This window comes from Actinomyces sp. oral taxon 175 str. F0384, from assembly GCF_000223355.1.
GTDB lineage: Bacteria > Actinomycetota > Actinomycetes > Actinomycetales > Actinomycetaceae > Actinomyces > Actinomyces oris.
In genome coordinates this window covers 918010-1146515 of record NZ_AFUR01000001.1, presented here as the reverse complement: position 1 = coordinate 1146515, position 228506 = coordinate 918010, and the positions used below count along the sequence as shown (strand labels likewise).

General features: G+C 68.9%; 193 protein-coding genes, 3 tRNA genes, 4 pseudogenes and 2 riboswitches (2 of these 202 only partly in view). Of the genes and pseudogenes, 82 read left to right on the top strand and 118 right to left on the bottom strand.

Annotated elements, in window-relative coordinates; translation table 11 throughout:
* Together HMPREF9058_RS04805 and HMPREF9058_RS04800 are read right to left on the bottom strand one after the other, a co-directional pair.
* Positions 1–1027, bottom strand: partial view of a Dyp-type peroxidase gene (locus tag HMPREF9058_RS04805; protein ID WP_043537799.1) — the 5' portion only. It extends 113 nt beyond the left edge of the window; the window shows 1027 of its 1140 coding nt (coding positions 1–1027); its start codon is at positions 1025–1027; its stop codon lies beyond the left edge, outside the window.
* 159 nt (positions 1028–1186) lie between these two features.
* Positions 1187–2308, bottom strand: coding sequence for a CBS domain-containing protein (locus HMPREF9058_RS04800; RefSeq protein ID WP_009747516.1), 1122 nt, complete (start codon positions 2306–2308; stop codon positions 1187–1189).
* On the opposite strand from HMPREF9058_RS04800, the gene HMPREF9058_RS13590 reads away from it, so the two are divergent.
* The 5 genes from HMPREF9058_RS13590 to HMPREF9058_RS04780 all read left to right on the top strand — a co-directional run bounded on the left by HMPREF9058_RS13590 (position 2307) and on the right by HMPREF9058_RS04780 (position 6170).
* Positions 2307–2453: a hypothetical protein gene (locus HMPREF9058_RS13590; protein WP_175284657.1), complete on the top strand. Its 147-nt coding sequence runs from the start codon at positions 2307–2309 to the stop codon at positions 2451–2453. The genes HMPREF9058_RS04800 and HMPREF9058_RS13590 overlap by 2 nt on opposite strands.
* 10 nt (positions 2454–2463) lie before the next feature.
* Positions 2464–3393 carry a PD-(D/E)XK nuclease family protein gene (locus tag HMPREF9058_RS04795; protein ID WP_254654060.1) on the top strand — a complete coding sequence of 310 codons (930 nt, stop codon included), beginning with the start codon at positions 2464–2466 and terminating at the stop codon, positions 3391–3393.
* 386 nt (positions 3394–3779) lie between these two features.
* Positions 3780–4865 carry a YeeE/YedE family protein gene (locus HMPREF9058_RS04790; protein ID WP_009747545.1) on the top strand — a complete coding sequence of 362 codons (1086 nt, stop codon included), beginning with the start codon at positions 3780–3782 and terminating at the stop codon, positions 4863–4865.
* Positions 4866–4944: 79 nt separating this feature from the next.
* Positions 4945–5166 carry a sulfurtransferase TusA family protein gene (locus HMPREF9058_RS04785; RefSeq protein WP_009405948.1) on the top strand — a complete coding sequence of 74 codons (222 nt, stop codon included), beginning with the start codon at positions 4945–4947 and terminating at the stop codon, positions 5164–5166.
* 23 nt (positions 5167–5189) lie between these two features.
* Positions 5190–6170 carry an aldo/keto reductase gene (locus tag HMPREF9058_RS04780; RefSeq protein WP_009747453.1) on the top strand — a complete coding sequence of 327 codons (981 nt, stop codon included), beginning with the start codon at positions 5190–5192 and terminating at the stop codon, positions 6168–6170.
* A gap of 39 nt (positions 6171–6209) precedes the next feature.
* Here the strand turns inward: HMPREF9058_RS04780 and HMPREF9058_RS04775 are convergent, their stop codons facing one another.
* From HMPREF9058_RS04775 to HMPREF9058_RS04730, 11 genes and pseudogenes are all read right to left on the bottom strand, one after another.
* Positions 6210–6968 carry an ABC transporter ATP-binding protein gene (locus HMPREF9058_RS04775; RefSeq protein ID WP_009747514.1) on the bottom strand — a complete coding sequence of 253 codons (759 nt, stop codon included), beginning with the start codon at positions 6966–6968 and terminating at the stop codon, positions 6210–6212.
* A complete protein-coding gene (locus HMPREF9058_RS04770) occupies positions 6965–7948 on the bottom strand; it encodes an iron chelate uptake ABC transporter family permease subunit (RefSeq protein ID WP_009747278.1) in 984 nt (327 codons plus the stop codon). Before HMPREF9058_RS04770 ends, HMPREF9058_RS04775 begins: the two co-directional genes overlap by 4 nt.
* On the bottom strand, positions 7941–8963 hold the full coding sequence (locus HMPREF9058_RS04765; RefSeq protein ID WP_009405916.1) for an ABC transporter permease: 1023 nt from the start codon (positions 8961–8963) through the stop codon (positions 7941–7943). The genes HMPREF9058_RS04770 and HMPREF9058_RS04765 overlap by 8 nt, the downstream gene beginning before the upstream one ends.
* A pseudogene (locus HMPREF9058_RS13770) lies at positions 8960–9382 on the bottom strand (ABC transporter substrate-binding protein); the annotation flags it as partial. The pseudogene HMPREF9058_RS13770 and the gene HMPREF9058_RS04765, both read right to left, overlap by 4 nt.
* Before the next feature lie 21 nt (positions 9383–9403).
* Positions 9404–10051 carry an ABC transporter substrate-binding protein gene (locus tag HMPREF9058_RS13765; RefSeq protein ID WP_009405648.1) on the bottom strand — a complete coding sequence of 216 codons (648 nt, stop codon included), beginning with the start codon at positions 10049–10051 and terminating at the stop codon, positions 9404–9406.
* A 188-nt stretch (positions 10052–10239) separates the two neighbouring features.
* Positions 10240–10566, bottom strand: a complete 327-nt coding sequence (locus HMPREF9058_RS04755) for a hypothetical protein (protein WP_043537641.1) — start codon at positions 10564–10566, stop codon at positions 10240–10242.
* A 71-nt stretch (positions 10567–10637) separates the two neighbouring features.
* A complete protein-coding gene (locus tag HMPREF9058_RS04750; protein WP_009406172.1) occupies positions 10638–11738 on the bottom strand; it encodes an NAD(P)/FAD-dependent oxidoreductase in 1101 nt (366 codons plus the stop codon).
* 48 nt (positions 11739–11786) lie between these two features.
* On the bottom strand, positions 11787–13838 hold the full coding sequence (locus HMPREF9058_RS04745) for a M3 family metallopeptidase (protein ID WP_009406294.1): 2052 nt from the start codon (positions 13836–13838) through the stop codon (positions 11787–11789).
* 58 nt (positions 13839–13896) lie between these two features.
* Entirely contained in the window at positions 13897–14466 is a 570-nt protein-coding gene (locus tag HMPREF9058_RS04740) for a TetR/AcrR family transcriptional regulator (protein ID WP_009405629.1), read from the bottom strand.
* Positions 14463–15977, bottom strand: a complete 1515-nt coding sequence (locus tag HMPREF9058_RS04735) for an MFS transporter (RefSeq protein ID WP_009406498.1) — start codon at positions 15975–15977, stop codon at positions 14463–14465. Before HMPREF9058_RS04735 ends, HMPREF9058_RS04740 begins: the two co-directional genes overlap by 4 nt.
* Before the next feature lie 55 nt (positions 15978–16032).
* Complete coding sequence (locus HMPREF9058_RS04730) at positions 16033–17172, bottom strand: bifunctional GNAT family N-acetyltransferase/nucleoside triphosphate pyrophosphohydrolase family protein (RefSeq protein WP_043537639.1); 1140 nt, start codon at positions 17170–17172, stop codon at positions 16033–16035.
* A 119-nt stretch (positions 17173–17291) separates the two neighbouring features.
* Here HMPREF9058_RS04730 and HMPREF9058_RS04725 point away from each other — a divergent pair, with 119 nt between their 5' ends.
* Positions 17292–18644, top strand: coding sequence for a hypothetical protein (locus HMPREF9058_RS04725; protein ID WP_009406399.1), 1353 nt, complete (start codon positions 17292–17294; stop codon positions 18642–18644).
* Positions 18645–18653: 9 nt separating this feature from the next.
* Here the strand turns inward: HMPREF9058_RS04725 and HMPREF9058_RS04720 are convergent, their stop codons facing one another.
* A complete protein-coding gene (locus tag HMPREF9058_RS04720; RefSeq protein ID WP_254654059.1) occupies positions 18654–19859 on the bottom strand; it encodes an MFS transporter in 1206 nt (401 codons plus the stop codon).
* Positions 19860–20125: 266 nt separating this feature from the next.
* Here HMPREF9058_RS04720 and HMPREF9058_RS04715 point away from each other — a divergent pair, with 266 nt between their 5' ends.
* Together HMPREF9058_RS04715 and HMPREF9058_RS04710 are read left to right on the top strand one after the other, a co-directional pair.
* Positions 20126–20689: a DUF805 domain-containing protein gene (locus HMPREF9058_RS04715; protein ID WP_009747557.1), complete on the top strand. Its 564-nt coding sequence runs from the start codon at positions 20126–20128 to the stop codon at positions 20687–20689.
* A 339-nt stretch (positions 20690–21028) separates the two neighbouring features.
* Positions 21029–21526, top strand: coding sequence for a DUF805 domain-containing protein (locus HMPREF9058_RS04710; RefSeq protein ID WP_009406123.1), 498 nt, complete (start codon positions 21029–21031; stop codon positions 21524–21526).
* A 66-nt stretch (positions 21527–21592) separates the two neighbouring features.
* On the opposite strand, the gene HMPREF9058_RS04705 is transcribed toward HMPREF9058_RS04710, so the two are convergent.
* Both HMPREF9058_RS04705 and HMPREF9058_RS04700 read right to left on the bottom strand, forming a co-directional pair.
* Positions 21593–21683 (bottom strand) — tRNA-Leu (locus tag HMPREF9058_RS04705).
* A 113-nt stretch (positions 21684–21796) separates the two neighbouring features.
* Positions 21797–22708, bottom strand: a complete 912-nt coding sequence (locus tag HMPREF9058_RS04700; protein WP_050797992.1) for a D-hexose-6-phosphate mutarotase — start codon at positions 22706–22708, stop codon at positions 21797–21799.
* 69 nt (positions 22709–22777) lie between these two features.
* On the opposite strand from HMPREF9058_RS04700, the gene HMPREF9058_RS04695 reads away from it, so the two are divergent.
* Positions 22778–24235 carry an AI-2E family transporter gene (locus HMPREF9058_RS04695; protein WP_009406196.1) on the top strand — a complete coding sequence of 486 codons (1458 nt, stop codon included), beginning with the start codon at positions 22778–22780 and terminating at the stop codon, positions 24233–24235.
* A gap of 12 nt (positions 24236–24247) precedes the next feature.
* Here the strand turns inward: HMPREF9058_RS04695 and HMPREF9058_RS04690 are convergent, their stop codons facing one another.
* The 5 genes from HMPREF9058_RS04690 to HMPREF9058_RS04670 form a co-directional block, all read right to left on the bottom strand.
* A complete protein-coding gene (locus HMPREF9058_RS04690) occupies positions 24248–27658 on the bottom strand; it encodes an error-prone DNA polymerase (protein WP_050797991.1) in 3411 nt (1136 codons plus the stop codon).
* 23 nt (positions 27659–27681) lie between these two features.
* The gene (locus HMPREF9058_RS04685; RefSeq protein ID WP_050797990.1) at positions 27682–30009 is read right to left on the bottom strand and encodes an HNH endonuclease signature motif containing protein; all 2328 of its coding nucleotides are present in this window, start codon (positions 30007–30009) and stop codon (positions 27682–27684) included.
* A 446-nt stretch (positions 30010–30455) separates the two neighbouring features.
* Entirely contained in the window at positions 30456–30851 is a 396-nt protein-coding gene (locus HMPREF9058_RS13995; RefSeq protein ID WP_341463219.1) for a hypothetical protein, read from the bottom strand.
* A 407-nt stretch (positions 30852–31258) separates the two neighbouring features.
* Positions 31259–31957 carry a SatD family protein gene (locus HMPREF9058_RS04675; RefSeq protein ID WP_009405588.1) on the bottom strand — a complete coding sequence of 233 codons (699 nt, stop codon included), beginning with the start codon at positions 31955–31957 and terminating at the stop codon, positions 31259–31261.
* 130 nt (positions 31958–32087) lie between these two features.
* The gene (locus tag HMPREF9058_RS04670; RefSeq protein ID WP_009406127.1) at positions 32088–32735 is read right to left on the bottom strand and encodes a thymidine kinase; all 648 of its coding nucleotides are present in this window, start codon (positions 32733–32735) and stop codon (positions 32088–32090) included.
* Between the two features lie 147 nt (positions 32736–32882).
* Here HMPREF9058_RS04670 and HMPREF9058_RS04665 point away from each other — a divergent pair, with 147 nt between their 5' ends.
* A complete protein-coding gene (locus HMPREF9058_RS04665) occupies positions 32883–33626 on the top strand; it encodes a phosphatase PAP2 family protein (RefSeq protein WP_009406012.1) in 744 nt (247 codons plus the stop codon).
* Here the strand turns inward: HMPREF9058_RS04665 and HMPREF9058_RS04660 are convergent.
* Together HMPREF9058_RS04660 and HMPREF9058_RS04655 are read right to left on the bottom strand one after the other, a co-directional pair.
* A complete protein-coding gene (locus HMPREF9058_RS04660; protein ID WP_009747624.1) occupies positions 33591–35291 on the bottom strand; it encodes a DNA polymerase Y family protein in 1701 nt (566 codons plus the stop codon). The two genes, HMPREF9058_RS04665 and HMPREF9058_RS04660, sit on opposite strands and share 36 nt — an antisense overlap.
* Complete coding sequence (locus tag HMPREF9058_RS04655) at positions 35288–36202, bottom strand: hypothetical protein (protein WP_009747500.1); 915 nt, start codon at positions 36200–36202, stop codon at positions 35288–35290. The genes HMPREF9058_RS04660 and HMPREF9058_RS04655 overlap by 4 nt, the downstream gene beginning before the upstream one ends.
* A 228-nt stretch (positions 36203–36430) precedes the next feature.
* Between HMPREF9058_RS04655 and HMPREF9058_RS04650 the strand changes: the two genes are divergently transcribed.
* On the top strand, positions 36431–37006 hold the full coding sequence (locus tag HMPREF9058_RS04650; RefSeq protein ID WP_009405804.1) for a YbhB/YbcL family Raf kinase inhibitor-like protein: 576 nt from the start codon (positions 36431–36433) through the stop codon (positions 37004–37006).
* A complete protein-coding gene (locus tag HMPREF9058_RS04645; protein ID WP_004565013.1) occupies positions 37003–37866 on the top strand; it encodes an SDR family oxidoreductase in 864 nt (287 codons plus the stop codon). Before HMPREF9058_RS04650 ends, HMPREF9058_RS04645 begins: the two co-directional genes overlap by 4 nt.
* Positions 37867–37887: 21 nt before the next feature.
* Here the strand turns inward: HMPREF9058_RS04645 and HMPREF9058_RS04640 are convergent, their stop codons facing one another.
* The 4 genes from HMPREF9058_RS04640 to HMPREF9058_RS04625 are packed head-to-tail and all read right to left on the bottom strand — an operon-like array spanning position 37888 to position 40926.
* Positions 37888–38346, bottom strand: coding sequence for a tRNA (cytidine(34)-2'-O)-methyltransferase (locus HMPREF9058_RS04640; protein ID WP_009406073.1), 459 nt, complete (start codon positions 38344–38346; stop codon positions 37888–37890).
* A 44-nt stretch (positions 38347–38390) separates the two neighbouring features.
* Positions 38391–39173 carry an ABC transporter permease gene (locus HMPREF9058_RS04635; RefSeq protein ID WP_009406466.1) on the bottom strand — a complete coding sequence of 261 codons (783 nt, stop codon included), beginning with the start codon at positions 39171–39173 and terminating at the stop codon, positions 38391–38393.
* Complete coding sequence (locus tag HMPREF9058_RS04630) at positions 39173–39913, bottom strand: ABC transporter permease (protein ID WP_254654058.1); 741 nt, start codon at positions 39911–39913, stop codon at positions 39173–39175. Before HMPREF9058_RS04630 ends, HMPREF9058_RS04635 begins: the two co-directional genes overlap by 1 nt.
* Before the next feature lie 14 nt (positions 39914–39927).
* Positions 39928–40926: an ABC transporter ATP-binding protein gene (locus HMPREF9058_RS04625; protein ID WP_009747483.1), complete on the bottom strand. Its 999-nt coding sequence runs from the start codon at positions 40924–40926 to the stop codon at positions 39928–39930.
* Between the two features lie 407 nt (positions 40927–41333).
* Here HMPREF9058_RS04625 and HMPREF9058_RS04620 point away from each other — a divergent pair, with 407 nt between their 5' ends.
* Together HMPREF9058_RS04620 and HMPREF9058_RS04615 are read left to right on the top strand one after the other, a co-directional pair.
* Complete coding sequence (locus HMPREF9058_RS04620) at positions 41334–41987, top strand: GNAT family N-acetyltransferase (RefSeq protein ID WP_139018968.1); 654 nt, start codon at positions 41334–41336, stop codon at positions 41985–41987.
* Positions 41988–41993: 6 nt separating this feature from the next.
* On the top strand, positions 41994–42587 hold the full coding sequence (locus HMPREF9058_RS04615) for a YbaK/EbsC family protein (RefSeq protein WP_009747300.1): 594 nt from the start codon (positions 41994–41996) through the stop codon (positions 42585–42587).
* A gap of 43 nt (positions 42588–42630) precedes the next feature.
* Here HMPREF9058_RS04615 and HMPREF9058_RS04610 read toward each other — a convergent pair whose 3' ends face one another.
* Together HMPREF9058_RS04610 and HMPREF9058_RS04605 are read right to left on the bottom strand one after the other, a co-directional pair.
* Positions 42631–44082 (bottom strand): NAD(P)/FAD-dependent oxidoreductase, encoded by a 1452-nt coding sequence (locus tag HMPREF9058_RS04610; RefSeq protein ID WP_009405413.1) that lies wholly within the window; start codon positions 44080–44082, stop codon positions 42631–42633.
* A 202-nt stretch (positions 44083–44284) separates the two neighbouring features.
* A complete protein-coding gene (locus HMPREF9058_RS04605; protein ID WP_254654057.1) occupies positions 44285–44581 on the bottom strand; it encodes a TetR-like C-terminal domain-containing protein in 297 nt (98 codons plus the stop codon).
* Between the two features lie 255 nt (positions 44582–44836).
* Between HMPREF9058_RS04605 and HMPREF9058_RS04600 the strand changes: the two genes are divergently transcribed.
* Positions 44837–45805, top strand: coding sequence for a hypothetical protein (locus HMPREF9058_RS04600; RefSeq protein WP_009406367.1), 969 nt, complete (start codon positions 44837–44839; stop codon positions 45803–45805).
* 270 nt (positions 45806–46075) lie between these two features.
* Here the strand turns inward: HMPREF9058_RS04600 and acnA are convergent, their stop codons facing one another.
* From acnA to HMPREF9058_RS04585, 3 genes are all read right to left on the bottom strand, one after another.
* Positions 46076–48748: an aconitate hydratase AcnA gene (acnA, locus tag HMPREF9058_RS04595; RefSeq protein WP_009406159.1), complete on the bottom strand. Its 2673-nt coding sequence runs from the start codon at positions 48746–48748 to the stop codon at positions 46076–46078.
* A 238-nt stretch (positions 48749–48986) separates the two neighbouring features.
* Complete coding sequence (locus tag HMPREF9058_RS04590) at positions 48987–50384, bottom strand: class I SAM-dependent RNA methyltransferase (protein WP_009406182.1); 1398 nt, start codon at positions 50382–50384, stop codon at positions 48987–48989.
* On the bottom strand, positions 50381–52489 hold the full coding sequence (locus HMPREF9058_RS04585; protein ID WP_009747357.1) for an APC family permease: 2109 nt from the start codon (positions 52487–52489) through the stop codon (positions 50381–50383). The genes HMPREF9058_RS04590 and HMPREF9058_RS04585 overlap by 4 nt, the downstream gene beginning before the upstream one ends.
* A 91-nt stretch (positions 52490–52580) precedes the next feature.
* Between HMPREF9058_RS04585 and HMPREF9058_RS04580 the strand changes: the two genes are divergently transcribed.
* Positions 52581–53204: a TrkA family potassium uptake protein gene (locus tag HMPREF9058_RS04580; protein WP_010615099.1), complete on the top strand. Its 624-nt coding sequence runs from the start codon at positions 52581–52583 to the stop codon at positions 53202–53204.
* A gap of 3 nt (positions 53205–53207) precedes the next feature.
* Entirely contained in the window at positions 53208–53870 is a 663-nt protein-coding gene (locus HMPREF9058_RS04575; protein ID WP_004565026.1) for a TrkA family potassium uptake protein, read from the top strand.
* A 15-nt stretch (positions 53871–53885) separates the two neighbouring features.
* Here the strand turns inward: HMPREF9058_RS04575 and HMPREF9058_RS04570 are convergent, their stop codons facing one another.
* The 4 genes from HMPREF9058_RS04570 to HMPREF9058_RS04555 are packed head-to-tail and all read right to left on the bottom strand — an operon-like array spanning position 53886 to position 56114.
* Positions 53886–54662, bottom strand: coding sequence for a DUF3159 domain-containing protein (locus HMPREF9058_RS04570; protein ID WP_009747444.1), 777 nt, complete (start codon positions 54660–54662; stop codon positions 53886–53888).
* Between the two features lie 33 nt (positions 54663–54695).
* On the bottom strand, positions 54696–55073 hold the full coding sequence (locus HMPREF9058_RS04565) for an OB-fold nucleic acid binding domain-containing protein (protein ID WP_004565028.1): 378 nt from the start codon (positions 55071–55073) through the stop codon (positions 54696–54698).
* A complete protein-coding gene (locus HMPREF9058_RS04560) occupies positions 55074–55781 on the bottom strand; it encodes a DUF3710 domain-containing protein (protein ID WP_009405992.1) in 708 nt (235 codons plus the stop codon).
* Between the two features lie 27 nt (positions 55782–55808).
* Positions 55809–56114, bottom strand: coding sequence for a DUF4193 domain-containing protein (locus HMPREF9058_RS04555; RefSeq protein WP_004565030.1), 306 nt, complete (start codon positions 56112–56114; stop codon positions 55809–55811).
* A 320-nt stretch (positions 56115–56434) separates the two neighbouring features.
* On the opposite strand from HMPREF9058_RS04555, the gene sepH reads away from it, so the two are divergent.
* Positions 56435–57913, top strand: coding sequence for a septation protein SepH (gene sepH, locus HMPREF9058_RS04550; RefSeq protein ID WP_083816350.1), 1479 nt, complete (start codon positions 56435–56437; stop codon positions 57911–57913).
* A 41-nt stretch (positions 57914–57954) separates the two neighbouring features.
* Here sepH and HMPREF9058_RS04545 read toward each other — a convergent pair whose 3' ends face one another.
* The gene (locus HMPREF9058_RS04545; RefSeq protein ID WP_009747630.1) at positions 57955–59310 is read right to left on the bottom strand and encodes an alkaline phosphatase family protein; all 1356 of its coding nucleotides are present in this window, start codon (positions 59308–59310) and stop codon (positions 57955–57957) included.
* An 11-nt stretch (positions 59311–59321) separates the two neighbouring features.
* Positions 59322–59942: a DUF5998 family protein gene (locus HMPREF9058_RS04540; protein ID WP_175284670.1), complete on the bottom strand. Its 621-nt coding sequence runs from the start codon at positions 59940–59942 to the stop codon at positions 59322–59324.
* Between the two features lie 151 nt (positions 59943–60093).
* Between HMPREF9058_RS04540 and HMPREF9058_RS04535 the strand changes: the two genes are divergently transcribed.
* Positions 60094–62640, top strand: coding sequence for a DNA topoisomerase (ATP-hydrolyzing) subunit A (locus HMPREF9058_RS04535; protein ID WP_009406433.1), 2547 nt, complete (start codon positions 60094–60096; stop codon positions 62638–62640).
* 67 nt (positions 62641–62707) lie between these two features.
* Entirely contained in the window at positions 62708–64351 is a 1644-nt protein-coding gene (locus tag HMPREF9058_RS04530; RefSeq protein ID WP_175284669.1) for an amidohydrolase, read from the top strand.
* Between the two features lie 25 nt (positions 64352–64376).
* On the opposite strand, the gene HMPREF9058_RS04525 is transcribed toward HMPREF9058_RS04530, so the two are convergent.
* The 3 genes from HMPREF9058_RS04525 to HMPREF9058_RS04515 form a co-directional block, all read right to left on the bottom strand.
* Positions 64377–65429: a GNAT family N-acetyltransferase gene (locus HMPREF9058_RS04525; protein ID WP_009406134.1), complete on the bottom strand. Its 1053-nt coding sequence runs from the start codon at positions 65427–65429 to the stop codon at positions 64377–64379.
* A 129-nt stretch (positions 65430–65558) separates the two neighbouring features.
* Entirely contained in the window at positions 65559–67811 is a 2253-nt protein-coding gene (locus HMPREF9058_RS04520) for a type IIA DNA topoisomerase subunit B (RefSeq protein WP_009406343.1), read from the bottom strand.
* Between the two features lie 101 nt (positions 67812–67912).
* On the bottom strand, positions 67913–68686 hold the full coding sequence (locus HMPREF9058_RS04515; RefSeq protein ID WP_009405420.1) for a hypothetical protein: 774 nt from the start codon (positions 68684–68686) through the stop codon (positions 67913–67915).
* Positions 68687–68870: 184 nt separating this feature from the next.
* Here HMPREF9058_RS04515 and HMPREF9058_RS04510 point away from each other — a divergent pair, with 184 nt between their 5' ends.
* Together HMPREF9058_RS04510 and HMPREF9058_RS04505 are read left to right on the top strand one after the other, a co-directional pair.
* The gene (locus tag HMPREF9058_RS04510) at positions 68871–69143 is read left to right on the top strand and encodes a hypothetical protein (RefSeq protein WP_009405737.1); all 273 of its coding nucleotides are present in this window, start codon (positions 68871–68873) and stop codon (positions 69141–69143) included.
* 250 nt (positions 69144–69393) lie between these two features.
* Entirely contained in the window at positions 69394–69801 is a 408-nt protein-coding gene (locus tag HMPREF9058_RS04505; protein WP_009747493.1) for a rhodanese-like domain-containing protein, read from the top strand.
* A gap of 47 nt (positions 69802–69848) precedes the next feature.
* Here the strand turns inward: HMPREF9058_RS04505 and HMPREF9058_RS04500 are convergent, their stop codons facing one another.
* Positions 69849–70751 carry an arginase family protein gene (locus HMPREF9058_RS04500; RefSeq protein ID WP_009406020.1) on the bottom strand — a complete coding sequence of 301 codons (903 nt, stop codon included), beginning with the start codon at positions 70749–70751 and terminating at the stop codon, positions 69849–69851.
* 246 nt (positions 70752–70997) lie between these two features.
* Here HMPREF9058_RS04500 and HMPREF9058_RS04495 point away from each other — a divergent pair, with 246 nt between their 5' ends.
* Positions 70998–71339 (top strand): hypothetical protein, encoded by a 342-nt coding sequence (locus HMPREF9058_RS04495; RefSeq protein WP_009405473.1) that lies wholly within the window; start codon positions 70998–71000, stop codon positions 71337–71339.
* Positions 71340–71516: 177 nt separating this feature from the next.
* On the opposite strand, the gene thiD is transcribed toward HMPREF9058_RS04495, so the two are convergent.
* From thiD to HMPREF9058_RS13950, 4 genes are all read right to left on the bottom strand, one after another.
* The gene (gene thiD, locus HMPREF9058_RS04490; RefSeq protein ID WP_009405536.1) at positions 71517–72344 is read right to left on the bottom strand and encodes a bifunctional hydroxymethylpyrimidine kinase/phosphomethylpyrimidine kinase; all 828 of its coding nucleotides are present in this window, start codon (positions 72342–72344) and stop codon (positions 71517–71519) included.
* On the bottom strand, positions 72341–73003 hold the full coding sequence (gene thiE, locus HMPREF9058_RS04485) for a thiamine phosphate synthase (protein ID WP_009747325.1): 663 nt from the start codon (positions 73001–73003) through the stop codon (positions 72341–72343). The genes thiD and thiE overlap by 4 nt, the downstream gene beginning before the upstream one ends.
* Entirely contained in the window at positions 73000–73830 is an 831-nt protein-coding gene (gene thiM / locus HMPREF9058_RS04480) for a hydroxyethylthiazole kinase (protein ID WP_009405986.1), read from the bottom strand. The genes thiE and thiM overlap by 4 nt, the downstream gene beginning before the upstream one ends.
* A gap of 1 nt (position 73831) precedes the next feature.
* A riboswitch (TPP riboswitch) is annotated at positions 73832–73920 on the bottom strand.
* A 107-nt stretch (positions 73921–74027) separates the two neighbouring features.
* Positions 74028–75674, bottom strand: coding sequence for an RNA polymerase sigma factor (locus HMPREF9058_RS13950; protein ID WP_043537634.1), 1647 nt, complete (start codon positions 75672–75674; stop codon positions 74028–74030).
* 225 nt (positions 75675–75899) lie between these two features.
* On the opposite strand from HMPREF9058_RS13950, the gene HMPREF9058_RS04470 reads away from it, so the two are divergent.
* Together HMPREF9058_RS04470 and pknB are read left to right on the top strand one after the other, a co-directional pair.
* Positions 75900–77060, top strand: a complete 1161-nt coding sequence (locus HMPREF9058_RS04470) for a polyprenyl synthetase family protein (protein WP_009747443.1) — start codon at positions 75900–75902, stop codon at positions 77058–77060.
* Between the two features lie 99 nt (positions 77061–77159).
* Positions 77160–79187, top strand: a complete 2028-nt coding sequence (gene pknB / locus HMPREF9058_RS04465) for a Stk1 family PASTA domain-containing Ser/Thr kinase (RefSeq protein WP_009406506.1) — start codon at positions 77160–77162, stop codon at positions 79185–79187.
* Positions 79188–79264: 77 nt separating this feature from the next.
* Here the strand turns inward: pknB and HMPREF9058_RS04460 are convergent, their stop codons facing one another.
* The 3 genes from HMPREF9058_RS04460 to HMPREF9058_RS04450 all read right to left on the bottom strand — a co-directional run bounded on the left by HMPREF9058_RS04460 (position 79265) and on the right by HMPREF9058_RS04450 (position 83018).
* A complete protein-coding gene (locus tag HMPREF9058_RS04460) occupies positions 79265–80614 on the bottom strand; it encodes a class II 3-deoxy-7-phosphoheptulonate synthase (protein WP_254654081.1) in 1350 nt (449 codons plus the stop codon).
* Between the two features lie 317 nt (positions 80615–80931).
* Positions 80932–82161: a pyrophosphate--fructose-6-phosphate 1-phosphotransferase gene (locus tag HMPREF9058_RS04455; protein WP_009406381.1), complete on the bottom strand. Its 1230-nt coding sequence runs from the start codon at positions 82159–82161 to the stop codon at positions 80932–80934.
* Between the two features lie 149 nt (positions 82162–82310).
* Positions 82311–83018, bottom strand: a complete 708-nt coding sequence (locus tag HMPREF9058_RS04450; protein WP_139018937.1) for a CPBP family intramembrane glutamic endopeptidase — start codon at positions 83016–83018, stop codon at positions 82311–82313.
* Between the two features lie 122 nt (positions 83019–83140).
* On the opposite strand from HMPREF9058_RS04450, the gene HMPREF9058_RS04445 reads away from it, so the two are divergent.
* Positions 83141–83980: a PaaX family transcriptional regulator gene (locus tag HMPREF9058_RS04445; protein ID WP_101558501.1), complete on the top strand. Its 840-nt coding sequence runs from the start codon at positions 83141–83143 to the stop codon at positions 83978–83980.
* A gap of 38 nt (positions 83981–84018) precedes the next feature.
* Here the strand turns inward: HMPREF9058_RS04445 and HMPREF9058_RS04440 are convergent, their stop codons facing one another.
* A complete protein-coding gene (locus HMPREF9058_RS04440) occupies positions 84019–84900 on the bottom strand; it encodes a 1-acyl-sn-glycerol-3-phosphate acyltransferase (RefSeq protein WP_009405632.1) in 882 nt (293 codons plus the stop codon).
* 188 nt (positions 84901–85088) lie between these two features.
* Here HMPREF9058_RS04440 and HMPREF9058_RS04435 point away from each other — a divergent pair, with 188 nt between their 5' ends.
* Positions 85089–86747, top strand: a complete 1659-nt coding sequence (locus tag HMPREF9058_RS04435) for a DEDD exonuclease domain-containing protein (RefSeq protein ID WP_302621218.1) — start codon at positions 85089–85091, stop codon at positions 86745–86747.
* A 62-nt stretch (positions 86748–86809) separates the two neighbouring features.
* On the opposite strand, the gene HMPREF9058_RS04430 is transcribed toward HMPREF9058_RS04435, so the two are convergent.
* A complete protein-coding gene (locus HMPREF9058_RS04430) occupies positions 86810–87253 on the bottom strand; it encodes a hypothetical protein (RefSeq protein ID WP_004565060.1) in 444 nt (147 codons plus the stop codon).
* A gap of 180 nt (positions 87254–87433) precedes the next feature.
* Between HMPREF9058_RS04430 and HMPREF9058_RS04425 the strand changes: the two genes are divergently transcribed.
* A complete protein-coding gene (locus HMPREF9058_RS04425; RefSeq protein ID WP_009405978.1) occupies positions 87434–88057 on the top strand; it encodes a superoxide dismutase in 624 nt (207 codons plus the stop codon).
* 103 nt (positions 88058–88160) lie between these two features.
* Here the strand turns inward: HMPREF9058_RS04425 and HMPREF9058_RS04420 are convergent, their stop codons facing one another.
* From HMPREF9058_RS04420 to HMPREF9058_RS04405, 4 genes are all read right to left on the bottom strand, one after another.
* Complete coding sequence (locus tag HMPREF9058_RS04420; protein WP_009747643.1) at positions 88161–89153, bottom strand: FKBP-type peptidyl-prolyl cis-trans isomerase; 993 nt, start codon at positions 89151–89153, stop codon at positions 88161–88163.
* Between the two features lie 40 nt (positions 89154–89193).
* Entirely contained in the window at positions 89194–89586 is a 393-nt protein-coding gene (locus HMPREF9058_RS04415; protein ID WP_009406122.1) for an iron-sulfur cluster assembly accessory protein, read from the bottom strand.
* Between the two features lie 235 nt (positions 89587–89821).
* On the bottom strand, positions 89822–91480 hold the full coding sequence (locus HMPREF9058_RS04410) for an ABC-F family ATP-binding cassette domain-containing protein (RefSeq protein ID WP_009406380.1): 1659 nt from the start codon (positions 91478–91480) through the stop codon (positions 89822–89824).
* 48 nt (positions 91481–91528) lie between these two features.
* The gene (locus HMPREF9058_RS04405) at positions 91529–92185 is read right to left on the bottom strand and encodes a hypothetical protein (protein ID WP_009405424.1); all 657 of its coding nucleotides are present in this window, start codon (positions 92183–92185) and stop codon (positions 91529–91531) included.
* Positions 92186–92560: 375 nt separating this feature from the next.
* Here HMPREF9058_RS04405 and HMPREF9058_RS04400 point away from each other — a divergent pair, with 375 nt between their 5' ends.
* Positions 92561–94690 (top strand): glucose PTS transporter subunit IIA, encoded by a 2130-nt coding sequence (locus HMPREF9058_RS04400; RefSeq protein WP_009406419.1) that lies wholly within the window; start codon positions 92561–92563, stop codon positions 94688–94690.
* 142 nt (positions 94691–94832) lie between these two features.
* On the opposite strand, the gene HMPREF9058_RS04395 is transcribed toward HMPREF9058_RS04400, so the two are convergent.
* The 4 genes from HMPREF9058_RS04395 to HMPREF9058_RS04380 form a co-directional block, all read right to left on the bottom strand.
* Positions 94833–95693, bottom strand: a complete 861-nt coding sequence (locus HMPREF9058_RS04395; RefSeq protein ID WP_009405563.1) for an RNA methyltransferase — start codon at positions 95691–95693, stop codon at positions 94833–94835.
* Between the two features lie 148 nt (positions 95694–95841).
* Positions 95842–97140, bottom strand: a complete 1299-nt coding sequence (locus HMPREF9058_RS04390) for an SPFH domain-containing protein (protein ID WP_009747407.1) — start codon at positions 97138–97140, stop codon at positions 95842–95844.
* 61 nt (positions 97141–97201) lie between these two features.
* Entirely contained in the window at positions 97202–97669 is a 468-nt protein-coding gene (locus tag HMPREF9058_RS04385; protein ID WP_009405873.1) for an NfeD family protein, read from the bottom strand.
* A gap of 106 nt (positions 97670–97775) precedes the next feature.
* Positions 97776–98597 carry an ABC transporter ATP-binding protein gene (locus tag HMPREF9058_RS04380; protein WP_009747513.1) on the bottom strand — a complete coding sequence of 274 codons (822 nt, stop codon included), beginning with the start codon at positions 98595–98597 and terminating at the stop codon, positions 97776–97778.
* Between the two features lie 121 nt (positions 98598–98718).
* On the opposite strand from HMPREF9058_RS04380, the gene HMPREF9058_RS04375 reads away from it, so the two are divergent.
* Positions 98719–99456, top strand: a complete 738-nt coding sequence (locus HMPREF9058_RS04375) for a hypothetical protein (protein ID WP_009406037.1) — start codon at positions 98719–98721, stop codon at positions 99454–99456.
* A 57-nt stretch (positions 99457–99513) separates the two neighbouring features.
* On the opposite strand, the gene glgA is transcribed toward HMPREF9058_RS04375, so the two are convergent.
* A complete protein-coding gene (gene glgA, locus HMPREF9058_RS04370) occupies positions 99514–100743 on the bottom strand; it encodes a glycogen synthase (RefSeq protein ID WP_009405790.1) in 1230 nt (409 codons plus the stop codon).
* A gap of 349 nt (positions 100744–101092) precedes the next feature.
* Between glgA and glgC the strand changes: the two genes are divergently transcribed.
* Positions 101093–102337: a glucose-1-phosphate adenylyltransferase gene (gene glgC / locus HMPREF9058_RS04365; protein ID WP_009405418.1), complete on the top strand. Its 1245-nt coding sequence runs from the start codon at positions 101093–101095 to the stop codon at positions 102335–102337.
* A 97-nt stretch (positions 102338–102434) separates the two neighbouring features.
* Positions 102435–103145: a phosphoserine phosphatase SerB gene (gene serB, locus HMPREF9058_RS04360; protein ID WP_009406420.1), complete on the top strand. Its 711-nt coding sequence runs from the start codon at positions 102435–102437 to the stop codon at positions 103143–103145.
* Positions 103146–103173: 28 nt separating this feature from the next.
* On the opposite strand, the gene HMPREF9058_RS04355 is transcribed toward serB, so the two are convergent.
* Positions 103174–103674 (bottom strand): histidine phosphatase family protein, encoded by a 501-nt coding sequence (locus tag HMPREF9058_RS04355; RefSeq protein WP_009406005.1) that lies wholly within the window; start codon positions 103672–103674, stop codon positions 103174–103176.
* 85 nt (positions 103675–103759) lie between these two features.
* The gene (locus tag HMPREF9058_RS04350; RefSeq protein WP_020991560.1) at positions 103760–104488 is read right to left on the bottom strand and encodes an SDR family oxidoreductase; all 729 of its coding nucleotides are present in this window, start codon (positions 104486–104488) and stop codon (positions 103760–103762) included.
* A gap of 181 nt (positions 104489–104669) precedes the next feature.
* Here HMPREF9058_RS04350 and dusB point away from each other — a divergent pair, with 181 nt between their 5' ends.
* Positions 104670–105968, top strand: coding sequence for a tRNA dihydrouridine synthase DusB (gene dusB, locus HMPREF9058_RS04345; RefSeq protein ID WP_043537630.1), 1299 nt, complete (start codon positions 104670–104672; stop codon positions 105966–105968).
* Positions 105969–106013: 45 nt separating this feature from the next.
* Here dusB and HMPREF9058_RS04340 read toward each other — a convergent pair whose 3' ends face one another.
* Together HMPREF9058_RS04340 and HMPREF9058_RS04335 are read right to left on the bottom strand one after the other, a co-directional pair.
* A complete protein-coding gene (locus HMPREF9058_RS04340; RefSeq protein WP_254654056.1) occupies positions 106014–107342 on the bottom strand; it encodes a YibE/F family protein in 1329 nt (442 codons plus the stop codon).
* A 113-nt stretch (positions 107343–107455) separates the two neighbouring features.
* Entirely contained in the window at positions 107456–108847 is a 1392-nt protein-coding gene (locus tag HMPREF9058_RS04335) for a glycine--tRNA ligase (protein ID WP_004565079.1), read from the bottom strand.
* Positions 108848–109073: 226 nt separating this feature from the next.
* Between HMPREF9058_RS04335 and HMPREF9058_RS04330 the strand changes: the two genes are divergently transcribed.
* The 4 genes from HMPREF9058_RS04330 (at position 109074) to HMPREF9058_RS04315 (ending at position 112471) form a co-directional block, all read left to right on the top strand.
* Positions 109074–110153 carry a metal ABC transporter substrate-binding protein gene (locus HMPREF9058_RS04330; protein WP_009747582.1) on the top strand — a complete coding sequence of 360 codons (1080 nt, stop codon included), beginning with the start codon at positions 109074–109076 and terminating at the stop codon, positions 110151–110153.
* 73 nt (positions 110154–110226) lie between these two features.
* Positions 110227–111162 (top strand): metal ABC transporter ATP-binding protein, encoded by a 936-nt coding sequence (locus tag HMPREF9058_RS04325; RefSeq protein ID WP_009405608.1) that lies wholly within the window; start codon positions 110227–110229, stop codon positions 111160–111162.
* Complete coding sequence (locus HMPREF9058_RS04320; RefSeq protein ID WP_004565082.1) at positions 111159–112049, top strand: metal ABC transporter permease; 891 nt, start codon at positions 111159–111161, stop codon at positions 112047–112049. The genes HMPREF9058_RS04325 and HMPREF9058_RS04320 overlap by 4 nt, the downstream gene beginning before the upstream one ends.
* Complete coding sequence (locus HMPREF9058_RS04315; RefSeq protein WP_009405782.1) at positions 112046–112471, top strand: Fur family transcriptional regulator; 426 nt, start codon at positions 112046–112048, stop codon at positions 112469–112471. The genes HMPREF9058_RS04320 and HMPREF9058_RS04315 overlap by 4 nt, the downstream gene beginning before the upstream one ends.
* A 300-nt stretch (positions 112472–112771) precedes the next feature.
* Here HMPREF9058_RS04315 and HMPREF9058_RS13990 read toward each other — a convergent pair whose 3' ends face one another.
* Positions 112772–112900 carry a transposase gene (locus HMPREF9058_RS13990; protein ID WP_009405806.1) on the bottom strand — a complete coding sequence of 43 codons (129 nt, stop codon included), beginning with the start codon at positions 112898–112900 and terminating at the stop codon, positions 112772–112774.
* Between the two features lie 837 nt (positions 112901–113737).
* On the opposite strand from HMPREF9058_RS13990, the gene HMPREF9058_RS04305 reads away from it, so the two are divergent.
* A complete protein-coding gene (locus HMPREF9058_RS04305; protein WP_050797989.1) occupies positions 113738–115861 on the top strand; it encodes a hypothetical protein in 2124 nt (707 codons plus the stop codon).
* Positions 115862–116612: 751 nt separating this feature from the next.
* On the opposite strand, the gene uppS is transcribed toward HMPREF9058_RS04305, so the two are convergent.
* Genes uppS through leuA form a run of 3 tightly spaced genes read right to left on the bottom strand, consistent with a single transcriptional unit; the run spans position 116613 to position 120029 of the window.
* Positions 116613–117473: a polyprenyl diphosphate synthase gene (uppS, locus tag HMPREF9058_RS04300; protein WP_009406184.1), complete on the bottom strand. Its 861-nt coding sequence runs from the start codon at positions 117471–117473 to the stop codon at positions 116613–116615.
* Positions 117474–117475: 2 nt separating this feature from the next.
* Positions 117476–118225, bottom strand: a complete 750-nt coding sequence (gene recO, locus HMPREF9058_RS04295; RefSeq protein WP_009747607.1) for a DNA repair protein RecO — start codon at positions 118223–118225, stop codon at positions 117476–117478.
* 22 nt (positions 118226–118247) lie between these two features.
* Positions 118248–120029 (bottom strand): 2-isopropylmalate synthase, encoded by a 1782-nt coding sequence (gene leuA / locus HMPREF9058_RS04290; RefSeq protein ID WP_009405564.1) that lies wholly within the window; start codon positions 120027–120029, stop codon positions 118248–118250.
* Positions 120030–120401: 372 nt separating this feature from the next.
* Here leuA and HMPREF9058_RS04285 point away from each other — a divergent pair, with 372 nt between their 5' ends.
* Genes HMPREF9058_RS04285 through HMPREF9058_RS04275 form a run of 3 tightly spaced genes read left to right on the top strand, consistent with a single transcriptional unit; the run spans position 120402 to position 122316 of the window.
* Positions 120402–121256, top strand: coding sequence for an ABC transporter ATP-binding protein (locus HMPREF9058_RS04285; protein ID WP_009406348.1), 855 nt, complete (start codon positions 120402–120404; stop codon positions 121254–121256).
* Positions 121253–122089, top strand: a complete 837-nt coding sequence (locus HMPREF9058_RS04280) for an ABC transporter permease (RefSeq protein ID WP_009747351.1) — start codon at positions 121253–121255, stop codon at positions 122087–122089. Before HMPREF9058_RS04285 ends, HMPREF9058_RS04280 begins: the two co-directional genes overlap by 4 nt.
* Positions 122090–122091: 2 nt before the next feature.
* The gene (locus HMPREF9058_RS04275; protein WP_020991564.1) at positions 122092–122316 is read left to right on the top strand and encodes a helix-turn-helix transcriptional regulator; all 225 of its coding nucleotides are present in this window, start codon (positions 122092–122094) and stop codon (positions 122314–122316) included.
* 7 nt (positions 122317–122323) lie between these two features.
* On the opposite strand, the gene HMPREF9058_RS13005 is transcribed toward HMPREF9058_RS04275, so the two are convergent.
* From HMPREF9058_RS13005 to HMPREF9058_RS04250, 6 genes are all read right to left on the bottom strand, one after another.
* Positions 122324–122671, bottom strand: coding sequence for a type II toxin-antitoxin system PemK/MazF family toxin (locus HMPREF9058_RS13005; protein WP_009406067.1), 348 nt, complete (start codon positions 122669–122671; stop codon positions 122324–122326).
* 391 nt (positions 122672–123062) lie between these two features.
* The gene (locus HMPREF9058_RS04270; protein WP_009747506.1) at positions 123063–126635 is read right to left on the bottom strand and encodes a bifunctional proline dehydrogenase/L-glutamate gamma-semialdehyde dehydrogenase; all 3573 of its coding nucleotides are present in this window, start codon (positions 126633–126635) and stop codon (positions 123063–123065) included.
* Between the two features lie 156 nt (positions 126636–126791).
* Positions 126792–127982 (bottom strand): GTPase Era, encoded by a 1191-nt coding sequence (gene era / locus HMPREF9058_RS04265; protein ID WP_009406336.1) that lies wholly within the window; start codon positions 127980–127982, stop codon positions 126792–126794.
* The gene (locus HMPREF9058_RS04260; RefSeq protein ID WP_009406262.1) at positions 127975–129261 is read right to left on the bottom strand and encodes a hemolysin family protein; all 1287 of its coding nucleotides are present in this window, start codon (positions 129259–129261) and stop codon (positions 127975–127977) included. The genes era and HMPREF9058_RS04260 overlap by 8 nt, the downstream gene beginning before the upstream one ends.
* A gap of 7 nt (positions 129262–129268) precedes the next feature.
* Positions 129269–129727 carry an rRNA maturation RNase YbeY gene (gene ybeY / locus HMPREF9058_RS04255; protein ID WP_004565094.1) on the bottom strand — a complete coding sequence of 153 codons (459 nt, stop codon included), beginning with the start codon at positions 129725–129727 and terminating at the stop codon, positions 129269–129271.
* Positions 129717–130940 (bottom strand): PhoH family protein, encoded by a 1224-nt coding sequence (locus HMPREF9058_RS04250; RefSeq protein ID WP_254654055.1) that lies wholly within the window; start codon positions 130938–130940, stop codon positions 129717–129719. Before HMPREF9058_RS04250 ends, ybeY begins: the two co-directional genes overlap by 11 nt.
* A 246-nt stretch (positions 130941–131186) precedes the next feature.
* On the opposite strand from HMPREF9058_RS04250, the gene HMPREF9058_RS04245 reads away from it, so the two are divergent.
* Both HMPREF9058_RS04245 and HMPREF9058_RS12995 read left to right on the top strand, forming a co-directional pair.
* Positions 131187–132755 carry a helix-turn-helix domain-containing protein gene (locus HMPREF9058_RS04245; RefSeq protein WP_009406083.1) on the top strand — a complete coding sequence of 523 codons (1569 nt, stop codon included), beginning with the start codon at positions 131187–131189 and terminating at the stop codon, positions 132753–132755.
* Positions 132752–134101, top strand: a complete 1350-nt coding sequence (locus HMPREF9058_RS12995) for a pentapeptide repeat-containing protein (protein WP_083816348.1) — start codon at positions 132752–132754, stop codon at positions 134099–134101. Before HMPREF9058_RS04245 ends, HMPREF9058_RS12995 begins: the two co-directional genes overlap by 4 nt.
* A 565-nt stretch (positions 134102–134666) precedes the next feature.
* Here HMPREF9058_RS12995 and HMPREF9058_RS04240 read toward each other — a convergent pair.
* The 7 genes from HMPREF9058_RS04240 to HMPREF9058_RS04210 all read right to left on the bottom strand — a co-directional run bounded on the left by HMPREF9058_RS04240 (position 134667) and on the right by HMPREF9058_RS04210 (position 139484).
* Positions 134667–135539 (bottom strand): EamA family transporter, encoded by an 873-nt coding sequence (locus HMPREF9058_RS04240; protein ID WP_009405869.1) that lies wholly within the window; start codon positions 135537–135539, stop codon positions 134667–134669.
* An 87-nt stretch (positions 135540–135626) separates the two neighbouring features.
* Positions 135627–136373 (bottom strand): ABC transporter permease, encoded by a 747-nt coding sequence (locus HMPREF9058_RS04235; protein ID WP_009406312.1) that lies wholly within the window; start codon positions 136371–136373, stop codon positions 135627–135629.
* On the bottom strand, positions 136373–137206 hold the full coding sequence (locus tag HMPREF9058_RS04230; protein WP_009405875.1) for an ABC transporter ATP-binding protein: 834 nt from the start codon (positions 137204–137206) through the stop codon (positions 136373–136375). Before HMPREF9058_RS04230 ends, HMPREF9058_RS04235 begins: the two co-directional genes overlap by 1 nt.
* A gap of 54 nt (positions 137207–137260) precedes the next feature.
* Positions 137261–137878, bottom strand: a complete 618-nt coding sequence (locus HMPREF9058_RS04225) for a TetR family transcriptional regulator (protein WP_009406310.1) — start codon at positions 137876–137878, stop codon at positions 137261–137263.
* 147 nt (positions 137879–138025) lie between these two features.
* Positions 138026–138370: a type II toxin-antitoxin system PemK/MazF family toxin gene (locus tag HMPREF9058_RS04220; protein WP_254654054.1), complete on the bottom strand. Its 345-nt coding sequence runs from the start codon at positions 138368–138370 to the stop codon at positions 138026–138028.
* Positions 138361–138585: a hypothetical protein gene (locus HMPREF9058_RS04215; protein WP_004565104.1), complete on the bottom strand. Its 225-nt coding sequence runs from the start codon at positions 138583–138585 to the stop codon at positions 138361–138363. The genes HMPREF9058_RS04220 and HMPREF9058_RS04215 overlap by 10 nt, the downstream gene beginning before the upstream one ends.
* Before the next feature lie 86 nt (positions 138586–138671).
* The gene (locus HMPREF9058_RS04210) at positions 138672–139484 is read right to left on the bottom strand and encodes a 16S rRNA (uracil(1498)-N(3))-methyltransferase (RefSeq protein ID WP_009406060.1); all 813 of its coding nucleotides are present in this window, start codon (positions 139482–139484) and stop codon (positions 138672–138674) included.
* Between the two features lie 60 nt (positions 139485–139544).
* On the opposite strand from HMPREF9058_RS04210, the gene HMPREF9058_RS04205 reads away from it, so the two are divergent.
* Positions 139545–140345: a YggS family pyridoxal phosphate-dependent enzyme gene (locus tag HMPREF9058_RS04205; RefSeq protein WP_043537627.1), complete on the top strand. Its 801-nt coding sequence runs from the start codon at positions 139545–139547 to the stop codon at positions 140343–140345.
* Between the two features lie 15 nt (positions 140346–140360).
* Here the strand turns inward: HMPREF9058_RS04205 and dnaJ are convergent, their stop codons facing one another.
* Both dnaJ and hrcA read right to left on the bottom strand, forming a co-directional pair.
* Positions 140361–141485 (bottom strand): molecular chaperone DnaJ, encoded by a 1125-nt coding sequence (gene dnaJ / locus HMPREF9058_RS04200; RefSeq protein ID WP_009406443.1) that lies wholly within the window; start codon positions 141483–141485, stop codon positions 140361–140363.
* A 91-nt stretch (positions 141486–141576) separates the two neighbouring features.
* On the bottom strand, positions 141577–142662 hold the full coding sequence (hrcA, locus tag HMPREF9058_RS04195; RefSeq protein ID WP_009406013.1) for a heat-inducible transcriptional repressor HrcA: 1086 nt from the start codon (positions 142660–142662) through the stop codon (positions 141577–141579).
* Positions 142663–142833: 171 nt separating this feature from the next.
* Here hrcA and HMPREF9058_RS04190 point away from each other — a divergent pair, with 171 nt between their 5' ends.
* Positions 142834–143910: a DUF3097 domain-containing protein gene (locus HMPREF9058_RS04190; protein ID WP_043537626.1), complete on the top strand. Its 1077-nt coding sequence runs from the start codon at positions 142834–142836 to the stop codon at positions 143908–143910.
* A gap of 50 nt (positions 143911–143960) precedes the next feature.
* Here HMPREF9058_RS04190 and HMPREF9058_RS04185 read toward each other — a convergent pair whose 3' ends face one another.
* From HMPREF9058_RS04185 to lepA, 8 genes are all read right to left on the bottom strand, one after another.
* Positions 143961–144575 (bottom strand): VOC family protein, encoded by a 615-nt coding sequence (locus HMPREF9058_RS04185; protein ID WP_009405998.1) that lies wholly within the window; start codon positions 144573–144575, stop codon positions 143961–143963.
* Positions 144576–144665: 90 nt separating this feature from the next.
* Positions 144666–146093, bottom strand: coding sequence for a sodium:proton antiporter (locus HMPREF9058_RS04180; RefSeq protein ID WP_009405747.1), 1428 nt, complete (start codon positions 146091–146093; stop codon positions 144666–144668).
* A gap of 134 nt (positions 146094–146227) precedes the next feature.
* Positions 146228–147271, bottom strand: a complete 1044-nt coding sequence (gene hemH, locus HMPREF9058_RS04175) for a ferrochelatase (protein ID WP_009405426.1) — start codon at positions 147269–147271, stop codon at positions 146228–146230.
* 663 nt (positions 147272–147934) lie between these two features.
* Positions 147935–149221, bottom strand: a complete 1287-nt coding sequence (gene hemW / locus HMPREF9058_RS04165) for a radical SAM family heme chaperone HemW (RefSeq protein WP_009747317.1) — start codon at positions 149219–149221, stop codon at positions 147935–147937.
* Positions 149218–150534, bottom strand: coding sequence for a CynX/NimT family MFS transporter (locus tag HMPREF9058_RS04160; RefSeq protein WP_009405741.1), 1317 nt, complete (start codon positions 150532–150534; stop codon positions 149218–149220). The genes hemW and HMPREF9058_RS04160 overlap by 4 nt, the downstream gene beginning before the upstream one ends.
* Entirely contained in the window at positions 150531–151541 is a 1011-nt protein-coding gene (gene trmB / locus HMPREF9058_RS04155; RefSeq protein ID WP_009747482.1) for a tRNA (guanosine(46)-N7)-methyltransferase TrmB, read from the bottom strand. Before trmB ends, HMPREF9058_RS04160 begins: the two co-directional genes overlap by 4 nt.
* 76 nt (positions 151542–151617) lie before the next feature.
* Positions 151618–152433, bottom strand: a complete 816-nt coding sequence (locus HMPREF9058_RS04150) for an MOSC domain-containing protein (RefSeq protein WP_009406472.1) — start codon at positions 152431–152433, stop codon at positions 151618–151620.
* A gap of 95 nt (positions 152434–152528) precedes the next feature.
* Positions 152529–154448, bottom strand: a complete 1920-nt coding sequence (gene lepA / locus HMPREF9058_RS04145) for a translation elongation factor 4 (RefSeq protein ID WP_050797988.1) — start codon at positions 154446–154448, stop codon at positions 152529–152531.
* A 176-nt stretch (positions 154449–154624) separates the two neighbouring features.
* On the opposite strand from lepA, the gene HMPREF9058_RS04140 reads away from it, so the two are divergent.
* From HMPREF9058_RS04140 to ribH, 21 genes and pseudogenes are all read left to right on the top strand, one after another.
* The gene (locus tag HMPREF9058_RS04140) at positions 154625–155113 is read left to right on the top strand and encodes a DedA family protein (RefSeq protein ID WP_009747378.1); all 489 of its coding nucleotides are present in this window, start codon (positions 154625–154627) and stop codon (positions 155111–155113) included.
* Positions 155114–155261: 148 nt separating this feature from the next.
* Positions 155262–156863: a S8 family serine peptidase gene (locus HMPREF9058_RS04135; RefSeq protein ID WP_009747540.1), complete on the top strand. Its 1602-nt coding sequence runs from the start codon at positions 155262–155264 to the stop codon at positions 156861–156863.
* 274 nt (positions 156864–157137) lie between these two features.
* Positions 157138–158925 carry an anthranilate synthase component 1 gene (locus HMPREF9058_RS04130; RefSeq protein ID WP_009747503.1) on the top strand — a complete coding sequence of 596 codons (1788 nt, stop codon included), beginning with the start codon at positions 157138–157140 and terminating at the stop codon, positions 158923–158925.
* A 3-nt stretch (positions 158926–158928) separates the two neighbouring features.
* Positions 158929–159636, top strand: coding sequence for an aminodeoxychorismate/anthranilate synthase component II (locus HMPREF9058_RS04125; RefSeq protein WP_009406252.1), 708 nt, complete (start codon positions 158929–158931; stop codon positions 159634–159636).
* 113 nt (positions 159637–159749) lie between these two features.
* Positions 159750–160838, top strand: a complete 1089-nt coding sequence (trpD, locus tag HMPREF9058_RS04120; protein ID WP_009405624.1) for an anthranilate phosphoribosyltransferase — start codon at positions 159750–159752, stop codon at positions 160836–160838.
* A gap of 9 nt (positions 160839–160847) precedes the next feature.
* Positions 160848–163112, top strand: coding sequence for a tryptophan synthase subunit beta (trpB, locus tag HMPREF9058_RS04115; RefSeq protein WP_009747539.1), 2265 nt, complete (start codon positions 160848–160850; stop codon positions 163110–163112).
* A 1-nt stretch (position 163113) separates the two neighbouring features.
* A complete protein-coding gene (gene trpA / locus HMPREF9058_RS04110; RefSeq protein ID WP_009405899.1) occupies positions 163114–163989 on the top strand; it encodes a tryptophan synthase subunit alpha in 876 nt (291 codons plus the stop codon).
* A gap of 246 nt (positions 163990–164235) precedes the next feature.
* Complete coding sequence (locus HMPREF9058_RS04105) at positions 164236–165549, top strand: ISL3 family transposase (protein WP_009405997.1); 1314 nt, start codon at positions 164236–164238, stop codon at positions 165547–165549.
* A gap of 156 nt (positions 165550–165705) precedes the next feature.
* Positions 165706–167235 (top strand): hypothetical protein, encoded by a 1530-nt coding sequence (locus tag HMPREF9058_RS04100; protein WP_050798011.1) that lies wholly within the window; start codon positions 165706–165708, stop codon positions 167233–167235.
* Positions 167236–167417: 182 nt separating this feature from the next.
* Positions 167418–168929, top strand: a complete 1512-nt coding sequence (locus tag HMPREF9058_RS04095; protein WP_009405758.1) for a hypothetical protein — start codon at positions 167418–167420, stop codon at positions 168927–168929.
* 159 nt (positions 168930–169088) lie between these two features.
* On the top strand, positions 169089–169742 hold the full coding sequence (locus HMPREF9058_RS04090; protein ID WP_009406110.1) for a type II toxin-antitoxin system PemK/MazF family toxin: 654 nt from the start codon (positions 169089–169091) through the stop codon (positions 169740–169742).
* A 184-nt stretch (positions 169743–169926) separates the two neighbouring features.
* A complete protein-coding gene (locus tag HMPREF9058_RS13985; protein ID WP_009405548.1) occupies positions 169927–170346 on the top strand; it encodes a lactococcin 972 family bacteriocin in 420 nt (139 codons plus the stop codon).
* A gap of 66 nt (positions 170347–170412) precedes the next feature.
* Positions 170413–172398 carry a hypothetical protein gene (locus HMPREF9058_RS04085; protein WP_009747426.1) on the top strand — a complete coding sequence of 662 codons (1986 nt, stop codon included), beginning with the start codon at positions 170413–170415 and terminating at the stop codon, positions 172396–172398.
* Complete coding sequence (locus HMPREF9058_RS04080) at positions 172391–173095, top strand: ATP-binding cassette domain-containing protein (RefSeq protein WP_009747435.1); 705 nt, start codon at positions 172391–172393, stop codon at positions 173093–173095. The genes HMPREF9058_RS04085 and HMPREF9058_RS04080 overlap by 8 nt, the downstream gene beginning before the upstream one ends.
* A 142-nt stretch (positions 173096–173237) precedes the next feature.
* Positions 173238–173498 carry a 30S ribosomal protein S20 gene (gene rpsT / locus HMPREF9058_RS04075; RefSeq protein ID WP_009396927.1) on the top strand — a complete coding sequence of 87 codons (261 nt, stop codon included), beginning with the start codon at positions 173238–173240 and terminating at the stop codon, positions 173496–173498.
* A gap of 107 nt (positions 173499–173605) precedes the next feature.
* Complete coding sequence (locus HMPREF9058_RS04070) at positions 173606–175093, top strand: DUF1846 domain-containing protein (protein WP_009405457.1); 1488 nt, start codon at positions 173606–173608, stop codon at positions 175091–175093.
* A 131-nt stretch (positions 175094–175224) separates the two neighbouring features.
* Positions 175225–175352: riboswitch (FMN riboswitch) on the top strand.
* A 10-nt stretch (positions 175353–175362) separates the two neighbouring features.
* A pseudogene (locus HMPREF9058_RS13980) lies at positions 175363–175590 on the top strand (hypothetical protein); the annotation flags it as partial.
* Complete coding sequence (ribD, locus tag HMPREF9058_RS04065) at positions 175589–176530, top strand: bifunctional diaminohydroxyphosphoribosylaminopyrimidine deaminase/5-amino-6-(5-phosphoribosylamino)uracil reductase RibD (protein WP_009405711.1); 942 nt, start codon at positions 175589–175591, stop codon at positions 176528–176530. The pseudogene HMPREF9058_RS13980 and the gene ribD, both read left to right, overlap by 2 nt.
* Positions 176530–177180, top strand: coding sequence for a riboflavin synthase (locus tag HMPREF9058_RS04060; protein WP_009747401.1), 651 nt, complete (start codon positions 176530–176532; stop codon positions 177178–177180). Before ribD ends, HMPREF9058_RS04060 begins: the two co-directional genes overlap by 1 nt.
* Positions 177174–178505: a bifunctional 3,4-dihydroxy-2-butanone-4-phosphate synthase/GTP cyclohydrolase II gene (locus HMPREF9058_RS04055; protein ID WP_009405733.1), complete on the top strand. Its 1332-nt coding sequence runs from the start codon at positions 177174–177176 to the stop codon at positions 178503–178505. The genes HMPREF9058_RS04060 and HMPREF9058_RS04055 overlap by 7 nt, the downstream gene beginning before the upstream one ends.
* Positions 178502–178975: a 6,7-dimethyl-8-ribityllumazine synthase gene (gene ribH / locus HMPREF9058_RS04050; RefSeq protein WP_009747580.1), complete on the top strand. Its 474-nt coding sequence runs from the start codon at positions 178502–178504 to the stop codon at positions 178973–178975. Before HMPREF9058_RS04055 ends, ribH begins: the two co-directional genes overlap by 4 nt.
* A 7-nt stretch (positions 178976–178982) precedes the next feature.
* Here ribH and holA read toward each other — a convergent pair whose 3' ends face one another.
* The 5 genes from holA to HMPREF9058_RS04025 form a co-directional block, all read right to left on the bottom strand.
* Positions 178983–179939 (bottom strand): DNA polymerase III subunit delta, encoded by a 957-nt coding sequence (gene holA, locus HMPREF9058_RS04045; RefSeq protein ID WP_083816362.1) that lies wholly within the window; start codon positions 179937–179939, stop codon positions 178983–178985.
* Positions 179882–181774, bottom strand: a complete 1893-nt coding sequence (locus HMPREF9058_RS04040; RefSeq protein WP_009405556.1) for a ComEC/Rec2 family competence protein — start codon at positions 181772–181774, stop codon at positions 179882–179884. The genes holA and HMPREF9058_RS04040 overlap by 58 nt, the downstream gene beginning before the upstream one ends.
* Positions 181771–182544, bottom strand: a complete 774-nt coding sequence (locus HMPREF9058_RS04035; RefSeq protein WP_009747312.1) for a ComEA family DNA-binding protein — start codon at positions 182542–182544, stop codon at positions 181771–181773. Before HMPREF9058_RS04035 ends, HMPREF9058_RS04040 begins: the two co-directional genes overlap by 4 nt.
* 157 nt (positions 182545–182701) lie before the next feature.
* Positions 182702–183577 (bottom strand): DegV family protein, encoded by an 876-nt coding sequence (locus HMPREF9058_RS04030; protein ID WP_009747273.1) that lies wholly within the window; start codon positions 183575–183577, stop codon positions 182702–182704.
* A gap of 69 nt (positions 183578–183646) precedes the next feature.
* Complete coding sequence (locus HMPREF9058_RS04025; protein ID WP_009406116.1) at positions 183647–184903, bottom strand: glycosyltransferase; 1257 nt, start codon at positions 184901–184903, stop codon at positions 183647–183649.
* A gap of 267 nt (positions 184904–185170) precedes the next feature.
* Here HMPREF9058_RS04025 and HMPREF9058_RS04020 point away from each other — a divergent pair, with 267 nt between their 5' ends.
* Together HMPREF9058_RS04020 and HMPREF9058_RS04015 are read left to right on the top strand one after the other, a co-directional pair.
* Positions 185171–187183, top strand: coding sequence for a helicase HerA-like domain-containing protein (locus HMPREF9058_RS04020; RefSeq protein WP_009747396.1), 2013 nt, complete (start codon positions 185171–185173; stop codon positions 187181–187183).
* A 66-nt stretch (positions 187184–187249) separates the two neighbouring features.
* A complete protein-coding gene (locus tag HMPREF9058_RS04015) occupies positions 187250–187486 on the top strand; it encodes a hypothetical protein (protein WP_043537623.1) in 237 nt (78 codons plus the stop codon).
* A gap of 391 nt (positions 187487–187877) precedes the next feature.
* Here the strand turns inward: HMPREF9058_RS04015 and HMPREF9058_RS04010 are convergent, their stop codons facing one another.
* Entirely contained in the window at positions 187878–190859 is a 2982-nt protein-coding gene (locus HMPREF9058_RS04010) for a leucine--tRNA ligase (protein WP_009747461.1), read from the bottom strand.
* 281 nt (positions 190860–191140) lie between these two features.
* Between HMPREF9058_RS04010 and HMPREF9058_RS04005 the strand changes: the two are divergent.
* Positions 191141–193593: pseudogene (locus HMPREF9058_RS04005) on the top strand (DUF222 domain-containing protein).
* A gap of 26 nt (positions 193594–193619) precedes the next feature.
* Here the strand turns inward: HMPREF9058_RS04005 and HMPREF9058_RS04000 are convergent.
* The 7 genes from HMPREF9058_RS04000 to HMPREF9058_RS03975 all read right to left on the bottom strand — a co-directional run bounded on the left by HMPREF9058_RS04000 (position 193620) and on the right by HMPREF9058_RS03975 (position 200469).
* Positions 193620–194066 (bottom strand): HIT family protein, encoded by a 447-nt coding sequence (locus HMPREF9058_RS04000; protein WP_009405422.1) that lies wholly within the window; start codon positions 194064–194066, stop codon positions 193620–193622.
* Positions 194067–194117: 51 nt separating this feature from the next.
* Complete coding sequence (locus HMPREF9058_RS03995) at positions 194118–194882, bottom strand: metal-dependent transcriptional regulator (protein WP_009406180.1); 765 nt, start codon at positions 194880–194882, stop codon at positions 194118–194120.
* Complete coding sequence (locus HMPREF9058_RS03990; protein ID WP_009405640.1) at positions 194879–195613, bottom strand: vitamin K epoxide reductase family protein; 735 nt, start codon at positions 195611–195613, stop codon at positions 194879–194881. The genes HMPREF9058_RS03995 and HMPREF9058_RS03990 overlap by 4 nt, the downstream gene beginning before the upstream one ends.
* Before the next feature lie 94 nt (positions 195614–195707).
* The gene (locus HMPREF9058_RS03985) at positions 195708–197720 is read right to left on the bottom strand and encodes a serine/threonine protein phosphatase (protein ID WP_009406337.1); all 2013 of its coding nucleotides are present in this window, start codon (positions 197718–197720) and stop codon (positions 195708–195710) included.
* An 8-nt stretch (positions 197721–197728) separates the two neighbouring features.
* Positions 197729–198586: an HAD hydrolase family protein gene (locus HMPREF9058_RS03980; protein WP_009406224.1), complete on the bottom strand. Its 858-nt coding sequence runs from the start codon at positions 198584–198586 to the stop codon at positions 197729–197731.
* Between the two features lie 127 nt (positions 198587–198713).
* Positions 198714–198887 carry a methionine/alanine import family NSS transporter small subunit gene (locus tag HMPREF9058_RS12980; RefSeq protein WP_004565149.1) on the bottom strand — a complete coding sequence of 58 codons (174 nt, stop codon included), beginning with the start codon at positions 198885–198887 and terminating at the stop codon, positions 198714–198716.
* Position 198888: 1 nt separating this feature from the next.
* Entirely contained in the window at positions 198889–200469 is a 1581-nt protein-coding gene (locus HMPREF9058_RS03975; RefSeq protein WP_009406093.1) for a sodium-dependent transporter, read from the bottom strand.
* A 227-nt stretch (positions 200470–200696) separates the two neighbouring features.
* Between HMPREF9058_RS03975 and deoD the strand changes: the two genes are divergently transcribed.
* A complete protein-coding gene (gene deoD / locus HMPREF9058_RS03970; protein WP_009747440.1) occupies positions 200697–201419 on the top strand; it encodes a purine-nucleoside phosphorylase in 723 nt (240 codons plus the stop codon).
* Positions 201420–201792: 373 nt separating this feature from the next.
* Positions 201793–202071 carry a DUF1540 domain-containing protein gene (locus HMPREF9058_RS03965; RefSeq protein ID WP_004565152.1) on the top strand — a complete coding sequence of 93 codons (279 nt, stop codon included), beginning with the start codon at positions 201793–201795 and terminating at the stop codon, positions 202069–202071.
* Positions 202072–202188: 117 nt separating this feature from the next.
* Here the strand turns inward: HMPREF9058_RS03965 and HMPREF9058_RS03960 are convergent, their stop codons facing one another.
* From HMPREF9058_RS03960 to HMPREF9058_RS03940, 5 genes are all read right to left on the bottom strand, one after another.
* Positions 202189–203076 (bottom strand): hypothetical protein, encoded by an 888-nt coding sequence (locus HMPREF9058_RS03960; protein WP_009747549.1) that lies wholly within the window; start codon positions 203074–203076, stop codon positions 202189–202191.
* Between the two features lie 727 nt (positions 203077–203803).
* A complete protein-coding gene (locus tag HMPREF9058_RS13585) occupies positions 203804–203944 on the bottom strand; it encodes a hypothetical protein (RefSeq protein ID WP_175284667.1) in 141 nt (46 codons plus the stop codon).
* Between the two features lie 394 nt (positions 203945–204338).
* Positions 204339–205670: a DNA cytosine methyltransferase gene (locus HMPREF9058_RS03950; RefSeq protein ID WP_009406331.1), complete on the bottom strand. Its 1332-nt coding sequence runs from the start codon at positions 205668–205670 to the stop codon at positions 204339–204341.
* A complete protein-coding gene (locus HMPREF9058_RS03945; protein ID WP_139018935.1) occupies positions 205667–207727 on the bottom strand; it encodes an ATP-binding protein in 2061 nt (686 codons plus the stop codon). Before HMPREF9058_RS03945 ends, HMPREF9058_RS03950 begins: the two co-directional genes overlap by 4 nt.
* A gap of 369 nt (positions 207728–208096) precedes the next feature.
* The gene (locus HMPREF9058_RS03940; RefSeq protein ID WP_139018934.1) at positions 208097–208753 is read right to left on the bottom strand and encodes a hypothetical protein; all 657 of its coding nucleotides are present in this window, start codon (positions 208751–208753) and stop codon (positions 208097–208099) included.
* Between the two features lie 346 nt (positions 208754–209099).
* Between HMPREF9058_RS03940 and HMPREF9058_RS12765 the strand changes: the two are divergent.
* Positions 209100–209401, top strand: a pseudogene (locus HMPREF9058_RS12765) (transposase); the annotation flags it as partial.
* A gap of 113 nt (positions 209402–209514) precedes the next feature.
* Here the strand turns inward: HMPREF9058_RS12765 and HMPREF9058_RS03925 are convergent.
* From HMPREF9058_RS03925 to HMPREF9058_RS03895, 7 genes are all read right to left on the bottom strand, one after another.
* Positions 209515–209590: transfer RNA gene (locus HMPREF9058_RS03925), tRNA-Ala, on the bottom strand.
* Positions 209591–209630: 40 nt separating this feature from the next.
* A tRNA-Ala gene (locus HMPREF9058_RS03920) sits at positions 209631–209703 on the bottom strand.
* A gap of 93 nt (positions 209704–209796) precedes the next feature.
* Positions 209797–210438 (bottom strand): histidine phosphatase family protein, encoded by a 642-nt coding sequence (locus tag HMPREF9058_RS03915; RefSeq protein ID WP_009406167.1) that lies wholly within the window; start codon positions 210436–210438, stop codon positions 209797–209799.
* Positions 210435–210854, bottom strand: a complete 420-nt coding sequence (gene rsfS / locus HMPREF9058_RS03910; RefSeq protein WP_004565156.1) for a ribosome silencing factor — start codon at positions 210852–210854, stop codon at positions 210435–210437. The genes HMPREF9058_RS03915 and rsfS overlap by 4 nt, the downstream gene beginning before the upstream one ends.
* A gap of 66 nt (positions 210855–210920) precedes the next feature.
* Positions 210921–212609 (bottom strand): hypothetical protein, encoded by a 1689-nt coding sequence (locus HMPREF9058_RS03905; protein WP_009405574.1) that lies wholly within the window; start codon positions 212607–212609, stop codon positions 210921–210923.
* Positions 212599–213282 (bottom strand): nicotinate-nucleotide adenylyltransferase, encoded by a 684-nt coding sequence (gene nadD / locus HMPREF9058_RS03900; protein ID WP_009405885.1) that lies wholly within the window; start codon positions 213280–213282, stop codon positions 212599–212601. Before nadD ends, HMPREF9058_RS03905 begins: the two co-directional genes overlap by 11 nt.
* 178 nt (positions 213283–213460) lie before the next feature.
* On the bottom strand, positions 213461–214546 hold the full coding sequence (locus HMPREF9058_RS03895) for an ROK family protein (RefSeq protein ID WP_043537618.1): 1086 nt from the start codon (positions 214544–214546) through the stop codon (positions 213461–213463).
* Between the two features lie 284 nt (positions 214547–214830).
* On the opposite strand from HMPREF9058_RS03895, the gene HMPREF9058_RS03890 reads away from it, so the two are divergent.
* The 10 genes from HMPREF9058_RS03890 (at position 214831) to HMPREF9058_RS03845 (ending at position 227189) form a co-directional block, all read left to right on the top strand.
* Complete coding sequence (locus HMPREF9058_RS03890) at positions 214831–215607, top strand: DeoR/GlpR family DNA-binding transcription regulator (RefSeq protein ID WP_009405609.1); 777 nt, start codon at positions 214831–214833, stop codon at positions 215605–215607.
* 112 nt (positions 215608–215719) lie between these two features.
* Positions 215720–217012: a glycosyltransferase family protein gene (locus HMPREF9058_RS03885; RefSeq protein WP_009406101.1), complete on the top strand. Its 1293-nt coding sequence runs from the start codon at positions 215720–215722 to the stop codon at positions 217010–217012.
* A complete protein-coding gene (locus HMPREF9058_RS03880) occupies positions 217009–218304 on the top strand; it encodes a glycosyltransferase (protein ID WP_009747425.1) in 1296 nt (431 codons plus the stop codon). Before HMPREF9058_RS03885 ends, HMPREF9058_RS03880 begins: the two co-directional genes overlap by 4 nt.
* Positions 218304–219473 carry a glycosyltransferase family 4 protein gene (locus HMPREF9058_RS03875; protein WP_009405841.1) on the top strand — a complete coding sequence of 390 codons (1170 nt, stop codon included), beginning with the start codon at positions 218304–218306 and terminating at the stop codon, positions 219471–219473. Before HMPREF9058_RS03880 ends, HMPREF9058_RS03875 begins: the two co-directional genes overlap by 1 nt.
* Before the next feature lie 50 nt (positions 219474–219523).
* Positions 219524–221299, top strand: a complete 1776-nt coding sequence (locus HMPREF9058_RS03870) for an ABC transporter ATP-binding protein (RefSeq protein WP_009747221.1) — start codon at positions 219524–219526, stop codon at positions 221297–221299.
* Positions 221296–222513, top strand: a complete 1218-nt coding sequence (locus HMPREF9058_RS03865; RefSeq protein WP_009747592.1) for an aminoglycoside phosphotransferase family protein — start codon at positions 221296–221298, stop codon at positions 222511–222513. Before HMPREF9058_RS03870 ends, HMPREF9058_RS03865 begins: the two co-directional genes overlap by 4 nt.
* Positions 222514–222545: 32 nt before the next feature.
* Positions 222546–223607: a phosphotransferase gene (locus HMPREF9058_RS03860; RefSeq protein ID WP_043537617.1), complete on the top strand. Its 1062-nt coding sequence runs from the start codon at positions 222546–222548 to the stop codon at positions 223605–223607.
* On the top strand, positions 223604–224929 hold the full coding sequence (locus HMPREF9058_RS03855) for a UDP-glucose/GDP-mannose dehydrogenase family protein (protein ID WP_009747459.1): 1326 nt from the start codon (positions 223604–223606) through the stop codon (positions 224927–224929). The genes HMPREF9058_RS03860 and HMPREF9058_RS03855 overlap by 4 nt, the downstream gene beginning before the upstream one ends.
* Before the next feature lie 74 nt (positions 224930–225003).
* Positions 225004–226533 carry a cell wall metabolism sensor histidine kinase WalK gene (locus HMPREF9058_RS03850; protein WP_009406108.1) on the top strand — a complete coding sequence of 510 codons (1530 nt, stop codon included), beginning with the start codon at positions 225004–225006 and terminating at the stop codon, positions 226531–226533.
* Positions 226530–227189: a response regulator transcription factor gene (locus HMPREF9058_RS03845; protein ID WP_009405416.1), complete on the top strand. Its 660-nt coding sequence runs from the start codon at positions 226530–226532 to the stop codon at positions 227187–227189. Before HMPREF9058_RS03850 ends, HMPREF9058_RS03845 begins: the two co-directional genes overlap by 4 nt.
* Positions 227190–227222: 33 nt before the next feature.
* Here HMPREF9058_RS03845 and HMPREF9058_RS03840 read toward each other — a convergent pair whose 3' ends face one another.
* Entirely contained in the window at positions 227223–227720 is a 498-nt protein-coding gene (locus tag HMPREF9058_RS03840) for a hypothetical protein (protein WP_009747586.1), read from the bottom strand.
* A 182-nt stretch (positions 227721–227902) separates the two neighbouring features.
* Positions 227903–228506 carry the 3' end of a glutamate-5-semialdehyde dehydrogenase gene (locus HMPREF9058_RS03835; protein ID WP_009405690.1) on the bottom strand. The gene runs 692 nt beyond the window's last position, so only the last 604 of its 1296 coding nucleotides appear in the window; the start codon falls outside the window, past its right edge — the gene reads right to left on this strand; the stop codon is at positions 227903–227905.

Here is a 228506-nt window from a genome sequence, read left to right as displayed (position 1 = left end):
ATGCGTTGAACCCTAGGTCCTTGGCGGCGCTCAGCTCAGTGGCGGGCTGGGTCGGGTCCTGCGGTCCCGCCTCAGGTCGGACAGAAGGCTTCGCGTACTGGTCGGCGTCGTCGAGGAAGGCGGCCGGCGGAGCGAAGAAGAGACATCCTGTCAGAGGCGTGGAGAAGTCGAGGATGCGGTCGTAGTTGCCCTCTGGCTCCCCCAGGAACATACGCCGGAGCATGAGCTCAGTGACGCGTGGGTCTGCGGCGTAGCTCATGAAGAACGTGCCCTGCTCCCCGGAGGCCTCGCCGAAGGCGAGATTGTCCCGCACGATCTGGAGCTCGTTGCCGTCGGCGTCCTCAATGGTGTTCATGGTGACGTGGCTGTTGGTGGGCTGCTCATCATCGGGGAGCTGGGTGTCATCGAGCTTGGTGCGACCGATGACGTGTTCCTGCTCCTCGACACTCAATGAGTCCCAAGCGGTGAGATTGTGGACGTACTTCTGCTCAATGATGTAGCTGCCGCCAACCCACGCGCCCTCGTTGATGAGCGCCGCGGCGACGGCCGCCTGCCCCCGCGGACTCTCAGTACCGTCGACGAAGCCCAGAGGGTCCCGATTATCGAGGTAGCGGAAGGCGTGAACCTCATCGTAGGTACTGACCGCAGGGCCCAGTCGGCGCATGATCTGGCGCGCCAGCTCGAAGCACATGTCGAGAGTCGAGGCGCGCAGGTGGAAGAACAGGTCTCCCGGCGTCGAGGGGGCACTGTGCCTTCCTCCCTGAAGTGCCTCAAAATCGTGCAGGTACTCGGGACGAGGTACGTCGAAGAGACGACCCCACATGCCTGCCCCAATACCGACGACGCAGCTGAGCATCGTCTCGGGGTAACGGAAACCCACAGCCCGGGTCAGCCCGGACACAGCGGTCAGCAGATCGATGACCGCGGACTCGCCCCCGCTCCGTACTGTTACCGTCAGGAAGATCGATGCCTTGGCCGGCGCAGCCAGAATCTCTTGAGAGAGGTCCTGAGGGTTGACGTCGCTCATGGTTTCACCTTCAAAGATGACGCTGATTCCGATGCCCGGAGGCATTTCGTCCTCTGTGAAGGTTAGCATCCTCAGTGCAGTCGGAGCCGGTGGGCATCATGTTCCGGTGACCTGGTCGGGCGGCTTGGTCGTCGAGGTCACCTCAGTTACCGCTGCCTCTCAGCGCGCTCCGGTGGGGACCGCACCGGCCAGGCTCCCGGCCTCCACGAGCACCAGCCAGCGGGAGACCTCCCGGGCTCGTTTCATGGCGTCGGCGGCCTCCTGGCCGGTCAGGTCGGTGGTCACCGCCGCGGCCGGCAGCACCGTGCAGATCTGCCTGGCGCTCACCCCGAGCGTAGGGGTTGAGCTTGCTGCGTCCGACAGCCCGAGCTCCTTGAGGGCGGCCGCATCGATCGTGCCCACCAGCTCGGGCCCGTCAGTGACGAGGACGAGTGCGGCTCCTTGCGCCAGCGCTTCACGCACCTGGAACACAGGCGTGTCGGGTCCCACGACGTGCACGGGCCTGGCCAGCTCGCGCAGGTCCAGCTTCGAGGCGGCCCTGGCTCCTCCCCCGAGCTCGAGGACCTGCCAGCTGGAGGCCACGATCGACCAACCCACCATGAGAACCAGGATGAGGTTGAAGGCGTCGGGCTGGCGACCGTCAAGCACGAGTGGGCGCAGGATCCACCACCACACGACACCGCCGACCACCGCCAGCCCGCCCCAGCCGGCCACTTTGAGACCGAGTCTGCGGTTGCCGGTCACCTGGACCACGAGCGCGGCTAGGGCGTAGCCGCCGTCGAGGGGAAGACCCGGCAGGGCGTTGAAGATGGCCAGGGCCAGGTTGACCAGGGTCACGGCCCATATGGAGAAGGCGACGGGAACCGGCAGACTGACGGAGTTCTGTGCCCACATTCCGATGCCCCAGATGAGCAGGTTGGTGGCCGGTCCTGACAGGGAGGTGACCAGGTCCTTCCACGCGGTCCACTCGCGTGCGGGTCCGAAGGATGTTCGCCCGCCCCACAGGTAGAGCTCGTAACGGGTGGGTCGCCTGCCCATGAGAGTTCCGGACAGCCCGTGGGCCAGCTCGTGCAGGAGCACCGAGGCCGCAACGCCCAGGACCGTGGAGACCACCACCAGCAGCACCGTTGTGGTGCCGAAGCCACCCAGGGCCGAGGAGACCAGCGGGTACCAGCTGCCGGCGATGAGCAGGCCGAGCAGGAGAGAGGTCGGCGAGATGACGACGGGGGCGCCGCCGACGCGGGCGATCACCCACTCGCCGGTCGATGTGGAGGCAGGCATGGGCGCGAGCCTAACGCCGTCGGCAGCCGGGAGCCGCATCCACTCGGCGGCCACAGCCGCGGATGTCTCTCCCCACGGACGCGGCCTGTGGAGGAAGGCCGCTCCCTCCGGCCAGATCCGACGCCGCGTCACCTCCTCGCGGTAGCGTCGTCCCCATGTCCCACGAGCCGCTCACCGCATCCAGCTCATCACCTCAGACCGGCGTCAGGCCCACCGGTCCGGGTGCCAGTGGCCGTCCGGCAGCGGGCGCGGGCGGCGGACGCCGCGCAGCCCTGTCCCCCTCTCGGGCCAAGGACTTCATGCAGTGCCCGCTCATGTTCCGTCTGCGCACGGTCGACCGCCTTCCCGAGCCCGGTTCGCTGGCGACGCACAAGGGCACCGTGGTCCACGGCGTGCTGGAGCGCCTCTACGATCTTCCGGCCTCGGAACGCCTACCACAGGCGGCCCTCGAGCTCCTGCCCGGCCAGTGGGCATCCCACCGTGAGAAGAACCCGGAGGTCATGGACCTGTTCGAGGACGCCGACCACGTGGAGACCTGGCTGGAGGAGGCCCGCAGACTCATTCGCACCTACTTCACCCTGGAGAACCCCCAGCGCCTGGAGCCGGCCGAGCGCGAGCTCTTCGTCCAGACTGAGACCGGCGACGGCCTGCTCCTACGAGGCTTCGTGGACCGTCTGGACGTGGCACCCGACGGCGCCATGAGAGTGGTCGACTACAAGACCGGGCGCAGCCCCGGCACGCGTTTCATGGAGGAGGCGCTGTTCCAGATGCGCTTCTACGCGCTGGTGCTGTGGCGCCTGCGCGGGCGGGCGCCGGCCCGTCTCCAGCTGGTCTATCTCAAGGACGGGCGGGTCCTGACTCACGATCCTCGCCTGGCCGAGCTGGAACGCACCGAGACGCGTCTGGCGCACCTGTGGGACGAGGTCGAGGACTGCGCTCGCAACGGCTCCTTCCACCCCCGCCGCTCCCGGCTGTGCGACTGGTGCGCCTTCCAGGCCCAGTGCCCGCTCTTCGGCGGCACCACGCCGCAGGTGCCCGATGACGGGATCGCCCGCCTCCTGACCGCACGCCGCACCGCTGCCTGATCTCGGCCATTGTTCAGGAATTGCCACGGCCAGAGGCCGTCGGTTACAGTCCATGACGGCTGACAACCGTCGCCACGCACTTCCCAGATCCCCATGGAGAAGCACATGAACGTCCTCCAGGCCCACGCAGCCCGCACCGCCTCGCGCGGAGCCGGCATGTGTATGCGCTGCCTGGTTCGGGCGTTCTGAGGCGGTCTCAGACAGATCGTTCTCCTCGGCTCCCGGCGCCCCTGAGACGGCGCCCCATCAGCCGCGTCCAGCCAGGCCTCCACCTCACTCCCCCACCGGATGACGTGGCCTGTCTCTGTCTTTCCACCTGTGCTGCGTCACCGGTCCCCACGCAGGCTGCTTGCACCTGACAGCAGCAGCCGGACAAGGACCGCACCGTGCCGTCACCCACCATCCTCACTGGGCTCATCGTTGGAGCCGTCCTCGGTTTCATCCTCCAACGGGGCCGTTTCTGCATCACCGGCGCCTTCCGGGACCTGTGGGTCTCCCGCTCCTGGCGCTGGTTCACAGCCTTCCTGCTGGCCATCGCCGTTCAGGCGGTCGGAGTCGCCGTCCTGACCTCAGCAGGCTCCATCACCCCTGAGATCCCCAAGCTGTCGGTGGTTGCCACCGTTGTCGGTTCCTTCCTGTTCGGAGTCGGGATCGTCCTGGCCGGCGGCTGCGCCACCGGGACCTACTACCGCGCCGGCGAGGGCCTGGTCGGTTCCTGGTTCGCGCTCGTGGCCTATGCCACCACGGCGGCCGCGTCGAAGACGGGACTCCTGTCGGGGGTGACGAGCTGGGTCAAAGGACTGTGGGTCACCGACCTGACCACCATCCCGGCCACCATCGGTCTGCCGAGCTGGGGCGGCGTCGTCATCCTGGCCGGCGTCACCGGGCTCGTTGTGCACCGCTTCATCGTTCTGGAGCGCAGCCGTCCCGCTCAAATCCAGCTGCCTGCCCAGCGCACGGGCCTGGCTCACCTGCTGCTGGAGAAGCAGTGGAACCCTCTGGCCACCGGATTCCTCGTGGGCGTCGTCGCCGTCATCGCCTGGCCCACATCCTGGGCCTCGGGGCGCCCGGACGGGCTGGGGATCACGACGCCGTCGTCGAACCTGGTGAACCTCATCGTCACCGGGGACGTCAAGCGACTTGACTGGGGTGTGCTCCTGGTCCTGGGCATCCTGCTCGGCTCCTACCTCGCTGCCAAGGCCTCCGGCGAGTTCCGCGTCCGCGTGCCCAGCGCCCAGGTCATCCAGCGCTCCATCGCCGGCGGTGTCCTCATGGGGATCGGCGCCGCCTGGGCCGGTGGCTGCTCCATCGGCAACGCCCTGGTGCAGACCTCGCTCCTGTCCTGGCAGGGCTGGATCGCACTGGTCTTCCAGGTGCTGGGGGTCGGGGTGGCCGCCTGGTTCCTCCTCATCCGGCCCCGGCAGCGTCGTCGCGCCGAGCGGGCGGCCTCGCGCGTGCCCGCCACCGTCTGACGCCTCGCCAGCACCCCGCGACCATCTCGCTTCCACAACCGACCCCGCACCCTCATCACATCGCTTCAAGGAGTCACTCATGCGCACTGTTCTGGAGACCACCGGTCAGGTCTGCCCCTTCCCCGTCATCGAGGCCGAAGAGGCCATAGAGGAGCTCAGCGTCGGCGACGAGCTCGTCATCGGCTTCGACTGCACCCAGGGGACTCAGACACTGCCGGCTTGGGCCGCCGACAACGGCTACACCGTCACCGAGTTCGAGCGCACCGGCGACGCGGCCTGGACCATCACCGTACGCAAGTAGGTCGAGCCGCTACGGTTAGGCCTATGGAGCACAGGAGACTCGGCCGGACCGGCCTGCGTGTGTCCTCCGTGGGCCTGGGCACGATGACCTGGGGCCGGGACACCGATGAGCTCGAGGCCAAGGAACAGCTCGACATCTTCCTCGATGCCGGGGGCACGCTCGTGGACACCGCCGCCTCCTACGGCGAGGGCGTCAGCGAGGAGGTGATCGGCATGCTCCTGCGCGAGCACGTGGATCGCCAGGACCTCGTCCTGGTCTCCAAGGCCGGTGTGCGCACCTGGCGAACCGGGGAGCGGTCCTCGGTGGCTGACGCCTCCCGCGGCTCGCTGCTGGACACGCTCGACACCAGCCTGGCCCGCCTGGGCACCGATCACCTGGACCTCCTGCTGGTCCAGGTGCCCGATTCCAGCACCTCCCTGGAGGAGACGGCCCACGCACTGAGCCTGGCCGTCTCCTCCGGGCGCACCCGGTACGTGGGCATCGCCAACCACCCCGCCTGGGCTTCGGTGCGCATACATGATCTGCTCAGCGAGTGCGGCCGGGGCCCGGGACTGGCGGCAGTCGAGGTGGAGCACTCGCTGCTCTCCCGAGGTATCGAGCGCGAGCTGCGGCCCGCCTCGCAGGCCCTGGGCTTCGGCATCCTGGGCTACGCCCCCCTGGGTCGGGGCGTGCTCACCGGCAAGTACCGGGCGACGATTCCACCGGACTCACGGGCCGCCTCCCCTCACCTGCGCTCCTACGTGTCCCCCTACCTGGGAGACGCACACCGGGGTGTGGTTGAGGCCGTGGCCACTGCCGCCTCGGGCCTGGACCGTAAGCCGGCCGAGGTCGCGCTCGCCTGGGCCCGCGATGCCCCCGGGATCGCCTCAACCATTGTGGGTGCCCGCACTCCGGCTCAGCTCCAGGGCGTGCTGTCGGCCGACGACCTGGAGCTTCCGGTCCAGATCCGACACGCCTTGGACGAGGTCACCTCCGTTCAGCTCGGCTACCCCGAGCGCTTCTAAGACTCCCGGCGCTGCTGTGAAGCGGCCCCCTGGCGAGTATCAGCCCCAGACGAGGGCGACGGGCCTGCCATCGATCTCATGGACCGGTACATTCATGCCGAAGACCTCGCTCAGGCACTCTCGGGTCATCGTCTCCTCGGGGGTTCCTTGAAGGACGACCCGGCCCTCACGCATGGCGACGATCCGGTCCGACCATGCGGCGGCCATATTGATGTCATGCATGACAACCACGACCGTGCGCTCGAGCTCGTGGGCGGCAGCGCGTAGACGACGCATCATGGCCACCGAGTGGACCATGTCCAGGTTGTTGAGGGGCTCGTCCAGGAGCATATAGGGAGTCTCCTGGGCCAGCACCATGGCGACGAAGGCCCGCTGGCGCTGCCCACCGGACATCTCATCGAGGTAGCGGTCGGCCAACTCTGTCAGGTCCATCCACTCCAGGGCCTGGTCGACGATCGTCTCATCGTGCTCGGTGGGACGTCCCCGGTTGTGCGGATAGCGGCCGAATCCCACGAGGTCACGCACAGTCAGTCGCACGGCGAGATGGTTGTCCTGCTTGAGGACGGACAGAACGGTGGCGAGCTGGCGTCCCGGGGCCGTGGCGACGTTCAGACCACCGACTTCCACCGTGCCGGCGTCGGCTCCCAGGAGTCTGGCGATCACGGACAACAGCGTGGACTTACCGGCCCCGTTGGCACCAACCAGTCCGATGACTCCGCCGGCCGGCAGGTCGAGGTCGACGTCGGAGAGCACCTGACGCTCACCGTAGGACTTGGCAAGGCTACGAACTGTGATCACGAACGTCTCCTGGAGCTGATGATGAGGGCGATGAGGGTGAGCCCGCCGAGGAACTCGATGATGACGGACAGGACGTTGTCGGCGTCCAGGACATGAGCCAGCACCGTCTGTCCGGTCACCAGGACGAGCATGGCGACAAGTGCCGCCATGGGCACGGTGACCACATGGCGGTTGGTACCGGCGGCCCAGTAGGCCAGGTGGGCAACGAGGAGCCCCAGGAACATGATCGGCCCGACCAGGGCCGTGGACACGGATACCAGCACGGCCACCATGACCATCACGCGCCGGCTGATACGACGGTGATCGACTCCGAGTGCGGTGGCGATATCGGGCCCGAGAGCCACGACATCGAGCGCCCGCAGCTCCCGGATCGCCAGAATCGACACCGCGACGGTCAGGACCAGCGAGAGCACCAGCAGATCGGGGTTGATCGAGCCGAAGGAGGCGAAGAGCCGGTCCTGAAGGATGAGGAAGTCATTGGGATCCAGGAGCCGCTGGATGAAGGTGGTCCCAGAGCGCAGGAAGGTTCCCAGCACGATGCCCAGCAGCACCAAAGTGGTCACCGAACGCCTGGCACCGAGCACGGCCCCCATGAGCGCCGCGGACACACCGATCATCACCAGAAGTGTCAGGACGAAAGCCCCCAGGTCCGGCAGCGAGGAGAGTCCCGCCGCCCCCAGCACGAGAAGAAGAACCACCTGCAGCAGGGCGTAGAGCGCATCCAGACCGAGAACGGAGGGCGTGAGGATCCGGTTGCCGGTGACCGTCTGGAACATGACGGTGGACACGCCGCTGGCCCATCCCACGCACAGCATCGCCCCGAGGGAGGGCAGCCGGTAGGGCAGGACCAGGAGCGGGTCGAAGGCGTTGATGACCAGGAAGACGCCGCTGGCCACCAGCACCAGGAGCAGGACGACCACCAGGCGGAGGACGGAACGCCGGTTCTCCCGGCGACGACGTCTGGACAGCACGTCAGCCACGTTCCACTCCTCGCAGGATGAGCACGGTGAAGACGCCGGCGCCGACGACCCCCATGATGACGGACAGCGGAACCTCGTAGGGGTAGCGGACCACGCGTCCGACGACGTCGCACCCCAGCGTGAGCACGGCACCACCGACGGCAATGACTGGAAGACTCCGGCGCAGATTGTCCCCCATGAGCCGGGAGACGATGTTGGGTACTACGAGCCCGAGGAAGGGCAGGCTCCCGACCACGACGACGCTGACCGCCGTCATGACGGCCGCAGCCATGATCGTCAGGTTGATGGTGCGGTGATAGCTCAGCCCGAGCCCGGTGGCCGTCTCCGCCCCAAGACTGGCCACCGTAAGGCGGTCAGCGGCGAGATAGAGCAGCAGGACGATGAGCGCCACCAGCCAGAGCAGCTCGTAGCGGCCGGCCAGCACCCTGGAGAGGTCGCCGGCCGTCCAGGCCCCCAGTGACTGCAGCAGGTCGTAGCGCCAGGCCACGAAGGTGGTACCCGCTCCGACCACGCCACCGAGCATGAGGCCGATCAGGGGGACTGTGACGTCATCGGACGTGCGCCGGTGGGGCAGCAGTCGCAGGAGCCACAGGAAGACGGCCGAGCCCGCTACCGCGCATGCCGAGGCCACCACCATCTTCACCACAACACTGGTGCCCGGTGCGAAGAGAGCCACAAGCAGCAGCCCGACGACGGCGAACTGAGTCGTGCCTGCCGTGGTCGGGGACACGAAACGGTTGCGCACGCTCATCTGCATGACGGCGCCCGCCACGGCGATGCCCGAACCGGCGAGGACGGCTGCCAGGGTGCGCGGCACTCGCGAGACCATGAAGAGGCGCATGGAGCGGCCCTGCGATCCGGCGCGAACCAGATCCACCGGATCGAAGTCCGCCACTCCGATACACACCGACACCAGTCCCAGGACGAGCAGAAGCAGAAGGCCACCGACCAGGAGCGACAGGCCCGACCGTTGTGGCCTGTGTCCCCAGGCCGCAGCGGGGTTCCTGGGGCTCATGCGGACAAATCGCCCTTGATCTCCTTGGCCATGCGCAGACTGACTCCGAAACCGGCGCCCAGGAGGTACCAGTCGGGACCGTCAAGGTAGTAGACCTTGTTGTTCTTCCAGGCATTGGTGGCGGTGACCAGCTCATTGTCGAGAATCTCCTTGGCCGAGGAGCCCTCCTGCCCGATAGTGGCGTCGCGGTCCAGGACGAAGAGGACGTCAGGGTTGGCCTGCCCGATGAACTCGAAGGAGACGGCCTCGCCGTGAGTAGCCGCCTCGATGTTCTCCACAGCGGGGGTGACACCGAACTCGTCAAAGATGACGTCAAAACGGGAGCCCTTGCCGAAGGCACTCACCTTGCCGCCGGTGGTGAGAAGACACAGGCCCTTGCCGGCGTTCTTGGCCACCGTGGCCACCTGAGCGGCAGCATCGGTGAACTCCTTGACCTTGGCCTACGCCGCGCTCTTCTTTCCGAAGATCGAGCCGAGAATCGTGGAGTGGCTGGTGAGGATCTCCGTCATCGAAGCGGAGAGCTCGTTCTTCTTGCCCTTGTCCCCATTACCGCCCTGGCCACCCTGATCGGGGCTCGCGGCCGCCGTCGCACTCGCACCCTGCGGCTTGACAGTCATGTCGATGGTGGTGAACTTGCTTGAGAAGTCCTCATAGGACTTGGCGGTCCGGTTCGCCACGATCACCAGGTCCGGCCCGACCTCGGCGATGGCCTCCTGCTTGGGCTCCTTGAGGCCGCCCATATCCTTGTACTTCTCGTCCTGGAACTGGGACAGGGACTTGGGCAGGTTGCCACCGGTCTTGGGGATGCCGACGACGAGGTCGACCAGGCCCAGTGCGGCCATGGAGTCCAGGACACCGTAGTCGAGAACGACGACGCGCTGGGGCGCCGCCTTGATCGTGGTCTCCCCTTGGGCATGCTTCACGGTGACCGGGTACGTCACCGCCTCTGCGCTCGATCCGGCAGAGGCGGCGCCGGCCCCGGTGCCTGACGAGCTCGACGACTTCGAACCACAGGCGGACAGAGCCAGCAGACCGGCTGTGGCCGCGGTCGTGGAGAGCAGCTGACGGCGGGACGGAGACATGGGCATCAGGATTCCTATCTTCGTGGGCGACAACCGAGTACGGGTCACAGGCACACAATTACTGAGGGAAGGCTTACCTACAGTATTTAACCGTATCATATCTAAGACAAAGCGGTGGGGCCCACGCAGTTCGCGTGGGCCCCACCGCCGAGAGATGGGCTGAGGAACGTCGTCCGTCCAGTCAGGGACCTCAGTCAGTCCTCGTCGTCGTAGTCCTCATCATCCTCATCATCGCTGTCGTCGTAGTCGTCGTCGTCATCCTCGTCGTACTCGCCGTCGTCATAGTCCTCATCATCGTCATCGTCGTCCTCATCGTCACCATCGGAGTCGAAGGCCTCGAAGGGGAGCTCGATACCGTATGCGGTGAACAGCGAGTCGTCGTAGGTGAAGAAGGCGTCCTGGAGGGCGTTCTCGGCCGCGACCACGGCCGGGGAGAGCTCGTCACCGGTCGCGGCAGCATCCAGGTGCGCCTCGAAGGCGGCAATGAGTCGGTTGAGCGCGGACCGCGGATCGTTCGTCATGTGGGACACACTACCGGCTATCCCCCGCGCAGCGCACAGGCGAACGGCGTTGCCCGGCCACGTCGACCCGATCAGGCCTCCGACTCGACTCCCAGCTCCTGACGGATGAAGCCCAGGAAGAGGTCCTCTCCCTTGATCCTACTGGTCTCCTCGGGGCCGACGACCACGCGCACACCGTCGCGCAGGATCTGGGAGGCACCGCCATCGGGCCCCAGGGGCAGGATGATCCGCTCGGTTCCGGGCGTGTAGGTCGCGGAGGGCTCGCGGCCCGCGATCATGTCGGCGATGTTGCTGGCGACCACTCGGGCATGGGCGCGGGCGGCGTCGGCGCGCTTGGACTCGCGCACGTCGGTGATGTCTCCGATGGCCCAGACACCGGGGTGGTCCACCACGCGCAGGTACTCGTCGACGCGGATCGTGCCGTCGTAATGGCGCACCTCGTCATAGTCCTCGCTGAGGAATCCGGTGGCGGCCGCCGAGCCGTAGGCGCGGAACCACATGTCGGCCTCGAGCTGGCGTCCGCCCTGGGTGGTGACCCGGAAGGGAGAGAGCACGCCGACGTCGACCGGGGGCAGGAAGCTGAGGGAGTCACCGGTGAGGATCTCCACCCCGCGCTGGGCGAGCTGGTCGGCGATGGCCTCACGAATCTCCGGCTTGTAGTCACCGGCGGGCAGGATCCTGTCGGCAGCCTCCAGCATGGTCACCTTGACCTGCGGGAAGGCCGAGGTGATCTCACCGGCCAGCTCGATGCCGACGGCGCCGGCGCCCACGATGAGCACTCGCGAGGAGTGCTCAAGGTTGGAGTGGACGCGCTCGATACGGGCCTTGGCGATGACGGAGGAGGACTCCATGTGCTTGGCGGGGAAGGGGTAGGCGGTGCCGGTGGCCAGCACCAGGTAGTCGGCCTCGATCTGCCCGTGTCCGGAGACCTCGACGGTGGTGCCTCGCACGGCCAGCGCCGTTCCGTGGACGACCCGTCCGTTGGTGAGGAGCTTGTCGTAGGGCAGGAAGATCTTCTCCGCCCAGTCACGGTCGACCGCAGCGCGCAGCGCCGCGGCGTGGCTGACGAAGGTGTCCTTCTGCTCCACGAGGGTGACCTCGGCGACGTCGTCGAGGGCCTTGGCGGCGGTGATGCCACCGTATCCACCGCCGACGATGGTGACGCGAGCCATATTGTGTTCCTTCCGGTGATGAGAGGGTGAAGAAGCGAACTGCGCCCGTCAGGCAAGTCCGCGACGTTGAAGAAGAGGCAGGATGCCGGGTTCACGCCCGGTGAAGGCCCGATAGGAGACCAGGGGGTCTCGACAGTCGCCGCGGGAGAGGAACTCGCGACGGAAGATCTCTCCGGCCCGACGATTCAGGCCGAGGTCGCCGTCGATCGCGCCGTCAGTGGTGAACCACTCGATGGCATCAGCGTCCATGACCTCGCTCCAGATGTAGGCGTAGTAGGCGGCGCTGTAGCCCCCCGCGAAGACGTGGGAGAAGTAGGTGGAGCGGTAGCGGGGAGGCACGAGCGCGTCATCGACTCCGGCCAGGGCAAGGGCCCGGTGCTCGAAGTCCTCCACCTCGGCAACGTCTCCGGGGACCTCGTCGGGGGCCAGGGTGTGCCAGGCCTGGTCGAGCAGAGCCGCCCCCAGATACTCGGTGGTGGCGTAGCCCTGGCCGAAGGTGCCCTGGCCGCGCAGCTGCTCGGCGAGGTCGGGGGGCATGGGCTCGCCGGTGTCCACGTGGCGCGCGTAGGAGGACAGCACCTCGGGGTGAAGCGCCCACTTCTCGTTGAGCTGGCTGGGGAACTCGACGACGTCGCGGGGCACGGCCGTTCCGGAGGCCGAGGGGTAGCGGGCCTGGGAGAACAAGGCGTGCAGGGCGTGCCCGAACTCGTGGAAGCACGTGATGACCTCGTCCCACGTCAGCAGGACCGGGCCGGAGGTGGGCTGCTCGATGTTGCAGCAGTTGATGACGACCGGCTTGCGGCCGGTGAGCGTTGAACCGGTGACGAGGCTATCCATCCAGGCGCCGCCGGACTTGCCCGCCCGGGCGTAGTAGTCGCCGACGAACAGGCCCAGGACCGGCGCCTGGGAGTCCTCGCCGTCGCGCACCTCCCAGACCTTCACGCCCGGGGCGTACATGTGCTCGGCCAAGTCCTCGCGCTCGTGGAAGGTGATGCCGTAGAGACGATTGGCGGCGTAGAAGACGCCTTTGGTGACCACGCTCCACAGCTCCAGGTAGGGGGCCAGGACCTCGTCGTCGACGCCGAAGCGCTCCTTGCGCTCAGCGGCCTCGTAGAGAGGCCAGTCGGCGGGCCCGAAGGTCTCACCGGCCTGGGTCTGCGGGTCCAGGTCCATGCGGGCGGCGTAGACCTGAGCGTCTGCGCGGGCGTTATCCATGGCCGGCGCAGTGAGCCGGGTGAGCAGCTCTGAGACCGCCTCGGTGGTGCGGGCGGCCGACTCCGCGGCCACGAGGGCGGCGTGGTGCGGGAAGCCCAGGAGGACGGCCCGTTCGGCGCGCAGCCGGGCGAGTTCCAGAACGATGCCGCGGGTGTCGCCGAAGGCGCCCTGCTCCCCCAGCCCTCGACTCATGGACGTCTTCAGCAGGGCGAGCCTGGCGCCGTGGGGCCGGGTGGTGGCCAGGACCGGCGGCACCGTGACATTCGTGACCCCGGCGGCATGCATGGCCTCGGTGACCAGGACGGAGAAACGCATCTTGAGCGCGTTGACGCGGGCGTTGATCTCCTTGAGCGCCTGCGTATCCGCTTCGTCCAGGCCGACGCCGTTACGTTCGAACTCCTCGACGGTCAGGCGGATGAGGCGGGCGGCCTCGGCGTCGATGACGGCACCGTCGGCGTCGCGCGCAGCCTGCCCCTCAGGGGCTTGGGACACGAGCTCGTCGAGGACCTTGAAGCGTCGGTAGAGACGGGAGTCGAGGTGATAGGCATCGGAGTGGGCCGCCAGCTCGGGGGCCAGGGCCTCCTCGAGCTCGTCGAGGTCCGGGCAGTCGGTGGCGGAGGTCAGGGCGTCCAGCACCGTCAGCGCCCGCTCCAGCAGCTCACCGGATCGCTCCAACGCGTCGACGGTGTTGGCGATCGTGGGTGCGTCCTCGTTGGTGGCGATCGCCTCCCACTCCTGGCGCTCGGCAGCCATCCCGGCGCGGATGGCCGGTTCGATGTCGGCGTGGTCCACGGCTGTGAAGCCGGGCAGGCCGAGATCGAGCGGCCATGGCTTGGCGAAGACGTTCGACTCCGGGAGGTCGGTGCCGTCGGTGGTCTCGCTCATGGGCCCATCGTGCCATGAGCCCAGGGCATCTCAAGCACAACCTGCAGACATTCGTGGGTCATTGGTCCTTATTGGAGGGCTTGCAGAGCCTCTCGTCGGGCGGGTTTCCCGCCACCAGGGACACGATGAGGTCAGCGATGGCAGGCTCATCGGGATTGCGGCTACGGCTGTCGACAGCGCGGTTCGCCCACCATCCGTCCACGGCCAGCAGCGCCACGCGCTGCATCGCGCTGAGCTCGTCCACCTCGCCGATCCACTCGTCACGCAGCATGTCCCAGGCGTTCTTGATCGTCTCGGCCTGCGGCGTGGACGAGAGTATGAAGCTGACCTCTCCGGGGAGGATCTCGCCATCGAGGACGGAGCGCACCAGGGCCTCGATCCGCTCGGTGCGGTTCGCCTCCTCCAGGGGCTTGCCCAGTGCTTCCAGCGCCTCGGCCCGCCACCGTTCCTGGAAGGCCACAGCGATCCCCTCCAAGAGCTCGGTCTTGGTGCGGAAGTGGTAGATGACACCGCCTCGAGTCAGTCCGACGTGCTCGGCCAGGGCGTCGAAGGTGAGGGCATCAAAGCCGTCTCGGTGGGCGAGCTCGAGCGCCCCGGTGATGATGCGGTCCCGTTTCGAGGTTCTCATGCGGACTCCTCACTCGTCTCGCTCGTGGCCGGAACATGGCGGGCGGCCATGACGCCCGCACCCAGGAGGATGACGGCGGCGATAACGGCCGTGGCCTGCATGGCGCGGGTGAATGCCTCCCGGGCCTGGACCATCAGCTCGGCCTGCCCGGGGTCGCTCGGGTCGATGGCGCCCGCCAGGGTGGCCAGGGACTGATCGGCGGCCTCGGCCACCCGCTGCGGAAGACCGGAGGGGGCGGGTCCGAGCAGCAGCCGGTAGCCGACGTCCTGAATCGTGCCGAGCACCGCGATCCCCAGGGCGACGCCCAGCTCGAGACCGGTCTCGGAGATGGCCGAGGCCGCTCCTGCCCGGTCCGCCGGCACCGCCCCCAGGACCGCGCCGGTGGAGACTGTGAAGGCCAGGCCGATACCTGCGCCGATGACGAGCAGGCCGACGCCGATGACCACGATCCCGCCGTAGGACTCCCCCAGCGCGACCACGACCAGCCCCACCGCGGCCACCAGCAGGCCGCTTCCGAGCGCCCGACCGTTGCCGAGCCGGCGCACCACCGCGGCGACGACCGCGACCACAACGATGGAGGCCAACGATGCGGGCAGCTCAGTCAAGCCGGCTCGGAGTGTGGAGTAGCCCCGGACGAGCTGGAGGTACTGGGAGAAGAAGTACAGCAGGCCGGCCAACGCGAAGATCGCCAGGACGGTGGCCGCGATGGCCCAGGTGAATGCGGGGCGCCGGAAGAGCTCGACGTCGATCAGCGGCGTGGCCAGCGTGCGCTGACGCCTGATGAACAGCCAGCCGGCAGCCAAACCGCCCACCAGTGCCGCGATCGCAACGACGGTGAGGCCGTCGTGCGCGAAGGACTTGACGGCGTAGGTGATCGGCACGATGGCCAGGACCGACAGGACCGCGGAGGCCAGGTCCACCGGGGCTCCCTGAGCGTTCTTGGACTCCGGCAGGAGCCACAGGCCCGTGACGATGACGGCCGCCATGACCGGGACATTGATGAGGAAGACGCTGCCCCACCAGAAGCGCTCGAGCAGGACTCCGCCCACCAGGGGCCCCAGGGCGGTGCCACCCGAGCTGCCGGCGGACCAGATCGCAATGGCGGTGGTGCGGTGGCGGGCGTCGGGGAAGATGTTGCGGATGAGGGAGAGGGTGGAGGGCATGATCGTGGCACCGCCGACGCCCAACAGGGCTCGGGCGGCGATAAGGGCTCCCGCGCTGGGAGCGAAGGCCGCCATGATGCTGGCCGTTCCGAAGCCGAAAGTCCCGATGAGCAGGAGGCGTCGCCGACCGATGCGGTCGGCGACATTGCCCATGGTCACCAGCAGACCCGCCAGGGTGAAGGAGTAGATGTCACCGATCCACAGCAGCTGGCTGGCCGTTGGACTCAGGTCCGCACTCAGCGAGGGGATGGCCAGAGCCAGCACCGTGGAGTCGATGGCCAGCAGGGTCACGGCCAGGGTCAGGACGGCCAGGGCCGCCCAGGCACGAAGTCCAGGAGTACGAGTCACGGCCAGAACTGTACTACACGCACAGTATAGTTATGGCCGCGTCGCAGGGCTCCTCTCAGCGCAGGCGGCGACGGCGCAGCACAGCCTCCACATTCGGAGGGAAGTAGTCCGGCCCCTTGAGGACCTTGCCGTCCTCGCGGTAGACCGGCTTACCGTCGGCACCCAGCTTGGACATGTTGGAACGCTGCACCTCGGCGAGCACGGATGCCAGGTCGATCCCGGTCTCCAGGGCCATGCCGTAGATGACGTAGATGAGGTCCGCCAGGGCGTCGGCGGTCTCGACGGTGTCGCGAGTACCGTCGTCGGCGGCCACGGCGCGACGGTAGCTCGACTCGATCTCGGCGCGTGCGGCCTGCCCGTAGACGGCGCCGACGAGCTCGGAGAACTCCTCGGCGATGAGACTCATGCGCATGTCGAGGCTCTCGCGCTCGAGGCTGGCCCCGTCGGTCTGGACGGGAAGTCCGTAGACGTGGTGGAAGCGGCGCACCAGAGCCTCGGGGTCGTCACCCTCCCTCTCTCCGACGCCGTCGTGAGCCACGAGGGGAAGCACGCCGTCTGCCTCAACGGGGCCGTCCCAGGGAGCTCGCGGCTCGCGCGGGTCGTCGGGCAGCAGGGTGGCGATCCAGCCATCATGGAGCCGACCATCGTTGGGCAGGAAGCGGCGCACTTGCCCTTCCCGTTGGAAGCCGAGGGACCAAGCCACCTTCCAGGAGGCCCAGTTGGGCACGGGGCCGTGGCTCGTCTCATGGATGTCGCAGCGCCACCGCAGAGCGGACAGACCCAGGGGGCCCTTCGGGTCGAAGGCCATATCGATAAGGGCCGCGACGGCGCGAGTCATGGTTCCGCGCCCACGCGCCGCAGCAGCGAGCCAGTAGCCGACCTCGCCGGTCCGAGCACCCTCGGGGCCGCTCAGGGTGATGCCGAGCATGCCCACCAGGTGCGGACAGGCACCGGCGCCTGCTTCGCGAACCGCCCAGGTGAGCTCGCGCCCCTCACTCCAGCCCTTGGCCACGACCTGCTCGACGAAGAACTCGGCGTCGCTGCGCTGGTAGTTGCGGGGGACGAAGGTCCACTCCTGGATGTCCGCGTCCTGACAGATGTCGGTGATGCGGTCGAGGTCGTCTCCGGTGGGGACCGACAGGACCAGTGCGGGCAGGTCGCCGTCAGCAGCAACGGTCATCTCAAAGGAGTCCATGGAGGCCGATGCTAACGCCTCTACCTCGCCCCACTCGTGATGATCCGCTCGAATTCCTCGCCGGGGTCATTTCATGGGCCTATGCTCGAGGGTGATGTCCCCTAACGAGAAGAGCCTGAGTGACTACCGCCCCCACGCCTGAGAGCCGACGCCACGGTCCCGCCATCCCCCGCTGGATGCTGCCCTCGGTGCGAGTACGCAGACGCGGCGATGTCATCACGGTCGAGCAGCGGGTCCCCGCCCGTGTGGAGAGTATTCAGACACGCAGCAGTTACGACTCACCTCGTCGCGGCTACGTGGAGCACCATGACATTCCGAGCTTCGAGTCCGGCCTGGGATCCCCGACATCAGCGCCACTCGTCAAGGAACGGCTCACTGTTCCTGCAAGCGCTGTGAGCGAGCAGCAGGTTCGTCAAGCCGTCGACCACGCCATCGCCGCCTACAACCCGGGCACGGCGGCGCTGACCGTTCAGCTCAGCCGAGATGCGCTGCTGCGACTGCTGCAGACTGTCTTCTTACTGGGAATAGCGGGATTCGGTCTGTACTTTATCGTCATCCCCTCCTTTCAAAGTACCTCAAGCGCGCCTCCAGGAGGTCCTTTCGCCGGTTTGCAGAAGCTCTTGACAGTCTTCCCCGGTTTCTTCATTCTCGTAGCGATCATCCTCGCAGTTGTCTGCGCTCGTACCGCATGGGCCCTGCGCACTCCGAGGTTCGTGGCCGAGGAGCAGTGGGGGCTGTTGCGTCAGACCCTGACCCAGCTGGCAGGACAGGAGCCCGGCTCGTCGCGCCCCCTGGACATTGAGGCGGGTCTGCGCCGTGATCTCATCACTCACCCGAACGGAGAGTCCCTCGCGCGTGGCGTCACTCGTGACGGGCGCATGGGTCCCCCGTGGCCGGATGCCTACGACATCGCCAAGCGCGTCAGACAGGGCCGGCGCGCCCTGGTCGGCATGACCATCTTCGCCTCAGTCTTCCTGACCGTGGGGGTTCTGATCTTCCTGCTGTTCATCGCCGCCGGGCAGCTTACGCTCATTCCCTTGCTCTTCGGCGTCAGCATTTTCGGCGCGCTCCTCTCCCACACCTCCAAGCAGTGCGACCGGCTCCTCGTCTCGTATCCCCGCATGATGCCCGGAGGAGAAGAGCCCCAGGAGCTCAGCTGGGCGGATATCGACACCGCCTCCTTGCCCGCGTGGTGCGATGCGCGCCGGCGCGAGCGCTACTGGAACCTTGCTGCGATCGTGTTCCTGGTTGAGCTCGTTGTGGCTGTTCTCTCCATCTTCGCCTCCGTGATGCTGAATCAGACTGCGTTCTCGGCCGGCTCCTCCTCGCAGGATGCTCACACTCACGCACTGATATGGAACTCGGTCCTTGCACTCGTCGCTATCGCTGCGGCACTCGCCACCGTCGCGATCGGCAGACTCTGGACTCGGAAGAAGGACAGCGAGCTGCGCCATCAGGCAGGACTGGTCTGAGCCCTCGCGTCAGCCCGGCCGCTGAGTCTGCGCAGGCCTGCGGCGCAGGACCGGCCAGCAGGAGACCATGATGAGGCCACCCAGTAGGCCATAGGCCAGAGCCACCCACAGTCCGTGAACGTCAGCGAGCCGGCCGACAACCGGCGGCGCCAGGAGACCCGCCAGACGGGCCAGCCAGGACACGATGGTCAGTCCCAGCCCAGGAGGAAGCCCTTCAACGTCGTCGGCGGCGGAGTAGGTCACGGGGACGGCGACGGCGCACCCAGCCCCGGAGATCGCCATCCCCAGCAGTGTCCCGGGTACGGAGGAGGCCAGGAGGGCGATACTCATTCCGAGGGTGACCAGTGCTCCGCCCCAGGCGATCACGGCCCGCTGACCGACAGCGTCGATGATGCGGTCGCCCACCAGGCGCCCCACGATCATCGTTCCTTGAAGGGCCACCAGCCCCAGCCCGACGTGACCGGCACCGGCGCCCTGTTCGGACAGGAGCAGGGAGGACCAGTTCATGGCCACGTCTTCGGGGAACATCGAGGCCGCGCATAGTAGCCCGACGACGAGAAGCACGAGGATCGTGACCGGTCGGACTCGCCAAGGCGATGTCGCCGGCCTCATCTCGGGGGCGTCGTCGAGCTCCTTGTTCTGATCGGGGGTGCGATGATCACGATCATGGCCGGGGAGGAACCAGCCTGCGAGCAGAGGGCCTACCGAGAGGACGAGCAACACCACCGCCGTCAGCACCATGTGGGTTCCCAGCCCCACTCCGGCTCCGGCCATGGCCTGACCCATGGCTGCCCCCAGGACAGCCCCCAGCGACCACGAGGCGTGGAAGCTCGTCACGATTGAGGCGCCCCAACGGCGCTGGACCCGTAGCCCGTGAGCGTTCTGCGCGACATCGACAATGGAGTCCGTCCCGCCCACAACCAGCAGGCAGACCGCCAGGACGAGCCACGAACGGGCCAGCCCCGCTCCGAGGAGCGCCAGGGCCACCACGAGCATGCCCAGGCTGGCGACCTTGGCCGAGGTCAGGCGGGAAATGAGCCATGACGCGGCCAACCCCGCCACCAGAGCACCGACGCTGGCTGCTGCCACAGCCTGCCCGAAGTCGCTCTTGCTCAGCCCCAGCCCCGCCACGATCTCTGGGAAACGCGGAACCAGGTTGGCGAATCCCAGGCCATTGGCCAGGAACACCAGACAGACCCCGGCGCGTGCACGCATGAGCACGGGACTGCACCGTGTCCCTGGAGGGGTGCTCAGTGAAGTGGCGGAGTGCATGAGGGCTCACTCTACCGACATGGGTGTTCCGTGGCCCGGTATAGGGAGTACTCCCCACCGCAGCGGGAGGGAATCGAGGTGACGAGCCCTCCCCTCTGCCCTTAGGCTGTGACTCGTACGCCGATCTGACACCAGAAAGCGCATCAGTCCGGGTGCTCTCAACCATGACGGCACCCGTTACTCTCTGCCCCGTCTTACATGGAGGATTCATGTCCTACGGAACCGGCCCCGCACCCTATGGCGACCAGGCGCCATACGGCGGTCCCGCACCCTATCCCGGCAGCCCCACTCCCTACGGCGCCCCCAGCCAGTTCGGACAGTTCGGCCCGCCGCCTCTGACACCCGACATCGCCCCGCTGCCTGGAGCAAGCTTCGGTGAGGCCGTCAAGCGCTTCTTCCAGCGCTACGCCCAGTTCCGAGGCTATGCGTCCCGCTCCGAGTTCTGGTGGGTTGCGCTCTTCAACGGTCTCGTCGGACTTGGCCTCTACTTCCTGTTGTTCATGGTCGTTGGTCTTGGCGCGGCGACGGATGGCTCTTCAGACGATGTCGGGACCGGTACCGGCATTGGGATGATCGTCGTCATGCTTCTCTACTTCGCCTATGCGATAGCCATATTCATCCCGGGCCTGGCCATCGCGGTACGGCGCCTGCACGACACTGGAAAGTCGGGGCTCTGGTTGCTCATCGCTTTCATTCCCGGCGCCTCAATAGTGCTCCTGGTCTTCTACTGCTTGGAGTCCCGCCCCGATCTCTACCGTCCCGAGTGGAGCTGAACGAATCTCCCTGAGGGACGACGCATGGTCCCCGGAACCTTCTGGTTCCGGGGATCATCGCATTGGTGACGCCCGAGGGGGACATGAACCCCACCCGGCTTATGACAGTTTGGTCGGCTGGGGTTTTGGGACTGGCATTTCGCTGGTATTCCGCGGCCCTGTGACACGGTATAGGGCGTGCTCCCCACCGCAGTGGGAAGGAACCGAGGTGACGAGCCCTCCCCTCTGCCCTTAGGCTGTCGCTCGCGCGCCGACCTGGCACCAGAAAGCACATCAACCCGGGTATTCTCAGCCATGACGGTACCCACCGCTCCTCTCCCCGCCTTACATGGAGGATTCATGTCCTACGGAACCGGTCCCGCACCCGACGGCGGCCAGGCACCATATGGTGACCCCAACCAGTTCGGCCCCATGTCATTAGCTCCCGACGTCGCCCCCCTTCCTCGCGTGCGCTTGGGAGAGGCCGTCAAGCGCTTCTTCCAGCGCTACGCCCAGTTCCGCGGATACGCCTCCCAGTCGGAGTTCTGGTGGCCATTTCTACTGTTTCAGATAGTTATCCCCTCTGCCTTCTATGCGATAATAGTTATCATCATGATTCCGGAATCATTCGTGCACTCCGGTAAAACACCTCCGGCGTTGATAATCACCTGTGGCGCATTCTTGCTCTACATTCTCGCGATGATTATTCCGGCACTCGCAGTGACGGCCCGCCGTCTCCATGACACCGGAAAGTCAGAGCTGTTCCTGCTTTTCTACTTCATTGGGCTGGGGATCGTTCCGCTCATCATGTGCTGCATGCGTTCCCGACCTGACCTCTACCGTCCCGAGTGGGGATGAGCGAAACCTCCCGAGGGACAAGACAATGATCCCCGGAACCTTCCGGTCCCGGGGATCATCTGTTGGTGGTGTCCGAGGGGGGACTTGAACCCCCACGCCCGTTTAATAAGGCACTAGCACCTCAAGCTAGCGCGTCTACCTATTCCGCCACTCGGACTTGTGTTGTCTCCTCCGCCTTTCAGCGGTCTGGCCAGGCCCTCGTCCTGGCGACGCAGAGAAACTTAGCATGGCGGCCACCGAGGCCACCAAGCCACGTTCAAGTGCTTCCCATCACACTGCGGTGCTCTCGACACTCACGGTCACCTGCATGGACCAGCTTGCCCCGGGGGCGATGGTGGGCGCGTGCTCTCGTACCGCCCCGCTTTCAACGCACACCATCGCAGGGAACTCGTCATCGGCCATGTCCGGTAGTGGCGCGCTGTACGTGGACCAGGGGTTCCACACGATCGTCGAGGGCGCGTTGCGCTTGTCGATGCCGATGGTGCGCTGATGCCCGGGATCAGTGACGGTAATCGGCTCGGCGGAGTCATAGATGCGGTCCACGGGGCCATGGATCGTCACATCGCCCTCCTGGACGTGGTGGGCCTCCTGCGGGCTGCGAGCCAGGTTGTCGTTGTAAGGGGCGCCTGCGAGCCCGCTGATGCGGCTGGCGGTGACGTCGTGGACTGAGAGATAGGTGTGCGCGGCCGCCTCCACCGTGCGGGGCTCACTGCCCTCGTTGCGCAGGCTGAGTCCCAGGCGCAGCGTCTGACCGACCTCGACCTCGTAGAGCGCTGTCAGGCGGTCGCGACTGACGCTGAGAAGAGCGCGGACACCGCCGCCGTCGGTGCTGGTGACTGTCAGCAGCCGCCAGGGGGCGATACGGGCCCACCCGTGCTTCGGTACGGCGTCACCGTTGATGCCGACCCCGAACTCCGGCAGGCACAGGGGGATTCCTCCACGGATGGCGGTAGCGCCGTCGAAGACCGCCTGCCGGGAGGTGAAGATGACCTCTGAGCCGCCACGCGGCACCCAGGAGGTCACAGTGGCGCCGTGGAGGTAGATCTCCGCAGCTCCGGCCGGGGCGTCGATGAGGAGCCTCTGCTGTCCTCCCCGTCCTGGCCCTAGCGCGGCGGTGCGGGGCAGACGCAGCTGGTTCGTCACGGCGGGGCGCGTCGGATTGCGGACATTCGGGGCGGTCATGAGGCCACGCTAGTAGGCTGGGCGTGTTTCGTCAGCCCGTTATCCAGCGAAGGACTGATCGTTCACCCCATGGCAACCAACAGCTCTCCGTCACAGGAGCCGACACAGGACGCGCCGCCCGAGGTTCCCGAGTCCTCCCAGACCTCCGACTCCCACCAGACGGTTCAGGGACCCGGCTCGGGGAAGAAGTCCGCCCGAGAGACCCTCAGCAGCAGTGGCTTGCTGAGCCGGCTCAAGAGCGCCCGTACGGCGCTGGACCGGGGGATCGACTGGGCGGAGAGGCGCAGGCAGGCGGACCGCGACTACCAGCTGCACTGGGAGTCGGCCCCGGAGGAGGCGGAGAGCAGACCGGCCGCTCCCCCGGTGTCCACCACTCATGTGCGTGTGGCTCCCTCGGTCTCCTTCCCCGAGACGGTCACGACCCGTTCCTCGGTCATGGACTCCCTGCCCGCCTGGCTGGTGCGGGGTGGCATGGGGGCCTGGCTGGGACTGGGCATCATCATTGTCATCGGCCTGATCTTCTACGCCACCTCTCAGGTGATCCCGGTCTTCATCGGCCTGTTCATGGCATTGGTGTTCACCTCGATCCTCCAGCCGATGGTCAACCTCTTCGCCAAGATCATGCCCCGCTACCCGGCAACCTTCCTGGCACTGCTCACCACCATCGGTGCGATCGCCGGACTGGTCACGTACGTGGTCACCTCGGTCACCAGCCAGTGGAGCTCCCTGGCGTCCCAGTTCGGCGATGGCCTCAACACCATCATGGACTTCCTGGAGAATGGGCCGCTGCACCTGACGCAGCAGCAGATCTATCACCAGCTCCAGCTCTGGCTGCGCCAGGGGCAGCACTATCTGCAGTCCAATGCCCCGTCCCTGGCCTCGGAGCTGCTGTCCAACGCCAGTGCGGTCGTTGATGTGCTCACGGTCCTGGCCCTGGCACTGTTCGTCACGATCTTCTTCCTGGCCTCCGGGGGCAGGATGTGGCGCTGGTTCCTCAACGAGCTGCCTGCCACGATGCGGGAGTCGACCCACCGGGCTGCGGGCGCCGGCTGGTACACCTTCGCCGGGTACGCCCGCGGCACTGTGCTGGTGGCGCTCACCGACGCCATCATGGCCGGGATCTTCCTCCAGCTGGTGGGGATCCCGTTGGCAGCACCCCTGGCGGTGCTCGTGTTCATTGGCGCCTTCATCCCGATCATCGGCGCACCTCTGGCGATGCTCGTGGCCATGGTGGTGGCCCTGGCCTCCGGCGGCTTCGTCACCATGATCGTTGTCGGCGTGGGAGTGGCCGGGATCGGCCAGATCGAGGGGCACATCCTCCAGCCCCTCATCATGGGTCGCCAGGTCTCTCTGCACCCTGTGGTGGTCATCATCGGTGTCGCCTTGGGGACCTACGCCGCCGGCCTGCTCGGCGCGATCGTCGCGGTCCCGCTCATCAGCGTGCTCTGGTCCGTCTACTCCGAGCTGCACACCAAGGACGCCCCGGTCACTGGCGAGCTGCCCGCCTACTCCTCCCGCAAGGAGTGAGGGGCGCCGCTGTCAGCACCAGTCCCGGCTGCCGGTGCCCGGGACACCGGGAAGGACCTGGAGACGATCGGCCATGAGCGCGACGACTCCGTCGCCCTTCTCCACGGTGCCGCGCACGATGAGAGCGACGGCGCGTCTGCCGATGCTCCGGTAGCGGCGCCACATACCGGCTCGGCAGGCGACGTTGAGCAGACCGGTCTCATCCTCCAGGTTGAGGAAGATCATGCCGGAAGCAGTGTGGGGGCGCTGCCGGTGGGTGACGACGCCGGCGACGCGCACCCGGCTCCCATGCTCCTGATCTGCCAGGTCGGCTGCGCTGAGCACGCCGTCGGCGGTCAGTGAGGGGCGCAGCAGCCTCAGGGGCGAGCCCTGCGTGGACACTCCGGTCAGGCTCAGGTCGGCGGCCTGGCGCTCGCGGTCGGTCATGGTCGGCAAGGTTGGGGCCTGGGAGCCGACGGCGGTTCCCGGAAGCGTGGGCTGGCACCACACTTCCGGCCCCTGCTGGCGGGAGGCGCCACGACGTCGGCCGTGCTCATCGGAGAGGACTCCGGCAGCCCACAGGGCCTGACGGCGCTCCACGCCTAGACTGTCCAGGGCTCCTGAGACGGCCAGTGACTCAAGGCGGGAGCGGCTCAGACTCACGCGTCGTGCAAGATCGGCCAGGTCCCGGTAGGGGCCGTGAGCACAGCGCTCGGTGACGATGGCCTGCGCGGCCCGCTCCCCCAGCCCCTTGATCGGGGCCAGGCCCAGGCGCACTGCGAGATCATCGTGGATGTCCAGGGAGGACGGGGCAGCGGGATGGGGCCTCAGCGGCTCCCACTGGTCTGATGGGCCGGCGTCCTGGTGGTCCTCCCGCTGCTCGACGGTGGCCTGCGCCAGTGAGCGGTTGACGTCCGCGGGCAGGACGCGCACACCGTGGCGGCGAGCGTCAGCGACCAGTGACTGCGGGGACCAGAAGCCCATGGGCTGGGCTGCCAGGACCCCGGCGTAGAAGTCCTCGGGCTTGCGCGCCTTGAGCCAGGCTGAGGCGTAGACCAGGTAGGCGAAGGAGAAGGCGTGGGACTCGGGGAAACCGAACTCGGCGAACGACCTCAGCTTGCTGTAGATCGTCTCCGCTGTGGGCGCGTCAATACCCCGGGACCTCATTCCGGCTATGAGCTTGTCACGGAGGGCGTCCATGCGCTCGATGGATCGTTTGGCTCCCATGGCCTGACGCAGGCTGTCGGCCTCGGCGGGGCTGAAGCCTGCGGCGTCGACGGCGATCTGCATGAGCTGCTCCTGGAAGAGCGGCACTCCCAGGGTCTTGGTCAGGGCGGGTTTGAGGGAGTCGTGCAGGTAGGTGACCTCCTCGCGCCCCAGCCTGCGGCGGATGTAGGGGTTGACGGCGTCGCCCTGGATGGGGCCGGGGCGGATGAGGGCGACCTCGACGACGATGTCGTAAAACTCCTGAGGCCGGAGTCGGGGCAGGGTGGCCATCTGGGCACGCGACTCGACCTGGAAGACTCCGACCGTGTCCGCGGCCGTGAGCAGTCGGTAGACGGCCGGGTCCTCTTCGGGCAGGGTGTGCAGTCCCCAGGGACGGCCGGTCTGGGCGCTGCGCAGTTCTCCTTCCGTCACGACGTCGGGAACGGCCTGGCCGCGCTCGGCCAGAGTGGTGAAGGCCAGGCGCAGGGCGGTGAGCGCTCCCAGGCCTAGAAGGTCGAACTTGACCAGGCCGGCCTCGGCGCAGTCGTCCTTGTCCCATTGGAGGACCGAGCGGTTGTCCATAGCGGCCCAGCGCACCGGGCAGACCTCAGTGACGGGGCGGCCGCACAGGACCATGCCTCCGGGGTGGACCCCCAGGTGGCGGGGCAGTCTCAGCAGCTTCTCCGCGATGTCGAGGACCGGCTCGGGGACCTCGTCGTTCTGCCCGGTCAGTCCTCCGGGGCGCACTGAGGTCCACCGCTCCATCTGCTTGGCCCAGGCGTCCTGCACTCCGGCGGGGTGGCCGAGGGCTCGGGCGGCGTCACGGACTGCGGATCGGGGGCGGTAGGAGATGACGTTGGCGACCTGGGCGGCACGTTCTCTGCCGTAGCGGGAGTAGACGTGTTGGATGACCTCCTCGCGGCGGCAGGCCTCGATGTCGAGGTCGATGTCCGGGTAGCCGGCTCGCCCCGGGGACAGGAAGCGCTCGAAGAGCATCTGGTGCCTGACGGCGTCGACGGCTGTGATGCCCAGGGCGTAGCAGACTGCGGAGTTGGCCGCCGACCCTCTCCCCTGGCACAGGATTCCCGACTGCGCGCAGAACTCGACGATGGCGTGCACGATGAGGAAGTAGCCGGGGAATCCCAGGGACTCGATGACCTCGAGCTCGTGGTTGAGCACCTCCCAGGCTCGGGGGTGCTCCTGCGGGGTGCCGTAGCGGCGGGTAGCGCCTTGGCGGGTGAGCTCACGCAACCAGCTGGCAGGTGTGTGGCCCTCCGGGACATCGGCGTTGGGGAGGTCGGGGGCGATGAGGGACAGGTCGAAGGCGAGGTCTGCGGCGAGCTCAGCGGCCAGGTCGACGGCGTCGGTGCGGCGTCGGTGGAGCAGCGCCATGTCCTGGGCTCCTCGAAGCCAGCGGCCGATGGCAGGCAGGTGACCGCGGGCGCCCTCCAGGTCGGTAACCAGGCGGGTGGAGGTGAGCACGTCGGCGAGGCGGGCGTCGGCCGGGCGGGCGCAGCGCACTGCACCGGTGGCCACGAGGGGCAGTCGGTGGGCGTGGGCCAGCCGGGTCAGGGCGTCGGTGAGGGCGGCGTCAGTGGGACCTCCGTCCAGGGTGAGCTCAACGGCCAGGCCGATTGCGGCATCTCCTTCAACCTGCCGGTGAGCGGCGGTCGTGGGGCCGGCACCGGAGGGACGGCCTCGGTCAGGCGCGGCGAAGAGCTCGGTCAGGTGTCCCAGGCAGGTGTCTGCCGCCTTCAGGTCCCAGGTGTCGGGGCGACGTGGATCCCCCAGGGCCCGACGCAGGGGGCCGTTGGCGGTACCGGTGAGGACGAGGCAGGTCCCCACCGCTGCCTCGGTCTGGCCGGTGGGGTCGGAGCGGAGAGCCGAGGCGAGTGTAGGCAGGTCGTGGGCCGGTTCTTGACGGTGCCCTGCGTCCAGGTTGTGCCGGGAGATGGCGGACACCAGGCGGCGGTAGCCGGTGGGGTTGCGAGCCAGGACGGGCAGGTGGGAGCCGTCGGCCAGGGTGAGCTCGGTGCCGTGAATGGTGGGTAGGCCGTGGGCGCGGCCTGCTTGGGCGTGCTTGACGATGCCGGGCACGCCGTCGTGATCGGTCAGGGCGAGGGCCTCCAGACCGAGCTCGACGGCGGCCGAGGCCAGGTCGTCGGGCTCGTTGGCCCCGTCGAGGAAGGAGTAGGCGGAGTGGGCGTGGAGCTCGGCATAGCGGTGTCGACTGGTCATGTCTTTCTGTGGCACCTGATGGTTCAGAAGGGTGGGGCCTCGTCGATGAGGGGTGCGAGTCCGAGGGTGTGGGTGGCTTTGGGGTAGGGGACGGGTTCGTAGGCTCCGGCTTTCTGGCCGGGTTGGGGGCCGCGGGTCTCGAGGCAGGCACTGCCGCTGCGGCTGGTGTTGGTGGTGGTGCCGGGACCGGTGTGGTTATCGAGTGCTCTGTCAAGGGCCTGGTTGAGGCGGTTGATGATCTCGGGGCTGATCTGCTGGCTCAGGTCGGCTGGGACGACGGCGCCGGGGACGTAGCGCTGACGTGGCCCGACCCGCTTGGGCAGGCGGGTGATGGTGCCGTCTGGGTGGCGCTGGTAGACGGTCTTGTCGGGGGTGTGCCAGGACAGGGTCCCGCTGGTGTTGTTTCGGGTGAGTGCCCATCCGGGGGTGTGCTTGAGGCGGTGGTGGGCCTCGCACAGGGTGGTGAGGTTGTCCAGGCTGGTGGTCCCGCCCTGGCTCCAGGCGGTGAGGTGGTCGATGTCGCACCGTTCGGCGGGGGTCTGGCAGGTGGGGAAGACGCAGGCCCGGTCGCGGGCGCGTACCAGGTCGGCCAGACCGGCCGGGGGACGGTAGCGGGTGCGGTCCACGTCCACGACGGTGCCGCCCACGGGGTCGGTGATCAGGCGCCTCCAGGTCCCGCCTGCGGCCAGGGCCCAGGCAGTCAGGGCCGGCACCGCCGCGCTGCGCGCCCCGATGCGCACCTCAGCGACCCCGGCTACGGCGGGCAGACTCCTCCTGCTGGAACTGGGCAGACTCCACCCACCAGTGGCGGGCAGACCTCTTCTGCTGTTCAGGGACGCTGCATCGTTGCAGGCCTCGGATGTGATGGTGGCGATCTGACCTGGAGGGGCTCCGCTGGACTTCAGGTTGCGGGGCTCCTTGAAGCACTCGCCGCCCTCGGGGTCACCGCTGCCGGTGGGGCCGTCGTCGGGTGGAGCCAGACCAACCAGGCTGTTCAGAGGGACGGTGACCCGGACATCGACATGGACGTTCTTGGGGAGGGGGAGGTGGCCGGTGCCTGAGGGAGTCCACCACGGGCTGGCGGACCCCACCAGGGAGCTCAAGGCCCCCAGGAGCCCTTCCAGGGGCACCCCGTCAGGCAGCAACCGTGCCGGGACAGCCGCCCCGGAACCATTAACCTCCCCCTGGGCCTGGCCACCATGCTCGGCTTCCTTCGGGGAAGGCTGGGCGAAGGCGGTCTGTTGGCTGGTGCGTAGTGTGGACAGGGTCATCGCGCCCAGCGCGTCGGCCCGCAGCTGGGCCGGGGTGCGCTGCTCACCGCAGGCCCGCGCGCTGGCGGCGATCGCGTTCAGGGTCGCGTCCAGCAGCAGCGCGTCCATGGTCGGCAGCAGCAGGCGGACCTGGGACATGCCTTCACCGGCGGGCCGGGGGCGCGACACGCACCGACGCTCCTGGTTGACCCGGACGCGCTCGGCATGCCCGGTGGGGTCTGTCTCCATCAGGGCCCGCTCAATGTCGCGTCCCACCTGGGACACGCTGCGCCTGGGCGCCTGAGGCAGCACCCGCTCCTGAACCGCCAGCGCCACCGGAGTCGGCACATCTCCCAGGCGGCGAGTCACCAGCGACGCCTTGGCTGCATCCAGCACCCCGCACCGCTCCATGGCCTCAGTGGGACCGAAACCCATGTTCATCAGGGCGCTGCCGTGATCGATGATCTGGCCGGCCCGGCTCCGCGAGACGCCCAGGCGGGCTGAGAGCAGGCAGGTGGCGTTGAACCTGCGCTCCCCGTAACCCACCACCTCCGAGACCTGACCGTCCGGCCCCCACTGGCCGGGATGGGTCGACAGCTCACCACAAGCGGTCAGGCACGCCGCCGCCAGAGCCTCACCCCAGGTGGCCCAGGCCGCCAGACGGTGGCAGGCCACCGCCAGCTCCCCCAGACCCCGTGCCCCCAGGCCAAGCAGCCCAGTAGCACCGACCTCCTCCACGGACACGACCCTGTGTCCCTCAACGGCAGCCACCAACGCCGCGTCAGCATCCAACTCACCAGCGAACAAGCCCTCACCATCAGCACTGCCGGCGCTCTCAGCATCAGAGCCCTCACCACCGCTGCCGCTGTCGCCATCGCCGTCGCTGTCGTCGTTGTTGTGGTTCTGGGCGGACACCAGCAGTCGGGCCAGCAGCCCCTCCACCACACCGGCCAGCGCTCCGCCCGCGGTCAAGGATCCCAGCAGCCCCGCCACGTCCTCAGCGCAGGACACAGCCTCCGACGCCACGTCTCCGACGGGCGCGCCCAGCGCCCCGGCCGCACCGCCGGCCGGGACACGAGGAAGCACACTACCTTCGAACATATGTACAGTATAGCCTGATTCTCCACCACCCGCACGCTGAAGCAGCCACCCAGAATCACCGGCACAGCAACGAAAACCCAGGACGCCGACCTGCCTGGCCGAGGGTTCGCGAAGACGGGACAGTCCTCGCAGTCAGGACTCACACCCACACCCCAAACCAGCCCACCCGAACCGGCCAACCGGTTTGGGTAAGCCGGTCCGGGAACTCCGGTCCGGGCGGCCTAGTTCACGGACACAGGTTCGGGAGGGCTGGGTGCGGGGATATGGGGTCGGGAGAGCTGGTTCGAGTGAGCAGGTGCGGGCGGACCAGTTCAGGGATGCGGGTTCGAGGCGCTCGGCTCGGGCGATCCGGTTTAGGGTGCTCGGTCCGAGCGAGCCGGCTCAGGCCGACCCGACCCCATCTACCCGAACCCGCTCACCCAACCCCACCCCCTCCCCGACGTGACTCAGGCGAGGTGAATGACGACGACGCCCAGGACCGCCAGGATCCAGGAGGCGAAGGAGCCGATGAGGAACTCCTCAGCCTTCTGCCCCGCTTTGTCCTGACTGATCTCAGGAAATCGGATCACACCCTTGGCGGCAACAATCGCGGCAATAGCAGCGGGCGCCTCAACGGAGGCGAGCAGGAGAATAAGGATTCGCTCAAGCGGACCGATCCAGCGACCACCGCGCATCGAGCTCCCCGGCTCATCCTGCCCCCCACTCTCCAGCGAAGGCCGGCGAGCAGCAGCAACCACCTCCCCACTCCCCTGTGAGGACTGGCGCGCAACAGCGAGAATGTCGGCGACGACTCGATTGGCGGGAACAGTCAGGAGGACAACGACTCCGACGACGGCGCTCATCTTGGCAGCCCGAGACCCAAGCGGCTGCGACGCGACGACGCAGAGCGCCACAGCGAGGAGCAACAGACTCGCGCAGGCAAGGCGAATGAGCGGTTCCAGCCGATCCGTACCGTTCTCGGAGGCACCCCGCCCCGCCTGCTCCCGCTGACGGACCCTCAATGACTTCTCCCACCAGGCCCGTGAGACCATGCCGCAGCACATCCATGCAGTAGCGACCAGGATGCTGACGACGACGCCTCCTGCCCCCAGATGAAGAACGGGCCACCCGACCAGGACGCCAAGAGCAACGACTGCAGACACTCCCACCAGAAGTCTCACCCTGGCGGACCTCCGAGACAATCCCTCACTCACCCGGCCGGAGCCACCAACCACGGAAGCGACGGAAAACAGAAGAACAAGAAGGGCCGTCACTCTCCTTCACCTCCCCCACTCAACCCGTCGAGAAGCTTTTGAACCTCCAGCAAGGAGGAACCGGCACTGCGAGCGAATTCAGAGACGGCTTGCTGACTCACCTTCTCCTGACGGGCGATCTCAATCTGGGTCACTCCCATGAGGAGTCCAGCCATAATGCGGCGCTGACGGGGCTGAAAGCGGAATATCGTCTGGTCGCGCAGAATGAGGACGGAGTTGACGACCCCCTCACGCTCACTCCGCTCCCCTCCGGATCCGCCGACCACATCCGAGTGGATGCGCAGCCAGGTGCGAATGAAGGACCTCCCCGCATCCTGGAGATGATGAGCCTTCTCGATGGCTTCGCGTGCGGCCCACCATGCCGAGCCGTCCTGGATCGGACGCCCTGGCGCACCGCCTGCACCGCTTCCCGCCGACCCCTCAATCTCGGAGATCGCTCCGACTCCGATTCCGAAGCGCAGGCCCAACCCATCAGGCAGAAGAAGGTGTGTACGCATGGTGAGAGCGAGAGCGTCGGCGAGGGTCGCCGAGACTGCCTGCAGCTCGTCGCCGACCGTGGCGTACGGACGCTGCGTCAGCGCCAGACCTTCAGCGGCCCGCTCCAGAGTCTCTTGAATGACGCGCTGAGCACGCCTGCGATCAGGGAGCTCGCGCGAGCGGATGATGTCTGCGATGAGTGCGTAGGAGACATTCACAGTTTCACGATAATGCTTGTAATACCCAGAATACAAGGATCATCTCGGAACGAAGGCCGCCTCCTCGCTCCCCATCACCCTCGGTCAGCCTTGTACCCCCGCCAACACAAGCTCAGTCCCGGAGCGAGACTCACCGGTCGGGAAGCCTCCCACCTGTGGCGAGGTAGCACTGGCCGCACAACGACTCGTACGTGACGTCCCCGGAGTCGATGGCCACCTGATCGCCGTCGAAGACGAAGGACTCCCCCACCTTGCGGGCATTGAATATGGCCTTGCGCCCGCAGCGGCAGATGGTCTTGAGCTCCTCCAAGGAGTGGGCGATCTCCAGCAGCCTGCGCGACCCGGGAAAGCTGACTGTGCGGAAGTCGGTGCGGATCCCGTAGGCCAGGACGGGCACGTCGTCGATCAGCGCGATCTCCATGAGCTGGTCCACCTGAAGGGCCGTGAGGAACTGAGCCTCGTCGATGAGCACACAGTCAAGAACCTCACGCAAGGTCACCGCCTCTCGCGGGACGCCGTCCTCGTCGCGGACGGGCCGCGCACCGCTCAGGGCCCGCCGGTGCACCAGGGCGCGCAGGTCGTCGTCGGCGTCGACGAGGAGGTCGACGCGGCGCGACACCCCGAGCCGGGAGACCACTGAGTCCTCACCCTTGGTGTCGACCACCGCCTTGAGGAGCAGGACGCGCTGATCGCGCTCCTCGTAGTTGTAGGCGGTCTGGAGCAGCCCCGTGGACTTACCGGAGTTCATGGCGCCGTAGCGGAAGTAGAGCTTGGCCACGCGGGTCCTCCTGAGCCGGATCGAATCACTCGGGCCGGATGCTACCCGCCGAGCGCCCCGGGCACGGGCAAGACGTGACGACGCCGCTCAGCCACTCCATGGCGCACGCATAGCCTCATCCAGACCAGCCCGGATAACCTCCCCCTCATGCTCTCACTCGACCACCTGCCTCACACCTGGCGCACCAGGCAGGCCGGCACGTTGGCCGCGACCGCCGTCATCACGCTGTCGCTGTTCACCTGGCTGGCTCTGACCACGAGCTCCGGGACGGGGCTGGCGCCTCATGACCAGAGCGTCACCACCTGGGCCGTGGATGAGCGTCACCCTGCCTTGACCGTCATCATGCAGGTGTTCACCACCCTGGGTTCCACCGTGGGGCTGACGATCCTGACCACGATCTGTGCCGTCCTCCTCTTCATGAGGGGCCACCACGTGCGCGCACTGGTCCTGAGCCTCACGATGATCGGCTCCAGCCTGCTGACGGTGGCGCTCAAAGAGATCTTCAGGCGTGCACGTCCCTCGACCGACACCCTTCTAGGCGCCCCCGCCTCGACCACTTCCTTCCCCTCGGGGCACTCCTTCAACACGGCCGTCTTCGCCGGCCTGCTGGCAGGAATGGTTCTGACATCCACTGCCGTGACCCTGTACCGGATCTTGGCGATCATGGCGGCAGCGGGGGCGACCCTGCTGGTGGGGGCATCCCGCGTCTACCTGGGCTACCACTGGATGACCGATGTACTGGCCGGCTGGTCCCTGGGGCTGGCCTGGCTGTGCCTGGTGACGCTGGCGCTCCTGTGGCTGAAGGGACGACAGCGCCAGCCCCCATCCCTTGCGGCCACGCCATCGGACAGCTCCTCAGGAGTAGAGGGCATCGAGCCACCACCGGCCTGATCGCACCAGCAGTCGGGGCGGCCCGACGTCGGTGACCACCTGGAGGTAGGCGCGTCGCGAAGGCCCCTGGGAGGTCCACCACCCCTCGTCGACCGGCCAGGGTCCGGCCCACAGGAGCACGGCCTCCATCTGGGACCCAGTCCCCACGGCACCCTCATCAACGCCATCCACGCCGTCGTCGACACTGAGGAAGCCGGGGACACCGTCGAGCTGACCGTGGATGTCGACACCGAGCTCTCTCCCCTCAATGTCGGTGAGGCGCGCGGGAACCGGTCGGGGCAGGACGATGGAGGGTGAGGGCTTGGGCAGAGCACCGTTCCAGGGCGCCGTCTCATCATCCGTGGACTCCCCTACGCCTTCGCTCTCACCCCAGGGGATGAGGCGAACCCGCGAGCGCGGGTCGCGCCCGGGAACAACCCGGGGAATCTGGATGCTTCCGGCCCCCAGGAGTGACTCCGCGCGTTCGGCGGCGTGGCGGGCTCGCGACTGGGCCTGGCGGCCCGGCGCTTGCCACAGTCCTGTCTGGGAGGTCGCGGCGGGGCTCAGCTCGAGGGCGGTCAGGCTCAGGTGGGTCAAGCCGGAGGAGGGTGGGCGCCCAGAGCGTCCGGAGAGCCACCCCTCGAGCTGCCAGCGCACGCGGTCGGTGAGCTCGGCGGGAGTGGGGGCGTCCTCCAGCATCCAGCTTCGGGCCAGGTCGGTGCCGTCCTCGCAGCGGGCAGCAACGCAGAGGCGTCCGACGGAAAGGCCTGCGGACAACAGGCGCGCCGCCAGGTTCTCGGCGAGGTGGCGGGCGGCGAAGGCTGCGGTGTCGGCGCGTTCGACGGGAGGGTCGAGGTCGGAGGTGACGGTGATGTCCTGGGCCGGCCGGGGCATGGCAGGGACCTCGTGGTGGGTGCCGGCGGCCAGGCGGTGGAGCCTGCTCCCCAGAGGGCCGAAGCGGGCGGTGACGTCTTTTCTGGGCAGGGCCGCCAGGTCCGCCAAGGTGCGCAGGCCGAGTCGGGAGAAGCTCTCCAGCAGGGGGCGGGCGTCGCGCCGCAGGCGGCTGAGGGGCAGGCAGGTCAGGAGTGCGTCCAGGGGCCAGGGGGCGAGGAACTCCGGGGTTCGTCCCGGTTCGACGATGATTCCTTGGCGGGCGGCCAGGACGGCTCCGGGCAGGGAGTCGGCGATACCGACCTGGCACTCGACGTCGACCTCCTGGGTGACGGTCTCCACGAGTGCTGAGGCGAGGAGTTCTTCCCCACCGATCCAGGCGGCGGGACCTCTGACGTGGGACAGGGCCAGTCCGGGACGGGCCACCATGGGGTCCGCCAGGAGGGAGGTGAGGGCCTCCATGACGGTTTCGAAGGCGCGGGCCTGGCGTTCCTCCTGGGGAGGCAGGACGGTGAGCTCGGGACACAGGGAGCGGGCGGTGCGCAGTCGCATGCCGGTGGTGATGCCGGCGCGGCGGGCCGGGGCTGAGGCGGCGAGGACTCCGCGAGCGCCGACGACGGCGACGGGTTCGGTGGCCGGGTCCGGCAGGTGGGGGGCTCCTTGGCGCGCTCGGGGGTGTCGATGCTGCTGGCGGGCCTCCATGGTGAGGGCGACGACGGGCCAGTCGGGGACCCAGATGGCCACGAATCTGGAGGCGGGTGGGCCGGGCGGCGAGGGCGGTTGTGGCGGGTTCATCCGGCCACCTCCTGCGGGCGGGAGGTCGGGTCGGCGGTGTCGAGGGCGTTGCGGGAGCCTGTGCGCAGCCCTTCGGTGGACAGTGAGAGCGTGAGCTCTTCGGTGGCGGCGAGCCGTGGGCGCTGCGGGTCGGCCAGGGTCCAGGTGAGGCGTCGCAGGTATCCGGCCGGCATCTCGACGGCTCGCACTGGGGCGGGTGAGGCTCCTCGCCCGATGGGGATGACGACGCCGTCGGCGGAGGGCTCTGCGGGGGCCTCCGCCGAGGCCTGGGCGGGAGGCGTGTTCCTGGTTCCGGTGTCGGGGGCCAGGGGGTCGGCTTGGAGGATGCGGGCGCCTTCCCAGCGGGCGGGGGTCAGGATGAGGTGGCCGCGTTCACGTGCTCGGGACAGCAGGCGTCTGCGGTGCTGGGGGCGCAGGCCTTCGGCGATGGTGGCGCCGATGAGGAGGGTGTCGACGCCGTCGAGCAGCGTGGAGGTGACTGTCAGGGTCGAGGCGTCGTCGAGGAGGAGGGCTGGAACGGTGAGGACCCGGTTGAGGTCGAGGCCGACCTCGGTGGCTGTGCACCAGCCCAGCTCGTCTCCCCCGATGACGCCGCACCAGCCGGTGGCGCCCTGGCGCAGGGCGAGGGCGGCCAGGAGGAGGGTGGTGGATCCGTGGAGGGTGAGGACGCCGGAGTCCTGCCAGGCCGAGAGCGCCGCGGGGATTGTGAGGGGTGCGGGGGATGCAGCCTGAGGCGAGTCGGCTGATGCACTCAGCAGGGCGCTGGTTGATGCCGAGGACAGGGCGCGCTGCACCGTCAGGGCTGCTGAGTCGCGCAGTCCGGTGCGTTCCTCGGCCAGCCTCAGGGCGAGGCGGGCCCGGTCGAGGCGGTTCTGAGCCTCCGCTGGCGCGCGCGTGGTCGAGACTCTCATGACACCCCCTCTCTGTACGTATGTTCGATAGGTGGGTTTCAGGATAGCGCTGTGCTGTGACATCAATCGGGGGCGTAGGCAACAAGGGGGTCTCAGGGTGCGACGAGCCCAGGGAGCCCCCCCACAGGAGATCCACAGGGACGGGTCTGCGCAGGGGCGTCTACAGTTGGGGCCGTGCCCTCATGGAAGGCCACCTTCCCTACCCGTCACCTGCCTGGAGGTACACCTATGACAGCCGACCTCACTCGCCCCCGCCCGCCGGCCCCTACCGGCTTTCTGCCCTCAGTCCCCTCCTTCACCCTGACCTCCGCGGACCTGACCGAGCAGGGGCGGGTCCCGGACATCTTCACCGGCATCCATGACAACGTCTCCCCGGCCCTGAGCTGGTCGGGCTTCCCCGAGCAGACGCAGTCCTTCGTCGTGTCCTGCTTCGACCCGGACGCTCCGACCATGTCGGGCTGGTGGCACTGGACCATCGTGGATCTGGACGCCTCGGTCACCTCGCTGGAGCGGGGTGCGGGGGCCAGCGACCTTCAGCTCGACGGCGCCGCCTTCCACCTGGCCGGGGACTCCGGCGACCACGCCTGGTTCGGTCCCTACCCGCCGGCGGGCGACGGCGACCACCGCTACGTCTTCACCGTCTCCGCCCTGGACGTGGACACGCTGGGCCTGGATGACGACGCCAGTCCCGCCATGGCGGCCTTCACCCTGGCGCCGCACTGCATCGCTCGGGCCACGCTCACCGCCACCTACTCCGTGCCCGGGGAGCCCGGGGCCACCGCCTTCCTCAAGGACGGCCAGTGAGCCCGCAGATCGCCCAGGTCGACGCCTCGTCCTCCAAGGCGGGCCGGCGTCGTCGTCAGGGGGAGTCCGTCCCCTTCACCCCCGCCCACGGTTTCACGCGCGCCGGTTCCGGCCGCCACCAGCGCCGCCCCATCGCCCTCATCACCGGGGCGACCTCCGGGATCGGACTGGCCGTGGCCAGAGACCTCGCCCGGGACCACAACCTCATCCTGCTGGCCCGCTCCGTCAATGATCTGGAGGAGCTGGCGCTCGCGCTGGAGGAGGAGTCCCAGACGGCGGTTCTCATCTGCCCGGTCGACCTGACCGACGACACGGCCCTGGCCAGGCTGGTCAGCCGGATCGACATCGAGAGCCTCGACGTGCTGGTGCACAGCGCCGGCATGGAGGCGCCCGGTGCTATTGACAAGATCACGCCCACGCGTTGGCGGGCCGTCCTCAACCTCAACCTGGTGGCGACGGCGTATCTGACGAGCCTGCTGCTGCCGGCGCTGCGGGAGGCCCGCGGGCTGACGGTGTTCATCAACTCCGGCGCCGGAGTGAGTCCTCGGTCGGGCAACGCCCTCTACTCCGCCTCCAAGGCGGGGCTGAAGTCCCTGGCTGACACGCTGCGCCAGGAGGAGGCCGGCAAGGTGCGGGTCACCTCGATCTATCCGGGCCGGGTGGACACCCCCATGCAGGAGCGTCTGCACGCCTTCAACGCGGCACGCCTGCGCACCGAGGGGATCATGGCCACTCCCGCCTACCGGGCTGCGGACCATATGGCGCCGCAGTCGGTGGCGGCGGCCGTGCGCCTGGCCGTCAACACACCGATGGACGCGGTGGTGGAGGATCTGGCGATCCGCCCCGCCGGCATGCTCTGAGAAGGAGCCTGCAGCGGGGGCTCAGGCTCCTCCGGCGAAGTCCAGGGACCGCCAGGCCTCGTACAGGCCGATGGCGGCGGAGTTGGCCAGGTTGAGGGAGCGGTTGCCCTCCACCATGGGGATGCGCAGGTGGCCGCTCACCCGCGGGTGGTCGAGGATCTCCTGGGGCAGGCCGGTGGGCTCGGGGCCGAAGAGGAGGGCGTCGTCGCCGCGCCAGTCGACCTGGGTGTAGAGGCGCTCGGTGTGGGAGGTGAAGGCGAAGATGCGTCCGGGGATCTGCTCGAGGCACTCCTGCCAGGTGGCGTGGACGCGCGTGTTGGCCAGGTCGTGGTAGTCCAGGCCGGCGCGGCGCAGCTTGGCGTCGTCCATGTCGAACAGGGGGTCCACGAGGTGGAGCATGGAGCCGGTGTTGGCGCTCAGGCGGATCGCCGCCCCGGTGTTGCCCGGGATGCGCGGCTCAAAGAAGATGACGTGCAGCACGGGGACAATGAGACCACATGCTGAGGGAGACCTCCTCCTCAGACTCAGATGGTGTCGGTGCGTTGGCCGTGGCGAAGTCGAGCGACGGCCCGGCGGGTGACGGCCAGTCCGATCCCGGCCCAAGCGATGGCGACCGCGAGGTCTCGTCCCAGCAGGGCCGGGATGGCGGCAGCCGGTGCGTCCAGGGCTGTCAGGGTGCCGCTGACTGGAACCAGCCGGGACAGGGCCTGCAACCAGGTGGGGCACTGCTCGAGCGGCACGATGACACCGGTCAGCAGCGGCAGGAATGTGGCAATGATCGTGGCACCCAGGTAGGGGTCGGGCAGGTTGACACCGACGCCGGCAGCTGCGATCCCCATGAGCAGCCCGCACACGATGGTCGGCGCTGCCAGTGTGATGACACGCCCCAGCGCTCCAACGTCGTGCAGCGGTGAGAGCGCGAAGACGACGCCGATCGCGACGATGGCCGTCGAGGCGGCCAGGAGCGCCGGCACGACGGCAACGGACAGCCAGTAGGCGACGTCGAGGCGCCTGCGGGTATGGACCTCCTGGAAGACGCCCAGCATCCGGTCCGTGGCCACGGTGCCCACCACCCCGGAGGCCACCGAGACAGCCAGCGCCACCAGGGCCGCGGCGTAGCCGGTGCGCACCAGGTCGGGTGCGGACAGGTCTGAGCCCATGAGGACGTCGAAGAGCACGTCCAGCAGCGGCAGCACCAGCAGCGTGACCGCGGCGGTCCCCAGGGTCGCGAAGGCCGTCGACGAGGCCCACGAGACACGCACCCCTGAGGAGAACCGGTGGGCGAAGGCCAGAGCCTGGGCGCGCATCAGACCACCTCCAGCGTGCCGGCCCGGGTCGCCAGTCGCAGCGCCCGCCGTCCCAGGACGGCCGCGAGCCCCAGCCACGCGGCGGCGCACACCAGCCAACCGACCAGCGCCGCCACCGACGTCACTCGGCCCAGCAGCAGCTCGAAGGGCACCGACAGCGGGAGGAACCGGCTCACTGTGGCCAGCCAGACGGGCGGCGTCGTCGAGGTGAACACGATGCCCGAGACGACGAACACCGGCACCAGCAGCAGCCCCTCGTACTGGATCGCGTTGGGGGTCAGGACGAACATCGCCGCAATGACCAGGCTCAGGGCAAGGCAGCCGACCAGCAGCATGACGGCGCCCAGGGCCAGGCGCACCCAGACCTCCCACCCCGCCCCCGTGAAGGAGACTGACGTCGACAGCAGCGCCCACGTGCACCACGCCACCGGGAAGGCCGCCAGCCCGAAGGACGCTGCTGCGCACACCACGGCCGCCAGCGACCGTAGCGCCCCCACCGGAGCCATGACCAGATGGACGAGTGTGCCCTTGTGCCGCTCAAAACCGATGATCCCCGCCGCGCAGGTCGTCGTCGTCCACATCCCGACGACGCCGCCGCGCACCCAGCCCTGCGTCGGGGTGATCCCGCCCCAGGCCGAGGCCGCCAAGAACTGCACCAGCGTGGTGGCAGTCGTGGTCATAACCATGAGCTGGATGAAGTAGGGCACCGAGACGAACTGACGGACGTGAAAGGCCGTCATCCTCACCTGGCGCCTCATCGGGCGAGCCTGTCGGACAGGGCCAGATAGGCCTCCTCCAGGGAGGCCGCCCGCGTCACCAGGTCCGACGGCGCTCCCACGCCGGCTTCGGCCAGGACCTGGCGAACCTGCTCGTCGGCGTCGGTGGTGCTGGTGGCCTCCTCGGCCCAGTAGACCGTCACCGCCCACCGGGCCGAGGAAGCGCGCTGCTCCACCGTCGCCCGTGGCCCCAGGCAACCTCGAAGCGCCTCGACGGCCTGACCGTGGCGGGCCGGCAACGTGAAGGTCGTCGTGGCACTCACCCCGGCGAAGGCGGACACATCGCCGACGCCACCGCGCACGACGATCCGCCCCGCCCCGATCACCGAGATGATGTCAGCCAGCTCCTCGACCTCCGGCATCGAGTGCGAGGTCAATAGCACCCCCGTTCCCCGCTGCGCCAGCTCACGCACCAGGTCGCGCACCTGCAGCGCCACATCCGGGTCCAGGCCGGTGGTGGGCTCATCCAGCAGCAGGAGAGACGGCGACCCGAGCAGCGCCCGGGCAAGGTGCAGACGCTGACGCATCCCTCGAGACAGCTCGCCCGCCTTGCGGGACGCCGCCTCGACCAGCCCCACCCGCTCCAGGGCGTCCATGACCGCGCTGTGTCGCCGTCGGGCGTCAAGGCCCTGAATATCGGCGAAGAACAGCAGGTTGTCGCGTGCCGTAGCCCTCGGGTAAAACCCCAGCTCACCACCCAGGACCAGGCCCAGCCGGGACCTGGCCCGCTCCGGATGGCGCACCGCGTCGATGCCATCGACCCAGACCTCACCCGACGTCGGAGCCAGCAGCGTGGCGCACATCCGCACCGTCGTCGTCTTACCGGCACCGTTGGGCCCCAGCAGACCATGGACCTGCCCCGCCCCGACGTCCAGGGACACATCCTCCACGGCGACGAAGGTTTTATCCTTTCTCCCGAAGGAGCGAACCAGGTGGGAGGCGCGCAGCAGCAACAGATCCTCATTAAACAATGCCATAGATTCCCTCCACACCCAAAGGATCACCTTAAAGAACTTCAGTCGCTCTCAGCCTTATCCTCTGCCCCTCACTTACAACGACACGCAGCTATAGCTTCACGAACCGTTTTCATGGCACCTAAAGATCGGATTCGCCACAATCGCCGGAGCGCCTCTCATCCGCCATCAATCGCAGCATCGTACTCTTCACTCATGTACATCACGTAACAATACTCGGCCAAGGTAATCGCCCAACGATCCCCCGACCTGCACGATGTCCTGGACGGGCTCAGACGTGACGGTGAGCCCTGCCTGTGAGCCGACGGCGCCCTGGCCCGCACCGGCAGGGTCGCGGCCCGCTCCAGAAATGAGACCACATGCTGAGGCGTCTGGGCGGCGACTGCGCCACGGCTGCCATGATCGACGCCATGAGCACCACTGAGTCGCACACCACCTCCCCCGTCCTGACCTGCGGCGTGCTGGAAGGCCGCATCGTGCGTCTGGAGCCGCTGACGCCTGAGCACGTGCCGGGGCTGCAGCTGGCCGCCGAGGACGCCGCGACCAGCCCCTTCGCCACGGTGCCGACGCCGGAGACGGTCGAGGACTACGTGTCCCGCAGCCTGGCCCGCCGGGACACGGGTACCTACGCGCCCTTCGCCCAGGTGGAGGTCGCCACCGGCCGCGTCGTCGGACACACCGCCTACCTGACGCCCCGGTGGATGCCGGACGGGCGGCTCTTCGCCGTCGAGGTCGGCTCCTCCTGGCTCTCCCCCACTGTTCGTGGCACCGCCGTCAACCCGGCTGCCAAGCTCCTGCTGCTGGCGCAGGCCCTCGAGGACTGGGGCGTGGACCGCGTGGACATCAAGACCGATGCACGCAATGAGGTGGCTCGCGGCGCGATCGCGGCACTGGGGGCGACCTTCGAGGGGGTACTGCGCGCCTGGCAGCCCTCCCTGGCTCCCGGTGAGGAGGGGCGCACGCGCGACACGGCCATGTTCGCCATCACCCCGGAGCAGTGGCCCGGGGTCAGGACCCGTCTGGCCGAGCGCATCGAGAGGCGCTCGACGTCGTCGAAAGGATGAGAAGGAATGACTGAGCTGCGTGATCCGGCTGAGGTCTTCGCCGCAGAGATCGGCTGGCAGCCGGCGCTGGAGCATACTGACCTGCTCGCCGAGCCCGTGGCCGCCGCGCTGCGGGCGCTGGAGGCCGCCTCGCCCGAGGGCGCGGACCTGGCCCGTCAGGCGCAGGTGGTGCCCATCGACCCGAGCCACTCCGACACCGACGCCCTCAACGCGCACTACGACCTGGATCCCGAGGCGACCGGGAACTGCGTGCTCGTGGCCGGCAAGCGGACCGGCCAGGAGCGCATCGCCGCCTGCGTCGTGCGCGCCACCGACTTCGCCGACGTCAACCACGTCGTCAAGAAGCGCATCAACGTGCGCAAGGCCTCGTTCCTGCCGGTGGAGCGGGCCGTGGAGATGAGTGGCATGGAGTACGGCGGGATCACCCCGGTCGGCCTGCCCGAGGACTGGCGCCTCTTCATCGACGGCGCTGTGGCGGAGCGGGCCACCGTGCTCATCGGCTCGGGCGTGCGCCACTCCAAGCTCCTGGTGCCCGGGGCACTGCTGGTGGCGCTGCCGGGGGCCGAGCGCGTCGAGGACCTGGGGGTACGCCCCGCCTGAGCGGACCTGTCTCACCGTTCAGGCGGGGCCAGCCCTCAGGCTCTCAGCCCAGGGAGTCCAGGACGATGTTGAGTCCCTCGCTCATGGTGGGGTGGGTGATGACGGCGTCGCGCACCTGCTGCCACGTCAGGTCGCCCAGCATCGCCATCTGGATGCTGGTGACGACCTCGCTGGCCTCGGCGCCGATGATGGCGGCACCCAGGATCAGGTCGGTGCGGGCGTCGATGATGACCTTGAAGAAGCCCTCGGTGTGGCCCAGGGTCTTGGCACGCGGCACGGCCGCCGTCGGGGTCTTGGCGACGCGCACCTCGTAGCCGGCCTCGCGAGCCTCGGCCTCGCTCATGCCCACGTGCCCGAGCTCGGGCGTGGTGAAGACGGCCCACGGGATGAGGCGTCCGGTGGTGGAGGCCTCCTTGCCGGCGAAGAGGTCACGCAGGACGCGGAAGTCGTTCCAGGAGGCGTGGGTGAACTGGGGCGTTCCGGCCACGTCACCGGCGGCGTAGACGTTCTCGGCGGTGGTGCGCAGGTGGTCGTCGACGCGCACGAAGCCGCGCTCGGTCAGCTCCACGCCCGCGGCCTCCAGGCCGAGGCCGGCGGTGACAGGAGTGCGTCCCAGGGCGACGAGCAGGTGGGATCCGCTCACCTCGTGGCCGTCGGCGGTGGTGACGACGACGCCGTTCCCGTCGGCCGCGGCGGCGACCTTCGAGGCGCGCGCTCCGGTCAGGACCGTGACCCCCAGGGCCTCCAGGCCGGCGGTCACCTCAGCGGCGACGTCCTCGTCCTCGCGGTCCAGGATGTGCGGCCCGGCGTGGACGATGGTGACCGGGACACCGAGGAGCCCCATGAGGGAGGCCATCTCGACGCCGATGACGCCGCCGCCCAGGACGATGAGGCTGCTGGGCAGCTCGGGCAGGGTGAGCAGGTCCTCGCTGGTCCAGTAGCGCACGTCGGACAGGCCCTCGATCGGGGGGACCGACGGCGTGGTGCCGGTGTTGATGAGGACCTTGGCGCCGCGCACACGCCGCAGGCCGCCGTCGTTCAGGGCGATCTCGACGGTGCGCTCTCCCACGAAGCGGGCGGTGCCCTTGACGAAGTCCATGCCGGAGGCGGGGAACATCTTCTCGTGGGCGGCCACCATGCCACCCACGACGGCCTCCTTGCGGGCCCGGAAGGAGGCCAGCTCGATGCGGGCCTGGGCCAGGGCGTCGGCGCCGCCGTCCTGCTCGGGCAGGGTGACGCCGTAGGACTGCGAGCCCTGGACCTCCCGGAGGACGCGGGCGGCGGAGATGAGGGTCTTGGTGGGGATGCAGGCGACGTTGATGCAGGTGCCGCCCACCTTGTCCCGCTCCACCATGACGACCTTGTCGCCGGCCTTGGCGCGCAGCATCGCCAGGGACTTGCCCGCCTTGCCGCCTCCGACGACGAGAAGGTCGACCTCCTCGACCGGGACGTCTGTCTGGTTGGTCGCGTCGCTGTTGACGGTGGACTGTGACATGAGTGCGCATCTCCTTCGGCGGTCGCCGCTCGGCATGATCTGAACGCCAGGGCAACGGGAAGCGAAGGGCCGCTATTCCGGGGCGACTGCGCAAGGTCTCAGTGGATCACCGACAGCAGCCGGGAAAGCCTCACGCAGCTCTCCCCTCCCAACCGGTCATTGGGGCGACTTATCCTTTCATCCTCACTGATACCTGGCAGCCCTACTGCTCGCCGAGAGCAACCAGGGCTGCATCCAGAGAGTCAACGAGCGTGGCAAAACTCACGTCAATGGGGGCATTCATGGCGAAGCCGCCGTGGACCTCGATATCCACGAAGCCATGGAGTGACGCCCGGGTCATTCGCACAGCGTCGATGATCCGATCCTCGGGGATGCGGTAGCCGCCCAGCGCCGCGGTGACGATGGCAACCGTGCGTTGAGCCGCTGATGACCGTAGCGGACTCAGGCTTCCGTCCGAGGCCTCGGCGGCGCGACTCCCAGATCGGCAGCCAGCCGGCATCGGGCAGGGACAGCCCCGTGACCGTGGCCAGGGCAAGCGCCAAAGCACTGACGAGCATCTTGCTGTCGGAGTAGGTGCCAACCGCGGTCGCGAGCACAGGCGCAACACGGGCCAGTAGTGGTCGGTACCAGATGAAAGTCCTGGTCGGTACCAGATGAAAATACTGGTCGGTACCAGATGAAACCGGGCGCGAGCGCCGTTGCATGTCGCCGCCATCCCCTATCGTAGGCAGCGAACACATGAATGGAGTTCCCGATGCCCGATCCATCCTCATATGCTCAAGGCAGCGCGCCCATCACTCCTGGCCCCTTCAAGCAAGCCACCGGCGCCCGAGGCTGGATCCTGTGCTTGGCGGCCTCAGTTATCGGCTGGCTCCTGGTGCAACTGTTCAATCTCCTGAACCAGTCCAGTTCGCAGACCTCGAATTCGTGGAACGTGGGAACGAGGCTAGCCGTCGTCGCCCTGAGCTCGCTCAACTACATCCTCCTCATCACCGCTATAGTTCTGTTCATCAACCATATGCACCGGGTCTATGTGGCCCATCGGAGGCGTGCAGGCCACTTCACCTTGGAAGAACGCCGTGAGATCGCACGACGCGATGATCTGTACAAGTCCTGGGATCACGCCCGCGCACTGGCGATCAGCCTCCTGTCCGATGACCCTGGTGGCAGGTTCCGGCCCTGGGACGTCGTGCTGGATCCCGGCGAGGCTGCGGTTGTGGACTGCCCGGCCGGCTACGCGCGCTTCTACGGAACCACCGTGTCCTACACGCAGTCCAGCGGTATGTTCTTTGGATCGCCAGCCTTCGTTCTGGCAGGTATGGGCGCCACCGCGATCAGCAACAGCGCCAGACGTCGAGCCGCCGAACGACTTGCGGCGGATCAGTGGCGCGAGCACCAGCAGGTGCGTTGTCTGGTCACCGAGCAGCGCATCCTGCTGCAGCGTGCGGACTACCAGTGGCTCAGTTTCTACTTCTCCGCCATAGTATCTATGCATCCTTTCCCCGCCGAGGGCCTGTTCTTCGCCGAGTTTGAGGACACGTCCCCCTTGCGCCTCGAGGGCGCGGCCGCAGTGATCGCCTCCGTGGTGACGGTGTGGTATCGCTTCGGAGCCACAGGACTGCGCGATCATCCCGGATTGCAGTGCTTGCGCCTACCTCAGCAAGTTCTGACGGCAACCGAGCCAGTGGAAGGTGCCCCGCCCCCGGAGGTGACGAAACCCTAGCCTGTCCTCCCCCGTCCGCTTTATTCCGCTCCGGTGCCAGTGGTGGCCCAGTGTCCCCAGTATGCCCGTCACTCGGAAACGGCCCAGAAGACATCAGAGGTACTGAGCCATCGGTTGCGCTCCCCACCACCAGTGCCACAGGCTCGGCTCGCCCAGTGCTCGGTTGGCGAGATCCTGCCCCGTGAGGGGGCGGAGGGTGCAGGCGCGCAGGACGAGTACCGTGCACGTTCCTTTTGCCGGTAAATTCGCTCGACGCCGGGCCAAGCCGGCTCAGGAGCTGGCGAGCTGACGCAGCACGTACTGCAGGATGCCGCCGTGGCGGAAGTAGTCGGCCTCTCCGGGGGTGTCGATGCGCACGACAGCGTCGAAGGAGACCGCCGAACCGTCAGCCTTCTGCGCCGTGACCGCGACGGTGCGCGGCGTGGTGCCCTCGTTGAGCGCGGTCAGGCCCGTGATGGAGAAGGTCTCGGTGCCGTCCAGGCCGAGAGACTCGGCGCTCTGTCCGGCCGGGAACTGGAGGGGTACCACGCCCATGCCGATGAGGTTGGAGCGGTGGATGCGCTCGAAGGACTCGGCGATGACGGCCTTGACGCCCAGCAGGGCCGTGCCCTTGGCCGCCCAGTCGCGTGAGGAGCCCGAGCCGTACTCCTTGCCGCCCAGGACCACCAGCGGGATGCCGGCGGCCTGGTAGGCCTGGGAGGCGTCGAAGATCGACTCCTGCTCGCCGGTGAGGAAGTTGCGGGTGTAGCCGCCCTCGACGCCGTCGAGCAGCCGGTTGCGCAGGCGGATGTTGGCGAAGGTGCCGCGGATCATGACTTCGTGGTTGCCGCGGCGCGAGCCGTAGGAGTTGAAGTCCGCGCGGGCCACGCCGTGCTCGGCCAGGTAGCGCCCGGCCGGGGAGTCGGCCTTGATGGCGCCGGCCGGGGAGATGTGGTCGGTGGTCACCGAGTCCCCCAGCAGGGCGAGCACCCGGGCGTCCTCGATGTCAGTGACCGGGGTGAGCTCCATGGACAGACCCTCGAAGAAGGGGGCCTTGCGCACGTAGGTGGAGTCCTCGTCCCAGGCGAAGGTGTCCCCCTCGGGGGTGTCCAGGCCCTGCCAGCGCTCGTCGCCGGCGAAGACGTCGGCGTAGTCGCGCGTGTACATCTCGCGGTCGATGGTGGCGTCGATGACGGCCTGGACCTCGGTGGGGGCGGGCCAGATGTCGGACAGGAAGACGTCGCGGCCCTCGGGGTCCTGGCCCAGCGGCTCGGTGGCGAAGTCGATGTCCATGGTCCCGGCCAGGGCGTAGGCGATGACCAGGGGCGGGGAGGCCAGGTAGTTCATCTTGACGTCGGGGTTGATGCGCCCCTCGAAGTTGCGGTTGCCCGAGAGCACCGAGACCACGGCGAGGTCGGCGTCGTTGACCGCCTGGGATACCTCGGCCGGCAGGGGCCCGGAGTTGCCGATGCAGGTGGCGCAGCCGTAGCCGACGACGTTGAAGCCCAGCTCGTTGAGGGCGGGCCACAGCCCAGCCTTCTCGTAGTAGTCGGTGACGACCTGGCTGCCCGGGGCGGTGGAGGTCTTCACCCAGGGCTTGGAGCGCAGGCCCCGGGCGACGGCGTTGCGGGCCAGCAGGCCGGCTGCCATCATCACCGAGGGGTTGGAGGTGTTGGTGCACGAGGTGATCGAGGCGATGGCGACGTGCCCGTGGTCCAGCTCGGTGTCGGTGCCGTCGGCCATCGTCACCGGCGTCGGCTTGGAGGGCTGGGAGGCGTAGGCGGGCAGGACCTCCTGGAAGGACTCCTTGGCCCGTGACAGGACGATGCGGTCCTGGGGGCGCTTGGGGCCGGCGATGGAGGGCACCACGGTGGACAGGTCCAGCTCGAGGTACTCGGAGTAGACGGGCTCGCGGGCCGGGTCGTGCCACATGCCCTGGGCCTTGGTGTAGGCCTCGACCAGGCGCACGCGCTCCTCGGAGCGGCCGGTCAGGCGCAGGTAGTCCAGGGTGACCTCGTCGATCGGGAAGATCGCGGCGGTGGAGCCGAACTCGGGGCTCATGTTGCCGATGGTGGCGCGGTTGGCCAGCGGCACTTCGGCGACGCCCTCGCCGTAGAACTCGACGAACTTGCCCACCACGCCGTGGGCGCGCAGCATCTCGGTGATGGTCAGGACCACGTCGGTGGCGGTGGCGCCGGCAGGGATGGCGCCGGAGAGCTTGAAGCCCACCACCTTGGGGATGAGCATGGAGACGGGCTGGCCCAGCATGGCGGCCTCGGCCTCGATGCCGCCCACGCCCCAGCCCAGGACACCCAGGCCGTTGACCATGGTGGTGTGGGAGTCGGTGCCCACGCAGGTGTCGGGGTAGGCCTGGGTGACGCCGTCGGCCTCGTGGGTGAAGACGATGCGGGCCAGGTACTCGATGTTGACCTGGTGGACGATGCCGGTGCCCGGGGGGACGACGCGGAAGTTGGACAGCGCCCCCTGTCCCCAGCGCAGGAACTGGTAGCGCTCGGAGTTGCGCTCGTACTCGCGCTCCTTGTTGCGCTCCAGGGATCCGGGCAGGCCGAAGGAGTCGATCTGCACGGAGTGGTCGATGACCATCTCAGCGGGGTTGAGAGGGTTGATGACCTCGGGGTCGCCTCCGAGGTCAGCGACCGCCTCGCGCATGGTGGCCAGGTCCACGATGCAGGGCACACCGGTGAAGTCCTGCATGACGACGCGGGCCGGGGTGAACTGGATCTCCGTGTCGGGCTCGGCGGCCGGGTCCCAGGCGGCAAGGGCGCGCACGTGGTCGGCGGTGATGTTGGCGCCGTCCTCGGTGCGCAGCAGGTTCTCGGCCAGCACCTTGAGGCTGTAGGGCAGGCGCTCCAGACCGGGGACGGCGTCGAGGCGGTAGATCTCGTAGTCGCGGCCATCGACGTCGAGGGTGCTGCGGGAGGCGAAGGTGTTGAGGCTGGTCACCGGGGCTCACTTCCAGTTGTCGTACCGATCCGCCCGTCGCACCGCCTCGGGTCTGTCACGCGGACCTGCGGTGACAGCCAGGCGGAGGCTGCGCGGATGCTCCGGAGTGGACCGTAGCCCACGGCGTGTCATCCGTTGTCAATACGTAGGGAAGGCTGGCCAAACCCGGCACGCCGGCCGGCGCCCGTAGACCACATTTGGTGACGCCGGCCGCACGCAACCCCGCTGACGCCCCCGTTCAGGAGCGCTCGAGCACCGCGATCGTCTCGAAGTGGTGAGTGTGCGGGAACATGTCCAGCGCGCTCATGGAGCCCAGCGCGTAGCCCGAGCGCAGGAGGGTTCCCAGATCCCGGGCCAGCGCCGCCGGGTCGCAGGCCACCAGGACGATCCGCTCGGCTCCTAGGGTGCCGACGGCCTCGATGACCTCGCGCCCGGCCCCCTGCCTGGGCGGGTCGAGGACGACGACGTCGGGGCGGCCACCGGTGAGGGAGCCGGCGAGCTCTCGCACCGAGCGGGCGCTCACGCGGCCCGAGGCCAGGCGCGCGGAGGGCTGGTCGTGAAGCGTGCGGCGGGCGTCACGAACGGCCTGCTCATTGCCCTCCAGGGACACGACCTCGCCGCCGCTGCCCACCAGGGCGGCCAGCGGCAGGGTGAACAGGCCGGCCCCTGAATAGAGCTCCAGGACGCTGCTGCCCGCGGCACCATCGAGGTCCGCCCCCAGGGCGCCGCGTACAACGCGCTCGACGAGCACCCGGGGGGCGTCGACGTGGACCTGCCAGAAGCCCTCGGCGTGGACGGAGTAGGTCAGCTCCCCCAGCCCCAGGGCCGAGGCGTCAACGACCTCCCGGACCCGGCGCCTCCCGGTGCTGCGGGCCTGGGCGGTCAGGAGCCGCTCGTCGAGCAGGACGACGGGCTCACCGCCGCTGGGTGCGATGGCCTCGATGCGCATGCCGGGCCGGTAGTGGGCGCGCCAGCGGGAGCGCTCCAGCAGCCCGATCTCGGTGATGGCGTCAACCGCCAGGGGCAGGCGGCGCAGGGGCAGGACCGTCCCGGAGCGGAAGGCGTGCATGCCGGGCCTGCCGTCCTCACCGACCGTCAGGCTCACGCGGGTCCGGGTGGCGGTTCCGGCCAGGGCACGCCGCCGGGCGCTGTTGGAGGCCTGGGCCGCGGCGTCGGCGGGCATGGGCTCGATCGGCACGGCGGCTGCGGCGGAGGCCTCGGGCAGGGCGGCGACGGCGTCGGCCACCTCCTGCCCGCCGATCCGGCGCAGGCAGTCGGCCAGGACCCAGCGCTTCCAGGTGCGCTGGGCGTCCAGGGCCACATGGGCGAGCTCTCCCCCACCCACGCCGGCCGGGCCGGCCTCGGGCCAGACGGACTCGACGCGGTCCGGGGAGGCCTGGAGGATCTCAACGGCGTCGGCACGCCAGGTCCGCGAGGTCATCTCGGTCAGGCGGGCCCGCACCGTCTCACCGGGCAGGGCGTGGCGCACGAAGATGACGCGACCACCCGGGTCGTCCACGGGGCGGGCCACGCAGTGCCCGCCGTGCGCGGGCGCCCCCACCGCCAGGGTCAGCTCGCGCGGCTCACCACGGCTGGGGGCGGGCTGGTCTGCGCTCCGGCTGGGCTGGGGGGTCATCGATTCTCCTGGGAGTCGGCACCGACGCCGCCGGCGCCGGCGGGACTGTGCTGGTCGAGGTGGCTGAGGTGGCTGTCGACGTGACGACGCATGGCGACGTCGGCGTCGATGATGCCCTCGGCGGTGCGGGCGCGCACGCCGTGGTGGATGTGCCGCTGACCGGGCAGTCCCAGCTGCCAGGGCACGGAGGCCACGACGACGCCCGGGGTGAACAGCAGGACGGTCTTGAGGCGCAGGGCGGTCTGGTTGTGGAGGATCTGCTCCCACCAGTGGCGCACGATGTACTCGGGCAGGAAGACGACGATGAGGTCGCGGGGGGACTCGCGGCGCACCGAGCGTACGTAGTTGATGACCGGGCGGGTGATGTCCCGGTAGGGGGAGTCCAGGACCGTCAGGGGCACGGCGATGTCGGCCTCCTCCCAGGCGTCCAGGAGGCGCTCGGCGCCGCCGTCGCCGGTGTCCACCGTCAGGGCCTCCAGGACGGTGGGGTGGGTCGACTGGGCGTAGGTCAGGGCCCGCAGCGTGGGCTGGTGGAGACGGGAGGCCAGGACGATGGCGTGGACGTGGGCCGGCAGGACGCGGGCGTCGTGGAGGTCGGAGATGGCCACCTCCTCGCTGACCCTGCGGTAGTGGCGGCGGATCCGGTTCATCACCAGGTAGAGCAGCGCCATGATCGTCAGGGTGATCCACGCTCCCCGGGTGAGCTTGGTGAGCAGGACGATGACCAGGACCGTCCCGGTGCCCAGCACGCCGATGGAGTTGATGATGCGGGCGCGGTGCATGCGCGAGCGGTCCCTGGGCTCGGTGGCGATAGTCAGCTCGCGCGTCCAGTGACGCACCATGCCCACCTGGGAGAGCGAGAAGGAGATGAACACGCCCACGATGTAGAGCTGGATGAGACGGGTCGTGTTGGCCTCGAAGCCGATGAGGAAGGCCACGGCCCCCAGCCACAGGACGATGATGCCGTTCGAGAAGGCCAGGCGGTCGCCGCGCTGGGACAGCTGGCGGGGCAGGAACTCGTCACGGGCCAGGACGCTGGCCAGCACCGGGAACCCGTTGAAGGCGGTGTTGGCGGCCAGGACCAGGATCAGCCCGGTGACGGTGGCGACCAGGTAGAACATCGGGCGGAAGCCGGAGAAGACGGTGGCGGCGATCTGTCCGATCGCGGGGTCCTGGTGGTAGCTGTCCCCTACCGGGACGCCGTTGTGCAGGAGCTGGTGGGCCGGGTCCTCCACCATGCGCACGCCGACGGCGCCGGCCAGGTGGATGACGCTCATGAGCATCAGCGCGGCGATCACCCCCAGGAGCAGCAGCGTCGTGGCGGCGTTGCGGGACTTGGGGCGCTGGAAGCTGGGCACGCCGTTGGAGATCGCCTCCACACCGGTCAGGGCCGCGCACCCCGAGGAGAAGGCCCGCAGAACCAGGAAGCCCCCGGCCAGGCCGGTCAGGCCCTGCTCCCAGCCGGCGTGGGTGACGACGTCGAAGCCGGCCGACTCGGCCCGCCCGAGAGTCCCGGTCAGCTCCTGGACGAGCCCGACGACGGCCATGATGCCGATGACGCCCATGTACAGGTAGGTGGGAATGGCGAAGGCCCGGCCCGACTCGCGTGAGCCGCGCATGTTGAGCACGGCCAGGACGGTGACGACCGCGACGGCGATCTCCACCTTGTAGGGGACCAGGGCGGGCAGGGCGGCCGCGAGGTAGGAGGTGCCCGAGGACACCGAGACCGCAACGGTCAGGACATAGTCGCTCAGCAGGGCCGAGGCCACCAGAAGCCCGGCGTGGGAGCCGAGATTGGCCGAGACCACCTCGTAGTCGCCGCCGCCCGAGGGATAGGCGTGGACGGTCTGGCGGTAGGAGGCAACGACGACGGCCAGGACGCCGACGACGGCCAGGGCCACCCACGGCGACAGGGAGGTGGCCGCAACACCGGCCACGGCCAAGGTGATGAGCACCTCATCGGGGGCGTAGCCCACGGAGGACAGGGCGTCGGAGGCGAATACCGGAAGGGCGATCCTCTTGGGCAGGAGCGTCTCCCCCAGAGCTCCGCTGGGAACAGGACGGCCGACGAGAAGCCGCTTGATGCGGTCTGCGAAGTCACGCACGTCTCCAGATGTTACGTCCGCGGCCCGACAACGGAGTACCGTCCTCCTCGTGCACTTCGTCATCATGGGCTGTGGCCGCGTCGGAGCGTCCATGGCTGTTCAGCTCGACCGTATGGGGCACTCGGTGTCCGTCATCGACCGCTCCGCGGACGCCTTCCGCCGCCTGCCCTCGGACTTCAACGGCCGCAAGGTCAAGGGGGTCGGTTACGACCGCGACGCCTTGGAGCAGGCGGGCATCGACGAGGCCTACGCCTTCGTCGCCGTGTCCAACGGGGACAACTCCAACATCGTGGCTGCGCGGGTAGCCAGGGAGAGCTTCGGCGTGGACAACGTCGTCGCCCGGATCTATGACTCGCGGCGGGCCGACGTCTACGAGCGCCTGGGCATCCCCACCGTGGCCACCGTGCGTCAGACGGCCGACCAGATGATGCGCCGTATCCTGCCGGGCTCCAGCGCCCGCGAGCTGGAGGACCCCTCGGGCACGGTCGCTCTCATCCAGCCCAACGCCTCCCCGCAGTGGGTCGGTACGACGATCGGGGTGCTGGAGGACCGCCTCAGGGTACGGGTGGCCTGGATCTCACGCGATGCCACGGCGCTGCTGCCCGAGGCCGCCACCGTCATCCAGGAGCACGACCGACTGCACCTGGCGGTGAGCACCGACCGTATCGGCCAGGTCCGCCGCGCCCTGTCACACGCCCCGACCCAGGAGGCCTGAGCCATGCAGATCGTCATCGCCGGAGCCGGATCCGTGGGCCGTTCCATCGCCCGCGAGCTCATCAGCCACGGTCACGAGGTCACCCTCGTCGACCGTTCCACCGAGGCCATGCGCATCGCCTCGGTCCCGCAGGCCGACTGGCAGCTGGCCGACGCCTGCGACATCGATGCCCTGGAACGCGCCGGGGCCGAGACCTGCGACGTCATCGTGGCCGCCACCGGGGATGACAAGGCCAACCTGGTCATCTCCCTGCTGGCCAAGACCGAGTACGGGGTGCCCCGCACAGTCGCGCGTGTCAACAACCCCAAGAGCGAGTGGCTCTTCGATGAGACCTGGGGCGTGGACGTGGCCGTGTCCACCCCGCGTTTCATGACGGCCCTGGTGGAGGAGGCCGTCAGTGTCGGCAGCCTGGTGAGCATCTTCCACTTCCACCAGTCGGGCGCCTCCATGCACGAGCTGACCCTGCCGGAGGACTCACCGGTCATTGGCGAACTCGTCACCGACATCGAGCTGCCGCCCCACACGGTGCTGGCGGCGATCCTGCGCGACTACCGTCCCATCACACCGGACCGCGACGAGCGCTTCGAGCGCGGCGACGAGCTCATCTTCCTCACGGCACGGGAGGGAGAGTCCAGCCTGAAGGAGCTGCCCCTCATCTTCACCTGACGGTGGGAGGCGGCGCTACCGCTGGGCAGCCGCCTGAGCCTGGGCGATCCGGCTGGGTGCCACGAGCAGCCAGATGAACCACAGGGTCACGGCGTACAGCGGCACGCCCAGAATGAGGCGGGCCGCCCCGAGGTAGGACACCGCGTGGGCGCCGGCCAGGTAGAGGGGCACCTCGACGACGAGCCGCAGGGCGAACATGAGCGTCAGGACCCAGGTGCCCGCGTGGTAGCGGCGCCGAACATGGCGCAGGGCCGGCTCGGTGCGCCAGGCCGAGGGGCGGGCGGCGGGGTCGTCGTCGGCCTGTGGAGTCTCGGCGCGACCCGAGTCCCGGCTCGCCTGGCCTCCCTCGGCGTGAGCCGACTCGTCGGTGACGCGATGCCACAGAGTCATGAGGGCGCCCACGATCGGCCAGCCGATGAGCAGGGAGACCAGGCAGGCGACCAGCCAGGCCGCGTTAATCATGAGGCCGGTGGCGTAGAAGTTGGAGGCGTCGCCGCTGCGCCAGGCCCACAGGGCCGAGACGAGGACCAGCACGGCCCCGCCGACGACCTGAGCCGGGGACTGGCGCTGCGCCAGGCGGGCCATGAGGCAGATGGCGCTGATGGCCAGGGAGGCGAGCAGAGCGGCCACCAGGGCGGCGGGGCGCACCGCCATGACCAGGACGAACATGAGGGTGGGGACGACGGACTCCAGGATGCCGCGCCACCCGCCCACGGCCGCGATGGCGTCGAAGTGCTGGGAGTCAATGGCCCCCAGGCCCGTACGGGTGGTTCCAGTGGAACGGCTGCTCATTCGATGGTCCTTCCCGCAGGTGGCTGCCGGTTGCTACTGCCCCGGCCCCAGCAGGCGATAGGCGGGGTTGTGGATCTGCTGACGGTGGGTGCCGTCGGCGACCCGCCCCTCAGCGAGAAGATGGGCCCCTGGCTTAATGCCGGGGATGCGTCGCCGGCCCCACCACACCAGGTCAATGCTGCCGGTGCCGTCGTAGAGCTGCCCGACGAGGATGGGCTTGTCCTGGCTCGAGCGGTAGGTGACCGCCTGAAGCACACCGGAGACGCAGGTCCGCTGGCGCGAGGTCAGTGAGCCGATCGGATCGGTGCCCCGCCGGCTGGCGGAGCGCTCCTCATCCTCGGCCTCCAAGTGCTCGCGGCTGGTGCGCAGCGACTCGTAGAGCCGCTTGACCCGCGCCGACAGCGCCCCCATCTAACGGACTTCGGCGACGGTCGGTCCGGGCGCCAGCGGGTCGATGCCGGGCAGGTCCTCGGCCTCGGGGCCGGTGACGGCCCCGGGCGCGTGCAGGGGCAGGATCTCGCGGGGCGGACGGGCCTGGCCATCGCGGACGACGACGATTCCGCGCAGCACCTCCCGCAGCGCCTGGGCGGAGTGCTCGGAGGAGGCGGCGGGCCCCTGGAGGACGCCGCGCAGGAACCAGCGGGGGCCGTCGATCCCCAGGAACCGGATCGTGCCGGTCGCCATCGTGCCGTCGGGGCCGCGCATGGGCAGGTGAGCGACCAGCTCGGTGCCGTGCTCCCCGTGGCTCTCCTCGTAGCGGGCACCGTTCCCGGCGAGCTCGTTGGCGATGTCACCGCGCAGCTCGTCCCAGATGCCCGCGGTGCGCGGCGCTGCGAAGGCCCGCAGCTCGAGCGCCGAGCCACCCAGTGCCAGGACGACGGCGGTGACGGTGCCGTCGGGCGCCTGCTCCAGGCGCAGCTGCATCCCGTCGACGGCCGGGACCTGCAGCGAGCCCAGGTCGATGCGGGGCACCTCCTCCTGGTCCTCGGGCAGCTCACTGAGGTCCCAGGGGCCGGAGGCGGCGGCCTCGTCGAGGGCGTTGTCGCCAAGGTCGCGCCCGAGGACGGACTCGTCAGAATCGGTGGTTGCGTCGTCACGACGGCGCGAGAACAGTCCCATGGGGATCTCCTGAGTTGGGTGGGAGCGTCAGCCGGCGCAGTCGGCGCACACCGGAAGACCGGTCGCCTCGTCGACGAAGGCCAGCTGGCTGCGGTGATGGACGAGGAAGCACTCCGAGCAGGTGAACTCGTCCTCGAGCTGGGGCACGACGTGAACGCTCAGCTCCTCCCGGGACAGGTCCGCCCCGGGTAGCTCGAAGCCCTCGGCGGCCTCGTTCTCGTCCTCCTCGATCGCGGCGGATGACTGGTCCTTCTGCCTCGAGGTCAGCTCTTCGATGGAATCGGCCTCGGGCTCGTCATCATTCTTGCGCGGGGCGTCGTAGTCGGTCGCCATGGCCTCGTCACTCTTTCTGTCGACGGCTCTCGGGTGACCTTCACAAGGCGGGAGCTGAGCCGTGCACGCGCGCCGGCGTCGCGCCGAGGATTCGGCGCCCTCGTCCCGGAAGGCACGCGCACAATAGCACCGCCAGGTGGGTCGTCAAGCCAAATCGCCCGACGAAGGAGCACGATTGGTTTGCGGCGGGCCCGACCCGAGGGATTTCACGAGGGTATTCACACGTGGTTCACATGTGGCACACCGCTGCGCCTCCCACGGCTGGGCGCCTGCGGATGGCAGGCTGTGAGGCACAGTGGAGCATATCGTGCTGACACGGGATGAAGGAGGCCCCGCCCATGGTCGAACTCGAGCTGCTGGGTGCCAACGGTGACACGATTGTCATGACCGACGAGGACGGCGAGCGTTACAGCATCGTCGTCGATGACGCCCTCAGGGCCGCGGTGCGCCGTGACCGCGGAGCGATCCTGCCCCCGTCGGGGACGGTCGCCGAGGCGCCGGCGCCCCTGCGCCCCCGGCAGCTCCAGGCCTACATGCGTGCTGGCGCGACCGCCGCAGAGGTGGCGATCAGCACGGGCATGGACGTGGAGCACGTGCGCCGTTTCGAGGGGCCGGTGCTCGCCGAGCGCCAGTGGGCCGTCTCGCAGGCCCAGTCCTGCCGGATCGGCTGGGAGAAGGACTCCCCCCTCCTCGGCGAGCTGGTGGTGGACCGCCTGGCCACGCGCGGCGTCGACCCCTCCAGCCTCGAGTGGGACGCGCTGCGCGAGGGCCGCGACCCCTGGCTCATCATGGTGACCTTCGTGCAGTCCGCCGAGGAGAAGCAGGCGCGCTGGTCACTGGACCTGACCGCCCGCGCGGTTCACGCCCTGGACGACGAGGCGCGCTGGCTCACCGAGGCCGGAGCGGGAACCAAGCGTCCGGCCGTCTTCGACCAGGACTCCAAGGCCCCTGGGGCCTCAGCCTCTGCGCCGTCGGCCCAGTCGGGGCACTCCCCCGCGGCCGCGGGCTCAACGGCCGGCAGCGCGGTCTCGGCGGCCTCCGCCCCGGCCGCGGCCTCCGGCGAGTCCACCGGGCTGGCCGTCGAGATGCCCGCCGGGATGCTGCCGGTTCGGGAGTACGGTCGCCCCACCAGTGGCGCCATGTCGGCCGATGACACTGACGCGCTGCTGGCCGACCTGGCCTCCAGCCGGGGCCGGCGCGTCGAGGTGGAGATGCCCCAGGACGACGACCTGAGCGGCTTCGGCGGTGAGGGTAACGCGGATGAGGACGCCTTCACCGATCCCCACGGCATCGACTACACCAGCAGCCCTGAGAGCCCCGAGGTCCCCTCACCCCCGGCCCGGGGCATGGAGGAGCGCCGCGCCGAGGCCGGCTCCAGGGCTGACGATGAGCCCTTGGAGCAGACCGCGGGCCTGAGCGCGCAGGTCTACTCGATGTCGGAGCGCAGGCGTCTGCACACCGGCAACCATCCGGCCGGAACCCGGCTGGTGACAGCCTCCAGCGCCCCCTCGGCGGCGCCGTCCGCCCCGAGCCCCGCGGTGGAGCGCATCCCCGTGGGACGTCGAGCACCGCTGGGGGCGGACAGCCCCACTGAGCCGGTGCCGGAGATCCCCATGCCCTCGCGCTCCGAGGTCCTGGCCAAGGCCTCCCCCGGTCCGTCTGCCGCCTCGGCGGCGGGTACGCAGGAGCCTCTGCCCGACATGCCCAGGACGCCTCCGGCCAAGAAGAAGTCCCGCCGTCGCTCACGGCGCTCCGTGCCCTCCTGGGATGAGATCGTCTTCGGAGCCAGGCCCGAGTAGCACCTGCGGAGCCGCCGAGTAGCTCCCGAGTGGCCGAGCTCTCAGGCCTCGGTGATGAGCAGCGGCACCTCGGTCTCGGCCGGGGTGAAGGAGCCGTGGACGCCGGGCATGGCGATGGCGGCCTCGGAGTGGACCCGGGGGTCCACGAGGACCCAGTTCTCGGCCATGGCCACGACGACGTCCCCGACGACGCCCCGTGCTCGCGCTCCGAGGGGTCCCAGGTGCTCGCCGGCCTGCTCCCTGGTCCCGATCCACATCGCCCGTTCCCCCAGGACGCGGCGGTAGCGCTGGGACACCTCGGCGGCCAGGTCCACATCGCCGTCGGCCACGTGCAGGTGCGTCAGCCTGGGCTCGCCGGCCACGGCGACGACGTCGCGGGCGAGCTCGCGGTGGGCGCTCAGGTCGATGCGGTGGTCGGGATCGGTGTCGACCATGCCGTGGTCGGCGCTGAGGAGAATCCTGGTTCCTGCGGGGACGCGGCGGGCCAGCTCGGCCATGGCGGCGTCGAGGCGCTCCAGCTGGGCCAGCCACTGCTCACTGAGCCACCCGTGCTTGTGACCGGTCTTGTCCAGCTCGCCGACGTAGAGGTAGACCAGCGGGGTACCGTGGCGCAGGGCTCCGGCAGCCAGGCCGGGCCGGTCCTCCAGCCGGTCGGCCCCCAGGTGCGAGGCGCCTCGTAGGGCGGCCTCAGTCAGGCCGGAGCCGGCAAACCGGCTCGGCCCGATACTCACCGCGCTCCCGGCCGGGAGACGTTCGAAGATCGTGGGCACGTCCTGCCAGGAGGCGGGGCTGGGGACATTGTCCCCCTTCCAGGTGATGAGGCTGAGGACCTGATCGGGGCCGGGGACGGCGGAGGCAGCAAGAGGGGACCGCAGGCGGGGGTTGAGCACCGAGTAGCCGACCATGCCGGTGGTGCCGGGCAGGGCGGAGGTACCCAGCATGGTCAGGGCCGCAGCCGTCGTCGAGGGTCGGCAGGTGAGGATTCCTGCGCCGGTTGCGGCAGTGGCGGCCTCGCGCTGCGCCAGCCACTGGCGCAGGGTGGGGGTGTGCCCGCGACGCTGGCGAAGCATCTCCAGGCCCAGACCGTCCACGAGGACGACGACGGTTCCCGGGCCGCCACCGGCCTGCCCGGGTTCACCGGCCGGCTCGATCCCCCAGCTGCGGGCGACCGCGCGTGCCCGGGCATCGGAGACGACTGGTTCAGCGGGGCCACCGGTGGGGCTGAGGACGGCATCTAGGTCGGCATCACGGCCGGTATCGCCGTCGTGATCGGTGTCAGCCAGGCTCAGTCCGGCACTGACGGCGCCCACCGCCAGGACGTAGCGGAGCGCCGGATCCTGCGGACAGTCGGGGGCGGGTGCCGATGCGGGCTGCCTGCCGGCGGTCTGGCCTCCCATCCCCGGCCCCGTCACAGGGCAGCGGCGCGGGCCGCCATCTGTGAGAGCCGGCCGGCGAAGGTCTCGGCGCGGGCCAGGGCGGCGGCGCCCTCCACGCCCGCGGCCACGCGGATGACGACGTCGTCGGGCACGGACACACCGGTCATGCCGTGGTCGGCCTGGCAGTCGGGGTCGCCGCAGGTGGCCGGCTCCATGTCGATACGGCGCACCGAGCCCCAGGAGACCGCGATCGTCATCTCGGTGAGGGTTCCGCCACCCCGGGCAGGGTCGGCCACGCCGCGGGTCAGGGCCATGGAGCGGATACGGCTGAGTGGGACGGCCTCGCTGGTGGCCAGGGCGCCGGGACTGCCGTCGTCGCGAGGGGTGTCGTCAACGTGGACGATGATGAGACGGCTGGGGGTCAGGGCCAGGACGGTCAGGTGGCGGTGGACCGCCTCGGCGAAGGTGGTCTCGGACTGGACCATGCCGGAGAGGATCTCCTCCTCACCCGTGGCCAGGCGGAGGGTGTCGAGCACCAGCTCGGGGTAGTAGCCGGCGAGCTCCACCTGCTGCACCAGGTCTGCGAAGGCCTCCTGGGACGCCTCGTGCGAGGCGGGACCGGTGGCCGAGCTGCGGCCTGAGTGGGTCGTCATGGTCGCCATTGTGCCATCGTCCGCCCCCACGCCGTCGAGCACCGATGTGCCCTTGCTCGAGGCGGGCCGATCGCTGCCGGCTAGCGCGTCTGACCTGTCACGCCCGGGTGTCGTGGTTTGTTTTCGGCCCGATTCCTCGGAGAATGCGCCCATGCCGAAGTCTGCCACCACCCGGACTCCTCCCCCGACCGACGGGGAGATCGTCGATCTCGACCTGTCCACGGAGATGCGCACCAGCTTCCTGGAGTACGCCTACTCCGTCATCTACGCGCGCGCCCTGCCTGACGCCCGCGACGGGCTCAAGCCGGTTCAGCGCCGCATCCTGTTCCAGATGGATCGGATGGGGCTGCGCCCGGATCGTCCGCACGTGAAGTCCTCCCGCGTCGTGGGCGATGTCATGGGACGGCTCCACCCCCACGGGGACACCGCGATCTATGAGGCGCTGGTGCGCCTGGCCCAGCCCTTCACGATGCGCCTGCCGCTCATCGACGGACACGGCAACTTCGGCTCCCTGGACGACGGCCCGGCGGCCCCCCGCTACACCGAGGCGCGCCTGGCCGCCTCGGCCCTGGCGCTGACGGCGGACCTGGATGAGGACACGGTCGACTTCTCCCCCAACTACGACTACACGCTCACCGAGCCCGAGGTGCTGCCGGCGGCCTTCCCGAACCTGCTGGTCAACGGCGCGGCCGGTATCGCGGTGGGTATGGCCACGAACATGCCGCCGCACAACCTCGTGGAGGTGGTGGCCGCCGCCCGGCACCTGCTGACTCACCCGGAGGCGAGCCTGGAGGAGCTCATGGCCTTCGTGCCGGGGCCGGACCTGCCCGCCGGCGGCATGATCGTGGGCCTGGACGGAATCCGGGAGGCCTACCGCACGGGGCGCGGCAAGTTCCTCACGCGGGCCACCGCTCACGTGGAGTCCGTCTCCCCGCGCCGCAAGGGCATCGTGGTCACCGAGCTGCCCTACATGGTGGGGCCGGAGAAGGTCATCGCCCGCATCAAGGAGGCGGTGGGCTCCAAGAAGCTCCAGGGCATCACCGACGTCGCCGACCTCACCGACCGCAAGCACGGCACCCGCCTGGTCATCAGCGTCAAGAACGGCTACAACCCCGAGGCGGTCCTGGCCCAGCTCTACAAGCACACGCCGCTGGAGGACTCCTTCGGTATCAACAACGTCTCCCTCGTGGACGGGCAGCCCCACACCCTGGGGCTGCGCGAGCTGCTGGAGGTGTTCGTGCGCCACCGCCTCACGGTGGTCACGCGGCGCACCCGGTTCCGTCTGGGCAAGCGTCGCGAGCGCGCCCACCTGGTGGACGGCCTGCTCATCGCCATCCTCGACATCGATGAGGTCATCGCCGTCATCCGCTCCTCCGACGACGCCGCCACGGCGCGAACCCGGCTCATGCAGGTCTTCGACCTCACCGAGCCGCAGGCCGGCTACATCCTTGAGCTCCAGCTGCGCCGGCTCACGAAGTTCTCGGTTATCGAGCTGGAGAAGGAGCGCGATGAGCTGGCCCGCGAGATCGAGGCCCTCGAGGCGATCCTGGCCGACGACGTGCTGCTGCGGCGCGTGGTCTCCCGTGAGCTGGCGGCCGTGGCCGAGCAGTTCGGCACCCCGCGGCGCACGGTGCTGCTGGAGGCCTCCGGTGAGCGCGTGACGTCGTCGGCCGCCGGTGCCGCGACCGCGGACGACGCCTCCGCCTCGGGGCGGGGTGCGAAACGGGCCGGTAGCGCCGCTCAGCCGATGACGCTCATGCCCAGCGCCTCCCCGGTGCCGCTGACCGTCCCCGACGACCCGTGCCGGGTGCTGCTGTCGGCCACCGGACTGGTGGCGCGCACTGCCGGCGCCGAGCCGGTGGCCCGCACCAGTGGGCGCCAGCCCCACGACGCCCTGACCTCCCAGGTGGCCACCACGGCGCGTGGGCGCATCGGCGCGGTCACTGACACCGGGCGGCTGGTGCTGCTCGACGTCGTCTCCACCACGGAGGTGCCCCGCTCCGAGGGGGCCCCGGGGCTGGCCGGTGCGACTCAGGTTCGCCAGCTGGTGGACATCGAGCCGGAGGAGAAGGTGGTGGGGCTGGTCCCGGTGGGGTCGGCCGACAACCCGCCGATCGTCCTGGCCACGGCTGAGGGCGTCATCAAGCGGGTCAAGCCCGGTGACGAGCCCAGGAACGCCGAGAGCTGGGAGGTCATCTCCCTGTCCGAGGGCGACCGGGTGGTCTTCGCCGGCACCGCGGCGGACACGGACTTCCTGGCACTGGTGACTTCCGACGCCCAGCTGCTGCGGTTCCAGGCCGCCAAGGTGCGCCCGCAGGGCCGGGGCGCCGGCGGCATGGCGGGGATCTCGCTTCATGAGGGCGCCCGAGTCATCGCCGGAGCGGCGGTTCCTGAGGACCTCCTGGCTGAGGCCGTCGTGGTGACGGTGGCGGGCTCCGAGGGCTCACTCCCGGGCACCGGCGGGGGCAGTGTCAAAGTCACCCCCTTGGATCGCTACCCGGCGAAGGGACGGGCCACGGGCGGGGTCCGTTCGCACCGGTTCCTGCGCGGTGAGGACGAGCTGGTCGTGGCCTGGGTGGGGGTGGCCCCGCCGCGGGCACTGCGCGAGGGCGGCAAGCCGGTCGCGCTGCCGGAGCCCGATGAGCGGCGTGACGGCTCCGGCTCACCGCTACCGGCCCCCATCATCGGAATCGGCTGACGGGGCCGGTCTCAGCAGCGTCTCGGGGAGCCGCCCACGAGTATGGCGGCTGTGTCTACAGTGGCGCATGGCCGATCAACCCTCCGCAGACCTGCTTATCAAGGACACGCGCATCGTCCCTTTCCGGTCCCGCACCGAACTGGGTGCGCTGCGCCGAGGTGACCCTCACCCCGGCGCCTTGGCCGCGCCGCCGCCCCCGGGTGAGCCCGTGGATGTGCGTATCAAGGCGGGCCGGGTCGTCGAGGTGGGACAGGGGTTGAGTGCTCCCGGGACACGGGTCCTTGATGCCGAGGGCTCCTTCCTCATTCCCGGCCTGTGGGACGCTCACGCCCACCTGGACATGGAGGCGGCGCGCTCGGCACGCATCGACACGCTGGCCACCCGCAGCGCCGAGGAGGCCCTGGAGCTGGTGGCCCGGGCGCTGCGGGATCATCCGGCCGGTTCGCCTCCGGCCACGATCCAGGGCTTCGGGCACCGCCTGTCCAACTGGCCCCGGGTGCCCACGGTGGCCGAGCTCGACGCCGTCACCGGGGAGGTTCCCACGCTGCTCATCTCCGGGGACGTGCACTCCGGGTGGCTGAACTCGGCGGCGCTGCGTGTCTTCGGCCTGCCGGGGGCCAGCGCCCAGGACCCGGGAGCACCGATGAAGGAGGATCCGTGGTTCGCCCTGCTGGACCGCCTCGATGAGGTGCCCGGGACGCGAGAGCTGCGGGAGTCCGGCTACCGGCAGGTCCTGGCTGGCATGCTGTCCCGGGGCGTCACCGGTGTGGTGGACATGAGCTGGTCGGAGGATCCCGATGACTGGCCGCGGCGCCTGCGGGCCATGACGGACCAGGGCGTTCTTCCCCAGGTGCTGCCCCGTATCCGCATCGGGGTCTACCGCGACAAGCTGGAGCGGTGGATCGCCCGGGGCCTGCGCACCGGGACCGGGCTGGCGGGTTCACCCCGCTTGCCCGACGGCTCTCCGGTGCTGGTGCAGGGGCCGCTCAAGGTGATCGCTGACGGCTCGATGGGCTCGGGCAGCGCGCACATGTGCGAGCCCTATCCGGCCGAGCTGGGGGTTGACCACCCCCACGGCGTGGTCAACATCGACCGCGCCGAGCTCACCGACCTCATGGCCCACGCCTCCCGGCAGGGTTATGAGATGGCCATCCATGCCATCGGGGATGCGGCGGTCGACGACGTCGCTGCTGCCTTCGCGCTCTCGGGTGCCGCCGGGCGCCTGGAGCACGCCCAGCTGCTGCCGGCCGACGCTCTCGACGAGCCTGACGGGGCGCTCAGGCGCCTGGTGGGCTGCGGCATCGAGCTGTCGGTTCAGCCGGCCCACCTCATTGACGACTGGGCGGCCGTGGGGCGGGTGTGGCCGGGGCTGGAGGGGCGCACCTACGCCTTCGCAGACATGGTGGCCGCCGGAGCCCTGCTCCAGCTGGGATCGGATGCGCCGGTGGCGCCCCTGGACCCGTGGCTGGCCATGTCGGCGGCCGTGGGGCGTCGGACGCCGGATGGGTCGGTGTGGTCGCCGAATCAGCGCCTGACGGCCGAGGAGGCGCTGGCGGCCAGTGTCAACGGGGCCGGCTCGGTGGCGGTGGGTTCTCAGGCCGACCTGGTGCTCCTGGCCGAGGACCCCCTGCGCTTGGGGGCCGAGGAGCTGGCGGGCGTTCGCCCAGTGGCCACCGTGGTGGCCGGAGCCGTGGCCCACCTGCACGGGTGAACCGCCCGGGGGACGAACGCCCCGCTCAGACGTCGAGGGCGTAGAGGATGGTGCCGCGGGTGGGCACGTAGCCCAGGGACTCATACAGGTCCACGGCGCCGCTGGGGTTGTCGGTGTCGACGCCGGCGGCGGCGTACTCCATGCCGTCGGCGGCGTAGGCGCGCATGGCGGCCACCAGCAGCGCGGGCCCGATCTGGCGGTGGCGGTAGTCGCTGAGGACCCCGAGCACGTCGGTGTAGCCCTCCCGCCAGCCCAGGGCCTGCCAGTCCTGCTCGTAGCGGCCCGAGCGCAGGTACCCGGCGACACGGGCCCGGTCCCCCGAGCGATCCATGGCCACGAAGCTCCACTGGGGGGCGAAGTAGGCGCTGCCGGCGGTCCAGTCCTCGGGGGTGACGTTCTCCGTCTCCCAGGTCTCGGCCATGGCCTGGTTGTAGGCGCGCCGGACGTCGTCGTCGATCTCGGGGGTCCACGGGTCGATGGTGATGAAGCCGTCCAGGTCCACCTCGGGGATCTCGTCGCCGAGGAATCGGCGCACCTCCCGGTACCAGCGCATCGGCTCAAAACCCATGTCCGCCAGGTGCCCCTGCATGCGCTCGTCGTCCGCCATGACGGTGGTGACCACGTGGGCGGGGATCTGGGCCGCGCCCTTGCGCGGCACGGAGCCGGCCCGCTCGGCGCCCACGAGGTGGCGGGCCCGCTCAGCCTGCCAGTGCAGCAGAGCGCGTCCGATGCCGCGGTTGCGCACTGCCGGGTCCACGGTGCCGGTCATGGAGGCGTAGATCTCCCCGGCCGGGCGCAGGCGCACCAGGCCGAAGGCGCGCATGACGCCGTCGGTGTCGCGCCCGGCGACCCCGGAGTAGGTGGGGTCGAGGAAGTACTCAGCCGTCTCCTGCTCGCTGGTGCGGTAGGGCGGGTTGTCGACGTCCTCGGCCCGGGCGATGAGCGCGGCCAGCTCGTGGTTGTCCTCCGGGCCCAACGGCCGCCAGGTCAGCTCCCGTGACAGGGACGAGCGGGGCCCGGGGCGCAGGATGGGCCAGGGTGAGGATCCCGCCCGGCGGATGCCGTAACCGGGTGTCATCAGCACACCTCCCTCATGAGGACGAAGAATGACGATCAGTCAGTGAACGACGCGCCTCGACCTTCGGCGGGCCGTGACACGAAGGTTACCGACCTTACCTGAAGGAGCGGCCGAGACCTGACGCGGGAGTCAGGCGTCAATGCGCTCGCGATCCACATCACGGGCGCCTTCGACGATGAAGTCGCGGCGGGGCTCGACCGAGGAGCCCATGAGGAGCTCGAAGACGGACTCGGCCTCCATGATCTGGGCCTCGTCCCCCAGGGTGATGCGCCGCAGGGTACGGTGCTGAGGCTCCATGGTGGTCTCAGCGAGCTGGTGGGCGTCCATCTCCCCCAGGCCCTTGTAGCGCTGCGGCTCCTTGAAGCTGCGGCCCGCGCGCTCCAGGCGGCGCAGGGTGGTGACGAGCTCCTCGTCGGAGTAGGTGTAGATGATCTCCTTCTTGCGCCGCCCCGAGCCGGAGACCTCGATGCGGTGCAGGGGCGGGACGGCGGCGAAGACCCGGCCCGCCTCGATCATGGGGCGCATGTAGCGGAAGAAGAGGGTCAGCAGGAGGGTACGGATGTGGGCGCCGTCGACGTCGGCGTCGGTCATGAGGATGACCTTGCCGTAACGAGCGGCCTCCAGGTCGAAGGTGCGTCCGCTGCCGGCGCCGACCACCTGGATGATGGCCGAGCACTCGACGTTGCGCAGCATGTCAGCCTGGGAGGCCTTCTGCACGTTGAGGATCTTGCCGCGAATCGGCAGGAGCGCCTGGAACTCGGAGTCGCGGGCGTTCTTGGCGGTCCCCAGGGCGGAGTCACCCTCGACGATGAACAGCTCGGAGGCGGCGACGTCGTCGCTGCGGCAGTCGGCGAGCTTGGCCGGCAGGGAGGAGGTCTCCAGGGCGGTCTTGCGGCGGGTGATCTCCTTGTGCAGGCGCGCCGAGACGCGGGCGCGCATCTCGCCGACGATCTTCTCCTCCAGGGCGCGCGCCTGGGTCTTGAGGTCCCGTTTGGAGGAGGTCAGCAGGGCGGTGAGCTCGCGCTCGACCACCTTGGAGACGATCTGGCGCACGGGCCCGGTGCCCAGGACCTCCTTGGTCTGGCCCTCGAACTGGGGCTCGGGGACGCGCACGGTGATGACGGCGGTCAGGCCCGCCATGATGTCGTCCTTCTCGACGCGGCCATCCTTGGCGGTGAGCTTCAGGGCCCGGGAGTCGGCCTCGATGCGCTTGCGCAGCACCTTGGTGAGGGCCTGCTCGAATCCGGTCAGGTGGGTGCCGCCCATGGGGGTGGCGATGATGTTGACGAAGGAGCGTTCCGTGGTGTCGTAGCCGATCCCCCAGCGCAGGGCGACGTCGACCATGCAGGTGCGCTCGACCTCCACGGGGCGCAGGTGCCCGCTGGCGCGGTCGAGCTGCTGGACGGTCTCGGTGTAGGTGCCCTCACCGGTGAGACGGAAGGTGTCGGTGACCGAGCCGTCGGAGGCCAGGAAGTCGACGAAGTCGGCAGTGCCGCCCAGGGCCTGGAAGACCTCGACGCCGTCGTCATCACCGGTGTCGAACAGGTCGCCACGGTTCTCGGTGGCGTTCTTGGCAGCCGCCCGCAGGGTGACCTCGTGGACGGCGTCGTCGGTCTCGCCGGCGTCGGCAGCCGGCGTGGTGGAGGCCGCGATGGCCTCGGCCTCGGGGCGCTTGTCCTCCAGGCGCAGGGTGAGGCCCGGAACGAGGAAGCTGGTCTGGCGCAGGCGGGCGCGCAGAGCGGCGGCGTCGTACTCGGTGGGTTTGGGGAAGATCTGGGGGTCGGCCCAGTAGCGGACCCGGGTTCCGGTCACGCCGCGGCGCACCTTGCCGATGACGCGCAGCTCGGAGGCCTTCGTGAACCCGGTGAAGGGTGAGGAGGGGCCGCGCCCGGCGGAGTCGTCGAAGATGCCGGGCTCGCCGCGGTGGAAGCTCATGGCGTAGGTCTTGCCGCCGCGGTCGACCTCGACGTCCATGCGCTCGGCCAGGGCGTTGACGACGGACGCCCCCACGCCGTGCAGGCCGCCGGCGGCGCCGTAGGAGCCACCGCCGAACTTCCCACCGGCGTGCAGCTTGGTGTAGACGAGCTCGACGCCGGTCAGGCCGGAGGAGGGCTCGATGTCCACGGGCACTCCGCGCCCGTTGTCACGCACCTCGATGGAACCGTCGTCGTGGACGGTCACCGAGATGTCATCGCCGTGCCCCTCGAGGGCCTCGTCGACGGCGTTGTCGACGATCTCCCACACGCAGTGCATGAGACCGCGCTGGTCGGTGGAGCCGATGTACATTCCCGGGCGCTTGCGCACGGCCTCGAGCCCCTCCAGGACGGAGAGGTGGCGGGCGGAGTAGTCGCCCCGGCTGGTCTTGTTCTCAGATGAGGGCACGCTGGGAATCTAGCCGATCAGTGCCACCGGCGCCTTGTGCCCCGCCGCGGTGCGCGTGTGGCGTCTTGCGTCATGCAGCCACGCCCGAGGCCGCTGGGCCCCTATGTCAGCGGGAGGGCTGGACTCACCCGCGCGCTGCCGATCCCGCGGTCGGCCTTGCCCAGGCGGAAACGTACCCGCCTCTTGAGCACGGTGCCGGAGACGGCCCGCCCGTCCACCAGCCCCTCGGCGGGCAAGAGCGTGAAGGTCCATCGCCCGGCGTAGTCGGAGTCGGGGACGAGTCCGGGCGGGCACTGCAGGAGGCGGGCTCCCCAGATCTGACGGGTCATGAGGGTGCGGGTGTCGACGCCGTCGACCTCGAAGAGCTCCGCGGCGGCGGTGATGTCCTCATGGCTTCCCGCCGAGATCCCGTACTGGCCGACGACGCCGGCGACCACCATCCAGCCGTCCTTGGCCAGCGTGCTCCCAGCAGGACCGGTGGACCCGGCGAGGTCGACCCCCTCCCCCAGGGCCGGGTCGACGAAGTCCTCGACCAGATCGGGCTGCTGACCGCGGCGGATATTCAGGTCCATGGCCCCGCGGGTGTCGAGTCGGTTGCTGGCCGGGATCGCCAGGAGCCCGTAGTCGACGTCGTTGGAGAAGCGGAATGGGGCGAAGTGCTCCCTTAAGCGGGCCACTGCGTGCTCGGCCCGCGCCCAGCGGGCACCGGCACCGCCTCCGTCTCCTGCGCCCTCGTCCAGGCACTCGGCGACGACCTCGGCGGGCGGCCGCAGCCCTACGGCCTCCAGCCGCTGACGAAGGGCCGTGTTGGTCGCCCAGCCCGAGCGCTCCAGGCGCGCGATCTCACGGTCGCGGAACTCCTGCACCACCGACATCCCGACTGCTCCCTCCCGAGTCCTGCAATGTGACAGCTCACCGCGGCCACCCTCCAGCATTCACCCGATCGGTCGGCTCCGTGGTGATGTGCACCATGACGCCGGTGCGCCGTGGGCGAAAGCGCGTGCGCCTCAGGCGGAAACGGCCGCCTCTGACGGGTGAAGGCGTCTGCGTCATGATGCAATGCAGTCCATGAGCACAACCGGAACCTCAACCGCCACCCAGGCGGTGACCACCCTGGACGAGCAGACCGCTCCTGCCGCCGACTCCGCCGAGCGCCCGCTGACCACAGCCGACCGCTGCGATGTCTGCGACGCACAGGCCTACGTCCGAGTCGTCATGCTGACCGGCGAGCTCTTCTTCTGCGGCCACCACGCCCGCAAGCACGCAGACAAGCTCAAGGAGGTCGCCCTGCTGTTCCAGGACGAGACCTCGAGCCTGACCGCCGGCAGCTGACGCCGTCGGTCGGCCAGCTCGGCCGATAACCCGGCCGACAGCCCGGCCAGCGTGGACTTTTTCACTGAGGTCGTCACTGCGATTCACTGAGTATCACAGTCTTTTTCTACCGGATGCCGCATATCCTCGTTCCTGAGGTTCTGATCCTGTCCCCACCCCGAGTCTCCCTCCCCAGAAGCCTCGCCCTGATCGAAGCATCGTGCCCCGCATCCAGGCTTAATGAAGCCGCACTCCCCTCAAGGAACTGTCTGTGAAACGCTCCCTCCGCGTCATGACCGCCTCCGCCCTGCTCGTCCTCTGCGGCGCGCTCGCGCTTTCCGGATGCTCCGGATCTACAGGCTCCAGCGCCTCCTCCCCAACCAACACCGCCTCAGCGGGCGCGAAGGCCGCCGGTCCCGTCATCATCGACCTGCGTTCGGCAGAGGAGTTCAAGAAGGGGCACCTGGAGGGGGCCGTTAACTACGACTTCTCCTCGGGTGATTTCTCCAGCCAGATCTCGGGCCTGGACCGCAGCTCCCAGTACCAGCTCTACGGCTCCGCCGACCAGCCCAAGATGGCCAGCGCCGTCATGCGCAACGCCGGCTTCTCCGGAGTCACCGAACTGGGAACCCTCGACGCCGCCAAGAAGACCACCGGGGCCAAGGTCGTCACCGACTGACGCCGGTCGCCCCGGCGGGCGAAGCTCGCCCGGTCCGCCCCGATCACTCAGAGAAGCGGCAGCCCCTCCAGGAGATGGGTGAGGGCGACAACCTGCCGGGGCACGTACTCGGCGATCGTCAGGCCGACGACGTCGGCCGCCCGCCCCAGATCCCTGATCACGCGGTTGGTCTGAGTCATGCTCAGGCCGCCGCGATCGTAGCCCAGTCCCAGCCGGACCTCATCGGCGTCCACGGTGTCGACATCCAGATGGACTGCTACGCGGCTGCAGCCGGTGGCCTCCAGCCACCTCAGCAGGGGCTCCGTCGAGTCGTGTAGGTCGGCCGGGCCGAAGGCATGCAGCCCCCACGTGGCGATGTTGGGGTAGTCGTCCTCGGTCCAGGAGTGCAGGCCCGCCAGGGCCAGTCGGCTCGGGGAGACGAAGGCCGCCAGCTCCTCCATCACCTCGACGTCACCAGTACCGATGATGTGGGAGACCGCCATGGCGTGGTAGCCGGGGTACTGGGAGTGCGAGGTGCCGATGTCGGGGTGGGAGTCGATCCAGACGACGGCCAGGTCGTCTCCGTAACGGGCGGCGAGCTCGGTGAAGGGGACGACGGAAACAGCGCAGTCCCCGCCCAGGGTGAGGATCCTGGGAGCGTCGTGCCGAGCGATCGCCTCGCGGGCGTCACGAATCCCGGCCAGGATCTGGGCACGCGACTCCATGCCGTTAGTGACGAGAACCTCCTCGCCAGTGGGTTCATCGCTGACGGGGACGATCTCCGTGGGACCGGCGTGCTCGGGCAGGAGCGCCGTGAGCACCCGGGTTCCCAGTGCGTAGACGCGCCGCGCCTCCCCGTAGGGCAGCTCGGGCAGCAGGCTGCGCACCGAGGTCTCTCCCGCCCCCTGCCACTGGGGCCAGATGAGGCGAAGGGTGTCGGACTGGGCGAGGGCGGTGCGTGCGTCAACCATCTCAGTGCTCCTGAGCGAGGGAGTCTCCCAAACTTCAGTTTACGATCCCGGGCTGTACACCACCTGACTCAGTCCTAAGTCGCACATGCAGAAGTGCCTGGTGGGAGCGGTCGCGATCGCAGAAGAGTCTCTGAAGGCCTCGTCTGAAAGATTCAGGCCTTTCCCTGGCGCTCGGCAGGGCCGGGTTCCATCACGGGCAGCGGACTACCGACACGAGCCGAGGAGACGAGTGAGAGGAGAACCGCCGTGGACCAGCGGTTGAAGGCCGAGGCCGGCCTCGGCCGCTCTCTGGTTGTCAGCGCCCTGACTGCTGCGGCTGCGGGCGCGGTGCTACTGATCCCGCTTCCCTTCATTGGAGTACCGCTGTCCTTCGTCGCCCTCGTCATAGGCGTCGCGTACCTGCGCGGCTCGAACCAGTATCGGCGGCCGGCGTGGGCGGCCGTGGCGATCGCCTCGGTGACGCTGGTCGCGGCACTCGTACTCGCCATGACTCTTCTGGCCGTCAGAACGGAGTCCACGACAACAACGCCGCAACAACCGGTTCCAGTGCGGACCGCGCCATCGGCTCCAGACGGCAGCCGGGGCTGAGGCCCCACCGCATCAGTCCCCGGCGGCCGCCGGTTGATCCTTGGGGATCGACTCGGCCTTCCTACCGAAACTGGTGGGTGCGGTCACCGTCGTCAAGGACGCACTGGGCGCCGCGCCTCCACCCTGCGCAAGCTCGGCAGCGTGAGCCGGGGAGGTCGCCGACGACAACGACATAACTTACCATCCGGTTCTAGTCCAGACTCGGTAAAGATGGTGGACGGGCCCGCGCCCGTGTCCAACGCCCAGGGCCTCGGCGTGTGCGATGGCGCCGGTGAGGTAGTCCTTGGCGTCCCGCACCGCTTCCAGCCAGGTCGCCCGGCGTGGTCGCAGCGAGGCGATCGCCGAAGAGAGCGTGCATCCCGTGCCGTGGGTGTTCTGCGTGGCCACCCTGCGACCGCACAAGATCTCGGCGCCGTCGGCATCGGCGTAGACATCGACGGCGTCACCAGCGTCACCGCTCAGGTGACCGCCCTTGACCAGTACCCTACGTGCACCCAGATCCCTCAGGCGCTGCGCCTGGTTGCGCAGCTCACCGAGGGTCGCCGCGGGCTCCTCCCCCAGCAGGACGGCCGCCTCATAGAGGTTAGGAGTGATGAGATCGGCTTTGGCGCACAGACGGCGCACGGCACCGACCGCCTGCTCGTCGAGAAGGCGGTCCCCGGAGGTGGCCACCATGACCGGGTCGAGCACCGTATGAGTGAGTCCAGGCAGGTACTCCCCCACCGCGTCGGCCAGCTCGGCGGTGGCGAGCATCCCGATCTTCGTGGCATCGGGAACGATGTCCTCCAGCAACGTGTCCATCTGGAGACGGACGAAGTCGACCGGCACGGCGTGCACACCGGCCACACCGCGCGTCGACTGGGCGGTCAACGCCGTGATGACGCTCATCGCGTAGGCACCGAGGGCACTCATGGCCTTCATGTCGGCCTGAATGCCGGCGCCACCGCTAGGATCTGAGCCGGCGATGGTCAAGGCGGTCACGGTTGCCGAACGCTGCTGGCTCATCGCCGACATCCTTCGTCCCAGGCACGGTGCAGGTCGGCGGCGACACTCCTGGGGTCCTCGGCCGTGCAGATGGCTGATACGACGGCGGCACCGGCCAGACCACCCGCCCGGAGAGCCGGCAGGTCGCCGGCCGTGATGCCGCCGATGGCCACAGCAGGCAGATCGATCAGGGCAGCCATGCGCGTCACGCCGTTCACCCCCAGGCTCTTCGGAGCGTCGGCCTTGGTGGCGGTGGGGTGAACGACGCCGATGCCGACGTGGTCGCAGGCGCCCTGCTCCTGGGCGGTGCGCAGTTCGTCGGGAGTCGCGGCCGACAGCCCGAGGTAGGCTTCTTCCCCGACGAGACGGCGTGCGATGCGGGCGGGCAGGTCCGACTGGCCGAGGTGTACCCCGGCCACGGGCGCTCCCTGATCGCGCGCCGCCAGGAAGATGTCGACGCGGTCGTTGACGATGACGGGGACCTGATCACCAATCACCTCGGCCACCTCCAGCACCTGAGTCAGGAAGAGTCCGCCGTCGGTACCCTTGGCGCGCAGCTGGACGCAGGTGACTCCGCCGTCGACAGCAGCCTCAACGGTGGCCAGGACGTCTCTGCCACGCGAGCGGCACTGGCCCTCATCGGTGACGAGGTAAACCGACAGGTCCGGTGCGGCCCTCATGCCGGCCCTCCCTCGGCGGCGGTGGTCGCGCTGGTAGCACTGACGCTAACGTTCTGCAGGTCCTGCATCTCAAGGGCGTACAGGGCATCGAGGAAGGCTGGTGGGAAGGATCCAGGGCCGGTTGATCGGGCCTCCGCGCGCTCGGCAGCAGCGCTGTAGACGGTATGCGCAGCGACGACGGCGCTCACGTCATCCAGGCCCTCCTTCCGCCCCGCCCCGAGAAAGGCCGCGACCACCGCACCCAGAGCGCAGCCCCCGCCGGTCATCCGGGTCAGTAGCGCGGAGCCGCCCTGAACGTGGATGACGCTCTCGCCGTCGGTGACCAGATCGACGGGCCCGGAGACGGCGACAACGCAGCCGTGGCTGCGGGCCAGGTCGCAGGCCGGATCGAGTGCCGCGGCGACGTCGTCGGCGGTCTCGACGCCCCGACCACCGCTGCCGTCACCGGCCAGAGCCAGGATCTCCGAGGCATTGCCCCGTACGACGCTCGGTCCCCGGCCGAAGAGCTCACGGGCCAGCGCAGTGCGGTGCGTCAGCGTGCCGATGGCCACCGGATCGAGGACCCACGGCGTGCCCGCGTCGGCTGCCGCAGCCACGGCCTCACGGGCGGCGTCCCGCTGCTCGGGCTGAGGCGTGCCGAGGTTGATGAGCAGCGTGGAGGCGACGCGGGCAAAGGGACCCGCCTCCCCCGTGATATCCACCATGGCGGGCGCCGCGCCTAGAGCCAGGAGAACGTTAGCGGTGATGTTGGTGACCACCGCGTTGGTGATGCAGGAGACCAGCGGGGCGTGGCGGCGTACCGCCTCAAGCGCCGCTGGGGTAGACATGCCCCAGTGCATGTGACATCCCTTCGTCAGTACTAGCTGGACAGGTTCGACGGGTGTGTTCTCAGCCATGTGGCACCCCGTGTCACGATCGAGACACTAGCATCAACGGCGTCGGCCCCGGAACCCTTTCGGTTCCGGGGCCGACGCCGTTGAGATGAGCGAGCCGGTAGCGCTCCCCGCCTGTCCGGTGAGTCCGCTCAGTCCAGGTAGTCGCGCAGGACCTGGCTGCGCGAGGGGTGGCGCAGCTTGGACATGGTCTTGGACTCGATCTGGCGGATGCGCTCCCGGGTGACCCCGTAGACCTTGCCGATCTCATCGAGGGTCTTGGGCTGGCCATCGGTCAGACCGAAACGCATGGAGACCACGCCGGCCTCACGCTCGGAGAGGGTGTCCAGCACGGCGTGGAGCTGCTCCTGCAGAAGGGTGAAGCTCACCGCGTCGGCCGGGACCACGGCCTCGGAGTCCTCAATGAGGTCACCGAACTCGGAGTCCCCGTCCTCACCCAGGGGGGTGTGCAGGGAGATCGGCTCGCGGCCGTACTTCTGGACCTCGACGACCTTCTCCGGGGTCATGTCCAGCTCGACGGCCAGCTCCTCCGGGGTGGGCTCACGTCCCAGGTCCTGGAGCATCTGGCGCTGCACGCGGGCGAGCTTGTTGATGACCTCGACCATGTGCACCGGGATGCGGATGGTACGGGCCTGGTCCGCCATCGCGCGGGTGATGGCCTGGCGAATCCACCAGGTGGCGTAGGTGGAGAACTTGAAGCCCTTGGTGTAGTCGAACTTCTCCACGGCGCGGATGAGGCCCAGGTTGCCCTCCTGGATGAGGTCCAGGAAGAGCATGCCGCGGCCCGTGTAGCGCTTGGCCAGGGAGACCACCAGTCGCAGGTTGGCCTCCAGCAGGTGGTTCTTGGCCCTCTGGCCGTCCTGGGCCACCCAGTGCAGCTCGCGACGCAGCTTGGCCGGCAGGTCGTTGCCCTCCTCGGCCAGGCGGTGCTCGGCGTAAAGACCGGCCTCGATGCGCTTGGCGAGCTCGACCTCCTGCTCGGCGTTCAGCAGCGCAACCTTACCGATCTGCTTGAGGTAGTCCTTGACCGGGTCTGCGGTGGCGCCGGCGGTGACGACCCGCTGGGCGGGCTCGTCGCCCTCGTCGGAGTCGGAGACGGTGAAGGAGCCGTCCTTGTCCTGGGACTTGCCGCGCTTGCCGGACTTCTTGGAGGCGGCCTTCTCCGCCTCCTCCCGGCGCATGCGCTCGAGCTCACCGGTCAGGGCCGCGATGGAGGGCTGCATCTTGATGCCCTTGATGACCCATCCGCGGAATATGTAGCCGTTCTGAGCCAGGTAGTCGCGCGCCACCATGGGGGCGGAGTCGCCGATGACGAAGCGGGGCACCGGTCCGTGGCCGTAGGGGGCCAGCGTGATGGGCTCCTCCAGGGTGCCGTGGCCGGCGATCTCGAGGTTCTCCACGACCGTGCGCGAGCGCACGAAGAGAGTCGCCCCCGGGGCCAGGCGGACCCCCTTGAGAGAGGCGGGGTTGTTGAAGGGGCTGCGCTTGGAGCCGTCGCCGTTCTTCTCCAGGCTCACGTCCAGGTAGTAGTCGCGCAGCTCGGGGGCCGGGCCGTCATCCTCTTGGACGGCCTGCGCCTCGGAGTCGTCGCCTTGGTCCTCCTCCTCGTCAGAGGAGTCCTCGTCGTCAGAGTCGTCGTACTCCTCGTCGTCATAGTCGGCATCGTCGGCGTCGTCGTCTCCTTCGTCGTCGAGGTCGAAGTCCTCGTCGTCGAGCGGGGTCTCGTCGACGTCGTCAGTGAGCTCGGTGCTGGAGCGCGTCACTGTGGAAGAAGCCACGGAGTTCCTTTCGCGTGAGCGGGCGGACAGCCGGTGACGGGGTATGGGAACCCGCTCCGGCACAGCAGACAACCCCAGAATTGTAGCGTTTATTCCCCAGGATCACCGCACGGGCGACTTAGTATGCCCTCACCTTGTTCGCACTCGGCGTCGCGCCGCGGCAAACCTGCCGTCGGGAGCGTCGCCGGCCCTCCTGACATCTGAGCTGGGACTACTCTGGCGGTCATGAGTGCGCTGCCTGCGGCCCTGGGCCGTGTCCGTCCCGCCGTCGAGCACCGCCTGACTCAGGTCCTGGAGGACTGCCACCGGCGCTGGGAGGACCTGGGCCAGGCCGCCCCGGAGCTGCTCGAGGCCGCCGGGAGCGTCCTGAGCGGAGGTAAACGCATGCGGGCCGTCCTGGGGGCCGTCGGCTGCGCGATCCTGAGCGTCCCGGAGCAGCGAGCCGAGTGCCTGACCGCTTCCGACGCCGTCCACCTGGGTGCGGCGCTGGAGCTCTACCAGGCCAGTGCCCTGGTCCACGACGACCTCATGGACGGCGCCGACACGCGTCGGGGCCTGCCCGCGGCGCACCGGGTCTTCGCCCGGGACCACGAAGACCGGGGCTGGCTGGGGCGCCCGCAGACCTTCGGGGCCAATGGCGCCATCCTGCTCGGCGACCTCCTGCTGTCCCTGGCAGGTGAGGAGATGAGCGCACTGGCGCCGTCGCGCGCCTCCAGTCAGACCCGAGGCAGTGCTGTGCGGCACGCCCGGTCCGCCTTCGACGCCATGACCACGGAGGTGGCCCTGGGCCAGTTCCTCGACGTGCGCAGCGAGAACCTGCCCCTGCCCTGGGACCGGGAGCCGGGCGCCGCAGCCAGGCTCATGCAGGGCGACGCCCTGTCGGTGGTTCGGCACAAGTCGGCCCGCTACTCGGTGCGCCACCCGCTACTGATCGGCGCCCTCCTGGCCGGCCTGGACCCGGGCGGGGCCACCGCCGAGCACCTGGCCGCCTTCGGCGAGGACGTCGGCATCGCCTTCCAGCTGCGCGACGACGAGCTGGGGGTCTTCGGCTCACCGCAGGCCACCGGCAAGCCGGCCGGCGACGATCTGCGCGAGGGCAAGCGCACAGTGCTGCTGGCCCTGACCTGGGGGCGATGCGACGATGCCGGCCGCCGGCTGCTCGGCAGCGTCCTGGCCAATCCCGAGGCGACGGACGAGCAGATCGGCGAGGTCGCCGCTCTCATCGAGGACTGCGGCGCGCGCGCCGCCCACGAGGAGATCATCGCCGCGCACCGCGAGGCCGGGAACCGGGCGTTGGAGCGCCTCGGGGACGAGGGCGTGGTGAGCACCGCATCCCTGGAGGACCTGGCGGTGCTGGCGGACCTGCTGACGCACCGAGTCTCCTGATCCGGTGCGGGAAACGGGGCGACCCAACAGGTGGGCAGTACTACCCGCCTGATCCGACCGGCGGCTGTGACCATCCCACCGGCATCGTAGAATCGCGGCGTGGTCACAGATCCCCTCATTGGTCGGTTGGTCGACTCTCGCTACGAGATCGTCGACCGCCTAGCGCGTGGCGGGATGGCCACCGTCTACCGCGCCCATGACCGTCGCCTGGACCGGACCGTGGCGCTCAAGCTCATGCACGCCCACCTGGCCGACTCCCCCGACTTCGTCTCGCGCTTCCGCCGTGAGGCGCGGGCCGCGGCACGCCTGTCCAACCCGGGCGTGGTGGCCGTCTTCGACCAGGGCAGCCTGGACGGGGTGGCCTACCTCGTCATGGAGTACGTCGAGGGGCCCACGCTGCGCGACCTCATTGCGGCGGGACCGCTGTCGGTCAAGGAGGCCCTGGGGCTGGTGGCCCAGCTGCTGCGCCCGCTCGGCGCGGCCCACCGGGCCGGCCTGGTCCACCGCGACATCAAGCCGGAGAACGTGCTGCTGCCCTCGGATGGCTCGGTGGCCAAGGTGGCCGACTTCGGTCTGGCTCGGGCGGTCACGGAGGTGACGCAGACGACGACGGGCAACGTGCTGGGCACGGTCGCCTACCTGGCACCTGAGCTCATCACCTCCGGGGACTCCACCTCTCGCGCCGACGTCTTCTCCGCCGGGGTGGTCCTCTACGAGCTCCTCACCGGTCAGCAGCCCTTCACCGCGGACTCCCCCATTCAGATCGCCTTCCGCAACGTCCACGAGGACGTGCCTCTGCCCTCCAAGCTGGTGCCCGACATGCCGGCCGACGTCGACGAACTCGTGGCCACCATGACTCGCCGTGAGCCGCAGGAGCGCCCGGCCGATGCCGACGAGGCGCTGGCGCTGCTGCGCAACGTCGTCGACGAGCTCACCGACTCCGAGCTCTCCGTGCGCCGCGGGGGCGGGACCGGCTCCATCCGGACCCAGCAGGTCATGACGGCCAACGCTCAGGCCGCCCGCTCCGCCATCGACAACGAGCCCCAGGACGACGCCGACGACTCCTCCGCCGAGGATGCCTCGCCGCACGCCGGGATGCGCACCGTCTCCCTTCCCATTGGTTCGATCGGCCCGGACTCCAAGGGGAGAACACGTGCGCTCTCCCGCAAGGCCCTGGCGGCCGACGCTCAGGAGACCACTGCCGTCCCCACCTCGAAGAAGAGCAACGGCGGCTTCAGTCGCCGTCGTGCACTCGTCATCGGGCTGCTGGCCGTGGCCGGAACCGGTGCGAGCGCCACCTGGTACCTGACGGCCGGTCCCGGCAGACGAGTTTCCGTACCCAACATCATTGGCATGTCTGAGGACCAGGCACAGCTCGCCCTGGAGAAGCAGGGGCTCGACTGGGGCACGCCCGAGCGCGTCTACTCCGACACGGTCCCGGCCGGCAGCATCGTCTCCTGCCAGCCGAAGGCGGGCCAGAAGGTGGGGCTCGGCCAGGCCGTCACCGCCACCATCTCCCGAGGCGTGGAGACCAAGACCGTTCCCGACGTCGTCAGGAAGACCAAGGACCAGGCCACGGCCGCGATCACGGCGGCCGGCCTGACCCTGGGGGACGTCACGGAGGAGTACTCCGCCAGCGTGGAGTCGGGCAAGGTCATCTCCTGCGACCCCAAGGCCGGCAAGGTCATCAAGCACACCGAGAAGGTCTCGCTCGTGGTCTCCAAGGGCAAGGAGCCGGCCACGATCCCGGACGTGACCGGTATGAGCGAGGACGAGGCCAAGAAGGTCCTGGAGGACGCCGGGCTGAAGAAGGGCAAGGTCAGCAAGGGCTACTCCGACTCCGTGGCCAAGGGGAACATCATCTCCTCCTCCCCCATCGCCGGGGCCTCGGGCTACTACAAGGGCGACTCGGTGGACCTGACGGTCTCCAAGGGGCCCGAGAAGGTGACGGTGCCGGATGTGACCGGTAAGAGCCAGGACGAGGCCAAGAAGGTCCTGGAGGACGCCGGGCTCAAGGTGGAGGTCAATAAGCGCCTGGGTGGTCCCTTCGGGACGGTGCGCTCCACTGATCCTGCGCCGGGCTCCAGCGTTAAGCCGGACTCCAAGGTCACCATCAACATCTTCTGACGAATGTGGCCCGGTGCCGCTTCAGCGGACCGGGCCACGTTTCGCCTGCTCTGCAGGCGGGCGCTCAGCGAGTGTTCTCAGCCCTTGAGCATCTCGGCGATCTCGAATGCGACCTCGAGGGACTGCTGGTGGTTGAGTCGCGGGTCGACGAGGGTCTCGTAGTGCTCGGCCAGACCGGCCTCGTCAATGTGCTCGCCGCCGCCGAGGACCTCGGTGACGTCGTCACCGGTGAGCTCGACGTGGATGCCGCCCGGTGCTGTGCCCAGGGTGCGGTGCACCTCGAAGAAGCCGCGGATCTCGTCGAGGATCGTCTCGAAGCGGCGGGTCTTGTAACCGTTGTCGGAGGTGATGGTGTTGCCGTGCATGGGGTCGGCGATCCAGGTGACGGGGCGCCCGTCGGCGCGCACCGCCTCCACCAGCGGTGGCAGGGCCTCGCGGATGCGCTCGGCGCCCATGCGGGTGATGAGGGACAGGCGTCCGGGCAGGCCCTCGGGGTTGAGGCGGTCCATGAGCCGGGAGAGGTCGTCGGAGGACGTGGTGGGGCCGACCTTGACGCCGACGGGGTTGTGGACGCCGGCGAGGATGGCGACGTGGGCGCCGCCGGCCTCGCGGGTGCGCTCCCCCACCCAGAGCATGTGGGCGGAGGTGTCGTAGAGGCGCCCGGAGCGGGAGTCCTCGCGGATCATGGCGTCCTCGTACTCCAGAAGGAGGGCCTCGTGGGCGGCGTAGAAGTCGACCTGGCGCAGGGCCTCGAAGTCCACGCCTGCGGCCTCCATGAAGCGCATGGCTCGGTCAAGCTCCTCGGCGAAGGACTCGAAGCGCTTGTAGGCGGGGTTGGCGGTGAAGCCTCGGTTCCAGGAGTGGACCTCGCGCAGGTCCGCGTAGCCGCCCATCGTGAAGGCGCGGATGAGGTTGAGGGTAGTGCCCGAGCGCAGGTAGGCGTCCAGCATGCGGGTGGGGTCGGGGATGCGGGCCTCGGGGGTGAACTCGTGGCCGTTGACGGAGTCGCCGCGGAAGGCGGGCAGGGTGACCTCACCGCGTGTCTCGGTGTCCGAGCTGCGGGGCTTGGCGTACTGGCCGGCCATGCGGCCGATCTTGACCACGGGCGTGGAGGCGCCGTAGGTGAGGACCGCAGCCATTTGGAGGATGGTCTGGACCTTGAGGCGGATGTTGTCAGCCGTGTTGTGGGTGAAGGACTCGGCGCAGTCCCCGCCCATGAGGACGAAGGCCTCTCCGGCACTGGCCTGGGCGATGAGCTCACGCAGGGAGTCGACCTCTCCGGCGAAGACGAGCGGGGGCCGGCGACGCAAATCCGCCACCACGTCGGCCAGCGCAGCCTCATCGGGGTAGGCGGGCTGCTGGAGGGCGGGCAGGTGGCGCCATGCGGGGGCCTGGGCGTCCGTGCGGGCGGCGGAGAGCTCGTTCATCACGCGAGTCAGCATAAGCCAGTCGGGAGATTGCCCAGGATCGGCGCCGCATCGCGAAACACGGGGGTTGGGAGACGAATTCTGTCACTGTGGGCGACTTTTAGGGCCACAGCTGAGCGCGCACCGACTGGTTGCAACGCCCTGACCTGCACGGATGCGAAGGCCTCCGTTCCAGGAGCGCAGCGGGCGGGTCGAATAGTCGCCAAACGTGACACATGGGGCCGCTGGCACCACCCTCCAGGGCACAGACGGGCACAGAGAAGCGGCCGGCGCCGTCACGAGGACGGCACCGGCCGCGGCAGGGTGCGGGCTCAGCCTCAGTGCTCGGGGGCAGCTTCGGCGGGCTCCACCTTCTGGCCCAGCTCGGCCATGAGGTCGGTGAACCAGCCCTGGGTGATGTCGAAGGGCTTGGCGCCGGCGATGCGCGGGAAGGCGATCGCGGTGAGCTCGTCGTTGTTCTCCTCGTCCTGGCCGATGACGCCGGACTCGCCACGCAGGGCGCAGTCGACGGCCAGGTCGCACATCTTCTTGATGAGGGCGAGGTCCTCGGCGTTGGCGTGGGCGGCACGCGAGTAGTAGCCGGACTTCTGGACCATGACCTTCTCAGCGCCGATGAGCTCGGCGAACTGCTTGGCGAACCACTGGCCGGGGTTGATGGTGTCGAGCTTGACGTGGCCGAAGGGGTCGCGCTGAACCTCCTGGCCGGCGGCCTCCATCTCCGCGATGATCTCGGGGACGCCGGCGCCCTCGGACAGGAAGATGTTGACGTTGCCCTGCTCGTCCATGATGGCCTTGAGGCGCTCGGCCTCGGCGGCGATGTCGAGCTTCACCTCGGGGAGGAAGACGGCGTGGACGTCCCAGCGCTCCTTGGTCAGGCCGAGGGAGGGGGCCCACTGCTTGGTCTGGAGCAGGTCGTGGTAGCGGCGGGCGGTCTCGGCGGTGAGGTAGCCGCAGTTACGGCCCATGCACTCGTGAACGATGAGCATGCGGGGGTTGGAGCGGTGCTCGCCGATGACGTTGAAGGCGAAGCCGGCGCCCTCGTCGGCCGCGGTCCAGGCGCCCAGGGACTGGCGGATCGGAACCACGTCGTTGTCGATGGTCTTGGGCAGGCCGACGACGGTGAGCTCGTAGTCGTTCTCGTGGAGGTAGGCGGCCAGGTCGGCGGCGGTGGTGTTGGTGTCGTCTCCACCGATGGTGTGCAGGACGTCGACGCCGTCCTTGCGCAGCTGCTCGGCGGCGAACTCCAGGGGGTTGACGCCCTCCTCGACGAGGCCGCGCTCGACGAGGTTCTTGGCGTTGGTGAGCTTGACGCGGGAGTTGCCGATCGGGGACCCGCCGAAGTCGCGCAGGATGCCGGCGTTCTTGCGGCCCTCTTCGTCGATGACGATGTAGTTACCGGTGAGCAGGCCGTGGTAGCCGTACTGGTAGGCGATGATCTCGACCTCGGGAGCGACCTGCGTGTAGCGCTCGATGAGGTCGCCGACGGCGGCGGACAGACAGGGGGCGAAACCGCCAGCGGTGAGCAGGGCGACGCGACGAATCGACATCGGGAACCTTTCGGGTTGTGGGTACTCGGGGTCAGTGCCCCGGCCTGATCGGGCGGCGCGGGCCGCACCGGGCGTCAGTCTACGTGCCATCGGTAGCCGCTGACAGGGACCAACGGGGGATGGAATCGGACAAGGACCGCCCAAGACAATCAGCCGCCACGGACTCCGTAGAGGATGCCCTGTATGAGGACGGGGTCCCCTAGGAAATGAGTCATCGCGTGAGCGATGAAGACCGGGGTGAGGCTACGACCTCCATAGACGTAGATAGCCGAGAGGATTCCGAAGAGAAAGAAGGAGGCGACCATGTAGGAGGGCCAGACACTGTGCCCGACGACGCCGTGATAGAGGGCCATGATCCCCGCCGTTACAACGATCTGTATGAGCCGGGAGGTGCCGCAGCGCGCCAGCCTGTCCAGAATGAGCCCGCGCACTGCGATCTCCTCGGCGAAGGCCAGCACGAGGCCGACAGCCATCATGATCGGCCGCTGCCAGGGGAAGGCCAACGGATCCCCACCTCGCATGTAGCTCATCGCGGTCCAGGCCAGTCCGTAGACGACGGCGATGACGATCACCGGCGTCCGAACAGGACGCCCCCAGCCCAGCTCGGCTATGCCCTCGCCCTGCCGATGCTGACGCCAGAGGACGAAGACGATGACAGCGAGACAGCCGATGAGGAACACGATGTCGAGAACGAAGGCAGCATTGAGGCTCGTTCCCCAACGGTCGTAGATCGATTGGGCTCCGAGAAAGAAGCATGCGCCACCAAGCACCAGCCACAGGACACCCGCGGTGAGAGCCACCTCCCGCCAGGCTGCTGTCCTGCTCAGGGGCGGGCGTTGCAGACCCGACACAATCATCATCCATATCCTTCACGTTTCGTTGCACTGAAGAATCTTATTGTAGGGGATGGCGAGGTGAGTCCCCGTTCTACGGGTCGCTTGTTCGCACCACCAGCCTCCGGCGGGAGACAATGGCCGGCATGACCTCACCCCGGCAGCTGGATGGAGACCCGCCTCAACGGACTCCTCGTGCCCGCACAACGACAGTGGGTTTCCTCTTCGGCCTGACAGAAATCCGCGAGCTTCCCGGCCCCTTCCTCATCGAGGCGCTACAGAAGCTCGGTCTCACAGCCTCCGGAGCACGCTCTTACATGACGCGGGCTCTTAAGGAGGGACGACTGACCAGCCGCAGGCAGGGCCGCACGTCCTTCTACGCGATGACGGGCGACTACCTGGAGCGATTCGACGCCATCGAACGCCGCTTCACCGTTGAGCCAGTCTGGGAGGGGTTCTTCCACTCGGTCGTCTACGACTTGCCGGAGTCTCGCCGCACGGAACGCGATGGCCTGCGCGCCGCAGCCTTCGCTCATGGATGGGGGTGTCCGCGTCCCGGTCTGTTGATCGGCGTGGATCCACCTGGTCCGTGGGCCCAGGACGGTTGGCGGGGGAGACTGAGCGTGGACCTGGAAACGGCTCGGCAGATGGTGGCGGCAAGTTGGAACCTCGATAGCGCCGCCGCCCGGGTGACCCGGACCGTAACTCGTCTACGCACCGACATGGAACGTACCGACACCGCCAGTCCTTCAGGAAAGCAGACAATGCCGGCGACGGCCTGGGAGCCGCTCGTCCGTGCTCATGACCTGATGAGCGAAGCCACCTATCTGTGGGGGCTCCTCCCACGCCTGCCCCACACGCTTTTACCGAGGGGATTCCCGATATCGGACCTGGACTGGCTCGATGCCCAGATGTCCGGTCCGCTCATATCCGATGGTGTATCCGCCGCCCGGAGCCTGCTCGCCGCACACCTCGACAGCCGATGATGAGGCACCGTCCAGGAGCGCGAGCGCGATTCCGCACTCTAGCCTTCGGCGCTGGACTCGGCCTCGTCGTCGGAGGCCTTGTCCTTCTTCTTGTCCTTGCCGCTCTTGTCCTCGGGCGGCTCGGGCACGGAGACCTCGGGGGCGGGGCGGCCACCGGGTGCGGCCACGGGGGCGGCCGAGGGACGGGCCTGCGCCTGTGCGGCGAGCATCTCGGTGACGACCTCATCGGCGGTCTTCTTTTCCGAGTCCATGGCCTTCTTGACGTCGGCGGCGTAGAGGTCCACGTACTCCTGGCCGGAGAGGGCCATGAGGGCATACATGATCTCATCAGTGATGGAGCGCAGCACGAAGCGGTCGTTCTCCAGGCCCTTGTAGCGGGAGAAGTCCAGCGGCTCGCCGATGACGATGCCCACGCGGTGGCGGGTGGAGGGGATGGACTTGCCGATCGGCTGAGCCAGGTTGGAGCCGATCATCGCCACGGGCACCACGGGGGCTCCGGTGGCCAGGGCGATGCGGGCCACGCCGGTCTTACCGCGGTAGAGGCGCCCGTCGGGGCTGCGCGTGCCCTCGGGGTAGATGCCGAAGAGCTGCCCCGAGCGCAGGCGGTCGATGCCGGCCTGGAGCGCCGCCTGGGAGGCCTTGCCGCCGGAGCGGTCCACGGGGATCGTGCCCACGGTCTTCATGAAGTTCTTCACCGCCCAGCCCTTGACGCCCTTGCCGGTGAAGTAGTCGGCCTTGCCGATGAAGGCGACCTCGCGGTCCACCAGCAGCGGCAGGAAGAAGGAGTCGATGACCGCCAGGTGGTTGGAGGCCAGGATCGCCGCGCCCTCGGCGGGAATGTTCTCCTCGCCGCGGATCCAGGGCTGGTAGAGCATCTCCAGGGCCGGGCCGACTGTTGCCTTGATGGGTCCGTATCCCACGCGGGGCCTCCTGTGAACTGCTGGCTGGGCGGCCACCACACGGTCCTGCACCATCGGAGACGGACGGCACCGGAGCCGGCGGTGCCGCTCGGGTATGGGGTGATTCTAGGGTGCTTCCCACCCTGCTCGCACCGACTTCCCGACTGCCGGCGAGGATGCATGTCACTGCCATCCTCTAGCCTGCGACCGTGAGCACCATCGGGACCCAGGTGTCCTTCGCCGACATGGGCACGCCCCTGGAGCGGGCGACCTTCGTCGTGGTGGACCTGGAGACCACCGGCGGGGCGCCGGGCGCTCGCTCTCTGACCGAGATCGGGGCCGTCAAGGTGCGCGGCGGACAGGTGCTGGCGGAGTTCTCCACCCTGGTCAACCCCGGCGTCGCCATCCCCGCCCAGATCACCATGCTCACCGGCATCACGAACGCCATGGTGGCAGGCGCCCCCGGCGTACGCACCTGCGTGGAGACCTTCCTGGACTGGGCGGACCTAATGGCCGACGACGTCGTCCTCGTGGCCCACAACGCCCGCTTCGACGTCGGTCACCTGCGTGGCGCCGCGGCGGCCCTGGGCCTGGAGTGGCCCGAGCCCCGCGTGCTGGACACCCTGGCGCTGGCTCGCAAGGTCTGGACCCGCAGCGAGGTGCCCAACCACAAGCTGGGGACGCTGGCCGCCTTCGTGGGCTCCCAGATCCGTCCCACGCACCGGGCCCTGGATGACGCGCGCGCCACCGTGGACGTGCTGCACGGCGCCCTGGAGGTCATGGCGCCACTGGGCGTCACGCACCTGGAGGACCTGGCCACCGCCTCGGACCCGGTTCCGGCCAAGCGCCGGGCCAAGAGCCGCCTGGCTGACGCCCTGCCCAGCGGCCCTGGCGTCTACCAGTTCCGCTCGGCGGCGGACCAGGTGCTCTACGTGGGCAGCGCCGTGGACCTCAGGCGCCGGGTGCGCTCCTACTTCACCGCCGCGGAGAAACGCCGCCAGGTCGCCCAGATGCTGGACACCACCGTGAGCGTGCGGCACATCGCCACACCCACGCTCATTGAGGCGCGGGTGCGCGAGCTGCGGATGATCGCCGAGCTCGACCCGCCGGTCAACCGCCGCTCCCGGGCCCCGCGGCGCCGGCCCTGGCTCCACCTGGCCCAGGGCTCGGGCCCGGGGGCCGAGCCGCGGTTGGCGCTGACCACCGTGCTGCCCACGGAGGAAGTCGGCCATGCGGTGGGCCCCTTCGCCTCACGTGGCAGGGGCCAGGAGGCCCTGCGCGCCGCTGAGTCGGTGCTGCGTCTGGGCCGCTGGGACGGGCGCGAGCTGCGGCGGGTACGCCGCGACGACGTCCCGGCTGAGCCGGCCGAGGTGCTGGCCTGTCTGTCGGGCGAGGTCGACCTGGTGGCCTCTCCCCTGCTGGAGCGCATCACGGAACTGTCCCGGGCCGAGCGCTACGAGGAGGCCGGGACCTGGACGGGCCGCCTGCGCTGCCTGCTGCGGGCGGTGGATCGGGCCGAGCGGGTGCGGCCCCTGCTGGCCTGCCCGCATCTCATGGCGGCCCGACGGCGAGAGGCCGGGGGCTGGGAGCTGGTGGTGGTGCGCTGGGGCGTGCTGGCCGGCTCCATGACGACCGCGCCCGGTGCCGACCCGCGCCCCGCCGTCGAGCTGCTGCGCGCCAGCGCCCGGGTCGTTGAGCGGCCCGGCCGCGTCGGTGAGGTGGCGAGCATTGAGGAGACGAGTCTGCTGGCCGACTGGGTCCTGGACGAGGGCTCCCGCATCGTGGAGGTCGACGGCGACCCCGCGGTGCTCACATGGCCGATCGGTGCGGCTGCCCGCCACCGCAAGGTCCTGGCCTCGCAGGAGTGAGGGCGCCAAGCGCGGGCCAAGCGCCCCGTGGCCGACGTCGGACGGGGGCAGCGGAGCCGAGCTCAGCCGGCGGGGGTGACGGTGCCGCGGCGGGCCGTGAGGGCTTTGGCGACGCCCTCCTGGAGGCTCAGCGGGTCCAGGGGGCGGGGCACGACGACCTCCGCCTTGGCCCAGGCGGCCAGCCAGTCGTCCTGGGGGCGGGCGGTCAGCAGGACGACGGCGGGGCGCTCGTCGAGCTCGGTGAACAGCTCGTGGGCCAGTCCCATGCCGCCGAGCTTCTTGGCCTCGGCGTCCAGGACCAGTGCGTCGAAGGGCGCCTGGCCCTCCTTCTCGCGGTCCTTGATGGCCATGCGCACGCCTTCGGCGGTGGCCGCCTCGGTCCAGCTCACCAGTGGCAGGCCCTTGGCCGGTCGGCGTCCGACACCGTCGATGACCTCCTGACGCACGGTGGCGTCGTCGGAGAAGACGAGAAGCTCGAGACGGGCGGAAGCAGCCTGGTCGGTCATAGCGGATCCTTCGTGGACGGGTACGGACGGCAGTGTTTCCGCGGTCAGTGTAATCACACGCGGGCTCCCTATCCCTCTTCCGGCGCCACGTCTAGCATGAACCTTGTTCAGGACTTCAGTCCTAACGAGCCCTGCTGAGGCGGGACTGAAGCCACCTCACCCACCGAAAGGCAGTCCTTGATGGCCGTGTACACCCTTCCCGAGCTCCCCTACGACTACGCCGCCCTGGAGCCCCACATCTCCGGCAAGATCATGGAGCTCCACCACGACAAGCACCACGCCGCCTACGTCGCCGGCGCCAACGCCGCCCTGGAGGCCCTGGCCGCCGCCCGCGAGTCCGGCGACCTGGCCGCCATCAACCTGTGGGAGAAGAACCTGGCCTTCAACCTGGGCGGCCACACCAACCACTCCATCTTCTGGAAGAACCTCTCCCCCAACGGCGGGGGCCAGCCCGAGGGCGAGCTCGCCGAGGCCATCAAGGACTCCTTCGGCTCCTTCGAGAAGTTCCAGGCGCAGTTCACCGCCACCGCCATGGGCATCCAGGGCTCGGGCTGGGCCGTGCTCGCCTACGACTCCCTCTCCGGAAAGCTCGTCACCTTCCAGCTCTTCGACCAGCAGGGCAACGTGCCCGTGGGCACCATCCCGCTGTTCATGGTGGACATGTGGGAGCACGCCTTCTACCTCGACTACCTCAACGTCAAGGCCGACTACGTCAAGGCCGTCTGGAACATCGCCAACTGGCAGGACGTCTCCGAGCGCCTGGCCGACGCCGTCGCCAAGGCCCAGGGCCTCATCGTCCGCTGACTCCGGCCGGCGGACACGCGCCGCACAGGCTTGTGGCCCGCATCCCTTCACGGGGTGCGGGCCACAAGCCTTATCGCGAGTGGTTGCCTGAGCGGCTCTGCGCTCAGATGACCTTCTCGAGGTCCATCACGAAGATGTACGCCGACTGACGCTGCCCCCCGTTGGAGTTACCGGGGGCCAGCAGCACGATCCTGGATCCCACTGGCAGCCCGGCCGCACGGATCTGTCCGGCCGGCATGGCGCTGGGGGCGTGATCCTCCCAGGTCGAGCTCCTCGTCGTGCCGTCCCACGAGGTGCGGGACATCTGCACGGCCACCGTGTCGGTCTCCTTGATCGCCTGGCCCTTGCCGCGGGCGACGACGAAGACCTCCGGCTGCAGAGGCTCCTCGGCCTTGGGGCCCGCAAGTCCGGCTGCGGGAGCACCCAGGTCCCCGGAAATCGTCACGCCTCGATCAGAGAGCTTCTTGACCTCCGCGGAGTCGACCGTGGCGTCCTTGGTGGCCGGGGTCAGCTCATCGCCCGTGACGCGAGCGGTGATGTCGACGACGAAGACGAGCGGCCCGTTCGGCGAGTTCGGGCGAGCCGGATCGGCGGTCTCTCCGTAGGCGAGCTTGCCCGGGATCGACAGCTGGACACGCTCACCGACCTTGTGCCCGGCCAGGCCGCAGGTCCATCCGGGGATGACCCCGGTCAGGCCGAAGGTAACCGGGGCGCCCTTCTTGAAGGAGGAGTCGAAAGCCTCCGTTGACCCCCACTTCCAGCCCACGTAGTTGACGGTGATGATGTCGCCCGAGGACACCGCCGGGCCTTCCGCGGCGGTGAGTGTCTTGGAGACGAGGTTGGCAGGCGCCTGCTTCCCCTCGCTCCAGGTGACGGTCGGCTCGGCCCCTGCATCACCGCCGATCGCCGGAAGGGCCTCGGAGTCGGTCTCGATCGTCCCGGCCTCCTGAGCACAGTTGATGATCGAGGGGGTCAGGGTCGGGGACGCCTGGGCCGACGGCGTGGCGGAGGCGTTCTTGGACGACCCCGAGCAACCGGCCAGCGTGAGGCAGGCGGCCGCGGCCAGGGCCGTCAGGGTCAGGGATGTGCGGCGCACATGAGCTCCTTGAGTGAGGGAGGGGCCTGCGCGGGAGGGATCAGTGGAAGGACTCGCCGCAGGCGCAGCTTCCGGCGGCGTTGGGGTTGTCGATGGTGAAGCCCTGCTTCTCGATGGTGTCGGCGAAGTCGATGGTGGCGCCCGACAGGTAGGGCACGCTCATGCGGTCGACAACCACCTCAACGCTAGCCATCTCGCCGCTGCCCGTGGGGAAGGCGCGCACGGCGTCGCCGTCCAGGAGACGCTCGTCGAAGTAGAGCTGGTAGACCAGTCCGGAGCAGCCGCCGGGCTGGACGGCCACGCGCAGGCGCAGGTCGTCGCGCCCCTCCTGGGCCAGGAGGCTGGCGACCTTCGCGGCGGCGGTCTCGGTGAGGATGACCTCGTGCTCGGGGGTCTGGGTATCGGTGGTCTCGGTCAGGGTGGTCTCTGCCATGGTCATCTCCTGGTCTGGTGTGCCTACGTTCGTCTGCGGCGCCTCGTGCGGAGCCGCTGAAGGTCCTGCGGTGGCTCTCGTGACGAGCACCGGAAGGATCCACTGGAGCCAACGCTCCAGCTCGATGCCTTGTTCCTGGTGACAACCCTACGCGGTCCGCACCGCAGAGCCGTGGTGAGGGGACTCACTGTGTCCGACGGCGTCGCACCCGGGTCGGGAGGGAGCGGTCTGCCCCTCAGGCCAGGGCCACCAGCTCGAGGTACTCCGGCCCCCACAGGTCCTCGTCGCCGTCGGGCAGCAGGAGGACCCGGTCGGGGTTGAGGGCCTCGACGGCGCCCTCGTCGTGGGTGACCAGGACGACGGCGCCGGCGAAGGTGCCCAGAGCCCCGAGGATCTCCTCGCGGCTGGCGGGGTCGAGGTTGTTCGTCGGCTCGTCGAGCAGGAGGACGTTGGCACTGGAGACCACGAGCATGGCCAGGGCCAGGCGGGTCTTCTCCCCGCCGGACAGGACCCGTGCGGGCTTGTCGGCGTCCGCGCCCGAGAAGAGGAAGGAGCCCAGGACGCTGCGCACCTGGGTGTCGTCCATGCCGGGGGCGGCGCGGCGCAGGTTCTCCACGACGCTCGCCGCGGTGTCGATGGTCTCGTGCTCCTGGGCGTAGTAGCCGATCTTGAGGCCGTGGCCGGGGATGACTTCTCCGGAGTCGGGCTCCTCCACCCCGCCGAGCAGGCGCAGGAGCGTGGTCTTGCCGGCGCCGTTGAGGCCCAGGACCACGACCCGGCTGCCTCGGTCGATGGCCAGGTCGACGCCGGCGAAGACCTCCAGTGAGCCGTAGGCCTTGGACAGCCCGGAGGCGCGCAGTGGGGTCTTGCCGCAGGGGGCGGGGTCGGGGAAGCGCAGGTGGGCGACCTTCTCCACAGCCGCCTCGTCCTCCAGGTCGGCCATGAGACGCTCGGCCCGCTTGAGCATCTGCTGGGCGGCCACGGCCTTGGTGGCCTTGGCCCGCATCTTCTCCCCCTGGGCGCGCAGGGCGGCGGCCTTCTTCTCCGCATTGGCGCGCTCCCGACGGCGCCGGTGCTCGTCGTCGGCGCGCTGCTTGAGGTAGGCGTCCCAGCCCAGGTGGTAGACGTCGAGGACCCCGCGACCGGCGTCGAGGTACATGACCTGGTTGACGGTGTCGCGCAGGAGCTCGACGTCGTGGCTGATGACGATGAAGCCCCCGGCGTAGGTACGCAGGTGGTCGCGCAGCCACAGGATCGAGTCGTGGTCGAGGTGGTTGGTGGGCTCATCGAGCAGGAGCGTGTCGGGCTGCTGGAACAGGACCCGGGAGAGCTCGACCCGACGGCGCTGGCCACCTGAGAGCGTGCCGATGGGCTGGTCCAGGATGCGGTCGGGCAGGCCCAGCGCGGCACTGATGCGGGCGGCCTCGGAGGCGGCGGCATAGCCGCCGGCCATGGTGAACTCGTGGTCCAGGCGCGTGTAGCGGTCCAAGGCCTTGGCCTGAGCCTCACCCTCGGTGTCGGCGATGCGCTCCTCGGCCTTGCGGATGCGGGCCAGGAGCGCGTCGATGCCGCGGGCCGAGAGGATCCGGTCACGGGCGATCTCGCTGAGGTCCCCGACCTTGGTGTCCTGGGGCAGGTAGCCCACCGAGCTCGTGCAGGTGATGGTGCCCTCGTGCTCGACGGCCTCCAGCCCGTGGCGCTCGTCGGCGTCGTTGACGGCGCGGCCGGCGCCCTGGGCCACGGAGGCGGCGGCGAGCAGCTTGGTCATCGTGGTCTTGCCGGCGCCGTTACGACCCACGAGGCCGATGCGCATCCCCTTGTCGACCCGGAAGCCGGCGTGAGCGACGAGCTGGCGAGCACCGATGCGCATGGTGAGGTCCTGGACATTAATCACGCGCGCCATCGTACGGGCCCACCGGTACTGCCCGCCGCAACGGGCCTATCAGTCCCACCACATCCACCAGCCGACCGCGCCGCCGGCCCACTCGGGCCGGGTACGCACGATGTCGTCGGGAATGCAGCCGGCGTCGAGCTCGTACCGGTCCCTGACCCGCTCCCACAGCGCGGAGCACTGGCAGTCCCGGCTGTGCTCGACGAGGACCTCGTAGCCCTGCAGGTCGGTGTCGGCGACCCACAGGGCCTCGGCGCTCAGACGCTCGTCCTCCCGCTGGGGACCGATGCCGTAGCCGCACAGGCGTACCTGCCCGTCCGCACCGGCGCAGGCGGTGAGCATCGTCTTGAGGCTCGGGGCGAGGTTCTGGCGGTCGCTCAGTGCCGCAGCCGGCAGCCGGCTCAGCAGGTCGGCCGCGGTGGCGGCGTCCATGCCGCGGAAGGGCACGTAGTCGCTCACCGGGGCGCCCCTGGCATCCAGTCGCAGCGGGCTCTCCCCCGGCAGGCAGCGCGGGGTGTCGAGCCAGGGCTCCAGTAGGCGCCACAGGCCGATGCGCACCGTCCACCCCGGTGGACCGTAGAGCCGAGGCAAGTCGGGCGCGGCGGTCGGGGCCGGGACGGGAGGCGGAGTCGTGGTGGGTGGGCGAACCGGGATGTTCGGTAGGTCCGGCGGTGCCGGCTGTGCGGCCAGGGAGGTCTGCGCGCTCATGTCGAGCTCCTTCGCTTGAGACGGGGTCGGTGTGCCTCAAGCGTGCAAAACCCGCTCCCGTGGTGCACCCACTGGCCCCAGCACCTGTGCGCACTACCCGCCTCAACTGCGCAAACACCGACCAGTGGATACCGAGATCGCGCAGATTCTCGGCCAATGTCCGTCCCGGGCCAGGTGCAGGCGCCATCCAGACGGACTGTTCCCTTTTTGTTCTGAGCCGTGAGACAGTACCCTCTTCCTCAACCACCTTTTTGCGCCCGCGCGGCGCACGAGGTGTCAGATCCCCACCACGGAGAGCGAGCCCGTCGAGGACTCGGAGCGCACCGGGGTGCAGCCACCGTCCTCGTTACCCTCGCTCAGTAGGAAAGGGCCCGAATGGCAACCACGACCTCAACCCCTGAGGCAATCCTCGACGCCGTGGGCGGCGCCGAGAACATCATCCATTTCACCCACTGCGCCACCCGACTGCGCTTCGAGCTCAAGGACGCCTCCGGCATCGACAAGGCGGCCGTCGAGGCCATCCCGGGCGTCATGGGTGCCGTTCCCCAGTCCGGGGACCGCTACCAGATCGTCATCGGTGGTGCGGTGCAGAGCGTGTACGACGAGATCAACAGCCTGCCGGCCATGAAGAACCAGGGCGGCTCCTCCGGCTCGGGCCAGTCCGACGCCGACGTCAAGGCCGCCGCCCGGGCCAAGGCCCGCGGCAAGAACGCCTACGTCGACGCCTTCTTCGAGTACCTCTCGGACTCCTTCCGTCCCCTGCTGCCGGCGCTGCTCGGCGCCTCCCTCATCATCGCGGGTGAGGCCATCTGTGAGGCCTTCGGTCTCATCAACACCCACGCGGATGCGGCGGAAAAGCCGGCCACGCTGCTGTTCGTCGACGCCATGTTCCGTGCCGTCTTCTACTTCCTGCCCATCATGGTGGCCTACAACGCCTCCAAGAAGCTCAAGATCGACCCGTGGGTCGGCACCGCGATCATGGCTGCGCTGCTGACCCCGGAGTTCGTCGACCTGGAGAAGCACCCGAGCACGACCTGCATCGACAACGCCACGATCAACTCCAAGCTGTGCACGGCGCACATTGCCGGGCTGCCCATGCAGCTCAACGGCTACGGCGGCCAGGTCTTCGTCCCCCTCATGATGGTGGCCATCCTGGCCCTGGTCTACAAGGGGCTGGTCAAGGTCGTTCCGACCAACGTGCAGATGGTCTTCGTGCCCTTCCTGTCCTTCGTCATCATGATGCCGGTGACCGCCTTCCTCATCGGTCCGCTGGGTATCTGGATCGGTACCGGCCTGGGCACGGCCCTGTTCTGGCTGAACTCCCACGCCCCGATCATCTTCGCGATCCTCATCCCCATGGTCTACCCCTTCCTGGTGCCGCTGGGCCTTCACTGGCCGCTCAACGCCCTCATGCTGGCCAACATCGCCTCCGCGGCCACGAACCACACCGACTTCATCCAGGGGCCCATGGGCGCCTGGAACTTCGCCTGCTTCGGCGCCACCGCGGCCGTCCTCGTGTGGTCCTTCCGCGACAAGGACGATGAGATGCGCCAGACCGCCACCGGTGCCCTCTTCGCCGGTCTGCTCGGTGGTATCTCCGAGCCGAGCCTCTACGGTATCCACCTACGCTTCAAGCGCATCTACCCGTTCATGCTCGTCGGCTGTGCCGTGGGCGGCCTCGTCCAGGGCATCGGCAGCATGCTGGGAGGCATCGAGGGCGTCACGACCACGACCTTCGTCTTCACCTCGCTGCTGACCATCCCGGTCTTCAACCCCATGTGGCTCTACGGCATCTCCGTCGCCGCGGCCTTCGCCACCTCCTTCTTCCTCATCGTCACCTTCGGCTACCGCACCAAGGAGGAACGGGCCGAGGCGCTCGCCGCAGCGGGCGTCACCAAGGGCGACAGCAGCACTGCCTCCGCTCCGGCCAAGGCCGCTGAGGCACCCAAGGCAAGCGCCGCTGCGGCTGCCGCTCCCGTGGAGGAGGGCGACCGGACTGCGAAGGCCCCCACCCCCAAGCCAGCTCTCGTTCCCGGTGCGGTCACTGAGATCGCCTCGCCGCTCAAGGCCACGACCATGGACCTGGACAAGGTTCCCGACCCGGTGTTCTCCTCGGGCGCCGTCGGTCAGGGCGTGGGTCTGGAGCCCCAGGGCGACATCGTCGTCACGGCTCCGGCGGACGGCACCGTCGTCGTGGCCCCGTCCTCGGGGCACGCCTTCGGCATCACCCTGGACAGCGGCGTGGAGATCCTCATCCACGTGGGTCTGGACACCGTCAACCTGGAGGGCCAGGGCTTCGACGTCAAGGTCTCACAGGGCGACCGCGTCAGCGCGGGCCAGGAGCTCGTCCGCGTGGACCGCTCCGTCATCGAGCAGGCCGGTTACCCGCTGACCACGCCGGTGCTCGTCACCAACACCGCCTCCTTCGCCTCGGTCGAGGTCGTCGGCGGCGACTCGGTGGAGCCCGGCGAGGCGCTCATCAAGGTCACCGCGCCTGAGGCCTGAGCCTGACATGACGCCGCTGACCTGATCGGCTGCAGACACAACGGTGGGGGCCGGATCCGTCCACGGACGGATCCGGCCCCCACCGTGTTTCTCGCCTGCTACTCGTCCGGCGCGAACCTGCGGCACCGGGCTGCGGTCCGGGTCAGGGCAGACGCAGCGCCCAGAAGGCCACGGCGGCCGCGGCCGCCACGTTGAGAGAGTCCACTCCCCCGGCCATGGGGATGCGCACCACCTCGTCGGCCGCGGTGATGGTCCGGTGGGACAGCCCGTCCCCCTCCGTGCCCAGGACGACGGCGACCCGCGAGTCCGGGGCCGTACAGGCCGCTGAGGCCGCAAACTCATCCAGTGCCACGGAGGTGTCCGACAGTGCCAGGGCGGCCACGGTGAAGCCCTGCGCGTGGAGCTCGTCCATGGCGGGCCAGCGCTCGATCCGGGTCCAGGGGACCTGGAAGACGGTGCCCATGGAGACGCGCACGCTGCGCCGGTAGAGGGGGTCCGCGCAGCGCGGAGTGACCAGGACGGCGTCGATCCCCAGGGCGGCCGCGCTGCGGAAGGCGGCTCCCACGTTCGTGTGGTCCACCAGGTCCTCCAGGATCGCGACCCGCCTGGCCCCCGCTCCCCCGCGGGCGGCCGCAAGCAGCTCGGGAACACCGGCGAGCTCGGGCCGGTTCATGGCGGCCAGGGCCCCGCGGTGCAGGTGGAATCCCGTGATGGACTCCAGGACCTCCTCGGGGGCGACGAACACGGGGACCTCACCGCCGTCGTCGCTGCCTGCGCAGCCGGCCGCGGAGGCGATGACCGGGCGCATCTCCTCCAGGTGGCGCGGGGCCATGAGGAAGGAGCGCGGGGCGTGCCCGGCGGCCACGGCGCGCGTGATGACCTTGGAGGACTCGGCCATGTACAGCCCCCGCTGGGTCTCCAGGCGACGGCGCAGCGCCACGTCCGTCAGCCTGGTGTAGTCCGCCAGGCGCTCGTCGGCGCCGTCGGCCAGCTCAATAATCATCGCGTCGTCACCTTCTGGGGCTTTCCCCGCTCAGTACAGCAGTACGGCGGGAAGAATAGGCCGATCATCGTGGATCGCCCACTCCTCCCGCCGCAGCGAGTATCCCCGGGCCCTCGTCAGGTCCCCCGGGAGTGTGAGGGCAGTCGGCTCAGGCTCCGTAGGGGCCCTGGGGCGCGCCGGGAGGCGTGCCGTAGCCGGGCTGGGCCTGGATGCCGTAACCACCGCGAGGGGGTACGGAACCGGGCTGGGCCTCCTCAGGGTCGGACACGTGGCTGCTGTGCGCGGCGTGAGACCCCTCGACGCCGTCGGAGGTCGGAACGCTCACCGTGGCCTCGCCGTCGGCCTCATCCGCGGGAGCCTTCGGGGAGACGCCTGCCTTGGGTGCGGGCTCCTCACTGGCCTCCTGAGAGGCCGACTCGACCTCACCACGGGCCTGGGCGAGGGCCTCCTCGGGGGCCTGGAGACTGGTGCTGGCCAGATCCGAGGCGATCCCCAGGTCGAGCTCGCTGCCCGAGAGGTCGACACCGGGACGGGCGGCGTCGTCGTCGGAGTCGTCCGAGCCGCTGGGACCACCGTCCTTGCCACCGCCCAGGGCGCCGGCGATGCCGTCGAGCGCCGCCGTGAACTCCGTGGGCACGATCCACATCTTGGAGGAGGAGCCGTTGGCGATCTTGGGCAGGGTCTGGAGGTACTGGTAGGCCAGCAGCTTGGAGTCGGCGTTACCACGGTGGATGGCGTCGAAGACCTGAAGGATGGCGCGCGACTCACCCTGCGCCTTGAGGATCGCGGACTGCGCCTGGCCCTCGGCGCGCAGGATCGCGGACTGCTTGTCACCCTCGGCCGTGAGGATCTGGGACTGCTTGACACCCTCAGCGGTCAGGATCGCGGCGCGGCGGTCACGCTCGGCGCGCATCTGCTGCTCCATGGAGCCCTGGATGGAGGCCGGCGGGTCGATGGACTTCAGCTCCACGCTGTTGACGCGGATTCCCCAGCGGCCGGTGGCCTGGTCCAGGACGCCGCGCAGCTGGCCGTTGATCTGGTCGCGGCTGGTCAGCGTCTGCTCCAGGTCCATGGAGCCGACGACGTTGCGCAGCGTGGTGACCGTCAGCTGCTCAATGGCCTGCAGGTAGTTGGAGATCTCGTAGGTGGCGCGCATGGGGTCGGTGATCTGGTAGTAGACCACCGAGTCGATGCTCACGACGAGGTTGTCGGAGGTGATGACGGGCTGAGGCGGGAAGGAGACGACCTGCTCACGCAGGTCCATGATGTTGCGCACCCGGTCGATGAAGGGCACCAGGAAGTGCATTCCGGCGCCGTAGGCCGCCTGGAAGCGCCCCAGGCGCTCAACGATGATCGCAGTGCTCTGCTTGACGATCCGCACCGCCCGGAAGATGGCGACGATGACCAGGACGGCCACGAGAAGCAAGATGATGGAGACGAAGGGCACGAGGTTCCTCCTGCAGGGGTTGAACGGGTGGTCAGAACGGTTAGGGCAGGCGCGGGCGGCGTCAGGACGCGGGGGCGGTGGTGGAGGTCGTCACCGGGGCGACCACGGCCACGGCCCCGTCGATCTGGGCCACGGTCACACTCACCCCGGCCTCCAGACGGGTGAGGCCTCCCTGGACGGCGGGAGCCAGGCGGGCGCTCCACTCCTCACCGCCCAGGCGCACCCGCCCACCCTCACTGTCAACAGGAGTAATGGTCACGGCAGACCGACCGATGAGGGCCTCGACGTTGGTCTTCATCTGCGGCGTGGCGGCGGCCAGGCGACGCTTGGCCCAGGGGCGCACGGCGAAGAGAAGCAGGGTGGAGACGCAGGCGAAGACCACGACCTGCGCCCACACGGGCCCGCCGAGGAAGGATGTCAGCCCTCCTCCCAGCGCACCTCCGGCGATCATGAGGAAGGTGAGATCCGCTGTCATCGTCTCGATGACGACGAGGAGCAGCGCCCCTGCGACCCAGAACAGCCATTCCATGAGAACCTCCTGATGAACGCGGTCGGTGAGTATGTGGTCGGGTACCGGTCAGGGACGATCAGGGATCGATGCGGCCCGAATCGGCCTTCCCGCCCGGAACCGGTGGTCAGCCCCTGGCCTCGGCGACACGCCTGCCGTGGCCGGCCGGGAGCCCCCTGGCCGCGTAGCGACCGCGGTCGTAGGTGACCTCCAGCGGCATACCGAAGGTCGTGCTGATCGTGTCCGCGGTGAGGACATCCTGAAGCGGGCCGGAGCCCACCACCTTCCCCTCACGCAGCGTGAGCGCGTGGGTGAAGCCCTCCGGGATCTCCTCCAGGTGGTGGGTCACCAGGACCATGGAGGGCGAATCGGGCGAGGAGATGATCTCGGTGAGCGCAGCCAGGAGCTGCTCACGGCCAGCCAGGTCCAGCCCCGAGGCAGGCTCGTCGAGGAAGAGCATCTCCGGGTCCGGCATCAGAGCGCGAGCCAGCTCGACGCGCTTGCGCTCCCCCGATGACAGCGTTCCCCACGACCGGTCGACCAGGTGAGCAGCCCCCAGGGCGCCCAGCAGGGCGTGAGCGCGCTCGAGGTCGAAGTCGTCGTACTCCTCGCGCCAGCGCCCAATGCGCCCATAGGAGGCCGACAGGACCACGCCGAGCACCTTCTCGCCGTTCTGGACGTTGGCGGCCAGGGCCGAGGACAACAGGCCGATACGGGGATGGAGCTCGGAGACGTCCACGCGCCCGAGCCGCTCGGAGAGGATGTCGACCGTGCCGGAGGAGGGGAAGAGCCTGGCCGAGGCGATCCTGGCGATCGTGGTCTTGCCCGCGCCGTTGGATCCCAGCAGCACCCAGTGCTGCCCCTCGTCCACGGTCCAGCTGACATGACTGAGGATCTGGTGGCTGCCGCGGTGCAGTGAGACGTCGTCGAGGTGGAGGACACTGGTCATGAGGTGATCCTATCGTGACGGTGAGTTCACACAGGGAAGATGCGCGACGAGAGCCGCGCCCCACATGGTGACCGCTCCCCTTCGGGGCTCGCCCCACCACTATTCACTATGGTTGGCCCCCATGGATCCCCTCAACCCGCCGGTCAGCATCATGCTGGCCCTGTGGGCGCCATCGCCCTCCTCCCACGGCCTGTCGCTCGTTGAAGGCCCCGACGGCGTCCATGACGTCATCGGCAGCGTCGTCACCGGGGGCTCGGGCACACCGACTGCTGCCGCCGACGGTCCAGGACGCGTCAGCCTGGAACGGTGGCTCGCCTCCGCCCGCCCCCTGAGTCGGGTGAGCGCGGTCCTGCCCTCACCGGCCGGCGGCACCGGCACCTGGGGGCTCCTGCCCGACATCGAGGAGGGCGTCATCCTGGAGGGGGCAGCCGGCCGGGTGCTGCTGGTTCCTGAGGACTCCGGCACCTCGGTGTCCTGGCACGCCGAGCCTCTCAGTTCCCCGCTGCCTCCGCTGGATGCGGCGCACGCTCGCAGGCAGGTGCACGCCGCCACCGAGGAGGCCATCGAGGCGCTCATCGAGCTCGACCTGGCCCGCGAGCGCCCGGAGATGGCCGACGCCCTCAACGACCTGCTCACCGCGGTGGTGGATCCGCGCCTCGTCCCGCCGTGGCTGGCGCGCCGTGATCGGGAGCTGTTGGAGCGCTCCTTGCGCCTGGCGGGGATGTGCGAGCTGGCCCTGGACGACGACGGTGCGGCCACGACCGCCCTGCAGGCGCAGCGGCGGGCCGACGTCCTGCGCCCGCTGCTGGCGGTGGCGCGTCACGGTGCCGCTGCGGCCACCGAGTGGTGGGCCCGGTAGAGGGGGCGCACCACTCGGTGGCGTATCGGTGGGGTCACCGAGCGGGAGCCGTCCCGTTCACCCCTGGCCCAGCACCCAGTTGTAGACGTCCATGGTGCGCTGAGCGATGGCCTGCCAGGCGAAGTGCTCCTCGACGCGGCGTCGGGCGGCCTGCCCCATGACCTTGGCCGCCTCGGTGTCGGTGACCAGGGTGGTGAGGCGCTCGGCCAGGTCGGCCTCGAAGCGGGCCGGGTCGATGGGGGTGCCGGTGCCGTCCTGGACCTGCTCGATGGGCACGAGCAGGCCGGTCTCGCCATCGACGATGACGTCTGGGATGCCGCCGGTGGCTGAGCCGACGACCGGCAGGCCCACGGCCATGGCCTCGAGGTTGACGATGCCCAGGGGCTCGTAGACGGAGGGGCACACGAAGACGTCGGAGGCGGCCAGCACAGCGATGAGCTCGGGGCGCGGCAGCATCTCCTCGATCCAGACCACGCCGGTGCGCTTCTCGCGCAGGTGGGCCACGAGGCCCTCGACCTCGGCCTTGATCTCGGGGGTGTCGGGGGCGCCGGCGCACAGGATGACCTGGACGTCCGCGGGCAGCTGCTCGCAGGCGCGCAGCAGGTGCGGCAGGCCCTTCTGGCGGGTGATGCGTCCGACGAAGACGATGGTGGGGCGGTCGGGGTCGATGCCCAGGCGCTTGAGGGTGGCGGCGGCCTGGGCGTCGGCCTCCTGGCCCTGGGGGTGCTTCCAGGCCTCGAGGTCGATGCCGTTGTGGACGACCTTGACGCGCTCGGGGTCGACGGCGGGGTAGCAGCGCAGGATGTCCTCGCGCATGCCGTTGGAGACCGCGATGATCCCGGAGGCGGCCTCGTAGGCGGTCTTCTCCGCCCAGGAGGACAGGGCGTAGCCGCCGCCGAGCTGCTCGGCCTTCCAGGGGCGCAGGGGCTCCAGGGAGTGGGCGCTGATGACGTGGGGGACGCCGTGGAGCAGGCCGGCCAGGTGACCGGCGAGGTTGGCGTACCAGGTGTGGGAGTGGACGAGGTCGGTTCCCTCGGTGCCCTGGGCCATCTCCAGGTCGACTCCGAAGGTGCGCAGGGCGGCGTTGGCGCCGTCGAGCTCGGCAATCTCGGGATAGCCGGTGACGCCGTCGTCGGCGCCCTCGGTGCCGGGCTCGCGGGGGCCGCCGAAGGCGTGGACGCGGACGTCGGCCAGGGGGCGCAGGACCTTGGCGAGCTCGTTGACGTGGACTCCGGCGCCGCCGTAGATGAAGGGTGGGTACTCCTTGGTCAGCAGGTCGACCCTCATGGGTGTGCCTCTCCTCTGTCTGATGGATGGACTGACCGCGCCTTCCTCGGCGCAGGACGGGCGCCTGCGGTGGGGCGGGCGCCACACCCGACGTTATACGCACACGGGGCCCGGTGGGACCGTTCAGCGCCAGTGGTTTCCACCGACTCTCCTGCGAGGGGCCGGCGGCATCCGCTCCGCAGTGGAGGCGGGAATGCTCGTGCGTGAGGCGTCGGGGACCGGATCAGGACGATTCGCTCGGTGCTCCATCGCCCGGGATGATGCCTCAGGCAACGATTCGGTGGAGAACCTACCCGGAATGTGACCCATTTGGCCCCGCGGGCCCCTCGAGCAACGTAAGGTGGGCCACATGGCTCAACCTCGTGTTCTCGCAATCGTCCTCGCCGGTGGCGAGGGCAAGCGCCTCATGCCCCTGACCGTCGATCGTGCCAAGCCCGCCGTGCCCTTCGGCGGCATCTACCGCCTCATCGACTTCTCCCTGTCCAACATGATTAACTCCGGCTTCCTCAAGGTCGTGGTGCTCACCCAGTACAAGTCCCACTCGCTGGACCGTCACATCTCCAAGACGTGGCGCATGTCCGACATGCTGGGCAACTACATCGCGCCGGTGCCGGCCCAGCAGCGCGTGGGCAAGCACTGGTTCCTGGGGAGCGCCGACGCGATCTACCAGTCCCTCAACCTGCTCGACGACGAGCGGCCGGACTATGTGGTCATCACCGGCGCGGACAACATCTACCGCATGGACTTCTCCCAGATGCTGGACCACCACATCGCCTCTGGTCTGCCCTGCACCGTCGCGGGCATCCGTCAGCCCCGGTCCCTGGCGGACCAGTTCGGCGTCATCGAGACCGACCCGTCCGACCGCGGCAGGATCAAGGCCTTCGTGGAGAAGCCCAAGGAGACCCCCGGTCTGCCGGACTCCCCCGACGAGGTCCTGGCCTCGATGGGCAACTACATCATGAACTCCGACGCGCTCCTGGAGGCCGTGACGGTCGACGCCGCCGACGAGACCTCCAAGCACGACATGGGCGGCAGCATCGTGCCCTGGTTCGTCAACCAGGGGGCGGCCGGCGTCTACGACTTCAAGGACAACGACGTGCCGGGCTCCTCCGAGCGCGACCGTGACTACTGGCGCGACGTGGGTACGGTGGACGCCTTCTTCGAGGCGCACCAGGACCTCATCTCAGTGACCCCCGTGTTCAACCTGTACAACGACCGCTGGCCGCTGTTCGCCGGCTACCAGGCCGCGATGCCTCCGGCCAAGTTCGTCTACGGTCACCACGAGCGCCTGGGGCACGCGGTCGACTCGATCGTCTCGCCGGGCGTCATCGTCTCCGGTGGCGAGGTGATCTCCTCGGTCCTGTCCCCCGGTGTGCGCGTCAACTCCTGGTCCTCGGTGCGCGAGTCCGTCATCATGGACGGGGCCGAGGTGGGCCGCAACACCGTGGTCAACCGCGCGATCCTGGACAAGTACGTCAAGGTCGAGGAGGGCGCCATGGTGGGGATCGACCCCGAGCATGACCGCGAGCGGGGCTTCACTGTGACCGAGTCCGGCATCACGGTGGTGGCCAAGGGACAGATCGTCACCCGCTGACCGCAGGCTCACCGCCTTTGCAGCGCGCGCCGTCGCCCGAGTCTCCGGGCGGCGGCGCGCCGTCTTCGCCTGCCGGCTCGCCCACTAGCATGGAGCCATGAATGACACCTCTCGACACCGTGCCGGCGACTCCGCGGAGCTCAGCGGGGCGCTGAGCGAGGGCCCCTTAGTGACTGAGGGCCCCGGCCTGCTGGTCATGGACGTGGACTCCACCCTCATCGAGCAGGAGGTCATCGAGCTCATTGCCGAGCGCGCCGGGACCCGTGAGCTGGTCGCCGAGGTCACGGCCCGAGCGATGCGCGGTGAGCTGGACTTCGCGGCCTCTCTGCGCGAGCGGGTGGCGACTCTGGCCGGGGTTCCCCAGGGGGTCTTCGCAGAGGTCCTGGCCGAGGTGCGCCCCACTCAGGGCGCGGCCGAGCTCATTGAGGCGCTGCACGCGCGCGGCTGCCGGGTGGGGGTCGTCTCGGGAGGTTTCGAGGAGGTCGTGGTGCCTCTGGCCGAGCGGCTGGGCATCGACCACGTGGCGGCCAACCGCCTGGAGGTGGAGGGGGGCCGTCTCACCGGTCGGGTGCTGGGGCGGATCGTGGACCGTCAGGAGAAGGTCCGCTGCCTGATCTCCTGGGCCCGGCAGGACGGTGTGCCCATGGAGCGCACCATCGCAGTGGGTGACGGGGCCAACGACCTGGGCATGCTGGAGGCCGCGGGGCTGGGGGTGGCGTTCTGCGCCAAGCCGGTGGTCGTTGAGCAGGCCGATGCGGCCATCCACGTGCGTGACCTGCGCGCCGTCCTGCAGCTGATCGGGGGCTGACCGGCTGCGGTTTCGGGGAGCTCCGGCCTCAGTCGCGCTTGCGGGCGGTGAAGATCTCCCGGATGCGGGCGCCCTTGGGCTCCAGGTCCGCCCAGGTGCCGGGGACGTCGATGATGACGGCGGTGGCCGTGGGCACCCCGAACGAGATCTGGGAGGCCAGGTCGTCGTCGGTGTCGTGGAGGATGTGGGCGAGCACGGAGATCGTGGGCTCGTGGCCGACGACGACGACCGTCCTGGCGTCAGCACCGTCCTCGGCCAGGACCTTGAGGATGCCGTTGGGGCCCAGGTTGTAGATCTCCTCGCGCACGAGGGTGTCGGTGGGCTCGAGGCGGTCGCGGATGGGGCGGGCGGTCTCGCGGGCCCGGGCCGCCGGGGAGACCAGGAGCAGGTCGGTGGTCTCCAGGCGCTTGCGCAGCTCTTTGGCCAGCAGGCCGGCCAGGGCGGTGCCCTTGGGGGTCAGAGGACGTTCCAGGTCGGTGACGGCGTCGTGAGAGGCCTTGGAGTGTCGGACGAGCACGAGCCGGCGCATGGGATCCGTTGTCACGTCTCTACCCTACGGCAACACGGCGCTGCCCGGATACGGCTCCGACGACGTCTCGCTCCCCGCCGTGCGCCTAGCGCCCCATGCCCAGGCCGCCGTCGACGCCGAGGATCGCGCCGGTGACGTAGGCGGCCGCGGGTGAGGCCAGGAAGAGGACGGGGCCGGCGATGTCGGTGACGTCGGCGAAGCGTCCCAGGGGGATCTGCTCGAGGTAGGCGGTGCGGATGTGGTCGGGCAGGGAGGCGGTCATCGCCGTGGTGACGAAGCCGGGGGCGACGGCGTTGACGGTGATGCCGCGCGGTGCGAGCTCGCGGGCCAGGGAGCGGGTCAGCCCCTCCACACCGCCCTTGGCGGCGCCGTAGGCCGACAGGCCCACGCCTCCGCGCGCGGCGATGGCCGAGGAGACCAGGACGATGCGCCCCTTGCGGGCCCGCATCATGGCTGGTGTCACTGCGCGCACGGTGTTGAAGGTGCCGGTCAGGTCCGCGGAGATGACCTCGTCCCACATCTGGGAGGAGGTGCGGGCCGCCAGTGACTCCCGATTGATGCCGGCCGAGGCCACGAGGACCTCGATGGGGCCGTGCGCCTCGGTGGCGGCGGCCAGGGCGGCGGCCAGGGCGTCGGGGTCGGTGACGTCGGCGGCCAGGGCCAGGGCGCCGTCGGGGGCCTCACCGGAGCGGGAGATGCCCGCCACCCGGTCGCCCTGTGCCAGGAACGCCTTCGTAACCGCCTCCCCGATCCCCCGGGAGGCTCCGGTCACGACGACGGAACGTGATATCGACGGCTCGGTCTCTTCGTTCATCAGCACAAGCACACAAGGTAACGCGCATCAGCACTCACCATCAGCGATTCGTCATACGCTGATACTGATCCGTCCCTGTTACTTCCTTCACAAGTGGTCTATACCTGTGTCTGTTCCAGGTCGCAGGGCGGGGCCGGTCACGGCCCTGGCACCCGCCGTATGTCAGCATGTCGGGGTGACGATGAGTGAGACCTCCCCCCGCCTCCCCGACGCCTGCGCCTCGGGCCGCGCGCCCGCGCCGCTGCGCATCGGGCCACTGGTGGTGCCCACCCCGGTCGAGCTCGCCCCCATGGCCGGAGTCACCAACGCCTCCTTCCGCCGCCTGTGCCGAGAGATGGCTGAGGAGGCCCTGCCGGAAGCGTTGAGACCCTCTTCCCCCGGCCCGCTGCCCACGCCCGACGGCGGCCTGCTGGCCCCGGCGGGCCTGTACGTCACGGAGATGGTCACCACCCGTGCCCTGCTGGAGCGCAACGAACGCACTCTGGCAATGGTGCGCACCGACCCGGCCGAGAGGGTGCGTTCCATCCAGCTCTACGGGGTCGACCCGGCCACGGTGGGGGCCGCGGTGCGGATCCTGGTGGAGGAGGATCTGGCCGACCACATCGACTTGAACTTCGGCTGCCCGGTCCCCAAGGTGACCCGCAAGGGCGGCGGGGCGGCGCTGCCGTGGAAGCGAGACCTGCTGGCGGCGATCCTCACCGAGGCGGTGCGCGCCAGCGAGGCCGCCGTCCGCGCCGTCGGGAGGGCGCGGCAGGTGCCAGTGACCATGAAGATGCGCCTGGGCATCGACGAGGAGCACGAGACCTTCCTCGACGCCGCCCGCGCCGCCGAGAACGCCGGTATCGCCGCCGTGGCCCTGCACGCCCGCAGCGCGCGCCAGCACTACTCGGGCCAGGCTCGCTGGGAGGAGATCGCCCGGCTCAAGGAGGCCACCGACCTGCCGGTGCTCGGCAACGGGGACGTTTGGCTGGGCGACGACGCGGTGCGCATGATGGAGGCCACCGGCTGCGACGGCGTCGTCGTGGGTCGTGGCTGCCAGGGACGGCCCTGGCTGTTCGCCGACATCGTGGCGGCCATGCACGGCTCGCCGACGCGCACCCGCCCGGAACTGGACGCCGTCATCGAGGTCATCCGTCGCCACGGGCGGATGCTGGCCGAGGAGATGGGTGAGGACCGGGGGGTGCGCGACCTGCGCAAGCACGTGGGCTGGTACCTCAAGGGCTACCCGGTCGGCGGCGCGGCGCGCGCCGACCTCATGGGGATCCGGAGCCTGGACGAGCTCGACGCAGGCCTGGCACGGATGCGCTCGCGCCTGCCCGAGGTCGTGGACTACCCCGGCGACATCGTCGAGGGCCCCCGAGGGCGGGCCGGCAGCCCCAAGACTCCCCATCTTCCCGACGGCTGGCTGGACTCCCCCGCCCTGGACGCGGCCCACCGCGAGATGCTCAGCCAGGCCGAGTCCGACGTCTCCGGCGGCTAAGACGGCGGCCCGCCGGGTCCTTGAGACCGGTCATCGGCTGCTGGTCTACTCCTCGAGGACCGGCGTGACGCGACACAGGGCCGCCGCGATCGCCGTGGTCGCCGGGATCGCCAGGACCAGACCGATGGAGGAGATGAGGGTGCGCACGATCTCCTCGGCGATCTCACCCGAGAGCATCGTGTCCAGCACGGCCCGGTCCATGAGGGCGGCGGCCAGGATGAGCGGCAGCGCCGTGCCCGCGTAGGCGAAGGCCAGGGTGTAGACGGTTGAGGCGATGTGGTCCCGGCCGATCCTCATCCCGCCGGTGAACAGGCGCGTGCGCGATAGCAGCGGGTTGGCGGCGTGTAGCTCCCACACCGAGGAGGCCTGGGTGATGGTGACGTCGTTAAGGACGCCGAGCCCGGCGATGACCATGCCGCAGGTCAGCAGCGTCTGCAGATCGATATGCGTGCGCGAGGCCAGCAGACGAGCGGTCTCGTCAACATCGCCGGTCAGGTGGGCGGCGTCGGTCCCCCACAGGGCCAGCAGCACGGTCAGCACGATGCCGGCCACCGTTCCCAGCAGGGCGGTCGTGGTGCGGATGGACACGCCGTGGGCCACGTAGACGGCCGCCAGCATCATCGCCATCGATCCGACCAGGGTCACCGCCAGCGGGTGGGAGCCGGCCAGGAGCGCCGGGATCATGAAGAAGGCGAGTACGCCAGTGGCCACCAGCAGGCCCAGGACGCTCAGGACGCCCTTGCGCCCGGCCACGGCGACGACGAGCACGAGGTAGACGACCGCCAGGGCGCCGACCGGGAGCTGACGCTGGTAGTCGATGAAGGAGTAGGGGGAGCCGGACAGGATGGCCTGGGGCGAGTAGAGGACGACGAGCCGGTCGCCGGCGTGGGCGAGCTTGCGGGGCTCACCCACCAGCTGGACCGGCATGACCAGGCCCTTGCCCTCCCCCTCGGTGATGCGGGCGCACACGTGGCCCTTGGCGAACTCCTCCGGTTTGACGCCGTTGACCTCCGTCAGGGCGCCCACCGAGCTCTGACAGCCCGACAGGTCCGTGGAGGTGATGGTGGCCTTGCCCACCGAGCCGCCCTCGGCAGTGAAGGAGCGCGAGCCGATGAGTGAGCTCTTGCCGGGCCAGAGCACGAACAGCCCGACGACGGTGGCCAGGACCAGGGCGCCGACGATGGCACCGAGCACGATCCGCACCCGGCGGACCTCCCCCGCATCCAGGTCCAGGGGCCCGGAGTGGGAGTGAGTGTGACCGCTGCTGCTGTGACGGCCGTGGCCCCTGCTGTTCCGCCCCTCCTCGGCCGGCAGCTCGGGAAGGCTCTCGGTGGGGACGGACTCGTTGCTCGGGGAGGTCGAGTTGGTGCTCACCATCCCATCATGCCCGCCCCGTGCCCCTGAGGTGAGCCAGGGACACGGGGCGGGACCCGGATGGTGGCTGGCCGGTGAGACTTCAGTGAGGCTGCCGGCCTGCTCGTTGCTGCTCAGCAGCCGATGAGGCGCTCAGCCAGATAGCGCTCGACGCCCTCGAGCGGGATGCGCTCCTGGGTCATCGTGTCGCGCTCGCGCACGGTGACGGCCCCGTCCTCGGGCGAGTCGAAGTCGTAGGTCAGGCAGAAGGGCGTGCCGACCTCGTCCTGGCGGCGGTAGCGACGGCCGACCGCGCCGGCGTCGTCGTACTCCACGTTCCAGGAACGGCGCAGGCGGGCGGCCAGCTCCTTGGCCGGCCCGGTCAGCTCCTCCTTGCGGCTCAGCGGCAGGACGGCCGCCTTGACCGGGGCGATGCGCGCATCGAGCTTGAGCACGATGCGCTTGTCCACCCCGCCCTTGGTGTTGGGGGCCTCGTCCTCGGTGTAGGCCTCCACGAGGAAGGCCATGAGCGAGCGGGTCAGACCGGCGGAGGGCTCGATGACGTAGGGGGTCCAGCGCTCGGAGCGGGTCTGGTCGAAGTAGGACATGTCCTTGCCGGAGTGCTCGGCGTGGGTGGACAGGTCGAAGTCGGTGCGGTTGGCGATGCCCTCGAGCTCGCCCCACTCCGAGCCGGCGAAGCCGAAGCGGTACTCCAGGTCCACGGTGCGCTTGGAGTAGTGGGAGAGTTTCTCGGCGGGGTGCTCATACAGGCGCAGGTTGTCCTCGCTGATGCCCAGGTCGGTGTACCAGGCCTTGCGGTAGTCGATCCAGTACTGGTGCCACTCCTCGTCGGTGCCCGGCTCGCAGAAGAACTCCAGCTCCATCTGCTCGAACTCGCGGGTGCGGAAGATGAAGTTTCCCGGCGTGATCTCGTTGCGGAAGGACTTGCCCACCTGGCCGATGCCGAAGGGCGGCTTCTTGCGGGCCGCGCTCATGACGTTGGCGAAGTTGATGAAGATGCCCTGGGCGGTCTCGGGGCGCAGGTAGTGCAGGCCGGACTCGTCGTCGACCGGCCCCAGGTAGGTCTTGAGCAGGCCGGAGAACTCGCGCGGCTCGGTCCAGGAGCCCGGCTGGCCGGTGACCGGGTCGGGAACCATGTCGAGGGTGACGTTCTCGGGGTCGAGGCCCTTGCGGGCGGCGTAGTCCTCGATGAGCTGGTCGGCGCGGTAGCGCTTGTGGGTGTGCAGGGACTCCACGAGCGGGTCGGTGAAGGCGCCGACGTGACCGGAGGCGACCCAGGTCTCACGCGGCAGGATGACGGAGGAGTCCAGTCCGACGACATCGTCGCGCGAGCGGACCATGTACTGCCACCACTGGCGCTTGATGTTCTCCTTGAGCTCGACGCCCAGCGGCCCGTAGTCCCAGGCCGAGCGGGTTCCGCCGTAGATCTCGCCGCAGGGGAAGACGAAGCCGCGCCGCTTGGCGAGGTTGATGACGGCGTCGAGGCGTGAAGGGGTGGATGCCAACGGATGCTCCTTCAGGAGTGGTCGTGGTCCCGCCTGGTTGGTGGGGACGAGTGGTGACAGTCTAGGCGGACAGGGGCCGAGCGTCGGTGAGGGGCCCGTCGCACCACCGACGCGCGCACGCGCCCGGGAGGCCCTGCCGACTGCCGTCCAAACCGGCTCTCAGCAGCGCACACGCGGGCTCGCCCCGAGTTTGACGCAGGACCGACAGAGTATGAGAATGATTCGCATGAATGTTTCACAGGCTCGTTCCCGTCGTCTCAACCGCGTCGTGGCGCTCGGAGCCACCCTGATGCTGGCTGCCGGCATGAGCGCGTGCAGCGCCCTGAAGGGCGAGAGCTCGTCAGACGCATCGGCGCCGCACACGATCGCCCCGGGCAAGACCCTGACGGTCTCCACGTCCTTCTACCCGATCCAGTACCTGGCCGAGTCCATTGGCGGCAAGCTCGTCAAGGTCTCCACCGTGACCCCCTCCAACGTCGAGCCGCACGACTTCGAGCTCTCCGGCAAGGAGACCGCCGAGCTGGGCAAGGCCGACATCATCGCCTACGTCCCCGGCTTCCAGCCCTCCCTGGACAAGGCCGTCAAGGAGGTCGGTTCCGGCCCCACCGTGGTGGACCTGAGCAAGCCGGCCAACCTCGTCCACCACGAGGGGGTTGAGGAAGAGCACGAGCACGGCGAGGAGGCCACCGACGGCGCCTCGGCCAGTGCCGCCGCCACCGCACAGGCCAGCGAGGCCGAGCACGACGAGCACGGCCACGACGAGCACGCCGAGGGCGGTGAGGGGCACGACGGCAACCTCGACCCGCACTTCTGGCTCGACCCGGACCGCATGATCAAGGTGGCCGAGGCCCTTGAGGCCTCCTTCGCCAAGATCGACCCGGCCAACGCCAACGACTACAAGGCGGGCCTGGACAAGCTCAAGACGGCGCTGACCGGAGTGGACAACCAGTACAAGCAGGGCTTTACCAGCTGCCAGCACAAGACCTTCATCACCTCCCACGCCGCCTTCGGCTACATGGCCGACCGCTACGGCCTGACCCAGGCCTCCATCTCCGGCATCGACCCGGAGACCGAGCCCAGCCCCGCCGAGATGGCCAACATCAAGTCGGTGGTCGAGAAGACGGGGGTGAAGACCATCTTCACCGAGGAGCTGGTCTCCGACGCCCCCGCCAAGGCGATTGCCGCGGAGACCGATGCGAAGACGAGCGTTCTCAGCCCTCTGGAGTCCAAGCCCGAGCGGGGCGACTACACCGACGCCATGACCAGCAACCTGGAGCGGCTCAGGTCCGCCATGGAGTGCAAGTAGCCTCGGGCCCGGGCCGCCGAGCCCGACGCCCCGAGCAGATGACGTCCCCTCAGATTGGCATGATCGCAACCGTATGACCTCATCATCTCCACCATCACCAGCGTCTGTGACGACGCCGTCCGGTTCCCCCCGGGCGGCGTCGTCCGCGCTCGCCATCAGGGTCCGTGAGCTCAGCGTCGTCCTGGGCTCCTCCCTCATCCTGGACGACGTGAGCCTGGCCGTGGGCGGCGGCGAGTCCGTGGCGATCCTGGGCGCCAACGGCTCGGGCAAGTCCACCCTCGTCAAGGCCGTTCTGGGACTGGTGCCCCTGTCCGGCGGCAGCATCGAGCTCCTGGGCAGCCCCACCTCGCACCGCCACCGGGTCCCCTGGGAGCGGGTCGGCTACGTCCCCCAGCGGATCGGCGCCGGCTCCGGCGTCCCGGCCACCGCCCTGGAGGTGGTGCGCTCCGGGCTCCTGGGGCCGCGCCGGCCCTGGGCAGATCGGGGGCGAAGTGCCAAGAAGAAGGCCATGGCCGCCCTGGACGCCGTGGGGCTGGCACACCGGGCTGCGGACCATGTCCAGGTCTTCTCCGGCGGGCAGGCCCAGCGGGTCCTCATCGCCCGCGCCCTGGTCCGCTCCCCCGAGCTGCTCATCCTCGATGAGCCCCTGGCCGGCATCGACCGCGCCAGCCGCGAGTCCCTGGCCGAGATCCTTCAGGGGCTGCGCGCGCAGGGGCTGACCCTGGTGACGGTTCTGCACGAGATGGGTGAGCTCTCCGACGTCGTCCAGAGGGCGATCCTCCTGCAGGACGGCCGGCTCGTCGCCGACGGCCCGGCCGGCGAGGTCGCTCATCTGCGCGACAGCGGGACCGGTGCGCCCCAGGGCGACCCGCACCGCACACACTCCGACTACGGCGCCGACGGTGACCACCACCCGGACGCCGGCGGCCCTCCGGCCCACCACGCCCCCGTCCTCGACCATCGGCTGCCTGACACGCGCCCTCATTCCGGTAGGAGCACCCGCCCATGATCGAGTTCGTCTCCGACATGCTCGCCAGTCCCCTCATCCAGCGGGCCTTCATCGTGGCGGTCCTGGTGGGGCTGGCCGCCCCGGTGGTGGGCACCTACCTGGTTCAGCGGGGCCTGGCGCTGCTGGGCGACGGGATCGGGCACATCGCCCTCACCGGGATCGCCCTGGGCTGGCTGGCCGGGGCCGCCGCCAACGTCACTCCTCACGACGCCTGGGCCGTGCCCGGGGCGATCCTCATCAGCGTGCTGGGAGCCGTGATGATCGAGGTCATCCGCGCCAACGGCCGCACCCGGGGAGACGTGGCCCTGGCGATCCTGTTCTACGGGGGCATCGCCGGGGGCGTCATCCTCATTCGCGTCGCCGGCGGGACGACGACGAACCTCAACTCTTACCTGTTCGGCTCGATCTCCACGGTCTCGGTCTCCGACGCCTGGTTCACCATCGCCCTGGCCACCCTGGTGCTCCTGGTGGGGCTGGGGCTGCGCGGCCCGCTGTTCGCGTTGTGCCACGACGAGGAGTTCGCTCACGCCTGCGGCCTGCCCACCGGCGCTCTCAACGTGCTGGTGGCGGTGGTGGCGGCGCTGACGGTCTCGGTGTCCATGCGGGTGGTGGGGGCGCTGCTGGTCTCGGCGGTCATGATCGTGCCGGTGGCCATCGCCCAGCTCGTGTCGCACTCCTTCGCCCGCACCATGTACCTGGCGATGGGGCTGGGCGTGGTGGCCTGCGTGTCGGGTCTGACGATCACCTACCTGGTGGCGGCCTCTCCCGGCGCCATGATCGTGGTACTCCTAGTGGGGGGCTACGCCGTCGTCGCCCTCCTGTCCGGACTGCTGCAGCTCGTCAGCCGCTCGCGACGGCACCACATCACCTCAGGAGGCAGATCATGAGCGCAAGCAGCACGGCGCAGCGTCCCCGCGCCACGCGCCAGCGGGCCGCCGTCACCGACATCCTCGCCCGCACCGACGAGTTCCGCTCAGCCCAGCAGATCCATGCCGCCCTGGAGGCCGAGGGCACCAAGGTGGGACTGGCCACCGTCTACCGCAACCTGCAGACGCTGGCGGAGTCCGGCGCGGTGGACCAGGTGCGCAGCGCCGAGGGCGAGGTCCTCTATCGGGCCTGCGAGGAGCAGGAGCACCACCACCACATCGTGTGCCGCCGCTGCGGCTACACCGTGGAGGTTTCCGGCGGCGGGCTGGAGGAGTGGATTCAGCGGGTCTCGGCCCGGCAGGGCTTCACCCAGATGGAGCACACGGCGGAGTTCTTCGGCCTGTGCGCCACCTGCTCGACCCAGGACGCCTCACAGGACTGAGCAGGTCTGACTGACCCGGTGTCCGAGCCGGGTTGTGCCAGGCGACTGTTTTCAGCCCTCTGCTGCGTTATCTCATGACTTGTGAGACCTCGGACCGCCATAGCACCTGAAGACGCCGATGAGGCAGGTTGAGTGGGTTTGGAAGTCGATGTTCTGGCAGATCAACGAGATGGGCAATCACACTCCGCCGCGATAGACAAGCCGACGCACTCTTCAGGATCGTGTTGGCTCTTCGCAGCTCTCGGACCTCTTTCTCACGCTCCCCAATCCGGGCCACCTCATCGGTGGTGATTCCCAACCTCAGACCACGTCTACCTGAGCCTTCTTGACCCAGGACCGTAGAGTTTCGGGGTGAACGCCCAACTCCTCGGCGATCCTGAGTACCACCCCCTTAACCCACACCGGATTGGACAGCGGCTCCAAGACCATTCTCGTGGCCCGCTTCCGCAGTTCATCGGGCTACTTCGTCTGTCCCATGACAATGATCCTTCCTTGCCATCGCTGCCTCCATCAAACCCGGGGCAGTTGACACCTCTATAATAACCACCGACCCAACACCGCCACCCTAAGCCCACCCACCCCTCACCCACCTAACCAACCCCCCGATCAGTACAACGAGTTAGGGCGCCCGCGGCGGGATGCCGTAACCCGAACGATAGGCGGCGGTGTGCTGGCTCTACTCCAGTAGTCTGCTAGCGAGACCCCGTCGAGCGACTCAACGCAGTCAGGCTCGCGGTGACTGGCAGTCAAACTTGCAGGGGCTACGGTCCCTCCCGTTGCAGCAGATGGAGCAGTAGTCAGCGCCACGAGGAACTGTTCGTGTGTCTTCATGAACACCGAGGAGAGAGGTTGAAGGGAATGGGTAAGAAAAAACGCCGACGGCCAACACAACGCAGGGCAACACGACCGCCGGCTGACCCGCATGTGCAGGCGGTCCTCAACTCCGTTGGCGCGCAACTCAGTCTGTGTGCTGAGCTCCTGTCCGCAGAGGACCCGTCTGCCCATGTCGAGAAACGGTTAGCCGACGCGATTGAAGATCTGGCGGCAGCAATCGCCGAGTTCGATCCAGTGCGTGTCGTCGAGGTTGCGCGGATCAGGTGCCTCCCATGGTCCTTTCTTCCCCAAGCGGGGGCATCTGAGGCAGGTTTGACCCGCGCTGAGGTATTGGCCCTTCTAGCGATCACGGGTCACGGAAGCCTCGCTGGCAAAGCGGGACCTCCTGCCTCGCCGGAGCCCCCTGAGTGTCAAGAGCCTAGTTGCAGGGACTTGCGGATCCAGCCTATCACCGACGCTGTCCACCGCAGGATAGAGGCTGTAGATGCTATCCTACACCTTGAACAGACCAAGGCTCTCCTAGACAGGGACCCGGAAGATGAAATCGGTTTCATCACGGCGAAGGTGCGTGGCGCTGAAGTCTGGATGAGGAACTCTTCTTACCCCGACCAGGTTGAGATCACCGTAAGAGAACTTTTCACTAACGAAGACGTTGACCAGGCCCTCAGGGCGGATCTCGGATTCGGCGTCGATGAAGCCTTTCGAGCTCTACAGGGATGCCATAAGATTCAGGTAGACCGATTCAGTGGCCGCATGAACAAATGGCGTGACAACATGACTGGCGCCATGCAAGCGCACCCCCAGGGCCTCAACGAAGAAGAGCGCACCCACTGGATCGGAGAGTGGCAGAACTTCTGGGAGCCTGAAAGCCAGTTCATCACCGTCAGCACGCAGGAGGTCGCTGACTATACAGGTCTGGACAGCGCCGCGGTCCAGGCTGTGTTCGAGTTTTTCAAAATAGACCTGAGCGGATCGACACCACGGTCAGTGATCGACGCCTTTGCAGCCGGGGATAACCCGCTGCGGACCAACCCGGTCATCGCCGGTATGGATGGACGTTTCATGCTCGTCCACGATGCCCACATCGTCGTCGCTGTCCGCGAAGCCTTCGAGCAGCACCTCAAAGGCACCCAGGCCTGGGACAAGTACCAAGCGCACCGAGGAAAGGTCCTTGAGGAACGAACCGAGGCGGCGCTCACCCGTGTCCTCCCTGGCGCAACTGTCCTACACGGCTTCGAGTACTACGTGCCTGCTACCGAGGCCGAAGAAGCGGGTCCGGTCGAGGGCTACACGAAGCGCGTCGAAGGTGATAATCTCTTCATCCTCGATGACGTCGCCATCATCGTCGAAGACAAGGCAGTCGCCATCGCTCCGGCCGCGAGAGCAGGAGACACACGGCGCCTCCGAAACGACCTAAAACGCATCATCGAACGAGCAGTCAGTCAGGCCCGGCGCCTTCGGGACCGCATCAAAGCTGACCGAGGACTCAGACTCCACGGAGTGGAGTGGATGGACTTGAGCTCCGTTCGAGAGATCCACATTGTCGCAGTAAGCCTCGAGGACCTTGCAGCGACGACGACCGGTACGGCCGAACTCATCAAAGCCGGTTTCATCGACAAGGACTGCATCGCTTGGACCGTCTCCCTGCACGACCTAGATCTCATCGTTGAACTCATCGACCACCCGTCCGAGTTCCTCCTCTATCTCCGACGCCGCACCGATCCTCTAACGACCGTCATCTATACCGCGTCCGACGAACTCGACCTCTTCCTTCACTTCCAACAGAAGGGCCTTTACGTCGAACCGGACCCAGACGAACTCCGCAAGCAACACCCGTACCTTCCGGCAATAACGGCCGCAGAACGCCGACGCTTTAAGAGACAGGCACCCGAATACATCACGAGCCTAACCGACCAACTTGACGCATGGCACCGTCAACGTATCGTCGTGGAATCAGGAAGCCCCCACGGCGCCGGCGAAGCGGCAAAACTCGACTTCGCAAAGACTTTCACCGTCAAGAAACCAACGATGGGACCTAGCCCGCTCCGAGAACTCTTGGACGAGCTGAAAGCAAATCGAGCGTTCGCATGGCTGAGCATCGGCGCTACTCTGCTGTCAGGAGCTAAGACCACACAGCAACGAATGGCGCGCATACCTCGCGATCTGTTGGACGACCCATTTGAAGATGGTCGCGGAAGATCCGTGACCATACCCATGGTTGACGCCCGCGGCGACGGCTGGGTCCTAGCCTGGATCACACGGCCCCCATCCAAAGACTTCGACGAATTTGCCCACGAGATCAGCACCTATATTCAGGCAAAAGCACATCAATGGGGAATGCGACGCGCAGCTGCTTTCCTCTACGACGAAGCAACCCACGCGCTAGGTCGCACCCTTTACGAGTCACACCTCGGCGACCTAGAACCTGAAGTAGAGGCAGCTCTCTCCAAGTTACGGCCTGCGGACGCGTTATCTGCGCCACGCCCTCCGAAGACAAAGGGCCGTGCGAGAAACCGATCGTCAGCGAAGCGGAAGCGGAAGGGCGGACGTTGCTAGCCCCTCGAAGAACTCCCGCGGGGGATAGCCGTAAAGTGCTGCGGCTTGACGTAACCCAGACAACCCGCTCCCTTGCCTTCACCACGGGTGACAGTCGATATCGTCCGAGTCGCGTGAGCATTGGGACAATTGAGAGATGACGTACCTCGCATTCTCTCGCGGGAGGTACGGCTCGGGCGCGCGGTCAAGTTTTGCTTGCGCCGTCAGTGTGAGCGTCGTAAGGAGTGAGGCATCAGAGCAGCACGGAGCAAGCCAGGAAGCTCGCTCACCGTCGCTCCGACCCCGTCCCCCGAGACTACTACCAGCGCAAACGCAACCAGGGGAACCGCCACAACTAAATCGTCCTCACCCTGGCCCACCGCCGCTTCCTGACCCTGCACACCATGATCCACAACAGCCCCCTCGACAACCCGCAACCTTCGACACAGCTACCCACCGCCACTTGACGCAGCATGTAGGGGCCCCGAAGACTCGATCCCACAGCGGCTCGGTGTCCACAGCGCTGACATCAGCGGCTTCGCCGCGGAAGCCGCCAGCGTGAATCGTTGGAATTCTGGGGTTTCTTCTCGAAGTACGGCGCCTGAGCGAGGTTGATGTCAGCGTCATGGACACTGGCGCCCCGTCACGCCTCTTCCTTCGTGCCCGCCATCGATTCCAGGCCAAGTTATCCCACCCCGGAATCCCGCAGGAGCGAGCGTCTCAGCAGCCATGACACTCACATGTCTTAGATGTGAAGAGACAAGACAGTTCCCTATTTCCCGTCGATGTGCGGTTCCTCGTCGTCCTCGGGGTCCTCGGCGCCGGCCGGTTCCTCGTGCAGCACCTTGTCCACGGCCCCGCCATAGCGGCGCTCACGTCCGGCGTAGGCCTCACAGGCCTTCCACAGCTCGGTGCGGTTGAAGTCGGGCCAGGCCAGGGGCGAGAAGTAGAGCTCGGCGTAGGAGGAGGACCACATGAGGAAGTTGGAGGTGCGCTGCTCGTCGCCGGTGCGGATGAACAGGTCCACGTCCCGCATGGTGGGTGAGTAGAGATAACGCTGGATGGTCTTCTCGTTGATGGAGGAGGCCTTGAGGCGGCCGGCGGCGACATCCTCGGCAATGGCTCGGGCGGCGTCGGCGATCTCGGCCCGCCCGCCGTAGTTGATGCACAGGTTGAGGACCAGGCCCGTGTTGTGCGCAGTGACGCGCTCGGCCTCACGCAGCTCGTGCAGGACGGACTTCCACAGGCGCGGGGTGCGCCCGATCCAGCGCAGCCTGACGTTCCAGGAGTTGAGGACGTCGCGCTGGACGCGCAGGACCTTGCGGGCGAAGCCCATGATGAAGCGGACCTCGCCGGGTGAGCGCCGCCAGTTCTCGGTGGAGAAGGCGTAGACGCTCAGCTCCTTGACGCCGATCTCGATGGCGCCGGCGGCGACGTCGAGCATATTGGCCTCCCCCACCCGGTGGCCCTCGGTGCGGGGCAGGCCGCGGGCGTTGGCCCAGCGACCGTTGCCGTCCATGACGACGGCGACGTGCTGGGGCAGGGAGCCGGCCGGCAGCACGGGTGGGGTCAGGCCGGGCCGGTGCAGGGGCGGGGCGGCCTCGACCGTCATGTCTCTGGCGACGTCTGTCATGGTTATGCCCTTTCCACCAGTGCGAGGGAGCGCAGGCGCCGCTCCAGGTACCAGGTCGTGTAGGCCGAGACGAGTCCGGAGGCCTGGGAGCGCTCGCGCTGGCCGGAGGCGTCGGCCACGGCCCAGTCGCCGGAGAGCAGGGCGCCCAGGAGCGCCATCGTGGCCGGCTCGACCTCGACGGCGCCGGCCGAGCGGCAGGACTCGCACACCGCGCCACCGGCCTGGATGTGGAAGGCCCGGTGGGGTCCGGGGGCGCCGCACAGGGCGCAGTCGTAGCACGAGGGCGCCCAGCCGCCCAGGGCCAGGGCCCGCAGCAGGTAGGAGTCCAGGATGAGTCCGGGGGCGTGGCGGCGGTGGGACATGGCGGCCAGGGCCCCGGCCAGCAGCAGGTACTGCTGGGGGCTGGCCTCGGTGCCCAGGTCTCCGTCGTCGGCGCTGAGGCGCTCAGCGGTCTCCACCATGGTCGAGGCGCAGGTGAACATGGCGTAGTCGGCGCTCACGGCTCGGCCGAAGGGGTCGATGATCTCGGCCTGGGTGACGACGTCGAGGGTGCGTCCGGCGTGGAGCTGGACGTCGGTCATGGAGAAGGGTTCCAGGCGGGCGCCGAAGCGGGAGGTGGTGCGGCGCACCCCCTTGGCCACGGCGCGCACCTGTCCGTGGTGGCGGGTGAGCATCACGATGATGCGGTCGGCCTCGCCCAGCTTGTAGGTGCGCAGGATGATCGCCTCATCCCGGTACAGCCTGCTCGTCACGGGCGCAGTCTCTCACGCCCTCTCAGCGCAGGGCGCGATTGATGGCGGAGATGACGGCCTTGAAGGAGGAAGTGGTGATGGAGGGGTCGATGCCCACGCCCCACAGGATCTGGCCGTCGACCTCGCACTCGACGTAGCTGGCGGCCTTCGCGTCGCGTCCCTCGCTCAGGGCGTGCTCGGCGTAGTCGAGGATCCGCACGCTCAGGCCTGTGCTCTCCAGGGCGGTGACGAAGGCGTCCAGGGGGCCGTTGCCGGAGGCGGTCAGGTGCTTCTCCTGGCCTCCGTCGACCAGGGTGACGGTGAGGGTGGAGTCCTCGTCATCACCGGTGGAGGTCAGGGTGGCCCCACGCAGCTCGAAGCGGCCCCAGCGGCTGAGCTCGGCCTCGGGGGCGGCCGCGGCGGGCAGGTACTCGTCGGCGAAGATCGACCACAGGCGGTCGCCGTCGACCTCGCCGCCGTAGGTGTCGGTGTGGCGCTGGACGATGCGGGAGAACTCGATCTGGAGACGGCGCGGCAGCTCGAGCTTGCGGGTGGTGCCCAGCAGGTAGGCGACCCCGCCCTTGCCGGACTGGGAGTTGACGCGCACGACGGCCTCGTAGGAACGGCCCACGTCGTGGGGGTCGATGGGCAGGTAGGGCATGGCCCAGGGGACGGCGATCTCCGCCTCGGCGTCGGTCAGCCCCTCGGCCTGCTTGGCGCTGACCTGAGTGTTGCGCGCCGCGAAGCCCTTCTTGATGGCGTCCTGGTGGGAGCCGGAGAAGGAGGTGTAGACGAGCTCGCCGGCGTAGGGGGTGCGCGGGGGCACGTCCATGCCAGTGGCCCGCTCGACAGTGCGGCGGACCTCGTCGATGTCGGACAGGTCGAGCATGGGGTCCACGCCCTGGCTGAAGAGGTTGAGGGCCAGGGTCACCAAGTCCACGTTGCCGGTGCGCTCGCCGTGGCCGAACAGGCAGCCCTCGACGCGGTCGGCGCCGGCCATGAGGCCGAGCTCGGCGGCGGCCACGCCCGAGCCGCGGTCGTTGTGGTTGTGCAGGGACAGGCACACGGACTCACGCCGGGGCAGGTGGCGGCTCATCCACTCGATCTGGTCGGCGTAGACGTTGGGGGTGGCGCGCTCGACGGTGGCGGGCAGGTTGAGGATGATCTCGCGGTCCTCCTCGGGCTCCCACACGTCCATGACGGCCTGGCAGACCTCGAGGCTGTAGTCGAGCTCGGTGTCGACGAAGATCTCCGGGGAGTACTCGTAGCCGAAGATCGTGTCCTCGTCGAGGACCTTCTCGGCGCGGGCCATGATCTGGCGGGTGCCGTCGACGGCGAGCTCGCGGATCTGGTCGCGGTCCATGCGGAAGACGACGTTGCGGAACAGGGGCGACAGGGCGTTGTAGAGGTGGACGGTGGCCCGTGGGATGCCGATGCAGGCGTCCAGGGTGCGGTCGATGAGCTCGCCGCGCGACTGGGTGAGCACGGAGATGGTGACGTCCTCTGGGATCGCGCCGTCGTCCACCAGGGAGCGCACGAAGTCGAAGTCGGTCTGGGAGGCGGCCGGGAAGCCGATCTCAATCTCCTTGAAGCCCATGCTCACGAGCAGGTCGAAGACGGCGCGCTTGGCCTGGGGGCCCATGGGCTCGATGAGGGACTGGTTGCCGTCGCGCAGGTCGGTGCTCAGCCAGCGGGGGGCGGCGGTGATGCGCTTGTCCGGCCAGGTGCGGTCGGGCAGGTCGATGGAGACGACGTCGAGGAAGGGCCGGTACTTGGCGAACGGCATACCGGAGGGCTGCTGGGGGGCGGGGCGGGCGTTGCGCATCAAGACTCTCCTGGGTGAGGTGCTTCGTGATTCGACGGCGGTTCCCGGAAGACTCGTCTGACTCCTGAGGAACACAGCCGCGAACGTGGCCGGGCAGGACGAGTCAGCCGCGGTCGGGGTGCCGGCCTGTCAGGCCCCGCCGCGGCGACTAAGCAGGAGGCTCACCTGGTGGCCTGGAGTCGCTCGCACGGCGTAGACCCTACCCCGATGAAGACCCGTCGTCAGGTAAGGGGGTCGCGTGGGACCGCAGAGTGAGACAGAGGGTGCAGAGGCTCCTCCGCGAGCCATGTCTCGCACTCTGACGCACACCAACACCATGATGTAGCATCTCTACTATATTCAGTTGCGCTTCTACTCAGGAGGGTTTGTGCGATGACTCCAGTCATCACCACGGAGAACCTCGAGTTCTCCTACGGGGACACCCCGGTGCTGCGCGGCATCGATCTGTCGGTCGAGGCCGGCGAGGTCGTCTGCCTGCTCGGCCCCAACGGCGTGGGCAAGACGACCCTCGTGGAGAACCTGCTGGGATCTCTGACCCCGACCGCCGGCAGGGTGCGTGTGCTCGGCACCGATCCGCGCCGGGCGGGTGCCGACTTCTGGGCGAGGGTCGGGCTGGTGCAGCAGAGCTGGACCGACCACGCCAAGTGGAGGGTGAGGGACCAGCTGGAGTGGATCCGCTCGGTCCAGCTGACGGCGGCGAGCCGAGTGAGCAGCGTCAACGAGGTGCTCGACGCCGTCGGCCTCAGTGAGAAGGCCGACTCCCGGTTGTCGAGGCTCTCCGGCGGGCAGCGACGCACCATTGACTTCGCGGCCGCCCTCATGGCCTCACCCGAGCTCCTCGTCCTGGACGAGCCGACGACCGGACTGGACCCGGTCTCCAAGGCGCGCCTGCACGACCTCATTCTGGCCCGGGTCGACGACGACGCCACCATCGTCATGACCACCCACGACCTGGCCGAGGCCGAGCACCTGGCCTCTCGGGTGCTCATCATGAACGAGGGACGGATCCTCGCCGACGGCACAGTCACGGCGCTGCGCGAGCGCCTCGACCACGGCGCCGAGATCACCTGGGTCCAGGACGGGACCCACCACGTCCACTCCACCCACTGCCCCGAGCGCTTCGTCAAGGAGCTCGACCTCGACGCGATCACTGGGCTCACCATTACCCGCCCCACCCTGGAGGAGACCTACCTCTCCCTCGTCAGCAGCAAGGAGCCCCAGTCATGAGCACTCGCACTTTTCTCGCAGTTCTACGCGCGGCCCGTCGCCAGGCGGCCCTGGACCTGCGAGCAGGCATTGTCGGGTCGAGCGTCGCATTGCTGGTCTCCGTAAGCGCCATCGTGATCGTCGGCAAGAACAGCCAGGTCGCAACCGCGGCCCACGCGGCCTTCGGCCCCATGTTCCTCGCCGGCAGCATTGGCACGATCAGCTGCTTCATCACCTTCCATATCGCCAGCGAGGCCTACGTCGACCGTATCGGTGGAGCCCTGCTGCGGGTGCGCGTCCTGCCCTACGGTCCGCTGACGTGGGCAATCGGTAAGACAATGTCCTCAGTCACTCAGACCCTCGTCTTCCAGAGCGCCATTCTTCTCGGGGGCGCACTGTTCGTTGAGGCACTGCCCCTGAGTGCGCCCCAGGTGCTGGCCTGCCTGCCGCTCATGGTGCTGTCAGCCGTTGCGACAGCCCCGCTGGGCTTCCTCGTGGGTGCCTTCGTCCGCGGCGTCTATAGCTTCATGGCCTCCTACCTGCCCATGTTCGCCCTGATCGGAACGAGCGGTTTCTTCATGCCCATGGACCGGCTCCCCTCCTGGCTGCAGGCGGTTCAGCTGGCGCTGCCAACGTACTGGTCGGGGCACTTGACCCGTTGGGCGCTGGTGGGTGACCCCTCATGGGAGGTGGGCCGAGCCTTCTCACCAGTGCTCGCCGTCGGGGTCCTGGCGGCATGGACGGTTCTCGGCTTCGCGGGAGCCTCGTTCATCGTGCGGCGCAGCTTCCGCAAGGAGACGATCGGTAGTCTGGCGCGCGTGCAGTCCACCATTCGCTCCCAGACCGGTCTGTGACCATGTCCGACGACGTCGTCCACAACCGGATCGCGGTCCTGCGCGCCGACCGCCGGGTGAGCCGCCGTGAGCTGGCCGAGGCCCTCGGCGTCCACTACCAGACGGTGGGCTACCTCGAGCGTGGGGAGTACGCCCCCTCGCTGCACCTGGCCCTGCGCATCGCCCGCTACTTCGACGTGCCCGTGGAGTCGGTCTTCTCCCTGGAGGAGTTCCCCCGCCTGACGTGAGACACCATCACAAGGAGAGATGCAGGATCAGAGCCTCATTAACCATTTTCATCAGGCCACTGGGTAACCAGCCGACAACCTCGCCGACTCTCTCCACAGCAATCGATCGAACGTGCTCCGCCTGAGCCTTGGAGTCCTTGGGCAAGCCGGTTGCCTCCGAGGGGAGGAAGACCTGAAAGGGAAGAACTCGCGAGGTTGAGCTGGTCAATGGGACCACTGTCACCACGCCGCGACCAAGACGTGCGGCCGCCGCATTGGCGTGGTCATTACTTACTATGAGCGCAGGTCGACGCTTGTTCGCCTCACTGCCGACAGAAGGATCAAAGTCGACAAGGCGGATTTCACCTCGTAGCATCCTCACCTCTATCGATCCCGTCAGCGACCGTACTATCCCAGACGGTTGCATCCTCAGAGGCATCCCAGGAGGACCAGGCCTCAGCGTAAGCATCCTGAAGATCAGCTTTTCCGAGCAGGCGGATGGCATTCTGAATACCAGCAGACCTCGACGCCAAACCGTCACGCTCCACGCATCGGTCCAGCAGAATGAGGTCACTCTCCGACAAACTCACACTTAACTTCATACCTGCATGCTACTCGGGTAGCATCATCAGGGGCAAGAGGACAAAGAGCCTCATCAGGCCGCTCGGAGGCGTTACTCGCAGTCGGGTGGTGCCCTCCCCATCTGGGGGAGGGCACCACCCGATTACTCGGTTCGACGAGGTGTCCGCGTCCCGGCGCCTACCTCCCTACAGGAGGCCCTCGGCCAGGTCCAGCGGGGTGCCAAAGCGGTGGTTGGTGATGGCCACCGCCTGCTCACGCAGGAAGGGCAGCAGCTCGGAGTGCGGGCAGGCCGTCACGGCCCCCGTGTACAGGGCGATGTCGGGGCTTCCGCCGGTCACCCGGCTGGCGTGGCTCCAGCGGGCGGCGGAGGTCTCCTCACGCGGGCCGAGGATGCGCACGCGCGTTCCCAGCCCGCCGGATGCGGAGAGCTCGGCCAGGCGGGCGTCCCAGGCACCCTGGTCCTCAACCGCCACCTGGACGCCGGCGGCCTGCAGCGCGTTCTGCAACGGCTGGGGCAGACGGTCGGCCACGGACAGGCTGACGAAGCCACCAGCCCGCACACCGGCCGCCATGACGCGCACGATGTCGGCCAGCTCGGTTCCCGCCCCGGCGCGCACAAGCACGTCAGTGGGCCGGTAGCGCAGGACATTGCGCTCGCAGGCCAGTGCCGTGACGTCGCGGTTGACGCCGTAGGCGCTCCTCCAGGCGGAGGCGTCGGCCACCAGGGCCCGGCGCAGCCCGGCCAGGTCGGCCTCGCCCAGCTGGCCGCTGACGGCGTCGCACAGGCTCGCCACGCGCGGATCCAGCGCCGCGGTGCCCTGACCGGCCAGCTCCTTCACGTCCTGGCCGTCTGCGGGCTCCACGTCCCCCAGGCCCAGCAGGTAGGAGGGCCCGCCGGCCTTCGTCGTCGAGCCGATGGCCGAGCGCTTCCAGCCGCCGAAGGGCTGGCGGCGCACGATGGCCCCGGTGATGCCGCGGTTGACGTAGATGTTGCCGGCCTGGATCGAGTCGAGCCAGACGGCCAGCTCGGCCGCGTCGAGGGTCTGGAGCCCGGAGGTGAGCCCATAGTCGACGGCGTTGACCGCCTCGATGGCCTCCTCAAGGGTGTCGACCCGCATGACACCGATGACCGGCGCGAAGTACTCGGTGAGGTGGAACTCGCTGCCGGGCACGACCCCAGCGCGGATACCCGGGGTCCACAGGCCGTCACCGAGGTAGCGGGGCTTGAGGACCCAGTGCTCACCGACCCCCAGAGTGGTCAGGCCGCGCACGGCCTTCTCATCGTCGGGCACGACGACGGGCCCCATCTGGGAGTCCAGCGACAGCGGCAGGCGCACCCGCAGGGAGGCGGTGGCGTCCACGAGCTGGCGGGCGATGCGCTCGGACTTGCCGGCCGAGGAGACCAGGACCAGCAGGGAGGAGGCCGAGCACTTCTGGCCGGCGTGGGCGAAGGCCGAGTAGACGGCGTCGCGCACGGCGATGTCGGGGTCGGCCGAGGGAGTGACGATAATGGCGTTCTTGCCGCTGGTCTCCCCCAGCAGGTGCATGTCCGGCTTCCAGGAGCGGAAGAGGCGGGCCGTGTCATAGGAGCCGGTGAGGACCACGCGGTCGACGTCCTTGTGGGTCACCAGGTGGCGCGAGACCTCCCCGTCCTCCAGCGGGGCGAGCACCACGAGGTCCTCGGGGATCCCGGCGTCGTGGAAGGCGCGCACGAGCTCGGCCGCGCAGCGTCGGGCCGGCGGGGCGGGCTTGAGGATGACGGCGCTGCCGGCCGCCAGGGCCGCGGCCACTCCCCCGGTGGGGATGGCCACCGGGAAGTTCCAGGGCGAGGCGACCACGGTGACGTCCACCGGGGCGAAGCGGGCCCCGACCATGTACTCCGGGTCGTGCAGGAGCAGCGAGGACTCGGCGTAGTGGTGGCAGAAGTCGATGGCCTCACTGACCTCGGGGTCGGACTGGTCGATGGTCTTGCCGGCCTCGGAGCCGGCGACCTCGATGAGCTCGGCGCGCCGGGCGGCCAGGACGTCACCGACACGGTGCAGGGCGGCGGCACGCTCCTCCGGGTCCAGGGACTGCCAGACGCCGGCCGCCTCGGCCGTTGAGGCCACCAGGGAGTCGACGTCGGCGTTCGTGGCCAGGCGGGCGGCGCCGGCCTCCACCTCGGCCACGCCCCGCGTGGAGCCCGGGATGGCGGCAGCGATGTCCCGGGCCCACTGGCGGTTGGCGGCCAGGGCCGGGTCGGAGTCGGCCTCGGAGACGAAGGGCCTCCTGGCGCGCTCGGCGACCGTGCCGGTCTCCTCAGGGATGCCCGCCTCCCGCTCGGCGAGCCGGTTCTGGGTGCGGTTGGGCACCGGCACCGGGGCGTCCGGGTCGAGGTCGGACAGGGCCGCCAGGAAGCGGTCGCGCTCGCGGGCGAAGATCTGCTCGTTGCTGGCCAGGTCGAAGACGCCGGACATGAAGTTCTCCGGCGCCGCGTTCTCCTCCAGGCGGCGCACCAGGTAGGAGATGGCGACGTCGAACTCGTGGGGGTCGACGACGGGCACGTACAGCAGGAGGTGTCCGGTGTCGCGGCGCACGACCTCCTGGATGCCGGTGGCCATGCCGGAGAGCATCTCGAACTCGACGCTGTCCTCGACGCCGCGTGCGGCGCGCAGCTCGAAGGCGAAGGCGATGTCGAAGAGGTTCTGGCCGGCCACGCCCAGGCGGATGTTGCGGGTGCGCTCGGGCGTCATCGCCCAGGAGAGCATGCGCTTGTAGTTGGTGTCGGTGGCCTGCTTGGAGGGCCAGGTGGTCAGCTCCCAGCCGTGGATCTCGGCGTCGACCTTCTCCATGGACAGGTTGGCGCCCTTGACGATGCGGACCTTGACGCGTGAGCCGCCGGAGGCGACACGCTTGGCAGCCCACTCCTGGAGGCGCTGCATGGCGCCCAGGGAGTCGGGCAGGTATGCCTGCAGGACGATGCCGGCCTCGTAGCCGCGCATGTCCTCCTGGTCGAGGATCGCGGTGAAGACCGCGATGGTCAGGTCGAGGTCCTTGTAGTCCTCCATGTCCAGGTTGAGGAAGGTGCCGTGGTCGCGCGCCAGGCGGTAGAGGGGCAGGAGGGCGTCGACGCCGTGGGCGACGACCTCCTCGAAGCCCCAGGGGTTGTGGGGGCCGGTGACGGCGGAGACCTTGACCGAGACGTAGTCGACGTCCTCTCGGGTGACCAGGCGGGAGACCTCGGCCAGGCGGCGGGATGCCTCCTTCTCCCCCAGGACGGCCTCACCCAGGAGGTTGACGTTGAGGCGGTTGCCGCCCTTGCGCAGGCGGGCGAGGGCGGGCCCGAGTCCCTTGTCGGTGGCGTCGACGACGAGGTCGCCGACGATCTCCCGGAAGACTCGCCGGGCGACCGCGGTGACGGTGCGCGGGGCGAGGCGGGAGGCGGCCGATCCCAGCCCCATGGCTCCGGCCAGGGCGGGCGGCAGGAAGTCGGTGCGCCCTGCCGACAGGCGCTTGAGGGCGGTGCTGGCGACGTCGAGGTCGGTGGGACGCACGACGTCGTCGACGAAGCGGGTGGTGAATGTCAGGCCCTCGGGGTCGGAGAGGATGCGGGAAAGGAGCTTGGCTGAGCGCGGTACCGGCTCGGATGCCGACTCGTCAGCCCACCGGCGTGCTCGGGCGACGGCTTTCTCGCCCAGCGCCCACAGGTCGTCGGGGCAGCGGCGTCCTGCGTTACCTGAGTCGGTGCGGGGCTGACTGGGAACGGCGGTGTTCGTCATGCGTGTGGCCTCCAGGTCGATGTGACATCGGACCCTCCAAGTGTGCGTGACAACACCCCTTATGCGCGACCGATTCGAGCATCAAGTCGCCACGTGTCGCAAGTCCCCTTGGTCCCAGATGCCGTCCGTACCGTTGCACCGACAGCGTGGGGAGGCTCAGAAACCGAGGCGGGCCAGGGCTTTGGGGTCGGACTGCCAGTCCTTGGCGGTGCGCACGTGCAGGTCGAGGTAGACCTTGCGGCCCAGCAGCTGCTCAATGCCCTTGCGGGCGGTGACGCCCACCTCCTTGAGGCGCCGTCCGCCTTTGCCGATGATGATGGCCTTCTGGGAGTCGCGCTCGACGACGAGGCTCACGCGCACCTGGAGGCGGCCCCCGGCGCCCTTGATGCGGCCGACCTCGTGCTCGTCGTCGGGGTCGGCGATCTCGTCGACGACGACGGCCAGGGAGTGGGGCAGCTCGTCGCGCACACCCTCCAGGGCGGCCTCGCGCACGAGCTCGGCGATCATGACCTGCTGGGGCTCGTCGGTGATCTCACCGGTGGGGTACAGCGGCGGGGACAGGGGCATGTACCCCAGCAGAACCTCCTCCAGGACGTCGATCTGCTCGTTGCGCTGCGCTGAGACCGGGACGATATCGGCCCACTCCCCCAGCTCGCTGACGGCCAGGAGCTGGGCGGCCAGGGCCTCTCGGGTGACGGTGTCGGCCTTGGTGACCACGGCGACCACGGGGGTGCGCAGCTCGGCGAGGTCACGGGTGATGAAGCGGTCGCCGGGGCCGATCTTCTCGTTGGCGGGGATGCAGAAGACGACGACGTCGACGTCGGTGAGGGTCTCGCGCACCAGGTCGTTGAGGCGCTTGCCCAGCAGGGTGCGGGGGCGGTGGAGGCCGGGGGTGTCGACCAGGACGATCTGCGCGTTCTCCTTGTGGATGACGCCGCGCACGTTGTGGCGGGTGGTCTGGGGGCGTCCGGAGGTGATGGCGATCTTGGCGCCGACCATGGCGTTGGTGAGGGTGGACTTGCCGGCGTTGGGGCGGCCCACGATGCAGGCGAAGCCGGCGCGGAAGTCCTCGGGGAAGTCGGGGACGACGATCTCGACGCGGGTGGAGTCGGAGGCGCCGTCCTCGTCGTCGGGCTCGTCCTCGCCGTCTTCCTCGTCGTCGGGGTCGGTGAGCGGGTTGGGGCCGTCCATGAGCTCGGCGTCGGTGGGGAAGCGGAAGCCGGCCGGGGCGGGGCCGGGCGCGGGCATCTCGAGGGGCTCGGCCAGCAGCTCCTCGGGGGCTTCCTCGGTGGGCTGGGGCTGGTCGTCGTGGGCTGCGGGGGCGGTCTGGTCGGCGGTGTCAGTCATCGGTGTCCTCTTCGGGTGCGGGGGTGCGCGAGGCGAGAATAGTGGAGACCTGGCGGCGGCGGCCGGTGGCCTCCTCGGCCTGGAGGTGGACGCCCTGGGTGTCTCCGGCGGCGCCGGGCAGGGGGACGCGGCCGATGGCCTTGGTGAGCAGCCCGCCGACGGTGTCGACGTCGTCGTCGTCGATCTCGAGGTCGAAGAGCTCGCCGAGCTCGTCCAGGGCGAGTCGGGCGGGGACGCGGTAGGTGCCGGGGGCGACTTCGACGACCTCGGGCAGCTCGGGGTCGTGCTCGTCGGTGAGCTCGCCAACGACCTCCTCCAGGAGGTCCTCCATGGTGACCAGGCCGGCGGTGCCGCCGTACTCGTCGACGGCCAGGGCCATGTGGAAGCGGCCGGTCTGCATCTCGCGCAGGAGGTCGTCGGCGGGTTTCATCTCGGGGACGTACTCGGCGTCCCGGGCGAATCCGGCCACGGCGAGGGCTTCGTGCTCGGGGTGGGCGGCCAGGCGTCGCAGGACGTCCTTGAGGTAGAGGATGCCGCGCACGTCGTCGGCGTCCTCCCCGATGACGGGGACGCGTGAGTAACCGGAGCGGATGAACAGGCGCATGGCGGCGGAGGCGGGCTTGTGGGCGTCGATGGTGACCATGTCGGTGCGTGGGACCATGACCTCGCGCACGAGGGTCTGGCCGAGCTCGACGACCGAGCGCATCATCTCGCGGTCCTCGTCCTCGATGGTGTCGGTCTCGCCGATCTCGTCGATCATCTCGCGTAGGTCCTCGTTGACGGCCTCGCGGGTCTCGGCGTCGGTGGGGGCGGACTCGGGGCGGCGGGTGCGGGAGACGAGGCGGCGCTGGGGGGCGGCCAGGATGTCGACCCAGGTGAGCAGGCCGCCCAGGGCGAGCAGGGTGGCGGCGGGGTTGCGCCGGCCGTAGGTGCGTGGGGAGAAGCCGACGACGACGCCCAGCAGGATGATGTTGGCCAGCAGGGCCAGGGCCAGGACCTGCCACCAGGCGCGCACGAGCCCGGAGGCGGCCAGGGTGATGAGGACGGCGGCGAGCATGTCGACGGCGACGCGGGCGACGCTGAGGGCGCCCAGGACCCGGGTGCGGTGCTCGGCCAGGCGGCGGACCCGGGTGGCTCCGCGGCGGCCCTCCTCGATGAGGTCGTCGGCGGCGGCGCGGGTGAAGCGCAGCAGGGCGGACTCGCCGGCTGACAGGAGGGCACCCAGGGCCAGGACGATCACCGCGCAGGCGATGAGCGCGGCGGTGGGGATGCCGGTCACGCGGGGCTCACTTGCCGCGCTCGGCCAGGAAGGTCAGCAGGAGGCGGCGCTGGAGGTCGAACATCTCCTTCTTCTCCTCGGGCTCGGCGTGGTCGTAGCCCAGGAGGTGGAGGATGCCGTGGACGGTGAGCAGGAGCATCTCCTCGACGGCGGAGTGCCCGGCGGCCAGGGCCTGCTTGGCGGCGACCTGCGGGCACAGGACGATGTCGCCCAGGGTGCCGGCGGGGGTGGGCGAGTCGGCTGAGCCGGGGCGCAGCTCGTCCATGGGGAAGCTCATGACGTCGGTGGGGCCGGGCAGGTCGAGCCAGCGCACGTGGAGCTCTTCCATGGGCTCGGGGTCGATGAACATGATGTTGAGCTCGGCGGCGGGGCTGACGTGCATGGCGGTCAGGACGTGGTCGGCGAGGGCCGCGAACTCGGCGGCGTCGATGACGGTGGTGGTCTCGTTGATGACCTCAGTGGTCATGCGGGTTCCTCTCCGAGTAAGGCCGGGCGGGGCGGTTGCTGCTCCCCCGACGGTACTGGCTGTTGCGGCCGCTGCGGCCAGGCGGTCCGGCGGGTCGGGCGGCGGCGTCCTGGGCGGCGACCTCGGCGTCGTGGCGGGCGTAGGCCTCGATGATGCGGCCCACGAGGCGGTGGCGTACGACGTCGGCCGACCCGAGCTCGCAGAAGCTGATGCCGTCGACGCCGGCGAGGATCTTGCGCACGACGATGAGGCCGGACTCGCGTCCGCCGGGCAGGTCGACCTGGGAGATGTCTCCGGTGACGACCATGCGCGAGCCGAAGCCGAGGCGGGTGAGGAACATCTTCATCTGCTCGGGGCTGGTGTTCTGGGCCTCGTCGAGGATGACGAAGGCGTCGTTGAGGGTGCGTCCGCGCATGTAGGCCAGGGGTGCGACCTCGATGGTGCCGGCGGCCATGAGGCGGGGCAGGGCCTCGGGCTCGAGCATGTCGTGGAGGGCGTCGTAGAGGGGGCGCAGGTAGGGGTCGATCTTGTCGGTGAGGCTGCCGGGCAGGAAGCCGAGGTTCTCGCCGGCCTCGACGGCGGGGCGGGTGAGGATGATGCGTGAGACGCGTTTGCGGGCCAGGGCGTCGACGGCCTTGGCCATGGCCAGGTAGGTCTTGCCGGTGCCGGCCGGGCCGATGCCGAAGGTGATGGTGGATTCCTCGATGGCGTCGGTGTAGGCCTTCTGGCCGAGGGACTTGGGGCGGATGGTGCGGCCGTGGGAGGTGAGGATGTCGTCGGTGAGGACCTCGGTGGGGCGGGCGGCGGTCTCCAGCAGGCCGACGGCGCGCTCAACTGCGTCCGCGGTCAGGGGCGTGCCGGTGCGGGCGACGTCGATGAGCTCGGAGAGCAGGACGACGACGGTGTCGACGCGGGCGGCGGGGCCCGAGACGGTGACGGCCGTGCCGCGCACGTGGATGTCTACGTCGGTGAAGCCCTTCTCGATGGCGCGCAGGACCTCGTCCCGGGCACCCAGGAGTGTCACCGGAGCGACGTCCTCGGGCAGGGTGAGGGTGCGGACCACCGTGGAGTCGGGGGTGGTGGAAGCGGAGTGAGCGGCAGCCGAGTCGAATGTTGAGACGGCCGGGGATGCGGGACCTGCTGGGCTCAAGGGGCTATCGGCTGAGGAGGTCATCGCCGGCGAACCGGCTGCTGCGGTGGGCGGTGTCGTCATCACTGTCGATCCTAGATGATTGGCCCTGGAGACGCCGAGGGCACCTCGCACTGGGACGAGACGCTCACTGCAGCCCTATCAAGACGTGGTGGCCGTCATCCGGACTTGCTGGGCCTATCACTATTCTTCCGGTACGTCACATCTGATCCCGACTCTCCGTCTCGGATCGGCTAGTGTTGTTGCAGTCGGCCCAGGGCCCCGAATCGCGGGCGGTACCCGCACCAGTAATGTCTTTCGAGGATTCGTATGACTGATTACCTCACCCTTGGAAATGACGGCCGACTCGTAGACCGCGAAGGCAAGACTCTGGAGCTCAAGCGGGATCTCAGCTCACCCACTGGGCCACTGCGCACCATCACGGCCTTCGCGAACTCCGCGGGTGGTCGCCTCGTCATCGGGATCGCGGATGATGGCACCGTGGTCGGTGTTGAGGACCCGCTCTCCGAGGAGGAGCGCGTCGCCAGTCTCATCGATGACTGGATCTCGCCCCAGCTGGTTCCCGCCATCGATCTTGTCACGCTCAGCGGCAGGACTGTTCTTGTTGTCGATGTTCCTCTGAGTACCCGACGCCCCCACTACATCACCCGGCAGGGCCCAGAAGCGGGCGTCTACGTACGTCTCGGCTCTTCCACTCGCCAGGCCGATCCGGCGCTGGTCGCCGAGCTTGAACGCAACGCTCACGGCATCGCTTTTGAGAATCTGCCCGAGTCGCGTGCGGCCCTGACTGACCTGGATCTGAGCACTCTGGCAGAGCTGCGCGGCCGCGCCACCGACACGGATGATCTGCTGGCGCTCGGCCTTGCAGTGAGGCAAGGAGATCAGATCGTTCCGACCTACGCCGGGATTCTCAGCGCCTGCCCCGACCCCACGCGCTTCCTGCCATCCGCCTGGGTTCAGTGCGGCCGGTTGCGCGGCCCCCACGGCACGGACATCTTCGACCAGATTGAGATCTACGGACCGATGCCGTTGGCCGTTGACCAGGCCGTGGAGTTCCTGCTGAAGCACGCTTACAAAACCGCAGTCTTCGGAGAAGTGCGCCGCCGCGATGTCTACTCCATCCCTGTGGAGCCGATCCGCGAGGTCATCGTCAACGCCCTCGTTCACGCTTCCTACGCCGAGAGCAGTACCCCGATCCGTATTGGTTTCTACGACGACCGGATCCAGGTTGACAGCCCCGGGCTACTCCTCCCCGGCATGACCATCGACACCATGCGGCGGGTGTCTCGACTGCGCAACCCCGCGCTGGCGCGCATCTTCCGCGAGGCCGGGATCATGGAGCAGTGGGGTACGGGCATCCAGCGCGTCTTCGAACAGGTGGCCCAGGCTGGCCTGCCCGAGCCCACTATCGAGGAGGTCATCGACCGGGTGCGGGTCACGATCCACGTGCTCAGCCACAACCCTGCCGATGCCAGGGAACACGGTAAGTCACTAGGTCGAGGCACTAAGTCGGAGCACCAAGTCGAAGCACCAAGGCACCAAGTCGAGGCACTAAGTCGCGACACCAAGGCACCAAGTCGAGGCACTAAGTCGGAGCAGCAAGACGGAGCGCCAAGCACACCAACTACCGCTCTGACGCCGGACGAGTTGACTGTTCTCCACCAGATGGAGAAAGCGGCAGCAAGCAGGGCAGAAATCATGAGCGCGCTGGGCATTACGAACCAGACGCGCGCGTTTCAGCGCCATGTCGAACCGCTAATCGAAGCAGGGCTCGTTGAACGAACGATCCCCGACAAGCCCACGAGCCGTCTCCAGCGCTACCGAATCACTGGCGCCGGACGCATCTATCTCAATAGACTCTCTGGAGACGCCGAATGAGCATCAATCTTCGGCGGGGACGTTTCGCGTCATGGTGCCGCAAGAATGGATTGTTCTGTGCCATTGTTTCCTGGATTTTTCTAGCCATCATTGCCTATACACTACTGAGCGCAATATGGGGAGATGGACGCGGCTGGAATCGCATTCTCACAGGGTGGCACATTGGCTCGACTCACGATCCCCTGGATCGCATCAAAGTCACCTTAACGGCTTTAGGCGGTGTTGGCGCAGTTGGCTACCTAGTCATCAAGTACCGTGAACGCGCAGCACTTGAGCGCGGCGAGGCCGATGAAAAACTTGTTCGCGCGGTTCAACAACTAGGAGACCCTTCTCCACAGGTGCGCATCGCTGGAGTTTACGCATTGGCCGACGTGGCCGACACCTACGAGGGCCCCTACCATCAGCGCGTCGTCGACATCCTCTGCGGCTACCTGCGCACCGACCGCCTCCTCAAAGACGCGAACGGAGACACACGGAACGCCACCAACAATGACGGAACTCTTAACTACGACCGCCCCCTCAGCGCAGACGGAGCCGTTGAATCGACCATCCTTACTGTCTTAGCCACCCATCTCAGATCAACTACCGAAGCTGATATTAACGAAAATGCCGATCCAGGACCATGGAGCCACTGCAACCTCGATCTTCATAGGGTTACCTTAACTGAAGCACTCAATTTTTTTGGAGCCCACATCGGAAGACTAGATGCACAAGATGCACGTTTTCTCGGGCACACTAACTTCCAGCAAGTGGCATTCACAGAAGACGCCACATTCATTGGCGCCACTTTCGAACAGGAAGCAAACTTTGATTCAGCGAAATTTAGACAGGACTCACATTTTGGAAACGCAATTTTCAAGCAAACTTCTCAGTTCACAGGAGTTACTTTTGCGCAAAATGCACATTTCGAGCAGAGCACCTTTAAAGGTGCCGCCAATTTCTGGAACTCAACCTTCGAAAGAATCGCCTTATTCTCCAACTCAACCTTTATGGGTGCCGCATTTTTCATAAGCAGCACGTTCATGCAGTACGCAACCTTTGATTATGTCACCTTTAAGCGCTACGCACATTATGAAGGCGTCGATTTCAGACAGCAAGTCAGCTTCCTGAAATCGAATTTCAATTCGAACATGAGTGACATGTTTGAACTATTTCACCCTAACGAATATTTACTGGAAGAAGATGGTCTTCCAGAAGGGGCCAAACGGGTAGACTTCGGAGATGACAGCTTTCCTTTACGTCAACGTGGTAAGCGTTCCATCAACGAACATAGTCAGCCTGACGAGATATCGCCTGTTAGCGACCTTCCGCAGGACAAGGGCGGAGAAGAAGAGGGCGACAAGTAGGCTCAAGCCTATCGAAGGACATGACCACGCTGGCGAGGCCGTGCTGGAGGACTCGGTAGTAGCAGAGTCAGGAGGCACAGGTCGCAGCCCCGGAGGCGGGAACAGAAGCGAGTTCACCATGCGGGATACAGAGAAAACCTCGTTTACCTTCCCAGCGACAGTGGCCATCACCCGTGCTATGGCGAGAACTGCCCTGGCACGGAACGCGGTACTGAGATTGGAATCGACGTCGATGACGCTGACCTTGCCTAGGGTCACGATGAGCGCGACGAAGAAGGTCGAACCGAGAGAATATAGAGCAGTCAGCAACACCGTCGTCTACCGCTCGACATATCGACATCCACGCCAGCGAGGAATTTGTCTAACCGCGGGAGAGCAACCACCTACACGCTCAGACATGACTCTTCCGAGTTCATATGCTCGCCGAACCACCAAGTCAACTCACCAAGTCACTAAGTCAGGGCACCAAGATGAAGCACTAAGACACCAAGTGGAGGCACCAAGTACGAACGTCCTACCGAGCACTCCAAGTACGTCTGACACCAAGCCTTCTGGTGAGCAACGCTTAGGAGACCAGCATGGCCAGAGTCCCACCGACGAGGAGCGCCAACCCGACGAGGTACCGCCTGTTGACGGCCTCCCGCAGGACAAGGGCGGAGAAGAGGACGGTGACCAGGACGCTCAGCTTGTCGATGGGGACGACCACGCTAGCCGGGCCGTCCTGAAGTGCCCGGTAGTAGCAGAGCCAGGAGGCGCACGTAGCGGCCCCGGAGGCCAGGACGAAGCTGAGCTCCCCGCGCGGCACGGCACGGACCTCCCGGAGTTTTCCGGTGACGGCCACCATCACCCAAGCCATCACCAGCACCACCCCGGTGCGGATCGCAGTACCGAGGTTGGACTCCACCCCCGTGATGCCGACCTTACCGAGGATCGCGGTGAGTGCGGCGAAGAAGGCTGAGCCGAGCGCGTAGAGCAGCCAGCCCCCACCGTCGCGCACGGCCCGGGGCAGGCCGCGCAGGTCATCGGCGTCGAGCATCAACAACGTCCCGGCCGCGATGAGCACAACCCCGAGCGCACCGATGAGGCTCACCCTCTCCCCCAGGAACATGAGGGCCAGCAGCACGGTCAGTACGGTGCTCAGCTTGTCGATCGGCACGACCTTGCTGACGCTGCCGAGCTGGAGCGCCTTGAAGTAGCACAGCCAAGAGGCCCCGGTTGCCAGCCCCGAGAGCACCAGCAGCCCGGTGCTGCGGGCATCGAGGTGGGCCAACTCGGCCTGCGAGCCAACGATGAACACCATGCCCCAGGCGCCCGCCAGCACCACGACAGTGCGCAGCGCCGTCGCCACGGTCGAGTCCGTGGTGCGGATTCCCTCCTTGGCCAGGACGGCGGTGATGCCGGCAAAAAGCGCTGAGCCGCAGGCGAAGACAATCCACATAAGGCAACCCTAACCCCACCCGGCGCCAACGCACGGCGGGCACGAGAACCCTCGCCCTCGCGCCCGCCGTTACTGGCTCCTCCCGGTTCAGCGGGTCTTGCGAGGCACGGTGGAGGCCGCCACCCCCAGGACCACCAGGCCGAAGCCGACCAGGTAGGCCAGGTATCGGAAGAAATCGTCAGAGGGCTCGCTGGCCAACGTGAGCTCGGTGACGGCGTCGACCGCCCAGCTCATGGGCAGGGCGTCACCGACCACCTCCAGGGCACGCGGCAGCTGGTCGCGGCTGACCAGGAGCCCGCACAGGAACAGCTGGGGCGCGATGACCACCGGCATGAACTGGACGGCCTGAAACTCGGTGCGCGCGAAGGCCGAGACCAGCAGCCCCAGGGACACCCCGACGAAGGCGTCGATCAGCGCGGTGAGCACCACCCATCCCCAGGAGGCGGAGATGTCCACGTCCAGGCCCCAGGCGGCCACGGCGCACAGGATGAGGGACTGGATGACGGCGGTCAGCGCGAAGGCGGTGGCGTAGCCGAACAGGAGGTCGGCCCGGTGGATCGGAGTGGTCCACAACCGCTCCAGGGTGCCGCTCACGCGCTCGCGCAGCATGGCGACGCTGGTGACCAGGAACATGACCGTCGTCGGCAGGATCGCCATCATGGTAACGGCGATGTGGTTGAAGATCAGGTCCGCGCCGGGATAGTCGCGGTAGACGAAGTACAGCAGGGTCAGCAGCGCCGCGGGCACGATCGCGATGAGACCGACCGTGCGCCGGTCGGCGCGCAGCTGAGTGAGGATGCGGCGGGTGGTGGCCAGGTAGGTGCGCAGGTGCATCAGCACTGCCCTCCTTTCTGCTCGGGTCGGCTCTCAGAGTCGGCGATAACGGCCAGGAAGGCGGCGTCGACGGTATCCGCCCCGGTGCTGGCCAGGAGATCCTTGGCCGTGGTGGCGGCCAGGATGCAGCCCTGGCGCATGAGGAGGACCTGGTCGCAGCGGAAGGCCTCGTCCATGACGTGACTGGAGACCAAGAGGGTGGCGCCGCGCTCGGCCAGGCCGTGGAAGGTGCTCCACAGCTCCTCACGGGTGACCGGGTCCAGGCCGACGGTCGGCTCATCCATGACGAGCAGGTCGGGGTCGGCCACGAGCGCGCAAGCCAGGCTCACGCGTCCGGCCTCGCCGCCGGAGTAGGTGGACACGGGCCGGTCCGCCAGAGCGGTCAGCCCGACGACGTCGAGGACCTCATCCAGGTCGCGGGCCCGGCTTCCGGCCAGGGAGGCGAAGTAGCGCAGGTTCTGGCGGGCGGTCAGGTCTCTGTAGACGGCCTGGTCCTGGGTGACGTAGCCGACCCGACCGCGCACGGCGGCAGCGCCGGGGGTGTGCCCGAGGACCTCGATCTGTCCGCGGTAGCGCTGGACGCCGACAACGGTGCGCATGAGGGTGGTCTTGCCGCAGCCAGAGGGGCCGAGCAGGCCGGTGATGGTGCCGGGCTCCAGGTTCAGGTTCAGGCCGTGGAGGATCTCCTTGCGCCCGCGGCTCACGCGCAGGTCCGTCGCGGTGACGGCCGGCTGCTCCGAGGAGGCGGAGGACGTGATGTCTCGACTGGAGTCGTGCGATTGGTTGCTGGCCCCCGACTCCCGGGGCGCGTCTCCTTCATCGTTTTTCATCATGTAATGAATATAGGTTGACGGCGACCCCCTGTCCAGAGATGGGTTCGGATGATCTCAGGCGGGATCAGTGACGTCGGGCAGGTCGTCGAAGGCGTAGTGCTGAATGGTGGGGCCGACGAGCGCGGCGACCGCCTCGATGTCGAGGCCGGCGATGTGGTCCATGCGGGCGACCCAGCGGGCCAGGCCGAGTCCGATGATCTGGCTGGCGATGAGCTGGGCGCGCAGCTGGGGACGGTCGGGGCAGAAGTGGGTGACGATCGGAGAGAGAACCCCGGTGGCGATGAAGTCGCGGAAGGGCTCGACGTCACTGCCCTGTCCGAGTGCGGCATGGATGACTGCGGTGAAGCGGTCCGCGCCAGCCTCGTCCCACAGGCTAACGACGGCGCGCACGATTCCCTCTCCCAGCTGTTCGGGCTCGAGCTCGGTGATGGAGGCCGCCCGGTGCATGAGGTTGGCATCGACCCCGGCGGTCGACTCGATAACGGCCTTGGCGAAGAGCGTGGCCCGGTCCGGGAAGTAGTGGTGGACCAGGGCCGGGTCGACGCCAGCGTCGCGCGCGATGCCACGCAGGGAGGTCTGGTAGCCGTCGCGGGCGAAGGCGGCGCGGGCCGCCGCCAGGATGGCCTCACGCGTATCCGGGCTCCCCGCGGGCCGCCGCCCCCTCGGGCTCATCGCTCACTCGTCTCGCTCATAGTCAGAGCATGCCCGCATGCCGCCCCATTGGGAAGCAGCCGCGCTACGGCTCCCAACCGCCGCGCGACCCTCCGGACGCAGGCGGGTGCCGCCCGCATCATTGTTTCTGCGACCTCTCAGCGCGTGCTATCTGATGTAGTCGAGCAGCCATTCGCGCACGCTCCGAAGGACGGACTCCTCCACGACTCCGATCTTCTTGGTGAGACGCTGACGTGAGATCGTGCGCACCTGTTCGGTCATGGCAAACGACCGCTGTTTCATTCCTGCTTCCGCATTGAGCTCCACGTGATTCAGCCAGCCCCGATCCTTCGTTGTCACAGGAACTACGACGACAAGCGTCGTCACCGTTCGATGGAATCGTTCATTGGACACAATGAGAACCGGACGACGCCCGGATTGCTCTCGCCCGACAGCAGGATCGGGAAGTGCCCACCACACCTCGCCCGGCTCAACCGGGACTGCTAGCTCCATGCCTCCGACTCCCACTCACGGAGCTCCTTGAGATAGGTCTCGTCCGGCGGGTGAGCCTCCATCGCACGCCGCACCTCGGCGAAGCGCCGCTCACGTGCCGCCTCCTCGAGCAGCTCTTTGAGCGCGGCATCCATGGTCACTCCGCGCTCTGACGCCAGGGCCCGCAAGCCGTCCCTTGTGCTGCGCTCCACCTTGATCGTCGTCATGCTGCTCATACTCACAGTATGTATGACAGTCATACCCTTGTGAAGGCGGCTCATTCCATTTCTTGGCCAGGACTCGAGCAATGCACTCGCGTGTCTCACTCCCACAGGCCGCTGGCGTGGGCGAGGACGGCCAGGGCGACGGGGCCGGCTGAGGCGGTGCGCATGACGTGGGGGCCCAGCCGCACCGTCGTCGCCCCGGCGGCCTCCAGGGCAGCCGTCTCCTCGGGGCTGATACCGCCCTCGGGCCCCACGACGACGGCCAGCGCCAGCGGCGCCTGTTCGGGCGCGGGCAGGCGCACGGACTCCATCGCGGTGCTGATCGGGGTTCTGGCCTCCTCATGCAGGACCAGCACCACTCCCCCGCCGCGAACCGTCTGCCCTACCCAGTCGGCCAGTCTGCGGGTGTCCCGCACCTCCTCGACCTCGGGGATGCGGGCCCGCCGGGCCTGCTTGGCGGCCTGGAGGGCGGTGGTCTGCCAGCGCTGGCGTCCCTTGGCCTGCTTGGCCCCCTGCCACACGGACACGCAGCGCTCGGACTGCCAGGGCAGCACCAGCCCCACCCCGACCTCGGTGGCGGTCTCCACGGCCTGCTCGTCGCGCCCGCCCTTGGCCAGGGCCTGAACGAGGGTCAGCCGCAGCGGCGGCTCGGGCTCCTCAACACGCTCCAGGACCCGCACGGCCAGACGGTCCTTGGCGCCGCCGACGCCGGCCCCGGTCACCTCGCAGACCAGGCGCAGACCAGCGCCGTCAACGAGGTCCACGCGCTCCTGGGCACGCAGGCGCTTGACGGTCACGGCATGGCGGGCCTCAGGCCCGGTGAGCATGAGGACGGTTCCGGTCCCCGCCGAAGCGACGGCGTCGGCAGGCTCGATGGTATCGGGCGTGAAGAGGAAGACGGGTGCGGTCACGGCTCCAGCCTACGGGCCGTACCCAACAGGTGTCCGCCGGCGGTGCTAGCGTCAGTGACCATGACCGAGTCTTCAGCAGCCGCCCAGTCCCCTCAGTCGTCTCCCTCCCCCTCGTACACCACCGCCGTCACGGTGGAGGACTTCCGCCGCAACCTGGATGCCGTCCGCGCCCGCATCGACGCCGCCGCAAAGCGCGCCGGCCGCGACACCGCCGAGATCCGCCTGCTGCCGGTGTCCAAGACCGTCCCCGAGGAGCGCCTGCGCACCGCCTTCGCCGCGGGCATCACCCAGATGGGTGAGAATAAGGTCCAGGAGGCCCAGCGCAAGAGCGAGAACCTGGCGGACCTGGGCATCTCCTGGTCGGTCATCGGCCACCTGCAGACGAACAAGGCCAAGAACGTGGCCGCCTTCGCCGACGAGTTCCAGGCCCTGGACTCCCTGCGCCTGGCCGGGGCCCTCGACCGGCGCCTCCAGGCAGCCGGACGGGGCCTGGACGTCTATGTGCAGGTCAACTCCTCGGGCGAGCCCAGCAAGTTCGGGCTGGAGCCCGACGACGTCGCAGGCTTCCTCGCGGCGCTGCCGGCCTACTCCTCGCTGCGGGTGCGTGGGCTCATGACCCTGGCCGCCAACACGAGTGACGAGGCACGGGTGCGCGAGTGCTTCAGCATCATGCGCCGGCTGCGCGACGCCGCCCTCGAAGCGGGCACCGTCGGCGACGGACTGTTGTCGATGGGGATGAGCGGGGACTTCGAGGCCGCCATCGAGGGCGGCTCCACCTGCGTGCGGGTCGGCCAGGCGATCTTCGGGGCCCGGGCCACCCCCGACTCCCACTACTGGCCCGAGACACCTCAGACCGCTTAGCTGCGGGTCGCCTGCTCAGCGCCCGGAGAAGCGCTCCTTGAGCTTGCCCATGACGCTGGAGTCTCGCACGGGCTCGACGTCGTCCTCCCCGCGCAGGCGGGCCAGCTCGGCCAGCAGCTCGCGCTGACGGTCGTCCAGACGCGTGGGGGTCTCCACGACGATGGACACGTGCAAGTCCCCGCGGCCCTTGCGGCGCAGGCGCCCCACGCCCAGGCCGTCGAGGACGACCTCATCCCCGGGCTGGCTGCCGGCCTTGACGGTGACGTTCTGCTCGCCATCGAGGGTCTGCAGCGGGAAGACGGCACCCAGCGCGGCCGCGGTCATGGGCACGCGCAGCTCGGTGTAGAGGTCGTCGCCGTCGCGCTCGAGGAACTCGTGCGGCTTCTCGTGGATCTCCAGGTAGAGGTCGCCGTTGGGGCCACCGGCCGGGCCGGCCTCGCCGCGCCCCGACATGCGGATACGGGTCCCGGTGGACACCCCGGCGGGGATGGAGACCTCCAGGTCCTGGCGCACCCGGGTGCGGCCCTCGCCGGAGCAGTCCTTGCAGGGGGTGACGATGACGGTGCCGTAGCCCTGGCAGCCCGGGCAGGGCGAGGAGGTCATCACCTGTCCCAGGAGGGTACGGGTCATGCGCTGGACGTTGCCGACCCCGTTGCACTGGGAGCAGGTGACCGGCTCGGTGCCCGGTGCGCAGCAGGAGCCGTCACAGGCGGTGCAGGTGACGTAGGTGTCGATGGGGACCGACCGGGTCGCCCCGAAGGCGACGTCGGAGAGCTCCACGTCCACGGCCACGAGGGCGTCCTGGCCGCGGCGGGCCCGGGAGGCCGGTCCGCGACTGGCCGCTCCCCCACCGAAGAAGGACTGGAAGATGCCGCCCAGGTCGCCGAAGTCGGCTCCGGCGAAGCCGCCGCCGAATCCGCCGCCGCCTCGCACGGCGTCCTCCCCGCCCAGGTCGTACATCTGGCGCTTGTCGGGGTCGGAGAGGACCTCGTAGGCGGAGGAGACCTCCTTGAACTCGTCCTCGTGGCCGGGGCCGGCGACGTCGGGGTGCAGCTGGCGGGCCTTCTTGCGGTAGGCCTTCTTGATCTCCTCGGGGCTGGCGTCGCGGCTGACGCCGAGGACCTCGTAGTAGTTGCTCACTGCGTTCTTCCTTTACGGCTACGACTTCTGCGGTAGTGGTCTGGGGGCGTGCCCGGCCGGGCCGCTTGGGGCGGGCCGGACAGGCCGGTTCTCAGGTCTCCGGAGGGGACAGGAACCGGGACAGGTAGCGGGCCACGGCCCGAACGGCGGTCATGGTGGCCGGGTAGTCCATGCGAGTGGGGCCGATGACTCCGAGGTGGGCGACGGCCTCACCGGTTCCCGGCCCGTAGGTGGTGGTGACGACGGAGGCCTCGGCCAGGGCGTCGTCCTTGTTCTCCGATCCGATGCTCACGCGCATCCGATTCTCGCCGGCCGGGGCGCCGTTGTCGGCGGTGAACAGGCGAAGCAGCACCACCTGCTCCTCGACGGCGTCCAGGAGGGGCCCCAGGGAGGAGAAGTCGGGGGTGGCGCGGGCCAGGTTCGCGGTCCCGGCGACGACGAGCCGCTCCTCCGCGTCGGGGCGCAGGGCGGCGATGAGCTCGTCACAGACGGCCTCCAGCAGGAACCGCTCGTCGGCGGGCGCCTGCTCGGCCAGGGCGGCCAGGATCGGGGCGACGTCGGCGGCGCGGCGACCCGTAAGGGCAGCGTTGAGCCGGGTGCGCAGGCGCTCCAGGACGAGGGGGTCGACGACGTCGGCGATGTCGAAGCCTCCGTCATGGCGGGAGCTCAAGGAGCCCCTGGACCTGAGGGTCACGGTGCGCTGGTCGACGCGCCCGGTGTCGGTGATGATGACCAGCAGGACGCGCTCGGGCCCCAGGGCCACGAGCTCGAGGTGCTGGAGGGCCGCGTACCGCAGGCTGGGGTACTCGACGACGGCGAGCTGGCCGGTCAGCTGAGCCAGGGCTCGCACGGTGCGGGCCACGACCTGCTCCAGGTCGACCGCTCCGGACAGGAGCGCTGTGATGGCGGCGCGCTCGGGCGCCGAGAGGGGCTTGATGCGGGCTACCTCGTCGACGAAGAGCCGGTAGCCCTTCTGGGTGGGCACGCGCCCGGCCGAGGTGTGCGGCTGGTGGATGTAGCCCTCGTCCTCCAGGGCCGCCATGTCGTTGCGGATGGTCGCCGGGGACACGCCCAGGCGGTAGCGCTCCACGAGGGCCTTGGACCCCACGGGCTCGCGCGTGCGCACGTAGTCGGTGACGATGGCGGACAGGACCTTAAGACGTCGATCGTTGGCCACGGGTCCTCCTCCCCTCATCAGTGCCGAGACGCGATCAGTGCCGGCGTCAGGCGACAGGCCGCCCGCACGCCGGTGGGGTGCGGCCAGCGATTAGCACTCACCCCACGTGAGTGCCATCCTACGCTGTGGTCCGGCGGGTCCACCGCCGGCGGACCGTGAGTTTCCCCTACCGTGCCGAGGGTGAACACGCCCACCCCGTACCGCTCCCCCGTTCCCGGATCGACTGCCGCCCGCCGCGCTGCCCTGAGGGCTCGCGCCGAGGCCGAGCAGAAGCAGCAGGCGCAGGGGGCCCCGGCCGCTTCGCGCTCGCGCGGTGGGGCGGCTGCGAGCAAGTCCGCTGCCCGCAGGCCCTCGTCGAGCGACCGCTACGGCGGGGACGTCCTGTCGGTCAACCCGCACCGCACGGGGCCCGGCGCCATACGCCCGGAGTCGGTGCACGTGCCGGTGACGCCGGGACTGGTGGTTGAGGACCGCCAGACCGGCTTCGTCGGGGCTGCGGTGGCGGTGGAGAAGTCGGGCGGTCAGCACGTCGTGGTCCTGGAGGACCGTCACGGTGTGCGCCGCGGCTTCGCCCTGGGGCCGGGTTTCTGGATCGAGGGCCGCCCGGTGATCCTGGACCCGCCCGTGGCGCGCAAGCGCAAGCCCACCGGCGCGGTGAGCGCCGCCGGCAGACGGCTGACGGCCTCGGGCTCCTACGCGGTCGAGGGTGAGCGGGCCAAGGTGGCGCGCGCCTCGCGCATCTGGGTGGAGGGCAAGCACGACGCCGAGCTGGTGGAGAAGGTCTGGGGTGACGACCTGCGCCACGAGGGCGTCGTCGTCCTCATGCTCGACGGCGTCGACAACCTCGAGGAGGTCATGGCCGACTTCGGCCCGGCCCCCGAGCGGCGGGCCGGTGTGCTCGTGGATCACCTGGTGGCCGGTTCCAAGGAGTCGCGGATCGCCCAGCGGGTGGCCGAGATGCCCGGTGGGGAGAACGTGCTGGTCCTGGGGCACCCGTATGTGGACGTGTGGCAGGCGGTCAAGCCGGCCCGGGTGGGGCTGGAGCGCTGGCCGGACATCCCGCGGGGCACCGACATCAAGCACGGCACCCTGGAGGCCCTGGGCTGGCCGCACGCCACCCAGGCTGACGTCGCCCGGGGCTGGCAGCGCATCCTGGCGACGGTGCGCTCCTACAAGGACCTCGAGCCGAGCCTGTTGGGGCGGATGGAGGAGCTCATCGACTTCGTCACCGCCCCGGGCACGCGCTGAGGAGTCACCGAGGAGCCACAGTCCTCAACACAGTGCCCCCACGGAGAGTCTCACAGGAGGCTGCCGTCATCGAAGGTCACCGTCATGGCCTGCCAGGGTTCCACGAGCTCGAGCCGATCGTCATCGCTCAGCCTGAGGACGGTGTTCCATTTGCGCTCGGGCATCGGGTAGGTGACATGGGCGATCGAGCTGATCCCGTTGGGGTGGGTGAAGTCCCGGGGTCTGGGGTCAGTGCTGAAGTGGCTCATGAGAAACGGCAGGTCGACGTCGTCGGGGAAGAAGACCTCGTAACACAGCTCCCGCCCGTGGGGGTCCACGCGCTTGGGCTTGAGACGCAGGCCCTTGCCACTCAGCAGGGTTCTCCCCTCCTCCAGCTCGGAGACATCGCCCTCGAGGCACAGGCCGCACACCCCCTCGGGGTCTCGGTCCCAGGAGAGGAAACGGCGAGCCGCGCCTCTGCGCGGGCCGAGCGCGAGCAGGCGCCCCAGGAGCGGCGGCATGCCTGTGCGGGCCAGGAGCTCCAGGTAGGGGCCGGAAGAGAAGTAGATGAGCGCGTTGTAGGGACGCTTCACTGTGCCGTACTCGACGGCGAAGCCCCTGGTCTCGAAGTCGGCCACTGCCCGAGAGAGGTCCTTGACCTTGTAGATGACGTGTCCCAGCTGCACGTGCTCAGGCTACGCATACGCAATTCGGGAGGGAACCCGCCCTTGCGAGAGCAGATGCAGCTGGTGGACCAACAGAGTCCGACAGCCGGCTCAGTTGTCCGCACCCTCGGCCTGGTCGGCCAGGGCCAGGCGGCGGGACTGGGCCAGCAGAAGGGCGTCGCGGCCCAGGAGCCCCACGGTGAGCACCCCGCCCAGGGCCTTCCACAGGAGGCCCGGGGCGATGAAGAGCAGGACCATGGCGGCGATGATCGGCACCAGGTGCTTCATGGCTCGCCACACGTAGCCGCCGAAGCTGGGCATCTCAACGCCGTCGGACTCGGCGACGGACTTGACCATGAAGTTCGGGCCGTTGCCGATGTAGGTGATGGCTCCGCACAGGACGGCGCCCAGCGAGATGGACACGAGGTACAGCTCGGGAACCCCGGTCCCGGCCACAGGAACGCTCCCGGGGTGGGGGACCTTGCCGGCCATCTCGAAGAAGGTCGCGTAGGTGGGGGCGTTGTCCAGGACGGAGGAGAGCCCGCCGGTGAAGATGAAGAAGGTGACCTCGTTGAGCGGCAGCGAGCCGGCCACCTCGTCGAGGTAGTGCAGGGCCGGGATCATGGTGAGGAAGATGCCGATGAACAGGATGCCGACCTCGGCGATGGGCCCCCAGGTGAACTGGTTGTCCTTGAAGCGGACCTCCCGGCTGCCCAGGAAGTAGGAGCCGGCAGCGGAGCCCAGCATGATGAACTCGCGCACGGGGATCCAGTCGCCCAGGGCGGCGTGCCCCTCCTCGATGGCATGAGCGTCAACGGAAGGGGCGAAGGCGACGGCGGCGATGATGACGGCGAAGAAGACGAAGTTGAGCGAGCCCTTGAGGCCCAGGGGCTCGATCTCGGTGTCGTCGTCGTGCACGGCCTTGGCGGGCTCCTGGGAGTAGTAGTAGGAGTCCAGGGCGTAGTAGCTCACCAGCAGCATGACGTTGACGAAGAGGTACTCGCGCAGGAGGTTGAAGGTCCAGGTGAAGGGAACCCCGCGCAGGAAGCCCAGGAACAGGGGCGGGTCGCCCAGGGGCGTGAGGAGGCCGCCGCAGTTGGCCACGATGAAGATCGTGTACAGCACCGTGTGCACCCGGTAGTGGCGCTCCTTGTTGGTGGCCAGCAGGGGCCGGATGAGGAGCATGGCGGCGCCGGTGGTGCCCACGAAGGAGGCGATGGCTCCGCCGATGGCCAGGAAGATCGTGTTGTTGCGGGGCGTGGCCCGGATGTCGCCCTTGAGGAAGATGCCTCCGGAGACGACGAACAGGGCCAGCAGGAGGCAGATGAACTGGACGTACTCCACCACGGCGGCGAAGACGGACGTCCAGCCCAGGGCGACCCACATCCAGGCGGCCACCGGCACCCCCAGGCCCACGGCGACGATCAGCTGGCTGGAGTGCTTCTCCCACCAGTGGGCCGTGGCCGGGATCAGCGGCAGGACGGCGATGCAGGCGAGCATGCCCGCGAAGGGCAGGACGGACCACCACTCAAGATGCACGGCAATTTCCTCACAGAATCGGGACTGTTCGCGTCACCATACCGTCCCGGGCATCAGTTTCCCCGGTGAGGGCCTGTGGTCTCTCGTGCTGAGACCAACTTTCCGGCCTGCTGCGGCCACGGGGCGCGCCGGGCTCAGATCCAGCCGGCCAGCACCTTTCTGGCCTGCTGAGCCAGGGCGGCGATGGCGCCGTCGGAGTCGTTTCCCCAGGGGATGTAGTGGAAGCTGCCGCCCCCGGCAGTGGTGAAGGTCTCGCGGTTGAGCTGGTTGATCTCCTCGAGAGTCTCCAGGCAGTCCGAGACAAAGCCGGGACAGATGACGTCGAGGCGGGGGCAGCCGGCACGGCCCAGCTCTTCGACGGTGTCGATGGTGGCCGGCCCGATCCAGGCGGCGGGCCCGAAGACGGACTGGAAGGTGAGCCGGGCGAGGCCCTCGGGCAGGTCGAGCCGCCGGGAGAGGAGCTGGGCGGTGCGCTCGCACTGGGAACGGTAAGGGTCTCCGGCGTCGTGCATGGCCTGGGGGATGGAGTGGAAGGACAGCAGGAGACGCTCGCCGGCGGCCGGGTCGGGACGGCCATGGACCTGCCAGTGCTGCTCCAGGGCGGTGGCGAGGGCCTCGATGTAGGCGGGCGCCGTCTCGAAGGAGCGGATGGTGCGTAGCTCGGGCTGGTTGCGGGAGGCCAGAATGAAGCGGGCGGCCTCATCGACGACGGTGCCGGCCGAGGAGGCGGCGTACTGCGGGTAGAGCGGGATGAGGGCGATCCGGCGGCAGCCGGCCTCCATGAGCTCACCCATGACATGCCGCAGAGCCGGCTGCCCGTAGCGCATGGCGATACGTACCTGGACCGATTCGCCGAGCTCGTCCTGGAGCAGCTCGCCCTGGCGCTCGCTGTAGTGCATGAGCGGGGAGCCCGAACGGCTGGTCTCCTCGCCGGGGCGCCAGATGGTGGCGTACTTCTCCGCTGACGCGCGAGGGCGCACCCGCAGGATGATGCCTTCCAGGACGGGTCGCCACAGGAGGGGGTGCATCTCGACGATCCGTCGGTCGGAGAGGAACTCCCGCAGGAAGGGCCGGACGGCCCTGGCCGTGGGGGCCGCCGGCGTGCCGAGGTTGGCCAGGATGAGGGCGGGGCGCTCGTCCGCGCCACGCGGGTCAGGGATGGTGGGGCTCAGGGGCACGGAGGTCCTTGGGAGGGAAGGATCGTTCTCGACGACGGCGTTGAGCGACGTCGGCCTCACTCTAGCCGAGCGGCGCCCCCATCAGCAGGGGAAGACCTTGAGCGGCCCGCGCCTGCTGGATCGCCGCAAGGACCTTCTTCCTGCTCCACGTCACAAACTCCAGATCGCCTCCCCGTGCGGTTGAGATAACGACGGTGACGTGAAGGATGACGACCCTGGGGCGCACAGCAAGGATGTCAGCGATGGGTATACGCAGCCGGCTTCGCTCACTGTTGAGATTCATGGAGTGCGGCTCGAAGACGACCCCCGTGGTGGTGACCAGCAGATGCCCTCCACGCGCCACGCGCCCCCCGCGCACCAGTGAGAATGGCGGGCAGCGAGATGAACCGCTCCAACCAAGAAGCAGGCCGGTCGAGATGGTTCGCCGGCACCCTGAGAAGGATCTGCGCCTCAGGTGTCATCGTCATAACCGTCCCCCTTCGATTCCACCCAGCTATCGGCCTGCCGTCAGCCTACTGTTTCGCCCGCGAAGCACGATGGGTAGAACCGCCCTCAACACACAGATCCTCTCGCAAAGAGTCGCTTCGCGAGGTAGACCTCTCTGCGGCCAGCAGCACGGGACGCTCTCGCCTCCCTGCCTCCAGCAGTCGCCGCTTTGCAGGCTCACTGGGTCAGGGCGCGGGTGACGGTGTCAGCCATGAGACGGCCGCGCAGGGTGAGGACTGCTCGGCCCCGCATGGCCGCGCCGGCGTCGAGGAGTCCATCGCCAACGAGGCCGGCCACGACGGGTACCAGGTGCGGCGGGGTGGCTCCAGCCACGTCAGGCCGGTCTGCTGAGGGGCAGTCCGGCCGGTTCCCGAGGCTCGCCAGCTCGATGCCCTCGCGCAGGCGGATACCCAGCATGATCCGCTCCAGCTCGCGGGAGTCGGCATCAATGACCTCGTGCCCGGCCACAGGCAGGTGTCCGGTGGCGATCTGCCCGGCCCAGGCGACCGGGTGCTTGGTGTTCCACAGGCGCACGTCCCCCAGGTGGGAGTGGGCGCCGGGCCCGGCTCCCCACCAGTCCCAGTCCAGCCAGTAGGCCTGGTTGTGACGGCACTCGGAGCCGGGCCGAGCCCAGTTGGAGATCTCGTAGCACTCGTAGCCGGCCTGTCCCAGGGCGGCGTCGGCCATCTCGTACTTGGTGGCCTCGTCGTCGTCCTCGGGCATCGGCAGCTCCCCGCGGCGCACCTGCCCCCACATGCGAGTGCCCTCCTCGATGACCAAGGCGTAGGCGCTCACGTGGTCCGGGCCGATGCGGGTCACCGCCTCCAGGGAGCGCTGCCAGTCCTCCAGGGACTCCCCCGGCGCCCCGTAGATGAGGTCCAGGGAGGTGCTGAGGCCCGCCCGTCGCGCCCACTCCACCACGCGGGGCACCCGGGCAGGCTCATGGGTGCGCTCCAGGACCTTCAGCACGTGGGGCACGGCCGACTGCATCCCGAAGGAGACGCGGGTGAAGCCGCCTTCGGCCAGGGCCGCCAGGCCGGCCTCGTCCACGGAGTCCGGGTTGGCCTCCGTGGTCACCTCCGCGTCTGCTGCGAGCCCGAAGCACTCGCGCACCAGATCCAGCATGCTCACCAGATCGGCGGCGGGCAGCATGGTGGGGGTTCCTCCGCCCACGAAAACGGTCTGCGCAGCGCGCACCGGCAGGCCCGCCTCGTCCATGGCGCGGCGGGCGGCGCGCAGCTCGCCGGCGAGGGTTCCCACGAAGTCCTCGGCCGAGGCGCCCTGCCCCATGGCCAGGTTCGTGTAGGTGTTGAAGTCGCAGTAGCCGCAACGCACCCGGCAGTAGGGCACGTGCAGATACACCGAGAACGGGCGCTCGCTGCCGTCCGGTGCGGACGCGGCCACCTGCACCGGCAGCTCCCCCAACCCCGGCAGTGGCTCCCCCACTGGCTGGGCCGGGCTCACTGGTCGCCGCCTTGCTCGGCCTGCTCATCCTCGCCGGACAGGACGCCGGCGGGAATGGCCGGCTCGGGCCTGCCGGAGTCGCCGGCGCGGGCCGCGATCTGGGCGCACACGGTCATGAGCACCAGCACCCCCACGACCATGGCGAAAGGGGCCACCCAGCCGCCACTGTGCTCATGGACCCAGCCCATGACCACCGGCCCCGTGGCGGCCAGGCAGTAGCCGGTCGTCTGGATGACGGCGGTGGTCCGGCGGTTCTCGTCAACCGACTCCGAGCGACGGATGACCAGGGTGAACAGGGCGGCGAAGAAGGCGCCGTGCGCGATGCCGGAGAGCATGCAGGGCACCAGCCAGTAGGCGGGGGCCACTGTCAGGCAGACCGGCAGCATGAGCCAGCAGGCGCAGATGATGCCCAGGACCCTGCTGGCCGGCCACCCCAGCGCCTCGAACATGACCGGGACCAGCAGGGGTCCCACGATTCCCAGCAGGGAGAACACGGAGGCGGCGACGCCCGCACCGGACTCACTCATGGAGAGCTCGTCGACCAGCGCTGTGGGTAGCCACCCCGAGATCGCGTAGTAGGAGAAGGTCTGGGCCGCGAAGGCCACCGCCATCACCCAGGTCAGGGGGCGTCTCCAGACGGCGGTACCGGTCGACGACGTCGGACGGGCCAGGGAGCGCTCCGTCACCCAGGAGGTCATGCCCGATCGCTCTCGCAGGCTCTGCCGGGGCGCCTGGCTACCGGGAGGGAAGACCCACAGCCACATGGCACCGGCCAGCAGCACCGGGATGGCGGTCCAGGCGGCGGCCGAGCCCTGCCAGCCGATGAGGAGGGCCAGCGGCACGGCCAGGGCGGTGGCCGCGGTGACGATGACGTTGCAGGTGGAGGAGTACAGGCCCGTCATGAGTGAGGTGCGGTGCCAGAAGTCGCGGCCGATGACCATGGGCGCCACCAGGTTTCCCATCGTCAGCCCCGCCCCGATGATGACGGTTCCGGCGAAGGCCGCCCAGGTGGTGCCGGCCGAGCGCAGCAGTGCCCCGGCCAGAGCCATTCCCAGGGTGAGCAGGCCCGCGGTGTTGATGCCGACGCGGCGCACCACCATCGAGGCCAGCGGGGTGAGCAGACCGAAGCACAGGATCGGCACGGAGGTCAGTGCGCCGCGCGCCACCTCCCCCATCCCCAGGTCCTGCCCCAGGCGCGTCAGCAGGGGCGGGATGACGCCGACCGGTGCCCGCAGCACCGCGCAGAAGCCCAGGAAGCCGGCGACGATGACCATGAGCCAGGCGCGGCGGGGCAGCCTGGCAGCTGCGCTCACGACCGGTCCGCCGGGTGCAGCAGGCCGTCGCTGCGTCCCTCACGCAGGCGCCAGGGCTGGGACTCCAAGTGGTTCCAGGCCTGCCCCTCGGCCTCGAGGTGATCCAGCATGGAGGCGCCCCGCTCAGGGATCCAGGCCACCTCGGTGCGCACGGCGGTCAGGTCGCGGATCGTGCGCCCGGCATCCAGGCCCCGCTGCTCGAAGCGGGTCATGACCCGACCCTCGTAACGGGGTGACCACCCGCCGCGCACGCCCGCCGGGGAGCCCGGGTCCAGGCCGTTGCCCAGGCTGTCCTCCTCGGCGGTCTCGGCCCCCAGGTCGGGGCGGGCGCCGGCGTCGTCGTGCCGGAAGTAGGGCAGGGTGATGTCCGGGCGCAGGCCGGCGGGCAGCGCCGCCACGGCCTCGATGACGTCGCGCATCTGCCAGGCGTAGTCGGCCCAGTCGGTGGCCAGTCGCCACATGCCGCCGGGACGCAGCACCCGCGCCACCGAGTCGGCGAAGGCGGTGGTCACCAGGCGGCGCTTGCGGTGGCGGGGCTTGCGCCAGGGGTCGGGGAAGAAGACCCACACCTCGCTGGCGCAGGACACCGGCAGGGCCGTGGCCAGCAGCTGGGAGGCGTCGGCGGGGACGACGCGCACGTTGTGCAGGCCCTGGCGGTGGATGGAGGTCACCAGGCGGGCGATCGCGGTCTCCCAGACCTCCACCGCCAGGTAGTCAGCCCCCGGGTGGGCGGCGGCATGGGCCAGGAGGGCCTCACCGCTGCCCGAACCGACCTCGACGATCAGCGGCCGCACCTGCCCCATGTGCCCGAAGACCTTCTCCGGCTCGAGGCGGAAGCTCGGGGACACGGTGCGCACGGCGTCGGCCCGCGGCACATCGACCACGTAACGGGGGCCGAGCTGGGCCAGGGCCTCGGCCTGGACGGGGCGCAGCCTGCCGCCGGCGCGCGAGAAGGAGCGCACCCTGGAGTGGATGGCGTGGGAGCGGGGCGGGTGGTGCTGAGCCATGCGGAGCCTTGCGTCCTTTACTTCTGTGAGGTCTCGAAACCGTCTGCCCGGGGTCGTTGGTCACTGAGCGGCGCCGTCAGCCGACCTGCTCGTGGGCGGCGGCGCGCACGTACTTCTTGGTGAAGTCGGCGATGACGCAGTTGCCGAAGATCTCGGAGTTGAGCAGTCCCTGGGCGTCGCGCGGGTCGTGGTGGGCGAACCAGCGCCGGCAGGTGACCCGGTGCCCCGGGGAGGAGACCACGCGCACCTCGTCGCCGGTCTGCACCGCCCCCTCGGTGAGCACCGACAGGTAGACGCCCACCCGGTTGCGCGCCGAGAAGACCTCCACCCAGTCCGCACGACCCACACCACGGGCGAAGGTGGCGCACGGGTTGCGCACGCCGGTCACCCTGACCCGCAGTCCCCCGTTGCTCGGGTCGCCGATGGACAGGATCGCGCCGATCTCCACGTCGTCGATATCGCCCTCGATGAGGAGGTTCTCCCCCAGCCGCCCCGGCTCAATACCTCCCAGGACCTCGGACCAGTGCCGCTGCTCGGCGGCGCTCATGACGTAGAGGGCCTTGTCAGTGCCCCCGTGGTGGGCGCGGTCCCCGTGCCTGTCGGTGATGATCCCGGTCCGGCTCACCTCAACCGGCCCGTCGACGGCGCCCTTGTGGATCGCCGAGACGCCTGCCGGACCGGCGTCGGGCCGCATCTCCTTGACGGTGCACACCGCGCCGACGGTCCCCACCAGGTCGCCGTCGTGGAACGGTGAGGGCTCGTCCTGGTGACGCCCGTCAGCACCGGCGTGGGGCTCCCCCAGGACCCGGGCCAGCTCCCGGGTCAGGACCAGCCCGGAGCCGTCATCGCTCAGGGCAGCGTCAACCGTGGTCTGCCTGCTTGTGTCACTCATGTCCGCAACCGTCCTTCCGTCGTCCGCCGGCGCCGTCCTGGTCCTACTCGGTCCTACTCAGCCCTGCTCGATCCTGCTCGTGCCCGCAGGCTGCGCTACTTGCCCGGCTTGGCGCCGGTGGGAGTGTCCGCGCCGAGGGCTGCGATGAAGGCCTCCTGAGGCACCTCGACCCGGCCGATGGCCTTCATGCGCTTCTTGCCCTCCTTCTGCTTCTCCAGCAGCTTGCGCTTACGGGTGATGTCACCGCCGTAGCACTTGGCGAGCATGTCCTTGCGTAGTGCCCGGATGGTCTCGCGGGCGATGACGCGGGTGCCGATGGCCGCCTGCACGGGGACCTCGAACTGCTGACGCGGGATGAGGTCCTTGAGACGCTTGGTCATCATGACGCCGTAGGAGTAGGCCGAGTCGCGGTGGACGATGGCGCTGAAGGCGTCCACCTTGTCCCCGTTGAGCAGGATGTCGACCTTGACCAGGTTGGCGTCCTGGGAGCCGTCCGCCTCGTAGTCCAGGGAGGCGTAGCCGCGGGTGCGCGACTTCAGGGCGTCGAAGAAGTCGAAGACGATCTCCGCCAGCGGCAGCACGTAGTGCATCTCCACGCGGGACTCGGAGAGGTAGTCCATTCCCTGCATGGTGCCGCGACGCGACTGGCACAGCTCCATGACCGTGCCCACGAACTCGCTGGGGGTCAGGATCGTGGCCCGCACCACCGGCTCGGAGACGGAGGAGACCTTGCCCTCGGGGAACTCGCTGGGGTTGGTCACCGTGTGCGTGCTGCGGTCCTCCATCGTCACCTCGTAGACCACGGAGGGGGCGGTGGAGATGATGTCCAGGTTGAACTCGCGCTCCAGGCGCTCGCGGATGATCTCCAGGTGCAGCAGGCCCAGGTAGCCGCAGCGGAAGCCGAAGCCCAGGGCCACGGAGGTCTCCGGCTCGTAGGTCAGGGCGGCGTCGTTGAGCTTGAGCTTGTCCAGGGCGTCGCGCAGGGCCGGGAAGTCCGAGCCGTCCACCGGGAACAGTCCGGAGAAGACCATGGGCTTGGGGTCCTGGTAGCCCGACAGGGGCTCGTCGGCCGGGGCCGCCGCGGAGGTGACCGTGTCACCGACCTTGGACTGGCGCACGTCCTTGACCCCGGTGATGAGGTAGCCGACCTCGCCTGCCCCCAAGCCGGCCGACGGCGTGGGCTCGGGGCTGATGACGCCGATCTCCAACAGGTCGTGGACGGCCTTGGTGGAGAGCATCTCGATGCGCTCGCGGGGCTTGAGGGCGCCGTCGACGACGCGCACGTAGGTGACCACGCCGCGGTAGGTGTCGTAGACGGAGTCGAAGATCATGGCGCGGGCCGGGGCCTCGGGGTCGCCGTGCGGGGGCGGGACGGTCTCGACGATCCGATCGAGCAGCTCGGGCACGCCCTGCCCGGTCTTGCCCGAGACCTTGAGGATGTCGTCGACATCGCAGCCGATGAGGGAGGCGATCTCCTCGGCGTGCTTCTCCGGCTCGGCGGCGGGCAGGTCGATCTTGTTGAGGACCGGGATGATGGTCAGGTCCCCCTCGATGGCCATGTAGAGGTTGGCCAGGGTCTGGGCCTGGATGCCCTGGGCGGCGTCGACCAGAAGGACCGCGCCCTCGCAGGCCGCCAGGGAGCGGTTGACCTCGTAGGAGAAGTCGACGTGCCCGGGGGTGTCGATCATGTTGAGGGCGTAGGCGCGCGTGACGCCGTCGTCGCCTTCGATGGCCCAGGGCATGCGCACGGCCTGGGACTTGATGGTGATGCCGCGCTCACGCTCGATGTCCATGCGGTCCAGGTACTGGGCGCGCATGTCGCGGGGCTGGACGACGCCGGTGGCCTGGAGCATGCGGTCGGCCAGGGTGGACTTGCCGTGGTCGATGTGCGCGATGATGCAGAAGTTGCGCAGCCGGGCCTGCTCGGTGGCGGCGGGCTGGACGCTGGTCATCTGCTCTGGTGTGGGGATCGGTGACACGGAGATCGGTTCCTGGCTCTTCCTCATATCCGGCATGGGTCTGGCCCAAGTCTCCCACGACGGCGGCCCGCCACCCCAGCCCGCCGGGCCAACCCACAGTGTGAGGTGCGGCCACGCGCCGGTTCCCCACACCTCCCGCGGGCGCAGGCGTAGGCGTAGGCATAGGCGAGCCCGCCACCGGGCACCGATCGACTTAGGTTAGCCTTCCTCGCATGCTGGAACGGATCCACTCCCTGCCCTATCCCGGGGTCTTCCTGTTCTTCTGGTGCCTGGCCATGATGCGCTCGCACACCATGTACTGGATCGGCCGGGGCATCACGGCGGGGACCGCGCGCACCCGGTGGGTCTCGCTGCTCGAGTCCCCCGTGTACGCCCGAGCCCAGGCCTGGTCGGCGCGCTGGGGCGTGCTGGCCGTGCCGGTGTCCTTCCTGACCGTCGGCATCCAGAGCGTCATCCAGCTCTCCGCGGGCGTGGCCCGCATGCCGCTGCGCCGCTACGTGGCGGCCACGGCCGCCGGGGCGATCGCCTGGGCCGCCGTCTACACGACCATCGGCATGGCGATCCTGACGGCCTGGCTCACCGGACCGACAGGGCGTCTCATCTGCCTCCTGATGCTCACGGCCCTGGCGCTCATCGTGGTCATTCGCCGCAGTCGGGTCATGCGCGCAGGCCGCGGCAGCGGGCGTCGCGAGCGCGTCTGACCCGGGCAGCTCCGGCCCCAGAGCCCGCTGGGGAGGCCTCCCCACACTCACCGGTGGGAGTTTTCCGCCGTCTCATGCCAGAATCGTCGCATTCCGGGTTCCTGTGCACTCCCTGTCCCGAGACGTCCCTACCGAAAGCCTCCCCACCATGACCCTCAGCAGAAAACGCGTCCTGCTCATCGTCGTCGCCTCCGTCGCGACAGTCTGTCTCATCGCCGTCGGCCTGGTTCGCGCCGGAGTCATCGGCGGACACAAAGCCACCGCTGCGGCATCGGCCTCCGCCCACGGCAACGCGGCGAAGGTCACCGAGCCCAGTGACCGCTTCATCATCTCTTACGCCGAGAACTCGGCGGCGGGCAAGGTCATCGCCTCCGCGAAGGCCTACGGAGAGAACGTCCTCAACTCCCTGCCCGCCAAGGACAAGGAGGCACTGACCGCCGCCGCGGGCAAGTTCTCGGTCAAGCTGGAGAGCGTGACCGCTCACGCCATGAGCACTGCTGCCGTGAAGCTGAGTGACAAGCTCACCGTGGATCAGGTCAAGGAGTTCATCTCCACGCTCGAGGCCGCCGACGGTATCGAGGCCGTCGAGCCCGATCTGCACGTCACCGCCCTGGGCGACACCTCCGCCCAGGACCGCAATGTCCCCAACGACCCCTACTTCTCCAAGCAGTGGGACATGACCTCGGGCTCCTACGGAATCAACGCCACCAACGCCTGGTCGCAGTCCACCGGCAAGGGCGTCACAGTCGCTGTCATCGACTCCGGCATCCTGACCGACCACCCGGACCTCAAGGGCCAGCTCCTGCCGGGCTACGACTTCATCGCCGACGCCGAGAGAGCCCGCGACAACGACGGCTACGACGCCGATCCCTCCGACGAGGGAGACTGGTCCGAGCCGGGTGAGTGCTCCGCCTATGACGGAGGCAGCAAGCACCAGGACAAGGGCCAGCAGTCGACTTGGCACGGTTCCCATGTAGCCGGAACCATCGCCGCGCGCACGAACAACGGCGATGGTGTCGCAGGTGTCGCCCCGGACGCCAAGATCGTGCCCATCCGCTTCCTGGGCCGCTGCGGCTCCGACGGCGCCAACCTCGTCGACGCCATCACCTGGGCCTCGGGCGGTAAGGTCAACGGCGTACCGGTCAACAAGAACCGCGCCCAGGTCATCAACATGAGCCTGGGCGGCCCTGGCGTGTGCACACGCTTCCTGCAGAAGACAATCGATTCCGCTGTCGCACGCGGCTCCATCATCGTCGCCGCCGCCGGCAACAGTGATGAGGACGCCGGTAACGTCAATCCTGCCAGCTGCGAGAACGTCATCACCGTCGGTGCCACCACGAGCACCGGGGTCCGCTCATCCTTCTCGAACTACGGTGACACCGTCGAGATCTCCGCCCCCGGTGGAGAGGACGGCAGGACCAGCCCCAAGATTCTGTCCACGACCGACGAGTCGCCGTCTGCCCCACAGACCCCCGCTTACTCCTTCATGATCGGTACCAGTCAGGCGGCTCCCCACGTCTCCGGCACCATCGCGCTGATGCTGTCCGCCAACCCCGATCTGAAGACCGCGGAGATCGTCACCATCCTGCAGAACACGGCCACCCCCATGGCCAAGTGCGACCGAAGCTCCTGCGGTGCCGGCATCGTCAACGCGGCCTCCGCCGTCGCCGAGGCGAGCAGCAAGAGCACCAAACCCAGCAGCAAGCCCAGCGCCACCACCGGTGGAAGAACCCTCCGCCTGGGCAACTGACGCAGACGAGCACCTGAGGCGCACCGATGCCTGTGCACGCCACACGACAGGTGCGGGTAGGCGTCTCATCTCCGGCCGACGATTTGGTCACGTCACGACCTCGTTCTACCCTCGGTGCCATGACAGCGTTCCGTGACCGCCAGTGGTGGTGGCTCCCCTCAAGGCGAGCCGCCATCATCCTGACGCGTTAGGACCTTCCGGCTCGCTCACCGCGGGCCCGCCCGACGCATGAGTGAGAGGCCCGCCTGAACCCCGATCTCAGGAAAGAGGCCCCATGTCACCCACCGTGCCAGACTCCGTGCCAGACACTGCCCCCGAGGCCGCACCGTCAGCCGTCTCACCTACTGTCTCACCCACTGTGCTGACGCGCTCAGTGCGCTACCACGCCGACGGCGGTGCCCTGCTGGAGCAGCTGACTCGCTCCGGCCTGCTGCGCACCACTGCGGGCCCGGCCGCGCAGGGCGGCTCCGTGCGCCCGGTGGACTGCGTCTTGCTGGAGAGCGCCGACATCACGACCAAGGCCTCGCGTACCACGGTCGCCGTCCTGGAGGCCTCGGCCAGGCTGACGTGCTGGGGCGGGACCGTGATGGCTGAGGCGCTGGAGGCCGTCGATGGAGGAGCCCCCGGGGCCGATGGTCTGGCGGCTCTGGCGCGGCTTGAGGCGGGGCTGGCCGAGCACGTCACCGACCGCCGCCCCGGCCGGCTGACTCTGACCCTGCCCACGATCTGCGACGACGACCCGTCCATCGAGGAGCGCGAGCGGCTCACCGCCCTGTCCACGATTGAGCCGCTGCGCCTCCTGGCCCGGGCCGAGGTCGACCACCCCCACCTGCCGCTGGAGGCGGGGGCCTTCGCCTTCGACTACCTGTCCACCTTCGAGTCCCTGCCCGAGGTGGCCCAGGGCGCCAACACCTGCCCCGACTACCTCTTCTACGACGCCCGCATCATCCTGGTCGTCGACCACCCCACCCAGGAGGCGACCCTGGTGGGGGCCTCGGTCGACGCCGCCGACCTGGAGCGGCGCATGGAGGCGTTGGCCGCCGCCATCGACGGGATCGAGGACCCGGCCGGCAGCGCCGACACAGCTGCCGACACAGCCGTTGAGGCACCGGCACCGGCCGGTCGCCCTGACTCCCCCGTCCTGCACGCGGTGCCCACCGTCTCCAACGCCGACTTCGAGGCGGTCGTGGAGGAGATGCGCGGATACATCGCCGACGGCGACGTCTACCAGGTGGTGCCCTCGCGCGGCTTCACCATTGACTGCCCCGATGCGCTGGCCGCCTACCACGTGCTGCGCCATGCCAATCCCAGCCCCTACATGTTCTACCTGGCCGCCCCGGACTTCGAGCTCTTCGGCGCCTCCCCGGAGTCGGCGCTGCTGTACTCGGTGCGCAGCGGCCGGGTCGCCATCCGCCCCATCGCTGGGACCCGGCCGCGCGGGCTGCACCCCGACGGCTCGGTGGACCACGAGCGCGACACCCGCCTGGAGCTGGAGCTGCGCACCGACGCCAAGGAGGTCGCCGAGCACGTCATGCTCGTGGACCTGGCCCGTAACGACGTCGCCCGGGTCAGCCGTCCGGGCACCCGCAGTGTGCAGGACCTGCTGCGCGTGGACCGCTACAGCCGAGTGATGCACCTGGTCTCGGAGGTCTCCGGCGAGCTGGCCGAGGACCTCGACGCCCTGGACGCCTTCCGCGCCTCCATGACGATGGGCACCCTCACCGGGGCCCCCAAGCTGCGGGCCGCCGAGCTCATCCGCCAGGCCGAGGGCGTGCGTCGCGGCTCCTACGGCGGCTCGGTGGGGTACATCCGAGGTGACGGGGAGCTGGACACCTGCATCGTCATCCGCTCCGGCTTCGTATCCGCCGGCACCGCCCTGGTCCAGGCCGGGGCCGGTGTCGTGGCGGCCTCCTCCCCGGCCGCAGAGGCCGCCGAGACCGTCCACAAGGCCCGCGCCGTCCTGGAGGCGGTCGCCGCCGCACAGGGCGCCACCCTCGTCATCGACCAGACCAGCAGCCAGACCGGCAGCCGGACCGGCAGCCAAACCAGCAAGGAGGCCTGAGCCATGCCCCTCACCAGCAGCCAGAGCACCAGGCAGGCCACCGGGAGTCTTGCCGAGGCATCGGCACCGGCTCGAGTGGTTCTACTCGACAACCGCGACTCCTTCGTCTACAACCTCGTCGACCAGTTCGCGACCCTCGGCTCCCAGATCGAGGTCTACCGCAACAACGTGCCGGCCTCCCGGGTGCTCGCCGCCCTGGAGCCCACCGAGGCCGAGCGCCAGGCAGGGCGGCGCCCGGTCCTGTGCCTGTCCCCCGGGCCGGGCTACCCGGCGACGTCGGGCTGCCTCATGGAGCTCATCGCCACCGCCCTGGATGAGGCGATCCCCACGCTGGGTATCTGCCTGGGGTTCCAGGCCCTGGTCGAGGCCTGCGGCGGGCGGGTCGCCCCGGTCGGCCCGGTCCACGGCCGCTCCGACCGCCTCGAGGTCACTGAGGCGGGACGCGCGGACGAGGCCTTCGCGGTCCTCGACAGCGGTCCGCTGGACGTGGCCCGCTACCACTCCCTGGGCACGCGCACACTTCCTGAGGCACTTGTCAGCCTTGCCCGGACTACCCCGACAGATGAGGACCCAAGCGGAGGCATCGTCATGGCGGCCCGGCACCGGTCGCTGCCCGCGGTCGGGCTGCAGTTCCACCCCGAGTCGATCCTCACCCCGCAGGGCCCGGCCCTGCTCAAGGCCGTCACCGCCGGCCTGGCCCGAACCCCCTGAGCCACACCTGCGCCCCGTCGGCCCGCACATACCGACGTCGGAGCCACCGTTCGGGCAGAATCACCCTCGAGCGCTCGACCAGCCTCAACCACCTGCGAAGGAGCTACAGACCAATGAGTCAGACCAACAGCGCGGCCCCGGCCGCTGCGCAGACCGCGCCTGCTGCCACGGCGCAGGAGGCGCACGAGCTGCTGCGAGAGGTGGTGCAGGGACGGCGCCTGAGCCGCGAGCAGGCCTCCGCGGTCTTCGCGGCCCTGGGCGCCGGCGAGCTGTCCGAGGTGGAGACGGCGGCGTTGCTGGCGGCGCTGCACGCCCGCGGTGAGGAGCCCCAGGAGGTCGCGGGGGCCGCGAGCGCCTTCCGCCAGGTGGCCCGGGACTTCCCGTCGGTGTCCTTCCCGCTGGTGGACGTCGTGGGCACCGGGGGCGACGGCGTGGGCACGATCAACATCTCCACGGGGGCGGGCCTGGTGGCCGCCTCAATGGGGGTCGCGGTGGCCAAGCACGGCAACCGGGCCGTGTCCTCCAAGACGGGGGCGGCCGATGTCATCGCCGAGCTGGGGCTGCCGCTGGACGTGGAGCCGGCCACGGCGGTCGAGCTGTTGGCCCGTGACCACTTCACCTTCCTGTTCGCCCAGGCCTACCACCCGGCGATGCGGCACGTGGCCCCGGTGCGCAAGGCGCTGGCCACGCCCACGATCTTCAATGTCCTGGGACCGCTGGTGAACCCGGCACACCTGACCTTCCAGCTCATGGGCGTGTGGGACCCAGGCATGCTGGACATGATCGCTGAGGCCATGGTCCAGCTGGGGCGCGAGCGCGCGCTCGTGGTCCACGGCTCGGGCCTGGACGAGATCGCCGTCCACGGCCCCACCCTCGTGCGTGAGGCGACACCCGACGGGGTGCGGGCCTACGAGGTCACGCCTGCGGACCTGGGCGTGCCCGCCTACGAGCTGGCCGACCTGCTGGGCGGGGAGCCGGCCGACAACGCCCGCCTGCTGCGCGAGGCCGTCTCGGGTGAGGGACGGCCCGCCCACCGCGACGCCATCGCCGTCAATGCCGGTGCCCTGCTGTACCTCACCGGCCGGGCCGACAGCCTTGCCGACGGCACTGCGGCGGCCCTGGAGCAGATCCTTTCCGGTGGCGTGGCCCGCCACCTGGAGTCCATGACCAAAGCCAGTGACCTCGCCACTGAGACGGCCTGAGGAGAAGCCGTGACCACCCCCGACACCGCCCCCGTCCCCGCCGCGTCACCCGATGGCGCAGGCCCTGGCGAGCGCACCCACCGTGAGCCGGTCGAGGCGCGCCTCATCGCCACGGGCACCGTCCTGGACTCCATCGTCCAGGCGCGCCGCGAGCGCATTGATGAGCTGCGCGCCCGTTTCGGGCACCTGAGAGCCGAGGACCTGGAGCGCTCGCAGCGCTCCTTCGCGGCCGCCCTGCGCACCCGTAGCGGCCAGGGCCGCAGCCCGCAGCCTGCTCTCATCATGGAGTGCAAGGCGGCCTCGCCCTCACGCGGCACCATCCGCTCCGACTACGACCCGGCTTCGCTGGCCGCCCAGTACGCGCCCTACGCGGCCGCGGTCTCGGTGCTCACCGAGCCCGATCGTTTCAACGGCTCCTTCGACGACCTGGCCGCTGTGCGCGAGGTGGTGGACGTCCCCGTCCTGTGCAAGGACTTCATCGTCGATGAGGTCCAGGTGCTGGCGGCTCGCAGCCTGGGGGCGGACGCGGTCCTGCTCATGCTCTCGGTGGTGCCCGACGACGTCTATCGTGAGCTGGCCGAGCTGGCTCACAGCCTGGGCATGGAAGTGCTCACGGAGGTCTCCACGCCTCAGGAGATGCATCGCGCTTCGGCCCTGGGGGCGGAGGTCATCGGCATCAACAACCGTGATCTGCGCACCTTGGAGACGGATCTGGCGCGCACCGAGGAGATGGCTCCCCTGGCCCCGGCCGGGGTGGTGCTTGTGGGTGAGTCGGGGGTCGGTGCTGCCAAGGACGTGCGGCGCCTGTCGGGCCTGGTGGACGCCCTCCTGGTGGGCTCGTCCCTGTCCGGGGCCCCGGAGCCGGCCGAGGCCGCTCGTCAGCTGGCCACCGCGGTACCGCTGCCTCAGGGCGAGGGCACGTCGTCGGCCCTGGACCGGGACGGCCAGGAGACGGGGCACCACCCGCGCCTGCCGGCCTTCTTCGGACCCTACGGAGGCCAGTTCGTGCCCGAGCTGCTCATCCCGGCGCTGGACCAACTCGAGGACGCCTTCATCGACGCCCAGGCCGATCCGGCCTTCGCCGCCGAGCTGGAGACGCTCATGACCCGCTACCTGGGGCGTCCCACGGCGGTCACCGAGCTGCGCAACCTGCCACTCGAGGGCAATGCCCGCATCCTGCTCAAGCGCGAGGACCTGGTCCATGGTGGCGCCCACAAGGGCAACCAGGTTCTGGGGCAGGCCCTCCTGGCCAAGCGCATGGGTAAGCGGCGCATCATCGCCGAGACCGGCGCCGGCCAGCACGGGACGGCCACCGCCATGGTCTGCGCCCTGCTGGGCCTGGACTGCACCATCTACATGGGGGCCACCGACGTCGTGCGTCAGGCGCCCAATGTCGAGCGCATGGAGCTCATGGGCGCCACGGTGGTCCCGGTGGACAGTGGTGCGGGCACGCTCAAGGACGCCGTCAACGAGGCGCTGCGCGACTGGACGGCCTCCTTCGCCGACACCCACTACCTGCTGGGCACGGCGGCCGGGCCTCACCCCTTCCCCACGATCGTGCGCGAGTACCACCGGGTCATCTCCCGGGAGGCCCGCGCCCAGGTCCTGGGTCTGACGGGGCGGCTGCCGGACTCGGTCATTGCCTGCGTGGGCGGCGGCTCCAACGCGATCGGCATGTTCGCCGAGTTCATCGATGACCCCGGGGTCGAGCTCATCGGGGTTGAGCCGGCCGGTGAGGGCCTGGACACCTCCCGCCACGGCGCCCCCATCAACAAGGGGCTGGTGGGGATCCTCCACGGGGCGCGCAGCTACCTCATGCGCACCTCGGAGGGACAGGTCGAGGAGTCCTTCTCGGTCTCGGCGGGCCTGGACTACCCGGGCGTGGGGCCCGAGCACGCCTGGCTGTCGGACACCGGCCGGGCCCGCTACGTGGGCATCAGTGACGACGAGGCGATCGAGGCCTTCCGCCTGCTGTCGCGCCACGAGGGGATCATCCCCGCGGTGGAGTCGGCCCACGCCCTGGCTCAGGCCCTGGCCATGGCCCGCCGGGTGCCCGACGGCGAGGAGCCCCCGATCCTACTGGTGTGCCTGTCGGGCCGTGGGGACAAGGACCTCGACCAGGTGCAGGCGAGGCTGGGCGGCTCCTTCTCCACTGACGGCGCCGTGGCCAGGGCCTCGCGCATGGTGGAGCAGATGGGCAAGCGCACCGAGTACGCGGGTCTGAACGCCACCAGGGGCACCAGCCCGTACGCCGGCCCGGATGAGGAGTTCTGAGATGAGTCGTTATCCCGCGATGTTCGCCGCCCTCAAGGAGCGCGGTGAGGGCGCTTTCGTCCCCTTCGTCATGGTCGGTGACCCCGACCCGGACACCAGCGAGGCCGTCATCGAGGCGCTCATCGCCGGTGGGGCCGACGCCCTCGAGCTCGGCGTGCCTTTCACCGACCCGGTCGCCGACGGCCCCACGATCCAGAAGGCCCATGTGCGGGCCCTGGCCGCGGGTGTGGGTTTCCAGGACTGCCTGGAGGTGGTTCGGCGGGTGCGCCGGCGCCACCCGTGGCTGCCCATCGGCATGCTCATCTACGGCAACGTGCCCTTCGCCATGGGCCTGGAGCGCTTCTACTCCGAGTGCGCGCAGGCCGGCATCGACTCGGTGCTGCTGCCCGACGTCCCGATCCGCGAGTCGGCCCCCTTCAGCCGGGCCGCCGAGGAGGCCGGTGTCGACGCCGTCTACATCGCCCCGCCGTCGGCCGCGGCCGAGACTCTGGACGCAGTGGCGGCGGCCTCACGCGGTTACGTCTACGCCGTCTCCCGGGTGGGGGTGACCGGCACCGAGCGGGCCTCCTCCACCGTGGGGCTCGCCGAGTCGGTGGAACGCCTGCGCGCCGACGCCGCCGCACCAGTGATGCTGGGCTTCGGCATCTCCACGCCCGAGCAGGTCGCCGAGGCCATCGCAGCCGGTGCCGACGGCGCCATCAGTGGATCGGCCACGGTCAAGATCGTGGAGCGCTACGCCCCCGAGATCATGGCGGCAGCCAGCAGCAACAACGGCGCAGGCGGTAACGAGGAGCGTCGTCACTACGCGCTCGGAGCGCTGCGCAGTGACCTCGTCGCATTCACCGCCACGATGAAGGAGGCCACGCGCCCGCACTGACGGGGCGAAGTCTGGCAGACGAGCCGCGAAGAACCACGACAAAGGTCGGTTGCACCGAAAGCTGGGCGCGACCGACCTTTGTCTATTCCTTTCATGAAGGCGGGGAAAGCGGCTCTTCGCGTTTGAGGGTGTGGTAGCTGGAGCCTATTGAAGTGCATAGGTGGGGTGGGTGCGTCGTTGCTTGGGTAGAGGTCGAGGTCTCCCGATGATGGGAGCTGCTACACAACCGTCACGAGAGACCTCGACGTGCCTGAGACTACCTTCGCCTGCCCTGATCTGACGACCTTCCTGGGCCTGGATGCCCTGGGACTGACCGCGGTGGGTCAGCTCCTGACCTCGACGAGAGCCATTGTGGAGTGCCGCATGCCGATCGGGTTCGAGGACCCCTTCTGCAGAGCCTGCGGCGCTCAGGGAGTATCCCGTGGGACGGTGGCCCGACGCCTGGCCCACGTGCCGGTGGGGTGGAGGCCCACGCAGCTGGTGGTGCGCGTGCGGCGCTTCGCCTGCACCCACTGCCGTCGAGTGTGGAGACAGGACACGAGCGGCCTGGCTGAGCCCAGGGCGCGGCTGACGCGCTCGGCGGTGGAGTGGGGGCTGCGGTCCCTTGCCCTGGAGTGCATGTCGGTCTCCCGGGTGGCAGCCGCTCTGGGGATCTCCTGGCACACCGCCAACAACGCAATCCTGACCCGAGCCGAGCAGATCCTCAACGAGGCGCCAGACCGCTTCAAGGGGGTGGAGGCTCTCGGAGTTGATGAGCATGTGTGGCGCCACACCAGGCGGGGCGACCGCTATGTCACCGTCATGATCGACCTGACTCCCGTGCGCGACCGCAGTGGTCCGGCGCGTCTGCTGGACGTGGTCCCGGGTCGTTCCAAGAAGGTCCTCAAGACCTGGCTCTCCCAGCGCGACCAGGAATGGCGTGGGCGGGTCGAGGTGGTAGCCATGGACGGTTTCACCGGGTTCAAGAGCGCCGCCGGCGAGGAGCTCCCACAGGCTCGGGCGGTCATGGATCCCTTTCACGTCGTGGCCCTGGCGGCCCGCAAGCTTGACCAGTGCCGCCGGCGGATCCAGCGGGCGATCACGGGCCGGCGGGGCCGAGCGGGTGACCGGCTCTACCGGGCCCGGCGCACTCTGCTGACCGGGGCCGGCCTGCTCACCGATGCCCAGGCCGAGCGCCTGGAGAACCTCTTCGCCGATGAGCGCCACGCTGCGGTCCAGGCCGCCTGGGGCGTCTACCAGCGCCTCATCCAGGCCTACCGCACCGAGGAGGCGGGCCTGGGAAAGTACCTGATGCAACGGCTCATCGACTCCTTGAGGCAGGCCGTCCCCGACGGGCTGGAGGAGATCCAGACACTGGCCAGAACCCTGACCGAAAGAGCCTCCGACATCCTGGCCTACTTCGACCGCCCCCGTACCTCCAACGGCCCCACCGAAGCGATCAACGGACGCCTGGAGCAACTACGCGGCATCGCCCTGGGATTCCGCAACCTCACGCACTACACCATCCGCAGCCTCATCCACACCGGACGCCTCAAAGACCACCTGGCAGCAACCACCTAAACCAGCCGATAAGCCCCGCCTAAAACACCCTCAAATACGAAGAGCCGGGAAAGCGCGGCAGAAGAAGCACTGCACCATTTCCATAGCACTGTGTTCAGAGATATATTAAAGGACCGGTCGGCGTCCCTTCCGATCATTTCAGTGAAAGGCATGCTCATGCACGTCCCACCTCTCCCATCCACTCGTCCGTGGCGGCGCCTCCTGGGTGTCGCCATGGCTCTTCCCCTGCTCACCGTCGGCGCCGTCGCCGCTCCGGTGAGCGCAGCCGTCCCAACCGCCGCCCCGGACACCGGTATCACCGTGGAGGGGCGCTATCATCCCGCTGGCGCCGGCTGCCACGGCTCCGACAGTGCCGAGGGCTGCCTGAGCTGGGGTGTCCGAGTCCCCTCGACCGTCGCCCCGAACTCATCGACCACCATCACCATTGAGGCCGACTCCGTGCCGGGTCAGTGGACCTGGTCCTGCCCCTCTCCGGACGGCGACAGGGTGGCCGGGACCAGTGCCTTCTACATTGACAGAGGCAAGGACGAGCCCGTAACGAAGCTGGCCGACTCCGGCCTGGGTTTCTTCGACCACCTGTACTACAACCATCACGGGGACAGCGCCGGCTCGGTCACAGCCGCTTCCTGCACTCCTGAGCACCTGAGCCTGACCTACGAGGTCAACTTCGACACCGCCCGGGACCAGAGCTCCTATCTCGACCTGGACCTGGGGACCACAGTCGTGGCTCCCGGCGCGGACGCGCGCAGCTACACCTTCAGCCCGAAGATCACGACCTCCACGGGCAGCCTGGTTCTCACGCCCACCGCGACAGCCAAGAAGCCGGCTGCCAGCGAGGCTCACGCCACCGTGTCCACCCAGGAGGTCGCGGTCGACGGCGCCGCCAAGGACACCTCCCGCTTCACCATGACGGCGCGGAACGACTCCACCACACCCCTGTCCAACTTCACCATCTCCGCCGGCCGGTCCAGAGGACAGGCACAGGTGGGCACCCTGACCTGCGACCTGACCTCCTTCGGAGGCAAGGTCGTCTCCGCCACCGGACCGGCCGAGAACCTCACGGTCTCCAGCGGAGCGGCAAAGGTCCCTCAGGGCAAGGAGATCACCTGCCAGGTCGACCTGACCGGCGTCACGGGACGCAACACGGTCATGGCCGCACTGACCACCGGCAAGCAGACCTTCTCCAGCGACTACACCAAGGATCGCCCCATCAGCGAGGTGAAGGTCGAGCCCACTGATCGCGAAGTTGAGGCCGCTCCCACCGGCACCTACGAGGTCGAGGTCGGCTACTCCGTCACCTTCACCAACACCACCGACGCCGACGGCCACACCTCCAATATCGTCCTGCACCCCCCGATCCCGGCCGGCTTCAGCTTCATGTACGTGTTGGACAGTGGCGTCCCGTGGTGGATCAGTATGGACGACTACGCGCTCCAGCCCGATGGCTCCATACCCCTGTCCACGAGCGACACCCTGTACGCCCACTCCTCGACCACGATGACCTTCACCGCCTTCTACGAGGTCAAGGCCGAGTCGGTCACCGAGGACACCTGGAAGTCCCTGGGCACCTGCGACCCCAAGGACCCCTCCAAGGGACTGACCACCCAGATCGACGTCGTCGGCAGCGACGGGGTTGAGCCCGGCACCTACTCGGCCTGCACCGTCGTGACGCGCACGAAGAACTGAGCACGAGCTCAGGTCGATCAGCCCGGCTGGTTGAAGGTCGGATAGGTGAGTATTTCACCTATCCGACCTTCATATGGCTGTCTCCCGCAACGGAAATCCCATTCAGTAAGAAGCAGTCCGTTGAAGACGCAATTCGTTCCTTACTCCATTCACCTCACTTCACCTCACTGAAAGGCGCGCTCATGCACTTCCCATCCTCCCCACCCTCTCTTCCCTGGCGGCGCCTCCTGCGCATCGCCCTGGCTCTTCCCCTGCTCGCCGCCGCAGCCGTCGCCGCCCCGGCGTCCGCTGATACCGACATCACCGTGGAGGGGCTGTATCACACGGCCGGTGCAGGCTGCCATGGCTCCGACAATGCCGAGGGCTGCCTGAGCTGGAAGGTCCGCATCCCATCAGCCATCGCCCCGAAGAGCGCCACGGACGTCACCATTGAGGCCGACTCCGTGCCGGGCCAGTGGACCTGGACCTGCCCCTCCCAGAACGGTGACGAAGTGGCCGGGACGAGCTCCTTCTACATCGACAATGGCGACGGTGAGCCCCCGGCCTTGATCGTGGACTCCGAGCTGAGCTCCATCTCTGAGCTGTACAACCCCCTGCTGGGTGAGCCCATCGGCTCGGTCAAAGCCGTTTCCTGCACTCCTGAGCACCTGAAGCTGACCTATGAGATCAGCTTCTACCTCCAATGGGACAAGAGCAGCTACCTCGACCTGGATCTGGGGACCACGGTGGCGGCTCCCGGTGCGGACGCGCGCAGCTACCGTTTCACCCCTACCGTCGAGGTCTCCACGCGCAACGCGATTCTTCAGCCCACCGTCACGGCGAACAAGCCCGCTGCCAGCGAGGCTCACGCCACCGTGTCCACCCAGGACGTCAGGGTCGACGGCGCCGCCAAGGACGCCTCCCGCTTCACCATGACGGCGCGGAACGACTCCACCACCCCGCTGTCTCACTTCACCATCTCCGCCGGCAAGTCCAAGGGGCAGGCACAGGTGGGCGCCCTGACCTGCGACCTGACCGCCTTCGGAGGCAAGGTCGTCTCGGCCACCGGACCGGCTGAGAGTCTCAGCGTCTCCAGCGGAACGGCGAAGGTCCCCCAGGGCAAGGACGTCACCTGCCAGGTGGACCTGACCGGCGTCGTGGGACGCAACCGGGTCAAGGCCTCACTGACCACCGGCAACCAGACCTTCTCCAGCGACTACGTCAACCACCGGCCGGTGATTGAGGTGGAGACTCATCCCACGGATCTCCTGGTCGAGGCCGAGCCCACCGGCACCTACGAGGTCGAGGTCGGCTACACCGTCACCTTCACCAACACCACCGACGCCAACGGATCCAGCTCCGATATCGTCCTGCGGCCCGGGATTCCGGCCGGCTTCACCCTCAAGAGCGTGACAGGTACCGGCACCCCGTGGTGGGTCGGCCCGGACAGCTATGCCCTTCAGGACGACGGCTCCTTGTCCTTGCGCACCGGTGACTCCCTGAACGCCCACTCGTCAACCACGATGACCTTCACCAGCACCTACCAGGTCAACGCCGAGGCGGTCACCGCGGAGACCTGGAAGTCCCTGGGCACCTGCGACCCCCAGGACCCCTCCCGGGGGCTGACCATGCAGATCGACGTCGCCGGCAGCTACGGCGGCACCGAAGCGGGGAGCCAGACAATCTGCACCCCTGTGACGCGCTCCGGGAACTAGTACCTCTCCGACGCGATTCTCCGGGCGCACCGCACCGTCACCCCATTCGCCGGCGCCACCGGTGGTCCCCCTGCTTCGAGGCAGGTCCACCGGTGGCGCTGGTCGCCGTCGTGAGCCTGCAGCAGCCGCCCCTTCCCGCCCGGCGGTAGGGTGGCGCCCATGGCCAGCCTTCTCAACCGGATCCTCACCCTGCTCGGACGCGCCGCCTCCGACGCCGTCAGCGACGCCCTTTCCCAGAAGTCCTCGACGCCGTCGGGCACGTCGGAGAGCAGGTCACCAGGTTCAGCTGAGACCGCGCAGTCCCGCGCCCCCAAGTCGTCGGCGGCGAAGCCGTCACCGACCCGGCCCCGCGCCCACGACAGCGGCGCTGCGGCGGGTGCGACGGCCCCCTTGGCGCGAGGCGTCAGCGTCTACGACGTCTCCGCCCTGGGGCTGCCCGACTTCGCTTACTCCCCCGACCCCGATGGCGAGGCCGACCCCGGCGAGGTGGTGTGGGCCTGGGTTCCCTTCGAAGAGGATCCCGCCCAGGGTAAGGACCGGCCCGTCCTGGTCCTGGCTCGCCATGAGACCCGTCTGGTCGTGGCCCAGATGACGAGCAAGGACCACGACCGCGACGCCGCCCAGGAGGCGCGCTGGGGCCGCTTCTGGCACGACGTCGGCACCGGTGACTGGGACCGGCAGGGTCGCCCCAGTGAGGTGCGCCTGGACCGTCTGCTCCTGGTGGAGCCGGCCTCGGTGCGCCGCGAGGGGGCCACGATGAAGCGTGAGGTCTTCGACGGCGTCGTGGCCGCCCTGCGCCACCACCACTCCTGATCGCCTCCAGATTTCGACAGATCGCACAGGATACGGATGTCATCCGCTAGGCCCGGACACGCTGGAAAGCACCTGTATCGGAGGTTTCTACAAAACAAGATTGAAGTATTGCCTATCCCCCCTTCACGCATAAACTTGACTTACTGGCCAGCCCACCTATCCCTATGAAGTGATCGGAGCGATCATGGCACTCCCAACAGTCACCACCACCCTCAAGGGCTTGGCCGCCATCACCCTGGCCTCGGTTCTCACTCTTGGCACGTCATCCCCCGCATTCGCAGACGATTCACCTATCCCCGATGACGCCACCGAGTACGGCTCAGTTACTGTCGAAGACAGTCCTGCCGGAAGCTCAGGCATTCGCCCTGCCTGGATCACCGGTTCTCACACGGTCAAGGTCGCCGGCGGGACCTGGAGCTACGGCACGAACTCGAAAGTTGTCTACTCGAACTTTCATCACCCTTCTCGATGCCATGGCTCCTCAGCCCGAACCTACAATGGGCTCATCACCGCACGAAGTCCCAAAACTGCCGCAGGGAAGTGGTCTTACGCTCAGGTCCGACGCTCCACTGACAGAAACGAAGCCTTCTACTGGTTCTGCTGAGAGCCATTAGTGTCTTGCGGTAGGCGGCGGCCCCGCTGATGGAGCCCCACCTACCGCACCACCCTCATGAAGATTCTTCTCAGAGCCACCTGGGCCCTCAACCTCGCGCTGTGCTTGGCGACCATCCTGCTTATTCCGCAGACGCTCCTCCTCCTGTTTCCGGCCGAGACGAACGGCTATGTCATTATCAGTGAAACCGGCGTCGACCCGGATGAGCTTCATCAGATCGGCAAGCAGGCCGGCGTCGAGGTTGCCCAGGTACGCCACATCACAGACTTCGCCGATACCACCGACGAGTCATACTCGACAACCAGCGTCGAGCTCCTCGGCTACGAGGCTGATGACTACATTCGCCCGCCATTGACTCCCCTGCTCCTGCCGGAGCCCATCGCCTACAGCGCCAGCACCGTCCAAGACGATGCCCTGGGCGGGTGGTATGCGATCGGCTCGCGGCAAAATACCACCCAGTTCCTCAGCCAGGTCACAGACCGGTGGTGCGATCGCATCAGTGAGTCGGGGATTCTGACACCGGGCCTTGCCCTGTCCACCGCCATCAGCTCCGAGATCGGCGTGAGCCTGCTCCTGGCCCAGACGGTTCTGGCGCTCGTCCTGGCCCTTGCCACCGTCTCCCAGTCCTCCTCCTACAGGAGCGCCCGGTTGCAGGGCCGCTCCCACACCCGTCTGGCCCTCCACCTCCTCAAGAACAGCCTCCTGACAGCATGCCGGTGGCTCCTGCTCCCTCTGGCGCTACTCGCCCTGCTGGTGGCCTACGACATCTACGGCTCCGCCGTGCTGAGCGTCCACCGTCTGAGCGCCGAGCTCATCGCCTGCTGCGCGCTCCTGTCCCTGGCCGCAACCCTGACCGGCACGCTCGCAGGATGGGTGGTGCTCGCGGTTGGAAGCAGGCAGCGACCCGGGACAGCAGAGCGTCCGCGCCACGGGATCGCCCTGCTGACCTATGCGCTCGTCCTGGCCATGACCTGGTCCTTCTCCACCGCGAGCTCCAGCCTCATCATCGATGTCCTCCAGGCGCAGGCACTTCGCAACCAGGCTCAGGCCCAGCAGTCCCTTCCCCCGGCCACCGCTCTGAGCATCTGGTCCGTCAGCGAGCCCACCTTCGGTGCCAAGACACCCCAGATAGCCTCCTTCATCACCCAGGCCCAGCAGGAGGGGAGCCTCGTTCTGGCCTGGGCGATCCCCAACGGCTCCACCGGGGACGGCGACGGGCCGCCCATCCTGTATCTCAACAACACGGCCGCCGCCCACTACGGCCTGCCCAAGGTTACCGGGCAGCAGGTGACCCTCTACCGGCCCCGGTCGCTGGCCGGCCAGGACGAGGCCTTGACCCAGGAGCTCGTCGAGCAGGCGCGTTTCAACACCATGCACGGGGCGAGCGCGAACGCCGTCACCGTCACCTCCCACGACCTTGAGGAGGTCAGCTCGCTCCTACCGGAGAGGCTCCCCGCCGTCAGCTTCTTCCTCAGTAGCGAGGGCACCCGCACCAGCGACTGCCTCATCGCCGTGGTCCCCGACGGCTACTTCGCCCCAGACGACTACCTGTCCGCCATCACCCAGGGGGCCGCAGTCCTCACCGGCCAGAACCTCGTCTCCCTGCGGGAGCGGCTGCGCGAGCACCACGTGGAGGATCTCGTGGCGCGCTTCGACGCCGTCGGCACCGGCAACACGGCCCTCAGGGAGCAAACCACGCACATGGCAGTCCTCCACGCCCTCATCCTGCTGACCACAGCCACCGGAGCCGCGGCCAGCGCCGGGCTCGCGGCACGCACCTGGGCACAGGCCAGAAGTCGCAGGCGTGAGATCGAGCGCCTGCTGGGGCATCGCATGCTGGCCGAGCGCCTCCTGACCGCGGTCCTCATCACCATCCCGGTACTCATCCTCGCCTGGCCGCTCCTGACCCAGCCCAGTGCCGAGCTGGTCCTTACTCAGGTGGCGTGCGCACTCACCCTCACCGTGGCTGCTGTCGTGGGAGCACGCCACGCCACTGCCCGGCCCACCCACCCCCGCCGCAGGAGGCAGGCCCGCCATGGCTGACACACTCACCGCTACAGACCTGACCATCTCCAGAGGCGGGCGCCTGCTCGTCGACGGGCTGGATCTGTCCCTGAAGGAGGGGACTGTCACGGCACTGACCGGCCCCAACGGCTCCGGCAAGACCACCACGGCATGGTGCCTGGGCCTGCACGATCTCGATTTCACCGGAACCGTGACCATCGATGGCCGGCCCTCCAGCAGGATGAGCCCGCGTGACATTCGCCTGGTGCACCGCACCACGATCGCCCTCCAGCCCCAGGACCTTCTTCTGGAGGACTCCTGGACCCCCATCGCCACACTGCGCCACGCCGCTTGGGCACTCGGGCTCCCCCGGCGCCAGCGCGCGGCGCGGATCGCCGATGCCCTGGGCGCGGCCCGGCTCACCACCCTGTCCCGAACTCGCACGGGCCTGCTCAGCGGCGGAGAGCGGATGCGAGTGGCCCTGGCGCGAACACTGCTCATGGAGCACCCCCGCCTGGTCATCCTCGATGAGCCCACCGCCGGTGCGGATGAGGAGCTGGCCACGGTGGTCATCGGCGCCATGGACGCGTGGGCTCGGACCTCTGCCGCGATCCTCGTGATCACCCATGACCCAAGGCTTATCGAGCGTGCGGAGAACCAGGTAGAGCTCAGCACAGGCGAGCAAGTTCACGTGCACAGCCTCCATGAGCACGAAGCCATTGAGAATTTGGACTGATAGAGTCACCCCTTGGACCTCTGGCCTGGCCGGCTGCGGGGTCCGGCGACCGGGTCAGCCAGGTGCCCCACCACCTCATGTCAACCCGTGGCGCGAACCCTCTCTCCGGCCATTGACCAATCAGACGCGAGAAAGTTTCACCGTGGCGAACATCAAGTCCCAGATCAAGCGCATCAAGACCAACGAGAAGGCCCGCCTGCGCAACAAGTCCGTCAAGTCCGAGCTCAAGACCTACGTGCGTCGCGTGCGCGAGGCCGTCGAGGCCGGTGACAAGGACGCCGCGCTCGAGCACCTCAAGGCCGCCTCCCGCAAGCTGGACAAGGCCGTCTCCAAGGGCGTCATCCACAAGAACCAGGCCGCCAACCGCAAGTCCAAGCTCGCCAAGCGCGTCGCCTCCCTCTGAGGCCACCGCAGCAGTGAGCATCTGAAGGGCGCCTCCCACCGGGGAGGCGCCCTCCCCTTTTTTCCATCACCTTCACCCATTCATCAGACCGCTTCAAGGAGAGCCCATTGCGCATCGGATTCGACCGCGACAAGTACCTGCGGATGCAGTCCAGCCACATCGCGGAGCGCCGCGCCCAGTTCGGCGGCAAGCTCTATCTGGAGTTCGGCGGCAAGCTCATTGACGACATGCACGCCTCGCGCGTGCTGCCGGGCTTCACCCCGGACAACAAGATCGTCATGCTCGCCGAGCTGGCCGACGAGGTCGAGATCGTCATGGCGGTCAACGCCAAGCACCTCGCCCGCAACAAGGTCCGCGCGGACCTGGGCATCCCCTACGAGGACGACCTGCTGCGCCACATCGACGCCTTCCGCAGCTACGGGCTCTATGTGGGCAGCGTCGTCGTGACCCAGTGGACTGATGACAACCGCCAGGCCCAGGACTTCAAGCGCAAGCTCGAGGCGCTGGGCATCACGGTCTACCGCCACTTCCCCATCCCCGGTTACCCCGGTGACGTCGCCCGCATCGTCTCGGCGGAGGGCTACGGGCGCAACGAGTACATCGAGACCAGGCGGGACCTGGTGGTCGTCACCGCCCCCGGCCCGGGCAGCGGCAAGATGGCCACCTGCCTGTCCCAGATCTACCACGACCACCAGCGGGGCATCTCCTCGGGCTACGCGAAGTTCGAGACCTTCCCGATCTGGAACCTGCCGCTGGACCACCCGGTCAACATCGCCTACGAGGCCGCCACCGCCGACCTCGACGACGTCAACATGATCGACCCCTTCCACCTGGCTGCCCACGGCGTCCAGACCGTCAACTACAACCGCGACGTCGAGGTCTTCCCGGTCCTGAGCCGCCTGTTCGAAGAGATCCTGGGCTCCTCGCCCTACGCCTCCCCCACGGACATGGGCGTCAACATGGCCGGCAACTGCATCAGCGACGACGAGGTCTGCCGGCAGGCCGCCTGTCAGGAGATCATCCGCCGCTACTACCGGGCCCTGGTGACCGAGAAGCGCGAGGTCATCGCCCCCGTCCAGTCCCAGCGGATCGCGCTGCTCATGGCCAAGGTGGGGGTGAGCAAGGAGGACCGCCCCGTCGTGCCGCCCGCGCTGGAGGTGGCTGAGGCCACCGGCGAGCCGGCCTCGGCGATCGAGCTGCCCGACGGGCGCATCGTGACGGGCAAGACCTCCGCCCTGCTGGGGTGCTCCTCGGCGATGCTGCTCAACGCCCTCAAGCTCCTGGCCGGGATCGATGATGACGTCAACCTGCTGGCCCCGGCCTCCATCGAACCCATCCAGAAGCTCAAGACCCAGAGGCTGGGAAGCCGCAACCCGCGCCTGCACACCGACGAGGTGCTCATCGCCCTGGCCGTGTCCGCCAACGGGGACGACAACGCCCGCAAGGCCCTCGACCAGCTCGAGACGCTGCGGGGCTGCGAGGTCCACACCTCCACAATCCTGGGCTCGGTGGACGAGGGCATCTTCCGCGCCCTGGGAGTCCAGGTCACCAACGAGCCCGTCTACGCCACCAAGTCCCTGTACCGCAAGAAGTGAGGCCCGGTGCGGGCCACCCTCCTGCGGTGCGCCCGCACCCAGACGCCCTGCCGAGGTGTGGATAGTCACATAGGTGCGCAGAGGTGACTGAACGCACTCGCGCGCGGTACATTCTCCTCAACGAGATGAGCTCGTGTGCTCTGGGGTCGGTGAAAGTCCGAACCGGCGGTGACAGTCCGCGACCCGGTCGCATCCAGCGACCGGCTGACCAGGTGGAACTCCTGGACCGACGGTGAGAGTCCGGATGGGAAGCGCACACGGGACACACCATGCCTCGCCCGCTGCCGTGCACCCGGCGATCGACCATGGCGGTGTCTCTCCCCAGCGCACCCGAGGGAGAGGACCGGATGACCTCGTTCACCACCGTGCAGACGGCCGCGATGCAGCGCGCCCTACGGGCCGCGGCCTCCCCCGACGCCCCGCCCGGCCCCAACCCCCGGGTCGGCTGCGTCATCCTCTCCCCCGACGGCGACGTCCTCGCCGAGGGCCATCACCGTGGCGCCGGCAGCGCCCACGCCGAGGTCGACGCACTGGCGAACCTCGCCGCGACGGGCGGCCTCCGCCCGAGGAGCGACCGTCCTGGTCACCCTCGAGCCGTGCAACCACCAGGGCCGCACCGGCCCGTGCGTCCAGGCGCTCCTCGACGCCGGCGTGGCCGAGGTCATCTACGCCCAGGACGACCCGACCGAGCAGGCCGGGGACGGCGCGGCGGCGCTGGAGGCCGCCGGCGTGCAGGTACGGCGCGGGCTGTGCGCCCAGGAGGCCGCGCGTCTCAACCGCCCGTGGCTCCTGGCCGTGACCCGCGGGCGCCCCATGGTGACGTGGAAGCTCGCCGCCACCCTCGACGGCCGTATCGCCGCCGCTGACGGCACCAGCCAGTGGATCACCCCGGTGGCGGCCCGCCACGACGCCCACCGCCTGCGCCGCCAGTGCGACGCCATCATGGTGGGCACCGGCACCGCCCTCGCCGACGACCCCGCCCTCACCGTCCGCGATGAGGCGGGTCAGCCCGCGCCGGCCCACCTCCAGCCGCTGCGCGTCGTCGTCGGCTCCAGGAGCCTGCCTCCCACCTCCAGGGTGCTCGCCGACGACCACTACCTCCTCCTGCCCGACCACGACCCGCGCGCCGTCCTGGCCGTCCTCGCCGAGCGCGAGATCCGCCATGTCCTGCTCGAAGGGGGCCCGACCCTCGCGACCGCATTCCTGCGCGCCGGTCTCGTCGATCAGGTCGTCGCCTACACGGCCCCCGCGCTTCTGGGCGCGGGAGCGGCCGCTCTCGCCGACTTCGGGGCGGCGACGATCACCGATGCCCTGAGGCTGAGTCACCCCCGCGTCGAGGTCCTCGGCGCAGGTGACGAGCTCGCCGTCCGCCTCTGCGGTGACCTGGAGGCCAGCGACGTTCCCACTGCCCACTTCCACACCGAGGAGAGTCACTGATGTTCACCGGAATCGTCGAGGAGCTCGGACGCGTCGTCCGGCTCGAGACCGTCGAGGACAGCGCCCGGCTGACGGTCGAGGCGCCCACCGTCACCCAGGACGTGAATCTGGGCGACTCCGTCAGCGTCAACGGGTGCTGTCTGACGGTCACCGCCGTGCAAGGGAGCACCTTCACCGCCGACCTCATGGCCGAGACTCTCACGCGCACCACCCTGGGCTCCCAGGCGCCGGGAGACCCGGTCAACCTCGAGCGCGCCCTGCGCGCCAGCGACCGGCTCGGCGGGCACATCGTCCAGGGGCACGTCGATGCCACCGCCGAGGTCCTCGACCACCACCGCGGTGAGCACTGGGACCTCCTACGCATCGGCCTGCCGCAGGAGATCGCCCGTTACGTGGCCGTCAAGGGATCGGTCGCCCTCGACGGGGTGTCGCTGACGGTCGTCAACGTCGTCGACGCCTCCGACGTCGCCCCTGTGCCGGGGGCGGGGGCGTCGCTCAGCGTCGGGCTCATTCCCGAGACGCTGCGACGCACGACCCTGGGCTCGAGGCGACCCGGAGAACGGGTCAACCTCGAGGTCGACGTCATGGCCAAGTACGCCGAGCGTCTTCTGGGCGCCAGCCCGAGCCAGGAGGGGCAGCAGGCATGCTGAGCACCAGGAGCGCATCCCCGGGCACGCGCATGGACCGCGTCGAGGACGCTCTCGCCGCCCTGCGCGAGGGCCGGACGGTCATCGTCGTCGACGATGAGAGCCGGGAGAACGAGGGGGACCTCATCCTGCCCGCGCAGAGTGCCACGACCGAGCAGCTGGCCTTCGCGATCCGGCACTCGACCGGCATTATCTGCGCCCCCATGGCGGGCCAGGAGCTCGACCGCCTGGGCATCCCCATGATGACCGAGCACAATACCGATCCCAAGAGGACGGCTTTCACGCTGAGCACCGACGCCCGCACCGGCATCACCACAGGTGTGAGCGCCGCCGACCGGGCTCGCACCGTCCGCGTCCTGGCGGACCCGGGCTCAGCTCCCGACGACCTCGTCCGCCCCGGCCACGTCTTCCCCCTGCGGGCGCGCGAGGGCGGGATCCTCACGCGCCGCGGTCACACGGAGGCCGCCGTCGACCTCATGCGCCTGTCGGGCAACCGGCCCGTGGGGGTCCTGGTGGAGGTCATCAACGACGACGGAACCATGGCGCGGCGGCACCAGCTGCGTGAGCTCGCCGACGCCCACGCCATGCCCATGATCTCGATCAGTGACCTGGAGCGCTACCGGTGGCTGCACGAGGAACTCGTCGAGGAGGTCGTCTCGGCGCACCTGCCAACCGCGCACGGGGAGTTCACCGCCCACGCCCTGCGCAGCAGGGTCGACGGCACCGAGTACCTCGCACTGGTGTGCGGCAGCATCGCTGACGGTGAGGACGTCCTGGCCCGAGTCCACTCCGCCTGCCTGACCGGCGACGTCCTGTCCTCCCTCCGCTGTGACTGCGGGCCGCAGCTGCGCGCCGCCATGGAGGCGATCAGTGCCCGCGGCCGCGGGGTCCTCGTCTATGCCTCCGACCATGAGGGGCGCGGCATCGGGCTCATCGACAAGCTCCGCGCCTACGCGCTGCAGGAGGAGGGTATGGACACCCTCGACGCCAACGTCGCGCTGGGGCTTCCGGCCGACGCCCGCAGCTACGCCACCGCCGCCCAGGTGCTGCGGCATCTGGGCGTGCGCTCAGTCGAGCTCATGACGAACAACCCGGACAAGGTGGCCGGCCTGGAGCGCTACGGCGTCAGTGTCCGCTCCATGACGCCGACACCGACCTTCGCCAACGGGGAGAACCTCGACTACCTGCGCACCAAGCGCGACCGCATGGGCCATCTGCTCACCGGGCTCGACCCCACCGGGGCCGACGCGGACTCACCGCCCGGCGAGACGAGGGCCGACGACGACACCTGGCACACGAGCAACGAGAACGAAGGAGAGGAACGATGAGCGGATCCGGGGCACCTGAGCAGAGCGCACCTCACGCACGGGGCATGAGGGTGACAGTCGTGGCCGCCCAGTGGCACGAACGCATCATGGGGGGCCTGGTCGCCGGGGCGCTGCGCGCCGTCGAGGAGGCCGGAGCCCAGGCGAGCGTCGTCAGGGCGGTGGGCTCCTTCGAGCTTCCGGTCCTCGCCACGGCCGCCGCGCGAGGCGGTGCCGAGGCGGTCGTCGCGCTGGGCGTCGTCATCCGCGGCGGCACCCCGCACTTCGACTACGTGTGCCGGGCCGCGACCGACGGGCTGAGCCGGGTGGCGCTGGACACCGGGGTGCCGGTGGGCTTCGGCGTGCTCACCTGCGACGACGAGGCCCAGGCGCTGGCCCGCTGCGGCGGGCCGGGCGCGGAGGAGGACAAGGGCTACGAGGCGGCGTGCGCGGCGATGTCCACGGCGCTCACGCTGGCCGCCATGCGGGGCTGAGAGCTGCTCAGCGCCGGCGACTGCCGGTGCGGCGGGCGTTGCAGATCGTCAGGACCGCCCGCTCGACGGCGTAGACGGGGTCGCGGCTGGCCCCCTTGGCCTCGGCGTCGGCCCGGGCCACGGCCAGGATCGAGGTGGCCAGGGCGTCGTCGGACCAGCCCTGGAGCTCGCGGCGGGCCCGGTCCACCTGCCAGGGGGCCATGCCCAGCTCGGCGGGGCTCATGCGCCTGCCCCCGGCGGCCGCGACCCGGGCGAGCTGGCGCACCTTCATGGCCAGGGCCGCGACGATGGCCACCGGGTCGGTGCCGGTGGCCACGGCGTGGCGCAGGGCTGTGATGGCGGCCGGGGTGTTGCCGGCCGCGGCGGCGTCGGCCACGGTGAAGCCGGTGGCCTCGATGCGGCCGGCGTAGTAGGTGCGCACGTGGTCGACGCTGATGGTGCCCTGGGTGTCGGCGAGGAGCTGGTCGACGGCGGAGCACAGCTCGCGCAGGTCGCTGCCCAGGGCGTCGACGAGGGCGCCGACGGCCTCGGGAGCGATGCTTCGTCCGGCGCGGCGCACGTCGGCCACGACCAGGGAGGACTTGTCCTTGGCGCTCTTGACGGCCTCGCACTGGATGGTCGGGTAGGGCGAGGCCTTGATGGCGTCCAGCAGGCGCTTGCCCCGCTGACCCCCGTTGTGGCGCAGGATGACGCTGACCTCGGGGTCGGCGGCGCCCACGTAGGCGATGAGGTCGCTCAGCAGGGCGTCAGTCATCTGCTCCAGGGCGGGGACGTAGACGAGCCGGGGCTCGCCGAACAGGGAGGGCGACACGAGGGTGTCGAGCTGGTGGGGCTCGTAGGTGGCGGCCTCCAGGCGCGTGATCTCGGTGGTGGGGTCCTTGGCCTTGGCCTGCGCCAGGAGGCTCCTCACCGCTCGGTCGGCGAGGACCTCCTCGCCGGCGCGGATGAGGACGATCGGCGCCAGCTGGGCCTGGTCCCAGCGCAGTCCAGCCGGTGCCTTGCGCGGGCCCCGGGAGCGGGGGGTGCGGGTCGCTGCCATGGGGCAAGCCTGCCACGAGCGGGCCGCGTCAACCGCCCGGCTTCCTCCAGCAGGGCGCGGCGGGCGCGAGGAGCCGCCGCGAGCAGGACCCCGATCTCGCAGGCCCCCAGTGCCAGGGCGCCCGTGAGGCCGCCTGGCCAGGGCAGGGCGGCGCCGGGCAGGTGGGCGAAGAAGCCGGCGACGAGCACCATCCAGGAGCAGGCCGCGAGCGCCGGCCAGGCGATGACGGTGGCGGCCGCGGGCCAGGCCGGTGCGATCAGCGCCGCCAGGAGCCCGCTGATGGTGGCGATGACGGCGGCCGGCTCACTGAGCAGGTTGGCGGGCACCGACCAGGCCCCCACCGAGGGCTGAAGGAGGATGAGGATCGGCCCGCAGGCGGCCTGGGCCACCAGCGGCAGGGCCACGGCGGCGGCCAGCCACCTGGGCAGGCGGCGTGAGAGGTGGGCTGTGACTGGCTTGGAGCCGATGACGATCCCGGCGGTGGCCACCACGGACAGTGCGAAGCCGTAGTCGCGGGACTGCCAGGGGTCGATGAGCAGCAGGACGATGGCTCCGGCGCACAGGGCGGGCACGGAGGCGGCGCGTCTGCCGGCGACGACGCCCAGCAGCATGACGGCCCCCATGGTGGCGGCGCGCAGCACGGAGCCTGAGGGACGCACCAGGATGACGAGGAGGGTGAGCATGACTGCGCCGAGCAGTGCCCGCCACCGCCGGGGCAGCGCCCCGAGGGCTTCCAGGCCCAGTCCCAGGATGATGGCGACGTGCTGCCCGGAGACGGCGGTCAGGTGCGTCATGGAGACGGTGCGCATGTCCTCGCGCAACGGGGCCGGCAGGGCGTGGTCGTCGCCCAGGGCGACACCGGGTACGAGGCTGCGGGCTCCCGGCGGCCACAGACCTGTCTCCTCCCCCGCTCCTGCGGCGACCGGGGCCCCGATGCCCGGGGCGCCGACGGCCTGGGCGAGACCGGCGCGGACGGCGGTGACGGCCCCGAGTATCCCGCTCGGTGGGCCAAGGACGGTCAGACCGGCGCGCTTGGGGATGATGGCAGCTTCGGCGCGGCCGGGGTCGGTGGGACGCAGGCGCGTGCGCACGCGGACCCGGGTCCCCATGGGCAGGCTCAGCCACTGCGTGTCGCCCAGGACGGTGGCACTCAGGGTGGAGGCCCGCGTGTCCACCTGTTCGACGTCGAGGGTGGTGATGACCAGGGTGGAGCGGCTGGTGGCTGAGACTCGCGGCTGCTGGGAGACGGTGCCGATGAGGGTGACCGGCTGCCCAGTGGCCACTGCCGCGGTCAGCGGGTCGCGCTGGCGGGCCCACAGGTGGGCGGCACTGATGGTCAGGACCGTCGCGGCGCACAGGGCGCACACGAGCAGGCTGGCGCTGAGGGTTCCCATCGCCCCGGGGTCGTGCTCGGGGGCGCCGGGACGCGGGTCGGCCCGGTGTCGCGGTGGCCGGAAGCGCAGGACAGCCACCACGAGCAGCGCAGCCAGGGCGGTGCACCCGGAGGCCAGGAGTAGGACCTGCCTCCAGGCGTCTGCCGCCTCACGTCCAACGGCCCACCCGGCGCCGGCCCAGCAGGCCAGCGCCGGGGCGAGCAGGCGCAGGTCGAGGGCCTCGGGGGCCTTGGGGGAGGTGGCGTGCTGACCTCCGTCTCGGTACCGGTTGCGCTCCTGCTCCTGGCGTAGGCGCGCATACAGCGCGGGGTCGTCCCACGGTGCCCTGGGACTGCCCCCACCATTGCCTTCGTGGTCCTCGTTCATACGGTGGCCTGTTCTCGCAGGCCCTCGAGCTTGGCCTTGCCGATGCCGGGGACGTCGGTGAGGGCGTCAACGCTGGCGAAGGGCCCGTGGGAGTCGCGGTACTCAACGATCCGTTGGGCCAGGGCCGGGCCGATTCCGGGCAGCTTCTCCAGCTCGGAGGCCGAGGCCGTGTTGATATTGACCATCCCGGATGCGCCGCCACCGCCGGACTTTCCCGGGGCGGTTCGCGCACCGGAGGCGGCGTCCCCACCGGTTTGGGGTGCGGGCTCGGGCAGGACCTCGCCGATGCGCGGGACCCGGATCTGCTCGCCGTCGGTCAGGACCCGGGCGAGGTTGAGCTGCTGGGTGTCTGCCTCCGCGCTGGCTCCTCCGACGGCGTTGATGGCGTCGGTGACGCGGCTTCCCGGGGGCAGGGTCACCACCCCCGGCCTGCTCACCGCCCCGGTGACGTGGACGACGACGCTGCCCGATGTCGTGCTCAAGCCGCCTGGTACTGCTGCCGGTCCCGTGGTCGGCACCATGGCCGGTTTCATGGCTGGACTCGCGGCCGCCCCTGTGGGTGGGGGCCGCATTGGAGCCGATGCCCCTGCCGCTGCGGCCGGAGCCGCGTGGCTGCCGGCGCCGGTGGAGACCAGTACGGCTCTCAGGGCCAGGGCGAGAGCCAGGATGAGGAGGGCGGAGCCGGCGATGATCGCCGCCCGGGGCGCGATCGCGAGGCGACGTGGCCGGCGCACCGGCTCCTCGGGATCGGTTGAGCAGGCCAGACGCACAAGGTCGTCCAGGGACCTGTGCGCGTCGCTCCGTCTGGCTCCCATGTCCTCGACGGTAGGGACCGGACCCATGGGGCGCATGGTGAAGCTGTCTGCCCTGTGGAGAGCAGTGGCGCCTGGCGGCCTGTGGCAACCGAGCCGCGTCGTCAGGCCTGGCTCAATGGGTCTTCAGGTCCGGGGCGACGGCGATGCCGAGGGCGCCGGGACCCACGTGGGTGCTCGTCGCCTCGTCGACCGGGAGGGTGAGGACCTCGGAGACCTTGGCTCCTGCCTCCTCCATCGCCTGGCGCAGATCGGTCTCGAGCAGTGCCAGCTTGGAGGCGTCGTCGCCTTGAATGACCAGGCGCACCGGGTCTGCGGGGTGCCTGGGGCCGGACAGGGCGGTCCCGCCGGCGACGCGGACGGCCTGCGCGATGAGGTGGCGCCTGGCGCGAGCCGCCCCGCGTACAGTCTCCAGCGTCCGGATTCCGTCGCGGGTCAGGGCCAGGACCGGGCGGATTCCCAGGACACCGTCCAGGCGGGCCGTGGTGCGGTCGATCCTTCCCGAGCGGGCCAGGCGTCCCAGGTCGTCGACGACGAAGAGCTGGCAGGACCGGGCGGTGCTGGCCTGAGCCAGGGCGGCACCGCGACGGGCGTCGTGGGCGCCGGAGGCTGCCAGCACCGCGAGCCCCAGGGCGCCGGAGCTGGTGCCGGAGTCGACCACGCGCAGCCACTGCGGGCGTCGGCGCCCCGCGCTCGGGCTCGGGCCGTTGGGCTGGTCCCGGTACTCGGCCTCGAGCTGGGCGGCGGCGATGCGGGCGTTGTCCATGGTGCCGGACAGGGCCGAGGAGATGTGGATGGCCAGGACCTCTTCGGCCCTGCTGGCCGCGCGCCGGTAGGCGTTCACCAGCTCCTGGACACTGGGCCGTGAGGTGGTGGCGGGCTCACCGTTGTCGGCGGGGATGGCGTGCAGCGGCACCACCTCGATCGCGCGCTCACGCAGCAGGGGCTCCGTCAGGCAGGCGGCGGAGTCGGTGACGACGGCGAGCGACATGCGGCATACCTTATCGGCAAGCCGCGCGCTCATCGGCAAGGCGCCACGGCTGCTCTCCAGGGCCGGCCGTCAGCGATACGAGACCAGGAGATCCTCGTAGAGGTTGATGAGCCGCCTGGTCATCGTCTCGGAGTCGAACTGCTGAGCCACCTCCAGGGCCCCCTCGGACAGCGCGGCGAGCCGGGCGTCGTCGGACAGCAGGGAGGCGAAGACCCGGGCGAAGTCCTCCCCCTCGATGCCGTCGGTGAGGATGGCGTTGCGCTCGGTGAGGCACTCGGTCATCCGCTCGTCGCAGTAGACGATCGGCAGCCCGCAGGCGGCGGCCTCCAGGAACACCATGGGCTGGTTGTCGAAGTGGTAGGAGGCCAGGGAGAAGACGTCGGCCTGCTTGAGCAGGACGGCGACCTCCTCCGGCGAGCACGTGCCGGTCAGGATCACCCGGTCCGCCACCCCGAGCTCCTCGGCGCGCCGCCCCAGCTCCTCCTGGGAGGGGCCCGGGCCCACGAGCACCAGCTTGACCGGCAGGCCGGATAGGTGGGGCATGGCCTCAACGAGCGTCATCTGCCGCTTCTCCGGGCTGAGGCGGGCCACGCAGATGATGATCTTCTCGCCGGGGGCCTTAGGGATCGGTGAGTCGGCGGCGCGGGCACTGCGGTAGCGGGTGGAGTCCAGCCCGTTGGGCAGCACCATGCAGGGGGTGGTCAGTCCGCCGTCGTCGATGAGGATCCGGGCCAGGTGCTGGGAGGGCGACAGGCAGGCGTCGCACTTGTTGGCGAAGGCCGCCGTCAGGCGCCACCCCTGACGGGACAGGGCCGTCTTCATGTCGCGCTTGTTGAGGTGCTTGATGGTCTCCCGGTGAACGCGCGGCAGGACAGGCTGCGACTTGAGCGCCACGGGGAAGGCGACGGACAGGGCCAGCAGGCCCGAGAGCACGGCCAGCGGGTAATCGTCGATGAGCTCGGTGTAGAGGGTGTGGATGGTGGTGACGTGGGGGATGTTCTGGCGCTTGGCCACCCAGTGCGCCAGGACCCCCAGGCTGAACTGGGTCTGGCTGTGGACGATGTCGAAGTCGTAGGCGTCGAAGCGCCGGGCCAGGCCCGGATAGATGGTGGCGACCTCGCGGCTGTCGAAGACGTAGTAGCGAGAGGAGGACAGGCGGATGACGTGATCGTCGGTCTCCTCATAGCCCTCGGCCTTGGGGGCCACCACGTAGACCTCGTGTCCCATGCGCTCCAGGGCGGCACGGAAGGTGGCTGTGGAGGTGGCCACGCCGTGGACGGAGGGCAGGTAGTCGTCAATGAAGAAGGCGATCCGCACAGCGTTCACCTGTTCCTGTGGTTCGGGTGCACCGGCAGCCGGCCCGTCAGGGGCGGTTCTTTCGGAAACGACGACGCAGGGGGCAGCATGGGGCGTGTAAAACCTCGCGGCACTGGGGCGGGCAGGTGCGGGATCAGACGTACTATCTCAACGCCATTGAGGCCCGAGGGTACCTTGTTCGCCGGGCTCCTGCCTCTCTCGCGGTCAGAAACGGCGCCGGCTCCACTGGCACGCCCGGGTCAGCGCTCTGGCAGGTTCGGCGTTTACGATGGCTCCATGACCGATTCCGCTGAGATCGCACGCCTCAAGGCCGAGGCCGCCCAGGCCGCCGCCGAAGCCGCCGCAGCCAAGGCAGCCGCCGCCCAGGCGGCCCTTGACGCCGCCATCGCCTCCACCCCGGCCTCGGCCGAGGAGCAGGCCGGCGAGCCCCGCACTACTGACGCATCGGGCGAGCCCCCCGCTCAGGCAGCCGACGCCGCCCCCTCCGCCGAGCCGGCTGCGGCCGCCGAACAGCCCCAGCAACCGGTGCAGGAGCCAGTTCAGGAGCCGGCACCCGCGCAGGCCGAGACCGCCGCTGCAGCCGACCAGGCATCGGGCAGTCAGGAGGCCGAGGAGACCGGCTACACCGCCCAGGTGCGTTCCGGCTACGCCTTCTCCACCCCCACCCTGCCGGTGGGCACCTACCTCGACACGCTCTCGGGCGGCGAGCCCGCGGCGGTCAAGGACCTGTCGGTGGGCATCCCGCTGGGACTGCTCAACCGGCACGCGCTGGTGGCCGGGGCGACCGGAACCGGTAAGACCCGCACGCTCCAGCTCCTGGCCGAGGGGCTGTCCGCCGCCGGCGTCCCGGTGTTCCTGGCCGACGTCAAGGGGGACCTGACCGGCCTGGCCGAGGCCGGAGCCTCCAACGACAAGATCGCCTCCCGCATCGCCTCCACCGGTCAGGACTGGAAGGGCCAGTCCTTCCCCATCGAGCTGTTCAACCTCGGCGGGTCGGACTCCGGCGCCGGGATCAGCGGCACCCCGATCCGCACGACGGTCACCGAGTTCGGGCCGATCCTGCTCTCGCGGGTCCTGGGCCTGAACGACACGCAGGCCTCCGCCCTCCAGCTGGTCTTCCACTGGGCGGACAGCCAGGGGCTGGCCCTGCTGGACCTGAAGGACCTGCGCGCCGTCGTCGACTACCTGACGAACACGGACGCCGGCAAGGAGGAGCTCAAGACCATCGGTGGGGTCTCCGCGGCCACGGCCGGGGTCATCCTGCGTGAGATCGCCGCCCTGGAGGCGGCCGGCGGCGAGGCCTTCTTCGGTGAGCCGGCGCTCGACGTGCGTGACCTCATGCGGGTCTCCCCCGATGGGCGCGGCATCATCTCCGCCCTGGAGCTGGCCGACATCCAGTCCCAGGGCACGCTGTTCTCCACCTTCCTCATGTGGCTGCTCGCCGAGCTCTACGAGACCCTGCCGGAGGTCGGCGACCCGGACAAGCCCACCATGGTGTTCTTCTTCGACGAGGCGCACCTGCTGTTCTCCGGCGCCTCGAAGGCATTCCTGGAGGCCGTGGTGCGCACGGTGCGGCTCATCCGCTCCAAGGGCGTGGGCATCGTCTTCATCACCCAGTCCCCCACGGACGTCCCCGACGAGGTCCTGGCCCAGCTCGGCAGCCGGGTGCAGCACGCGCTGCGCGCCCACACCCCGGCCGACGCCGCCAACCTCAAGAAGGCGGTCTCCACCTTCCCGGTCAGCCCGGTGGACCTCAGCCGGGTGCTCACGTCGCTGGGCACCGGCCAGGCCGTCGTCAGCGTGCTGGACGAGAAGGGGCGCCCGGCGCCGGTGGCCCCGGTGATCATCAACGTGCCCGCCGCCGTCATGGGGCCTGCCCAGGACGGCACCGTCAGCCAGGTACTGGCCTCCTCGCCGCTGAAACCCAAGTACGCCACAAGTGTGGACAATGAGTCCGCCTACGAGCTGCTGGCCCAGCGGGTCCAGGCCGACGCCGAGGCCGCCGAGGCCGCTCGCGCCGCCGAGCAGGCCGCCAAGGAGCAGGCCAAGGCCGACGCCGCCGCGCAGAAGGCCCTGGAGAAGGAGGCCGCCCGCCAGGCGGCTCAGCGTCAGAAGGAGGCCGAGCGCCTGGAGCGCGAGGCCGTCAAGGAGGCCCAGCGCCGCCAGCGCGAGGCGGAGAGAGCCGCCGAGCGGCGCCAGCGGGAGGTCGAGAAGACCATCGGCTCGGTGGGCCGTCAGATCACCCGCGAGATCACGCGCTCCATCTTCGGCACCCTCAGGCGCCGCTGAGCCCCATCGTCAAGTCGCATGTGCGTCCCCTTGACCAACCCTCATGTGTCAACCTAAAGTTGACGCATGAGGGTTGGGTGGTCGGCGCTGAAGCACGGGATCTCCCGTACGGATGTGGAACATGCCTGGACCAACGCCTTAAGACTGGTCGAGTACGAGTACGAAGGAGAGGAGCGGCTCCTGGTCATCGGGCCAGCAGTTGACGCCACCTTGCTCGAGTTGGTTGCGGTTCCTGCCGCAGAGCCAACCCGGATCATTCATGCCGACCGCCTGCGACCGAAGTTCTACGACTATCTGAGGTGATGACGTTGTCCTCCACACTGACGCACACTCACGACACGACAGGCCTTGAGACTCTCGACCCAAGCACCACGCCTGCCCGGGACGCCGCGCACTTTCGGGCAATCATTGCCGCGAGTCAGCGGGTGCATGACGCCGAGGCCGAGTTGCATGCAGCGGTCGCCCGAGCTCGACAGGCCGGTGACTCTTGGACTGTGATCGGAGCTGCTCTCGGCGTGACCCGGCAGGCTGCACAGAAGCGATTCAGGCACTCTGCCTGAGACCATCACCGAATCATCTTCGTACAGCAGCACGAGGGGCTGCACCAACCATCTCGGATTGGTGCAGCCCCTCGTGCTACTGCTGGGCTACCGCGGCGCGGCCGTGAGCGGCGCCGTCGGGGAGCCCGCCGCGGTCACTCGGGGACGATGCTCACCAGCTTGGGGGCGCGCACGATCACCTTGCGCACGCCGCGCCCGTCCAGGGTGCGGATGACGCCGGGGGCCTCCAGGGCCAGCTTCTCGAGCTCGGCCTCGGAGATGTCGGGGTCGACTTCGAGGCGGTCGCGGACCTTGCCCTTGACCTGGATGACGCAGGTGACCTTCTCGGCGGCCAGCAGCGCCTCGTCGGTCACGACCGGGAAGTCCTCGTGGGCCAGGGAGTGCTCGTGGCCCAGGCGCTTCCAGATCTCCTCGGCGATGTGCGGGGCCACGGGCGCCGTCATGAGGACGAGGGCCTCGACGGCCTCGCGCGGGACTTCCCCGAGCCCGGTGAGGTGGTTGTTGAGGACGATGAGCTTGGCGATGGCCGTGTTCAGGCGCATCCCCTCGTAGTCCTCGCGCACGCCCACGATCGTCTTGGCCACGAGCCGGCGGGTCTCCTCGTCGGCACTCTCGTCAACCACTGTCAGCTCGCCGGTGGTCTCGTCGATGACGTTGCGCCACAGGCGCTGCAGGAAGCGCTGGCTGCCGGCGACGGCGCGGGTGTCCCACGGGCGGTCGGCGTCCAGCGGCCCCATGCTCATCTCGTAGACGCGGAAGGTGTCGGCGCCGTATGCCTCGTACATGTCGTCGGGGGTGACGATGTTCTTCAGGGACTTGCCCATCTTGCCGTACTCGCGGCGCACGGGCTGCCCCTGCCAGAGGTAGCTGGTAGTGCCGTCCTCGGCGGTGACCTCCTCGACCTCGTCGGCGGGCACGTACTGGCCGCGGGAGTCGGTGTAGGCGTAGGCCTGGACGTAGCCCTGGTTGAAGAGGCGGTGGTAGGGCTCGGAGGAGGTGACGTGACCCAGGTCGAACAGGACCTTGTGCCAGAAGCGCGCGTAAAGCAGGTGCAGGACGGCGTGCTCGACGCCGCCGACGTACAGGTCGGTGCCGCCGGAGGTGTTGCCGGCCTGGGGGCGCGGCCCCATCCAGTAGGCCTCGTTGGCCGGGTCGACGAGCGCCTTGTCATCGGTGGGGTCGATGTAGCGCATCTCGTACCAGCACGAGCCGGCCCACTGCGGCATCGTGTTGGTTTCGCGGTAGTAGGTCCGGGGGCCGTCGCCCAGGTCGAGCTCGACCTCGACCCACTCGGTGGCCTTGCCCAGCGGCGGCTCCGGGGAGGAGTCGGCGTCGTCGGGGTCGTAGGAGCGCGGCGAGTAGTCGGTGACCTCGGGCAGCTCGACCGGCAGCATCGACTCGGGCAGGGCGTGGACGCCGCCGTCCTCGTCCCACACGATCGGGAAGGGCTCACCCCAGTAGCGCTGGCGGGAGAAGAGCCAGTCGCGCAGGCGGTAGGTGACCGCACCGCGTCCGGCGCCCTTGGCCTCCAGCCAGCCGATCATAGTGGCCTTGGCCTCGTCCTTGCCCATGCCGTTGATGTCCAGGTCGCCCTGGGCGGAGTTCACGACCACACCGTCACCGGTGTAGGCCTGGGAACTCAGGTCGACGCCGTGGGGGTCGTCGGCCGGGCCGATGGTCTGGATGATGTCGATGTCGTACTTGGTGGCGAAGGCGTAGTCGCGCTCGTCGTGGGCGGGCACGGCCATGATGGCGCCGGTCCCGTAGCCCATGAGGACGTAGTCGGCCACGAAGACCGGCACCTTCGCCCCGTTGACGGGGTTGATGCCGAAGAAGCCGGTGAAGACGCCGGTCTTGACCCGGCCCTCGTCGGTGCGGTCGGTGTCCGACGTCGCCGCGGCCTGGGCGCGGTAGGCGGCCACGGCCTCGGCGGGGGTCGCGTAGCCGCCGGTCCAGGCCTCCTTGGTGCCCTCGGGCCAGGCGGCCGGGACAGTCAGGGCCGCGGCGTCGTCGGCGATCTGGGCCTCGGTGCGCACCGAGCCGGAGGCCTGTAGGCCACCCAGCATGGGGTGCTCGGGGGCCACCACCATGAAGGTGGCGCCGAAGAGGGTGTCGGGGCGGGTGGTGTAGACGCTCAGCGACGCGTCCTGCTGGGCGCCTTGTCCGGCCCCGGGGACGGTGAAGGTCACCTCGGCGCCCTCGGAGCGTCCGATCCAGTTGCGCTGCATGAGCTTGACCTTCTCGGGCCAGTCCACGGTGTCGAGGTCCTCGGCGAGGCGGTCGCCGTAGGCGGTGATTCGCATCATCCACTGGCGCAGGTTGCGCTTGAAGACCGGGTAGTTGCCCCGCTCGGAGCGGCCCTCGGAGGTGACCTCCTCGTTGGCCAGCACCGTGCCCAGGCCGGGGCACCAGTTGACGGGGGCGCTGGAGACGTAGGCCAGGCGGAAGGAGTCGACGACCTCGGCCTGCTCGGCGGCGCTCAGGGCGTCCCAGTCGCGGCCGTCGGGGACGGGGACCTGGCCGGAGGTGAGCTTGTCGCGCAGTTCGGTCACCGGCCGGGCCGCCCCCTTGCCGCGGCCGTCGCGGCGCGGGGCCTCGGGATCGAACCAGGAGTTGAAGACCTGCAGGAAGATCCACTGGGTCCAGCGCACGTAGTCGACGTCGATCGTGGCCAGGGAGCGGCGCGGGTCGTGGGACAGGCCCAGGCGGCGCAGCTGGCGGCGCATGTTGGCGATGTTGGCCTCGGTGGAGATGCGCGGGTGCTGGCCAGTGGTGACGGCGTACTGCTCGGCGGGCAGGCCGAAGGCGTCGTAGCCCATCGTGTACAGGACGTTCCTGCCGGTCATCCGGGTGAAGCGAGCGACGACGTCGGTGGCGATGTAGCCCAGCGGGTGGCCCACGTGCAGTCCCTTGCCGGAGGGGTAGGGGAACATGTCCAGCAGGAAGAACTTCTCCTTGTCCGCCCCGGGGCCGGCCAGAGCGCCGACTGGGTTGTCGGCGTTGAAGGTGCCCTCGGCCTCCCAGCGGTCCTGCCAGGCGGTCTCGATGGAGTCCGCCAGCTCCGCCGTGTAGCGGAAGGGGGTGTCGGACTCGACCGGTGCGGTTCTCTCTGACATCGCAGCAGCGCTCTTTTCCTACTCGTGCTTCCTGGTGCTGGGGCACAGCCTATCGCCCGCCAGCAGTGGCGCCCGGCGGCGTCCGTCCCACGGGCGGGCGAGACCGGTCACGTCGGCAGAGCCCAGCGAGGTTCGAGCGGTCTCTGCGGGCCGTCACGCCGACTCCGAGAGAGAAGGCGCCGGCGATAAAGGCACCGACCAAGCGGACGCTCGTTGCTATCGAGCCATTTTCATGATGATGACGCAGCGCGGGCTCCGGGAACCACTGCTACACTGTACATATGTTCGAAGGTGGCGTGCTTCCTCTCCTCCCGACCGGTGGTGCGGTCGGGACGCCGGACGCGCCCGCCGGGGCTCCTACGTCGGTACCGCAGGTCTCGGCGGAGGACACGGCAGGCCTGTTGGCGTCCCTGGGTGCGGGCCGGGCGCTGGCCGGTGTGGTGGAGGGGCTGCTGGCCCGCCTGCTGGTGGCTGCCCAGGACGCCGACGACGAGTGCTCCACCGCCGACGGGGATGCAGCGCCGCCCCTCTTCACCAAGGAGCCGGGTACTGACGTGGCGCTGGTGGCCGCCTCCGAACAGCACCGGACGATGGGCGTGGAGGAGGTCGGCACTTCGGGACTGATCGGCCTGGGGGCCTCGGGTTTGGGGGAACTGGCCGCGGCCTGCCGCCGTCTGGCGGCCTGGGCCACCTGGGGCGAGGCTCTGGCGGCGGCCTGCCTGACCGGGTGCCCTGAGTTGTCGAGTCACCCGGGCCAGTGGGGCCCGCATGCTGAAGTCTCTCCGGTGGTGGGTTATGAGGAACGTCGGTTCAATGCCACCTGTCTGCTCTCCACCCGCCTGGGCATCTCTCGGACTCGGGCCGGTCAGATGGTGGATCACGGCCAGGCCCTCATGAGCATGGGCTTCGCCCCGGTCGAGGCCATGGAACGCTGCGGGGTCCTGGACGCGGCGAAGGCGTTCCTGGTGACCCGCCGCCTGGAAGACGTACCCACTCCGGTGGCGCTTGCGGTCCAGGACAAGGTTCTGCCTAAGGCGCCTAGGCGGAGCGTGTCGCAGGTGGGGCGGGATCTGGATCGGGCCCTGATGGAGATCGACCCTGACGGCCACGCTGAGCGGAGCCAGAACAATACCGAGCGGCGGCGTGTGTCGCGCCCCCGGCCTGCGGGAGAGGGCCTCTGCCAAGTCCGGCTTCTGCTGCCGACCATGGACGCCCTGCTGCTGGACGCCACCCTGGACGCGATCGCCGCTTCGGCGCGGGCCTGCGGCGAGAAGCGCACCCTGGGTCAGCTGCGAGCCGATGCCATTACCGCGATGACCCTCTCAACACTGCGCACCAGCCAGATCGCGGCCTTCAGCCAGCCGACCCAGGGTGTTTCCGGCGATCGGACTGAGAGGCAAGCCGGCGGGGACAGCTCGCCAGCACAGGCCTCTTCGCCCGTGATATCAACAAGCTCACGTGCTTCCCACGACGACTCGAATACCGATGCCACGGCGGACGCAGACCCGCGGAGACTGCTGCCTGACGGGGTACCTCTGGAAGGGCTCCTGGGCGCTTTGAGCGGCCTGGTGGGATCGAACAGCCCGTGGTGGACCCCTTCAGCCACCGGTCACCTTCCTCTGCCAGAAGGCATCCCCATCGACGTCAACGTCACCGTTCCTCTGAGCAGCCTGGTTGGTCTGGCTCTGCCGGAAGAGGGCCCCACCGGCGGCGTCGATCCCAGAGGCGGCGGACCCGGCACCTCATCCGAAGACAACCAGCTCCGGGACGGCATTCCTGGGGGCTGTGGCCCTGGGGACAGCGAGAGCCCCGACGACCCCCGCTGTCTTGATCCAGGTGGAGCCGGCCCTGGCGAGAACTCCACCGCCACGCCCGGGCCTCTCAACAGCGCAGACTCCCCGAGCGGTGGGAGAAATCTGCCCACCCCCGGTGGGAGAAGTCTGCCCGGGTCTCGAGGGAGGAGTCTGCCTGAACTCGCCCCGGTTGCTCCCACCATCCAGCCCACCGCCCAGCTCGTCTCCCCGTTTTCCGCCACACCAGTAGAGGTCGCTGAGGTGAGGATCGGGGCGCGCAGCGCAGCGGTACCGGCCATGACTGCCTGGGCCCTGGCGGTCGGCGGGACCTGGAGACGCCTGGTGACCGACCCCGCCAGCGGCACCGTCCTGGACGTCGGCCGCACCAGGTACCGGCCCCCGGTGGGACTTGCGGACCTCGTAAGAGCCCGCGCAAAACATGTGTCTTCCCCACCTGCCAGACTCCGGCCTCCCGCTGCGACATCGACCACCTCACCGCCTGGAGCCAGGGCGGGACCACCAGCCTGGACAACCTCGTGGTGCTCTGTCAGGCCCATCACCGACTCAAGCACACTCCCGGATGGGCACTCACCAGAGACCGTGACAGCGGGGTTCTGTCCTGGCACACCCCGGACAAGACCGTCTATCGGCGCCACCCGGACGGCACCATCGACCGCCTGCCCCACAAGGTCGGCCCCCACCAGCACCTTATTCCCAGCACCGTCGTCCCGGCCGACCTGAGCCGGCAGATCGGCCCCGAGCTCATCGACCGACTCAACACCGCCCTCGACCTCACCCAGCCCAGCAGCGGCAATGCCCGCCTCGTGACCCGAGGCCCCTTACCCGGCGAAAAGGCGGGAGACTACGAGACCACCCCTCATCCGAGGGCCGCCCACTCCCTGGGACTAGCGCCCCTCATCGACCAAGCCCCACCCTTCTGACGAGGACGAAGCGAGTAGCCTCGGGGCTACGCGAGCGCCGCGCTGTTCATCTGCGCGGGTACGAACTCGCCCCAGCCGTCCTCGACGAGGCCGGCCCGCAGGCGCTCCATGGCGGCGTCGAGCTCGGGGGCCTCGGGGTGGCGGGCCGAGGAGAAGGACAGGTCCTCCTCGCAGCGGATCGGCAGCACGTGCAGGTGCAGGTGGTCGACACCGTAGCCGGCCACGACGAGCCCGGCGCGGGGCGCCTCGAAGACGCGCACCTGTGCAGCTCCAATGCGCTTGGCGACCACGGCCAGGTGCGCCACCACGTCATCGGGCGCGTCCACGTAGGAGTCGACCTCAAGCCGCGGCACCACGAGGACGTGCCCGTCGGTGTGCGGCTCAATGGTGGCGAAGGCGACGCAGACCTCGTCCGCCCACACGAAACGGCCGGGGATCTCGCCGGCGATGATCTTGGTGAAAATCGTGCTCATGGCCCCATTGTCCCCCAGCCACGCCCGGATCCGTCCAGACCCCGCCCCTGGTCAGGCCAGCAGCCACAGGGAGCCGTCGGGGATGATGGCCTCCGGGGCGCCCGCGGGCACTGCGCCGCGTGAGGCGTCGTCGTCCAGCAGGGCGATGACGGTCGCCCGCCTGCGGCCGCCGCCCTCCACGGCCGGCGCCACGGTGCCCCGATCGCGGATCCGCACCCGACTGTCCAGCCCGATGCCGGCCCGCTCCAGGCGGCGCAGCGTCTCGGTGTCGTCCTGGATCCGTCCGACGACGCCGTCAGAGCCCACCGGAAGCGTCTCCAGGCCCACCAGGTCGGGCACGATGAGGCGGCCGTCGGCCGTGGGGATCGGGTCCCCATGCGGATCACGGGTGGGGTGCCCCAGGACCGCGTCGAGCCTCTCCAGCAGCCGCTCAGAGACGGCGTGCTCGAGCTCCTCGGCCTCAGCATGCACCTCGTCCCAGCCGAAGCCGAGCCGAGTGACCAGGTAGGTCTCCAGGATGCGGTGACGGCGGATCATGCCCATGGCCCGACGTCGCCCCTCCTCGGAGAGGGTGACGGCCTTGTAGGGCTCGTGGACGAGCAGCCCCTCCTCCACGAGGCGAGCCACGTTCTCCGAGGCGGTCGAGGGGGCCACCTCCATGCGTTTGGCCAGACCGGTGACGGAGGCGCCCGCGCCGCCCCACTCGCACGCGGCCCACACGACCTTGAGGTAGTCCTGCGTGACGGTCGAGTCCCCCGCCACCGAGGACTTCCCGCCGGATCCGCTTGGAGCCCTCCGCTCCTTGGGCGCAGTCACCCGAACAGCCTCGCCAGCTGGCCGCCGAAAGCGATGACGATGGTGAGAACCACCGCCAGGTACATCGCCGCCGTGATCCACCAGCGGGCCTTGAGCACGTCCAGCGCCAGGTTGTCACGCAGCCCCAGGTGCCCGCCGGCCGCGGCCCAGGCCCAGGAGTGAGCAGCCACCGGGATGGTGACGGACCAGATGACCATGCAGAAGGGGCAGAGCTTGCCGAAGGTCATGATGGATACGGACAGGAACCAGATGACGAAGGCGATCCCGCCGAGGCTGCCGGCGCTGAGCCCCCACCACATCCAGCGCGGCAGGCGCGCACCGCTGAGCAGTACCAGGCCGATCGCGGCCAGGGCCCCGAAGGTGATGGCCCCGACGAAGGAGTTGGGCACCCCCAGCAGGTTTCCCTGCCACACATTGAGGGAGTCGCCGCAGGACACCAGGGGGCTGACGTCGCAGACGAGCTCCGCGTACGGGTTGCGCAGCAGGTTGAGCTGGGCGGTGATGAGCTCCCAGCAGGCGAGGATCCCGATCAGTGCGCACACGGTGAGCAGCCAGCCGAATCCCCGCTCGGCCCCGGAGCGCCGCAGCCAAGCTGGGCGCGCGGACGAGCCCTCGCCGGTATCACGACGAGCGCGCCGGTCGAGCTCTTGAGCGGGGCCGGAGCCCAGGTAGGCCTCGAGCTCTTCCTCGCTCATCTCATCGATCTCGGCATCTGTGGGCATGCGCGACATCGTCAGTCTCCTCACCGGTGGTGCGTCAGCAGTTCTTCTGGGCCTCGTAGGGTTATCAGGACGAGAGCGTATGCCACATACGGTCACCTCTGTCCTACCCGTCCGAGGAATCGCTCTCCCCCTGGGGCTCGCCCTCCTCTGGCTGCGTGGCTTCCTCGGGCCTCGCGCTCTGTGGGGCCTGAGTCGGTGTCGGCACCGGGGTGGCCGACGCCGTCGGGCTCGGGGTCGAAGCCATCGTGGCCGTCGTCTGTCCCGCGGCGATACCGGGCACGGACCGCCAGGCCCCCACTGTCACCGAGGCGTCGGAGTGGAGGATGACGGCACGCCAGGCCACCAGCGCGCCGGCGGAGTCGAAGGACATGACGTGGAGGAAGGCGTCCTCAGTGACCGACCCCAGGGACGTGCCGCCCTTGCCTGCGCCCGAGATGATCCCGGTGACGGGCAGACCGGTTCGGGGGCTGATCGTCGTGGTCATCCCCCGTTCGGCGTGGACGTGCCCGGCCAGGAGCAGCGGCGCGCAGCCCTCCTTGGTGAGCGTGTCGAAAGTGGCGGGCTGATGAATGAGGACGACGTCGACCTGCGTGCTCCCGCAGCTGGTCGTGGCCAGGCGGGAGGCGATCTTCTCGGTGGTCTCCCCGTTGCGGGGTTTGGTGCCCGCAGCTGTTGTGCGCTCGGCGTCGTCGTGCCCCAGGAAGGTGATCCCGGCGACCGTCTGGACCGAGCCGTTGGTGACGGTCCACCCCTGGGAGCGCAGGCGGGCGGCCGTGGCGTCGGAGTCGTGGTTGCCGATCGTGGCGACCTTCTTCGTCGAGCTCGGGACCGCCTGGGTCAGCGCGTCGACGCACACCCGCTCCGGGTCCGAGCCGGTCATGGTCAGGTCGCCGTCGTCCATGTGGATGTCGGCGCCCGAGAGCTGGTCAAGGACCCCGGAGAAGGCGATGACGTCGAGGTTGCAGTGCAGGTCCGTGGTGAGCACGGCGGTCTTGCGTCCCCGCTCTGGCACTGATCGGGCCCCGGTCACCGAGATCGAGGGCGTCGCGGTGGCCCGTGGGCTCTCAGAGGGCTGCGGGGCGGTGCCGGGCTCCGGGTCGGGGCCGGCATCCACCAGGGTCTTCGCGGAGGAGGCCCTGACCCGGCTCTGAAGGCTCTCGGTGTCCACCTTGCCGTCGACGGCGGTGACGTCCACCAGGCCCTCAGTCTGCTCGGCGGCCTTCCATGCGGCCCGCAGGTTGGTGTCCGCCTTGGCGTAGAAGCCCTTGTTCGTCTCCACGAAGGTGCGCACCTTGGATCCGTAGGCGGTGACGACGTCGGCGATGCGTCCCGAGAAACGCGCCTGGGCCAGCGGCGTCCCCTCCAGGACGGACAGGGTGGAGCCCGGCGAGGTGGCCGTGCGCATGGCCGGCACCAGGAGGGAGGCCGCGGTGGCCACGGTCGCACAGGCCGCCACGGTGGTGGCCCAGCGGTGCGAGGCGCCGGCTCGGACGGTCTCGCGCCAGGGCTTGGTCGGCGCCAGGCGCCAGGCGGCCACACAGCACAGGAAGATCGCCTCAACGACCCCGGCCCGGCGCAGGGCGTCACCGGCCAGTGCGTAGAGGCCCTGCCGGATCGTCAGGTCGGGGTGGGAGACCAGTGAGAGGTAGGAGGTCGCGTCGGAGGACAGTGACTGGCCCACGCTGGCGGCATTGGCCGTATTGGGTGTCGGATCGCCCGGGATCTCCCCCAGAACCACCTTGACGCCGAGCATCCCTGCCGGGGACTCAAGCGAGGCCGTTCCCAGCGGCCCGAGGTCCAGTGTGACGGTGGAGTCCAGGGTCGTCGACCAGGTCGCCTCATGCGGGCCGACCGGTGACGAGGCCGTCGCCGTGGACAGACCCAGCAGGAGGGAGACGAGGCTGGAGGCCAGGATCATGGCCGCTGTTCCGATCACCGTGCGGGTGCCGGGGCGACGACGACGCCACCACAGGCGCGGCGACAGCAGCACCGTGGCGACCAGGGCGCAGCAGCGTCGCACGGCCGTCAGCGGACCGTCCCGCAGGTCTCCTGCTCGCTCGGCGGTGCCGGTATCGGCGTCGGCTCCGGTGTCAGGGCCTGAAGATGTCTGTAACACCGCTCGCCTCAGAGCCGAGCACCCAGCGAGACCTGGGCGGCCGGGTCCTCACCGCCGTGCACGTCAGAGGCGATCAGACGCGCCAGGGAGGTGACGTAGGCAACGGTGTCCTGCCAGCCGCTCACGGCCTGGCAGGGAACGCCCAAGGCCTTGACGGGGTAGTCGTTGCCCTCCGGGTCCAGGCGGTCGCCGACGAAGATCATCTCCTCCAACGCGATGCCGGTCATCTCCGCCAAGCGCTTCATGCCGTAGGCCTTGTCCACCCCTTTGAGGGTGATGTCGACACTTGTGGAACCGCCTGAGCGAACCTCCAGGTCCGGAAGGAGCGGGGCGACGGCGTCACGCAGGGCGGCCTTCTTCTCACCCGTGGGATCCCACGCGCGTTTGGCGTCCAGGGGGGCCTCCTGCCCCAGTGCGGAGAAGGTGATCTGGCTGCCGCGGTCCTCCAGGATCGCCCCCCAGGTCTGCTCCTCCCACAGACCGAGGCGTCGCGCCTGGGCCTCGACGATCTCAAAACCGGTGCGGATCTGCTCAGGGGTGAGGTCGTTGGCGTAGACCAGCGTCCAGGCGTCCTCATCGCTCTGGGCACGGGAGGGGTCGTAGGTGTAGTAGCGCGTTCCGCAGGTGGGCATGAGGTGAAGCCGGGAGAGCTCATCGGCGTCGGCGTCGAGGTGGGCCAGGACCTGGTCGCGGAACTGCCCCACCTGCCCACCGGAGATGATGCAGACGGGGACGACGTCGAGCAGCCGCCTGAGCGCTGTGGCCATGGCCGGTGGCATGGCCGACTTGGAGGGCGCCAGCGTGTCGTCGAGGTCGAAGGCCACCAGGCGGGGCAGCGCCCGGGGGCTCACATCAGTCTGAGTCATAGGCGTATTGTGTCCCACCCGCCTGGAAACCGGCCGAACCGGGCCCCAGACGGGTGGTGGAGTCAGTCTCTCTTCTCAGGCGGTCTCGTCAGCGGATCTCAGTGAACCGCACTGCGAACCGGTCCAGTCAGTCGGTCTGCTCGGGGTGAAGCATGTGCTCGCGGGCCCGCGCCGAGGCCTCGGCCCGGGCGTCGCGGTCCTCGCGGCGTCCGCGCGAGATGAGCGCGGTGATGGAGACCGCCAGACCGCCCCAGATGATGACGATGGCGAGCAGCATGATGAGCACGGCGATTCCGGTCATCTCAGTCCTCCTCCTGGTAAGCGGCCTCCAGCGTGAGGGCCTCGAACTCGTCCACCGGGGTCCTCCAGGGGATGAGGCTCATGACGGCGGTGCCCAGGGCAACCACCAGCAGCATCCCCCATCCGAAGACCATGACGAAGCCGCTGGAGTAGGCCTCCGACTCATATCCTTCGGACAGGTACGTCCACAGGGTCTGAATGAACATGTACCCCAGCAGGACGGGGACGACGGCGCCAACGAGGACCCTCCACCACAGGCCGATCATCCGGGACTCGGAGACGGCGTTGAGGTGGTCCTGAAGCAGCTTCGTGCGCCGCAGCAGCCAGGCGACCACCACGCACATGATGATGGCCGAGACGACCACGCCGATGTTGTTGATGAAGGCGTCCACGACGTCGAGGTCCGGCAGGCCCGAGCTGGTGGCGAACAGGACGAAGGACAGGATGGCGGCCGGGACGCCGACGACGAGGGAGGCCGCCTTCGGAGTCAGGTCGAGCTTCTCCCCCACGCCGGCGGCGACCACCTGGATGATGGAGATGAAGGAGGTCAGCCCCGCCATGGAGAAGGAGGCGAAGAAGAGCACCCCGAAGAGCGCACCTCCGGGCATCTGGGAGATGACGGTGGGGAAGGTGATGAAGGACAGGGAGGGCCCGGTGATCTTCATCTCGCTGATCCCGACGTGCTGCGTGTGCGCCATGAAGCCGAGGGTCGCAAAGACGCCGATCCCTGCGAACAGCTCGAAGGAGGAGTTGGCGAAACCCGCCACGAGGCCGGTTCCCACCAGGTTGGAGCGGCGCCGCTGGAGGTAGGAGGCGTAGGTGAGCATGATGCCGAAGCCCACGGACAGGGAGAAGAAGATCTGCCCGAAGGCCGCCATCCACACCTGGTAGTCCAGCAGGGCAGACCACTTGGGCGTGAACAGGGCATTGAGCCCCTCCCCCGCGCCCGGGAGCAGGAGGGCGCGCACCACGAGGCCGGCGAACATGATGACCAGCAGCGGCAGGAAGATCTTGTTGGCCTTCTCCAAACCTCCACTCACGCCCAGGGCGGTCACCACCAGGCCGAAGCCCCATACGAACAGCAGCGGCAGGGCCACGCCCATGACGACTGACGGCGAGTAGGCAACCTCGGAGCCGAGCCGGTCCATCCCGATGTAGTGCTGGAAGAAGCCCGCCGCGTCGTCGCCCCAGGCGATGTTGACGGAGAAGAACATGTAGCGCAGGGACCAGGCCACGACCACCGCGTAATAGGTCATGATGACGAAGCAGATGAAGACCTGGAACCATCCCAGCCACTCGAGCCTGGTGGACAGGCGCCGGAAGACCGCCGGTGGCGAGCCCCGGAAGCGATGCCCCAGGGCGTAGTCGAGGAAGAGGATCGGCAGCCCGGCCGCCAGCAGCGCGATGACGTAGGGGACGATGAAGGCGCCGCCGCCGTTGGTGTAGGCCACCCCTGGGAAGCGCCAGATGTTTCCCAGGCCGATCGCCGAGCCGATGGCGGCGATGAGGAAGCCGAGCTGCCCGCTCCACTGCTCGCGCGGGGGAGCCTGAAGAGACTCGCTCTCCCCTGTCTTGGAGGACATGAGTACCTTCCGTGATATGACGAATGGAGGCGGCCCAGGGGCCACCTCTTCCTGCGGACTGGTCGCAGGCCCTTTTGTCGTTGGACGCTAGTCGAGCGACCACGATGTGTCGTCTGACGTCCACGATACGGACAGTCGTCAGGGTGGTCACCTGTCTTTTCTCACGCGATCCATGCCACACTGAACACTACTGTTCACACCTGATTCACCACCCCGATAGGACCCCCATGGCCACCCCTCACATCGCTGCAGAGCCCGGAGACTTCGCTCCCGCCGTCCTCATGCCCGGCGACCCCAAACGGGCCCAGCGCATCGCCGAGCTCCTCATGGATGACGCCCGTCTCGTCACTGACGTGCGTGGGATGCTGGGCTTCACCGGGACCGTGAACGGCAGGCCGCTGAGCGTCATGGGCTCAGGGATGGGGCAGCCCTCCTTCACGATCTATGCCACCGAGCTGTTCAGCCAGTTCGGGGTGGAGCGGATCATTCGGGTGGGCACTGCCGGCGCCCTGTCCCCGAAGGTCAAGGTCGGCGACGTCATCGTGGCCACCGGCGCCCACACGGACTCCTCCATGAACCAACTGCGCATCCCGGGCGTCAACTTCAGCGCCGTGGCGGACTTCCGGCTGGCCTCGGCCGCGTACCAGGCCTCGCAGCTCGAAGGGGCTCAGGCTGGAGGAGCAGTCCACCTGGGCACCGTCATGTCACGGGACCACTTCTACTTCACCCCCCAGGGGCAGACCGAGGCGTTGGCGAGCTACGGGGTCCTGGGAGTGGAGATGGAGGCCGCCGCCCTCTACGGGGTCGCCGCCGAGTACGACAAGCAGGCGCTGGCGATCCTGACCGTCTCCGACCACCTGCTGGACCACTCCAGCGACATGAGCGCCGCCGAGCGCGAGACACGTTTCACAGACTCCCTGCGCCTGGCCGTGGCCGCCGCGCACAGCTGATCGGCGCACGGCCTTCGGGCTTGCCGGCCTGTCCGGGCGACCCGGGCAACAGCGACTCCCCTGAGGCGGGGCGGGCACAGCTCGCCCCGCCCTTGACATCAGTGCCCTCCACACAGCGGAAAGTCCTCGACCGCACTCGCGCAGGACTGCCTTACCTGCGAGGAATAACGAAAGTCGACGGCACACAACCCCGACTTTCCCCGAGGGCCGCAAACGGACCCGAACACCTTCTCCTTGGCCGCTAAAACGGCGTTATTTCAACGTTCTTCGACATGCCGGGAGGCAGGGCAGGCTGTCCTTCGTTGCCGGGGAGCGGATGCGGATTTACGTTATTCATGTCCGCAGCGCACATCCGCTCGAAAGGAAAAGCATCATGTCCGTCACCAAGATCTCCTCCTGCACCACCACCTCCTGCGCCTTCAACAACGGCGGCTGCACCGCCTTTGCCATCACCGTCGGGGGCGACAACGGCGCACCGGCCTGCGACACCTTCATCAGCCTCGACGCCCGCGGCGGCCTGCCGGTGGCAGAGGGCCACGTGGGTGCCTGCCAGCGTCTCGAGTGCGTCCACAACAAGGACCTCATGTGCACGGCTGAGGCCGTGACCGTCGGGGGCGACACCGCCGCCTGCACGACCTACGAGGTCCGCTGACCGGAAGGCTCTCCAGCTCGAGCGGCTGGGGGCCAACGGGGGATGCCACCACATGGTGGTATCCCCCGTTTCGGTATTCGCGGCCAGCTGGTCGTAGCCGCGGCTGAGCTGACGGCCTCAGGGCCGGGTCAGGCGCTGCGGCAGAGCGTGAGAGGCCAGCTTCTCCAGGGCCGGCCCCACCTCGCCGGCGTCGGCCAGTGCCTGCCCGAAGGAGACCACGAGTGTGGTGACCTCCTCACCGGTGATGGACATGAGGGTCACCCCGTGAGCATCGACGTCGACGCACAGGGTCCTGTCCCACAGCGTCGGGCACACCCCGACGGCGGGGCGGGAGGAGCAGATCCATCCGGGCATCTGTCCCTCACGCACGGCCTCGCACACAGCCCGCAGACCGAGCTGACCGACGGCACTGACCGCCTCGTGAGCGTCCATGATCTCCTGAGGGCTCCAGGAGGCTGAGGGCGCCGCAGCGGCATCGGCCGAGTCGATATCGAGGATCTCCTCGATGTCGTGGCTGGAGACCCCGGAGACGCAGTGAAGCATGACCCGTTCACAGGTGATGACGCCCAGCCGGCCGCCGGGACCCGCGGCGATCTCCCGGACCCGCTCGAGCGGATCCTCCCCGACGATGGCGCAGTGGCAGGCAGAAGCCCGAGAGGAGGCCAGCAGCAGGGCGCGGTCCTCGCCCTCGACCCAGGTCAGGCTCCCCAGCAGGTGAGCGGTGGCAGCCGTGATACGCACACCGGGCTCGGCGGCGTCGAGAGTGATATCGAGTCGGATGTCGACGGCGACGTCGTCGGGCGCGATGGCCAACGGGGTCCCCTGGGGAGGACATGCGGCAACGAGGATCCGACCATCGGCCCGCAAGGCATGAGCGACGAAGGCGGCCGGCGCGGAGGGGTCGATGCGGTAGGCCGTTACCGCGGCGCTCCCACTGCCGGCCAGAAGACGCCGGGCCGTGCGCCGGGCACGCTGCATGATGTCGGGAACCTGAACGGACGTCACACGCTTACCTTCCTACCGTGTTGCCGCACGTGGGGGCGGGTGCTCCGGGCAACATCTGAAGGTGAGGCTACCCTCAGAGTGCCCGAGGGGCCAGTTCCTTGCTGAAACCCGCACGTGGAGCGTGTCTCAGCGAGCCAGCCCGGGACGATGAATCATTCCGGTTTGGTAGAGGCAGTGATGACAGGAAGGATCACTGCCCCCATCAACCCCAGGGCGATTCACTATACGACCCACAGCCATCAACACGCCTGCACGCAGCCGCTTGACACACCACATAGGGGCACCCTCTGAGTTCTCAGGCAACTACACCTACCAGAAAAGCCCCGCAGGAACTGCCACCATACAAAGAGACCACCCGAGGTGGGCGCGACCGTGGCGGATTTGGGCGAACGGTTCAGCGTGCACCGCCGCACGACGGCCGCGCATCTTGTTCGCCGCTCGGTGCCGATGCGTAGCCAGGGGCTCACCGAGGATCAGGTGCCTGAGGCCGCGCGGCTCTACGATAAGGGTTTGACGCTGATGGAGTTCAGCCTGCACTGTGGAGTCAGCCAGGGAGGGCAGCAAAAAGGGTTGTGGCCGCGGAGTGTGTTGAGATTTGCCCCCGCGCCGACCGCCATCGGATTAGTGGGTGATATCACCCTCAGTGCGCTCGGCCCAGTACTCGGCGTGGGAAGGCTCCCTAAACCCTGTCCGACGACGTACAGGGGCACGCCGATGTAGTCCAATGTCACCTAACCTCCGCGAATGCACAGAAGCCGAGGCCGAGGCGGTCGAACTTAGCGACCGCGGATGCTTCGCGGTCGCTGATCGTGATGAGGAGCTGGTCGAATCCCGACCGCGTCGTACCGACATCGTGGAACTCGCTCACGACCTCTTAGCCCACGAGGTAGTCGCTACATGCGTGCTGTTGATTGGGCGAGGCACCGACCGACGCGGGTGTCGTGGGCCATGAGTCCATCGATCAATGTCACGCAGCGGGGCCTCGCATGATCGCCTCACTCCCATCGGCTACCGCCGACGGATTCTCATGCTCCCAGAACCGGAGGACCGTCCACCCGCACTGGCTGAGAAGCGCACTGGTCTCAAAGTATCTCGCTGACGGTTCCGCAGCGCATGCCGCGCGAGTGAGCGATGCGACGCACAGCCCACTCGATGCCGGTGTCTCCGCTGCGGTTCGTCTGTATGACTTTGAGAGCCGCGGGGCTCGATGCCCACGACCCTACGCCCATGCTCGAACCTTACACCGGGGCTAAGCCGGCGACTCAGACATCCATGGGCCGTCTGTATGCCTTGGCTCGGGCCCGGTCGAGATGCTCGCGAGCCTTCACCAACCTCGCATCAGCGGCTGGGAGCAGCGGTACATCCGGAACTTCATCTATGAAGGCGCGGATGGCCTGCCCATGCATCTCAGTGAATCGCGGCGGCACGGCTTCGCCAATCATTTCACGCAGGTTAGTGTGCCCCCACCGTTTCAGAGCATCCCCCCATTTGAAGTCGGTGGGGAGCGTCTGGATGTGGGCACACTCGTAGGGGCTCAGAACCCGGTTCTCCCAAGGGTGGATCGTCTTGTCGCTTCCGACGTGGCCGCTTGCAGTCGTGACCGTCGATGCAGGAGCATCGACTTTCATCCGCGTGTAACTACTGGTGCGGAATCCCTTGACGAGCCGCCAGGAGTCCTTGTCTTTGACGACCGGCCGTAGCAATGGTGCATTGCATGCCGAGCAAAGCGCTGCGTCGGGGTCTTGCGTGGTTGCGGAACAGGAGGAGCACTGCTGGTTGGCCCATGCCCCCTTCCCCGAGTTTGGTGGAATCGCCGCGACCATACGGTACTGGCGATCGTCCCAGACCGGAACGGAGTGCATGGGGTTGGCCGGGTCAGCGGCCTTCTGAGCGTCGGACGCGTCGAGGGCAGCGGCTGAAAGCTCTTGAAGCGACTCAGTGATCGTCACCTGCTTACCGCCCCAATCGCTCGCGTGCGTGGGAACGGGAAACGGCGAGAACTCTTCGTGCCGAGCGAGGCGCTTGTCATCCTTACGGATCAGGGTAAGGAAGGATCGCTTACGCGTCTGTGGCACGCCCCAATCAGCTAGGTCGGCGATCATTGAGAAGACGTCGTAGTCGTCGGACAAAGCCTCGATGAGAAGCAGCGCCGCACTGATCGGGCCACCGCTTGCGGGGTGGGGAACTACCCGGGTGAGAAAGGCCGGCACATTCTCCACGACGATCGCCCGCGGCTTGAGCTCTCGGGCGACTGCCTCGATCACGGTGACCAGGAGATTGCGCGGATCACGGCCGCCCGCCGTGTGGTCGTCATGGCTGCCGAGGCCACCGCGGGCGCTGCTCATCCCCTGACAGGGTGGGCAGGCAGCGAGAAGGTCTGGCCGCTTCACCCCCTCGGACGCTCTCCACCTATCGATCACGGTCGTCCAGGTCTTCCGGAGGTCTCCAGGCACACCGACTGCCGTCGGGTGGTTGGCGAGTGCCACCGAGAGTCGATTGGGGTTGAGTTCAGCCATGACTTTGAACTCAAAGCCGGCCTTCTTGTAGCCGACATCACCCGCCCCACAATTGGAGAACAGGCTCAGAGCTTTCACGATCCGCTCCCTTGGATCGCTTTGGCGGCGTCGGCTGCGTCGTCTCGCGCCTGCAGGAATGCCTCATTGGTTCGGCGAGCACGATTGCGGAAATCATCCCACGAGAGTTGGAATACCTCATTAGCAAAGACGACCTTATTGTACGCCTCCCGATTTATCGGATCCTTGATCGCAACGGAGTCCACGACGAGGTCGATCCGCCACTTCCGTGGAAACTCCGCTGCCATGTCCGGGTTGCTCTCGAAGAAATTGCGAAGTGCGACTACGTATCTGAAGAGCCGGATGAAGTCCTCATCATCCAGGGCGTGGCCGGATGCCTTGATTTCGACGAAGTGGAGCATGCCACCAACTGCCACGAGTGTGAAGTCAGGTCGCTTCTTCTCGTACTCGATCACGAGCTTGGCCTCGATGCCATGTTCGCGCTGGAGGTAGTTTTCGAACGAGGTCTTGAAGGTCTTTAGGCTCTGGTTCGCAGTGATGACCGTCCAGTCGGGTTGGATAAGCCAGGGCGCTTCGGTGATAATTCGCTGCAGCGCGGCCTCGTCGCGGGCGGTGTCGAAGATGATGTTGTCGAGTTGATCGAGCACGCGCACTCGCTCGCTGGCGATCTGAGCGTAGGAGGCTGCCTCGGCAACGCGGGTCTTGCCGAATAGGTCTACAAGCTCTTCGAGCGTCGGCTCTTGTCCGCCGGTGCGAGTGCGTTCGAAGTCCTGAAACGCGGTGACAAGCGCCTGGTGGGGAGCGACTGAGAGGATGACCTGCGCGAGCCCTTCTACATATTCGGTGTCGGTGAGTTCGTCCTCGGCTGCGAACCCGCCGATGCTGTCGCCGATGCTTAGCGCGACCTTAATGACGGACTCGTCCAAGAAGCGTTCGCGCGCACGACGTTCGAGGTCCGCAACCTCGCGGAAGCGCTTCTTGACCTTCTCGCGTCTTGGCTGGCGGCCCAGGCGGCCGATTTCGCGGACGATGTCGGCGCCCCATGTCCGCAACGCGGAGCCCTTTTCAGACTCCCACAGAATGGACTGTCGGTCCGTTCTGACAAGGTCGTCGTCATCGTCGTCATCGAGCCAGTCCGCATGCACCTCTCCGACCATGTATGAGCGAGTCGCGAACTCGCCGGTGAAGCCGGCACGCTGCTCGAAGTCTCGTGTGGTCGCGACGATCTTGCCGCGCGCGTAGATGCGCACGCCGGCCATCTCCTCGTTACGGTACGACTCGGTCGCCATTGCTACCCATCCTGAAACCTGTAGGAGCGTGCCATTTCCGACAGGCACGGGCCTGGTGCTGAGGTCGATGCGGGTCGCTTCCACGACATCAATCTGGAACTTCTGCATCGTGAGCGGCGGCTCTGCGGGCCTGCGCGAGTCTCGCACGATCACGTCAAAGTCGGTGGCGGCCAGGGCAAATCGACGCTCAAGCTGCCGCATGAAAACCTCGGCGCTAGGAACCCTCTTGGGGAGGAAGCCGGTCAGTATAACCTTTGTGCCGGAATCGGGCTGATAGGTGCCGTCGAAAGCACCCTTGTCGAGCTGCGCCGGGATGTCGCTGTCCTCGCCAATGATTTTGTCGAAGTCCATGAGGAAGTGACTCGTTAGATGACCTGAAGCTGTCTTGTCACCACCCGACGAGATGACTTCAATTTGCTTGCATATGCCGAATGGAGCCAACTTTCCGATGCCCTTCCGGCCCATTACTGGGCGGTTAAGCCTGCGGCTGCGCGCACCAGCCCCTCCAGACTTTCGACGATCTGCACCCACCCGTAGGTAGTAGGCACGCGCCTCATCGGGAGTGAGACCGTGCCCGTTGTCGGTGACAGTCACTGTCCACTCCGGTAGGGCCGGGTCTTGGACACTGAGCAGCGTGGCAAGTGGGAGCTCGACGCTGACCTCGGTGGCATCTGCGTCGTAACTGTTGGCAACCAACTCGGCGACGACCGCGCTCACCCGGTCGTACAGCTTCACACCGAGCTTGTCGATGGTAAGGCGAGAGATTTTAAGCTCGTAGCCATCATTGTCAGCCTGCTCAGGGGCCACAACAGCCGCACTCTCACTCATGAGTTAAGAATAGCCCAGACTGGCGCCCTTGCCTCCGTCGGCGCGCCGATGGGCGTGCTCAACCCCGGAGCACTCCCACTACAGGCGCTGTAGACGGCGTTCAGAACTGACGAGCGGATGTCGAGCGGGACGTTCCTGCACCTGTTCGGATGTCCATTCGAGGCAGTTTGCTCGGTCGGCAGCCGCCCTCGCTCGGCGAGCGTCTGCCGCACCTCGGGGCTCATGGTCCCGGCGGCCTCGGGAACGAGTCCGGCGATCAACCGTAGCGTCTTACGGATGCGGACCGACCCGGCCGGCCGGGCGGTGGCCCGCGCAAGCCTGTGATGCAGGACGGAGGCGATGTCATCAGCATCATCGAACCCACAACAACTAGACGCGGAAGGAGTCGGTCGAGGTCGTAGTTGTTGGCTTCTGCCCGGCGGAGCTGGTGCTCAGCGCACCGGACGCCTCGGACTCGATCGCTGCGTCGACCTGGTCAGCGGTCAAGCCGGAGTAGCGGATGAGCATGGCCCAGCGGTCTCGTTGGGCAGCGGCGGGAATCGCCTCGTACTCGGCGGCGAGTTGGGCGTTCGAACCCCGATGCTCCTGCTCGGCAGTGACGGTCTCGTGTACAGACATCTCAGCCTCTGCGTGCTGCAGAGCCCCGTAGAGCACAGAGCGTGTGGTGATGTCGTGATTGTCGCCCAGATGCGGTTCGGCTTGCTCGTCGACCCGATCGAGGACCACGTAGGCGTTGTTGGAGTGCTTACCGTGGGTCATCGCGACGTAGAAGTTCTCGCTTGTCGTGGTCGGTTCCACCGGCACGTGCGTGGTATCGACCGTGACCTCTTGCACCCTATGCGCCGTGACCGCGTAACTCGTATCAACATACTCGGCTACGTAGCCGGCAGGAAACCCGATGGCACCTCCAAACCGGCTTCCAGTCGGACGGACGATGACTGAGTCGTCGGTTGCGGACACCTGTGATGGTCCAGGTGTTACCGTTGCGCACCCAGTCCTCGCCGTCACGCAGTCGTCGATCGTCACGACGGGTGGTGACCATGTCCCCGACCTCCGCTCTGGTTCCGTCCGTAAGTTCGACCTCCCGGCCTGGTGTCAAGATGCAGTCGCGGATGAGATCAGCAAAGGCGCGCTGGTTGAGCGCTGTCACGTAATCGCGGGTTTCAGAGATCACCACCGACGCCAAGCCATGATGACTCCGGCCCGTACGCATGCGATGAATGCGGCATCGGTCAACGCGTCCTCGTCGCCCTCTCGGAGGCAGTCATGGTCGAGGCATGTGTCGATCACCCTGATGTGAACGTGCCGCAGGGCGAGGGAGACGGTCTTCTCCCACTCGTTGGTGAACCGATGCACTTCTACCCGCTCGGGCGCGTCAAGCCCCGGGCTCACTCCCGTCACATGTCGCTCCGGCTCATCGATCCGTGGTGAGCACGTCTCCCACGGCGGCAACAAGAGACTCAAGCGCGCCATGTTCCTGTCCGCCTTCGCCTTACTGCGCTCCGACCCCGTCTCCCAGGCCTACTACCAGCGCAAACACGACCAAGGCAAACCGCCTCGGGCCAGGCCGTCCTCGCCCTGGCCCACCGCCGCATCCTGACCCTGCACGCCATGATCCGCAACGGCACACTCTACGACCCACAACCAGCCACGACACTACCCACAGCCGCTTGACACACCGCCCAGAGTCCCCGCGATCAATGCCAACGCCATCACCTGGACCCAAGACAAAAACAAGGCCCGAACCGAAACCATCAAAGAGGGCAAGGGTTCGAGCCTTGTGCGCGTGGTGGAGCTAGGGGGATTCGAACCCCCGACCTCTTCCATGCCATGGAAGCGCGCTACCAACTGCGCCATAGCCCCGTGACGGGTGTCCCACCCGGAGTTCACTCCGAGGGGATCGTGGAGCTAGGGGGATTCGAACCCCCGACCTCTTCCATGCCATGGAAGCGCGCTACCAACTGCGCCATAGCCCCGTTCGGGCGTCGCTCGCGTGCGGCGACGCGGATAACTGTATGAAGTTCGGACCCGTCAGGGCAAATCCGCACCACGTGCGCTACCTCACCTGCTCAGCCCAGGATTCTGCCCAGCGGACTGGAGTCCACCGGTGGTCCGGCATTCCACGCCACCACCGCCCAGCCCGGAGGCCGTTTGTTGGTCCGCAGAAGCGCGTAGCAGCAGTTGCTCATGCCACGCAGGCCGAACCACTGCTGGGCGTCCATCCCCAGCAGGTAGGTGGCCCCCAGGTTGGTAGCCGCTCCGTGGGAGACGGCCACGATGACGTCGTCCTTCTGGGAACCTGCGACGATGGCCTTGAGCGCCTCCCCCACTCTCTCGGCGGTTTGGCGGCGCCCCTCGATCCGGAACTGAGGGAGGTCTCCCCCGGCCCGCCAGGTGGCGTAGTGCTCCGGCCACTGCTCCTTGATGTCAGCGGCCTTGAGGCCCTCCCAGTCCCCGAAGGACTTCTCCGCCAGACCCTCATCGATCTCGACGCTCAGTCCGGTCAGCGACGCCAGCGCCTCGGCCGTGTCCCGCGCCCGAATCAGCGGGGAGGAGACGATGCGAGTGGGCCCCAGGGCCGCGATGTCCTCGGCGGCACGCCGAGCCTGGTCACGACCGGTCTCATTAAGAGGGACGTCAACCCGGCCCTGAATACGCCCTTGACTGTTGTAGTCGGTCTGACCGTGGCGCCACAGAATGAGATCCGTCATGACGCGGTGGTCTCCCGACCGCCGAGGGAATCACCGTCCTGGCTGCCCTCATGTGCCAGGTCCGCCGGCAGCTCGATGGCGGGGCAGTCCTTCCACAGGCGTTCGAGCGAGTAGAACTCCCGGTCCTCGTTCTGCAGGACGTGAACGACGACGTCGCCGTAGTCCACCAGGACCCAGTGGGCGTCGGCGAAGCCCTCCCGGGTACGGCGCTTGGCCCCGGCTCGGTGCATGGCCTCATCGACTGCATCGACGATGGCGTGGACGTGGCGGTCGTTCGCCCCGGAGGCCAGCAGGAAGACGTCGGTGAGTCCCAGTCGCTCGGAGACGTCGATGGCGGCGAGGTGCTCAGCCTTCTTATCGGCCGCCGCGCGAGCGGCAGCGATCGCCAGGCCGGTGGCGTGTTCAGTGGCGGACACGGATCTCCTTCGGGAGGGTCAGTCGGACATCATGCGGCAGCGGCGACTGTACCGTGCCCACCTCCGTCAAACGAGCTGACGGATCCACTCCCCCGCACCGACGCCGGCCGCCATGGCGCTCGTACCACCGCCGAGCTTGCCGTTGGAGATCAGCAGTGCCAGGACAACAGCGATGATAATCAGCAGCAGGACGATGATGAGCGCTGCCATGAGGATCTTGCCGGTGCGCGAGGAGGCGCCGGGCTGCTCCATCGGCAGGACGTGATCCGGGGTGGGAACCCTTCCGGTCACCTCGTTGACGGGAGCCAGGTAAGGCTCCTCAGGGACCTCGGCAGCCGGGGCCGCCACGGAGTCCCACTCGGAGGCCCCCATCGGACCATTGCCGTTCTCGACCTCGTCGCTGTAGAAGGCGTACGGGCTGACGGCCTCGCCGGAGACGGCTGCGGTCTCTGCCGTCCCGTCGACGATCGCCTCCTGGAAGCTACCTGCCTGCGGGGGCTGATGCAGCGACCTCCACTGCGGGGCCCCGGGCGCACCGAACTCGGAGTCCTGTGCCCCCTGAGTCGAGGGTGCCGACGTCGACACCACCATGGTCTGCGCCTCAATGTCGACCTCGACCTCGGCGTCGTCCTGCACCATCGGCTCCTCGATGGAGGGAGCGCCGTAGACATCCTGCACGTCGGCGGCCTCCTGGGCGGACGGCGAGCTGTCCACGGGCTGGACCGAGCTGAGCTCTCCCGTGGAGGCGTTCACGGTGCGCACACCCTGAGCAGCAGCCGGAATCCGCACGATGGGTCGGCGCACCGAGCCGGCGGAGGACGCCGAGCCGGCGCTGACCCCGCTGCGGGAGGGCTCGGCGCTCCGCGTGGCACCAGCCTGCCCGTAGGCGGCGACGTCGGCCGCGCCGGGGGCGGTTGCGGAGACGGCGGGAACAGCGGAGGCGGCGCTCACGGCCTCGACCGCCGAGGAGGACTGTGAGGAGGCGCCCCCGTCGTCCTGGGCCAGCGGCTCGAGACCCTCCCGGTAGTCGTAGGGGCTGGTGGCGGGCTCCTCGGTCTCAGCGTCACCGCTCACCTCGACGGCGCCCTGAGACTCATTGTCCTGTGGGCTCTCCGGTTCGTCCGCCTCGGAGACGGAGCCACCTTCAAGACGGTCCTTGAGTGAGAAGCGGGTGGGGACCGGCGCCGGCTCGGAGCTGGCGTTCGCGGCCCAGTGAGCGTCGTAGTCAAGGGTGGCCACCGGCAGGTCGACGGCCTCCATCAGGCCCGTCTCGATCTCGGAGATCGCCACGGCCTCGGCCGCCGACAGCGAGCGCCAGCTCGGAGCAGAGGCGGCCGACCCCTCGGGGACGGACATGCTCAGGGGCGGGTTCTGCCCGCCCTGCTCGAGATAGTCACCCCCGTCCAGGGCGGTGGGCTCGGCCGGCTCCCCCGGCCCGGACTCGGCCTCGTCACCGGAGGTGGCGGAGGAACGGGAGGTGACCGACGCAGGATCAGCAAGAGGATCCTGGAGCGCCTGAGCCTGCTCAGGGGTGATCTCGCCCGCCTCGACGGCAGCCCTGAGCGCCTTGGCCTCCTCACGCAGACGCCGCATCTCACGCCGGGTCAGGAGCGGCTGCTGACCGGTCAGGATCGCCTCGCGCTCCGCGGCGCGCTCCGCCTGCCGGATCGCACGACGACTACCGCGTGGAGCGTGCTCATCTGGCGTCGGCTCCTCGGACGTGGGGGCATTGACGCCGGTCTGCTCAGTGCTCACCGTCGTTCTCCTTCCTCAGGGACTGCTCGCGGGCCACTCTCGCCGTCATCGACGTCGCCGACGCCGGCCGCAAGGCCATACGATAGAGCCCGTACTTGCGTATGTACTGCACGACACCGTCAGGGACCAGGTACCACACCGGAGACCCCTCCCCGACCCGCTGGCGGCAGTCAGTCGACGAGATCGCCATGGCCGGCACCTCGACCAGCGAGATCCGGTCACGGGGAACCCCGGAGTCACTGAGGACGTGCCCGGGACGCGTCACGCCCACCAGATGAGCCAGGTCGAAGATCTCCTCACTGTCCTTCCAAGTGAGGATCTGCGCCAGCGCGTCGGCTCCAGTGATGAAGTACAGCTCCGCGCCCGGGTACTCGGCCGCGATGTCATGAAGGGTGTCGATCGTGTAAGTCGTCCCACCCCGGTCGATATCGACCCGGGAGACCGTGAACCTCGGGTTTGAGGCCGTGGCGATCACCGTCATGAGGTACCGGTGCTCAGCCGGGGAGACCTTGCGCTCCTTCTTGAAGGGCTGGGCCCAGGTGGGCACGAAGATGACCTCGTCGAGAGCGAAGACGTTCTGCACCTCACTGGCTGCGACCAGGTGCCCATGGTGGATCGGATCAAAGGTTCCACCCATGATGCCGATGCGAAGCGGACGAGCAGACAGGGTCACGCGCTGCGCCTCGCTTCTCTCCTGGGGGACACGTTTGGTTCTCCTCAACCGGCTTGGACAACTGCAGTTGGCGAACATACTGCCACGGCCTGCCCCCATTGTGGGTCTCCGCAACGCCATAAGCGAGTTATCAGCCAAGGGCGCAGAGACGCGAGGCGGCATTCGGGCTGCTGTCAGGCTACTTCCAGTCGGCCAGTGCGCGCCCCGCCGCCCCCAGCGCCGGAGCGGTCGCCCCGAGCCGGGCCGCCACCAGCCGCGGCGCCGGCAGGTCGCCCACGAGATCCGCCACCCGGCCTCGCAGAGGCTCCAGGAATGCAGCCTCGTCCGCCCGCATCAGCTCGGAGTTGACGACGACGTCGAGGGGGCCGAGCAGGCCCACACCCTGAGCGATGAGCTCAGCCAGGCAGTCCAGGCCGGTGTCCCAGACACGGCGCGCCTCCCGGTCCCCCGAGGCGATCGCGCCCAGGAGGGACTCCAGCCCCGTGGCGCACTGGGCGAATGACTCATCGGAAGCGTCGTCGCAGCCGCCCGGCTCCGGCGCGGCGGAGCCGGAGCCGAGGGAGCCGGCAGAGTCATCGAGCATGCCCGCGGTGTGCCGCCTGACCATTGCGCACACGGAGGCGACATCCTCCAGGCGGGCCCGCTCCCCGCTCCAGTCCGGATCGGGAACCAGGATCCGACCGACCTGACCGGCCCAGCCCTCACCGAGCACCGGGGCTCCGCCCAGCAGGACGGCGGATGAGATCCGCTCACCGACCGCCAGATAGAGGCAGTTCCTCCCGGCCACACCCCACTGGCTCTCGGCCCAGGCACCGCAACCGGCATCCTGATAGAGCCTCACCTCAAGGCCTCCGGAGAGTCCGGGTGACCCGGAGGCCTGAGACGACAGCGACCGTCTCACCAGACTCGCCAACGGGGCGTCCTGCAACCCAAGAGTCTCGCTGCGGCGCACACGCCCCTCGTCCTCATCGACGACACCGGGCACACTGACCCCGACGACGAGGGCCGCTGCCCCGGACACCTCACCACTGAGGTCATCGGCGAGGCCCGCGCACAAGGACTGGATCGCGCTCCCGATCTCCTGGGCCAGCCGGTCGGCGTCTGCGCGGCACTGCCTGGGAACCGGCCGCTCCACGGAGGAGATGACACTCCCCCGGCCATCAGCGACAACCGCGGAAACGGCGTCGGCACTGACATCGACCCCTATGGCGACGACGTCCTCCCCACGGCGGAGGGGCTCGGCAAGGTCAGCGGGACAACCCATATCTTCTCTGTTCTCGGAGGCGGGATGGCGAGCCCACGGGGCCACCACTCCACACAATGACGTGATTGATGTCGACGACAGTAGCAAGGTTTACATCGCGATGTGTCGCCCTCAGGAGGCAACTGGGGACATCCCTGAACTATGCTGACGTCGGTACACCGACTACCTGCCGCACGGTCACTAGAATACGGCAAGTGGTTGATGCACAAATCAACCGTACATCCCCTCCCAGCCCATCCCCTCTCCGTCCCGCACCACCCCCTTTGACCCCCAGGAGGATCGAGATGTCTCGGCATGATCGCCATTCGGCCATCCTCGACATCGTCATGGACGAGGGCAGCGTCCATATCGACGACATCATCACGCGGCTGGGGGTCTCAGCGGCCACCGCGCGACGCGACCTCGACCACCTGGCTGACCAGCAGCTGGTCAGCCGCACCCGTGGCGGAGCCATCGCCAACCCCACCTCCACCGAGCCCCCTCTGCGCTACCGCACCTCCAAGATGGCCGATGAGAAGACCCGTATCGCCAAGGCGGCGGCCGCTCTGGTGCACCCGGGTGACTCCATCGGTCTCAACGGCGGCACCACGACCACTGAGGTGGCGCGCGAGATCGCGCTCCTGCCGGCGCTGACCGATCCGGAGGTGCCGGTCACCCTGGTCACCAATGCCGTCAACATCGCCAACGAGATGGCCGTGCGCCAGTGCGTGCGCGTCGTCGTCACCGGGGGGATCGCACGAGCCCGGTCCTTCGAGCTCACCGGTCCTCTGGCCTCTCTCATCCTTCCCTCGATCAGTGTGGGCACGCTCTTCCTGGGAGTCGAGGGCCTCGATGAGCGAGGCGCCTACGCCCAGCACGACGGGGAGGCGGCCATCAACGCCGCACTGGTCGAGGCCGCCGAGCACGTCGTCATCGTGTGTGACAGCTCCAAGCTCGGCAGGACGGCCTTCGCCCTCATCTGCCCCACCTCCGGGATCGACACGGTCATCACCGACGACGGCGCCTGCGCCGACCAGGTCGAGGCCCTGCGGCGAGCCGGAGTCCAGGTGCAACTGGTCTAGCATCCGACAAACCTGAGAGCTTTCTCATCCGCCCCTAATCGTCATCTTCTTCTGGCCGGTCAGGATCGTTTCAGAACGATCCAGAACCGACACCGGGAGAAGAGAGACGATCATGACGAGCGCTCCCCTACGCGTGGCCCTCTACAGCCACGATGCCAAGGGGTTGGGACACCTTCGCCGCAACCTCGCTCTGGCCCACCACCTGGCCCGAGCACTGCCGGGGCTCACCGGCCGTGACGTCACCGGCCTGGTCATCACCGGGTTGACCCCGGGCCAGGAGTACCGCCTCCCCGACGGCTTCGACTGGCTGGTGCTGCCGGGGATCAAGAAGTCCGAAGGCATCTACCAGCCCCAGCGCCTGCGCATCACCCACGAGGACCTGGGCGAGGTCCGTAGCGCTCTGCTGAACGGCGTCCTGAGCACCTTCGCCCCGGATCTGCTCATCATCGACCGACACGCCTACGGGGTGCACCAGGAGCTGCGCGAGCCCCTGACTCACCTGCGCCGCACTCACCCCACCGCGCGCGTGGTGCTCGGTCTGCGCGAGGTCCTGGACACCCCCGCAACCGTGCAGCGCGAATGGGATGAGCTCGGCGAGGCCGACACGTTGCGCCGGCTCATCGACGAGGTCTGGGTCTACGGGGACGCCGCGGTCCACGACCTGAGCGCCACCGGCGAGGCCCCGCCTGCGCTGGAGGAGCGGATGCACTACACCGGTTACCTCGCCCACGGTCGCGACATCGCCGAGCCCAGGGACGGTTCCGAGGCCTCACCCGCTCTGGCCGGTAACGCCCTGGACCCCGAGCCCTTCATCCTGACGACCGCCGGTGGCGGCTGCGACGGCATCAACCTGCTGCGTGCCGCCGCGCAGGTACGCGTCCCTGACGGCTACCGGCATGTCGTGGTCACCGGCCCCCAGCTCGACGCCGCCCTGTTCCACCAGGTCGCTCAGGCGGCCGGTCCCCGCACCGTGGTACGCCGGTCCTGGCCCGGCATGAGCCGCCACATCCAGCAGGCCGCTGCGGTCATCGCGATGGCCGGCTACAACACGGTCACCGAGATCCTCGCCTCCCAGACCCCGGCCCTCCTCGTCCCGCGCGAGACGCCTCGCCTGGAGCAGTTCATCCGGGCCTCCGGCCTGAAGAAGGCAGGCGCCGTCGACCTGCTGAGAGTCACGGATCTGAGTGCCGCAGCGCTGGAGGACCGGCTCTCCGAGCTGCTGGGCGACCAGGAGGCCGCCCGTCACCAGCTGATGGGGCGACGTCGTCTGCGTCTGAACGGCCTGGCCACGGTCCCCCTGCTGGCCGCCGAGCTCATGGATCACCGACATGACGCACCCACCACGAGCCCGACCTACCTCACCAGCCACCCCACCAGCCTCACCAGGATGGAGATCCCCGCATGAATCCCCCACTCGAGACCCACCAGACCCACCAGGGCGCCCCCCGTATCGGATACGTCCTCAAGGTCTACCCCCGCTTCTCGGAGACCTTCATCGTCACCGAGATCCTGGCCCGCGAGGCCCAGGGCGAGGACCTGAGCATCTATGCGCTGCGTCCCACCACGGATGCCCGCTTCCACCCCGAGATCGCCCGGGTCGCCGCCCGCGTCAACTGGGTGGGCCGACCGAACCGGGCCATCGACCTGTGGAGCCAGCTCACCGAGGGCCTGACCCGCCAGGAGGACCGCGAGCGCTTCGCCGCCATCATGCCGGTCCTGGCCGAGCTGCCCGGTGACGTGGTGGCCCAGGGCGTGGAGCTGGCGCGTCAGGCACGCCGGGACTCCATCACCCACCTGCACGCGCACTTCGCGTCCCTGGCGGGGCGGGTGGCGTGGATCGCCTCGGCCCTCACCGGCATCCCCTACACCGTGACCACCCACGCCAAGGACATCTTCCACGAGTCGGTGGACCCGGTGTGGCTGCGCCGGATCTGCGCCGATGCCCAGCGGGTCATCGCCATCAGCCGTTACAACGAGGACTACCTGGGAACTGTGCTGGCGGGCACGGGGGCCACGGTGTCGCTGCGTTACAACGCCCTGGAGCTGGATCGCTTCTCCTACCGTGCCCCGCAGCCGGTGTCCGCCACGAGGGCAGAGCCGCTGCGGGTGTGCGCCGTGGGTCGTCTGGTGCCCAAGAAGGGCTTCGCCGATCTGGTCGAGGCGGTGAGGATCCTGGTGAGCTCGGGGATCGATGTCGAGGTGGAGCTGGCCGGTGACGGCGATGAGCGTGAGCGCCTGACCGAGCAGATCGAGCGCCTGGGACTGGCCGACAGGATCCGTCTGCTGGGTCCGCTCACGCAGGCGGAGGTGCGCGAGCTGCTGGCGCGCTCGGACGTGTTCGCGGCGCCGTGCATCGAGGCGGCCGACGGCAATATCGACGGTCTGCCCACGGTGGTCCTGGAGGCGATGGCCTGCGGGACGCCGGTGGTGGCCACGGCGGTGTCGGGACTTCCGGAGGTGGTTCACGACGGCGTCACCGGGATTCTTCTTCCCCCGGGTGACCCGGCCTCGCTGGCCGTGGCCCTGCGCGGGATCGCACAGGGCGAGGTGGACATCGTCGCGCTGTCCCGCGGTGCGCGAGCACTGATTGAGGAGCAGTTCGACTCTCGGGCCCAGGCCGCGGTGCTGGCCGCCTGGCAGTCGGGTCCCGTCCCGGCTTCCGGCATGCGCCTGGCCGATGAGGAAGGAGCCGCCTGATGCGCATCGCCTACATCTGCTGCGACCCGGGCATCCCGGTGTTCGGGACCAAGGGCGCCTCGGTACACATTCAGGAGGTCGTTCGCGAGCTGCGGGCCGCCGGCCACGAGGTGGTGCTCTACGCCCTGCGCTCAGGCGAGCACGTGCCCGCCGACCTGGCCGATCTCGAGCTGCACCTGGAGGCGGTCGCCGAGGTCGCCCCCGCTGAGCGGGAGCAGGCGCAGGTGCGTGCCGCCCAGAGGATCGCCTCGCGGGTGATCGCCGACGGCGCTGACCTGGTTTACGAGCGCTACTCCCTGTTCTCCACGGCTCTGGCCAACATCACGGTGGCCACCGAGGTGCCGGGGGTCCTGGAGGTCAACGCTCCGCTGATTGACGAGCAGCGTCGTCACCGCTCGCTGGTGGACGCCTCCGGTGCTGAGCAGGCGCTGCGCCGTCAGGTCGGGGCGGCGCGGGTCACGGTGTGCGTCTCGGACCCGGTGGCCGACTGGGTTCGCCGTCGCACCGCCGATATGCCGGACGCGGAGGCTGTTGCCGCCAGGGTCCACACGGTTCCCAACGGTGTGAGCGTGCGCCGCATCCAGCCTCAGCCGGCAGATCCCGAGCAGGTGGTCGTCACCTTCGTGGGGACGCTCAAGCCCTGGCACGGGGTGGCCGACCTCATCACGGCGGCGGCCCTGGCGCGTCAGCGGTGGAGCCTGCGGATCATCGGCGACGGACCCGAGATGGAGACGCTCCGTGCGCAGGCCGAACGCCTGGGGGTGGAGGCGGACTTCCGTGGGGCGGTCGCCCCTGAGGAGATTCCCACTCACATGGCGGGTTCGGCGATCGGGGTGGCTCCCTACCCTGATCTGGGGGGTCTGGAGCAGCAGTACTTCTCCCCCATGAAGGTCCTGGAGTACCTGGCCGCGGGGCTGGCAGTCGTGGCCTCCGATGTCGGTCAGATCCCCCAGCTGCTTGAGGAGGGATCGCAGCGCCACGGCGTGCTCGTGGCACCCTCGGACCCCACGGCGCTGGCCGCGGCCCTGGATGATCTGGCGGCCTCCCCCCAGCGGCGGGCCCGGATGGGGCGTAACGGTCGTCTTCTGGCTGAGGAGCGTCACTCCTGGAATCGGGTCGTCACCCGGATCCTGGGGCTGGCCGGCGTCGCTGAGGGTGGTGTGCGGTAATGGCTCCGCTTCCTCGTCGTCACGGGCGCAGTCGAATGCGCCACTCCCCCATGCGACAGACCCTGCGGCTGGTGGGCCCTGATGCCGCCCCGCAGTGGCGCCTCATGGCCGGCGGCACCGCGGTGCTTCTGGCGGAGGTGGTCTTCCGGGTGCTGGAGCCCTGGCCGCTGAAGGTCACCATCGACTCACTGGTGGCGGCGCTGGGCCGCCACACGGGCAGCGCCCCCGCCACGGTCTCCTCCCTGGTGGGTCTCGGTATCGCCCTGCTGGCGATCGTGGCCGGGCGGGCGGTGTGCAACTACCTGGCCACCGTGGCCTTCGCCCTGGTGGGCTCGCACACCGCGGCCTCCCTGCGCAGCCGGGCCTTCCACCACGTCCAGGGCCTGTCCCAGCAGTTCCATGCCCGCAACCGCAGCGCGGACACGGTTCAGCGACTCATCGCCGACGTCAACCGCATGCAGGAGGTGGCCGTCACCGCCGGCCTGCCGATGGCCGCCAACACCTTGACCCTGCTGGTCATGGTCGTGGTCATGGTGTTCCTGGACCCGCTGCTGGCCATGATCGTGCTCCTGGCGGTGGTGGCCTTCATGCTCGCCTCCTCGGGCAACTCGCGGCGGATCTCCGCGGCCTCCCTGCGCAGCCGCAAGTCGGAGGGGAACCTGGCCAACACCGCCCAGGAGGCGCTCGGCGCCATCAAGGTGGTCCAGGCCTACGGTCTGGAGCCGCTGCTGCATGAGCGTTTCACGGGCGCCAACTCGGTGTCCCTCAGTGAGGGGGTGCGCTCGCGCCGTATCGCCGCGCGTCTGGAGCGCTCCACGGACGTCATCGTCGGCGTGGCCACCGCCGTGGTCATGGTCGGCGGGGGCATCCGGGTCCTGAACGGCGCCATGTCGCCGGGGGATCTGGTGCTCTTCACGACCTACCTGCGCACCACCATGAAGCCGCTTCGGGACATGGCCAAGTACACCGGCCGCATCGCCCGGGCGACGGCCTCGGGTGAACGGGTGGCCGACCTCATGGCGGTCAAGCCCGACATCGTCTCCCCTGCTGACGCCATCGTGCTGGACCGGGTCCACGGCATGATCCACTTCGACCACGTGCACGCCGCCTACGAGGGCCGCCCGGTGCTGCACGGTGTGAACCTGACGGTGGTTCCCGGTGAGCACGTGGCCCTCGTGGGGCCGTCGGGCTCGGGCAAGTCCACCCTGGTGTCCCTGGTGGTGCGGGCCCTGGATCCGACGTCGGGCACGGTGAGCCTGGACGGGCACAGCCTGAACGATCTCGATCTGCGGTTCCTGCGCTCGCAGGCCTCGGTCCTGCACCAGGAGGCGGTGCTGCTGACCGGCACGATCCGGGAGAACATCCGTCTGGGCCGGCCCGATGCCTCCGACGAGGAGGTGGAGGCGGCCGCGCGTGCGGCCCACGCCCACGAGTTCATCACCCAGATGCCCGGCGGCTACGACACGACCGTGGGCGAGCGAGGAGGCACCCTCTCCGGCGGCCAGCGCCAGCGCATCGCCATCGCTCGGGCGCTGCTGCGTGACTCGCCGATCGTCATCCTGGATGAGGCGACCACCGGACTGGATCCGGCCTCGACGTCGGCGGTGCTGGAGGCGATCGATGAGCTGGTGGCCGGGCGCACGACCCTGACCGTCACCCACGATCCGCAGGCCGCCATGCGCGCCGACCGGGTGGTGTGGATCCAGGACGGGCGCATCCACCTGGAGGGCAGCCCTCAGGACCTCATGGAGTCCTCGGCCGACTTCCGTCGGTGGGCGAACAGCCACCTGGCGGACTCCTTCGCCCTGGTGGGGAGCGGATCATGACTCCTTCGCTCATCAAAGCGATGACCACGGCCGACGCCGTCGCCGCGGTCCTCGACGCCGATCGGCTCAGTGAGCTCCTTCAGCGCCCGGTGCGGGCCGCCAGGCTGCGCATCAAGCCTGAGGTCTCGGTCCTGGTCTCTCTGACCCACCGGAGCACCGGGCTCACCGCGGGCTGGGCCCGCTTGCTCTGGCCGGTCTCGCACTCCAAGGCCGCTCAGGCCGAGCGCCTGGCCGCCTCCCTGGGGCTGCAGTCCCCCGTCACCCGGTCCCTGGACGGGGGCCTGCTGCTGCAGTGCGGTGCGGTCCTCACCGACCCCAAGCTGGCTGAGCCTCTCGCCCAGGCTACGGAGCTGGGGGTGCTGGGCAGCTGGGAGGCCCGGGACGTGCTGCGCTACAACCCCTCACGGCGCCTGGTCCTCCGGGACGGCTCCACGGTTCTGCGGCTGCGAACCGGCGGCGGGGGACCTGCCGACGACGTCCACCGCGCCCTGTCCGGGCTCCTCCCGGTCCCCGGTCTGCTCGACTCACAGGCCGTGGCCCAGTGCGAGGGCCGTCTCAGCGTGCAGCAGTGGTGCGGAGACACGAATCTGGCTGACGTCTACGCGGACGACGCCGACCGGGCGGCCTCCGCTCAGGGCCTGAAGGAGGGCACCAGGCGTGTGGGGGCTCTGCTGGCCGAGCTGCACTCCTGCGCCGGGCAGCTGCCGGCCGGCCTCATCGACCGGCTGCCGCATCAGCCTGCCGGCTCCCGGGAGCTGGCCGAGGTCCACGCTCGTCAGCTCGATGTCCTGGCCCCTGAGCTGGCGCGCCGGGTACGGGCGGTGGGCGACATGCTGCCCGAGCGGCTCCCCGGGACACCGGTTCTCACCCACGGTGATGCCTCCCCCGACCAGGTGCTCTACGAGTACTCGACCGGGCGGATCTGGCTGACCGACTTCGACCGGGCGTGCCTGGCGCCGGCGGCGACGGACCTGGGCTCCTACCTGGCGGAGGCACCGTCCTGTCAGCGGCATGCGCTGCTGGAGGGTTACGCCGTGCACCGGCTGGTACCGAGCGACGAGGAGCTGGGGTGGGCGATCGCACTGTCGCGGCTGGCGCGGCTGGCCGACCCTCTGCGACGGGCCCACCCGTCCTGGCGTGAGCGCATCAGCGCGGACCTGGCCGCCATCGAGCGCATCGCCCGGTCGCCGGAGAAGGAGGCCAGCTGGGCATGACGGACACGACGAGCACAACACCAAGGACTGAGATGACACAGACGACGGAGGCGGCCGACATGCTCAGCACGCTGCGGGCCATCCCCGGGCTGCGACGGGCTTGGCCCGCCGGCCGGGACTCGGAGCCGGCGAGCGCGAGCATCGAGTGCGTCGACGGCCGGGGCCGCCTGCGCGCCGGGCACGTCACCGTGGGGGGCGCCCCCGACCTGCTGCCCTACGCCAGTGACCCGGCCCTGCCGGCCCTGTCCAGGCAGCTGACCGGGAGACTCGTCGTCCACCGCGCCGGCCGCCGCGCCGTCGTCATGGAGGCCTCCCGGGTCCGCAAGATCGTGCGGCCCCACAAGGCTGCCTCCCTGGTGCGGGCCCACACGACCGCCGCCTCGGTGCTGCGGGTCACCGGTCTGCGCACCCCCAGGATCCTCGGCAACGGGGACGACGTCGTTGACCTCGAGCTGCTGCCGGGCCGCAGTCTCGATGAGCTCGGTGACGCCGGCCTGCCCGGGTGGAAGCGGTTCACGGAGGCCTGGTCGCTCCTGGGCGATCGTGAGGCGGACCTGCCCGTCCACGGGCCGCGTCAGGAGGCCCAGGTGCTGCAGCGCTGGCTGGCCTCCGCCCGCCGCTGCGGCCTCATCGACCAGCAGGATCTTCTGCACGAGCAGGTGGTGGACACCTGCCTGAGCCTGACAGAGGCGAGCGGGGTGCACGTCATCACCCACCGCGACCTCCACGACGGCCAGCTCCTGTGGGACGGAACCGACCTGTCCCTGCTCGACCTGGATACCGCGGCCATGGCCGAGGCGGCCCTTGACCTGGGCAACCTCTGGGCCCACGCGGATCTCATGGCGGTTCGCGGCCGGATCGGCCCCGAGGCCCACGCCCGGGTCCGCGGACTGCTCGACGACCTGGCCCGCGCACTGCCCGTGACGGAGCAGCGCCTGGAGACCTACTACCGCTCCTCAGCGCTGCGGCTCGTCTTCGTCCACGCCTTCCGGCCCGCCGCCCACCGGTGGCTGCCGATCTGGGTGCGCCACTGCCTGGGAGACGCCTCCCCCTTCATGTCCCTGGACCTCACCAACGATTGGAACGACTCATGACCCCTCTTAAGCTCACCGTCATCGGCTGCGGATACCTCGGTGCCGTCCATGCCGCTGCCATGGCCCACCTGGGACATCACGTCCTGGGGATCGATACCCGACCCGAGCAGGTCGAGGCCCTCTCCCAGGGCCGCGCCCCCTTCTATGAGCCCGGGCTGCCCGAGCTGCTGGTCACCGGGGCCCAGCAGGGAGACCTGCGCTTCACCTCAACGCCGACGCCGGCCGAGCTGGCCGAGGCCGACGTCCACTTCATCGCCGTGGGGACCCCGCAGTCCACCACTGGCGGGGAGGCCGACCTGAGCCAGCTGTGGAGCGTGGTCGACATGCTTCACGACGCCCTGCCCGAGGGTGGGCGCAGCCTGGTGGTGGGCAAGTCCACCGTCCCGGTGGGTACCGCCCAGCAGGTGGCCGAGCGCCTGGCAGGACGCGCCCTGGTGCTGTGGAACCCCGAGTTCCTGCGCGAGGGCTTCGCCGTGGCCGACACCCTCCACCCCGACCGCATCGTCTACGGGGTCCCTGCCGATCCCGCCGACGCCCAGGAGGCCCAGGCCGTGCTCGACGCCGTCTACCAGGACCTGCTGGAGGAGGGCATCCCCCGGATCGTCACCGACTACCCCACCGCCGAGCTGGTCAAGACCGCGGCGAACTCCTTCCTGGCCACCAAGATCAGCTTCATCAACGCCATGGCCCACCTGTGCGACACCGCCGGGGCCGACGTCACCGTCCTGGCCGACGCCATCGGCCACGACCCACGCATCGGTCGGCGATTCCTCCAGGCCGGCGTCGGCTTCGGCGGAGGCTGCCTGCCCAAGGACATCCGGGCGCTGCGGGCCAGCGCCGACCTCCACGGCGCCGTGCACCTGGCGGACCTGCTGGGCCGGGTCGACTCCATCAACCGCGAGCAGCGCGACCGGATCGTCGAGCTGGCCCGCACCCACGTGGGCGGCGACCTGTCCGGTCGGGCGATCACCATCCTGGGGGCGGCCTTCAAGCCCCTGAGCGACGACGTACGCGACTCCCCCGCCCTGGACGTCGCCTCCCGTCTGGCCGACCTCGGGGCCAAGGTCACCGTCTGCGACCCGCAGGCCCTGCCCGTGGTGGCCCGCTCCCACCCCCACCTCACCTTGGAGGACGATCCCCGCGCCGCGCTCAAGGGAGCCGAGCTCGTCCTGCTGCTGACCGAGTGGGACCAGTTCGTGGCCCTCGACCCCGTTGAGGCCGCCACCGGCGTCGCCGAGCGCGTCATCATTGACGGACGCAACGCCCTGGACCCGGTGACCTGGCGTGAGGCCGGGTGGACCTACGCGGGAGTGGGACGCTGAATCGGGCCGCTCCCGGCTCCGCCCATGCCCGGATCCATGGGGCGGAGCCCAGTGGATCCGGGCACAATGACGAGGTGACCTCACTGCTGCCCACTCGTACCGTCACCATTCGCACCCGCGTCATGTGGGCGATCGTGCTGGTGGCCGGCATCGCCCTGGTCATGTGCGGGACGATCGTGTGGACGCTGGGGCTCTCCAGCGTGTCGGCCGATGCCACCAACCGCCTCGAGCACAGCCGCGACCGGATCCGCCAGCTGGCCGCCGACAGGCAGGACCCCTCCAGCGGTCAGCCCCTGGAGGACGTCTCCGCGGTTCTTCGTACCCACATCCAGCGCACTGCCGAGGGGCGCGGTGAGGCCGAGCTCGGCTTCGTGGGCACCGATGCCAGTACGAAGCTGACCTGGGTCTCCGCAGACAGCGTCTCCTTCCGCCCCGAGCAGGACAAGGAGCTGCTCACTCGGGTCTCCTCCCAGGCCGCCGCCTCGGAGTCCGTCATCGAGACGGTGCGCACCCCCACCTCGAGCTACCGGGTCCTCGTCGTCCCGTTGCAGGGCGGCGCCCAGCGCGGCGCACTCGTGCACGTCATCGACCTCAAGGTCGCCGAGTCCCAGCTCCGACGCACCATGGCCTTCTACGCGGCCGCGGCCGTGTTCACCGTCGCCCTGGTGACGGGGCTGGCCTGGTTCGCCGTCGAGCGGCTCCTGCGCCCCATCGAGCAACTGCGCCGAGCCACCGAGTCCATCGGCGAGGAGGACCTGACCACCCGGGTACCGGTCAAGGGCCGGGACGACCTGACGGCCCTGGCCGCGGCCGTCAACCGGATGCTCGACCGGGTCCAGACCTCGGTGGAGGCCCAGCGCAACCTGCTCGACGACGTCGGCCACGAGCTGCGCACCCCGATCGCCGTGGTCCGCGGTCACCTCGAGCTCACCGACCCCGCGGACCCCGAGGACGTGCGCCAGACCCAGCTGCTGGCCCTTGACGAGCTCGACCGGATGGGAATGCTCGTGGGCGACCTGATCCTGCTGGCCAAGAGCGTCCAGAGCGACTTCGTCACCCCGGTGGACACGGATGTCGCCGAGCTGACCGAGCTGGTCTTCGACAAGTCCCTCGCCCTGGGTGAGCGCCGCTGGAAGATGGAGTCGGCGGCCTTCACCCGGGCCATGGTCGACCCCACCCGGATCACCCAGGCCTGGCTCCAGCTAGTGGCCAACGCGGTGAGGTACTCCGAGCACTGCTCCACCGTGTCCCTGGGCTCGGCCGTTCGCGACGGCCACCTGCAGATGTGGGTCAGGGACGAGGGCATCGGGATCGCCCCCGAGGACATCGACCTGGTGCGCCAGCGCTTCAAGCGCACCGCCGGCGCTCAGAAGCTCGCCTCCGGAACGGGACTGGGGCTCAGTATCGTCGAGACGATCGTCGCAGCACACGGCGGGAGGCTGGACATACTCTCTGAGGTGGGCCGAGGATCGGTGTTCACCATGGTGATCCCTCTCAGGCCCCCCGCCGCCGTGGCCTCCTCCCGAGGCGACGCCCTCACACCTGCCGGGGACTCGCTCCCCGCTCAGCCCCCGACAGCCTCCCGAAGGAGTCACTCACCATGAGCCGCATCCTCATCGTTGAGGACGAGCCCCGCATCGTTGCCTTCCTCACCAAGGGTCTCAAGGCGGCCGGGTTCACCCCCCACACCACCGCCGAGGGCGGGCAGGCCGTGGCCCTGGCGGTCCAGGAGGACTTCGACCTCATCATCCTGGATGTGGGCCTGCCCGACATCGACGGCTTCGAGGTGCTCCAGCAGCTACGCGGCCAAGGAGTGGGAACGCCGGTCATCATGCTCACGGCGCGCTCCTCGGTGGCCGACCGCGTCGCCGGCCTGGAGGGCGGCGCGGACGACTACATGCCCAAGCCCTTCTCCTTCGAAGAGCTCCTGGCCCGCATTCGGGTACGGCTGCGCCCGGATGCCACCGGCCCTGACCAGATGCGCCTGACCCACCGCGACATGGTTCTGGACCTGCGCACCCGCACCCTGACACTGGAGGGCAGGACCGTGGAGCTCTCCGCAAGGGAGTTCGCCCTGGCCGAGACCTTCATGCGCCACCCCGGTCAGGTCCTCAGCCGCGAGCAGCTGCTGAGCGCCGTGTGGGGGCTGGACTTCGACCCCGGCTCCAACGTGGTGGAGGTCTATGTCTCCTACCTGCGCAACAAGCTGGGAAGGCAGCGGGTGGAGACCGTGCGCGGCATGGGCTACCGGCTCATCTGATCCGCGACGCCGGCCGTCTTGTCAGCCGTCCGCTCAGTCATCGTCGCGGTCGTCGTCATCGGCTTCCTTCACACCGTTCCTGGCCGGCTTCTTGTCGTCGTCATCATCGTCCACCTCGGTGCGTCCGGGGGCGGCCGGTGCGGCGGTCCCGGCCGGGGCAGCCGGAGCGGCGGGGGCCGGCTGGCGATGGCCATGGTCGACGGCGACAGGCGGGTCGGGCTCCACCGCCTGAGGCGCGTGCCCCTGCGTCGAGGAGTCCGATGAGGTCGAGGAGTCCGCCTCGGAGCCGCCGGACTCGTGCCGGGTGGAGCTGGCGCCGCCGCCGGCAGTCGAGCTCTGCGTGGCCGTCACGGAGGACTGGGACGAGGTGACCCGTGGGGTTGCCGTCAGGACGATTCCCGGTTCCTTCGCGGACTCGGCGGGGTGGGAGAAGACCATGCGGGTGACTGCGAGCAGGAGACCCGCGGTCACGATGACAACGGTGGTGGCCACGACGCGGCCACGTCCGAAACGATGCAGCAGACTCGCCATTCCAGCGTCCCCCTTCTGCCCGGCTCTGGCTTGACGGGACCTGCCCGACTTTTGTCGACCGTAACATGAATAAGAGGACAAAGCACCGGAGCACGACGCCGGGGAGTGACAGAACTGATCCGCGGGCTTGTCGCAATCAGCACAACTCCGCGGCGCCCGGTATCACTCGCGGGCGCGAGGGGTCAGGGACGGATGTGGCCGTCTCCCTCGACGATCCAGGTCGTCGTCGTCAGCTCGCTCAATCCCATGGGGCCACGGGCGTGGAGCTTCTGGGTGGAAATGCCCAGCTCGGCCCCCAGGCCCAGCTGTCCGCCATCGGTGAAGCGGGTCGAGGCGTTGACCATGACGGCCGCCGAGTCCATGCCGGCGATGAAGTCGTTGATGACGCTCACGTCCTGGGCGAGGACCGCCTCGGTGTGTCCGGTGGTGTGGGCGCGGATGTGGTCGATGGCCTCCTCCAGGCTCTTCACGACACGCACGGCCAGGTCCAGCGAGCCGTACTCGGTGTCCCAGTCGGCCTCAGTGGCCTGGGTCAGGAGGACATCACGTCCAGCGGTCGTCGCAGCCTCGGTCAGGATCCGGTGGGCGGTGGGGTCAGCGTGCAGGACGGTGTCCTTGTCCCACAGGGCGCGGGCGGCAGCCGGCAGGTAGGTGGCGGCGACATCGGCGTGGACCAGGAGCGTCTCGGCGGCGTTGCACACGCCGACGCGCTGGGTCTTGGCGTTGACGATGATGTCCACCGCGGCATCCAGGTCGGCGCTGGCGTCGACGTAGACGTGGCAGTTG

Bases quoted from the DNA above. Each gene is read 5' to 3' on its own strand.
- HMPREF9058_RS04280 (WP_009747351.1), top strand. From the start codon at position 121,253: ATGAGCACTCGCACTTTTCTCGCAGTTCTACGCGCGGCCCGTCGCCAG.
- HMPREF9058_RS04610 (WP_009405413.1), bottom strand. From the start codon at position 44,082: ATGTCACAGTCCACCGTCAACAGCGACGCGACCAACCAGACAGACGTC.
- HMPREF9058_RS04700 (WP_050797992.1), bottom strand. From the start codon at position 22,708: ATGACCGCCCCGAATGTCCGCAATCCGACGCGCCCCGCCGTGACGAAC.
- sepH (WP_083816350.1), top strand. From the start codon at position 56,435: ATGAAGGAGGCCCCGCCCATGGTCGAACTCGAGCTGCTGGGTGCCAAC.
- HMPREF9058_RS12980 (WP_004565149.1), bottom strand. From the start codon at position 198,887: ATGACCGGAATCGCCGTGCTCATCATGCTGCTCGCCATCGTCATCATC.
- uppS (WP_009406184.1), bottom strand. From the start codon at position 117,473: ATGACAGACGTCGCCAGAGACATGACGGTCGAGGCCGCCCCGCCCCTG.
- HMPREF9058_RS04415 (WP_009406122.1), bottom strand. From the start codon at position 89,586: ATGGCAGAGACCACCCTGACCGAGACCACCGATACCCAGACCCCCGAG.
- HMPREF9058_RS04450 (WP_139018937.1), bottom strand. From the start codon at position 83,018: ATGATTGTGTCGGGTCTGCAACGCCCGCCCCTGAGCAGGACAGCAGCC.
- HMPREF9058_RS04275 (WP_020991564.1), top strand. From the start codon at position 122,092: ATGTCCGACGACGTCGTCCACAACCGGATCGCGGTCCTGCGCGCCGAC.
- HMPREF9058_RS04230 (WP_009405875.1), bottom strand. From the start codon at position 137,206: ATGATGAAAAACGATGAAGGAGACGCGCCCCGGGAGTCGGGGGCCAGC.
- HMPREF9058_RS04010 (WP_009747461.1), bottom strand. From the start codon at position 190,859: ATGTCAGAGAGAACCGCACCGGTCGAGTCCGACACCCCCTTCCGCTAC.
- HMPREF9058_RS04235 (WP_009406312.1), bottom strand. From the start codon at position 136,373: ATGCACCTGCGCACCTACCTGGCCACCACCCGCCGCATCCTCACTCAG.
- HMPREF9058_RS04655 (WP_009747500.1), bottom strand. From the start codon at position 36,202: ATGAGAGTCTCGACCACGCGCGCGCCAGCGGAGGCTCAGAACCGCCTC.
- HMPREF9058_RS04320 (WP_004565082.1), top strand. From the start codon at position 111,159: ATGATCGAGTTCGTCTCCGACATGCTCGCCAGTCCCCTCATCCAGCGG.
- HMPREF9058_RS04205 (WP_043537627.1), top strand. From the start codon at position 139,545: ATGACCGAGTCTTCAGCAGCCGCCCAGTCCCCTCAGTCGTCTCCCTCC.
- HMPREF9058_RS03980 (WP_009406224.1), bottom strand. From the start codon at position 198,586: ATGACTCAGACTGATGTGAGCCCCCGGGCGCTGCCCCGCCTGGTGGCC.
- deoD (WP_009747440.1), top strand. From the start codon at position 200,697: ATGGCCACCCCTCACATCGCTGCAGAGCCCGGAGACTTCGCTCCCGCC.
- HMPREF9058_RS04425 (WP_009405978.1), top strand. From the start codon at position 87,434: ATGGCCGTGTACACCCTTCCCGAGCTCCCCTACGACTACGCCGCCCTG.
- HMPREF9058_RS04665 (WP_009406012.1), top strand. From the start codon at position 32,883: ATGCTCTCACTCGACCACCTGCCTCACACCTGGCGCACCAGGCAGGCC.
- HMPREF9058_RS04130 (WP_009747503.1), top strand. From the start codon at position 157,138: ATGTCACCCACCGTGCCAGACTCCGTGCCAGACACTGCCCCCGAGGCC.
- HMPREF9058_RS04740 (WP_009405629.1), bottom strand. From the start codon at position 14,466: ATGAGAACCTCGAAACGGGACCGCATCATCACCGGGGCGCTCGAGCTC.
- HMPREF9058_RS04395 (WP_009405563.1), bottom strand. From the start codon at position 95,693: ATGATTATTGAGCTGGCCGACGGCGCCGACGAGCGCCTGGCGGACTAC.
- HMPREF9058_RS13990 (WP_009405806.1), bottom strand. From the start codon at position 112,900: ATGGTCTTGGAGCCGCTGTCCAATCCGGTGTGGGTTAAGGGGGTGGTA.
- HMPREF9058_RS04615 (WP_009747300.1), top strand. From the start codon at position 41,994: ATGACTGAGCTGCGTGATCCGGCTGAGGTCTTCGCCGCAGAGATCGGC.
- HMPREF9058_RS04800 (WP_009747516.1), bottom strand. From the start codon at position 2,308: ATGCCTGCCTCCACATCGACCGGCGAGTGGGTGATCGCCCGCGTCGGC.
- HMPREF9058_RS03870 (WP_009747221.1), top strand. From the start codon at position 219,524: ATGCGACAGACCCTGCGGCTGGTGGGCCCTGATGCCGCCCCGCAGTGG.
- dusB (WP_043537630.1), top strand. From the start codon at position 104,670: ATGAGTGAGACCTCCCCCCGCCTCCCCGACGCCTGCGCCTCGGGCCGC.
- HMPREF9058_RS04030 (WP_009747273.1), bottom strand. From the start codon at position 183,577: ATGTCGCTCGCCGTCGTCACCGACTCCGCCGCCTGCCTGACGGAGCCC.
- trmB (WP_009747482.1), bottom strand. From the start codon at position 151,541: ATGGCTCAGCACCACCCGCCCCGCTCCCACGCCATCCACTCCAGGGTG.
- HMPREF9058_RS03890 (WP_009405609.1), top strand. From the start codon at position 214,831: ATGTCTCGGCATGATCGCCATTCGGCCATCCTCGACATCGTCATGGAC.
- HMPREF9058_RS04730 (WP_043537639.1), bottom strand. From the start codon at position 17,172: ATGGACTCCTTTGAGATGACCGTTGCTGCTGACGGCGACCTGCCCGCA.
- HMPREF9058_RS04315 (WP_009405782.1), top strand. From the start codon at position 112,046: ATGAGCGCAAGCAGCACGGCGCAGCGTCCCCGCGCCACGCGCCAGCGG.
- HMPREF9058_RS04590 (WP_009406182.1), bottom strand. From the start codon at position 50,384: ATGACCCCCCAGCCCAGCCGGAGCGCAGACCAGCCCGCCCCCAGCCGT.
- glgA (WP_009405790.1), bottom strand. From the start codon at position 100,743: ATGAGGGTCGACCTGCTGACCAAGGAGTACCCACCCTTCATCTACGGC.
- HMPREF9058_RS04625 (WP_009747483.1), bottom strand. From the start codon at position 40,926: ATGGCATTGTTTAATGAGGATCTGTTGCTGCTGCGCGCCTCCCACCTG.
- thiE (WP_009747325.1), bottom strand. From the start codon at position 73,003: ATGAGGGCCGCACCGGACCTGTCGGTTTACCTCGTCACCGATGAGGGC.
- HMPREF9058_RS04765 (WP_009405916.1), bottom strand. From the start codon at position 8,963: ATGAGCCCCAGGAACCCCGCTGCGGCCTGGGGACACAGGCCACAACGG.
- HMPREF9058_RS04225 (WP_009406310.1), bottom strand. From the start codon at position 137,878: ATGAGCCCGAGGGGGCGGCGGCCCGCGGGGAGCCCGGATACGCGTGAG.
- trpA (WP_009405899.1), top strand. From the start codon at position 163,114: ATGAGTCGTTATCCCGCGATGTTCGCCGCCCTCAAGGAGCGCGGTGAG.
- HMPREF9058_RS04715 (WP_009747557.1), top strand. From the start codon at position 20,126: ATGTCCTACGGAACCGGCCCCGCACCCTATGGCGACCAGGCGCCATAC.
- HMPREF9058_RS04620 (WP_139018968.1), top strand. From the start codon at position 41,334: ATGAGCACCACTGAGTCGCACACCACCTCCCCCGTCCTGACCTGCGGC.
- HMPREF9058_RS04600 (WP_009406367.1), top strand. From the start codon at position 44,837: ATGCCCGATCCATCCTCATATGCTCAAGGCAGCGCGCCCATCACTCCT.
- HMPREF9058_RS04720 (WP_254654059.1), bottom strand. From the start codon at position 19,859: ATGCGTGCACGCGCCGGGGTCTGTCTGGTGTTCCTGGCCAATGGCCTG.
- HMPREF9058_RS04150 (WP_009406472.1), bottom strand. From the start codon at position 152,433: ATGAGTGACACAAGCAGGCAGACCACGGTTGACGCTGCCCTGAGCGAT.
- HMPREF9058_RS04695 (WP_009406196.1), top strand. From the start codon at position 22,778: ATGGCAACCAACAGCTCTCCGTCACAGGAGCCGACACAGGACGCGCCG.
- HMPREF9058_RS04570 (WP_009747444.1), bottom strand. From the start codon at position 54,662: ATGAGCAGCCGTTCCACTGGAACCACCCGTACGGGCCTGGGGGCCATT.
- HMPREF9058_RS04215 (WP_004565104.1), bottom strand. From the start codon at position 138,585: ATGAGCAGCATGACGACGATCAAGGTGGAGCGCAGCACAAGGGACGGC.
- HMPREF9058_RS03860 (WP_043537617.1), top strand. From the start codon at position 222,546: ATGACACAGACGACGGAGGCGGCCGACATGCTCAGCACGCTGCGGGCC.
- HMPREF9058_RS04125 (WP_009406252.1), top strand. From the start codon at position 158,929: ATGCCCCTCACCAGCAGCCAGAGCACCAGGCAGGCCACCGGGAGTCTT.
- trpD (WP_009405624.1), top strand. From the start codon at position 159,750: ATGAGTCAGACCAACAGCGCGGCCCCGGCCGCTGCGCAGACCGCGCCT.
- HMPREF9058_RS04745 (WP_009406294.1), bottom strand. From the start codon at position 13,838: ATGAGCGAGACCACCGACGGCACCGACCTCCCGGAGTCGAACGTCTTC.
- HMPREF9058_RS03875 (WP_009405841.1), top strand. From the start codon at position 218,304: ATGCGCATCGCCTACATCTGCTGCGACCCGGGCATCCCGGTGTTCGGG.
- HMPREF9058_RS04020 (WP_009747396.1), top strand. From the start codon at position 185,171: ATGACCGATTCCGCTGAGATCGCACGCCTCAAGGCCGAGGCCGCCCAG.
- HMPREF9058_RS04245 (WP_009406083.1), top strand. From the start codon at position 131,187: ATGACTGATTACCTCACCCTTGGAAATGACGGCCGACTCGTAGACCGC.
- HMPREF9058_RS03945 (WP_139018935.1), bottom strand. From the start codon at position 207,727: ATGAGTGAGAGTGCGGCTGTTGTGGCCCCTGAGCAGGCTGACAATGAT.
- HMPREF9058_RS04060 (WP_009747401.1), top strand. From the start codon at position 176,530: ATGTTCACCGGAATCGTCGAGGAGCTCGGACGCGTCGTCCGGCTCGAG.
- HMPREF9058_RS04750 (WP_009406172.1), bottom strand. From the start codon at position 11,738: ATGGCTCGCGTCACCATCGTCGGCGGTGGATACGGTGGCATCACCGCC.
- HMPREF9058_RS04515 (WP_009405420.1), bottom strand. From the start codon at position 68,686: ATGTCGGTGGTGCAGGAGTTCCGCGACCGTGAGATCGCGCGCCTGGAG.
- lepA (WP_050797988.1), bottom strand. From the start codon at position 154,448: ATGCCGGATATGAGGAAGAGCCAGGAACCGATCTCCGTGTCACCGATC.
- HMPREF9058_RS03965 (WP_004565152.1), top strand. From the start codon at position 201,793: ATGTCCGTCACCAAGATCTCCTCCTGCACCACCACCTCCTGCGCCTTC.
- HMPREF9058_RS03845 (WP_009405416.1), top strand. From the start codon at position 226,530: ATGAGCCGCATCCTCATCGTTGAGGACGAGCCCCGCATCGTTGCCTTC.
- thiD (WP_009405536.1), bottom strand. From the start codon at position 72,344: ATGAGCCAGCAGCGTTCGGCAACCGTGACCGCCTTGACCATCGCCGGC.
- HMPREF9058_RS13765 (WP_009405648.1), bottom strand. From the start codon at position 10,051: ATGCCCATGTCTCCGTCCCGCCGTCAGCTGCTCTCCACGACCGCGGCC.
- HMPREF9058_RS04375 (WP_009406037.1), top strand. From the start codon at position 98,719: ATGGATCCCCTCAACCCGCCGGTCAGCATCATGCTGGCCCTGTGGGCG.
- HMPREF9058_RS04460 (WP_254654081.1), bottom strand. From the start codon at position 80,614: ATGAACGAGCTCTCCGCCGCCCGCACGGACGCCCAGGCCCCCGCATGG.
- HMPREF9058_RS03895 (WP_043537618.1), bottom strand. From the start codon at position 214,546: ATGGGTTGTCCCGCTGACCTTGCCGAGCCCCTCCGCCGTGGGGAGGAC.
- HMPREF9058_RS04560 (WP_009405992.1), bottom strand. From the start codon at position 55,781: ATGGGACTGTTCTCGCGCCGTCGTGACGACGCAACCACCGATTCTGAC.
- ribH (WP_009747580.1), top strand. From the start codon at position 178,502: ATGAGCGGATCCGGGGCACCTGAGCAGAGCGCACCTCACGCACGGGGC.
- HMPREF9058_RS04250 (WP_254654055.1), bottom strand. From the start codon at position 130,940: ATGACGACACCGCCCACCGCAGCAGCCGGTTCGCCGGCGATGACCTCC.
- HMPREF9058_RS04355 (WP_009406005.1), bottom strand. From the start codon at position 103,674: ATGCGCCGGCTCGTGCTCGTCCGACACTCCAAGGCCTCTCACGACGCC.
- HMPREF9058_RS04685 (WP_050797990.1), bottom strand. From the start codon at position 30,009: ATGTTCGAAGGTAGTGTGCTTCCTCGTGTCCCGGCCGGCGGTGCGGCC.
- HMPREF9058_RS04470 (WP_009747443.1), top strand. From the start codon at position 75,900: ATGAGTGCGCTGCCTGCGGCCCTGGGCCGTGTCCGTCCCGCCGTCGAG.
- HMPREF9058_RS04090 (WP_009406110.1), top strand. From the start codon at position 169,089: ATGGCCAGCCTTCTCAACCGGATCCTCACCCTGCTCGGACGCGCCGCC.
- HMPREF9058_RS04785 (WP_009405948.1), top strand. From the start codon at position 4,945: ATGCGCACTGTTCTGGAGACCACCGGTCAGGTCTGCCCCTTCCCCGTC.
- HMPREF9058_RS04535 (WP_009406433.1), top strand. From the start codon at position 60,094: ATGCCGAAGTCTGCCACCACCCGGACTCCTCCCCCGACCGACGGGGAG.
- HMPREF9058_RS04565 (WP_004565028.1), bottom strand. From the start codon at position 55,073: ATGGGGGCGCTGTCGGCGCGGGTCAAGCGGCTCTACGAGTCGCTGCGC.
- glgC (WP_009405418.1), top strand. From the start codon at position 101,093: ATGGCTCAACCTCGTGTTCTCGCAATCGTCCTCGCCGGTGGCGAGGGC.
- HMPREF9058_RS04650 (WP_009405804.1), top strand. From the start codon at position 36,431: ATGACAGCCGACCTCACTCGCCCCCGCCCGCCGGCCCCTACCGGCTTT.
- HMPREF9058_RS04015 (WP_043537623.1), top strand. From the start codon at position 187,250: ATGAGGGTTGGGTGGTCGGCGCTGAAGCACGGGATCTCCCGTACGGAT.
- HMPREF9058_RS04500 (WP_009406020.1), bottom strand. From the start codon at position 70,751: ATGGTTGACGCACGCACCGCCCTCGCCCAGTCCGACACCCTTCGCCTC.
- HMPREF9058_RS04580 (WP_010615099.1), top strand. From the start codon at position 52,581: ATGGCTGTTCAGCTCGACCGTATGGGGCACTCGGTGTCCGTCATCGAC.
- HMPREF9058_RS03915 (WP_009406167.1), bottom strand. From the start codon at position 210,438: ATGACGGATCTCATTCTGTGGCGCCACGGTCAGACCGACTACAACAGT.
- HMPREF9058_RS04630 (WP_254654058.1), bottom strand. From the start codon at position 39,913: ATGACGGCCTTTCACGTCCGTCAGTTCGTCTCGGTGCCCTACTTCATC.
- era (WP_009406336.1), bottom strand. From the start codon at position 127,982: ATGACTGACACCGCCGACCAGACCGCCCCCGCAGCCCACGACGACCAG.
- HMPREF9058_RS04330 (WP_009747582.1), top strand. From the start codon at position 109,074: ATGAATGTTTCACAGGCTCGTTCCCGTCGTCTCAACCGCGTCGTGGCG.
- HMPREF9058_RS04710 (WP_009406123.1), top strand. From the start codon at position 21,029: ATGTCCTACGGAACCGGTCCCGCACCCGACGGCGGCCAGGCACCATAT.
- HMPREF9058_RS04380 (WP_009747513.1), bottom strand. From the start codon at position 98,597: ATGACCAGTGTCCTCCACCTCGACGACGTCTCACTGCACCGCGGCAGC.
- HMPREF9058_RS04325 (WP_009405608.1), top strand. From the start codon at position 110,227: ATGACCTCATCATCTCCACCATCACCAGCGTCTGTGACGACGCCGTCC.
- HMPREF9058_RS04385 (WP_009405873.1), bottom strand. From the start codon at position 97,669: ATGGAATGGCTGTTCTGGGTCGCAGGGGCGCTGCTCCTCGTCGTCATC.
- HMPREF9058_RS13995 (WP_341463219.1), bottom strand. From the start codon at position 30,851: ATGAGCGCCGTCGTCGGAGTCGTTGTCCTCCTGACTGTTCCCGCCAAT.
- HMPREF9058_RS04085 (WP_009747426.1), top strand. From the start codon at position 170,413: ATGAAGATTCTTCTCAGAGCCACCTGGGCCCTCAACCTCGCGCTGTGC.
- HMPREF9058_RS04555 (WP_004565030.1), bottom strand. From the start codon at position 56,114: ATGGCGACCGACTACGACGCCCCGCGCAAGAATGATGACGAGCCCGAG.
- HMPREF9058_RS04635 (WP_009406466.1), bottom strand. From the start codon at position 39,173: ATGCGCGCCCAGGCTCTGGCCTTCGCCCACCGGTTCTCCTCAGGGGTG.
- HMPREF9058_RS04350 (WP_020991560.1), bottom strand. From the start codon at position 104,488: ATGAACGAAGAGACCGAGCCGTCGATATCACGTTCCGTCGTCGTGACC.
- HMPREF9058_RS04430 (WP_004565060.1), bottom strand. From the start codon at position 87,253: ATGACCGACCAGGCTGCTTCCGCCCGTCTCGAGCTTCTCGTCTTCTCC.
- HMPREF9058_RS13590 (WP_175284657.1), top strand. From the start codon at position 2,307: ATGGGCGCGAGCCTAACGCCGTCGGCAGCCGGGAGCCGCATCCACTCG.
- HMPREF9058_RS04000 (WP_009405422.1), bottom strand. From the start codon at position 194,066: ATGAGCACGATTTTCACCAAGATCATCGCCGGCGAGATCCCCGGCCGT.
- HMPREF9058_RS04530 (WP_175284669.1), top strand. From the start codon at position 62,708: ATGGCCGATCAACCCTCCGCAGACCTGCTTATCAAGGACACGCGCATC.
- HMPREF9058_RS04755 (WP_043537641.1), bottom strand. From the start codon at position 10,566: ATGACGAACGATCCGCGGTCCGCGCTCAACCGACTCATTGCCGCCTTC.
- HMPREF9058_RS03855 (WP_009747459.1), top strand. From the start codon at position 223,604: ATGACCCCTCTTAAGCTCACCGTCATCGGCTGCGGATACCTCGGTGCC.
- HMPREF9058_RS04140 (WP_009747378.1), top strand. From the start codon at position 154,625: ATGCTGGAACGGATCCACTCCCTGCCCTATCCCGGGGTCTTCCTGTTC.
- HMPREF9058_RS04660 (WP_009747624.1), bottom strand. From the start codon at position 35,291: ATGAACCCGCCACAACCGCCCTCGCCGCCCGGCCCACCCGCCTCCAGA.
- HMPREF9058_RS03885 (WP_009406101.1), top strand. From the start codon at position 215,720: ATGACGAGCGCTCCCCTACGCGTGGCCCTCTACAGCCACGATGCCAAG.
- HMPREF9058_RS13005 (WP_009406067.1), bottom strand. From the start codon at position 122,671: ATGCTACGAGGTGAAATCCGCCTTGTCGACTTTGATCCTTCTGTCGGC.
- HMPREF9058_RS04510 (WP_009405737.1), top strand. From the start codon at position 68,871: ATGCAGTCCATGAGCACAACCGGAACCTCAACCGCCACCCAGGCGGTG.
- HMPREF9058_RS04270 (WP_009747506.1), bottom strand. From the start codon at position 126,635: ATGACGAACACCGCCGTTCCCAGTCAGCCCCGCACCGACTCAGGTAAC.
- HMPREF9058_RS04455 (WP_009406381.1), bottom strand. From the start codon at position 82,161: ATGTCGATTCGTCGCGTCGCCCTGCTCACCGCTGGCGGTTTCGCCCCC.
- HMPREF9058_RS04240 (WP_009405869.1), bottom strand. From the start codon at position 135,539: ATGTGGATTGTCTTCGCCTGCGGCTCAGCGCTTTTTGCCGGCATCACC.
- HMPREF9058_RS04545 (WP_009747630.1), bottom strand. From the start codon at position 59,310: ATGGGAGGCCAGACCGCCGGCAGGCAGCCCGCATCGGCACCCGCCCCC.
- HMPREF9058_RS04055 (WP_009405733.1), top strand. From the start codon at position 177,174: ATGCTGAGCACCAGGAGCGCATCCCCGGGCACGCGCATGGACCGCGTC.
- serB (WP_009406420.1), top strand. From the start codon at position 102,435: ATGAATGACACCTCTCGACACCGTGCCGGCGACTCCGCGGAGCTCAGC.
- HMPREF9058_RS03990 (WP_009405640.1), bottom strand. From the start codon at position 195,613: ATGTCGCGCATGCCCACAGATGCCGAGATCGATGAGATGAGCGAGGAA.
- HMPREF9058_RS04400 (WP_009406419.1), top strand. From the start codon at position 92,561: ATGGCAACCACGACCTCAACCCCTGAGGCAATCCTCGACGCCGTGGGC.
- HMPREF9058_RS04445 (WP_101558501.1), top strand. From the start codon at position 83,141: ATGACCTCACCCCGGCAGCTGGATGGAGACCCGCCTCAACGGACTCCT.
- ybeY (WP_004565094.1), bottom strand. From the start codon at position 129,727: ATGACCACTGAGGTCATCAACGAGACCACCACCGTCATCGACGCCGCC.
- HMPREF9058_RS04285 (WP_009406348.1), top strand. From the start codon at position 120,402: ATGACTCCAGTCATCACCACGGAGAACCTCGAGTTCTCCTACGGGGAC.
- HMPREF9058_RS04040 (WP_009405556.1), bottom strand. From the start codon at position 181,774: ATGAACGAGGACCACGAAGGCAATGGTGGGGGCAGTCCCAGGGCACCG.
- HMPREF9058_RS13985 (WP_009405548.1), top strand. From the start codon at position 169,927: ATGGCACTCCCAACAGTCACCACCACCCTCAAGGGCTTGGCCGCCATC.
- HMPREF9058_RS03975 (WP_009406093.1), bottom strand. From the start codon at position 200,469: ATGTCCTCCAAGACAGGGGAGAGCGAGTCTCTTCAGGCTCCCCCGCGC.
- leuA (WP_009405564.1), bottom strand. From the start codon at position 120,029: ATGCGCAACGCCCGCCCCGCCCCCCAGCAGCCCTCCGGTATGCCGTTC.
- HMPREF9058_RS04100 (WP_050798011.1), top strand. From the start codon at position 165,706: ATGCACGTCCCACCTCTCCCATCCACTCGTCCGTGGCGGCGCCTCCTG.
- HMPREF9058_RS03840 (WP_009747586.1), bottom strand. From the start codon at position 227,720: ATGGCGAGTCTGCTGCATCGTTTCGGACGTGGCCGCGTCGTGGCCACC.
- HMPREF9058_RS04220 (WP_254654054.1), bottom strand. From the start codon at position 138,370: ATGGAGCTAGCAGTCCCGGTTGAGCCGGGCGAGGTGTGGTGGGCACTT.
- HMPREF9058_RS04575 (WP_004565026.1), top strand. From the start codon at position 53,208: ATGCAGATCGTCATCGCCGGAGCCGGATCCGTGGGCCGTTCCATCGCC.
- HMPREF9058_RS04540 (WP_175284670.1), bottom strand. From the start codon at position 59,942: ATGACGACCCACTCAGGCCGCAGCTCGGCCACCGGTCCCGCCTCGCAC.
- HMPREF9058_RS04095 (WP_009405758.1), top strand. From the start codon at position 167,418: ATGCACTTCCCATCCTCCCCACCCTCTCTTCCCTGGCGGCGCCTCCTG.
- HMPREF9058_RS04690 (WP_050797991.1), bottom strand. From the start codon at position 27,658: ATGACCAGTCGACACCGCTATGCCGAGCTCCACGCCCACTCCGCCTAC.
- HMPREF9058_RS04795 (WP_254654060.1), top strand. From the start codon at position 2,464: ATGTCCCACGAGCCGCTCACCGCATCCAGCTCATCACCTCAGACCGGC.
- HMPREF9058_RS04780 (WP_009747453.1), top strand. From the start codon at position 5,190: ATGGAGCACAGGAGACTCGGCCGGACCGGCCTGCGTGTGTCCTCCGTG.
- HMPREF9058_RS03865 (WP_009747592.1), top strand. From the start codon at position 221,296: ATGACTCCTTCGCTCATCAAAGCGATGACCACGGCCGACGCCGTCGCC.
- HMPREF9058_RS12995 (WP_083816348.1), top strand. From the start codon at position 132,752: ATGAGCATCAATCTTCGGCGGGGACGTTTCGCGTCATGGTGCCGCAAG.
- HMPREF9058_RS04525 (WP_009406134.1), bottom strand. From the start codon at position 65,429: ATGACACCCGGTTACGGCATCCGCCGGGCGGGATCCTCACCCTGGCCC.
- HMPREF9058_RS04605 (WP_254654057.1), bottom strand. From the start codon at position 44,581: ATGCCGGCTGGCTGCCGATCTGGGAGTCGCGCCGCCGAGGCCTCGGAC.
- thiM (WP_009405986.1), bottom strand. From the start codon at position 73,830: ATGTCTACCCCAGCGGCGCTTGAGGCGGTACGCCGCCACGCCCCGCTG.
- HMPREF9058_RS04135 (WP_009747540.1), top strand. From the start codon at position 155,262: ATGACCCTCAGCAGAAAACGCGTCCTGCTCATCGTCGTCGCCTCCGTC.
- HMPREF9058_RS04405 (WP_009405424.1), bottom strand. From the start codon at position 92,185: ATGAGCGCGCAGACCTCCCTGGCCGCACAGCCGGCACCGCCGGACCTA.
- HMPREF9058_RS04080 (WP_009747435.1), top strand. From the start codon at position 172,391: ATGGCTGACACACTCACCGCTACAGACCTGACCATCTCCAGAGGCGGG.
- HMPREF9058_RS03880 (WP_009747425.1), top strand. From the start codon at position 217,009: ATGAATCCCCCACTCGAGACCCACCAGACCCACCAGGGCGCCCCCCGT.